This is a genomic window from Paenibacillus qinlingensis (genome assembly GCF_031455095.1).
In the GTDB taxonomy this organism is placed as follows: domain Bacteria; phylum Bacillota; class Bacilli; order Paenibacillales; family NBRC-103111; genus Paenibacillus_E; species Paenibacillus_E qinlingensis_A.
The window spans coordinates 1-213,472 of sequence record NZ_JAVDSB010000011.1 but is presented as its reverse complement, the minus strand read 5'-3'; the positions used below and the strand labels follow the sequence as shown (position 1 = coordinate 213,472).

Below are 213,472 nucleotides of genomic sequence, written 5' to 3'. Positions count from 1 at the left end.
ACGCGTTCCCATCTCGAACACGACCGTTAAGCCTTCCAGCGTCGATGGTACTTGAACCGCAGGGTTCTGGGAGAGTAGAACGTTGCCAAGCAATTAGTAAGAGTCTTTCTGGATTAATTTCCAGAAAGACTCTTTTTTTTATATCTGTAAATGTTGCTTTTTTAACCATACTAATCCTACGAGGAGGGATGACGATGAGGACGACAAGCAGCATGAGATGGATGAGCAGGGTGTGTCTTTGTTCGTTAGTAACGCTGATGATGAATGGATGCTCAGCTAAGATTGATGAAGTGAAGGAAGAAGCAAATCCACTTCACGCTTTGAGTTATGTGGGGAGCATCAGCCCTGCGTCAAACCAGGTGGCAACGCCTTCTTTTCAGAGTACAAGTAAACCGGTCGTGAAGGGTATTTACGTTTCTGCCTGGTCGGCCGTAGGCAATAAATTTGAGCAATTAATTGAGCTTGTAGAGCAAACCGACTTAAATGCCATGGTGATAGATGTTAAGAATGATTCAGGTCAGGTGACATACCCATCAACGGTTCCTTTGGTTAATGAGATCGGGGCGAACAGCCATGTCATCATACATGATTTGAAAGATAAGTTGCGGAGATTGAAGCAGAAACATATTTATACGATTGCCAGATTAGTCGTGTTCAAGGACCCCTACTTAAGTAAAAAGAAAAGTACATTGGCTATGAAAAAGAAAGATGGAACTGTCTGGAAGGACCCGAAGGGAATCGCCTGGGTAGATCCTTTTAAAACTGAGGTGTGGGATTATAATATTCAGATTGCGAAGGAAGTGGCTTCACTCGGGTTTGATGAGATCCAGTTCGATTATGTGAGGTTTCCGGAGAATGGGCAGAAGGTGGACCGTGAGGTCATTTTTGATAACCCACAGAAGCTAAGCAAAGCGCAGGATATCGCGACCTTTTTGCATACAGCCAAGGGACGGATTGGTGATCAGGCCTACATCTCTGCGGATGTGTTTGGATTAACAACGTCGATGGCGAATGATATGGGCATTGGACAGGATTGGGGGATGATCAGTAAGGAGGTACATTTCATTTCTCCGATGCTGTATCCGTCTCACTACACGAGTGGTATTTATGGTATCAAAAGTCCGGATTTGCAGCCCTACGCGGTCATTCACCAAGCCGTTAACGACGCCAATTGGAAAAATAGGCAGTTAGCACGGTCCAATCAGCAGACTGCTCAGATTAGACCTTGGTATCAGGATTTTACAGCCACATGGGTCAAACCGCATAAGAAATATGGTGACATAGATGTCAAGGAGCAGATCAAAGCGGCGAGGGAGCAGGGGGTTGAGCAGTTTTTGTTATGGAATCCTAGTAGTACGTACTCCTATCGTTAACGGAATAGACTTATTCAAGGTGAGGGGGAGCTAGATGCTCTTCCTTTTCCTTGACACCAAAAAAGGGCTTTTGTTAAGATTGCAATCATACACGGAAGAATGAAATAGAAGCTTATGAATCAAGCTTTCAGTTAGAGGGCTTTAAGGAGGATATGGTACGCTGTGAGAGAAGATAAGTTTGGCAAAGAAGGTTTAACGTTTGATGATGTATTGTTAGTTCCGAGAAAGTCAGAAGTGTTCGGTAAGGAGATCGACATTTCGACGGAAATGGCACCTGGTGTAAAATTAAATATTCCTTTTATCAGCTCAGCTATGGATACAGTGACGGAGTCTGCGCTAGCGATTGCTATGGCTCGTGAAGGCGGTATCGGAATTATTCATAAGAATATGTCCATCGAGCTACAAGCTGAGCACGTTGATCGTGTTAAAAGGTCAGAAAGCGGCGTAATCACGAACCCGTTCTCATTGACGCCTGAGCATCATGTCTATGATGCAGAAGAGTTAATGGCGAAATACCGCATATCGGGTGTACCGATTGTAAATGAAAGCAATCGTTTAGTTGGTATTTTGACCAATCGCGACTTGCGCTTTGTACATGATTACTCCATTAAAATTAAAGAAGTGATGACGCAAGAAGGGCTTGTGACAGCACCCGTTGGAACAACGCTTCAGCAAGCAGAAGGCATCCTTCAGAAACATAAAATTGAGAAACTGCCTTTGGTAGACGAGAATTTTGGTCTTAAAGGGTTAATTACGATCAAAGATATCGAGAAGGCCATTCAATTCCCTAACTCGGCCAAAGATAAACAAGGACGTTTACTAGTAGGTGCAGCTGTTGGAGTATCTAAAGACGTGATTGAGAGAGCCGCAGCGCTTGTTACAGCGGGTATTGACGTCATCGTAGTGGATTCTGCACATGGACATCACATTAATATTGCAGAGACGGTTAAGAAGCTAAGAGCACAGTATCCAGAGCTTCCGATTATCGCTGGTAACGTGGCAACAGGTGATGGTACACGTGATTTAATCAAAGCCGGAGCTTCCATGGTAAAAGTCGGAATCGGTCCTGGTTCAATCTGTACGACCCGTATTATCGCAGGGATTGGTGTTCCTCAAATTACGGCGATATATGATTGTGCACAAGCAGCTGCTGAATTCGGTGTTCCGATTATCGCCGATGGCGGTATTAAGTACTCCGGTGATGTGGTTAAAGCGATCGCAGCGGGAGCTAGCGCGGTTATGATCGGCAGTCTTTTTGCGGGAACGGATGAGAGCCCGGGTGAGTCTGAGATTTTCCAAGGACGTAAGTTTAAGGTATATCGCGGAATGGGCTCCCTAGGCGCAATGAAAGAAGGCAGTAAGGATCGTTATTTCCAAGAGAACGAGAGCAAGCTTGTTCCAGAGGGTATCGAAGGTCGTGTGGCTTATAAAGGGCCAATGGCCGATACGGTGTATCAATTGGTAGGTGGACTTCGTTCAGGTATGGGGTATTGCGGAGCACGCAACATTCAAGAATTAATTCATGATACGCAATTTGTTCGTATTACGGGGGCAGGTTTGAAAGAAAGCCATCCGCATGATATTCAAATTACAAAAGAAGCACCGAATTACTCGATGTAGATGAGAGACTTGTAGCTCGGGCGAAAAGCTCACTATAAAGTGTCACAATATGGATATAATTGGAGGCGTGGGATTTGAACCCACGTTTTCTTTTTTTTGTCTAATGGGGTGTGTTACAATATAACGTGTCTTATATTATGTCCAACATCATTTAGGGAGAGTGAAATTGTGAGATTTATACGTTTTACAAAGAAAAAGGTTGCTTTGGTGTTAGGTGTTAGCTTAATTGCTCAATCCTTACTTTTACATATACAACCAACCTATGCGGCATCGCCTTCTCCTTCGGCAACCCCAAAGCCTGCAGCGGTGACAACGCCTGCTCCTAATGCAGCAACGACGCCTGCACCGGCACTGAATGAACCTCAAGTAGCAGCTAAATCTGCAATCATCATGGAAGCTAGCACAGGAGCAGTCCTGTTCCAAATGAACGCGGATGAAGCTTTCCCACCAGCAAGTATGGCGAAGATGATGACTGAGTATTTGGCCATGGAAAGCATTAAAGAAGGCAAATTCAAATGGGACTCACCTGTGACAGCTACGAAGAATGCGGCGGATGTCATTGGTTCTGGTCAGTTGATTGCTGAGAATGAAACATTGACGTTCAAAGATATGTTCAATGCGATGTCCATTTATTCCGCGAACGATGCTTCTGTGGCTTTTGCAGAATTGCTTGGCGGTACGGAAGAGAATTTCGCGAAAATGATGAATGACAAAGCGAAACAGCTTGGCATGTCAGATAAAGCTCATTTTATTAGTGCGACTGGACTTTCACGTGCTGATCTCAAGAACCCCCCTGCTTCCATTGAGGGTGAGACGAAGATGACCGCTCGCGATGCGGCGATTCTTGCTTATAATATTTTGAAAGACCACAAAGAAATTCTAGAATTTACGAAAATCCCTTCCTTGAAGCTTAGAGCAACAGATAAAACAGCGATGATCAACTGGAACTGGATGCTTGAAGGGAATTCAACGAACACTAACTTTAAGAAGTATGCGTATCCAGGATTAGATGGCTTGAAAACGGGTTCTACGGATGATGCTGGCTACTGCTTCACTGGAACGGCAGAACGCAATGGAATGCGTATGATTACGGTTGTTATGGGGACGAAAACGGAACCAGAGCGTTTCAATGAAACACGCAAGCTGATGGACTATGCATTTAATAATTTTGAGATAAAACCATTCTTGAATGCGAAACAGACGATAGATTCTTTGAAAAGTGTGAACATTAAGAAGGGTGTACAAATGGAAGTACCTCTTGTTACGAAAACAGGTCTAACGTTCGTAGCTAGAAAAGGCGCGAAAGATACGGATTTCCAAGTGACGGCTGAGTCTGTTGAAGAGGCTAAGCTCGTAGCTCCAATTGCGAAAGGCGACACGCTTGGCAAGGTAAAAGTAACCTACAACGGTCAAGAAAAAACCGTAGAATTGATTGCTGACGGAGATGTAGAAAAAGGAAGCTGGATCCGACTGCTGTTCCGCTCCATTAAAAACTTCTTCAGTGATATGTTTAATGGGATCAAAGGAGGCTCTTAGGCCAGAAAATGGGTTGTATATTGCCCATCCTTCATGTAAAATTATTGTTTAGAAGTTTATTATCGAATCGTGTAGGGAACTGCAACGAAATTGGCATACAAGCTATAGGAGGAAATAAAGAATGGAAACAGGAACTTCCCGCGTTAAAACTGGTATGGCCGAAATGCAAAAAGGCGGCGTCATCATGGACGTTATGAACGCCGAGCAAGCTAAAATCGCTGAAGCAGCTGGTGCGTCCGCTGTTATGGCACTTGAGCGCGTACCCGCTGATATTCGTGCAGCTGGTGGCGTATCCCGCATGGCGGATCCAACAATTGTTGAAGATGTTATGAAAGTTGTATCCATTCCAGTCATGGCGAAAGCAAGAATCGGGCACTTCGTTGAAGCGAAGGTTCTTGAATCCCTAGGCGTTGACTATATCGATGAGAGTGAAGTACTGACTCCTGCGGATGAAGTATTCCACATCAACAAACGTGATTTTACTGTACCTTTCGTTTGTGGTTGCCGCGATCTTGGTGAAGCTTTGCGTCGTATCGGTGAAGGAGCTTCCATGCTTCGTACAAAAGGTGAGCCAGGAACAGGTAACATTGTAGAAGCTGTTCGTCACATGCGTCAAATTCAAGGTCAAATCCGTAAAGTTCAAAGCATGTCTTTGGACGAATTGATGTTCGAAGCGAAAACAATTGGCGCTCCTTACGAGTTGATGCTTCAAGTTCACCAAACTGGTAAATTGCCTGTTGTTAACTTCGCAGCTGGCGGTGTAGCTACACCTGCTGATGCGGCGTTGATGATGCACCTTGGTTCTGATGGTGTATTCGTTGGATCCGGTATTTTCAAATCCGATAACCCAGAGAAGTTCGCGAAAGCGATCGTTGAAGCGGTAACGCACTACACGGATTTCAAATTGATCGCTGAAATTTCCAAAAACCTAGGTACCCCTATGAAGGGAATCGAAATTTCCAAGCTTCAAGCTTCCGAGCGTATGCAGGAGCGCGGCTGGTAATGACGAAGATTGGGGTTCTCGCGCTGCAAGGCGCGGTAGCGGAGCATATCCGAGGCATTGAAAAAGCAGGCGCTGAAGGTGTCGTTGTGAAACGCACCGAGCAGCTAGCTGAGCTAGATGGCATTATTCTTCCTGGCGGAGAGAGCACGACGATTGGTAAGCTTATGCGTACGTATGGCTTCATCGATGCGTTACGTGAGTTCTCTGCAGCAGGCAAGCCGGTATTCGGCACTTGCGCGGGGTTGATTGTCATCGCGAAAGAGATCACCGGACAACCAGAAGCTCATCTAGAGCTGATGGACATTACGGTGGCTCGCAACGCGTTCGGTCGTCAACGCGAAAGCTTTGAGACGGACTTGCCGATCAAAGGCATTGACGAGAACGTTCGCGCGGTATTCATTCGCGCCCCACTTATTGAGAAAGTGGGACCAGATGTGGATGTATTGGCCACGTATGACGGCCAAATCGTCGCCGCGCAGCAAGGGCATCTCCTTGCGGCGTCCTTTCACCCAGAGCTGACGGACGATTTCCGTCTGCACAGTTATTTCTTAGACATGGTAAAGCAAAGCCAAGCATAATTAACGGTTCAAGCACCCCGAGTTAACCGGATTGCCGGTATGGGTGCTTGCTTCCATATATAAACCATTTTGCGCTAACGGAGGAATCTCCTTGTTTGATGTAAAGTTACTTCGAAGTGATTTAGCAGCTGTACAAGCTGCCATGCAAAACCGCGGTAAGCAGATCGAGGAGCTTAATGGTTTCACAGAGCTAGACGTGAAGCGCAGAGAGCTGCTGCAAGAAACAGAACAGCTGAAGAATCGCCGCAACACCGTTTCCCAAGAGGTGGCGGGGCGTAAGAGATCCGGTGAAAATGCGGATGAGCTGATTCAAGAAATGAAAGTGGTCGGAGACCGCATTAAAGAGCTTGATGACGAAATTCGTGTCTTGGACGAGTCATTGCAACAGGTTCTTCTCTCCATTCCGAATATGCCGCATGCCAGCGTACCTGTAGGCCGTACGGAAGAAGAGAACGTAGAAGTACGCCGCATTGGCGATATTCCATCGTTCGATTTCGAAGTGAAGCCGCACTGGGAAGTAGCGCAGGACTTGGGCATTTTGGATTTCGAAGCAGCGGCGAAGGTAACGGGTTCGCGTTTCGTGTTCTACAAAGGGTTGGGGGCTCGTCTAGAGCGGGCACTAATCAACTTCATGATGGACCTGCACAGCGATGAGCATGGTTATGAAGAAATGCTGCCTCCATATATCGTTAACCGTGATAGCCTCACGGGAACAGGACAACTTCCGAAGTTTGAGGAAGATGTGTTCAAGGTTGAGAATTCGGAATATTTCTTGATTCCGACAGCAGAAGTACCCGTCACGAATTATCATCGTGAAGATATTCTGACGAATGAACAGCTGCCGGTTAATTTCGTAGCGTTCAGTGCTTGTTTCCGCTCGGAAGCAGGATCCGCTGGCCGCGATACACGTGGTTTAATCAGACAGCACCAATTCAACAAAATTGAGCTCGTAAAGCTTGTTAAGCCCGAAGACTCCTATGAGGAGTTGGAGAAGCTTACAGGGCATGCTGAACGCGTCCTACAGCTGCTGAAGCTCCCTTACCGCGTGTTGTCACTCTGCACAGGCGATATTGGCTTCACATCTGCGAAGACGTACGATCTAGAAGTATGGCTGCCAAACAGCGGCGCATATCGCGAGATCTCCAGCTGCAGTAACTTCGAAGATTTCCAAGCGCGCAGAGCGAATATTCGCTTCCGCCGCGATGCCAAGGCGAAGCCGGAATTCGTACATACGCTGAACGGATCAGGCTTAGCTTTGGGCCGTACAGTGGCTGCGATTCTTGAAAATTATCAGCAGGCGGATGGTTCCATTGTCGTGCCAGACGTACTCGTTCCGTACATGAACAACGTGAAAGTGATCACGAAAAAATAAGTACTTGCATCGAGTGACAATTATGTGCTACAATGCTTTTTGTCACTGCACAAGGTCGTCTCCCTAGTCGGAGACGCCTATCGTGGAGAGGTGGTCGAGTGGTTTAAGGCAGCGGTCTTGAAAACCGCCGAGGTCGCAAGGTCTCCGTGGGTTCGAATCCCACCCTCTCCGTAGCCAAGGTAATACCCAACCAAAGAGTCATGCGATTCTCGTAATCGTGTGGCTTTTTTTGTTTTTATTTTTCGAGTGCAAAGGATGAAAGTAAGCCGTGGTCAGATTTCTTTAGATAAACAAGCCATAGGTGCTGTGCATGGGGCCGCGACAAGCGGTACAGTAAATATTTCGATCCGCAAAGCGGACGTTCAGGCAGCAACGCAAGGTTGGACCCCAGCTGCTAAGGAAGCGCTGGAATCTGCGGTAAGTGGTCGCCTAGTTTTCGACTTTACGATTACAGCAGGCGGCAAAACGGTTTCGAGCTTTAATGGCGGTACGGTAGAGGTTCAAGTTCCCTATAAACCGGCAGCTAATGAGGACACGAATGCAAATTGTAGCCTACTACATTGCTGATAACGGTGAGCTTGTAAAAGTGACGAACAGCTATTTTGATACTGCTACAGGCACGCTAATTTTTAAAGTGAGCCACTTTTCGCAATCTCGCCCGCTGCACAGATTACCCGTGCTGATTTTACCCTGATGCTGGCTCGCATGGCGGGTGCAAATTTAGGTGCGTATAAGGCGGGTACCTTCAACGATGTGAAGGCGGACAGCTATTATGCCCAGGCTGTACAATGGGCATCAGAGAATGGCATTACAAGCGGCGTACGCGCAGGTGAATTTGCACCAGAAGCTAACATATCGCGTGAGCAAATGGTAACGATGATTGCTAGGTTCGCCGCGCTGCAAAAGTTTAGTTTACGGCAAGTCGCGGTCACGTCAGCATTTGCAGATAGCGCTGAGATCCCTAATCTTAACACCTATTCCGAAAACACGATTTCTCATTCGTGCCGTGGAGTAGGTGTTTTTTTACATGGATAAAAGATAGGCGGCTTCCGCATTTTAATCATGTGGAGGTGTTACCTATGAGCAAATCAGATAAACCTAGCGTGGATCAAGCTGAAATCGTGAATGAGTGGATGCGCGTCATGCCTACCGTTCTCCAGCCTGCCGATACAACAAGAGTATGGGCAGATGAAGGCGATACGGACGCTGTCCGTGTGCACATTATGACGGCGGGGCATACCGGCTATTCGTTTGATTTTAAAGTGACGTATGTGGACGCCAGAGAAGTGAAGGTTGAACTAACCGATGTACAGCAAGGAACGACGCATATTGACGAACGAAGTGATGTGATACAGTCGCTAATCGATGATTATGTGCGGCATATTCATGAGTGTGCGCAGGCATTGCAGAAAGTCACGAACGCTTAATAGAAGGAGGACACCTTGATGACGAAGCAAAAGAGTGCAGATAAGAACCTGCAAAATGTGGCTAAGGATCTAGATGCGAATCCAGCGAACGCGCATAATGCGCAGCAAATCCAGCAGAAGGTCAACGACCATAGGCATCAAGATGCTCTAAATCACGAAGGAACAAACTCGTAACGGAGAGGATGAAGAGCTATGTCTAAACCTAAAAATTATTCCGCAGGTGACAATCTTGTTAATAATGGCAATGTAAAGAATCGAAACAATGCGGGTGGCAATCAGGAGCCGTTGTCTGGTTCTAAAAAAGTGAAGAATCAGAATCATCACGGCGGACACGCTGCAGAAGGTCATGGACACGGCGGATAACGGGCAATGAAATTTTTAAAAATAATATGATTAGAAAAACAAAAATCGGTCATACTATTATTGTCGGCAAGCAGAGAGGTGTGGTTCCGTTGGAGCAATTAGCGAAAGCGAAACAACCGTTGCAAAGAGGACTTTTCTACCTGTTATAATCAGGCTGGAGGGCGATGTGCTAAAGACACTTACCGTGTTTTATACGCAGATTTAACTTAAGTTTTATGTGTAACAAGGTTCAAAGAAATATCATCAATGCCGACAGAAAAAAGAACCCTTAGGGGTTCTTTTTTTCTATGTCTTTGTTTATGTCAACTAAGATCGTATCTGGTTTGGGCGGTTTGGGCTGTTGCTTACGGTTCATTACTAACCAAATGCCACCTCCAATAAGGAGAACAGCGACAATGAAGGTTTGGCTGAAATTGTTAATCAAATACATATAGTTCCGCGAAGACGGTAAGAACTGATACATAAATTGCACGAAAACGTCGCTGAAGATATAATAGCCGCCGAATACGATCAGAACAACACCGATATACCGTTGGTAGGCTGTCCAGTTTTCAACGAGAGGCTTGTCGATCAAAGTCCCATTCTCATACTTTGAGATACTCTGTAATGCGTCGAAAAAGCTGAAGAACCAGAGTAGCGGGATGATAAAGAAGAAGAGTGAAAGCCGCAATACATCCAGCACATAAACAGAGAAAAGAAATATGGCCATGAGCTGGATACCCCGTTTGGTCATCGATAAGTAAAGGTGCGCCGCGCCAGGGAAAATAGCGATAATCGTGGCTAATGTTCGATTTTTGCGGCCATGTTCATCACGCTGGAAGTCCTCGAACATACTACGATCCACTAGCTCAAATCCAGCTTGTTTGCGATCCAACTGCTTTAACGCATCGAACATTGTATAAAACCAGAGCACGGGTAGCGCGAGTAAGAAAACAATAAAACCATCGTTATGCGTGAGGATGGAGATGAAAATTACAAGGATAGCGATCCCAAAGAACGAGACCATCGCGGTAAGTCCTCTTTGCATCATGCCGAGGCGATAATGGCCAACACCAGGGATGAAAGAGAGCAATAGCACTTTTGATCTTTCTTGTTTATTCGTTAAATCAGCATAGTAAGCGGCTGATTCCCATGCAGGCATTTCCTGCTCTGGTGAATAAGGACCAGGGCCATAATTGGCGGCACTCGGCGAATAATAAGCGGGTGGAAACGGCGTCGGGGAACGCAGTAAGTAGATCAACATATCGATGATGTTAATGATCCATGTAAGGGCAATGGGCACGAGTAGGAAGGCAAAATCACCCCCATCATGGGTTGCAACACCTAAGAAAAGAATGAAACAGCATCCGAAGAACAAGCAGCCGTATAGAAAAGCACGCCCCATACGGTTCATGTATAAATGACCAGCGCCGGGGATGAAGGACAGTAGGAAGGCAGCAAGGCTGCTTTTGGTAGGATTCAAGGTTCTAGGCCTCCTTTTTTATGATCATTTTGTAAGGTGTCTAACCAAGTTAGTGTTTTATGAATGAGCTGATCTGAAATTGGCACTTTGGCCTCTAATGAGGCGGGAACTTCCAGAGGAGGAGCGGGCCTGAAGGCACCGAACGTTCCTAATTCCTGTGATAAGTTATGGAAAAAGCCAGTCGCTACAAGCACAAGCGTCGCGGCAGCGGCGACCCCGTAATGGAACATTGTAGAGCGATACCAAGCGGGCTTTGTGCCAATGGTACGCGTAATAATTTCTTTTATGTAAGTCTCTGTGTTAGCGATATCGATTGGCGTTAATAGGGACTCCTCTATACCAATCATATAGATCGCAAGACAGTCATCACAACGGTACAAATGATTCTCCATCTCGTTCCTTGCTTCTGAAGGCAGACTCTCCTCCACATACTGCATCCATTCCAGTTGGGTATAGTGTTGCATCTTCATCGAAACTCCTCCTCCTTCCAGCGATTTCTCACCCATTGCTTTGCCCTGTACAGCTTAGACTCGACAGTTTTAATGGTAACCCCTTGAGCATTGGCAATATCTTGATAGGACTGATGATGAATATAATAGGCCAGTAAAACATCCTGATAATTTGATGGAATCTGGTCGAGCTTATGACGTATGAATTCGGTCGTTTCCTTGATCAAAACCTCATGTTCTACACTATGCTCCAGATGAGGAGGTGCTTGTCCTGTTGGAGTGACAGCCTCTTCGAATTCAGCGATAATGTCTTCTTTGCGCCGACTGGATGCGCGCTTGAAATCAATAGCTCGATTAACCGCGATGCGGGTCATCCAGGTTTTCAAGCCCTTCTTTTCATACTGAGGGAGGGAGAAGTAAATACGGGTCCAAACCTCTTGGGACAAGTCCTCGGCATCTTTTTGATGGCGAACAATGGCAAAGATCGTCTGCAAAATATAAGGACGATACCTTATAACCAACTCGCGGAATGCCGCTTCATCGCCCTTTACTATGCGATCAACTAATGAGTGCTCCTCAATATGCTTCTCCTCCTCTCCGCATGAATAGACGAAGTTCGTCAGCTGTACCCCTGCACTTGTATGAAAAAAAGAGCGAATCGAAAGATTCGCCCTTGCTATCATTGCGCAATCGTAGAGTTGTTAGCCGTTAGTGGCCGTTTCTTAGCTGCGTTGTGAACGAACAGATAAGCGAGAAGTGCACTGAAAGCACCGAGGATACCGAGTACAATAAAGCCCTGATTGAGTGAAAAATAGTCACCAATGATGCCCATAAGGACTGGCCCTACGAACATCCCGAGCCCATATATGGCTTGGAAGAAGCCCATGGCTGTTGCACGCTTATCCGCAGGCATATGCTTGATGCTCATGCCCATGAGTAATGTAAATGAAAGTCCGCGACCAAAGCCTGCCAATGCTTGCGTGACCATAAGCAGCCAGAGATGATGAGTGAACGGAACCGTAAAGGTGAATATCCCCATGAGCAGAAAGCCAACTACAACCATGCGCTTCTCTCCATAACGGATCGCCCATCGTCGTCCCCCGAACAAGGAGGCTAGCGCAACAGGAACGTTAGCAAATAAGGACAATAAAGAGAGCGAGAATTTGTCTGCTCCGAGCTGCATGGCATAGACCGGCGTGAAGCCGAAGACCGTAGCAAATATTAATACCTGCGATAGAATGGCAAGCAACGACACGAAGAGGAGCGTACGATCTGTCGCCACGTCGCCAATGCCGCGTAACGTAATTTTCGGCGCGTCTTTCTCGACTTTTTCAATGAGGAAGAATGAGCCGATCATGCCAAGGATGCCGAGTACTGCACCTAAGATAAATACTGATTCCCACCCCAGCTTGTCTGCTGCCCAGCCTGCACTTAGGATGCCAAGCACCTGACCGAGTGAGTTGAAAAAGGAGATGGTGCCAATCGCCTTCGTTGATTCTTCATGCTTGTAATAGCTCGTGAATAGTACTGTAAAATCAACCCATGTCGCTGCAGCTGCCCCTGCGAGTGCGCGGAGGATTAAAATCCAAGTAAAATCGTGCGTGAACCACAGCCCAATTCCGGTAATGGCGGTGAAGAGAAGGCCGAAGGTAATGAATAGTCTTCTTTTATGAAAACGATCCGACATAATACCTACGGGTATGCGGAGCAGCATCTGCGAGATGCCGTACATACCTACAATCCAACCTGCTAACTGGTGGCTTCCCCCAAGGAACTCCACATAAGGCGCCATGATCGGAACGCTGGTGTACATGGACATCCAGAAGAGCATCGTGACCGCGCAGAAGAGCGGGATCCGGTAGGATGATATAGTGCGAGTTGTCATCGGAGTGAGGACTCCTTTCGATTATGAATCCAAAACAAAGAAAGGGATTGCCAACCTAAGTTGAAATCCCTTTTTAAAGTATGTTTGCTTTGTGAGAAAAACGATACGCGCCCGATACGATTCGAACGTACGACCTACAGTTTAGGAAACTGTTGCTCTATCCTGCTGAGCTACGGGCGCATAGTATCGTCATTCTAACACGAGATGTTTTTGAAGTGCAACCCATTTTAACCCATGCGCAAGCAGGAGGTTTCTTTTGAGTAAGGAATGTACATAGTGGGTAAAGAAATAAATAGCACTACCCTAATCTGTTGTTAACCTAATAGAAAGTAGGTGTTGTATGGAGCAACGTCCCGTGATCCAACTCGGCAGATCCAAAGCTGAAACTATACTTGATGTCATTTCTTTGCTCGTAATCATAAGTATGATCGCATATGTTGCCTACGAGTGGCGCGATATGCCCGAGCGAATTCCGATGCATTTTAACGGGAAAGGGGAGATCGATGGCTGGGGGAACAAAATGAGCCTAATGGCCGTACCGCTTATTGGAGTTATCATCTATGTTGGCTTGACGCTCCTAAGCAAGGTCCCTCACGTGTACAATTATCCAACTACTATTACCGCTCAGAATGCCCGAGGGCAATACCAAAATGCGCGTTTGCTCATCCATAGTATGAAGACGATAATCCTCATTCTGTTTATGTTTATTGAGTGGTCTATTATACAGAGTGCAAAAGAAGGCAATGCGGAGCTAAGTTTATGGGGGTTAGGCTTTATCCTGTTGATCCTGTTTGGCACGATCATCTTCTTCCTCATACGTTCGGTACAATTAAAGTAAGGGAGGCAAGTCACAATGACGGTTTACGTAGGTTTTCTGCGCGGGATTAATGTAGGAGGCAAAAATAAGATCAAAATGACCGACTTGAAAAAGACACTAGAGGCAATAGGATTAGCACACGTACAGACGTATTTGCAAAGTGGCAATGTGTTTTTTCAATCGGAGGAGCCAAGTGAGTCACTAAGACCACGTATTGAAAAAGCAATTAGCGATGCGGTTGGCGTAGCTCCTACCGTTATTTTGCGCACCGCAGCGGAGCTAGCTGAACTTGTAGGGAATTGCCCTTATGACGCAGATGACTTGTCCGAAGGGGAGAGCATTCAAATTTCCGTACTAACGGAAGAAGCCCCGCCGACACTCACCGACATCTTATCCAAGGGACAGAGTGAAGTCGATGAGTTTCAGATGCAGGGCTGCACAATATATTTTCTGTTTCGACAAAGTGTCTTGGATTCGAAGCTGGCGAGCAACATGCAGAAACTTGGTGATCGCACGACGACGCGAAATTGGAATACGATGAGCAAGCTGGTAGAGTTAGCCGAGGCCTTACAGCAAGGACACACTTCAAACGGTTGAACGCCTACGCTTTCCCCCGTAATTTTCGAAAGAATTGCGTTAACATCGTTGAACATTCCTCTTGCAAAACGCCACTAACCACATCGACACGATGATTGAATCGGTCTTCCTGCAGTAAGTTCATCAACGTCCCAGCGCAGCCAGCCTTCGGATCCACTGTTCCGTAAATCACCTGCGGTATTCGTGCTTGTACGATGGCACCTGCGCACATCGGACAAGGCTCCAGCGTCACATAGAGCTGGCAGTCGAGAAGGCGCCAGGCTTGCAGATGCTCGCTCGCTTGTTTAATAGCAATCATCTCTGCATGTGCGAGAGGATCTAGGGTTGTTTCGCGTAAATTATAACCGCGGCCTATGATTTGACCTTGATAGACGACGACTGCGCCTATCGGTACTTCACGGATGGCTTCAGCTTTAAGCGCCTCGCCAATCGCTTCTTGCATCCAGGGGATATGTTGATCCACAGGGGGACACCTCGCAATAATAATTTATCCACATGTGAATAATAATCCGAACAGATATTCGTTGTTAACAAGCTGTGGATAACAATGTGGATAACTTGTAAACCTGTGGATATTCATTCCACTACACATTCATACAATAAAAACATCGCCCATGCAAGGATTTTAGTTGAAAGAAATATCCAGGCTACGTATAATGGTGGTAATAGTGGGTCTTTTAGACCATAAATAATGACTAAATTGAATAGCATAGCAGGGTTCGACAATAGCAAACTTGTTGAAAAACAAGGACGCAAAGCTGAGGGTCTACGGTTCTAAGGAACTATGACAGCCTGGTTACCGAAAATCGATGCTTTTTTTTGATTAAGGTATAGGCTGTTCCCTTTCATATTGAAGAGGAGCAGTCTATTTTGTGCGGAATTGTGCTGTGGAATCCATTCGTCCGTAGAGGGAGAGGTGAAGGTGAGCATGGCGATGAATCAGGATACTTTGAAACGGTATGGGAGCAAAGAAGGATTTGACGCGGAAGTATTAATCGATTCTAGGGCTGTTTTAGCGAAGGATGATTTTGTGGCTACAGGTATCCTTACCTATGCACAAGGCGATATCATGGAGATCGAGTTGCCGGAATATGACGTGTTTCAACTTGGGGATAAGGCCAAAATGACGCTATACACCAAATCGGGTCTTTTTGTTCTTGATACGACAGTCGTGGCTAGAGAGCCTGGTTCGCTCATTGTGATTAATCCCCCGGAGAATCGAAAGAAGTTTTCGGAGAAACGGGAGTTCCCGCGGGTGAATGTGAAAAACATAGGACAAATTTTTGGGTTTCAGAATATCCAACAGAAAGAACAGTATCAGCTTGAACAAGCCATTGAGATTTCGATTAAAAATATATCGATGAGCGGACTTGGTTTCACAATTAATGATAGTTCCATGATTGATGCCATTCTACATAAAAAATGTCAGTTACAAGTACAGCTCGATTTAGGCTTCGAAATGCCTTGTATGTTGGAAATTATAAGGAAAGAAAAGCAAGAGGGCAGCTACTACTACGGAGCTAGCTTCGAGAGCGTTCCTGCGGAACAAAGCAATGCACTGCGCGGTTTTATTCTGCGAAATCAGATCCAAACCTACTTCGAACAGAAGCGCGATGAAGAGTACAAAAAAGCATTGGAAAAAAAGTCTGGAGCTAATCAATAGCTTGCAGGCTTTTTTTTGCCCTCCAAGTACTATATAATAAGAAGGATGATCTTCGAAAATTAAGGAGTTGTAACGACAATGGCTTTGAAAGCAGGTATCGTCGGTCTACCGAACGTAGGAAAATCGACATTGTTTAATGCAATTACACAGGCGGGGGCAGAATCTGCGAATTATCCGTTCTGTACGATCGATCCGAATGTTGGGGTAGTAGAAGTACCAGACGAGAGATTGCAGAAGCTGGTAGAAATCGTTGTGCCTAAGAGCATCGTGCCGACAGCATTCGAATTCGTTGATATTGCGGGTTTAGTTAAGGGTGCGAGCAAAGGCGAGGGCCTTGGAAATAAATTTCTAGCACACATCCGCGAAGTTGATGCGATTGTGCATGTTGTCCGTTGTTTTGAGGATGATAATATTACTCACGTTTCTGGGAAAGTCGATCCGATTGGCGACATCGAGACGATTAATCTTGAATTGATTTTGGCAGACATTGAGTCGGTTGATAAAAAAATCGAGCGTTCACGCAAAAACCTCAAAGGCGGCGACAAGAAAGTGGTAGCTGAAGTGGAGTGTTTGGAACGTATCAAAGAAGCCTTATATAATGATATGCCAGCACGCAGCTTGGATTTGACAGACGATGAGCGCCTTCTAGTTCGCGATCTTCACTTATTGACGATGAAGCCAGTGCTTTACGCGGCAAATGTGAGTGAAGATGAAGTTTCAACTGCGGATGACAATGCATACGTTAAAATTGTGAAGGAATTCGCAGAAAAAGAAAACAACGAAGTTGTTTCTATTAGTGCGAAGGTTGAATCCGAAATTGCTGAGTTGGAAGACGAAGAAAAAGCGATGTTCCTGGAAGAGTTGGGACTTCAAGAGTCCGGCTTGAATAGATTGATTAAAGCAGCTTACCGCAAGCTCGGTTTGTACACGTATTTCACAGCTGGGGTTCAAGAAGTTAGAGCATGGACGATTCGTAAAGGAACGAAAGCTCCGCAAGCAGCTGGCGTGATTCATACGGATTTTGAACGTGGATTTATTCGTGCAGAGGTTGTTTCTTATCATGATTTGGCTGCTGCTGGATCCATGGCGGGTGCAAAAGAAAAAGGCCAAGTACGTCTTGAAGGTAAAGAGTACGTAGTAAATGATGGCGATGTTATGCATTTCCGTTTTAACGTTTAATTAACAACAAAAACAAGAAAGGAGTGATCCCCTATGTTGGATCGACTTCAGTCCATTGTGGACCGCTATGATAAACTAAGCGAGTTATTGTGTGACCCGGATGTAACGAGTGATACGAAGAAACTAAGAGAGTATTCCAAAGAGCAATCTGATCTTCAGGAGTCTTACGATGCTTATAATGAATATAAGAGCGTGAGCGAACAGCTAGCCGATGCGAAAGTGATGCAGAACGAGAAGCTGGATGATGAGATGCGTGAAATGGTCAAAATGGAGATCGAGGAGCTTAGCGAGCAATCCGCTAAACTTGAGGAACATCTTCGCATTCTGATGATGCCGAAGGATCCTAACGATGACAAGAATGTCATCGTGGAGATTCGTGGAGCGGCAGGCGGCGACGAAGCTGCTTTATTCGCAGGCGATCTCTACCGCATGTATACGCGTTATGCGGATGCTCAGGGTTGGAGAACGGAGATTCTGGATGCATCCGTGAATGATTTAGGCGGATTTAAAGAAATTATTTTCATGATTACGGGTAAAGGTGCCTACAGCAAGCTCAAGTTTGAGAGCGGGGCACACCGTGTACAACGTATTCCAGTAACGGAATCCGGTGGACGTATCCATACCTCCACGTCAACAGTTGTTGTTATGCCGGAAGCGGAAGATGTGGAAATCATTATCCACGATGCGGATATTCGCGTTGATACGTTCTGTTCCAGTGGAGCGGGCGGTCAGTCCGTTAATACAACAAAATCCGCTGTGCGTGTAACCCACGTACCAACGGGTATTGTGGCAACATGTCAGGATGGGAAATCCCAAAACTCGAATAAAGAACAAGCGCTCCGTGTACTACGTGCGCGTATTTCAGATAAAATGCGTGAAGAAGAGGAAGCGAAATATGCTGGCGAGCGTAAAAGCAAAGTCGGAACGGGTGACCGTTCAGAGCGTATTCGTACCTACAACTTCCCGCAAAGCCGGATTACCGATCACCGTATCGGCTTGACGCTACACCGTTTAGAGACAGTTCTGAACGGCGATATGGCGGAAATTGTGTCAGCACTAACGATTGCTGCCCAATCCGATGCCTTAGAGGCGATGTAATGACGAGTGCAAACATGAGTGTGAGAGAAGCCTTTGTGAAGGCTTCTTCTTTTTTAGCAGAGCAAGGCGTCGCAGAGGCTTCGGCTTGCACGGAGTTATTGCTGCAGCACCTCTTAGGGGGCTGCAGTCGGACTGAACTGCTGTTCCGCTGGTGGCAGGAACAGATGCCCGTAGAGCTGGTCGCCACGTGGGACCAGCTCGTTGCAAGGAAGGCCGCGGGCGAACCGGTGCAGTACATCACCGGTGAACAGGATTTCTTCGGCCTTCCGTTTATGGTGAGCCCGGCCGTGCTGATCCCGCGGCCGGAGACTGAGCTGCTCGTGGAGGCGCTGCTCCACGAGGGCTCGCGTCTGTTCCCGCAAGGCGCTCCGCTGCTTGCGGATGTTGGCACCGGGAGTGGCATCATCCCGGTGACTGTAGCGCACGCGCGCCCTGCGTGGCGCGTGGCCGCCAGTGACATCTCCGCGGCAGCGCTGGAGATGGCTTTAAAGAACGCGCAGCGCCACGAAGTGGCTGCGCGAATCCAGTGGCTCGAGGGCGACCTCCTCGAGCCTTACATCGAGCGCGGGCTCGCGCCGGATATACTGGTGTCCAACCCACCGTATATCCCTGATGGCGACCTGCCGGCGCTGATGCCCGAGGTGCGGCTATTCGAGCCGCACACAGCTCTGTTCGGCGGTGTCGAGGGACTCGACCTGTACCGCCGCATGATCTCGCAGCTGCCCTTATTGCCACGAATCCCGACTGTGGTCGGGTTCGAGGTGGGCATCGGGCAGGCGGAGGCAGTTGCGGCGCTGTTAGGTGCCGCCGCAGACTGGACGGAGATCCGCTTCGTGCAGGATCTCCAGGGGATCAATCGTCATGTGCTGGCGATTCGTGAGCCACAGCAGCTGTAGGTGCTAGATGCAGGCGTGCCTGAAAGCCTGCAAATTTACATCAATTTATCGATAAAAGTAGTGAAAAAAGGAAATTACTGCGAATATGCAGGTATTTATGCGAAATCAGCACCTGTATGACTAAAAACAGTTAAATTACTGTATATTCGCAGGCTTTTGTTCGGATTAGGGGAATATGAGAAAAAAAGCTGTAGTTTTGCAGGTATTTAGGTCTTGAGTGAACCCTGTACTTAAATTTATGTACTTGAATTTAGGAGCCCTCTACTAACTCTATCATTTTGCCAAAAATAATAGATTCATAGGTTTAGCCCCACCCACTATTGTCCATACTGGCTAGTAGACGACGGGAATGGGAAAGGGGCTACTCTCCATGGTTAAGAGAACGGAGCGCCACTCGGTTAAGAGCTTATCATTCATTGTTTTTGCACTTATACTTATGATTATGTGTTGGGAATCCAATCGTACGAATGCGGCGGTTATTTCGCCTACGATACCAGAAGAATCCATTCGTTTGCGTATTCTAGCAAATTCGGATTCTGCGCAGGACCAAGCTTTAAAACGCGAGATTCGCGATGCGATTATTGCCCGTATGGAAGATTGGGTTGTTGGACCACACTCCTTGGAAGAGGCCAGAGCAGTCGTGAATGCGCACTTGTCTGAATTCGATCAACTTGTGGGCGAGATGATTGCATCCCGCGGCTATAACTATCCGTATACTGTGGAGTTAGGTGTTGTCCCTTTTCCAACTAAAATGTACGGAAATGACGTCTACCCAGCTGGGGATTATGAAGCATTGCGCGTTGTGATTGGATCGGGTGAAGGGCAAAATTGGTGGTGCGTGTTATTCCCACCGTTATGCTTTGTAGATTCCGTATCGGGTGAAGCGGTTGCTTCAGCAGCCGTTGTGGTGGCCAAAACGACCGATGAGAATGGCAAGGAAAAGCAGCCGGTTAAAGAAGATAAGGCTAAAACTGTCGCTAGCAAAGATAAAGCTGCTTCGACAGAGAAGGTAGCAAAGAAAGAAACAAAAGGTGAGGTCGTAGCAGCTTCAGCTTCGACTACCACGACCGAAGAGCCAGCTCAACCGAAGGTTAAGTTCTTTATTTGGGAAATGTTTAAGGCGATCTTTTCGTGGTTCAGCTAATTCTACACAAGTAAGGATGAGAGTTTGTGACAAACTACTGGGACGTGAATCAAGGAGCGATAGGCGCAACAGCGCAGAATATAGCAGAAGCAGCTAAACTTCTGCAGCAAGGTGATACGGTAGCCTTTCCGACCGAAACGGTGTACGGACTTGGAGCGGACGCGACGAATACTACCGCCGTTCTCCAGATTTTCGCTGCAAAAGGGAGGCCCTCTGACAATCCTTTAATCGTACATATTGCTGATGTGAACCAGCTCCCAAGTCTTGTTCAGTCGGATAGTCTTACTACGGATCATCTAGCCCTTATGCAAGCTTTTTGGCCAGGCCCCTTAACCATTGTGCTACCTGTTCTTGCAGGTAGCCTTTCGCCGTTAGTGACGGCGGGTCTGCAAACGGTAGGCATTCGTATACCTAATCATCCGGTTGCCTTACAGTTGCTGCGAGAAACAGGGCTGCCGATAGCGGCGCCAAGTGCGAATAGTTCAGGCAGACCGAGTCCGACCTTAGCCTCGCATGTGCGCGATGATTTGGATGGAAAAATTGGCGGCATTGTGGATGGTGGTGCAACCGGGGTTGGTGTAGAGTCCACGGTTATTCAGCTGGTTGACGGGGAGTTATACATCCTGAGACCGGGCGGCGTGACAGCTGAGCAGCTGCATGTCGTGTTGCCAAAGCTGCCTATTCATGTGTCTGAACCGACAGAAGTAGAGGCTTCGGATACCCCGCGTGCGCCAGGTATGAAGTACACGCATTATGCGCCGAAGGGCTTTATGCACATCGTGCAAGGGGATGATGTTCAGGAAGTCTCGGCATGGATTCAGCAGGATATTGATGCTGCGAAGGCACGAGGAGAGTCGACGGGTATACTTACCTTTGAGGAGAGAGCCGGCGAATACCGTGCAGATCTCATTCTTGCATGCGGTTCTCTTTCCGAACCAGATTCGATTGCTCGGGAGCTTTATGGCGCTCTGCGGACTTTTGATCATCAAGGTATTAGCTATATTGTTGCAGAAGGTGTCCCTGATTCAGGCATTGGCAGCGCGATTATGAATCGACTGCTCAAAGCAGCGGGGCATGAACGGATCCGACTCTAATTAGCATGATTCCCAGTTTGTCCGCATATCTTGAGAAAGAATCGTGGACAAGGGGGATCGTGCTATGCTCGCATCTGGGGTACAAGTTGGGCAACTCATGACAATTGGAATAATGGCGATTGCTTTGGGCCTAGATGCTTTTTCATTAGGAATTGGCATAGGAATGAAGGGCATTCGTCTGTGGGATATTTTGAAAATAAGCATTATCATCGGTCTTTTCCATGTCATCATGCCGCTAACGGGGATGTTTATGGGGCAATATGTTTCCCTCTTATTGGGTAACGTCGCGACGGCCGCGGGGGGATGTTTACTTATTTTGCTTGGAGCCCATATGGTATACAGCTCGGTACGCGGGGAAGAAGCGACGGTCTTTGATCATCGGACACTATGGGGGCTTATCATATTTGCTCTCAGTGTAAGTATAGATTCATTCTCAGTGGGTGTTTCGCTTGGCATGTTTGCTACCGATATTGTGCTCACTGTGCTCGTCTTTGGTTTATTTGGCGGGTTGCTTTCGATAGCAGGCTTGCTATTAGGTAGACGAGTTAGCGGTTGGGTAGGCGAATACGGCGAGGCATTCGGCGGACTTATCTTATTAGGGTTTGGGATCAAGTTTTTACTATGATACAATACGAGTAATCATGGACGGTGCAGCCGTTCATCAATTTCTATATAAACGCACCTCTCTTAAGAGGAGGGTGTAGTCGTTTATTTCGGGAGGATTTCATGTTGCGAATTCTATTTGTCTGTACAGGAAATACGTGCCGCAGTCCGTTAGCTGAAGGTTTGCTGCGTATGAGGGTGCGTCAAGAGGGGCTTGCGGCGGAGGTTCGTTCGGCAGGTGTATCCGCGATGACGGGTGGTCCGATCTCTAGGAATAGCCAATCGCTTCTCCATGAAGCGGGTTTCAAGGAATCGATTAGTTCGCTAGCAATTAGTGATGCAGATGTCGATTGGGCTGATTTGGTCTTGACGATGACGACGGGGCATAAACGTACCGTGATTGGGCGCTTTCCTCATGCGATCGAGAAGACTTATACGCTCAATGAGTATGTAGAGGACGATGATCGAATTCTGAAGGCAATTGAAGAGAGAGAGCAGCTTGCAGCGGAGCTTCAACTTAAACAGGCGCTGTCCCAAACGGTATCTGTCGAAGAAAGAAGTCGTATGTATACGTTGGAAAATACGATTCCCGATTACGATATTTCCGATCCTTATGGCGGATCATTGGCTGATTACCGAAACACCGCTGAAGAAATTAGCCGGAGCTTAGATAAATTGGTAAAAAAGCTGCTTTAACCAAAATCGTTTTTCCAGATTGCACCTTATGTGTTCATGTAGGCTAATAGAACTTTACACATCGCAAGGAATGCGATAAAATACAGGTAACAAGCAAGACTCAATGTAACTGGCGACGAGTGGGAGTAACCACAATGGAGCATTGAGCTATACGGCCGGTCGCCTGGGCAAAAGAGCAACGCGCGTTTTTTAGCGTGTGCGCTCTTTTTTTCGTTTTTGGTGAGCTTTGGGATATAATAGGATGGTCGAATTCGAACAGTCAAAAAGGAGCGTTTTATTCATGAAAATTGCTTTAGGTGCAGATCATGCAGGCTATCGTTTGAAAGATGTTATCATTCCTTTTATTGAATCATTAGGTCATCAAGTGATTGATTTCGGATGCAGCTGCGGCGACTCCGTTGATTATCCAGATTATGCACTTCAAGTTTGCGAAGGAGTCGTTTCTGGAGAAGCAGACAAAGGGATTCTGCTTTGTGGAACAGGCATTGGGATGTCCATTGCTGCCAATAAGGTTCCGGGAATCCGCTGTGCACTTGTGCACGATCTTTTCTCTGCGAAAGCGACACGTGAACATAACGATACGAACGTGCTTGCAATGGGTGAGCGAGTAGTTGGGCCTGGCGTAGCGGAAGAAATCGTCAAAATCTGGTTGGAAACCGAGTTTTCAGAGGGTGTCCGCCATAAGAACCGCATCAATAAAGTGCAGAGCATTGAGGATCGTTTCACAGTACATCCCTAGAAATGAGGATGAATAATGAGTGATTCTATATTTGACCCTATAGCAGCAGCGGAAGCTTTGGAAGCGAACCTACGGGAGCTGGTTACGGTCGGCGGCTTACGTCCCGGCAACATTCTTGTGATCGGTACGAGCACGAGCGAAATTCTCGGGCATCGCATTGGTACATCGGGTACGCTGGATGCGGCTAAGCCGATATTTGAGACGGTGAAGCGTATCTGCAGCGAGTTCGGGCTGTTTGCGGCTTATCAGTGCTGCGAACATTTGAATCGTGCGCTGGTTGTGGAAGATGAGCTTCTGACGATAGCGCCGCAGCTGGAGCCGGTCTCTGTCATTCCCGTACCGAAGGCAGGAGGATCGATGGCCTCTTACGCGTATCGGCATTTCGCAAAAGCCGTCGTGGTGGAGTCGATTGCGGCTCACGCGGCTATCGATATCGGCAGTACGCTGATCGGGATGCACCTGCGCAAAGTGGCTGTGCCTGTCAGGCCGCCTGTTCGCCATATCGGCCAAGCGTACGTTACGATGGCCTTCGCAAGGCCTAAGCTGATCGGCGGCACGAGAGCTGTCTACTCCGCCGATCTAGCGGAGCAACTCTATCAACAAGCTGCACCTGATGCAGATTGCTAATTGTATTTTAAAGACTATCCTTAGGAGGAATTCCAGATGACAAACTTTTTGAGCAAGCAAGATCCGAAAATCGTAGAAGCGATGAACCTTGAGCTAGGCCGTCAACGCGACAAAATTGAGCTAATTGCTTCCGAGAACATCGTGAGCCAAGCCGTTCTTGAAGCTATGGGTACTGTACTTACGAACAAATATGCAGAAGGCTACCCAGGCAAAAGATACTACGGTGGCTGTGAGTACGTAGACATCGTGGAAGACATCGCTCGTGATCGCGCGAAAGAGCTTTTCGGTGCTGAGCACGCGAACGTTCAACCGCACTCCGGTGCACAAGCAAACATGGCTGTTTACTTAGCAGCTCTAAACCCAGGCGACACGGTTCTTGGTATGAACCTTGCGCATGGTGGTCACTTAACGCACGGTAGCCCGGTTAATGCTTCCGGTATCCTTTACAACTTCGTCGCTTACGGCGTAAGCGAAAAAGATTTCCGCATCGACTATGATGATGTTCGTAAAGCAGCTTTCAAACACAAGCCTCGTATGTTAGTTGCAGGTGCAAGTGCATACCCGCGTACGATTGATTTCGAAGCATTGGCTTCCATCGCTAACGATGTAGGCGCATTGTTCTTCGTGGATATGGCGCATATCGCTGGTCTAGTTGCAGCTGGCTTGCACCCGAACCCAGTGCCGCACGCACATTTTGTAACGACTACAACACACAAAACGCTTCGCGGTCCTCGCGGCGGTATGATTCTTACGAAAAAAGCTTGGGCTGCAGCGATCGATAAAGCCGTATTCCCTGGTTCCCAAGGTGGACCTTTGATGCATACCATTGCAGCTAAAGCTGTTTCCTTCGGCGAAGCTCTTCAACCGGATTTCAAAGTGTACGGTCAAAATGTCATCAACAACGCACAAGCATTGGCAACAGCTCTTACAGCTGAAGGCATCAACCTTGTTTCTGGCGGTACAGACAACCACTTGATGTTGGTTGACTTGCGTAACCTGAACATCTCTGGTAAAGACGCTGAGCACGTGCTTGATGAAATCGGTATTACAGCGAACAAAAACGCAATTCCTTTCGACCCAACTAGCCCGTTCGTAACAAGTGGTATCCGTTTGGGTACACCGGCTGTTACTTCCCGTGGTATGGACGAAGAAGCAATGAAAACTATCGCAAAAGTTATCGGTCTTACATTGAAAAACCCGAAAGACGAAGCTACACTTGCGAAAGCGCGTGGCATGGTCTCCGATCTAACGGCACAATTCCCGCTTTACCCAGGTTTGACTTACTAATAGCAATTTGAAGGGGCCAGCTCATTAGAGCTGGCCTTTTTTTTCTTTCTGCCGAAACCCACCACGAACTACACATCCCAAAACTTCAAACCATCTTACGAAAATATGAAACTTTTCCGAGCAGCAGAGCCCTTACACTATTTCTGTACGAATGTATACCCTTACAGAGCTAGGAGAGGTGAACATGAATTTTCAGGAGATGCTTCGGCCTGTGCCGGCTGAGGCGAAGTTTGAGCTTGCAGGATGGCATGTTTGGTGTGGTTCGATGACACGAGATGCGGAGGGGAGGTATTACTTGTTTTATTCACGTTGGCCTGAGCAGGTGGGGTTTGAGTCTTGGGCCACGCATTCCGAAATTGCCTATGCGGTTGCGGATAATCCATTAGGTCCGTTCCACCATGTTGATACGATTTGGACCAATAGAGATGGCGCAGCGAGCTGGGATAGGGATGTAGCACACAATCCAGCCATTTTGCATCACGGTAATCGTTATTACCTGTATTACATGGAGACGCATGGCCCTGACTTTGATTTCGACTATCCTGCCGATGAGGCAACATGGTGGGCGTATCGTAACCATCAACGTATTGGAGTTGCTGTCGCTGACCATCCTGCAGGACCATGGACGCGCGGGACTGCTCCTGTACTCGATGTTTCCCCAGAAAAGTGGGATGGTCTCATGACGAGCAACCCTACCGTGTGCGAGACCACGGACGGCCGTGTTCTAATGATGTACAAAGGTGTGGCCGAGGGCCCTCCACCGAAGGGTGGAGCGGTTAACGCAGGCGTTGCTTTTGCCGATCATCCGCTGGGACCGTTTCGCAAGCAGCCAGAACCCACGGTAACGAACCCCACGAACGATTGGGCGGTAGAGGACCCTTATGTATGGTGTAAGGGGGACGGCTACTACGCGCTGATGAAGGATTTTCAAGGTTATTTTACGAAGTCGGAACGCGGCTCTGTCGCTTTATTTGAATCATCAGACGGCATCGTGTGGCAGCCATCGCGGCATGTGCTCGCATTCGATCTTCAAATTCCCTGGGCACATCAGGTTGCACAATCCGTTCTTAGATTGGAACGCCCCCAGCTATGGTTCGATGAGAGTGGGAAGCCTGCCGTCTTACTCTGCGCCGTACTTGAACGGGAGGGAAGCCGCTCGTATAACATCCGAATTCCATTAGGAGGAGATTAATGGTGAATTTGAAATGGCTTAGTCCACTTCGCACTTGTATAGTCAATCCGCTCCGGACGGTATTACCCGTATGTTTGTTGGCCACAGCGACACTCTCTACAGTTTTACCTGATCCAGTTTCAGCAGCGGCACCAGCAGGTTACACGTTATATTACGCTGATGAATTTAACGATACAGTGATCAATGAGGATGACTGGATGTACCGTGATGCGGGTCCCTATTCACTAGGCTACAACCGGAAAGAGAACGTGCGTGAATCTGGCGGCTCTTTGCACATTGATTTTAAGCGTGAGCAAATTAATGGTACGTGGTACAACACCTGCGGCGGTATAGTTTCGAAGAAACTGTTCGGCTATGGCTATTACGAGACGAGAGCTAAGCTGTTTAATAGCACCACAGGGCTGCATTCTTCCTTCTGGAGCATGGGGCTCAGCAATCATATTGCCGCGAACAATATAACTGGCTTGACGGCCGAAATTGCTGCGGGGAATTTACCTTTTTATAATCAGGCTACGGAGATTGACGGTTTTGAACATGACTCCGCTAACGGCTACTACGATACAGGCACTATCACGTATATTCCGGGTTACGGCTCGCCTCGTCAGCATGTGAATGTTACACCAGATGCGTGGCACATCTATGGGTACGAATGGACGCCGACGGCGATTAAATTCTATCTGGACGGTACACTCGTCAACACGATTAATACCGTTACGACACCGATGCCTTTTGCGCCAGCCAATTTTTGGCTAACGGCACTAGGCTATAGAACGGTTTCGGATTACACGAAGCTGCCAGGTGAAAGTGAGTTTGATTACTTCCGTTTTTACGCGAAGAGCTACCCGGCTGCGAACCTGCTTGGTAATCCTCAGATGGAGTTTACGGTAAAAGACACATCCAAAGGATATACCGATCAAGATACGCCAAACTGGATCGAGACGTACGATAAAGACGCCAGCTTTATGACCACGACAGATGCACATACCGGAACACGTTCCTTGAAGCATGCGAAGGGGAGCAATTATCTAGTTACGACGAAGCAGAATCTGAACGGGATTGCGAACGATACCTACCAGCTCAGCGCGTGGGTGAAGAGTTCTGGCGGTCAGGCACAGGCTCAGATGCGTGTGCTGAATTACGGTGGAACGGAGATGAACATCACGGTCCCCACAACCAGCACGTGGACTCAAATCACGTTGAATAATATCCCCGTGACCAATGGTCAGGCAACGATTGCCTTTACCTCTAATGCAAACTCGTCCCAGTGGATGCTCGTTGATGATGTGATTTTTAGCGAAGTATCCGCTACAACGGTGTATGAAGCAGAGTCCTTACCTGTAACTACGTCTACGGGGGATTCGCAAACGAATTACAATGATGCTGTTACTGGCAAGTCGTTCAACAATCTCAACGGCAATGGCGTTGGCGATTACGTGCAATACACGGTAAATGTACCACAGACAGGAACGTATACGGTGTACGTGGGAAATCGCAGTGCATTCAACAAAGGCATATATCAGCTTGCCGTTAACGGCACTAATCTGGGTTCGACGGTAGACCAGTATGCTGCTACTTCTGGTTATATGGAGTCTAACTTAGGTACGGTGGCGATCAGTACAACTGGTAATCAGACGTTTCGATTCACCGTAACGGGCAAGAATACATCTGCTAGCACATATCAACTTGCTTACGATTACATCACACTCGTCAAAAATTGATCCATCAAAGCCGTCTCTCATCCGAGAGGCGGTTTCGTATTTCCCGAAGATTTCCGAAGATTTTAGACCTTCTGCCAAAGATATCAAAAGGATTGCTCCTTTTGTGACGCTACAATAAAAGTATAACCAACAGAGAGAGAGAGGAGAGGCAGCTCATGCATCGATCGATGATCCTGCTGCGAAGATACGGTGTGATGTATGCCCTATTAATTCCGGGCTTACTGTACTTTGCGGTATTTAAATATGTGCCGATGGTGTACATCGCCGCTGCATTTAAGAACTACAATGTCCTGCAAGGACTCTGGGAAAGCCCGTGGGTTGGCTGGCAGAACTTTCAGCTATTTTTCGATGGTGTGTATGTTAAACAGATTATTGGAAATACCATTCTGATTTCGTTTTACAAGCTCGTCTTTTCATTTCCAGCACCAATTATTCTAGCCTTAATGCTCAATGCCGTTACGTCAACGGGGTTCAAAAGGACCATTCAGACCCTAACTTACCTGCCTCATTTTCTATCATGGGTCATTATTTACGGGTTGCTGGTGGCGTTCCTCGCACCTGGAACAGGACTCGTTAACCAATTGTTAACCGCCTTTCATTTGGACCGCATATCCTTCTTAACCGAGTCCGGTCTGATCCGGTCGCTTATCGTCACAACGGATATCTGGCAGTCAGTCGGCTGGGGAGCCATCATTTACCTGGCAGCGCTCACAGGCATCGATCCAAGCCTTTACGAAGCAGCAACAATGGATGGTGCGTCTCAATCCCGTCAGTTATGGCATATTACCCTTCCGGGTATTCGCAATGTTATTATCCTCATGCTCGTGCTGCGGCTCAGCGCCATTCTTGATGTTGGCTTTGATCAAATCTTCATTATGCTCAATCCCCTTAATCAAGAGAAGGCCGATGTTATCGAGACATGGGTGTATCGGGTCGGTTTACAAGAGGGACGTATTGGACTTGCTACCGCTGTCGGGTTGTTTAAATCAGTAATCGGCTTCGTGCTAGTACTTGGTGCGAATCGGATTGCCAAAAAATTCGACGGACAAATCTGGTAGAAGGAGGAATCATCCATGCGTCACATGACCACCGGCGACCGACTCGCCCAAGGCGTTAATTATTTGCTGCTATCCCTGCTCGCCGCTTCCTGCGTACTGCCATTCCTGTATGTCATCAGCGTCTCACTGACACCGATATCTGAGTTCATTAAGAAAGATGGCTTGGTCATCATCCCGACACACACCACATTGACTGCGTACCGAGAGATCATGCAAGGGGGCAGATTATTCGATGCCTACCAAGTTACCCTTTTTCGTGTCATTGTCGGTACGTTGTTGAACTTAGTGTTCACCGTCATTACAGCACTTCCGCTCTCGCGCAAAGCGTTGCCTGGCCGAAGTCCGTTCCTGCTTTTTATCGTATTCACCATGCTGTTCAACGGCGGTATTATTCCAGGATACTTGCTTGTGAAAAATATAGGACTGCTCGACTCCGAATGGTCACTCATCATTCCAGGCTTGATTAATGCGTTCTATCTCATGATCGTAAAAAGCTTTTTTGAACAGCTGCCAGAAGCCATTGACGAAGCTGCTCGAATCGATGGAGCGGGTGAGATCTCCATTCTGGTACGCATCGTAATCCCATTGTCTGTACCGATTATCGCGACGATTGGCCTTTTCTACGCCGTGTGGCACTGGAACAGCTATTTCGACGCTCTCCTCTACATCAACATGCCAGAGAATCAACCTGTCCAGCTATTTCTAAGGCAAATTCTACTCGCGTCTGTGGCGATTAGTGGTGACGCAGCTGAAGCAGCGAACTCGGTGAACCCCATTTCGGTCCAGATGGCGTCTGTTGCCATTACAACGTTACCGATTTTGGTTGTGTATCCATTCATCCAGAAGCATTTTACCCGAGGTGTACTGCTTGGCTCTGTGAAAGGATAATAGGGGGCCAAATTCACGATGATATCTAGAGGAAACTCTCGGATATAGCATGTATAATAGACTAAAGGGAGAGGTTCAAGATGAAAAAGAATCACGCAAGTGCGTTGCTTAGTATGACTGTAATCCTAGGGGTTGTTGCTTCAGGTTGCAGCAAGGCTGAGAATACAGCTTCACCAAGTGCGAGCGTTGCCCCCTCAACTGGAGCTGTGCAATCGGCTAAGCCGGTGGAAGCTGATAAGAAGTACAAAGTAAGCTTTTACAATACGATCGGCTATCGTTTGACGACGCCAATGCCAGCAAAAGAGCAGGATCCGATTCGTCAGATGATCGAGAAAGACAACAACATGGATCTCGATATGATCATGGGCGGCGAGAACTGGAAAGATAAGCTCAACCTGCTGATCTCCTCCAATCAGATTCCCGATATCGTCTCTTTCCCAGATCGTGCTTCCGCGATTAAATATTACGATCAAGGCTTGCTCGCCGATCTCGATGACTTGTTGAAGGAGTTCCCTGAGCTTCCGAAAGCATTTGACCCTTCGCGCCTCGAGCCTATGAAATATAAAGGCCATACGATTGGTTTACCAGCTTCCGAAGCCGTTGGCGGTGTAAATGGTTGGTGGATCAACAATACGTGGCTCAAAAAGTTGAACTTGTCGGTTCCAACGAATCCACAAGAATTGCTCAATGTTATGAAAGCGTTCACTTTCAACGATCCAGACGGTAATGGCAAGAACGATACGTATGGTTACGTCGCGATGCTGCCAAAGGATGGCTCATTGGGTTATAGCACGAGTGGTGCACAAGGTTTCCAACAGATTTTCTGGATGTACGGTGTGCAACCTAACTTTGTAGATGTCAAAGATGGTAAGGTTGTTGTCTACAACACCGACGCGAAAACAAAGGAAGCGCTAACGTTCATTAAAGAAATGATCGATGCGAAAGTTGTTGACCCTGACTGGGTAACGATCGACGATGGACTCAAACGTGATAATAAAATGTACCAAGGCAAGGTTGGTATCATGATCGAAGACTGGCGTCGTTTGGAGCCTGCGGAAACGAAGAAAATGCAGGACGCCGGAGGCAGCATACCAGATTGGAAGCAAATCGCACCGCCAAAAGGACCGTATGGCGATCAAATTCTTGACGTAAAGCCGTTCCAACAGTCACTCATTGGACTTTCGAAGGAAGCAATGAAAGATGCTGGCAAAGCGAAGCGTGCCATGCAGTTCATTCAATATCTCTACACCAATAAGGATGCTTATCCGTTCTTAGCTTACGGCATAAAGGACAAATCATTTACCGTAACGAATGGCACTCCGAAGTTGATCGATAGATCTACGTACAACGAGAAGGAAATTGAGTGGCGCTATAACTACGCTTTCGTTCGCAAAGCGACGGACGGCGTGTACTTCGACTTCCAGAAGCCTGATATCACGAACGCGAATCAGAAGATTAACACAAGTTACTTGAAGGATAACAATGTAAATCCACGTGTTTTTGACGATCCAGCAGACCCGATGTCGCAAGATCGCCTGAAATATGCGAATGAAATGATGCTCAAATTCGTAACCGGCAAAGAGCCTTTAACTAACTGGGATACGTTCGTGAAGACGCTGCAGGACAAATTTAAGCTGAACGATGCGATTGCGAATTATACGAAGCAGCTGCAAGGTGACGGTGTTATAAAATAATTGTAGTGGGGAAAAGGGGAGAAGACTCCTCTTTTTCCACATTCAACAACTTAGCAACGAGAGGTGCGCACATGCGAGATTGGATCAAGAGATGGTTCCACAATATATCATTCCGACTGTTTCTGGTCTGTTTCGTCTTCGTGCTCAGCTCGGAGGCTATTCTAAGCGGCTTATCCTACCGTTATATTAAAAATGAAATTACGTCGAGTCAGCTTAACCAAGCTACACAGTTGCTGCATAAGGAAGAGGAATATATCGATTTGTATTTTCTTCTTGTGCAAAATACGATCGGTCAACTCTCCACTTCAGCAGCTTCGTGGCGTAATGATCTGACGGCTGCGCAGGCTGCTCTAGAGAATGCCTACCGGGAGAACTCGGTCATGCTAACAGACGTGTACGTGATTCGCAAGGATTTGTCCATTCTGGGTGGAAACCCTGTAACGAAGGTCATTAATGACCCAAGGGATGATCGTGATCCGCTATACAAAATGGCCTACAGTAACGCTTACGGTGCCGTGACGGTTAGTCAACCTTACCAGAATTTCTTCTCTGGTTGGACAGTCACCTTCACCAAAGCGATTACGATAGCCGGTGAACCTATGGCTGTGGCTGTAGATTTAAATCTAACTGCGATGCAGGAGCGATTGCAAAAAGTTGGCGGTGGCAGCAACGATCTGCAACTCGGCATTATGGACAAAGAGGGACGTGTCATTCTGGAGCCAGCTGGCAGCCGTTTGTTCAGTATTGTCGATCACCGTCTACGTTTTGACGATCGCGATGGTCGGGAACTTGTGGAGTCCAAGGATGATGTCTTTAACGAACATATGAATGGAAATGCCGTGACCATTATGAAGAGCATTAATCCGCGTACCAAATGGATTGTCTTTGCTTTCTATGACGGAACGACGCTGCAAACTTCGCTCAAGCGGATGGAGACCTTTTTCATTGGCCTGTTGCTGCTTGGCTTCTTGCTTAGCGTGCTGACGGCTGGTTTCGTAGCTCGCATGATTCGAACACCGGTGTATTATCTGATTCGAAAAATTAATCAAGTCGGTCACGGAGACTTGAACGTTAGCATATCGAGCGTACGCCGTGATGAATTCGGCAAGCTGGCTGAAACATTCGATGATATGCTGCGCCAAATCAGAACCTTAATTGAACACGTGAACCATGGTGAGCGCAAGAAGAAAGAGTTAGAGATTCAAGTGCTGCAATCACAAATTAATCCTCATTTTCTTTACAACACGCTAGGTTCTATTTCAAATGTGGTCGCGTTTGAGCGCTATTCTGAGGTAGACAACATCATTGAAGCACTGATTTCGATTCTCGAATACGGCATCACCGAGTTCTCAGACCGGGTCAATTTGGAGCAGGAATTGCGGAATGTGAAGGATTATTTATATATACAGAAGATTCGATACGATAGTGAATTTGAGCTAATGGAAGACATCGATCCGTTAGCCCTGCAGCTTCCTGTTCTTCGCATGGCGCTTCAGCCGATTGTGGAGAATAGTATTTTTCACGGATATGCCGGAGGTCGTAAACCAGGAGCGATTCAATTGTCAGCTATTCGTCGGGATGGAAATCTCATTATTGAGGTAAAGGACGAAGGGATTGGCATGACGCCTGATAAGACAATTGAGTTACTGCTAGAGGATCCAGCGGGGAAAAATTATAATCATCGGAAGCGAATTGGTTTATACAACATTCATCAACGAATCCGTTTGAACTACGGGGAGCCTTATGGGCTAAGCGTGAGGAGTGAGCCAGGACGTGGAACTTGTGTAACACTGACATTCCCAGATGACACCGTGCAAGAGAACAAGAAGCATGAGGAACGGGACAGGGGGGAAGCGCAATGAGAGAGGTAACCTGCCTCATTGTGGATGATGAGCCGCCGATGGTAAAGCGATTAGAGACCTATTTCGAACGATGGGCGGAGCGGCGGATGCCATTCCGACTTGTTGGTCGTGCCTATTCGGGCGCCGAAGCTTTGGAGAGGGCAGATGAACTTCGTCCTGATCTCATTATCACAGATATCGTGATGCCTGGCATGGACGGGATTGAACTCGTTCGTCAGCTTCGGGAACGTCTGCCTGGTGTGGAGGTCATCATCCTAAGCGCCTACTCTGACTTTGCCTATGCGAAACAAGCCATTGCCATGGGAGTGTTTGAATATTTAGTCAAGGTGCCATTACGCGAAGAAGACGTACACACCGCCTTGTCCAAAGCGCGTGATAATGTCATCGCTCGCGAGGAGAAAGAAAGGCGCTTGCAAAGTCTTAGCGGATCAGTGAAAGAGAATTCGTATCGTCTGCGTAAGCATCTGTTTGAGGAGCTGCTGCGTGGTGAGGTGTCGGATTCCGTCATGGATCGCCGCAGCGCAGAACTAGTGCCGAGTTTCGAGCCGCGGCAGTATGGTTGCTTTGCTCTGCGGTTTGATAATTATGACGTATTCTGCTCGGAATATTCACCAGCTGACCGTAACATGCTCAAGTATGGCATGTTAAATATAATTGAAGAAGTACTGCGGGAAAAAGGGAGCTGTTTTGCTTGTGAGCTACAGCAAGGTGTCATCGTGGCTTTAGCTGCAATTCAAGCAGGCAGCGAACAATCGTTCGACCGGAACTGCTACGAGCTTGGGGAAAGCATCCGTGACGCTATTAAAACCTATTTACGGATATCTGTTTCGATAGGTGTGAGCCGGATGTATAACGGCTGGGGGCAGGCTGCGAAAGCCTATGAGGAGGCAAAAGGTGCGCTCGCGGACACCTTCTATGCTAGCTTTGGCTCCGTGGTTACACCAAATCGCAGGCTAGCTTACACGGAGAGCGACTGGCGTGAGCTTTCAGAACGCTTCGAGCATACGCTTGAGCGATCAAGCTCCAAGTCAGGAGGCGAAGTGATTGTGCCTCTGCTTCATGTGCTGCACAGCCACCGCGTTATCCCTGGCAAGCTGCTGGGCTATGTGGATGGCTGGTACGCACGGCTTCGCCAGAGGCTGTTGTCGACAGCGAATGGGGATGCCGCCGAGGTGGTAACCTTTGCGGACTGTACGCATCTGCATCAGCTGGTTGATCAGCTGCGAATAGAGTGGGAACGGCTGCATGCCCAAGTAGAAGGAAGCGGGCTGCGCGCCGAGATGGTAAAGGCGATGCGTTTCGTTGAGGATCATCTAAAGGAATCGATTTCGCTCAGCGTCGTAGCTGAGCATATTCATTTGAATCCTTCGTATGTGAGCGAGCTTTTCAAGAAAGAATTAGGGATTAATTTCACGGATTACGTCTCCAAGCGTAGGATTGAGCGGGCCATCGAGCTGCTGCGTAAGCGTGATTATTCCAACTTAGAACTTGCCGAGGCAGTTGGCGTTCATAATGAGAAGTATTTTTGTACCTTGTTCAAAAAAATAACCGGAACCTCTCCGCAGAAGTTTGTCGCGGCAAGCGGGAGAGATTGACGAGGAGAGAGATGCTTTGCTATCCAAGAAAGCTCGAAATCAGTTGGAAGAATCTATTTTTCATAATCCGCCTGCTACCTATCGAAGCACACCTTTCTGGTCATGGAACGATAAGCTGGAGCCTGAGGAACTTCGTAGGCAAATTGGCGAGATGAAACGTGCAGGGTTAGGCGGTTTCTTCATGCATACCAGACAGGGGCTGCTAACTCCTTATATGGGTGAGGAGTTTCTAGATGCGATTGAGGTATCAGCGGATGAGGCTAAAGCTCAAGGACTAGAAGCTTGGTGTTACGATGAGAATGGATGGCCTAGTGGAACAGCGAATGGGGTTGTGCCGGCATTAGGGGCCTCTTATCAGCAAAAGTCGCTGGAGGGTATCCCAGTTAAGAAAGAGAATGCCTTACACCAGATGGAAGTACTTCGACAGGATCCCGACTTTATGTACCTGCTGGTTCGATTAGCAAACGAGCAGCAGTGGCGAGTGCAAGAGACGGACGGCGATATTGAAAATTGGGATGAAGGTCTGGCCGTCATGTGCCGAGTGAATCCTTATTATATTGATATCCTTTCTATTCAAGCGATGGATGCCTTTCTGCAGGCGTGCCATGAGGTTTATTTCCAGCGTCTAGGTGACAGGTTCGGTGAGGGCACTATGCCCGGCATATTTACAGATGAGTTTAAGTTCTCTGGCATTCCATGGTCGGTTGATCTTGATCAGGCGTATTCGTTACGTTATGGGCAGTCCATTACCAATGCTATCGGTTGGTTGCTTACAGAAGTACATGAGTCTGAAATGGAAGCGGCATACCTAGCACGTTATCAGTTTTGGAATCTGGTGAGCGAACGTTTTCGAACGTCTGTTCGTTTGGTTGCAGACTGGTGTGAAGCACATGGCTGGCAGCTGACAGGTCATTTCATGGGTGAAGATACCCTCATGGACCAAATGCAGTACACGGCAGGAGTCATGCCGCTGTATGAGCGAATGCATATGCCAGGTATTGATATGCTGGGTCGTACGCCGCGCAGCGTGATTTTGCCTAAGCAGGCGGCTTCGGTAGCGCGGCAGTTGGATAAACCGTTCGTGATTACTGAAACCTTCGGTTGCTGTGGCTGGAACTTGAGTTTCCGTGAGATGAAAAGGATCGCCGAATGGCAGTTTGTCCTAGGTGTGAATCGACTATGCCCACATCTGCAATCGTATTCGATTCGAGGGGTTCGCAAGCGGGACTACCCACCATCTCTGTATGTTCAGCAACCCTGGTGGGACGTGTACAGCCAGTTTAATCATTATTTTGCTAGGCTTACGTATTTGTTGACTCTTGGGAAGGCCGTTCCAGGTATTCTTGTGCTGCATCCGATTCGGTCGGCATGGCTGCTGCAAAGTATGAAAGATAAAAGTAACGTGGAACAATTGCAGAACCGCATGGATGCATTAGCGGAAGAATTATTAGCGCTTCAGCGTGATTTCGATTACGGCGATGAAGCGTTGATGCGAGACTATGGGCGTATTTTAGACGGGATGTTACAGGTCGGTTCCCAACAATACGCAACGGTCATTGTGAGTGATGTGCTAACGTTAGAGGCTTCAACCTTTGAACTGCTGAAATCGTTCGTAGAAGCGGGAGGAAAGGTTATATTAGTGGGAGAAGCCCCTCATTATCTGGAGGGCAAACGGAGCGAGACACTAGCATCTTGGTTTATGAGCGATCGTGTGGTTCATATTGCGGAGTTGAAGGGTTTGGCCGAGCAAGTGCAGGTTCGCAGTGATTGGCTGCTGGGAGAGGATACGTCGCAAGAAGCTTTACGAAAGCTTTATGTACAGGAGCGGCGTTTGCCTGGTGTGACATTGCTGTATGTTGTGCATACGGGAAATACCGGGACGGTCGAGTTGAACATTCCTGCGTCAGATCGGCGAGTATGGATGGAGATGGATTTGGAAAATGGGGAAAAAGGCGAAGCTGACGCACGCACACTGTCGTCAAGCTTGAAGCTAGCGCCTGGTGACTCCAAGATCTTTGCGGTTTGGGACAGTGAGACTGTAACGGAAGCAGTTCCAGCTTCAGCTACACCATCTTCCATTGAGAAGACATTATCAGTTGTTGAAGTAAATATGGAATCTCCGTGGGACTATCAGCTGTCAGCACCCAATGCGTTAACTTTAGACTATGCTATCTATCGTTTAGATGGAGGCGAGTGGTCAGCTCTAACGTATGTGCTGAATATCCAAGAGCATTGTATCGCGCTGAAACGGCCTGTGCATATCGAGTTGGCGTTTACTTTCGATACAGATGCGGCGCTGATGCAGGTCACTGATCGTTCACTATGGAGGCTGGCGATTGAACGTCCTGAGCATTGGAAGCTGGAGGTTAACGGACAGCTTATCCAAGCCAACAGTGCTGACGGTTGGTTAGGTGGGGATCGCAGCTTCCCTACGCTGAAGATCGGTGACTATGTGCGAGAGGGACGTAATGATATCCACATGTCAGGAACCTTTTACTGCAACGAAGAGGTGTATCGATTCTTCGGTGTGGCCGGTGCCAACTTGGCCCCGATTCGCAATAAGCTCACATTCGACGTTGAGATCGAAAGTGTGTATGTGCTAGGTCCCTTCGCTGTGCAACCGCACAGGGGCTGGGAGCATGCGGAACGCGAGGCAATATGGACGGAAGGTCCGTTCACTTTGACTATTCCGCCGAAGCAACTGTCTCTGACGGATGTCACGACGCAAGGATTGCTCTTCTATGCAGGGGGCATCCGTGCTGCAAAAAGCATTACTTTACCCGAGTATGTGCTTAGACGTATACGCGAAGGGAGCAGGCTTGTCCTCCAGTGGGACGCTATGCGCTGTCCAGCTGTGCATATTACAGTCAATCAAGGAACCACGCATACGATTCTTTGGGGAGCCCAGCAACTGGATCTTACAGCGGAAATATCGGAAGCCACCGTGCAGCTTCACATAGAATTGCTGACCAGTGGACGTAACACGTTTGGCCCTCATCATCATCTGAAGGGTGAGGTAACCTTCGTCGGACCTACTAGCTTTACCGATAAAATCGGGTGGGTTGACGCAGGGGCCGACCAAATCTGGACGGATCGCTATTGTTTTGTCAGCTTCGGGCTGACCGGTGTTCAGTTATTGCTAATTGACGCCAGCTAAACCTTACTTCTATACCCTCGTGAGTGTGCATTCTCCGATTGGAGAGTGCGACTTATGAGGGTTCTTTGCCATGATTTTATAACCAAAGCAAAACCGTGCATATTGTTGGTTCTATAGCAGATAAGTTGGATAACATATGATATAATGGACGAGGTTTGCCTGACCTACAAGCTTAATTTAGGAGGAATTTATGGGTAAAGTACATATTTGCGATCATCCGCTTATCCAGCATAAGCTTACTTATATTCGGGATGAGAACACGACAACGAAGGATTTTAGAGCGCTTGTCGATGAAGTTGCTACATTAATGGTTTATGAAATTACAAGGGATCTCCCGCTGCAGCAAGTGCAAGTGAAAACGCCAGTCACAACAGCAGATTGCCACGTTATCTCAGGCAGAATGTTGGGGTTAATCCCTATTTTGCGAGCGGGTTTAGGTATGGTTGACGGTGTGTTAAAGCTGATGCCAGCTGCTAAAGTTGGACATGTTGGCCTCTATCGTGATCCGGATACACTTCAGCCCGTAGAATACTATGTGAAGCTGCCTACGGATGTTTTGGAGCGGGATTTATTAGTTATTGATCCTATGCTTGCTACCGGTGGATCTGCCAACGCAGCGATTGAAGTGCTGAAACGCAGAGGCTGTACACGTATTAAGCTCATGTGTCTCATCGCTGCACCTGAGGGCGTAGCTTCCGTTCAAAAAGAACACCCAGACGTTGATATTTACGTCGCAGCTGTCGATGATCATTTGAATGATCATGGCTATATCGTGCCAGGTCTCGGGGATGCAGGGGATCGTCTGTACGGCACTGATTAATTTTTTTGAACAAAAGTAAAGCTTACGAAGTCAGTTTTCCTGTAAGAAAACTTAAGCTCATATTTACGAGCTTCGTTTTCTTTAACAGAAACGTTAAGTTAACGCTTACGAAGATAGCTTTCCTACGGAAAGCTCTAAGGGGAGAAGAAACCGATGAAACGTCTAAAAGTGATTACGATCTTCGGAACAAGACCTGAAGCTATCAAAATGGCTCCGCTCATTCTCGAGTTGGAAAAGCATCCTGAGCAGATTGAGTCTCTGGTATGCGTAACTGCACAGCATCGTCAGATGTTGGACCAAGTGCTTGATATTTTTAAAATCACACCTGACTTTGACCTTAATGTTATGAAGGATCGCCAAACATTAAATGAGATTACCATGCGTGTGCTGCAAGGACTAGAGCCTGTGTTCAAAGAGGCGAAGCCGGATCTCATTCTTGTTCACGGTGATACACTAACAACGTTCCTGGCAAGCTATGCGGCATTTATGCAACAGATACAAGTAGGACACGTGGAAGCGGGTCTTCGGACGTGGAACAAATTGTCGCCATATCCAGAGGAAATGAACCGTCAATTAACGGGCGTTCTTGCAGACCTTCATTTTGCGCCTACACAACAATCCGCAGATAACCTGCGCAAAGAAAATAAATCAGAGTCCCAGATCTATGTGACCGGGAATACGGCTATTGATGTATTTAAGTACACGGTGCAGGAGAAATTCGAGCATCCTGTTCTTGAATGGGCGGCAGGCCGCAAGCTGATCTTGATGACAGCGCATCGCCGTGAGGCTCAAGGTGAGCCGCATCGTCAAATATTCCGCGCCGTGAAACGTATCGCTGATGAGTTTGAGGACATTGCAATCGTTTACCCGGTTCATCCGAACCCGGTGGTTCTCGAACCTGCCCATGAAATTCTAGGCAATCATCCACGCATTAAATTGATCGATCCGCTTGACGTTTTCGAACTGCATAACTTCTATCCATATACGTATATGATTCTGACGGACTCTGGCGGCCTTCAAGAAGAGGCGCCAACCTTTGGTGTCCCAGCTCTCGTTCTTCGTGATACGACAGAGCGTCCAGAAGGTATTCAAGCGGGTACATTAGAGCTAGTTGGCACGGATGAAGAAGTGGTCTATACGCGCGCCAAGGCGTTGCTAACAGATGCAGATCAGTACAATAAAATGAGCCAAGCTGCGAACCCTTACGGAGACGGAAAAGCGTCGGAACGCATCGTTCAAGCGATTCTTCATCACTTCGGTAGGACGACTGAACGCCCGGAATCTTTCTAACCGTGACAAAATCATGACAAACGCTACAGCGTACAGTTGAACTGTTCGGTTTAAAAAAGCGCAAACCCTAGAGCCACAAGGCTCTAAGGAGTTTTGTGAGATGTGACAAATGAAGTTCCGTCAATTGACAAAGTTAGCATGGCTTCGATACAATGAATGAGGATTCGTAGGAGTGAGCTACGAGACGCGTTTTCCCATGTGGAAAACACCCAGGAGGGTGCAATGAAACGGCCAAATTCCAATGATAATCCTTGGCGGGCAGTAGCGTTAACTAGTGCAATTGGCATAGACCTTGTCGTATGTTTGGCAGCCGGATATTTCTTCGGTGATTGGTTGAGTGGTGTACTAGGTGGACAGATCTGGTTGTTAGTCGGATTTTTACTTGGGCTTGTAACCGGCATCATGAGCATTTACTTGATGATTAAGCGGTACGGAGGGCTATGATGGACGACTTTTCAGCCACTCTGAAAACGGTTCAAAACGTATTTCTTTTCTTTTTATCCTTTTGTTTGGCTGCATGGGCGCTTCTTGTCGATTACCGGGTTTACGTTGCAGGGATAATGCTTGGAGCATGTGCGAGCATGATTAATGCGAGGTTCTTAGCTTGGAAGATTAACAAGCTGGCAGCAGCTGCGATAGAGCAGTCAGGGCGCAAGGTAACCCTTGGCTTCTTGACAAGGGCAGCAGTCGCTGGGTTTGTTGGGTTGATTGCCGTCAGGTATCCCGAACATGTTGCATTAACCACGACGATTGTTGGATACTTTTTTGCTCAATTGGCAACACTCGTATTGGGTATTCTTTCTATTAAGAAGTCTAAGAAGTAATTCCACGATGTAACTTCAACGGATGAAAGGGGTGAAAATGGAAAATATGGAACATCACGCGCCAATATATAATTGGTTTGGTATTGATTTCGATGCATCAGCGTTACTGATGATCGGGATTACCACAGTTATCGTGCTAATTCTTGCAATTGCAGGAGCGAGCCGAGCATCCGTAACAAATCCTTCGAAACTTCAAAACTTCATGGAATGGACGATTGAGTTCGTAGAAGGCATTATTGGAAGCACGATCGGTTCCAAGCATGGCAAAGGATTTATTGCACTTGGTCTTACGCTCATTATGTATATCTTTATCGGCAACATGCTCGGCCTTCCTTTCTCAATCGTGACGGAAGATCATGTATCTTGGTGGAAATCACCAACAGCTGATATCGCAGTTACAGGAGCACTAACAGTCGTTGTTATCGTGCTAAGTCACTACTTAGGGATTACTCGTAACACGAAGCATTACTTCGCGCATTATTTTGAGTTCAAAGGGGCAATGTTGATCCTTCATTTAATTGAAGTTGTATCGAAGCCACTTACGCTTGCGTTCCGTCTTTACGGTAACATTTATGCAGGTGAAATCATGATATCTGTCATTATTGGAGCAGGTTGGTTTGGAATTGCGCCTCTCTTCGTATGGCAGGGCTTCAGTGTGTTCGTAGGTGCGATTCAAGCCTTCGTATTCACGATGCTAACCATGGTTTATATCTCACAAACATTGATTCATGAAGAAAAGCACTAAGCATTAGACTTACCTCGGGAAGTCTCGAGTCACTTATAAAACAACAAAAACCTAAGAGTTTAAGGGAGGATTTTATCAATGGGAGCAATAGCATTAGTAGCAGCAGGTATCGTATTCGGTTTGGGAGCACTAGGTGCAGGTATTGGTAACGGTTTGATCGTAGGTCGTGCTTTGGAAGGTATTTCTCGTCAACCAGAACTTCGTGGTACGCTTCAAACAACAATGTTTATCGGGGTAGGTCTAGTTGAGGCAATGCCGGTCGTTGCATTGGTTCTTGCGTTCATCTTTATGGGAAAAGCTTAAGAAACCGTTTGGCGTTGATGGCCGAAGTTGCCACCACGCCTTCGTTTTGCCCATGTTATCAGAAGGGAGTGACGTTACTTGCATATTGAATGGTCCACATTTTGGATACAACTTGTCGCGTTTTTAATTTTATATTTGTTGCTTTCTAAATTTGCGTTCGGTCCTCTGTTCGGCATGATGGAGAAACGCAGACAATTGGTAAAAGATCAAATTCAAACAGCTGAAACTAGCCGTAAACAGGCAGAGCAACTGTTGGAGGAACAAAAGCAAGCGCTGCAACAAACTCGTAAGGAAGCTTACGACATCATTGAGCAAGCGAAGCACACAGGCTCCAAGCAAGCTGATGATATTATTCATGCAGCTAGTGCAGAAGCAAACCGTCTGAAAGACGAAGCGCTTAAAGATATCGAAAATGAGAAGAACAAAGCGGTTGCCGCTCTTCGCAGCCAAGTTGGCGCGATGTCCGTTCTAATCGCATCCAAAATTATTGAGAAACAAATCGACGAAAAGTCACAAGAAGAACTTGTTGAGCATTACCTCAAAGAGGTAGGAGGCAACGTATGAGTGACATCGTCGTAGCGAAGCGTTATGCCAAAGCTTTATTCGAAGTAGCGAAGGAAAAGAATATCATTTCCCAAGTTGAAGATGAGCTTAAATCTGTAGCTAGTGCGATTAGGGATAATGCAGACTTGCAGAAGTTCCTGAACCATCCGAACATCGGGAATACCGTCAAGACGGACCTGCTGAAGCAGATTTTCGAGGGCAATGTTTCCGAACCGGTGTGGAACACGCTGCTGGTCTTGATTGATAAAGGTAGACAATCCATTCTAGATACCTTAGTGCTTGATTATGCCAAGGTTGCGAATGAAGCACTCGGACAAGCGAGCGCAATCGTTACTTCCGCGTTCGAATTGTCGGATGCTCAGCAAGCGGAGATTGCCTCACATTTTAGTAAAGTAACAGGTAAAACGATTCGTGTTTCGTCCGTAGTTGAGCCTAAGCTGCTCGGCGGTGTACAAGTACGTATCGGTGATCGTTTATATGATGGAAGCTTGGCAGGCAAGTTGGGCCGTTTAGCCAAAGCGTTAGTTTAACACAAGCACTGTAAGAATAGGGGTGAAGTTCGTTGAGTATCAAACCTGAAGAAATCAGCTCATTGATTAAGCAACAGATTGCAAACTATAATTCCGATATCCAAGTGGTTGATGTAGGTACAGTCATTCAAGTTGGTGATGGTATCGCTCGTGCTCACGGCTTGGAAAGCGTTATGGCAGGCGAGCTGCTTGAGTTTCCAAGTGGCGTTCTAGGCTATGCCTTTAACCTTGAGGAAAGCAACGTAGGTATCGTTATTCTCGGACCTTACAAAGATATTCGTGAAGGCGACCAAGTTAAACGTACTGGCCGTATCATGGAAATTCCTGTAGGTGATGCACTACTAGGCCGTGTTGTTAACCCATTGGGTCAACCAGTCGATGGTAGAGGTCCAATTGAAACAACTGGATTCCGTCCAATCGAATCCCCAGCACCAGGCGTTATGGCCCGTAAATCGGTACATGAGCCAATGCAAACAGGGATCAAAGCGATTGACGCAATGGTACCAGTAGGCCGTGGACAACGTGAGTTGCTCATCGGTGACCGTCAAACAGGTAAAACAGCGATCGCTATCGACGCGATCATCAACCAAAAAGGTAATGGCGTAAAATGTATTTATGTTGCTATCGGTCAAAAGCAATCCACTGTCGTAGGTGTTGTTGAAACACTTCGTCACGCTGGCGCTTTGGACTACACAATCGTTGTAACAGCTTCTGCTTCTGAGCCTTCACCAATGCTTTGGTTGGCTCCGTATGCAGGTTGCGCAATGGGTGAGTACTTCATGTACAAAGGCGAGCACGTGTTGATCGTCTATGATGACTTGTCCAAACAAGCAGCTGCTTACCGTGAGTTGTCCCTCTTGCTTCGTCGTCCACCGGGTCGTGAAGCTTATCCAGGGGATGTTTTCTACTTGCACTCCCGTCTTCTAGAGCGTGCTGCGAAATTGAATGATGAGCTAGGTGGCGGTTCCATGACGGCACTTCCTTTCATTGAAACACAAGCAGGCGATATCTCGGCATACATTCCTACGAACGTAATTTCGATTACGGACGGACAAATCTTCTTAGAATCCGACTTGTTCTACTCAGGTCAGCGTCCAGCGGTTAACGTTGGTAACTCTGTATCCCGTGTAGGGGGCTCTGCACAAACGAAAGCGATGAAAAAAGTTGCGGGTACACTTCGTGTTGACTTGGCACAATATCGCGAACTTGCTGCATTTGCTGCATTCGGATCTGACTTGGATAAAGCAACTCAAGCGCGTTTGGACCGTGGTGTTCGTACGCTTGAAATTTTGAAACAAGGTGTTCACCAACCGATGTCACTGGAGAAGCAAGTTGCTTCCCTTTACACAGTTGTTAAAGGACACGTGGATGATCTTCCAGTTCAAGACGTTACACGTTTTGAAGGTCAATTCTTGGCTTACTTGGAATCCAACCGTCCAGAAATTCTACACAGCATTCGCGATACGAAGGACATCACTCCGGATAACGATAAAGCGCTAGTAGAAGCAATTGGTCAATTCAAAAAGAGCTTCGCAGCTTCTGTATAAATCATGATGGTAGAGCTTCCTGCCCACAGTGAAGCTCTACCTACCGTGTTAATCCTGGGCAGGCTGATCGCCTGAATTCAGGTCTTCGAATGAAGGCTTTTCTAAGCCTCAAAAGAGAGGTGAGCAGGTATGGCAAAAGGAATGCGCGAGATTAAGCGCCAAATCAAGTCCACACAAAACACGAAACAAATTACGAGAGCGATGGAAATGGTCTCTGCAGCGAATTTGAGACGAGCACAACGTTCTGCGGAAGCAGCACGTCCTTACTCCGATAAGTTGAAAGAAGTCGTTCAAAGCATTGCAGCTGGAAGCAAAGGGATCAAACACCCGATGTTACAGTCACGCGAAGTGAAGAAGACAGGCTATTTAGTAATCACCTCGGATCGTGGATTGGCTGGAGGCTACAACGCTAACGTGTTGCGGAAGGTCATGACCGAGATTCGTGAAAACCATAAATCAACAGCTGAATATTCGATTTTTGTAATCGGACGTAAGGGTAGTAATTTTTTCCGCAAACGGAATATGCCAATTGTAGAGGAAGTTACAGGTGTTCCGGATTCACCGAAATTCGCGGACATTAAATCTGTCGCATCAGCAGCAGTAAAGAACTTCGAAAATGGAACGTATGACCAGTTGTTCTTGGTATATAACCAATTCAAAAATGCTATTACCCAAATTCCAACTATGATCCGCCTGCTTCCTATGGAAGAAGTTACTGGCGTGGCTGCTGCTAGCTATGAGTATGAGCCATCACCAGAAGGTGTTCTAGAAGTATTACTGCCTAAATATGCAGAAACGCTTATTTACAGTGCTGTACTGGAAGGTAAAGCGAGTGAGTTTGGTGCGAGAATGACAGCGATGAACTCCGCTACGAAGAATGCAACCAAAATGATCAGCAGCTACACATTAGCTTACAACCGTGCGCGTCAAGCCTCGATTACCCAAGAAATATCGGAGATCGTTGCTGGAGCGAACGCGAACGCATAACAATAAAGCTTCTACGGAAGCAAAGCTTTTCTTAGGAGGGAAACCATGAGTAAAGGGCGCGTTGTAACAATTACAGGGCCAGTCGTCGACATTGAGTTCGAACGCGGACAACTCCCTGAAATCTTGAATGCCATCAAGATTGAAAGAAATGATAATGGCGTACTATCCACAATGACAGTTGAAGCAGCTGTTCACCTTGGTGACAACTTGGTTCGTTGTATTGCAATGTCCTCAACTGACGGACTTGTTCGTGGAGCAGTAGCTGAAGATACAAAAGCTGCAATTACCGTTCCGGTTGGAGCAGCAACACTAGGTCGCGTGTTTAACGTATTGGGAGATCCTATCGATGGTATCGAAGGCGTTGACCGTACATTTACAAGCGGTATCCACAAAGAAGCTCCAGCTTTCGACAACTTGTCGACAAAAGCAGAGATTCTTGAAACAGGAATTAAAGTTATCGACCTTATGGCTCCTTATGTTAAGGGTGGAAAAATCGGTCTCTTCGGCGGCGCGGGTGTAGGTAAAACCGTAACGATGCAAGAGTTGATCCACAACATTGCACAAGAGCACGGCGGTATCTCCGTTTTCGCAGGCGTTGGAGAGCGTACTCGTGAAGGTAATGACCTTTACCACGAGATGAAAGACTCCGGCGTTATCGCAAAAACAGCGATGGTATTCGGTCAAATGAACGAGCCTCCAGGCGCGCGTCTTCGCGTTGCTTTGTCCGGTTTGACAATGGCTGAGTATTTCCGTGACGAAGAAGGTAAAGACGTTCTTCTTTTCATCGATAACATCTTCCGCTTTACACAAGCGGGTTCTGAGGTTTCCGCATTGCTAGGGCGTATGCCTTCAGCGGTAGGTTACCAACCAACTTTGGCAACAGAGATGGGTCAACTGCAAGAGCGTATTACTTCCACGAAAAAAGGTTCCGTTACTTCCATTCAAGCGATTTACGTTCCTGCCGATGACTATACGGATCCGGCTCCAGCAACGGCTTTCGCCCACTTGGATGCAACAACGAACTTGGAGCGTAGTATTGCTGCAGCAGGTATTTTCCCTGCGGTAGATCCACTTGCTTCTTCATCCCGTATCTTGACGCCAGAAATTCTTGGCGAAGATCACTATAAAACAGCACAAGGTGTTAAACGAGTTCTTCAACGTTACAAAGAGCTTCTGGATATCATCGCGATCTTGGGTATGGATGAGTTGTCTGATGAAGACAAATTGACTGTACAACGTGCGCGTCGTCTCCGCTTGTTCTTGTCTCAGCCGCTTCACGTTGCTGAGCCGTTCAACGGTTTCCCAGGTCTTTATGTACCATTGAAAGAAACAGTGCGTAGCTTCAAAGAAATCCTTGAAGGTAAGCACGACAACCTTCCTGAAGTAGCTTTCCACAACGTTGGAACGATCGAGGACGCTATCGAGAAAGCAAAAACACTGTAAGCTTGGCATCTTGCTAAGACCAGCTTTTGCTAAACTCTAAGGAAGGAGAATCCAAGTGAGTACATTCCTACTGGAAATTGTTACACCGGAGCGCAAAGTGTACGCTGAACAAGTGAACATGATTAGCGTGAAGGGGTCTGAAGGGGAGCTTGGAATTCTGCCGAATCACATTCCATTGGTCACTCCACTTAGAATCGCACCGATTACTGTGAAGAAAACGGGCTCCAAAGACGAAGTCATCGCAGTGAATGGCGGTTTCATGGAAGTGCGCAAGGATAAGGTGGTTATTTTGGCGGAAAGCGCCGAGCTACCTGAACAAATCGATATTGATCGTGCGAAGGCAGCGAAGGACCGTGCGGAGAAACGTCTTGCGGATACAAAGCAAGATAACGTAGATTTCAAACGTGCTGAAGCTTCTTTACAAAGAGCAGTGAATCGTATCGGTGTGTCCGGGAAATAAATAGATGAAATAAAGCGGGGGAACTTTGGTTCTTCCGCTTTTTTGCGTTCTAAATTGCAAAGAAAAAGCTGTCCCTCTCGGAGGAGAGGAACAGCTCGCGTTAGATTTACATGTTAAGCGTGATGCCAGACTGTGGATTCGCCTGTTTTCGGGCAGGGAGGGAACGTTTGACCTGCTACTAACTCGACGCTTTGCCCGTCAGCATCGCGGTAGCGACCAGTCTCCGTAACTTTGTCATGTGTTCTGTGTTGGTGGTTAGCATTTGAAGCATTTGCCATAGGAATCAGTCCTTTCGAGAATAGTAATTGAGCTTTCGGCCAATGCCTTTTTGCCCAATGAATAGTATTACCCACTTATGTGGGATGCTAATCTTATTAGAAAAAGAATTAGTGTCGACGCCCATACCCCTTTTTGTTATACTAATAAAGGTGATTATTACCAAAACTAATGAGATCGTAAGAAATGCAAACAAGAAATGGAGGCGGTTACATTCACATGATGTATACAAATAACTATGTAATCGTAGCGATTTTTCTAGGGTTAGGTATTTTCCTCCCCATAGCTGCGCTGACGATTGGCAAATGGTTAAGACCGAGTAAACCCATCGATGAGAAGTACACGACGTATGAGAGTGGTAATGAGCCTGTAGGTGAGGGACAAATCCGGTTTAACATTCGATATTATTTGTACGCTTTGATGTTTGTCATCTTTGATGTGGAGACCGTATTCCTCTATCCGTGGGCAGTTGCCTTTAATCAACTTGGATTATTCGCATTAATAGAAATGTGCATTTTTGTAGCCTTGCTTGCCATAGGATTAATATACGCTTGGAAGAAGAAGGTGCTGCGATGGACTTCAGTCTAGAATCAATCTCTCCCGAGGAACGGGAAGAAATAAACCGTAATGTATTTATGACAACACTGGAGCAGGTAAAAGCTTGGGCTCGCAGTAATTCGCTTTGGCCATTAACCTTTGGCTTAGCTTGTTGTGCGATCGAAATGATGGGAACGGGTGGTTCTCACTATGATTTAGACAGATTCGGAGTCATCTTCCGTACGTCTCCTAGACAATCAGATGTCATGATTGTAGCAGGGACAGTTACGAAGAAAATGGCTCCTTTGTTGCGCCGACTTTACGAGCAAATGCCTGAACCGAAGTGGGTTATCGCGATGGGTTCATGCGCAACCGCAGGCGGTCCTTATGTGAAGTCGTATTCCGTTGTCAAAGGTGTAGATCAGATCGTACCTGTGGATGTTTATATCCCAGGTTGTCCTCCGAATCCGGCAGCACTTATTTATGGGATCAACAAGCTTCAGGAAAAGATTCGCTATGAGGCGAAAACTGGGAAGCAGGTGATCAACCGATGAGCGAGGAGAAAAAGCCGGAAGAATCGGCAGTTCCGACTCCTCCTGTTGGTGAGGATGGGAAAGAGGAAGGCAAGGTAGAGAGTCCTGCTGAAGGCAGTACAGCTGAAGCGAAAACGGAAGTTGGAGCAGATAGCCATGCCGAGGGCAAAGCGGAAGCTAGCGTGCCGCCTGCTGGCGCAACAACGCCAGCGTCCGCAGACGCTGGCTCAGAGGAAGAGAAGGCGGCCAAAGCCCAGGCCGCCGCAGAAGCCCGCGCCGCGCGAGCAGCCGCACGCGCCGGAGCGAAGCCCGAATCGGCGGATCCCGCTGCGCCGAAAGAGCCTTCACCGAACCAGCCGCTGCTGGACCGGCTGGTGACGATCCTTAAGGCCGAGGCAGGCGAAGACTCCGTCGTCGACGCATTCATCAACGAAAGGGACGCGCATCGTCCTTATGTGATCATTCACAGCTCGCGCTGGCCGCAGGCCGCGCTGACTTTACGTGATCACGCGGAGCTGCGCTGTGACTACTTGCGCAATCTCTCCGGTGTGGATCAAGAAACGCACCTTGAGGTGGCGTATCATCTGCTTTCCCTCACACACAAGCACGAATATTGTGTGAAAGTGAAGACAGACCGCGAGCAAGCCAGCATACCTTCGGTAGCTGATGTTTGGCCGACGGCCAACTGGAACGAGCGCGAAGCGTTTGACCTTTTCGGCATCGATTTCCCTGGCCACCCGAATTTAGTGCGTATCATGATGCCTGATGATTGGGTGGGTCATCCACTGCGCAAAGACTACGAACCGCTTGACCCGGAGGTGTAGCACGTGTTACGGACAGAAGAGCTCCTGTTAAACGTTGGCCCTCAGCATCCTAGTACGCACGGGGTTTTCCGCGTGATCGTAAAGCTGGATGGTGAAATTATTCGTGAAGCCATACCCGTTATGGGCTACTTACATAGAGGAACTGAGAAATTAGCTGAGAATCTCAGCTATACCCAAATCATCCCATACACCGACCGAATGGACTATGTATCGGCGATGACGACTAACTACGCGTTAGTAAACGCTGTAGAGAAAATGATGCAAATTGAAATACCCGAAAGAGCAGAATTCCTCCGCTTAATTGTGATGGAGCTGCAACGGATCGCCTCTCATATGGTGTGGTGGGGAACGTACCTGCTGGATATCGGGGCGATGAGCCCGTTCTTGTATGCGTTCCGTGACCGCGAAATCATTATTGATCTATTCAACGAATTGTGTGGCGCGCGGTTAACGTACAACTACATGCGTGTAGGCGGCGTGAAATGGGATGCACCCGACGGTTGGATCGAGAAGGTACGGAAATTCATTCCGTATATGTATGGCAAATTGGAAGAGTATCACACCCTTGTCACGGGGAATGAGATTTTCCTCTCACGGATTAAGGGAGTAGGGAAGTATGATGCCGAGACAGCCATTGCTTATGGCCTTAGCGGGGCGAACCTGCGTTGTACAGGGGTAGATTGGGATATTCGCAAAACGCAGCCTTACAGCCTATACAGTCGCTTCCAGTTCGATGTGCCGGTACGAAATGGCGGGGACTGTTATGACCGATATTTAATCCGTATGGAAGAAATTAAACAATCCCTTCGTATCCTGGAACAAGCGCTAGACGTATTCCCTGAGGGAGGCGAAACAATGGGCAAAGTGCCGAGAGTTATTCGCCCGCCAGAAGGTGAAATCTATGCGGCAATTGAATCTCCGCGTGGGGAAATTGGTTGTCATATTATTTCCCGAGGTAAACAAGAGCCTTACCGCCTCAAATTCCGTAGACCATCCTTTGTGAATCTGCAAATATTGCCCAAGCTGCTGGTTGGCGAGTCGATGACTAATCTCATTACGATTCTAGGCGGCATCGATATTGTCGTTGGGGAGGTGGATGCCTAATGGTCAATTTATTGGAAGAGAGTCTAACATGGACGAACTTCTTCGTTTTCCTATTTTGGGGCGTTGTCATGCTGTTGCTCGTGCTCGGATTCGTTACCTATGCAATTTACTTCGAGCGTAAAGTTATCGGTTGGATGCAATTGCGGATCGGGCCGAACCGAACTGGGCCTTTCGGGTTGTTGCAGAGCGTCGCTGACGTATTCAAGCTTCTCATTAAGGAAGATACGATTCCTAAGAAAGCGGAGCGTGAGCTTTTCATTCTCGCACCGATTATTACCTTTATCCCATCCTTTACGATTATTGCGACGATTCCCTTCTCTGATCGGATGTTTGGCGCGAATTTGAATGTGGGATTGCTTTATTACGTAGCCCTAACAGGGATCTCAACCATCGGAATTATTCTTGGCGGTTGGGCATCCAACAATAAATATGCGTTATTAGGCGGCATGCGTTCCGCAGCTCAGATGATTAGTTACGAAGTTCCATTAGTTATCTCAGTCGTTGGTGTGGTCATGATGACGGGAAGCCTGAATCTGCACACCATTGTTGATACGCAAACAGGCGGCTTCTGGCACTGGAATTTCATTCCCCAAATCCTAGGTTTCATTATTTTTGTGATTGCCGGTGTTTCGGAGCTGAATCGTACGCCGTTTGACTTACCAGAAGCAGAGTCAGAGCTCGTTGCGGGCTACCATGTCGAATACAGTGGTTTCCGTTTCGCCTTTTTCATGCTATCCGAGTATGTGTACGTCTTCGTCATTGCTTCACTTGTCAGTCTGCTTTTCCTAGGTGGATGGCATGCGCCATTCGGGTTCCTTGATTTCATTCCAGGCGTCCTCTGGTTCTTGTTAAAATTCTCAGCGGTTGTGTTCTTCCTCTTCTGGCTGCGGGCGACATTGCCACGTGTACGGATTGATCAGTTAATGGGTTTTGGCTGGAAAGTACTGCTGCCACTGGCGCTGGTCAACATGTTGCTGACAGCGATCATCATGACCATCTTTTAAGAATAGTTGCTTTCGAAGTTAGTTTTGCTAACGCAAGACTTGAAGGAGTTGAAACGCATGAAGGGCATTATGAAAGGTTTAGGCTTCACATTCAAGCACTTGACTGAGAAGAAAGTAACGTACGCATACCCTGAGGTTCCGATTAAAATGCCGGATCGCTTTCGTGGTATTCAATATTTTGATCCTGAGAAATGCATTGTGTGCAATCAATGTGCGCGTGTGTGTCCAACGGAGTGTATTACGTTAACTGGAAAAGCGAACCCAGACCCTGAGAAAAAGGGGAAGGTCATTGATACGTATGACATCAACTTCGAGATCTGTATTCTGTGCGATCTGTGCACAGAGGTGTGTCCGACGGAAGCGATCGTGATGACGAATAATTTTGAGCTCAGCAGCTTTAGTCGGGATGATTTGTTTAAAGATATGCAGTGGCTGAGCAGCAACACCCAAAATATTCGTCAAGAGAACAATTCTGCGATGCCTAAAGGGGGCGCGAAGAAAGATGTTTAATGGACTCGGCGATTTCCTATCCAGCGGTACAAGCTGGGCCTTCTTCATCTTTGCGCTGCTCGCTATCGGCGGGGCGATCTTTATGATCTCTTTTACAAAAGTCGTGCACATGGTTGTGGCCGTAGCCCTAACGTTCATTAGTTTGGCAGGTCTGTACGTTATCCTTGAAGCAGAGTTTGTTGCATTTGTCCAAGTGTTGATTTATGCAGGTGCCATCTCGATTCTGATGATTTTCGGCATTATGATGACGAAGCACAGACAGGGTGAAGACGAAGGTGCTAAGCGTCCATGGCATGAAGGCTTGGCGATTCTCGGCGCGGTTGGATTGTTCGGCGTTTTGTTCTATGCGATTCAGAAGTCGACTTTTGTCTCTTCGGGGACATTGGATGCTGGCAAGGATAATACACTCGAAATCGGGAAGTTGTTGTATAACGTGCATGTCATTCCCTTCGAAATCATGTCCGTGCTGCTGACAGTAGCGTTCATTGGCGCTATCGTAGTCGCGAAGAGAGAGGAGGATTAGCCTTGGGTAACTTAATTACTCCCTATCTGACATTAGCGGCGATCCTATTCTGCATTGGACTTTACGGTGCGCTCACGAAGAAAAACGGGGTCATCGTCTTGCTCTCCATCGAGCTCATGCTCAATGCGGTGAACTTGAATTTGATTGCCTTCTCCAAACTAGGGGATCATCCGGCCTTAACGGGGCAAATTTTCTCCCTCTTTAACATTACGATTGCAGCTGCTGAGGCGGCTGTGGGCATTGCGATATTAATCGCAATTTACCGAAATAGAGGTACAGTTGAAGTTACGGATTTGGATTCTATGAAGCGCTAGGAGGCTAACAAGGCTATGGTATCGGACTATTCACAGTACGCCTGGCTCATTCCATTGTTTCCGTTGCTAGCTTTTCTAGCGCTTACGGCAATGGGACGTCAACTGAAGGATCTAGGGATTTACATTAGCATTTTTGCGATGTTGCTTTCGTTTATCGTGGCTTTGCTCATTTTTGTAGAGCGGATTGGCGGCAATGTTGAGGATTTCACGTGGGATAAAATGAACTGGCTGCAGGTGGGCGATTTCACGCTGAAAATGGGGTTTGAGGTCACCAATCTAAACTCCCTGATGCTCGTTATCGTTACGCTCGTTTCCCTGCTGGTGAACATTTATTCCAAGGGCTATATGAAAGGCGACGAGCGTATTCACGTGTTTTTCGGTTATATTGCGCTGTTCTCCTTCTCCATGCTAGGTCTTGTCATTTCTGAAAATATGCTGGAGCTTTACATCTTCTGGGAGCTAGTAGGGGTATGTTCCTTCTTGCTCGTCGGATTCTGGTACTTCAAGCCAGAGGCGAAGGCTGCCGCCAAAAAGGCATTCATCGTCACCCGCATCGGGGATGTGGGCTTATTTATCGCGATCCTGTTGTTGTATTTATACATGCCAGGACATGCGCTTGATTTCACTTCCATACATAATGCTTTCACAACGGGCAAAATCGACCCTACGATCGTCACATGGATCGCCGTCCTGATTTTCATCGGGGCGATGGGTAAATCTGGTCAATTCCCGTTGCACACATGGTTACCTGATGCGATGGAAGGCCCAACGCCGATCTCAGCGCTGATTCACGCCGCAACAATGGTTGCAGCTGGGGTATACCTCGTGGCACGGACGTTTGATATTTTCCACGCATCGCCGGACGCCTTAATGGTTGTTGCTTATGTCGGTGGGTTTACTGCTATTTTCGCAGCGACAATCGGTATTGCGCAGAATGATATTAAACGGATTCTCGCTTATTCGACCGTGAGTCAACTCGGCTACATGATGATGGCGCTGGGGATTGGCGTTTCCATTACGTCGGGGATGTTCCACTTGTTTACACACGCTTTCTTCAAAGCGCTGCTCTTTTTGGGCGCCGGTAGTGTAATTCATGCGGTTCATACGCAAAACATTAATGAAATGGGCGGATTATCCCGCAAAATGAAAATTACGACCTGGACTTTTGCGATCGGAACGCTGGCTTTGGCTGGTATCTTCCCATTCGCAGGCTTCTGGTCGAAGGATATGATTCTCACGGAAGCGTACGAGCATAATCAGCTTCTGTTCTGGGTCGGCGTGATTGCAGCGTTCTTCACGGCTTTCTACATGTCCCGCTTGTTCTTCCTCGTGTTTATGGGGTCATCAAGAGCGAAAGATCATGCTTCGGCGGATCACAATGGTCACGGGCATGACCATGCACATGAACCGCATGAATCTCCTGCTTCGATGACAACGCCGCTTATTGTGTTAGCTGTGCTAGCTGTCGTTGCGGGCTTCGTGAACACGCCATTCAACGAATGGCTGGGTCATTGGCTGACAGGGCAAGAGCATGAGGAGACGGTCAACTGGGCAGTTACTATTTTGTCTACATTGGCTGGATTGTTAGGAATTGGGCTGGGATATCTCATGTATCTCAAACGCACCATCCCTCGGGACATTGTTTCGAGCAAAATGCCATGGTTGTACACGCTGCTAAATCGCAAATATTTCATTGATGAAATCTATGAGGCTATTGTTGTCAAACCGCTTCGCGGTCTAGGCTTCATCTTGGAATTGATCGATATTTACGTCATTGACGGGATTGTACGCTTAGTTGCTTTCACCGTAGTTAGTCTTGGACGCCTAGGTTCCCGACTTCAAAATGGTCAACTGCAGTCCTACGGGGTCATCATGCTACTAGGGATGCTGATTCTGGCACTTGCCATTGCAGGAAGGAGGTTCATACATGCCGGCTAACTTACCCATTCTTAGTATGATTGCCTTCTCCCCTCTGCTCGGTGTTCTCGTCCTGCTCTTCCTTCGGGGAGATCGGGGGCGTTTGATCAAAACAGTGGGTATCGTCACGACATTCATTCCGCTAATATTGGCTGCGTGGCTCTATGTGGACTATAACTATCAGGGAGATCCGCTGCAGTATAAAGAACAGCTCGACTGGATCAAAGTACCGTTAAACCATGAGGGAATTCAGCAAATTACCCAATTCTTCTTCGAGTTTAAATATTCGTTGGCGGTCGATGGCATTTCGTTGCCACTCGTCTTTCTAACGGCGTTAATCTCGTCCATGGCCGCGTTAGCGTCCGTTTATATTAAGAAACGTTGGAAAACGTATTTCATTCTATTCCTTTTGCTCGAAGTAGGTATGTTCGGTGTATTCATGGCACAGGATCTCTTCTTGTTCTTCCTGTTCTTCGAAATTACACTCGTGCCGATGTTCTTCTTAATCGGAATTTGGGGTTACATGAACCGGGAGCAAGCAGCTAATCGCTTCTTGTTATATAACGGACTTGGCTCAGCCATCATGCTGATTGCCTTCCTTATCCTGGTTACGACAGCCGGATTTAGTCAAGATCCTTCGCAGACGGAGGCTATCATTTACTACAGTGGCGATATCCATACCATTGCACATAATTTGCTGCAAGATCCTGCCGCTTATGTGAATCAGGACGGCACGCCATTCTTTATGAGTCAAGCCATGAAATGGACCGTGTTTATTATGCTATTGGTCGCATTCGGGATCAAGTTGCCGATCTTCCCGTTCCATACGTGGATGCTGAAAGTACATACAGAGGCTCCGCCTGCTGTTGTTATGATTCACTCCGGTATTTTGCTCAAAATGGGGGCCTACGGCCTTATCCGTTTCGGGATTCTGTTCTTCCCGGCCGAAGCCCAGCAATGGGCGTGGGTGCTCGCGCTCCTCGGTGTCATTAACATCGTGTACGGTGCGCTTCTCGCGATGGTTCAAAAGGATTTCAAACTCGTATTGGCCTACTCGAGTATTAGTCACATGGGCATCGTCCTGCTGGGACTTGCTGCTTTCAACATTGCAGGTCTGCAAGGTGCCGTGTTCCAACTGATCTCACACGGGTTGATCTCAGCCCTGATGTTCTTGCTCGTCGGCAGCATCTACGAGCGCACGGAAACTACGCAGCTCGATCGCTTGGGCGGTCTCGCTAAGAATATCCCTTTCATCAGCGGTATTCTGCTGATTGCAGGGATGGCCTCGCTCGGATTGCCAGGCTTATCCGGCTTTATCAGTGAGTTCCTCGCGTTCGTCGGACTCTTTGAAACACACCGGGTGTACGCGATTGTCGGTACACTGGGTATCATCTTCGCAGCGGTTTACGTGCTGCGCGGGGTACTGAACATCACGTTCGGCCCTCAGCAGCCGAGCTTACTGCAACAAGGGATGCGCGACGCGCGTCTCATCGAGGCTGTGCCGATGATTACGTTGGTTGCGTTCATTCTCTTGTTGGGCGTGTACCCAAGCGTGCTAAGTCAGCCGCTTCAACAAACCATTGGCAGCTTGGATCAGTTGATCCATAGCGTAGCCGGGAAGATAGGAGGTTAGTCCAGTGGAACAGATTAGACTCCATGCTGCTGATTTGATGCATCTGCTCCCTGAGCTTGCGCTGGTTGCTACCGCGATCATCCTATCTCTCTTGGATTTGGTTCTGCCGAACCGATTCAGCCGTTCCATTATTGGATGGTTAACCTTGGTTGGACTTGCGATTTCTGCGGTTTTCGTCGTACTGCAGCTGAATCCGGAAGAAGCGATTCAACTCTTGAATCAAAGTTATCGTGTCGACGACTTCTCGAACTTACTTAAATTATGTACGCTTGTCGGTACGGGATTGATCGTCTTCATGAGTCTAGGCTATGTGAAAGAGGATAGCATCCCACATGTCGGGGAGTACTATTACTTCTATTTACCTGCGGCGTTAGGCGCCATGATTATGTCATCCTCGGGTGATTTAATTACGCTATACGTTGGCTTGGAGCTGCTCAGCATCACTTCTTACATCATGGTTGCCATGAAGAAGAAAGATAACAAATCCAATGAAGGATCGTTCAAGTACTTGGTGATGGGCGGTATCTCGTCCGCAATCATTCTGTATGGAATGTCTTTCCTATATGGAATGGTAGGCTCAGCGAATCTGCAAGAGATTGGCACAGCCCTTCCGACACTAGTAACTTCTTATGAGCCACTACTTTATGTAGCCTTCTTCCTATTACTAGCAGGCTTCGGTTTCAAGATTGCTGCTGCACCTTTCCACAGTTGGGCACCCGATGTGTATGAAGGAGCGCCAACACCAGTTACAGCCTTTCTGGCTGTCGTGTCCAAAGCTGCTGGTTTTGCGATTTTGTTCCGTGTCTTCTATGTTTTGTTCGGATTTACAGCCTTCGAAGGCAGCCAACTGCAGTCCGATGTGTTCCTAGCGATATCCGTGATGGCGGCTATTGCGATGGTTGTGGGGAATTTCATTGCACTGAAGCAGACGAATATGAAAAGGCTACTCGCCTACTCGGGGATAGCGAATGCTGGTTATCTGCTCGTTCCGATTGGAACGTACTTTTCGGCCACGCATTATGCCAATTTCTCGGAATTTATTTTCTACTTAATTGCTTACATGTTTATGAACATCGGTGCATTCGCCGTGTTGATGATTATTGAACAGGCAGAGGGACATACTGAGGGTAAAGGGTTTGCGGGACTGTACTACCGTGCTCCTTTAACAGCTGTTGCCATGGTGCTGCTCGTATTGTCGTTAGCAGGTATTCCTATATCAGGCGGATTCTTCGGTAAGCTCTATATCATCTTAGGGACGATGCAGACACAGCAATACTGGTTAGGTGCTTTAATGATCGCAACCAGCGTAGTCTCACTTTACTATTATTTCAGCATCGTACGTCAAATGTTCATGCGTAGTGACTATGAGCCAGCAGCTATTCGAGTGTCCGTACCATTAGGCATAACGGTATGGTTATGTGCCCTAGTTAGCGTGGCACTAGGCGCTGTACCGCATCTGGTTCTGAAAGCTATTGAGAGTATCTTTACGTTGACGAAGGATTTCATCATTATGTAAAATGCGAGAAAAAAGATAAAGCTCTTCCTACTCCAAATGTAGGAAGGGCTTTTCTACATTTTGCAGACGAACTTACATTCCCAATCCCCCTATTTCCCCGGAAATAAAGGACTTCAGGCAGGACAACCCCCAGCAACGTTTTTAAAAAAATATTACCCGAGATCTGAACTTTTTGCGAAGATAAACCGTTATAGGTATCGAGAAGATGTTTAATATGGTATAGATAGATGAGAAAACTTTTATTGAGGTCCCTCGAAGATGAGCGACCGCTATAGTTTAATCGGAAAGATTTTTGGGTAAAGGACCTGGTGTGATGATATATTTTCGACACGTAGGGCTCACGGTACTTATGCTGCTCGTCCTAGGACTAACAGGGTTTGTGAGCAACGTAGAGGCAGCTTATGCACTGTCTTCGGATCCCATGAGAGTGAAACAAACCTATCTGGATATGATTCGCGTTGACCAAGCGTGGGCGGCAGCGGAAGATGCTCGTACGCCGATCGTAGTCGCCGTAGTCGATACAGGCGTCGACCTTGGACATCCAGATTTAATTGGCAATTTAGTCAATGGTGTGAACTTACTTCAGGCTTCGAAGAAGCCTTTTGATGATAATGGACATGGAACGAACGTAGCCGGCTTGATTGCCGCTGCGATTAATAATGATAAAGGTATTGCGGGTATCGCCCCTAATGCCAGGATTATGCCGATTAAGGCGTTGGAAGCTGATGGAACAGGCGGTGAATCCAAGCTGGGTGAAGGCATTAAATACGCAGTCGATCACGGGGCGAAAATCGTTGTCCTCTCTTTGGGATTGAACAAATACTCGGACTATCTCGCAGGTATTGTTCAATACGCTGAGGATCATAATGTGTTGCTTGTCGCTGCAGTTGGGAATGAGAGTACGAGTGTCAAATACCCTGCGGCTTATCCAACCGTGCTTTCTGTTGGTGGTGTTAGTCCCGATAAACAGGCTGATCCGCGTTCGAATTATGGTCCAGAGCTTGATATCATGGCACCTTGGGATGTGTATACGACAGCTCTTGGCGGGGGTTATCAATACCAAGATGGCAGCTCGATGGCAGCGCCTCAAGTGGCGGCTGCTGCCGCATTGGTCTGGGGTAAATACCCCGCGATGACAGCCTATCAAGTGCGATCACAGCTTGAACAAACGGCACAGGATTTGATGACCAAAGGGTGGGACGCTAAGACGGGATACGGCTTATTGAATATCGAGAAAGCATTGACTGAGCCATATAAACAAGATCGTTTCGAACCGAATGATCTAGCCAGTCAGGCTGCTTCGCTGCCTAATCATACACTGGTTAAAGCGAATCTCAGCTCAGGGCAGGATCAGGACTGGTATGTCATTGATGCTGCATATGACGGGTACATTCAAATCAGTGTGCAACCGGAAGATGGTGCAGGTATCCGGGTGAATTTTGATTCGGGACAAAGTTTTGTGGCTGGTAATGGCGCTGCGGATGGCAATCAGCCTTTTAAGGTAGCTGTGACGAAAGGTCGTACCTATGTGCAGCTAGAGAATGTGGATCGCACCCGCAAGACCACACTAAACTATACGTTACAGACGGATTATGTGATTTATACAGATCCCTTTGAAGATAATGATAAGCAATATAAAGCATTTACGCTGCCAGCGCGCAGCCAAACCTTGAAGGGGACTTTTCATGACAAAGGAGATCTGGATTGGTTTGCGCTGACACTTGAACACTCCGGTACCATGCGTTTACGGCTATCGACCGATACGGGACGTATTGATCCAATGCTTCTTTTTCAAAAAGAAGGAGAGAAGGCAACGACGATTGATCAAGCTGGCGATGGTGGCTTAGAGGTTAGTTCTCAGATGGAAGTGCTGCCTGGGCAATATTATATTCGTGTTAGCAACGTGAAAGATTATGCTGGCCCTATTACAGGGGAGTATACGTTAGAGATCGAGTACACGCCGCAATTAATTGACGCGAACGAGCCGAATGACAGATCTTATCAAGCGACATTTGCTGCGATGAATGCAGGATATGAAGGTGTTTTTAATCGAAATGACGACGTCGATTGGTTCGAATTCCGATTGACTTCCGATAGCTTGGCCCAAGTGAGATTAACGAATATTCCTACTTCACGGACGTTATTTGCGACTCTATATAATAGTTCCCTGAAGGAGCAAGGCACCTACCGCAGTGAGTCTGGTTCAAGTCAGCTCAATTTCGAGAAGCCGCTGCCTGAAGGTACGTATTATATTAAGCTGCAGGCCAATCAGTGGTTCATGAGTCAAATGTATCGCTTGCAATTGAATAGTTATGGGCTTGTTAGCGGATATGTTGATATTGCTGGGCATTGGGCACAAGATGCGATTACTCAGCTTACGCAGCAAGGTATGATTAGTGGCTACGGGAACTATCGTTTTGCTCCTAATCAATCGATTACCAGAGCAGAAGCGGCTACCGTGCTGTCTCGTGCTTTGCGTTTAACGAAACGTAAGGATTTACGGTTTAGTGATTTAGCGACATCACATTGGGCTTACGCCGACATAGCCAAAACCGTTCAGGCATCTATCGTAGACGGTTACCCGAATGGTACATTTGATCCTGACGGCAAATTGACTCGTATGGAAATGACACAGATGCTTGCACGCAGTATGAATATGACAGGGAAATTAAGAGGGAATATCCCTTTTAGTGATGTGAATGAATCTTACTGGGGTGTGGGTATTCTCAAACAGATGGCGGCGGATGGTTGGATCAGCGGATTTCCCGACGGCACCTTCCACCCCGAAGATCAAGCAACACGGGCTGAATTTGTGACTTTGCTGGCCAAAGTCGTTAATCGGTAAAATCGAAGAGGAGTGACCTATGGGCGAGACGGACAAATGGAGTGAAGTGGCGCAATATGCGTCGTGGATGAATGTGGCTAGTATAACCGTCTATATTCTTTGCATTGGTTTAGCTTGGTGGTCGCTGCAGGCGTTCCGCTTTGATGTTTTGTTGAGAAGGCCCAAAGGTGCGCAAGCCATCATGCTGCAAATATTACTTTCGATCGGACTTGGACAGCTGGTTGCGGGCTTTTTCATACAGTATTTAGGTCTCTCCATGAGCTTCAGTCGGATGTTTTAATGCGATTTTCCGAATAATGAACAACTTTGTTGTCAACAATGGATAATAGAACGGAATGAAAATCACATTAGGCTTCGAACTCTATGTAGGGCATCTCTGACTGCCAAAAGAACACAGTTGTATCTAGGCGGCTCCAAATGATAAACTTAGGAAATGTGCGAAACCTGTCTTATAAAATAAGTGCGCGGAGGGACCATGATGAGCAAAATTATCGTCCGCGGTGGCCGAAAGCTAGCTGGCAATGTAAAAATCAACGGAGCAAAGAATGCGGTACTGCCGATTATTGCGGCTTCCATTTTGGGGTCGGAAGGTGAAAGCGTCATCCATGATGCGCCTCCCCTTGACGATGTACTAGTCATTAATAAAGTATTACAAAGCTTAGGAATTGAAGTCGAATATAACCGTCAGGTGATTCGAGTCCGAGCTGGGCAGATTAATACCTGTGAAGCTTCCTATGATCTAGTCCGTAAAATGAGAGCCTCTTTCCTCGTTATGGGTCCTTTGTTAGCTAGGTTGGGTCAAGCGAGAATTTCGCTTCCAGGCGGTTGTGCGATTGGCACAAGACCGATTGACCAGCATCTCAAAGGCTTTGAAGCGATGGGTGCCGATATTGAACTGGGTCAAGGCTATATCGAAGCGAAAGTGAAAGGGCGCCTGAAGGGTGCCAAAATTTATTTGGATGTCGCCAGTGTAGGCGCAACCGAGAACATTATGATGGCCGCAACGCTTGCGGAAGGTACAACAACGATTGAAAATGCGGCAAAAGAGCCGGAAATTGTTGATTTGGCCAATTATCTGAATGCAATGGGCGCTGTGATCCGCGGTGCGGGAACAGGTGTTATCCGCATTGAGGGTGTAGAGAAGCTTCGCGGCGTCGTACATACGGTGATTCCAGATCGCGTAGAAGCCGGAACGTACATGATTGCTGCTGCTATCACGGGCAGTGAGCTGTACATGGAGGGCGCGATTGGTGACCACCTTCGTCCTGTTATTTCTAAATTGCAGGAAATGGGTGTGTCAGTCGAAGAAGATGAGAATGGCATTCGTGTACGGTCTACAGGTCCGCTGCGCGCGGTTGACGTGAAAACGTTACCGTATCCGGGCTTTCCAACTGATATGCAGTCGCAAATGATGGCGCTGCTGATGGTGGCTGACGGAACTAGTCTTGTCACAGAGACTGTGTTCGAGAACCGTTTTATGCACGTGGATGAATTCGCAAATATGAACGCTAACATTAAAGTAGACGGACGGACAGCAATCGTCAGTGGTAACTCGAAGCTTCGCGGTGCCAAGGTTTGTGCAACAGACCTGCGTGCAGGCGCGGCACTAATCCTCGCGGCATTAGCAGCTGAGGGTGAGACTGAGATTACTGGTGTTCACCACATTGATCGTGGCTATGTCGACATCACGGACGTTTTGCGTGAACTTGGTGCTGATATTTATCGCTCAGTTCCACAAGAAATCGAGCAAGAAGTTGCGGAGCTTGGATTCTTTAATATTCAGCCGACGCTAGCGTAAGAAAAAGGGACCATCAGGAATTATCCTGGTGGTTCTTTTTTGTTGTATTGGTTCGGATCCAACCCAACCCAATTCTAAGGCCAAGTGGCCTACTATGTACCTATTTTTCATCTACCTCGACTTCTCTTAAACTCCAACTCTCCTCAGCCTCTTTCGAGTTCTATTCTAGCAACCCCTCTCATAAGCTAAGACATACTAAACTTGCTGCTAGTAAACGCGCTTATGGAGGCTGCTCAGACATATGTTCAAAAAGAAACGCGTGATCAGAAAAGGAGTCATCCTGTGGATGGCTGTTTGCTTATCTTCTATGTTGTGTGTCACTATCATCGTGCCTGGATTGCTAGTCAAGAAGATTCCGAATGGTGAGGTTTGGCCCCCTGCCCCTATCGAAGGTACAGAAACACAAGTAACAAACGCTGATCAAGGGTTGATGATTCCTGTGTATTTAACGAAACAGGCGACCGTGCAAACCGTTCCACTAGAGCAATATGTGAGAGGGGTGCTAGCGGCCGAAATGCCAGTTGATTTCGAGCTGGAGGCACTTAAGGCGCAAGCGATGGCAGCGAGAACCTATGTCGTGCGCAGAGTCATAGAGAAGGACTATAGTAATATGCCAGTCGATGATGCACTTGTGACGGATACGGTTGCGCATCAAGCCTATCTGACAGATCAAGAGCTTCGAGAGAAGTGGGACAAGTCTAAGTATGAAGCGAATATAGCCAAAATCGATAGAGCAGTCAATGAAACGAAGGATAAAATACTTACGTATGGACATGAACCGATCAACGCGACGTTTTTCTCAACAAGTAATGGATATACCGAGAATTCGGAGGAATATTGGCCTTTCAAAACCCCCTATTTACGCAGTGTGCCTAGCCCATGGGATATCAATCTCTCTTCACGCTATAAAGAGAGTGTTACGATTAACTACAAGACTATGCTTCAGAAGTTAGGTGTGCCTAGTATTTCCACCACAGATGCGAGCGCGAAGGGGATGAAGGTGCTAGCTTGGTCTACTGGTCATCGGATAAAAAGTATAACGATAGGCGGCAAGGTTTTCACTGGACGCGAGGTGAGAGAGAAGCTAGGCCTAGCATCCTCTCAATTTGCTTGGAAATGGGCAGGCTCTCAAATTACCTTCACCACGTACGGATATGGCCACGGTGTAGGCCTCAGTCAGTGGGGGGCCAACGGGATGGCGAAGGAAGGGAAGACCGCGGAAGAGATCGTAACCTACTATTACACGGGCATCTCTATCGAAAATGCGGCTTCTTTTCTCCACAAATTGTGAAACTCTTTCCATGTCTATAAAAATATCTTTCTGGAAGTATAAAACCTTGGAATGTGTCAAGAATGGTTGATGAGGTGATAACCATGAGTGATAATAACAAAGGTTTTCAGAAAGAAGAAGCTCCTAAAACTGTTCAAGGAGCACAAGGTTCAACATCTACATGGAAGAGATTGCTTGCTAAGAAATGGGTATTCCCAGCAACGTATGTGGCAGCAGCAGCAATTATCTTAACCTTAATGTGGGTGTACCAGGGAGCAGGAACGAAAACAGTCAGCCAAGATGAACTGGGTATTGAGGTTAGCAGCAATGAACAAACCGATAATCCGAAAGCACCACATGATGGGGCTGTCGCGGTTAACGGGACTACTGAAGCGATGCAATGGCCTGTAAAAGACAGAGCAGCTGTCGAAGTAGCAATTCCTTACTACGACACGAATGCATCCAATGAAGTGAAGACAGCAGCTATGATCGAATACCTCGATCAACTTACACCGCACACGGCAATTGACTTGAAAGCCAAAGATGGTGCAGCATTTGATGTGCTAGCGGCACTTGGTGGTAAAGTTACGGCTGTTGAGCAAAGCCCTGTTGTGGGTAAGCTGGTTGAAATCACACACAGCAATGGTTTGATCAGTATTTACCAAAGCTTATCTGATGTGAAGGTAACGAAGGGTACAGAAGTGAAAAAAGGCGATGTCATCGCCAAAGCTGGCAGCAACGACTTCGAGAAGGAAGATGGCGTACACTTACACTTTGAAGTGCGTCAAGTTAGCGACAATGCAGCCGTTAACCCAGAAACCCTCTTGAACGTGAAACAGTAAGCCGAAACTCGAGCATATCGATACAGAGGCTAAGGCCTACATAAGTGAAAGGCAGCGGGAAATTCCTGCTGCTTTTTCATATTTTTTTTGCACATTTGGCCAGTTTGGGCACCTAAAGCTGATTTTCTTTAATTATTTTGAAAATAAATATGGGAAATGAGCTTGTCAGGCTTGGTTACGTAGAATATCTAGTCATGCCCCTCATATACTTTACCAAACTATCTCGAGTAGGGAGGCGAGGGGAGTGCACGATTACATCAAAGAGCGAACCATTAAGATTGGTACCTGTATCGTCGAGACCAAGAATACGGTTCGCACCATTGCTAAGGAATTCGGCGTTTCCAAAAGCACGGTGCATAAGGATTTGACGGAAAGATTACCGGAAATCAACCCAGACCTGGCTAATCAGGTGAAACACATCTTGGAGTATCACAAGTCCATCCGGCACCTTAGGGGAGGAGAAGCGACAAAAATCAAATATCGGAAGACCCGTAATCCTAAACTTTCCGAAGTCCTTGTTACGGTTAAGTCCTAAGATACCCTTCATCCCGAGATGTTTCCTAAGTTTCCTTTAACTGGGCGTGTCGAAATTTCACGGAAAAAGAGGAAAACATGCATTTATAGCGAATTTAGCTTATAATTAGAACTGTATATCAGAGCGCCGATTCTTCACGGGATGGACGGTAGGTTTAGGGAGGATTAATTAGAAATGTTCAGCAAGGATATTGGAATAGATCTCGGCACGGCAAATGTGCTTATTCATGTCAAAGGTCGCGGAGTTGTGCTTGATGAGCCATCCGTAGTTGCGATTGAAAGCGATACGAAACGCGTGTTGGCTGTTGGAGAAGAAGCCTTCCGCATGGTAGGTAGAACACCTGGTAACATTATTGCGATTCGTCCTCTTAAGGATGGTGTTATCGCGGATTTTGATATTACGGAAATGATGTTGAAGCACTTTATTGCAAAAATCGGGGGCAAGAATTGGTATTCTCATCCGAGAATACTGATCTGCGCCCCTACCAACATTACCTCAGTTGAGCAGAAAGCAATTCGCGAAGCGGCTGAGCGCAGCGGTGCCCGAGAGGTATTCATGGAAGAAGAACCGAAGGCAGCAGCAATTGGTGCCGGTATGGACATCTTCCAGCCTAGCGGTAACATGGTTGTTGATATTGGTGGAGGGACGACGGATGTTGCCGTATTATCCATGGGTGACATCGTCACCTCCTCTTCTATCAAGATCGCTGGCGACAAGTTCGATATCGCGATCATGAAGTATATCAAAAATAAGTACAAGCTGTTGATCGGTGAACGGACAAGCGAAGACATTAAGCTGAAAATTGGAACGGTATATCCACATGGGCGAGATCAAGAGATGGATATTCGCGGAAGAGATATGGTTTCTGGACTTCCATTGACGATTACGATCCACTCCAGCGAGGTACAGGAAGCACTATGGGATCCGGTTTCCTCGATTGTCACAGCAGCGAAGAGCGTTCTTGAGCGGACACCGCCAGAGTTATCTGCCGATATTATTGACCGTGGCGTTATTCTGACAGGTGGCGGTGCCTTGTTGCATGGACTTGATCAATTGCTTGCAGATGAATTAAAAGTGCCTGTACTTATCGCAGAGGATCCAATGTCTTGTGTTGTTAAAGGCACGGGGATTATGCTCGATAATCTAGATAAAGTAACGAAACGAAAATTTTAATTAATTACACTACCCAAGAGGTGACTAAATGTTAAGAGGACTTTATACCGCGGCGGCAGGAATGATTTCTGAACAACGCAGACATGATACAGTAACGAATAATATTGCGAACTTGAACTCCCCAGGCTTTAAGCAGGGGAATGCTTTGTCGCGTTCGTTTCCAGAAATGCTTATTTCTACGATTCGCGGTGGACAAGGTGCCTCTCCAGCGCCGCTTGGAAAGATGAGTTTAGGTGTGTTTTCTGAGGAGAGTATCTCCGTTCATACGCAAGGTGATCTACAGGAAACACGCAATCCGTACGACTTTGCGCTTGTATCGAACATTCAATTGCCTGGCGTGACCTTTGATGCCACAGGGAAGTACGTGAATGAGGATGGGGAGCGTACGTTTCAACCTCAAGCCTTATTTACGGTGCTGAACGGGAATGGTGAACAACGCTACTCGTTAAATGGGAAGTTCACTGTCGATACAGCAGGTCAACTTATTAATGCCAATGGTGAACAAGTGCTGGGCAGAGATGGACAACCCTTAGTCTTGTTGGATGGCACTGGGCAACCGATTGTCAATTTCAAGGTAACAGCTAAGGGTGAGTTCATGGACAGCGACGGTCGTCCGATATTGGATGCCGCCGGCGCACCAGTTGGTTTAATGCTTTCACGTGCAGAGAATCCGAATCTCTTGCTCCGCGAGGGGAACGGGTTGCTACGTATTAATCCGGGGGATGAAGCGACGATCACACAAGTTGCCTTAGGCGACCAAGTTGAAGTGCGTCAAGGATATATCGAGCGTTCGAACGTGGATTCTGCGCAATCGATGGTGGATATGATGGCAGCGTTGCGCGCTTATGAAGCAAATCAGAAGGTTATCCAATCGTATGACAAGAGTATGGACAAAGCTGCAAACGAAGTAGGACGTGTCTAAATCTAGCTTGAGAAGGGGCCAACCATGAACAATTCCATGATCAATTCATCGGTATCCATGCATAGCTTACAACAAAAGCTGGATATTCTCTCCAATAACATAGCGAATGTAAATACGAATGGTTTTAAGAAGAAAGAAGCTTCCTTTGAGGATGTGTTGACGAACGTTCAAGCACAGCCTGAGGGGTTCCGCCAACAAGGCCGCTTCTCACCCCTTGGTTTTAACCAAGGATGGGGATCAAGGCTCGTGCAAATTCAGACGAATTTGGCACAAGGACCGATCCAGTCGACGAGTCTTCCAACGGATTTCGCCATTCAAGGCGATGGCTTGTTTGAAATTGCTGTTAGTAAAGTGGACGAGAACGGCAATCAAGTGTTTCAACCGGCTTGGACACGTAACGGGGCATTCAGCTTAACGCCAGATGGTCAGGGTGGGACGGTCCTTACGACGAAAGAGGGCCATTATGTCGCAGATACCAATGGCAACCCGATTAATGTACCATCAGGTATGCGACCTGTCGTTGACAAAGATGGCACAATTCAAGGCTACAATGAACAGGATCCAACAGCAGCACCTGTGACAATAGGTCAAATCAAGCTTGTGCGTGTTGTGAGACCGCAGCTCCTTCAAGATGTAGGAGATAATCTATACACGCTTCCAGCAGGTATTACAGCGGCTGAGAAGGCTAATATCCTGCAAGATGTGAATGGCGTGGCAGCAACAGAGGCGACTCGTGTTAGCTTGTTGCAGGGCTACCTAGAGCAATCCAATGTGACACTCTCGGATGAAATGACAGACTTGGTTGTCGTACAACGCGCGTTGCAGCTGAATTCCCGGGCCATCACATCCTCTGATCAGATGATGAACATGGCTAACAATTTACGCGCTTGATCGTAGAAAGGAAGGGATAGGCTCGATGACAGATAAGCCTGCTCCAGTTAAGAAGAAGCCAAGGCCGAAATGGCAGAAGATCCTATGGCTTATTTTCAAAATCATACGCGTTCCCGTTCTGGCTCTTCTAGCGATCTATATTGGTTTATGGGTTGGCTACACGAAGCTAGGACAACAACCTTCATCAGAAATTTTACATATCAGCACTTGGCGGCATTTATACGATCTCGTTTTTGCTAATTAATCGAACTCCCGCTTGGGAGTTTTCTTTTCACTTATGTTGAAATAAACCCATCCGTCCAAGAAGGGCGGGTTATGGTTTATTTTGTGTGCGAGCAGCGGTATAATGAGTACAGACTTCGTCAGACTTGATCTGCCAAATATTGAAAATTCGGATCGGATACTTAGCGCAGGAGGAGTACCTTGAATATACCGAACATGCTCACGATCAGCAGGTTTGTACTAATCCCCGTGTACCTCATGCTTTTTTTTAATGACTACATCCGAACCTCCTTCATCATTCTACTTGTAGCTGGATTAACGGATATTCTAGATGGTTACATAGCTAGAACACGCAAGATGATCACTCCGATGGGTGTCATGTTAGACCCGTTAGCAGATAAGTGCATGATGATTGCAGTCATCCTCTCACTCCTCATCTCAGAGATGATTCCTTGGCAGGCAGCCCTGGCCATGTTCATCCGTGACGCAGGTATGATTATAGGCTCCGCCTTCTTTCATTTCAGAGGCAAACTGACCGTTCCAGCGAACGTTATGGGGAAGCTGACGACGGTGCTCTACTATTTCGCCATCCTCTTTATTGTGTTTGAATTCACCTTCGCCATCACGTATTTATGGTATGTCATTGGGGTCTCTTTCTTAACATCCTTTATCTATATTTTCCAGTTTCTTCTATTGAATCGAGGAGAACGAGCGAAATAACGTACGATTAAAACGAAAAAGAGCCTATGTAGGGGTCTGTTATACAGACCGTTACATAAGCTCCCCTTATATGAACCTTCACTTCTGCAGGATATGAAGGGACCTCCCTATTGTAAGTAATTCCCTTGTATTTTATACAAGTATTTGAAAGGAGCACGAATGCAAGATGCTAGATATTAATCAAATTCAAGAGATCATACCCCACCGTCCGCCTTTTCTACTGGTTGACCGTATTTTGGAAGTAGAAGAAGGGGTTAGAGCTGTAGGTATCAAAAATGTGACAATTAATGAACCTTTTTTCGCAGGACACTTTCCTGGTTATCCGGTGATGCCGGGGGTTTTGATTGTTGAGGCTTTAGCACAAGTTGGTGCTGTAGCAGTATTGTCCATGCCTGAATACAAAGGGAAAATCGGACTGTTCGCAGGTGCAGACGGGATTCGTTGGCGTCAACAGGTTGTCCCAGGCGATACACTAACATTAGAAATGACAATCACTCGAGTAAAAGGTACCATTGTAAAAGGTCAAGCTGTGGCTAAAGTTGGTGACAAAGTGGTAGTCGAAGGTGAGCTTATGTTCGCCCTTGCTAATAAATAGCCCATACATATAAAGGAGATGAACCTACTACGATGACGCGTGTACAAACAGAGTATCAATTATGGCTCCAAGACCCTGCTGTTGATGAGCAAACGAAGAAAGAACTTCAAGCTATCCAAGATGATGAGAGAGAAATTGAGGATCGCTTTTATAAAGATCTTGAATTTGGGACAGGCGGTCTGCGTGGGGTCATTGGCGCTGGTACGAATCGTATCAACGTATACACCGTGGGTCGTGCTAGTCAAGGCCTCGCGCAATATGTAAACGGAACAGGCACGGCTAATCCGGCTATCGTTCTAGCGTATGATTCCCGCCATATGTCACCTGAGTTTGCATTGGAATCCGCGCTTGTTTTTGCCGGTAACGGGATCAAGGCTTATTTGTTCCAGACGTTGCACGCGACACCGCAGCTATCTTTTGCTGTCAGATACTTAGGTGCGACAGCGGGTGTTGTGGTCACTGCGAGTCACAATCCGCCTGAATACAATGGGTATAAAGTATATGGTGCAGACGGCGGGCAGTTGGTGCCTGAATTTGCTGAGCAAGTTATTGCTCACGTACAGAGCATTGATTCCTTTGATAAAGTAAAGAAATTGACTCAACAAGAAGCCGAAGCACAAGGGTTGCTAGCTTGGTTAGGTGAAGATGTTGATCAAGCCTATATCCAGGCTGTAACAGCTGTCAGTCAAAACCCGGGCGTTATTAAGGAAATCAGCGATGATTTCCGTGTCATTTTCACACCACTGCACGGAGCAGGAAATGTACCTGTTCGTGAGGTCTTGAAAGCTGTAGGATTCGAGCAAGTGCGTGTAGTTGCTGAGCAAGAACTACCAGATGCGCAGTTCTCTACGGTAAAATCGCCAAATCCAGAAGAACGCGAAGCATTCACGTTAGCGATTGCTCAAGCGAAGGATTGGAATGCTGATATCATCATCGGAACCGATCCAGATGCTGACCGTATGGGTGCAGTTGTGAAGGATACCAACGGTGAATATGTCGTCCTAACAGGTAATCAATCTGGTGCGATTATTGTGAACTATCTTTTGGGAAGCATGAAAGAGCGTGGAACACTCCCAGCTAACGGCGTTGTGATTAAGACGATTGTAACTAGCGAAATGGGTGCGGTTATTGCTAACCATTACGGTATTCCAACCCTAAATACCTTAACGGGCTTTAAATATATTGGTGAAAAAATGTCGCAATTCGAGAAAACAGGCGAATCCACATTCCTGTTCGGCTATGAAGAGAGCTACGGCTACCTAGCTGGCAGCTACGCAAGAGACAAGGATGCGGTCATCGCAGCCATGTTAATCGCGGAAGCAGCGGCTTATTATAAGAAGCAAGGTAAGACGCTTTATGAGGTGCTGCAGGAGCTATACGAATCCTTTGGTTTCTTTTTGGAAAAACTGGAATCAAGAACACTCAAAGGCAAAGACGGCGTGGAACAAATTGGCCGCATGGTGGAAGCTTGGAGAACCAATCCGCCATCTGAGATTAGTGGCACACGTGTCATTGCCGTGGAGGATTATGCACAAGGGATTCAAGGCTTACCTCGTGAGAACGTACTGAAGTTCAAACTAGAAGATGGTTCATGGTTCTGCTTACGCCCGTCTGGTACAGAGCCTAAGATTAAATTCTATTTCGCAGTTCAACGCGCAACAGGGCCTGAGGCTGCACAGCAGCTAGACAGTATTATTCAATATGTACTTAATCGTGTAGACGGATAGTGCAATAGGTGTACAAAACCTCTTCAGAACCTAAATGAGGGATAGATCGTCTAATGGATGGCTGGATGTGAATTCTACCATGTATTGGGCGGTTTTCCCGTGCTTGGGGGCGGAGAGGTTTTCGAATGTATACGGGATTGGAACGTAACTAAAAAAGTACATGCTCTAAGGAGTGGACGAACTGGTGAACTTGTATCAAACCTGGAATAACCCGTTAAGAAATATTTTGTGGTGGATTGTGATTTTGGGCATGCTGTGTTCTTTGCCGTTGGCTTATACACGTCACCAAACGGAAACGTCGGCGAATCAAGTGGAATTCGTTTTTGACTATCGTGATCTATTGGATATCTCTGATGTGCAGACGAACCCGCAGAACTTTGTGAACACGGAGTTGAAGAACATGAAAGCCGCGGGCATAAGCTCGATGGCTGTTTACGAAAGTACATTAGGTGAATTCAAGGAGAGTCGTCGCATTGAGATGTACAACTCCCGTGACGCGGCCATGCTGACTCAAACACTAGGAGACCCTAGTGAGAACTACACGTATGTGTTATTCGCGGATAACCAGACGCAGCAGAAGCTAGAGCCGCTAATCCAGAAAACATTTGCAGACCTTAAAGTAGGTGTGAAGCCGTGGAGCTTCAAAAACCGAAATGGTCTCGTTATTCAGATGAGCTTGGATGACGCCTCGATTAAAGCAATGGATCCAGACCCGATCACACTGCAAATGCTGAAAGATCAAGGCTTCCAAATCGTTGTGCGGTTAGCGAATCGTAGAGCATTCAACACGAATGAAATGGATGTCATGTTGAAGAATTTTCATGATCTTGGTGTGAAGCGAATCATCGTAGACGGGAATGAAGTCCCTGGATACACGGAAGAGAATACGGAAGTGAATCTGAATAAAATGGCGGATTTGCTCAATAAGAACGGGATTGGACTCGCAGCGATTGAGTTGTTGAAGGAGCCTCAAAAAGGTTTCAGTACGCTGGCTAAACAAACGAATTATAATGTTGTGCGCCTACACTCCTTTACAGAGAAAGATGGCGAGAAACTGACAGAACCATTAAAGAAAGCCGAGCTTGCGGATCGTGTGCAAGGGGTTTCAGATCGACTTGTTTTGGCTGTAAAAGACCGAAATATCCGCATGGTGTTTCTGAATGCCAAACCAGTGAAAAGTTTAGATAAAGGGAAGCTAGTTGACCCGCTTTCATCTTATTATGCAGCTTTGCAGGGGCCAGATGGCGCGATCCCTCGTATCCAAGAGGTAGGTTTTACTTTAGGACAAGCTGAGGCATTCGATGTACATACAACAGGTTGGCAGAAAATTGCTCGTTTCTTCTTGCTAATAGGTGGACTAAGCTTGATTGTATGGATGATTTCATTCTTTTTACCGGAATTGACGATTGTTTTCTTCATTTTTGGTTTGCTTGGTCTAGTAGCTCTACATACGCTTTCGGCGAATTTATATGCACAAGGACTCGCGTTAGCGACAGCTATTAGTGCGCCTAGTGTTGCGGTCATGTTGGCTATCCGATCGGTACGATCAGGAGCTGCTGCAAAGTGGAAATCAGGCTTATTCTATGGTTTATGGCAACTGCTGCGAACTTCGCTCGTTTCCTGTATCGGTATTGTTTATGTTGTAGCATTGCTTAATCATGTAACATACTCCTTGGTGCTGCAGCAGTTCAGAGGGGTTGGGATGCTGCATTTGCTACCAATTGCCATAGTTGGTCTGTATCTCTTATTCTTTAGTGAGAATAATACGTATAAGGAAAAGGTCGCGAATATTCGCAAATTACTTTCTTCCTATATAAGTGTATTGTGGATTGTTATTGCAGGCGTAGGCCTTGCAGCTGTTTTCTATTACCTATCTCGTACAGGGAATGAAGGACAAGCTTCTTCTATCGAGAAGTTATTCCGTTCTTTCTTGGAAAATACATTAGGCGTACGCCCGCGGACGAAAGAATTCTTAGTGGCTCATCCGATCTTCGTATTGGGTGCTTACTTGTCCGTTCGGTATCGTCATGCGGTGTACTTACTCTTCATCGGTGTCGTTGGTCAGCTTTCCTTGGTGGATACCTTTGCTCACTTGCACACACCGCTGCACATTTCCTTAATCCGTATCTTTTACGGACTTGTGCTAGGTGCAATTATCGGGCTAGTTCTCATTGCAGCTTGGGAAATTCTATCAAGGAGTTGGAAACGATGGGCACAGCCCCAATTGTCAAAATAGCGTTATCGGGCTACTACGGTTTCGATAATAGCGGGGATGAGGCTGTGCTGCAGTCGATTTTGTTTGCTTTGCAGGAGCAAGGTCAGGCGCAGGGCATTCAGATAGAGCCTATCGTGCTTTCGGCTAATCCAGAGAAAACCTCGCAAATGTACGGAGTAAAAGCATATCATCGAATGAAGCCAGGTTCATTATTGAAGGCACTGCGCGAATCAGACGGCTTAATCAGCGGGGGCGGTAGCCTCCTGCAGGATGCAACGAGCTCGAAGACGATTCCGTATTATTTAGCAGTAGTGAAAATAGCACAATGGCTCGGCAAGCCTACGTTTATTTATTCGCAAGGCATCGGGCCGGTGAGCCGGCCGATGTTCTTTGGCTGGATCCGCAGCGTGTTCAAGCGCTGCGCATTGGTGACGGTCCGCGACACGGAGTCCGCGGACCTATTGGGTCGGATGCGCCTCCCGCGGGAGGGCATCACGGTTGTGCCTGACCCGGTGATGGGCTTGCCACTCCGGGATGGTGGGGGCGCGCCGGATGCTGACGCACTCGGCGGTGCTAGTGCGGTGCGGACGATCGGCGTGTCCGTCCGCTTCTGGAACGAGGACCGCTCCGAGCTGGAAGCTCTCGCGCGGTCCCTGCAAGAGCTGCTCGCAGCACGCACGGATGTGCGGCTGCGGTTCTTACCCTTCCACCTCCCTTCGGATGAGGTGGCGTCGCAGTTCGTGATCGATCGCTTGGGCGATCACGGCGGTCGTGCGGAGATGGTGCGTGGCATCACACATCCGCAGGACATGCTTGCGCAGGTCGCGGCGTGCGACCTGCTGATCGGGATGAGGCTGCATTCTTTGATTTATGCAGCCTCGCAGTTCGTGCCTATGGTAGGCATCTCGTACGATCCGAAGATCGACCAGTTCCTCCATAGGCTTGGTATGAAAGCCGCCGCATCGACAGCTAGCTTCGATGCATCGGCATTTGCCGAGGAGGCGCTTGGCCTCCTCGATGGTCGAGAGCAGTGGGCGGCTGCTTCGCGTGCCGCCATTGAGCAGCTGAAGGCGCAAGCGCAGCTGCCCGCGCAGCGGATTATTTCCTTTTACAAAAGGAAATAGGTAGCTTTCTACATACGGTTCTTCAGCCACATTCCACCAACTAGCAACCAAATTGCAACCTATAACGTCAATAATAAGGAAGAGATATCATGAGCTCGACTTCTGTTACAAATCAGCCAGCAGCGCTGGCTTCACTACAGGCCGTACCGAAAGTGCGAATCTACGGTGTGCCTATTTCTAAAATGAGCATGAAACAAACCGTAGATTACTTATCGAAGGTTATAGAGGTAAAGCAGCCGCATCAGGTCATTACCGCTAATCCCATTATGGTTATGGCCGCGCAGGATGACCCTTCCTATCTGAAGATGATGCAACAAGCAGAGCTAATCGTTCCGGATGGAACAGGTGTCGTGTGGGCTGCCGCTCGCGTCGGCCAACCTGTTGCAGAAAGAGTGCCCGGCTATGATCTGATTCATGAACTCATGAAGGTTGGAGAAAAGAAGGATTGGAAGGTTTACCTTCTTGGTGCTTCTAATGAAGTGATTCAAGCAGCCGCGGACAAAATTCGCTCGACATACCCGAAGGTCAAGCTTGTTGGCGTTCGTGATGGATACTTCGGTGATGCTGAGGATGCTCAAGTGATACAAGCCATTAAGGAGGCTGCACCAGATCTGCTTTTGGTAGGTAGGGCTGCTGCTAATCAAGAGCCATGGATCGGAAAATACAAACAACAACTGGGTGTGCCGGTGATGATGGGAGTCGGCGGAAGTTTCGATGTACTTTCGGGCAAGCTAAAAAGAGCACCCGTCATTTTTCAAAAATTACGTTTAGAATGGTTCTACCGCCTGCTTCAGGAGCCTTGGCGCTATAAGAGAATGCTTCTACTCCCGAAATTCGCAGTGAAAGTGATGCGCGACAAAGAGAACGTCACAAAATGATGAAAATATTTATGAAAATTGGCTGAAAACGGTCATTTCAGATGAATTTAGCAGTAGTATTTGTGACGGAATGGGAGTATAATTCATTTCGGCGGTCACCAGCCTGCCACCCATGACAAGAGGAGCTGTGAAGAAGACATGTATGGATTATATGCGATAGGGTTTATTGCTGCGTGCGTTATGGCGTTGTTGCTGACACCCCTGGTCAAAAAATTTGCCTTCTGGGTAGGAGCTGTTGATGCCCCCAACCATCGGAAGGTTCATACGCGAATTATGCCGCGTCTAGGAGGATTAGCGATATTCCTTGCGTTCGTCGGAGCTTATTTCGTCGTCTCTCCAGCACTTGATGCCGTGAACTCGGATGCTGCTTTTGGACTTTTGCTCGGAGGCTTTGTGATCGTTGTCACAGGTGCTCTCGATGATCGCTTTCAATTATCACCGAAATGGAAGCTTCTAGGACAGCTTATTGCTGCCTGTATCGTTGTTTCCTTTGGTCTTAAGATAGATTTGGTTAACATTCCTTTCGGAGAAACGAATTTGCCTATCGGCTGGTTGAGTATCCCGATTACAATATTATGGATTGTCGGTGTATCGAACGCGATTAACTTAATTGATGGTCTTGATGGCTTATCAGCAGGTGTTTCCGGTATCGCCACAACAACGATTCTCATTCTTGCCCTTATGATGGGTAATGTGACTGTGATTTTGCTTTGTGTGATATTGCTAGGAAGTATTTCAGGCTTCATGTTCTTTAACTTCCATCCGGCCAAAATTTTTATGGGCGACTCCGGCGCCTTATTCCTGGGCTTCGCCCTTGCAACACTTTCAATTCTTGGCTTTAAGCAAGCGGCCGTCGTTTCACTCTTAATTCCGATTATGATACTAGGTGTGCCCTTATCTGATACATTCTTCGCGATGCTTCGTCGTTATGTGAATAAACTGCCGATTTCGGCGCCAGACAAAAGCCACTTGCATCACTGCTTATTGCAAATGGGCTTCAGCCATCGTACAAGCGTTCTGATCATCTATGGAATTGCTGCTATATTCGGTGGTAGTGCGGTTGTATGCTCGGTATTCATTTCCCAAGATTCCACTTGGGGATTGATCATGATTATTGTAGCGCTTTTCCTCGTAATGCTTGTAGGAGCAGAAGCAATCGGTATCATTAGCAAAAGCCGTAAGCCTGTGATCAACTTCCTGCAAAAGTTAGTTGGTAAACAAGTGCAGAGTGATCGCGTAGGTAAATAAATACTATCGGATATTATAAAACCCAGTCCTAGCGACTGGGTTTTTCTTGTTATTCAGGAAAAATTTATCAGTTGTTATTCTTTCTCTAAACATTTGGGCTAAATCTACCGATAAGTAATGTACAGTAACTTTTGTCGGTCAGCCGCGTCTATTTTTGTGGAATGATAGAAGAATATGGGAGGGATTGTCGAAAGCTAGTAGTACATAGAGTTAAATGGATAGGCCTAACTGATGATAACAACATTTTTATAACATAAGGAGGAACTTGTTTTGAAAAAATTTCATACCAAATGGGCAAGTATCGTACTGATCATGACGTTAATGATTAGTTTGATGCCTGCGATGACTGCGAGCGCAGCTTCGACGCTTGTTATTAAGAATCTTTACACTGAGACGGATAATGCCGGTACATCATTAGCCAAACCAAAGGATAATAACTTAGTTACACGTATCACGCAACTACCTTTTACATTAAATGTAGAAACAACAAATGTGACTGATTCACAGATTCCATCCATCTATTTCGAAATTACGAATATTAACTCGGGTGCTGTGACAACAGAGAAGAACAATAAAGCAGTTATTGCTGGAACGAATCTTGTGAAATTCGATAATATCCAGTTAGCGGAAGGCTTAAATAAAGTTGTCGTTTATCTGGGTGATTCTAATGCAATTGCTTCTGCACCAGGTTGGTTATATTATGCGCCAACGACTAATTTATCCGATATCACGGTGAATAACGCTCAACTTGAAGAAGGAAAGATTTATCCGATTGATCGTGGTCCTCTGAAAGCAGGGACAACCGGTATTCAAATTAAAACAAAAGCTTCCAACGCTAGTGCTGTTCAAGCTACATTAACAGGCGATAGTCTGCCTAAACAAGGCTTCAAAAGCAATGATGGTTACTTCTATTTCACTGGGGACGACAAGAATAAAACGTCTGCAACTTGTGCATCTGTTACCAGCTTCTGTTTGAATCCAGGTGACAACATCATTAGCTTCATCGCAAGTAACGATACGAATAAATATCAAGCCGTTAAGAAACTTTGGTACGATAACGGTCAGCCGTTTGCTTTTAACGGACAAGTACAAGAAACAGATCTGGATCTGTCCGATGGTATAACTCCCCCCCCTCCAAAGGACTTAATTTTGATACCAACATATCAATCAAGTGCTTTGACTTTCACAGCTAGCGTGAAAAGCGATTTAGAAACAGCAACAGCATTACGATATCCCCTTGTAGATGTGGCGCTTAATGGAACATTGGTCGCTACAATTGATTTAAGTGGAAATGATGCGACGAATACAGTATCAGGGGTTACCTACTCTTCAACTACTAACAGTTCATTAACTCGCAATAGTGAATATTTGGTGAAAGATTTAAAGATTGCCATACCTACGATTACTAACGTTGCCGCGAATGAGCAACTTCTAACATTTAAATTTAGAGATGTTACCAATAGCCTGAACCCAGCCATTACTCAATATAAATTTAAGTATGTAGATCCGAGTCATCCATATATCGATAGATCAACTATAAGTAATGGAACAATTGAAAATGAACTTAGCCTAAGTGATGCAACACTAGTCAACGAACTTCCAGCTGACATTCATGTGTATGCAAATAGCGAAACCCGCTCAATCAGGGCTCTAATTGATGGGGTCTATTACCCTAATGCAAATACAATTGTAGGAACATGGGATAATGTAGCCAAATTATATAAGTATGATCTTAAACTTCAAGGCATAACCGATGGGAACAAGAAATTAAGTATTGAGCTCTATAGCGACACTGCGGGAGCAACAACAAAATACAGTACAGTTGATTATAAGTTAAACATAAGTAATGCTCCTTATGTGCTGGTTAATAATATTTCTAACAGCATGACGATTAAGAATATCACTAATTTAACATGCGGAGGTACGCAAGCATGTATCTCGGGTAGACTTGTCAACTTCTATCAAGATCCAGTAACAGCACCGGCGGTGCCTGTTAATAAAGTAGAAGTGTATATGAATCAAAGTGTATATACACTTGATTCTAGAACTGCTGAAGCGATTTTTGGGAAAGTTCCTTCTACACCAACAACCCCTGGGACATTGAATACCTTCACGCTACCATTGAATTTATTTAACGCTGATCTCACGAAGGTAATGGTAGAAGGTAAAAATACACTGAAGTTCAAAATTTACGTCAATAATGTATTTGTAACTGAACAGTCATATGACATTTATTTATTCTCAACAGATGCTCCTCAATTTACAACTATTAAACCAGTGGAGAGTGGTACATCAGGGACTCAATTTATTGCCAACAGCGATCCTGATACATACACAACGACACAGCGGACGGTATCATTTGATGGATTATATTCGAGTTTAAATGCTAATGGATCGCCATCACCAATTAAAGCATTAACATTGGTTGTGCACACCAAAGATGCTAAAGGAGATGCGTTGGTTCATCAGCAAACGCTCGGTAGTTCAAGCTCGATTATTCCAATCGACGAAACTTTGAATTCGAAAATAGTAACATCCGCTGGAGTTAACTATTTCACATCAATTACCGACACAAACTTTAAAACAACAGCTTTTAATTTGTTAGATGACTCCGACGTAGTTTTTGAATTTAGAATTACTAATAATTCGAATATAACAGCAACGAAGTCTATTACGATTACAAGACAGAATGTTCCTTACACAGTTGTTCAACCCCTCTTGATCAAGAATCCTAAAGGGGAATTACAAGCAAACATCAATAGTGATTTTTATAACATCATTATTGAAGCTGAGAATGCTGAGAGTGTTCTCTTCGATAAGAATGTAGCAACCAAACGTACAGTGAATTCTGTGGATCAATATTTATATCAAGTAACGAATTTGAAGCCTGGCGCGAATCAAATTAAATTTACAATTAATCGTAATGGCACTAAAGTAAATGGTAGTTTCATTCTCTTTAATACCAATACCAATGTTCAAGGTGCAGCTACGCTTCAGAATATGAATAGTAAGTTTAAACTCTTTAATAGTGGATTAGAGCTATCTTTCCCTAAAGACACTAAATTAATGAGGAATGTACCAGATAGCAATAATAATCAGTATATTACAACAGGGCGTAAGATCTTGTTTGGTATCGCTGATACAGATGATGGACGAGTAGATAAAGCATTATTCCCTGTACCGAATGGCTATTATAAATCCAAAATCAGTGTCAAAGTTGTAGAAGATACCTTCCATCCAGCAAGTAATCTCTACTATATGGATGCAGGTTTCATTCCAGCACCGAATTCAACTACAACAACACCTGATGATTTAACTAAGGGACTTAACGGCACTGGTGTAGATCCTTATGACACTACGAACTCAGGAAGAGCTTATTTTAACCGTCTTAACGATGAGCTCGTTGTTCCTACACAAGATGGGGAATTGACGCTGGCGTTTGATCCATCTATTCGTCAAGATGCTGGAAGGTACATCACCGTATTCTTCTATGACATTTATGCGAATTACTCCAATACGACTGACTATGGCTGGAGGAACCTAGGTGGCGTTGTAGATACCAAAAACAACACGATCACGGTGCCATTCCGTAAGTTCGGCTACTATCAAGTCATGTATATGGATCGCAGCTTCGATGATATGACTGGGCACTCATTTGCAAGAAATGAGCTCGAGACACTGTATTCCAAAGGTTTAATGAGAGCGAAAACTACGTTCTCCTTTGGCCCAAATGATTACATTACACGTGGAGAGTTTGCTCAAGTATTGGTTAAGATCTTTAAACTTCCATTGAACTACGCGGGTAGCTCTACATTCTCGGATGTTCTCAAAATTGATAACGCAATAGGTATGCTGTATGACTATAAGTATGTAGAGACAGCCGCGAGAGCGGGTATCATTCGTGGACAAGCGAGCAACAGGTTTAACCCAGGCGGATCTATTACACGACAAGACGCTGCTGTCATGATCGCTAGGGCCGCAGAAATGAAAATGAGCACGGATCTCAACAAATCCCTACTCACATTGCAAAAAGCATTTACAGATGGCGATAGAATCGAGTCCTATTCCAGACCTGCTGTTGAAGCTGTGTCTAAAGCGGGACTGATCGAGGGTATCCCGAATGCCTTACTCCCTGGTGAAAAGAAAGAAACAGTACGTTTCGATCCAACTGAGTTGCTTACACGTGCACAAGCGTCCATAATCGGATACCGTGTGATGAAGCAGCAGAAGATGGTTCCTTAGTAATTAGCTTCGATGCGCCTTTAATTCTCGAGTTTAATGTGCGCAGATTAGTGAAAAAGAGACTTAGTGCCGATAACGCAATAAGTCTCTTTTTCATAATTAAGGAGCTTCATTGGCTGAATTCAGCCACCTTAAGCTGATTTTAAGTTTCAAATGGGTTTTAGCACATACATCTTTTACAAATACAAATTAATCTTGGTAGGTACACATCTACAACAAGTAAGATAAGGAGTTAGTTATACATCTGGAAAATACTTAACAATGAATAGTTGTATATTGTATCGTATACTAAATTTGCAGCAGAGGTGATAGATAATAACTGATTTAGAAGAAAAAAGACAAAGTATTAAATTTAAAATTATTTCTTTAAAATCGCAACTTTTTAGAACCTCACGCGTTTAATACATTGAAACAGACAAAGAAAGCGTTTTGTAATACATTGCAGAATTCGTTAAAAAAAGTTCTTTACGATCCAGAATGATCAATGTATAATGTAAATTGGTCTAGGTTCCTATTTATTTCATTACAGTTTACTAGTTTCAAATGCAGCCTGAGAGCTGCAAGCGAACCTTAGTTATATTATGCTCTAACTCTGGAGAGGGGGTGAACAATAAGATGAGTAAATTGAGCTGGAATAAAGAACAAACAAACTTAAAAAATAAAACTCACGATATTCAAGGAGGAGAAAAAAAGGTTATGAAAAAAAGTTTAAAAGTAATCGCAACAGCAACACTAGCATTCTCCATGTTTGCATCGGTAGCAATGGCTGCTGAAACAACTCCAACGGCTGTAACTACACAAGCAGCAGTTAAAACTTCCAAAGACTTTAAAGACCTTGAAGGTAAAGATGCAGCGTTGCTTGCTAAAATCGATGCATTGCTTGCGAAAGGTTTCATGGATGGTAAATCCGATACTGCATTCGACATCGAAGGTAACATGACTCGTGCAGAAGCTGCTAAGCTTGTTGCAAAAATCTTCAACCTAACAGTTGGTACTGAAACAACTTCTTCTTTCAAAGATGTTGACGGAACTGACGCTTCCCAAGCATGGGCAATTCCTTTCATCGAAGCAGCTAAAAAAGCTGGTATCATCGATGGTATGACTGACACTACATTTGCTCCAAAAGACAACGTAACATTAGGTCAACTTGCTACATTGCTTGTTAAAGGCTTTGGTAAAGCAGCTGACGTTAAAACTACTACACCTTGGTACCAAGGTTACCTAGATACTGCTAAAGCTAACGGTGTAGACCTAGGAACTGATGGTGCTAAAGCAGCAACTCGTGCTGATCTTGTTGTGGGTTCATACGCTGCTGATGCAGCAGTTTCAGCATTGACTAAATTATCTGTAACTGAAGCTAAAGCTACAGGTGTTAAAACTGTAGAGGTTAAATTCACTAAAGCGGTAGCTGATGCAGCTAAATTGGAATTGAAAAAAGGTACTGTAGTTATTGGTTCTACATTCAAACTTGCTGCTGACAAGAAATCTGCAATTATTACTCTTACAGATCTTAAGATTAATCAAGGAACTTATACTGTAGCTCTTAGTGGCCTTCCTGAAGGTGCAGTTGACAAAGCCACTGCAACTTTCGAAGCTAAGAATGAAGAAGTAACTAAAATTGATTTCGTAAACGCTAGCGATACTGTAGCACAAGCAGATGCAGTAAGTATTAAACTTGCAGCTACAAACCAATACGGTGAGAAAGCTTCTGCAAATGCTGGTTCATACACAGCTTATGCTACTACTCCTGGTGGTGCGCGTGTTACTAAATCGGATAATGGAGATTTGTTCATTGTCGTTGATACAAAAGATGCTTCGTTAACTGCAAACCTCTCATCATTCAGCGTAAACATTTACAACAACGATAGCCGCGTGAGTGCTTCTAAAACATTTAAAGTTGGCTTGCCTCCAATGGTATCCAAAGTTGAGCTTGGTGATGTGAAATACCAAAATGGTAAAGATGCACTTATCAATGCTGGAGATCAAGTTGTAGTTAAATTGATTCAAATCGATCAATACGGCCAAGAAATTACCCAACAAACAGGTAATGCGTTCCCTGTAAATGTCCAAGTAACACCAAACTTCAACAACCAGTATACACCTGAACTTAAAGACAAAGATAATGACGGTATTGATGAAGTTGTTGTTACTTTGAACTCCAAAGCTACTGTATCTGGTGAGCAAACTATTACAGTATTTGGTGGCGGATCTACAACAACAGCTAAAATTAAAGTTCAAGCTGTTGCAGTTCCAGCAAAAGTTGAATTTGGTGAACTTACAGGCTCTTATGCTGACGGCGACACTAATAAATATGTTAGTCTAAACCTCTACGATGCAGCTGGTAATCTATTGTCTCCACAAGATGTTGTTGACAATGTTGATCGTCTAACACTAAGCGCATCTGGAAACATTGCATTCGGCGTTACTGATGATGTTCCAGCCGCAATGTTTGCTCGTAAGTCTGATAACACTATAACTCCAATTATTGCAGTTGGACCAAATAAAGGTAAAATTCACATCAAATCTTTAACTGGTAAGGGTACTGCAAACATCTTTGCATATACAACTATTCTTGAGAGTGGTGCAACAAGTAACGCAAACTTGAACCTTCCAATTACAGAAGCTCGTTACCCAGTAACAATGGCAGTAGCAACAGATCCTGCTACTAAAGCTGTTGAGACAGCAACAACTAAGGTTAAACTCTTGGTTAAAGACCAATATGGCGAAAACTTAGAAACAATGCCGTACGGTAACGTTACTGAAAACAACGGTACTCGCACTGTAACTTATGATGTGTATGTAAGTACTTCTGCAGACTCCAATGCAACTATTGCTCTTAACTTGACAGATGGTGCAAAATCAATTGCTAATATTAATGACAATGAGTATGTATTTACTGCAGGTGCTGGTTCTACTGGCAAAACTAAGAGCGTAACATTTGCTTTACGTAAACTTAATGCTGATGGAACAGTAGTTATCGACGATAATGTTAAATCAATCACTAAAGAAATTTCAGTAATTGATCCAAACGCAGCTGGAGTTAAATTGACATACTCCGCTAATACTGTAACTGATTTGTTCAACGCAGTAGAGAATGCTATTCAAACTGGTGATGCTGATGATGCTACTCTAAGCAAGCACGCGAAAAAAGTTGTTATTACTGCTAAAGATGCTTCTGGATCAGTTGTAGCTGTACCTAACTCTGTGGTCTCAATTACAAGCAATAATGAAAATATTGCAAAAGTTGGAGTTCTTACCAACGAAGCATACGTAATTGGTAATAAAGTTGGAACTGCAAAAGTTAGCGTATCCTTCAAAACAGCAAAAGGTGAAGTGCAAAATCAAGTAGTTGATGTTAACGTCAAGAATGACCCGATCACTGTAGCGTCTATTGCAGCTGATAAATCAACTCACAAAGTTGCAGATTTCACTGGAGCTGCTGGCACTTATGCTTATAAATTAATGAATAAAGTTACCGTTAAAGATCAATATGGTTCAGAGTATAAGTCCGATAGAACAGCAACAACTCCAGTTGATGTTGTATATAACTACAATGCATTGCTTGGCATTCAATACCTTGTTAGTGAAGTTAAAGGTGGCGGAAGTGTAACACTGGGCGCTGATGGTCGCACTGTGACTATGACTGGAACTGTTACTTCTTTCGTACTTCAAGCTGTATCACCAAGTGGTCAAGTTGCTACTACACAAGTAGTAATCGATGCTTCCGGAACAGTTGTAGCTAACTAAATAATTAAAACAATTAAGGACCTTCGGGTCCTTTTTGTTTTAATTATTGAAATTTAATTTATATATACTGATCGGTATTGAGAGGGCTCTTTAGGGCTCTCTTTCATTTTATAAGTATTCCGCAATTTATATTGTTTATTCTTTAACATCAAGTTAGAAAATCGAGAGCATCAAAAGTTAAAACATTTAAAATGGAAAATTAATAGTAATGAAGAATATATAGATTCATAGTATACTCAATTTGTAGCAAAGGTGATACATCATTTACTACACGTAACAAGAAATAGAACAACACACATCTGGGAGGAATTACACATATGAAAAGAAGTTTAAAAGTTATTGCAACAACAACACTAGCTCTTTCAATGTTTGCATCAGTAGCTATGGCTGCAGATCCATTAACAACTACTAATACTATTGCCCCTACAGTTACAGCTTCAACAACAGTAATCAAAACTTCGAAAGATTTTACAGATCTTAAAGATGTAGATGCAGCACTTATTGCTAAAATCGATGTTCTTCTTTCTAAAGGTTACATGGAAGGTAAGACTGATACAACTTTCGATATTGCAGGAAATATGACGCGTGCAGAAGCTGCTAAGCTTGTTTCCAAAATCTTTAACCTCACTGTTGGCACTGAAACAACTTCCTCTTTCTCTGATGTGGATGGAAAGGATTCATCAATCGCGTGGTCTATTCCTTTCATCGAAGCTGCGAAAAAAGCTGGAATTATTGATGGCATGACTGATACAACATTTGCTCCTAAAGATAATGTAACTTTAGGTCAACTTGCTACATTGATTGTTAAAGGTCTTGGTAAAACAGCAGACGTTAAAACAACTACTCCTTGGTACCAAGGCTACCTAGATGTTGCTAAAACAAATGGTGTTGATCTAGGTACTGACGGAGCTAAGGTTGCTACTCGCACTGATCTTGTGTTGGGTTCATATGTTGCTGATTTAGCTGTACAATCACTGACTAAATTGTCTTTAACGGAAGCAAAAGCAACAGGTGTAAAAACTGTGGAAGTTAAGTTCAGTAAAGCAGTAGAAGAAGCAGCTAAATTAGAATTAAAAAAAGGTACAGTCGTTATTGCTTCTACATTTAAACTTGCTGCTGATAAGAAATCTGCAATCATTACACTTACAGATCTTAATATCAGTCAAGGAACTTATACCGTTGCTGTTAGCGGACTAGCTGTAGGTACAGTTGATAAAGCCACTGCAACTTTTGAAGCTAAGAACGAAGAAGTAACTAAAATTGATTTCGTTAATGCTAGTGAGTCCGTAGCACAAGCAGATGCAGTTAGTATTAAGCTCGCAGCTACAAACCAATATGGTGAGAAAGCTTCTGCTAGTGCTAGTTCCTACACAGCATATGCTACTACTCCTGGTGGTGCTCGTGTTACTAAATCAGATAATGGAGATCTGTTCATTGTCGTTGATACTAAAGATAATACGTTAACTGCAAATCTATCATCTTTCAGCGTGAACATTTACAACAATGATAGCCGCGTGAGTGCTTCCAAAACATTTAAAGTTGGTTTGCCTCCAATGGTTTCTAAAGTCGAGCTTGGTGAAGTGAAATACCAAAATGGTAAAGATGCACTAATTAACGCGGGAGATCAAGCTGTAATTAAATTGGTACAAATTGATCAATATGGACAAGAAATAACCCAACAAACAGGCAATGCGTTCCCTGTGAATATTCAGGTAACACCAAACTTCAATAATCAGTACACAGCTGTCCTTCAAGATAAAGATAATGACGGTATTGATGAAGTTGTTGTAACATTAAACTCTAAAGCAACTGTATCTGGTGAACAAACGATTACGGTATTTGGTGGAGGTTCAACAACAACAGTTAAAGTTGCGGTTAAAGCTGTTTCAGTTCCAGCTAAAATAGAATTTGGTGAACTTACAGGATCATATGCCGATGGTGACACAGATAAATATGTTGCGTTAAATCTATTTGATGCTGCAGGTAACCTTTTGAGTGCGCAAGATGTTGTTGATAATGTTGATCGTCTATCTTTAAGCGCTTCTGGAAATATTGCTTTTGGACCTACAACTGATGTTCCTGAAGCAATGCTAGCTCACAAGTCTGATGGCACTGTGACTCCTATTGTTGCCGTAGGGCCAAATAAAGGAAAGATTCATCTTGCATCGCTAACTGGTAAAGGTACTGCTAACATATTTGCTTATACAACTATTACAGAGAGTGGTACTACAAGCAATGCAAACTTGAGTCTTCCAATTACAGAAGCTCGTTATCCAGTAACTATGACAGTAGCGACTGATCCTGCTGCTAAAGCTGTTGAAACAGCAACAACTGCTGTGAAACTATTGGTAAAAGATCAATATGGTGAGAATCTTGAAACTATGGCGAATGGTGGCGTTGTTACTGAAAACAATGGTACTCGTTCTGTAAAATATGATGTTTTTGTAAGTACTAGCGCTGATTCTAATCCTAACATTGCATTTGATCTAGGCAATGGTTCAAAAACAATCGGCGATATTAATGATAATGAGTATACATTTACTGCTAATCCTGGTTCAAAAGGTGGAAAAACAAACGTAACTTTTGCTCTACGTAAACTTGATTCTACTAGTGCAACAGTTATTGACAACAATGTTAAGTCGATTACTAAAGAAGTTTCTGTAATTGATCCTAATGCTTCAGGGGTAAACTTGACGTACTCGGCTAATCCAGTAGCTGATTTGTTTAATGCGGTAGAAAATAGTATTCAAGATGGAAACGCTGATTCTGCTACTCTAAGTAAGCATGCAAAAAAGGTGACAATTACTGCAAAGGATGCCTCCGGAGCTGTTGTGGCCGTACCAAAATCTATTATTTCTGTAACAAGTAACAACGAAAACATTGCAAAAGTTGGAGTGGCTTCCAATGAAGCTTATGTTATCGGGAATAAAGTTGGTACTGCTAAAGTTAGTGTATCCTTTAAAACTGCAAAAGGTGAAATTGTGAATCAAGTAGTTGACGTTAATGTCAAAAATGATCCTATCGCTGTTGCTTCTATCACAGCTGATAAGTCAACTCATTCTGTAAAAAGTTTCGCTGGAGTTAATGGCACTTACGCTTACAAATTAATGAACAAATTAACTGTTAAAGATCAATATGGATCAGAGTATAAGTCTGAGTCCACTACTGATGTAGTAAATGAGTATAATGCAATATTGGGCGTTCAATACCTAATTAGTGAGGTTAAAGGTGGAAATAATGATACTGTAACATTAGATCCATCTGATGGTCGTACTGTAAGAATGACTGCAGGTGTAACATCCTTTGTAATTCAAGCTGTATCACCTAGTGGGAAAGTTGCTACTACTCAAGTAGTAATTAATGGTGCGGGAACAACTGTTGTAAATCCTTAATTATTGAATACAAAAAGGACCTTCGGGTCCTTTTTGTATTTTCTAAAATAAATAGCGTATAACTTGAACAGTTAGTCTTTTTACATTAGACTTTTAACAATAAGATTTTTTCATAATACTAATGAGGAGTGACATCATGAAATCCCAAAAGCTTACACTATTTAATATTATCCTTTTTCTTTTTCTCTTTACTTTTGTATCAACATCCCTAGCCGAAGCCCCAACCCCAGGCGGCACCGATCCACTCATCACCCAAAGCTACTTCGAACAAAACACCTTAAGTGAAACAAAGGTGAAAGAGATCGTTGCAGCTGCGCTAGCGGCCAATGGCCAACCGAGCGCAGGAGGATCTACCCCAACGGCAGCAGCAAACATGAAGGTTGTCCAATTGGAAAATGGACAAACCCTGTACGCAGGCGCTGGCGCGGAGTTTATCGTGCGAACCGGCAGGGTGCTGGCCGTGAGCAGCGATGAGAACGGCATCCCGGATGTAACGGGAGGCAAAGATTTAGCAGCGGGGACAGAAGTCGCGCTGAATCATCTTTTGATTTTCCCGACAGAGGGCCGAGGTATAAAGTCATCGCCGAAGAATACGTCGGACATTTTTGTCATGGTGCGCGGAAGCTATTTGATTTTGAATGCAGATGGTAGTAAGGTTTCGCAATAAATGTCTACTCCATAATTTTACCCAAAATGACAACTTCTTATGCGTGTTGGCTTTGGGATTCTAGCCATACTAATCATTGTACTCAGTTGAGAAAAGCAACGACTTACCGCGTGCATGATCACACTTAAACTCTGAGGAGGCGTTTGGTTATGGCTAGAAGTAAAGTGGTACCTGAATCGAAAAAGGCATTAGATATTCTAAAGTATGAGATTGCAGCAGAACTAGGCTTGCCAGTAGGCAACCATATGTCATCGCTCAATGCAGATACCGAGTTTGCGTCAGAATTAGGCTCTATTCAAGCAGCTCCCATGAGAAAAGAATCCTGGGGACATATCACATCTCGAGATAACGGAGCCGTAGGTGGACGGATTACGCAGCGTCTGATCCAACGAGCCGAAGAAACGCTGTTCACTCTCTAGAGAAATACGCATTTATTTCCTTTATAAAGATTGCTGTGATGAATTGACACTAGACGACAAATGAAGTAAGATAATTTATTGAAGGTCAATCTTTCATTTAACCTTTTCCAATCGGAAAAGGTTCATTTTTTTTGCGGAATTCAATTATCTTTACAGCGCATGAGCGCAAAAGAGGGATTCCGTTTGGCGTGAAAAGCTGCCGCTAAAGCCGGGCCCGATTTTTTTATTATAGAGGCATCGAGTAGAAGCTTTTCAAACATACTAAATGTACTGTAGGAGGATGAATAATATGGCTCAAGTTCGTGGACGTCGTTTATTTACATCCGAATCCGTAACAGAAGGTCATCCAGATAAAATTTGTGACCAAATTTCTGACTCGGTTTTGGATGCATTTCTAGCTAATGACCCTAATGCTCGTGTAGCATGTGAGGTTTCTGTAGCAACTGGTTTGGTTTTGGTAATTGGTGAAATCACTTCAAAATCCGAATATGTAGATATTCAAGCGATTGCTAGACAAACAATTAAAGAAATTGGTTACACACGCGCGAAGTACGGTTTTGACTCCCAAACTTGTGCGGTTCTCGTTTCTTTGAACGAGCAATCTCCTGATATTGCACAAGGTGTTGATAGAGCCCTTGAAGCAAGAGAAGGTTCCATGTCCGATGAAGAAATCGAAGCAATTGGTGCTGGTGACCAAGGTTTGATGTTCGGTTTTGCAGTAAATGAGACGCCGGAACTTATGCCTCTTCCGATCTCTATTTCTCACCAATTGGCTCGTCGCTTGACAGAAGTTCGTAAAAACGGCACTCTTCCATACTTGCGTCCAGATGGTAAAACTCAAGTAACTGTTGAGTACATCGATGATAAACCTGTTCGTGTAGATGCAATTGTTGTATCCACACAGCATGATGAGAACACGACTTTGGAGCAAATCCAAAAAGATATTAAAGAGCATGTTATTCTTCCAATCGTTCCAGCACACTTGTTGGATGAGAACACGAACTATTTCATCAACCCAACTGGTCGTTTTGTTATTGGCGGACCTCAAGGGGATGCAGGTCTTACAGGTCGTAAAATTATTGTTGATACGTACGGTGGTTACGCTCGTCATGGCGGCGGTGCATTCTCCGGTAAAGATCCAACAAAAGTTGACCGTTCCGGTGCTTACGCGGCGCGTTATGTTGCGAAAAACATCGTAGCAGCTGGCCTTGCTGAGAAATGTGAAGTTCAATTGGCTTATGCTATTGGTGTTGCGCGTCCTGTGTCTATTGCTGTAGATACATTTGGTACGGCTAAAGTAAGTGAAGAGAAGCTTGTTGAGCTGATTCACAGTAACTTTGACCTTCGCCCAGCGGGTATCATTAAAGAGCTTGACCTTCGTCGTCCTATCTACCGTCAAACAGCGGCGTACGGTCACTTCGGTCGTAACGATCTAGATGTTCCGTGGGAGCGTACAGATAAAGCAGAGACTTTGAAAGCACAAGCGTTAGAGCTTAAGCATTAATATAGAGAAGCCGTCCTTTGGGGCGGTTTTTTTGTTTATCTTTATGTTCACAAAAGTAAATTAATATTTTACATATGTAATTATCTATGGTACTATATGTATATGTCATCTGATGCTAATTCATAGGGAATTATGTTATGATAACTAGTAGATACGTTCTGTTTTATGAGAAGAAGGGAGAGCGATATGTTAGATAACGAATTGAAAGACGCACTTACCGCTATACTTAGGACAGAATTATCACCAGTACTCGTGAGGTTAGATGGAATTGGTTCTCGATTAGATGGAGTAGATGCTCAGTTTAATGGAGTAGATGCACGATTGAATAGTATAGATGGTAAGTTAGAAGCAATTGACACTCGTCTCGAAAGACTCGAATTCGAACAGTCCCAAATCAAACAAGCTGTCCTAGAAACCAATGAGATCGTGAAACGATTGGAAAATGTTCAAGAACAACAACATAGAATTATTGAACTACTCTCGGCGCGTTCGATTGAACAAGAGGCTAAGCTTAAAAAGATTATATAAAAATTATTATATAGCATCTCAAGCAGAGAGCAGACCCGAAAGGGTGGTGCTCTTTTTTAGTCATTATTTCCTTATATTGGCTTATTTGAGTGCATTTCCTGACATATGAATACAACATGGAGAATATCGTAACTTTTTCCATAGTTTAAGAGTCTATATAGGTATCGTTTAATTGATAGACATGAAAGAAATAGATTGAAAGAGGAGTGGAATGGCAACGTGAAGGTACAGAGGCAAGTAGGAATAGCTGCATTGGCTTGCGCTATGGTGTGGCAGTTGGTTGCGGGGACTACGGTGGACGCGGCGGGCACGAAGCTGACATTGAGCTCGCAGGACACGATTACATCAGGCGCAATTATGAAGAATTACGTATGGACGACAACACGAAGTAATAAAGAAGTATCGGTGAATGCTAATGTGATCGAGGTTGATTTGACGAACCCGAACGTAAAGATAGACGCAATGGCAGGCACGAAAAATCAGTTCACGAAAAATCAGAGTGTTCTTGGCATGGTAAAGGATACGGGAGCAGTAGCTGGGGTAAATGGTGATTTCTACAATACACAAGCAGAGGGAGTACCGGAGGGCGCGCAGATTACAAATGGACAAGTTATGGCGACGCCAGCGAAGATTTCGGGACTGTATTCTTTTGCTATTACGAAGACGAATCAGCCGATTATTGATATTTTTGATTTTCAGGGTAAGGTTACGGCTAAAGATGGTACATCCTTCGAACTTGGTGGTGTGAATAAAACGTTCTACTGGGACGATAACGACGTTCCCTTGATTGCAGATGGCCTATTCCTTTATACCAGCGCTTGGGCGATGACACAACGTGCTGTGGACGGTACACACGTACCTACCGAAGCCCTGATCCAGAATGATATCGTCAAGGAGATTCAGATTGATACGAATGTGAAAATGGTTGCGCCTGTGGATGGTTATATCCTAAGAGGCTCGGGTTTGGCTAGAGAGTTTATTGTGAATCATCTCAAAGTGGGAGATAAAGTTACGACGAAATATGACATGGTTCCACACGATGCTTCCAAGACATATGATTGGAAAAACTTTAAAATGCTCATCGGCGGCAGTACATTGCTAGTAGATGAGGCGAAACCGAGTTATTTTACGCGGAATATTAATGATTTTAACGGATATAGTCCAGTTTCACGTACAGCTGTGGGTTACTCAAAGGATTTGAAGAAGGCCTTTATTATAACAGCGGATCGTAGCGGTAACAGTGCGGGAATGACACTTCCAGAATTGCAGCAATTCATGATTGATGCAGGTGTTTGGAGGGGGATGGTGCTTGACGGCGGTGGTTCGACACAGATGGTATCTAGGCCGTTAGGCGACGTGGATCCGAAGCTAGTGAACAAAACGCAAAATGGCAATCAACGTGCCGTAGCGAATGGATTAGGTGTGTATTCGACAGCACCGAAGGGTGAGTTGAAAGGTCTTATTTTACAAGGGCAATCGCTATTATTCATGAATGAATCCAGCACTTATCAATTTAAAGCTTATGATGATTATTATAATCCAATTGCCGTTACAGGCATCATTCCTCAGTGGAGCAGCACGGTTGCGAATGGTTCTTTTAAAGATAATGTCTATACACCAACAGTGCCAGGGAAAACGCAGATTGTCGCTAAATCGGGAAAAGGATCGGCGACCATGGATGTCGAGGTTGTCGGGCGTGACCAGATCACCTCAATGGCTTTCAGCTCAGGGGCGTTCTCTTTGACAGAGGGGGGCGATTTCAAGCTGCCAATAACCGTTACAACACGAAGTGGAGCAACACGAGACTTACCCGCGGCATCAGCTACTTGGGAGCTTAGCGGAGTCAAGGGGACGATTACCAACGGCATTTTGCATGTAGATAGTACGGCTGGGGCACAAACGGCTCAAGTTATCGCGAAATACGATGGGTATAGCACAATGGTTACTTTGCCAGTCGGGCAGGAGAAGGTTTGGTATGACCTAGATAAGTTCGCGGTAATGACGACAGGTGATAAATATCCGGCAGAGGTTGTTTCTACGGTGAATATTACACAAAACAATGGAAACAAAAACTTGGAAATCGCTTATGATTTCTCAAAGGGACAAGGAACAAAAGCAGCCTACGCGAAGTTTAATAACGGAAATGGTGCGCCTATCGAGGGTCAACCAGAATTTATTACGGCGAAAGTCTTGGGTGATGGCAGTTTCAATTGGGTTCGTGCTGAAGTCATAGATGCGGACGGTAAATTGAACTATGTGAGTTTTACGGAGAACATGAACTGGACAGGCTGGCGTAAGGTGACAGCAGATGTGTCAGATCTGAAAGCTCCACTATCCGTTAAAAGTATTTATGTGGCAAATCCAGCCAATGGGCAGGATGAAAGAGCTGCTAAAGGGAAAATTAATATTGACGATATTTCTTTTATTTATAAAGGACAATTACCAGCTCTACCGAAAAATGCAATTAAACTTACTGTAAACAAAAAGCAAGCAACACTAAATAGTAAACCGATGACGTTGGAGCAAGCGCCGACAATTGTAAAAGATAATACCTTGGTTCCGCTTCGTTTCGTTACTGAGGCTTTGGGTGGTACGGTGAAGTGGGATGACAAAGAACGTAAGGTAACCGTTATACGTGGGGATAAACTAATTGACCTATGGATTGATCAAGCTGATCTCATTGTCAATGGCGGTCGAATCACGGCTGAGGTGGCACCGGCGATCATGAATAATGTGACTATGGTCCCATTACGACTGATTTCGGAGCGATTAGGCTTCAAAGTAGGCTGGGATCCCCAGAATTATGGAATTTCTATTGAATAAATAGTACTAGAAGTACACGGCAAAAAGGAAAAACTATGCTACAATATGGGGTAGACAACTTACTACTATATCGTTTTTTAAAAGGAGCTCGTTTCATGTGCAACCAGACGCTATAGACCAGGTCATAACCAACGCCATTAACGTCATGGAAAGCAGCAAGTATCAATTATTTGAAATTGCTGAGTCATCACGCTTAGAGAAAGAGTCGCTTGCTCGTGAGCTGAATGACATAAAGCATGAGACGGGTGTCACGATTGATCTCGTGGATATGTTAGAAAAAGAATACAAGAGGTCGCGGATCCGGCTCACGGAAGTTAGCCGTGATTTCAACAAGTATCGTGAAGAAGATATCAAGATTGCTTATGAGGCCGCTATCGCTTTTCAACTACAGTTAACTGTTGCACGGGAAAAAGAGAATAATCTTAAGGACCGACGCAATGACCTGCAGGTTCGCATGAAGAATGTGGACAAGCAGGTAGAACGCGCTGAGACAATTGTCTCACAGATGAATGTGGCATTAGAATATTTATCAGGAGATCTCAATCAGTTAACACGAATAATTGAGTCTGCTAAGAATCGACAACTACTTGGGCTGAAGATTATTTTGGCTCAGGAGGAAGAACGCAAACGAATTGCACGAGAAATTCATGATGGCATGGCCCAAACGTTGGCGAATGTCGTGCTTAGAACCGAAATTGCTCATCGCATGCTTTTGAAAGAAGATATGTCGGCAGTTAAGGACGAGTTAGTCGATTTGAAGGGGCAAGTCAGAAATGGCCTTGAGGAGGTTCGGAAGATTATTTTCAACCTCCGGCCAATGGCGCTCGATGATTTAGGGATTGTACCTACATTACGGAAATATGTGCAGGATTTCGAGGATAAATACCGAATCCACACACAATTCAACTTGGTTGGGAAAGAGGCACGTATACCATCAGGGTTAGAAGTTGCTATTTTCCGATTGGTGCAGGAAGCTTTATCGAATGTATATAAACATGCCAAAGCAACCTTCTTGTCTGTTGAACTCACATTAGAGCCAGATCAAGTACAAATCTACGTTGTTGATAACGGGGTTGGTTTTGATGTGAAGCTAACAGAAATAAGAATAGCCAAGGGAAATAACTTCGGGTTACTGGGAATGCGAGAGCGTGTAGAGCTACTTGAAGGTACGATGGTGCTTGAGTCTGAGAAAGATTCAGGAACAAAAATTACGATGCTCATCCCTATCGGCGGCGTTGGAGAGAACAAGGAGGATAATCAGAATGGACAACACGGGGAGTCATAAACGCAATGTGCATATTGTCATTGCAGATGATCATCAGCTATTTCGTGAAGGTGTAAAAAGAATTATTAATATGGAAGATGATATGGAAGTTATCGGTGAGTGTGGCGATGGCATCCAGGTCATTGAACTGTGTAATCAAATCACGCCAGATATTGTACTCATGGACATTAATATGCCCCTTGAGAATGGTGTGATCGCTACAGAACGCTTGAAACTGATTTTTCCTGATATTAAGGTTATCATTCTCTCTATTCATGATGATGAGAGCTATGTGTTTGAAACGCTGCGCAAAGGGGCTTCAGGTTACTTACTTAAGGATATGGAAGCGGAGTCACTCATCAACGCGATTCGTTCGGTTGTTGCAGGGCATGCCTACATTCATCCTAAGGTAACAGGCAAGCTTATTAATCAACTTAGACGTATGACATACTTGGATGACGCTGGTGTGGTAGGAACAGGCACTGGAGTGAAGGATTCCGCACTGAAATACATACATAATACGAATAGCCCATTAACCAAAAGGGAAGCAGAAGTGCTTCGTCTAATGGCTGAAGGTAAAAGTAATAAATTGATTGGCGAGTTTTTGTACATTAGTGAGAAAACAGTGAAAAACCACGTAAGTAGTATTCTTCAGAAAATGGAAGTGGATGACCGCACGCAAGCGGTAATTATTGCTATTAAAAACGGTTGGGTTACGCTGTAATTTCTCGGCCTTTTCATTTCTGTGCCTATAGGAACCCCCCTTTGCTCTGCCGCATACACTGCAGGTAAGGGAGGGACCCGCTATGTGGATTGGATTGCTTTGTATCTTCGGTTGCTATGGCTTCAGCATTGTTGTACTTCATCTCTTATTGGGTACCCGTAAAGGGACGAAGAAGAAACCGGCTACTATTTTACTTGTTACCAAAAATAATCAGAATCAGATTGAGTGGGTAATACGCTCGTTATTTTTCTTTTCGCGTGTAAAAGGCAACCAAGTCAAAGCAACGATTATTGACGAAGGTTCGTCGGATGATACGCGAGAGATCGTTGAGCGTTTATCCCAAACGTATGCGTTAGATCTGCGTTTTCAAACTGAGTATGATGCTGTTGATCGTTTTTTAAGTCAGCATGATGAAGATCCAGTTGTACTCGTTCATCTCAGTAATAGGGAGGAACTTGTTAAAATACCTGTGGTCTAAGGGTAAACGCTTTCAAATCTAGATGCTAAGAAGAGAGTGCGGTGAGGTATGAAGGTTCAGCTCTATGCCGTTCGCAAAGATCAGGTATGGGAATGGCAATGTACGATACACGCCCAAACAGATATTCAATATTGGTTCGAGCATTACGCAGCCGACGCCGGCCTCGTATTGTTCGAACCTTTTGTTTCATTAGGGCAAGGTATGCGGCTGCTCGAAGGGTTGAGGAAGAGGTCAATTGGAGTGGCTTCTAAGACTCTTAGTGAGGATCAGTTACTCGCCATGGTTAGGCGGGAAGCTGCGACGATTGGCATCGATAACAGGAAGTACATTTCGAAAATGATGGACTACACGTCATGGCGTGAGGGACATATGCCGAGAGTTAAGTTGCTTCAAGGTGTTTATGTAACACTCGTTGAAGCTTGCAGAGGGCGTTCTCTGCTAGTTGATGAAATTCAGCAGTTAATTGAGGCATCTGGTCCTGAGTTAACAGGGTTAGACACGACATGGCCAGCCTACTTGCAACTCGCTTACCTCAATGGGGATGCGGCGCTCACGAATGGTTTACTTATTCAAGAGAAACGCAATTGGCGAAGGTGGTTCAAGAAAGCTTCGCATTACACCTGTAAGCGCTGTGGTAGCGGTGAATCACGGATGTTCTGGTCGCCTTGCTTAGAGTGTGGGCAAGCTTGTCCCTATTGTGAGGAGTGTCTCACAATGGGCAGGGTTCGTCATTGCTCTCTGCTTGTTCTTGGAGGCTCAGGTGATGCAGCATCTATTGCCAATGCTGACGATGATCTACAAGCCTACATAACGCCTTGGGGACTCAGCGATGCCCAAACCCATGCTTCCCTTGAGGGGCTGAGCTACATTCAAGGGAAGCAATCTGATGGCCCAGGTAAGTTCCTCATCTGGGCCGTTACGGGAGCCGGGAAGACCGAAATGATCTTCCCGTTCATACACTACACCGCCGCACGTGGCGGGCGAGTGCTTATTGCTACACCACGTAAAGACGTGGTGTTAGAGCTACAACCGCGCATCCAGCGGGCGTTCGCCGATTACAGCGTGGTCACGCTGTATGGTGGCAGCGAGCAGCGCTGGGAGCAAGGGCAAATCACGATCGCAACCACGCATCAGTTGTTGCGGTTTCATCAAGCTTTTGACCTCGTTATCATCGATGAAATTGATGCTTTCCCCTACCACAATAACCCCATGCTTAGTTATGCAGCTGACAAAGTATGTAAGACTAGCGGAACCAATATCCTGCTATCAGCAACACCGCCGACCAGTGTTCGGCAAGCGGCCGAACGGGGACGTCTCCCTCATGTACGGGTGCCTGTCCGTTTTCATAAACATCCTCTGCCAGTACCGCTGTTAATAACGACCCCTCACCTAAGAAAGTCCATTGCTTCACAAACCATTCCACTATCCATTCAATCCCGATTAGAAAATTCTATTGAACGGGGTGCGCAGGTCTTCGTCTTCGTCCCAAACATTCAGCTCGTAGAGCCGATGGTAGTGTTATTAAGAACGAAGTTAAAAGGTGATGTAGCTGTTCGCGTGGAGGGCACTTCCTCCAAAGATCTATCGCGTACGGAGAAGGTACAGCTTTTCCGCAATCGAGAGATTCGTATACTGGTCACGACAACCATTCTTGAACGAGGGGTGACGGTGCCCAAGTCTGACGTTTTCATTTTAGATGCAGACTCGAAGTTGTTCGATGAAGCAGCTCTTGTTCAAATGGCAGGCCGCGCAGGAAGGTCGAAGGACGACCCGCATGGCAAGGTGTATTTGGCAGCTGCAGAAATAACCGCCTCACAGAAGGAAGCCGTGAAGCAGATTAAAACGATGAATCGAATTGCCCGCAAACAGGGTTTTCTACAAGGAGGCAAAGGATGAACCTAAAGTGGAGCCGGCTAGGTAGCGCGTTATTTTCGCTATTAGGGCCTAAGCGGGAAGAGTGTTTATTATGCAAACAAAAGACCAATCTAGAAAGAGATGAGTTAGGGTTGTGTCACGCCTGTTACGCCCGAATTCCGTGGATTCGAAAGGTTGTTTGTTCAACTTGTGGCAGGGGAGAGTTCTGTCCTGATTGTCGTCGGGGCCCGCACACGCAATTTAAAAGAAGCCGAAGTGCAGTTAGATATGATGAGACAATGAAAGAGCTTCTGGCTAGATATAAGTATCGAGGAGACGAGCGTTTGAAGTCTGTTTTTGGTCATATGCTGGTCCATTCGTTTCAGTTGATCCAGCTGGAGAGAGGAGAAGTTGGACAGGTGCGGGAATTCATTACCTATGTTCCAGTTAGTGAACGCCGAATGCAAGAACGTGGTTTCAATCAGGCGGAGCAGATGGCTAGCGAGTTAGGGCGACGAGTAGGAATCCCAGTCATTAGCTTACTCAATCGTTCTAAGCATACCGATAAGCAAAGCTTTAAGAACCGCAGTGAGCGAATTGACGATCTTGCGGATGTTTTTGAAGTGGATGCCAAGGGTCACTGTGAAATTAGAGAACTGGGCGAGGCCATAATCATATATATCGTGGACGATGTGTATACGACAGGAAGTACGATGAATCAGTGCGCGAAGACGTTGAGGGAGGTTGTGACGATCCCTGTCGAAATTTATGGGATTACTTGGGCAAGGTGATGCGGGAAGGTATTGTTTATTATGAAAATAGTATTAGGCAAAAGCTGTCGAATTGCGGTAAACTGGAATTAAAAAGTGGGAATTGGGAATACTAAAGGAGGGCGCACGATGGGTATGAATGTGGTGAATTGTTCGCGTTGTGGAAAGATATTTGTGAAAGGCTTTGCAGAGCTTTGTCCGAACTGCATGAAAGACTTGGAACAGCAATATGAGAAATGCGTGAAATACCTGAGGGAGTCTAAGGGTGTCAATATAAATGATTTAAGCGAAGCAACAGGTGTAAGTGTTAAACAAATTACCAAGTTTATTCGTGAAGGTCGCATTTCTATTGTGAATGCACCTAATATGTCTTACCCATGTGAAGTCTGCGGAACGTTAATCCGTGAAAATACGATCTGTGAACCTTGCCGTATGAAGCTCGTTAAGGACGTACGCAATAATTCGGAAGATGAGTTGCGCAGGGTTGCTAACGAAAAGAAGGAGAATCAATTGAGTTTTAACATCAAGGATCGCCTTCGTGATCGACATAAATAAAGATACATAGATAATCTAAAGTTTTATATACGAAATGCCGATAATATGTTTAACGATTATCGGCTTTTTATTTTTTAGGTCAGAGAACATAGGAGTGTTATAGTATGAAAATTAATGATAATGGGCGCATCGGAGCAGTTAATTCTTATAAGAAAACAGGGGACGCCAGTTACACTCAAGCGCTTGGCAAGAAAGGTAAAGCCAAGGATCAAGTGGAAATTTCCGCTGAAGCGAAGGAACTTCTTGGCGCTCAAGGAATTCGTACGGAAGAGCAGTCTGTTCGAATCGAACAATTGAAATCTTCTGTTGCATCGGGCACGTATCATGTAGATGCGGGGAAGATTGCTGCAAAACTCCTGCCATATTTGAAGTAATCAACATGAGAAAGAAGCGGTGAACGAACATGTCGTCGATACAGTCGTTGTTAGAAACGATGGATAAGCTTAGTGAAGCTCATGAAGCGCTGTTTGAGCTTGCGCAAGAGAAAACACAACCTCTCGTTCGCAACGATGTTGATAAACTAAACATGATAGTGAATAAAGAAAACAAATGGATTAGGTTGATAACTGAGGCGAATCAACAGCGCATTCAACTCATAAGCGCATACCTAATTTCAAGAGGATACAATCCAAATCCTAAGATAACAGTTAGTGACCTGACTAAGGTGATTTTTAAAGCTGAGGAAAAAACTGCGTTAATAGAAGCGCAGCGAAAGCTTCTTGAAATCATAAAACGGCTGAAGGAGCGTAATGTGATCAATCAGCAATTGATTGAACAGTCGCTTGCATTTATCGATTATACGGTTGATCTCGTTTTAGGCGGACCTGAGGATAACATGGTGTATCAGCATCCAAATCAGCAAGCTTACGGAACAAAAAGAATGGGGATTTTTGATACAAAAGCTTAGAATCTGTTAATACGAGAGGAGATTCGGTATCATGCGTTCAACCTTCACGGGTATAGAAATATCGAGACGTTCATTGTTTACACACCAAGCAGCAATTCAAACCACTGGTCATAATATTGCGAATGCAAATACAAAAGGCTATTCAAGACAAACTGTCAACATGGTCGCAGCGGCCCCACTAGAGTATCCTGGCTTACAGCGGAGCAACGTTCCTGGGCAGATGGGTCAAGGTGTAGAGTTTGATTCTATCACTAGAATTCGAGAGAAGTTTCTGGATGACCAGTTCCATAATGAAAATAAAAACCTTGGTGATTGGTCTATTCGTAAAGATACATTGGAAAAACTCGAAGCCATTATTAATGAACCTTCTGACACTGGTATTCGTAAAACAGTCGAGAATTTCTGGAATGCGTGGCAAGAACTGAGTAAGTCGCCAGAGAATACGACGGCTCGTGTACTTGTTAAAGAGCGCGCGTTGGCCATGACAGATGCCTTTAATCAGTCTTCTAAGCAGTTACAAGATTTATCGGGAGATTTGACGACGAATATCGGTATTAAAGCAACAGAGGCCAATACTGCAATTAAACAAATTGCCAAATTAAATGAAGAAATTTACCGAATTGAAGGTCTCGGTGACAATGCTAATGACTTGAGAGATCAACGTGATCTACTCATGGACAACTTGTCGAAGATTGTAAACATTACTCATACAGAAGTAAGTAGTGGATACAACGTAAGAATGGGCTCTGTCAATTTAATCACAGGTAAAGATGTAAACACGACATTCACAACGGAGTCACTTGAAGCATCTGCGGCTACTGGGGACTTAAATAGTGGCGAAGTTTACGGTATGATTCAATCTCGCGACAATTATGTAGGTAATTATCAATTTCAATTAGATTCTATGCTGAAAGCAATCGTTGAAGGTGATATCAAAGTTACTCTTCCAAGTGGAATGGTAGTCCCGGCTGGAACGACGTTAAATGTTGTGAACCCGGATGGCACGCTTACACCAAGGACTTTTGGCACCACGATTCAAGACAGAACCTTGCCTAATGATTTGAATGTAAGTGTAAAGGGGTTTAATGGCCTACATCAGTTAGGATACTCTGCGTCAAGTCCGTTACAGTCTGGCATTTCATTCTTCGCATTAAAGCCGGGAGCTACAGAATATAGTGCGTCAAGTGTTACTATCAATGCAGATATTCTGAAGAACCCATCGAATATTTCTTCATCAGTTAGAACTTTTATGGATACGGATGGCGTCGAAAAAGTAGTTAAAGGTAACAACGATATGGCTTTGCTGCTTTCGAACTTAAAAGATAAGAAAATTAATTTCGATGCCTCCTCAACAGGTGGTACAGTTCTTCAGGATGGAACTTTCGATGAATTTTACCGCTCTATCGTTGGTCAGTTAGGTGTTCAGAGTCAAGAAGCATCTAGACAAGCCGAGAATCAACAAATCTTAGTGGATCAAGTTGATTCCAATCGACTAGGAGTTAGCGGCGTTTCATTAGACGAAGAAATGTCCAATTTAATTAAGTTCCAGAAAGCTTACGCCGCGGCAGCTCGTGTAATGACAACATGTGATGAAATGCTAGATAAGGTTATCAACGGCATGGGTCTCGTTGGACGATAGAAGGTAATAAATAGATATGATCGGGAGGTCTGAGCCTTGGGCACACGAATTACGCAGGGTATGATGAATAATCAATTGCTTCGGAATATTTCGGCTAACTTATCAAGAATGAATGAAAGCCAGAATCAACTATCTACAGGTAGAAGGATTAATGCCCCTTCGGACGATCCTGTAGGTATTAGCTTTTCGCTTCGCTATCGAAGTGAAGTTTCTGTCAACGATCAGTATCAAAGCAATGCGGATTCGGCGGTTTCTTGGGTTGACTTCTCAGACGGGATGCTTGGACAAGCTGGCGATGTGTTGCAGCGTGCGCGTGAGCTGGCCGTAGAAGGATCTACGGGTTCCAACCCGCAACTGGCTCTTGATGCAATTAACGTCGAGGTAAAGCAGCTCTTCTCACATATGGTTAACATCGGAAATAGCCAATTCAATGGGAAATATGTATTCAATGGTCAATTAACGGACAAACCTCCATATAATGAGGCGACTGCAGATGCTGACACAGGAACAGTCGATGATGGCGAAATCAAGTTTGACATGGGCGTAGGTGTGAGAATGCCAGTGAACGTACTTGGCAAGCAAGCATTCGGCGTACCCTATGATGCTACTGATCCTGCAAAAGATAATGTATTCAAAGCGCTTCAAGATTTGAGTGCAGCTTTAGCTTCAGGAGATATAAAAGAAGTAAGTGATAATATTATTGGAAGATTAGATAAATTGCACGATAAGCTATTAGAAGCTAGATCGGATATTGGCGCAAGAGCAAATCGTATTGGTCTTTCCCAATCCCGGTTACAGGATATTGGTCTGAACCTTCAAACGTTGCAATCCAAAACGGAAGATGCAGATATATCGGCAGTCATCACCAATCTTAAAACGGATGAAAATGTGTACCAGGCCTCATTATCTGTAGGATCCAAAATCATTAGTACGAGCCTGATTGATTTCCTAAGATAGGAAGGGGATAACAAGATGGGCATTCTTCCCCTTCCTCAGATACAAATTCACCAACAGTATGGACGAATTGGTATCGATGCTGATATGGGTCAACTGGAGATTCAACAGCCTCGAGCAACGCTAGAGATAAGGACAACGCCATCCAGACTAGAGATTGATGCAGAGCCAGGTATGTTGCTAATTGATAATACGAGATGGCACGACGCACTAGGATTTGGCCCTTCTCTTGATGTGATGAGTCGAATTTATTCAAAAGCGAGCAATATTGCTCTACAGGCAATTTCCAAAATCGTTGAAGAAGGCAATCGAATGGCTGCTATACAGACTGGAGAGAATGTCATTAAATCTCTGGCAAAGGAAAGCGTGAATGAGGAGATTGTGATCTTTAAGGGGACAGTTGTAGGCGAGGCCTCACTGGATAATATAGATATTAATTATGAGCCGGGGAAGTTCGACAGGCATTTTGAAGCAGCTAAAGTTGAACGCAACGTGACTGTTCATGCTCCAATTATTGAATATCAGCGAGGTAAATTGGATATTTACATGCTTCAACAGCCTAAGCTTGAGATTACACCGCCGCAAATTGATTTGAAATTCTAAAATATGCAACAATAAGGCTATAGCTGCTTTTAGCACTATAGCTTATTTTATTACAAAGCAGAGAGGAATGTTAATATGATTCTCGATACACTGTCACTTGGACAACTAACGTACGAAGAAGAGGACATTATTACTTTTATTCAGGGAATTCCGGGATTTGAGGATCTTCATAAATACTTAATCATTGAGTCGAATGATCATGAGGCGATCGTCTACCTGCAATCCATTGAAGACAGTCTATTGCATTTTGCGATGTTAAATCCATTCTATGTGTATATGCAGTATGAATTTGAGCTTGAGGAAGCAGATAGAGAAGAGCTTGCGATTCAGGCGGAGGAAGATGTGGCAGTGTGGTCACTTGTTACAATGCATGAAGATGTCGGACAGACAACCATAAATCTGCTGGCACCAATCATCCTTAATAAAAAGGGCAAGAAAGCAAAGCAGGTCGTTTTGCATAAATCGGAATATCGTACAAAGCATAGGCTAATTGAATTAATGCAGGTATCAACTTAGAACAAAAAGGAGGGAATGGCATGCTTGTTCTTTCAAGAAAAGTTGGAGAATCGGTTATGATTGGTGATCAAATTGAGCTTATCGTGTTAGGAACCGAGGGTGATACAGTAAAACTTGGTATTATTGCTCCGCAAGAGCAAAGAATATTACGAAAAGAAATTCATTTAGCAATCAAGGAAGCGAATAAGGAAGCATCTGACTCTGTTGCGAAGATTGGTGATTTATCGAAATTTATGAAAAAGAATATTTAATTTATTCGTTTGCTATAAACTATTTGTCGAATCCCTCCGATATACATATTATAGCGGGGGAGAGTAGTTGGGCGGCCGACCACTTTCGAACTCGCCATCAAGAAAATAAAAATCAAACCACCACACGGATGTGGGGTATGAACTTCAGGAGGAAGTAAATCATGAGAATTAATCACAATATCGGAGCACTAAACACACACCGTCAATTGATGGGTAACACTGAAGCACAAAGCAAAAACATCGAGAAATTGTCTTCTGGTCTTCGTATCAACCGTGCAGGCGACGATGCTGCAGGTTTGGCAATTTCCGAAAAAATGCGCGGTCAAATCCGTGGTTTGGATCAAGCTACTCGTAATGCTCAAGACAGCATCTCTTTGATTCAAACAGCTGAAGGTGCATTGAACGAAACTCACAGCATCCTTCAACGTATGCGTGAACTAGCTGTTCAATCCTCAAATGATACTAACGTAACAAGCGATCGTTCAGCATTGCAATCTGAAGTAGACCAACTTGCTCAAGAAATTACACGTATTGCTACAACTACTGAGTTCAATACTCAAAAGTTATTGAGTGGTGGTTTTAGTGGTAAAACTTTCCACATTGGAGCAAATGCAGGTCAAAATGTTACCCTTACTATTGCAAACATGAGTGCAACTGGGTTAAGTGTAGCTGGTACAGCTGCAAGCACTGGTGTATCCATTAGTAGCCAATCTTCTGCGGATACTGCAATTACTACATTTAATGATGCGCTTAAATTAGTATCTGACGAGCGTTCCAAGTTAGGTGCAATGCAAAACCGTTTAGAGCACACAATCAACAACTTGGGAACTTCTTCGGAAAACTTGACAGCTGCTGAGTCCCGTGTTCGTGACGTTGACATGGCGAAAGAAATGATGTCACAAACGAAAAACTCCATCTTGGCGCAAGCTGCTCAAGCGATGTTGGCTCAAGCAAATCAACAACCACAAGGCGTACTTCAATTGCTAAGATAATATTGAATATTGCTATGAAAAAGCAACCATTTCGGTTGCTTTTTCACTATCTGAGATTCATACGATAATAGTTTATAGTTTACGGAGGATTGAAAATGTCGCACGAGAATAAATTTCAGTTGATAGCGACGAAAGCAAATGATGGCTTTACGATTAAGTACAATAATTATTTCCTACATAGCATGTATAACCCGCAAGCCGAGGCAGTAAAGTTTGCTGAAAAGCATTATCAAAAGGGTCATTTACATGTACTGTTCGGAATTGGCATGGGATATATTGCACAGGAAATTATAAAGAAAATGTCAGACAACGATTATTTGCTGATCTTGGAGCCAGAGCAGGATATATTAGAACAATGTTTGAAAGAAGAACAAAATAAGAACTTATTGGATTTGGAAAATGTTCAAATATCGCAATCTAGTAATCGAGATCTTGTGAGGCGCAAATTTCCTGAATTGTTCGAAAAACACAAAAAGAAATTTACACTAATTATCTCTCTTAATTATGAAAAAGCATTCCCTGAAGACTATAAGGAAGTTACTACGTTATTTAAGGATCTTGTAGAAGAAGCAATCATCTATTTAAACACAGGAAACAGGTTTGCTCAAGATTGGCAAGTGAATTTCACTCATAACTTGTACTCTGGGTTTGAAGCCAATGCTTTAAGCCAGTTGGCCGGTCAATTAGACTGCCCTATCGTAATTGCGTCAGGTGGACCTTCGTTAATGAAGCAAATCCCCTTTTTGAAGATGCATAGGGATAAGTTTTTTTTGATTTGTGCAGGCTCAACAATAGGGACTTTAACCAGGGAACAAATCTTTCCAGACTTAGTAGTCGCAATCGATGGTGGGATTGCTAATTACAATCATTTTAAAAACATTCAAACGGATGTACCTTTGGCGTTTCCATTTCAAATTCATGAAAAGATCCCTAAAGAATATAAGGGGAGTAAATTTGTTTTCCATCTTCTGTTTCATAAACTATACAATGAGTTGATTGCAAAAGTATACGGCACTAAATTAACTACGTTTCCAGGAGCAGCGTCTGTTGCGAATGCAAGCCTTGGAATTGCAACTTATATATCTAAAGGACCTATCTGTCTCATTGGACAAGATTTAGCTTATACTGACAATGCAACGCATGCTGATGGTAATGAGTCTCAGAGTACTTTTAATGAAGATTATAAAAGAGCTAGAGGAATGTTTTATACCCAAGGATATTACAAGGACCCCATTTTGACTGATGCTGTATTTATGACAATGAAAAGATGGTTTGAAGATTTTATTCAACAAACGGATCGAGCGAAAACTATTTTTAACTGTACTGAAGGTGGAGCGAAAATTGAAGGTATGAATCAAATGCCTTTTGAATTATATATTGATCGGTATTGTAATGGTGGTTATGAGATCCCTCAGATCATAGAAATTAGTGAAAAGAATATACGAACAATAAAAGAATGGAAGAATTTTCAACAAATCATGAATGAGATTTCCTTTAATCTAAAGAAAGCTCAAAAAATAGCGAAAACAGCTTCTGATGAAATGATTAACAACAAGGGGTTTACCCCGAAACTTATAAAAAGTTTAGATCGATACGATCAAACGCTAGCTGAATGTATGGAAAATAATTTTCTATACTTTATTTTGACTCCCCTGATAAACAACATTATGTATGGCAGTGACAATTTAGATCATGGTAACGATAAAGAGAACCGGCAGGTTATTTATAATAAATCATTATATATGTATCAAACAGTCTTTCAATGTATAAGTGAAATTGCACCTCATGTTGAAGAGGTTTTGCTTAAAATAAATGAGCGAGTTCAGGATATAGAGAAAGGAAACATCGACTATGAATAATCATCTTGTTAATGAAACCCTAGAGACAATAACTGAATATTTGCCTAAACTAATTCAAGCCAACCAACACTTAATTGAAGATTTTAGAGAAGATAGAGAATTTGATGCGCTGCAATTATTAAATGGCTTTATTGAAGGGGTAGAGTGGGTCTTAACTGCAAGTCAAATGATTAACAATCATGAAAATGTTTTCACTCCTGTAAGTAGTACATTTAATCAACATTTAAATGCAATCAACGAGGGACTTGCACAAGGAGATTTTTTAGTGGTTGCCGATATTTTAGAATATGAGATTGACCCAATTTTAGCAGAAATATTTAATGAATCTAAGAGGGATTCCGAGTGATTATAGAGATCGTTGCGACAAGAACAGTCCCAACAATTAAAGTAACTATTGACGGTTCGGATATATTTCTTCATAGCAAGTATGATCCAATTAGAGAAGTTGAAAGTTGGGTCCATAAGAGTGAGAAAAGCTTGATCAGTTCCGAAAAGATCATTGTCATTGGACTTGGTGCTGGTCATCACATCAAACATTTAATTGAGAAATTAAATCCATCACGAGTACAAGTGGTTGAATTTAATCCGCACTTTTATAAATGGTTTCAAAAAAGTGCTTTCCAAGCAGATTTAAAAGCTCTAGATAATGTAAGTATCCAATTATTTGAGGAATTAAGTGTAGAAGAAAAAATTAATTTATTTGAGGGATGTCATCCAGGGAATGTTCTAATCCACGAATCTTCCTTAAGGCTAATGCCGGAACAATTTGAAGATATAGGGTTCGTATTAAAGGATCTTCTACTTAAGAAGAAATCAATTCAAAGCCAAGAAGATAAGATGCAGACCAATTTCACAGACAATGTATTATTACATGACAAAGGTATACTGCAGTGGAAGCAATATTATAAAAATCGAATGATGCTACTAGTATCAGCGGGGCCGTCACTAAACAAGCAACTTCCACTCTTAAAACATATTTCTGACAACAAAATAGCTATTATTGGTGTAGTTGGGACAGGAGTAATACCATTGGTTAGAGCAGGAATTACTCCTGATTTTATAATGATCTCAGATGCTAAAGATGTAATAACAGGACAAATAGCAGGCATTGAATTACCTGATACGCCGTTATTTTATCTGAGTACGGCGAATCATCTTGCCATCAAGCAGTATAGAGGATCAAGACATATCGTATGGCAGGAAGGTTATACGGAAGCAGAAAAAGTAGCTATGTTGAAGCGAGAGCCTTTAATAAATACGGGTGGGTCAGTTGCGACTTGTCTTCTGGATTTAATGGTTTACATGGGGCCTGCAAAAATAGGATTAGTCGGACAAGATTTAGCCTATACAGATGGCATGTCTCATGCTTCTAGTACTCATGCTCAAAGAAAGATTACAGAAGGATTAAATTTGGCTATTGTGCCGAATTATGATAAGAGTGGAGATGTGCAAACCTCAAGGAATTTGCTTAGTTATAAAAAATGGTTTGAGTGTTATGTAATAGGTAAGGAAAACATGGGTTTTTACAATTGCACAGAAGGCGGCGCTTATATTAATGGTTGGAACCATCAGCCTTTGCGCCTATTTATCGATAATAACGTGTAATATTTGGAAATAATATCAAGACATACAGATTTTTGAGGTGATGGCATCGTGACAAATAATGAGAGCATTAATAATATGTTTTTTCAAAAATCTATACTAATCATAGGTGGAACTGGCACGATTGGCCAATCCTTAATTAAACATCTAATTAAATGTTCACCTAAAGTTATACGAATACTCAGTCGAGATGAATATAAGCAATTTCAACTTCAACAGGAGTACCAGAACCATCATCAGATGCGATATCTTATTGGCGATGTGAGGGATGGTTCGCGGCTTGTTCGAGCGATGGAAGGCATTGATTATGTATTTGATTGTGCGGCAATGAAGCATGTTCCATCTTGTGAGTACAATCCGTATGAAGCTGTGCAAACCAATATTATTGGAACGCAAAATGTTATTCAAGCAGCAATGGCAAATGGGGTTTCAAAAGTCATATTAACAAGTACGGATAAAGCTATTTCCCCGACAAATACGTACGGCGCATCTAAACTAATGGCGGAACGATTAATTACTGCAGCAAACTATCATAAAGGTTCTCATAAAACTATTTTCGCTGCAGTTCGTTTCGGAAATGTGTTGGGTTCACGTGGATCCGTGGTCCCTTTAATCAGGCAGCAGGTTTTAGAGGGTAAGGAAGTCACCTTAACTGACGGAGAAATGACTAGGTTCATGATGAGCCTAACAGAAGCAACTGACTTGCTGTTAAAGGCTATGGAAGTAGCTACGGGCGGGGAAGTGTTTGTTTTAAAAATGCCGGTGTTAAAAATTGGTGATTTAATTGATAGTATCATTGAACTTGTAGTGGATAAGTACGGAGTTAATCCTGCGAAAATTAAGATTAGAACGACCGGAGCTCGCATAGGCGAAAAAATGTATGAAGAGCTTATGACACTAGAAGAGTCAAAGAGTGCGCTTGAACTTCAAGACATGTTTCTTATTCCTTCTCCTTTTAAAGAATATCATTTGGAATCCGCTAGGCCTGCAAAATGTATGACATACAGTTCAATCGATCAACCAGTGTTATCAAAAAGGGAAATAAATCAATTAATCGATTCAATCATTTAGGAGATGGAATAACATGAATATATTACTAACTGGTGGCGCAGGGTTTATAGGGCGATGGGTTACCAAAAGGTTGCTTGATGATGGTCACAAATTATGGATACTTGATAACCTCTCGAATGGAAGCGCGGACAACCTAGAGGAGTTTGAAAGTAACGATGGTTTGGTCAAGGTTATAGTCGGTGATATTAAAGATGAACCTTTACTTGAACAACTTTTTTCGGAGTGCAAATTTGATATTTGTTATCATTTGGGCGCTTCAATTAATGTTCAAGACTCTATAGATGATCCTCGAACAACTTTTAATAATGATACACTTGGAACTTTCTTTGTCCTAGAACAATGCCGTAAGCATCAGGTGAAAATGGTATTTATGAGTACCTGTATGGTGTATGCAGCTTGTACGGATGAAGCTGGAATCACAGAAGGACATCCAATCAGCCCTGCGTCCCCGTATGCTGGTTCAAAAATCGCTGCTGAAAACATGGTCATTTCCTACTATCATGCCTATAACCTACCTACTGTTGTTATCCGTCCATTCAACACCTTTGGGCCATTTCAGAAGACAGGGGGTGAGGGCGGTGTAGTTGCCATTTTCCTGAAAAGAAAGCTCTCAGGTGAAGATTTAAATATTTATGGGGATGGCCTACAAACACGCGATCTGCTATATGTTGAAGATTGTGCAAGGTTTGTTGTGGAAGCGGGTTATTCTGATCAAGTGAACGGCCAAATTGTAAATGCTGGGCTCGGTCGAGATATATCTGTTAACGATTTAGCCTTGCTTATTGCACAAGATCCATCACGTATCAAGCACGTGACGCACATCCATCCACAAAGTGAAATTCAAAAATTGCTATGTAATTACGAAAAAGCGCAAAAGCTATTGAACTGGGCGCCTGAAATCACTTTAGAAGAAGGAATCAGGAGAACAGAAGAATGGATTAAAACGAGTCACCTTATATAAGGTGACTCGATTTGTACCGGAGGGAAAGACATGGAGCTAGCAATCAATGGTGGTACTTCAGTGAGAAGTAAAATGCTGCCTTATGGACAGCAATGGTTGAATGACGATGATATTAACGAGGTCATCCAAGTTTTACGTTCTGATTTTCTAACACAAGGGCCGAAGATAGCAGAATTTGAAGCTGTGGTTGCTAATTACGTAGGCGCAAAATATGCAGTTGCATTTTCTAATGGTACCGCTGCACTTCATGCGGCTTGCTTTGCTTGTGGGATTGAACAGGGAGATGAAGTCATTACCACGCCAATTACTTTCGCTGCCAGTTCTAATTGTGCACTGTATATGGGGGCTAAACCTGTTTTTGTGGATATTGATGACCAAACCTATAATATTAATCCTGATTTAATAGAAGCTGCAGTCACCCCAAAGACTAAAGCGATCGTGGCCGTAGATTTTACTGGACAACCTGTAAATATGGACAAAATCAAGCAAATTGCGGATAAATATAATCTTACAATTATCCAGGACAGCGCGCATTCACTAGGTGCTACTTATAAAGGTCAGAAAGTCGGATCATTAGCGGATATGACCATGTTTAGCTTTCACCCAGTGAAGCACATTACAACAGGTGAAGGCGGCATGATTGTTACAGACGATGCTGATTATGCGAAGAAACTGAAGTTATTTCGTTCACATGGGATTACGCGGGAAGATATCGCCGAAGATAAAGGACCTTGGTACTACGAAATGACTGCTCTGGGTTATAACTACCGAATGACCGACATTCAGGCTGCTTTGGGCATATCTCAATTAAAAAGGCTCGATGAGTTCGTTGATAGAAGAAAAGCATTGATCGAAATGTACAATGAAGAATTTCAACACTTGGACGTTGCAATAACACCATTTCAGCTCGCGGATACGGATTCCAGTTGGCATCTTTATATTTTGCGTTTGAATCTCGAGAAATTAAGTGCGGACCGTAAACAAATTTTTAAAGCATTGCAAGCAGAGAATATTGGTGTGAACATTCACTACATTCCTGTATATTTTCATCCCTATTATCAAGGTTTAGGTTATGAAAAAGGCCTTTGTCCAATTGCTGAGAAATGGTATGAGGAAGTTATTACATTGCCACTATTCCCTAAAATGACGGAAGATGATGTACGAGACGTTATTGAGGCTGTGAAAAAGGTATTGAGCTATTACATTTTTAAATAATTATTCTGAATGAATTGCTTGAGCAATCTTATGGAGATAGAACTTGGGAGGATTAAAGTTGGAGGATATTGTGATTTGTGGAGCAGGTGGATTTGCTAGGGACGTGGCGCACTTAATTGAACTGATTAATACAAATGAAAAGAAGTGGAACTTAATTGGTTTTATTGATGAGAATACTGAACTTACAAGTAAACTGTTAAATGGATTTCCTGTTATTGGTGATGAACTATGGTTCGAAAATAGAGAGAATCCCATTAATGTTGCTCTAGGAGTAGGCTCCCCCAAGATAAAAGAGAAAATAGTAAATAAATTGGAGAAGTTCGGTGAAAAAATTAAGTACCCTTCATTAATCCACCCTAATATTAGCATTTCAAAAACCAATAATATGGGTAAGGGTGTCATTGTTTGTGAGGGGAGTGTTCTGACGTGTAATATTACAATTCATGATTTTGTAACTATTAATTTAAACTGCACGATAGGTCATGACACAATAATAGAAGAATACGCAACGATTTCACCAAGTGCTTCTATATCAGGCAATGTACATATACATCAGAGTGTATATTTTGGAACAGGTGCAACCATTATTGAGAAGCTAACAGTAGGAAGAGGAACTATAGTTAGTGCAGGGGCTGTCGTATTTAAAGATCTTCCTATGAAGTGTACGGCAATGGGTAATCCTGCAAGGCCAATGGTGTTTCATGAAGAATAACTTTTTGCGTTCGTAAGGAGGGAAATAAAGGGATGGAGTTGCAAAGTAACTTGTTGGATAGAAAGGTTAGTTTTGTAACGGGAGCGAGTAGAGGTATTGGACGGGCAATTGTTGAAGAATTTGCTAAAAATGGGTCTATTATTTACGCAAATAGCTTAACTGAGGGTAGCTTAGCTGGACTTACAGAATATATATTTAAAAAGTATGGTGTTCAAGTTACTCCGTTATATTTTGATGTGAGAGACAGTCAGTCTGCTAAAAAAGCAATTATACAAATTCACAAGGAACAGGGAAAACTTGATATTCTAGTCAATAACGCTGGAATTATGAAGGATGCTTTAATTGGAATGATCACCAAACAGTTAATGGAAGATACTTTTTCAGTAAATGTATTTGCGGTAATGGAATTATTACAATTAGCTTCCAAGCTAATGATTCGACAAAAGTCAGGAAGTATTATTAATATTGCTTCTATTGTAGGAGTCAATGGTAATATGGGGCAATTAGTTTATTCTGCATCAAAAGGAGCAGTTATTTCCCTTACAAAAACTGCTTCAAAGGAACTTGCTCCTAAAAATATTCGAGTAAATGCAATTGCTCCAGGAATGATTGATACAGATATGTTCCAGTCAATTGGAAGAGAACATGTAGAGAAGCGATTGTCGAATATAGGAATGGGTAGATTAGGCACTCCTGAAGATGTTGCGAAGACTTGTGTTTATCTCGCTTCTGATCTTTCTTCTTATGTAACAGGCCAAATCATTGGTGTAGATGGTAGTGCCCTGGTATAAATAAAAAATAATATAATTGAGGGAAGGTGGTTCAATTTCATGGAGTTCTTATCACAAATTCGTAATGTTAGAAATGTAAGAATTGAGATTTTTAATGAAATACAAGAATCAACATATCCATTACTGATATTTGGTGCAGGAGAAATAGCTGATCATACAATTAGATTGCTCGAAAAAAAACAGATAAAAATAAATGATGTATTCATTTCAGAAGGCGAAGGAAACGGCAATAGAATCAGAGGATATGAAGTTAAATCCTTACAATATATTTTAGAGAAATATAAAAAGGTTAATGTAATAGTCGCATTTGCAAATTTCAAGAATGGTATTTCAGAGGTAAAGCAATACTTTGGAGATGTAGTTAAAAGTATTTTTGTACTAGATGATGTGTACCAAAACAATTATTACTCATACGATTTTGTAGAGAAAAATGCTTTTTTCTTTGAGCAAGTTTATAACTCGCTTTCAGATGACTTATCAAAAAAAACTTATATTGAGTTTATAAATACAAAAATTTCAGGCGATCCAAGTAAACTATATGATTACGCCAGAATTGAGGAGTTTTACACAGTAGATAACTTGATTACATTCTCCGAGGGTGAAGTGTTTTTAGACTGTGGAACGTACTCGGGGGATACAATAGAATTATTTTATCGAAAATTTAGAGACGTATGGGATAAAGTTCATGTTGTCGCATTTGAACCTGATTCCAATAATTTAGATTTGTTATCTAACATGTTGAATAGAGAAAATATAAACAATGTTGAGATTGTACCCAAGGGAGTGTGGAACTACAATAATAAACTTTATTTTAATAGCGACGCACAAGTATCTGCAGTTACTGGGTCAGGAATAACATCTATTGATGTTGTGAGTATAGATGATTACTGTAAAGAATTACAGCCAATTACTTTTATTAAAATGGATATTGAAGGAGCCGAAATGGAGGCTCTAATGGGCGCAGTTGAAACAATAAAAAAATATCGACCAAAATTAGCTATTAGTATTTATCATAAACCAGAAGATATCTTTTTGATTCCAAGATTTTTGAAGATGCTTGTTCCTGAATATAAATTTTTTGTACGTCAACATAAATATATTTCGGTAGATCTAGTCCTTTATGCGGTTATTTAGTTAAAAAGAGGTGCATTGTAATGCAGATACCAATTTATCAGCCTAGTCTTCGTGGTAATGAAAAAAAATATGTGAATGAATGCTTGGAGAATACGTGGATTTCATCTAAAGGTGAGTTTATCGGGAAATTTGAAAAAGGATTTGCTGCTTATATAGGAGTTAACTATGCAAGTGCTGTTAGTAACGGTACAGTTGCACTACATGCTGCCCTTTTGGCATTAGGAATTGGTTCGGGTGATGAGGTATTAGTTCCTACCTTAACATACATTGCGTCAGTCAATGCTATAAGTTATACAGGTGCAAAACCCGTGTTTGTAGATTCAGAATATACAACATGGCAAATGGATGTGGACCAATTAGAGAGCCAAATAACTTCAAGAACGAAAGCTATAATGGTTGTTCATCTGTATGGACAGCCAGTTGATATGGATAAAGTCATGCTTATTTCAAAAAAATATAATTTATATATTATTGAAGATTGTGCAGAAGCTATTGGTTCTATGTACAAAGGAAAATATGTGGGTAGTTTTGGAGATATATCGACATTCAGTTTTTACGGAAACAAAACAATAACTACAGGAGAAGGGGGGATGGTCGTTTCTAATAATGAGTGTTTAATAAAAGAGGTTAATCGGTTTAAAGGCCAGGGATTATCAGAAAGTCGCGAGTACTGGCATGACCTTATTGGATATAATTATAGAATGACAAATATCTGTGCAGCTATTGGACTAGCGCAACTTGAGAAAATAGATGAAATATTGCAAGAAAAAAAACACCTGGCAGAGACATACAAGGATAAGTTAATCGGATTACCGGTTACGTTTCATCAAGAGACAGGTGATGTAAGACATTCATATTGGATGTGTTCAATTCTCGTTCGTGAATCGGTTCAGAGAGATTCTTTAAGGAAGTTTTTATTAGACAGTGGTATCGAAACGCGTCCATTATTTTATCCGATACATAATATGCCCATGTACAAAGAATTGGGTACAGTTACAAACTATCCTGTAGCAGAAGATATCAGTTCGAGAGGAATTAATTTACCTAGTTGGCAAAATTTATCAAATAAGCAAATTGATTATATTGTTTCTAAAATAAGAGATTTTCATTTAAATTTATAATGGAAAATAAATTGAATTTCTAGTTAAAGGAAGTGAAATAATTGCTGTGCCCGGTCTGTGATAGCTCAACAGAATTTTATTTTGTTAAAACATTTAATAAATTCTCTCTATCAAAAGTTAATTATTATAAATGTAGTAAATGCAAATTTGTTCTTTCAAAAACACACTATGAAATGGAAAAAGAAGTTTGGGAAAAGTTGAATCTAGATTTCCATCTATCCTATCAAAACTCAGAACATAATCCAGAAGATCCTCGGTGGTTGACGAGATTAAACTATCAAGCTGACGTTCTTAAAGAACTTTCTGATTTGGGTATCATACCTTATGAGGAAGGTGAATGGGTGGACTATGGATGTGGTGATGGAAAATTAGCTGACATGTTAACAAGTCGCGGGAAGACGACATTAAAGTATGATGCTTATATGAGTTCGGAAGAATACCTAAGTAATGAACAATTAAGATTAAAAAAATATGATGTGGTGATAAATACTTCGGTTTTTGAGCATATTCTAGATTTTGAAGATTTTAAGAAGATCATAGAATTACTAGGAGATCGGGGCGTTCTAGCGTTACATACTCTAGTAGCAGAGGAAATCCCACAGGATTCAGAATGGTTCTATTTAGTTCCCGTTCACGTTTCATTTTTTACAAATAGAAGCATGGATATTTTGTTTAAAAAATGGGGATTTGTTTCATCGTTATATCACCTTGAATCTCGTATGTGGTTTTTCTTTAAACACGAGTTAAATATTAAGACCGAAGTTCTAAACAAGTACAATCTCCATTATAAAGTTGGATTTATGGATTATTGGAAATAAAACGATCATGAATTTAATAGGTTATGAGTTTATAAGCGAGGAGAATAGTAATGAGAGAAATTAATTTAGGAGTAATTGCTTCTGAACTAATTCATTGGGGAGGAGGAGTGGATTTCTTAAAATATTTATTAACTGGTATATCCTCGATAAATAAACAGCTAAATAATGTTTATGTATTCTGTTTAGAAGAGGATAAAAGCAAGGTGAAATTAATTCTAGAAGAAATTAATTCTAATTTTGTTGTAATACCTTTAGGAGAAAATAATGTAAATAAGGAGAGTTTAATAGAAAAAATAAAAGAGAAAGACATTCATTGTCTCCTACCAGTCTCGAGATCACTAGGGGAAGGGTTTCCAATATCAACTATTGGGTATATACCTGACTTTCAACATAAATACTATCCAGATTTTTTTAGCAAGTCAGAAATAATATACAGAGATAAGGTTTTTTCGAACTTATTATTTGATACAACTGCCATTTTAGTAAATTCGAGAGCTGTTTGCAACGACGTTGAAAAATATTATGAGAAACTTGCTACGAAAACTTTTAGTTTGCCCTTTGGTCCAATATTTAGAAGCGAATGGAAAGATTTTAATGATTGCACCATATTATCAAAATATGCATTGCCTGATAATTATTTTCTAATTTCAAATCAGTTTTGGATGCATAAGTCGCATAGGACTGCATTTACAGCTTTGAAGTTATTGTATAGTAATGTTAATCAGTATCAAAACATAAAACTGGTGTGTACTGGTAATCCAAGTGACTACAGAAATAATAACTATTTCAACGAGCTAATGAGTTATATAGAAGACTTAGGTATTACTAAAGATATATTATTTTTAGGATATATACCAAAAATTGATCAGATTGCAATTATGAATAATGCTTTAGCTGTAATTCAACCTTCAACATTTGAAGGTGGACCTGGCGGAGGTTCTGCATATGATGCAATTGCGATTGGTAAACCTGTTATAATGTCAGATATACCTGTTAACTTAGAAGTAAATAAAGGAGAAGTATTATTTTTTAAGACAGAGTCGCCTGAAGATTTGGCTAATAAGATGATTGAATTTTTGAATAATAGCAAGAAGAAAGAAGTATCGATTGATTTTTTGCTTAACGTTAGTAGAGAAAACATTGAAAACTTAGGGAGTAGACTGTTAGAGTGCATAAATTTTTCTGTGGAATCTTTCAAGCAAAAGTATAACAGTATAAAAGATAATATTTATTTTTGTGATAATTTGCACGCAATAGATGATTTAAACGGTAAAGATTTCTTATGTATTCAAAATAAAGATTTTCAGTTAAGTGCAGATTTTTTTAGAGTTGCAAATTTATATACAAATGGTATCCACGATTTAATTATTTCTGGTCTACGAGTTTTAAGGAAAAATGGGGATAGCTTTTATGAGGATATAAATCCAAGTTATTTGTATAAACAGTATGAGGATAATGCCACTCTATTTCCATATATCATAACGAATAAAAATCTTTTTTCAAATGATACAAAATATAATAAATCAATCAGATATATAAATGATTCCTTGGTATCCACAACATTAGAGAATTATATCATTAATATTCTGTTTAAAGACGTCCCGCAGAATAGTAATTTATATATATATGGTGGAGGGACACATACAAGAGAACTATTAAAGGAAGTTAATTTTGAAAAATTCAATTTACGCGGAATTATTGATAATAATCTTGATTTGAGAGGAACATCAATAAATACAACTCCTATTTGCTCATTAGCAGACATTCAAGATAGTAATGTGGATTTAATATTAATTTCCTCAGCAGCTTATGAGGAGGAAATTTATAAAGATTTGAAATGCAAATTTAGTGGGAATAAAATTATAAAGCTATATGGAATAACTTCGCAAATGTAGTCGATTGAGTTTTTAAAAGCTTGCTTCCATCCATCTATACAACTATTCGTGACTAAAGGAAATGATAAATATGAAAATTGCATTAATTACTGGAATCAATGGACAAGACGGTGCGTATTTAGCTAAATTTCTCTTAGAAAAAGATTATGAAATACATGGACTAATTCGCCGCTCATCCATCGAAAAAAATGATCGTATAGAGGAATTATTAAAAGATGCAAGATTACAATTGCATTACGGAGATATGACAGATTCATCAAATCTAATTCGACTTATTTCGGAAATCAAACCAGATGAAATCTATAATTTAGCTGCACAAAGCCATGTACAAGTTTCCTTTGAAACACCAGAATATACAGCAAACGCGGATGCAATAGGTACTCTACGTATACTCGAAGCGATACGGATACTAGCTTTAGAGAGAAAAACAAAGGTTTATCAGGCTTCAACTAGTGAATTGTATGGTAAAGTACAAGAAACTCCGCAAAGTGAAACTACACCTTTCTATCCACGTAGCCCATATGCGGCAGCAAAACTATATGCTTACTGGATAACTGTAAATTACCGTGAGGCTTACAATATGTATGCTTGTAATGGTATTTTATTTAATCATGAATCTCCATTACGTGGAGAAACTTTCGTAACACGAAAGATTACCTTAGCTGTTGCTCGTATTAAACAAGGAATGCAAGATGTACTGTATTTAGGAAATTTAGACGCCAAACGCGACTGGGGATATGCAGGTGATTATGTTGAAGCAATGTGGCTTATGCTTCAGCAAGATACACCAGAAGATTACGTAATTGCTACTGGAAAAACACAAACCGTACGTGAATTTATTCAATTGGCATTTCTTGAAGTTGATATTCTAATTAAATGGGAAGGTTCAGGATTAGATGAAAAAGGGATTGATAGCCGTACCGGCAAAGTGGTTGTATCAATTGATCCGAAATATTTCCGTCCAACTGAGGTTGAGCTTCTTTTGGGCGATCCTTCTAAAGCTAAAAAACAACTAGATTGGCAGCCAAGGGTGAATTTTGAAAGTCTTGTGAAAATGATGGTTCAAGCAGATGTGGAGTTTGTTAAGAAACAAAACAGGTCTTAATAATAAGGTGAGCTAATTGAATAAACTTTCTAAAATATATGTTGCTGGCCATAATGGATTGGTCGGATCAGCAATTGTTCGTCGCTTACAAGGTCAAGGATATGAGCATATTGTGACTCGTACCAGTAAAGAATTAGATTTACGAGATCAGCAGCAGGTTGACGCTTATTTCAAAAGTGAGAGACCTGAATATGTTTTTTTAGCAGCCGCGAAAGTTGGAGGGATCTTAGCAAATGCTACATATCCTGCCCAGTTTCTATATGATAATTTAATGATTCAGTCGAATGTGATTGAAGCAGCCAGAAGATATCAGGTTGAGAAGCTGTTGTTCTTAGGTAGTACTTGCATTTATCCTAAAAATGCTCCTCAACCGTTGAAAGAGAGTTACTTGTTAACTGGTGAACTTGAGTCATCGAATGAACCATACGCGATAGCAAAAATTGCTGGAATAAAAATGTGTAGTGCATTTAACAAACAATTCGGAACGAATTATATGAGTGTTATGCCAACAAACTTATATGGGCCAAATGATAATTTTGACCTGCAAACTTCTCACGTATTGCCAGCGCTAATGCGGAAAATTCATGAAGCTAAACAAAATAATTTATCTAATGTAACAATTTGGGGTACGGGAACCCCCCTTCGTGAATTTTTGCATGTAGATGATTTGGCTGACGCATGTGTGTATCTCTTCCAAACATATGATGCAAGTGAATTAGGGGAATTTGTTAATGTTGGGACAGGTAAAGATATTTCAATTCGGGAATTAGCAGTACTTTTGTGTAAGGTTATCGGATACGAGGGTCACTTGGTATTCGATATTTCAAAGCCTGATGGAACACCACGGAAGGTGACGGATATTGAGAAATTATCTTCACTTAAATGGAAACCTTCTATTTCACTAGTTGAAGGTTTGAAGAGTACCTACTCATGGTATTGCGAGAAGGAGATGAGATAAATGGGAAATCAAGATCTAAAGATAAGTATTATTACTGCTTCATACAATAGTGGGCGTACAATTGAACAGACAATACTGAGTGTAATTAATCAAACATACAACAATATTGAATATATTATTATTGATGGCGATTCAAAAGATGAGACCATGAATATTGTTAATAAATATAAAGAAGGTATTTCTACAATAGTTTCTGAGAACGATAAAGGCATATATGATGCCTTTAACAAAGGATGCAAACTAAGTACAGGTGAGTATGTTTTATTTGTGAATTCGGATGATTATTTGCATGATGCAAATGTTATTGCTGATATGGTAGATTTCGTGGAAAATCAAGATGATCCAATCGCTGTTTATGGTAGTCTCTATTTAATAAATGAAAAAACAGGTTGGTCTCATAAAATTGCAAGGAAATTTGAATACTCTGACTTACAACGCGGGCTTATGCCACCGCATCCAAGTTTTTTGTGTAAAAGAAAAATTCTTGAAGAATTTGGTTTTTTTAAGCTTGATTATAAAATAGCATCAGATTTTGATTTGATCTTTTCTATTTACAAAAAATATGGAGATCGTATTTATTATAATAATAGAGTAACATCTTTCTTTAGAATTGGAGGATTATCTAGTCATATAAGTACGATTCATAGAACCTATGAGGAACTAAAAGATATATTATTAAAAAATGATTGTGATGCTCCAACAGTTGGTAAAAAAGTTGAAAAAGAAGATTACTTAAAGAGATGGCTAGAATCGCAATTATTCGATCAAAAAGGAATTTCCTATTCGCTTGTAAATGAAACCGTTCATAAAGTTGCTATTTTTGGCACTAGTGATTTAGCTCTACTCATGTATAAAGACCTATTGAATCATGGGATTGAAACAGTTATTTTCTTAGATAACGATTCAAGCAGGTATCATATTGAAATGAATGGCGTAGAAGTTTGTGCTCCTAGCTGGCTGACGGATCACGTTCAGGAAATTGACGCGATTATGTTAGTTTTTGAAGGAAACCATGAGGAAGTTGTAACGAAGCAAATTAAGGAGTTAACGAACGATAGGGAAATAAAAGTGATTAGCTGGAGAGATTTGATTCACCGTTTGTAGCTTTAACGTTAGTTTTAAGCACCTCAATGAATCGAGTGATAACATGGTAAAAGTTAGCGTTAGTATGACGGTATATAATGGAGAAAAAGATATACGAGAATCAATTGACAGCATTGTTAATCAAACATTTAATGATTTCGAATTAATTATTATTGACGATGCTTCAACAGATTCCACTTGGGAAATTATACAAAGCTACACCGATTCGCGTATAAAAAAATATAAATTTGATTCTAATAGAGGCGTGGGGTATGCCAACAATTTTGCACTGCAAAAGGCAAATGGCTTGTATTTTGCGAAATTAGATGCAGACGATATCAGCGAATTAGATCGCTTGGAGAAACAAGTTGACTACCTGGATAAGCATCAGGACATTTCATTGGTGTCATCCAAGATTAATTATTTCCCTGATAATGAAAATGTAGAGAAATCGCAGAGGTATCAGGATCTCAAAGCGACTTATGAATTTCAAGTGAATGCACAAAAAACAATCGCAGATATTGAAAAAGAATTATATTGGTACTGTTGTCTTGTGCACACTACAATCATGGTTAGAAAAAAGGATGTAGAACGAGTCGGTTATCCGATGGATCTGAGAGTCGGTGAAGACTATCATCTTTTCTACAATATGAATAAATTGGGATTAAAGCTAGCGAAAATGGATGAAACGCTCGTCCAAGTGAGGATTTCAAATCATTCTGTAACATCCAATAAAGATGATTCAATATTAACTAACATCGTACACATAAAAAAGATGGAACTCGCTAATTTTTTGGGAAAAAATCCACGTAAGGTAGCTATTTGGGGAACGGGCAATTTAGGACGAGATACGTACAAATTAATTTTCGATATGTTCGGCATTGAGGTGGATTTTTTCATTGACTCAAATTTATTAGTAGTTGGTACAACTGTATTAAATAAAGAGGTTATCTCACCCAATGAAATAGCCCCATATAAAATCATTGTCGCGTCATCCTATGGAAAATTTGCCATTTCAAAGATTTTGGAAGCACAAGGATTCAAGCATCTGATTGAATACTTTGTAATCTATTAGCAGGCCCAGACACTGAGATCGGCCGGAAGTTGCAGCTAACTAAGAGGTGAACAAATGGAGAATATCCATATCGTTTCTACAATTGATTCCAATTATATTCAGCATTTTTGTACGATGTTAGCATCAATTGTGAAAAATACAAACTATCGGGAGCGTCTTATTGTTCACTTAATACACGACGGTCTGACTGAGCTCGAAACCGATCAAATATTACAATGTACGAATAAATTAGGTTTACAAATCTGTTTTCTTAAAATAGATAAAGAGAATTTTATAGAATTTGATGTTAGCGGACATTTTAGTTTAGCTATATATTATCGACTTATGATTCCATCTCTATTCGATAAAAATGTAGAAAAAATACTTTACTTAGATGTTGATATTATTGTTCGTAAAGATATTGTTGAACTATGGAATTTAGAGTTAGGAAATTATTCAATTGGTGCAGTTGAAGATCAAGATGGATATCTGCGTTTAAAGGAGCTAGGTATCCCGGAAGATAATAAGTATTTTAATGCAGGAGTACTATTAATAAATTTAAATAAATGGCGAAGCAATGCTATTGCTTCCAAAGTTGCTGCATTTATCAGTAATAATCGTCAGAAATTAAAGTATCATGATCAGGACGCGTTAAACGCGATTCTCTATAGTGATTGGATCGAACTACCAGTGACATGGAATATACAATCCAATATGTATAAGGATTCAGACGAGAATCAGGCAATTGAAGAAGGCGAATTAGCCTTAGCAAAAGAAAATCCTTCTGTTGTGCACTATACCACAGCTTCAAAACCATGGCATGTAACGAGCACGCACCCTTTTAAAGAAGAGTATTTCCATTACTTACAGTATACACCGTTTAAAAATTTTCAGATGGTTGATCCGGGGCTAAAAGATTTGCTGCAACGTAAACAGAAATTGTTTATTTTTGGAGCAGGTATTTTAGGGGAGAAACTAGTAACAGCGCTTCAGTTGCAAATTAGCGGTTTTATTGATAATAGCAAAGATAAATGGGGGAGAATGCTGTTGCAGAAAGAAATAAATTCTCCTGGTAAACTGCTAGATTTTCCTAAAGAAGAAATAGGAATAGTTATTGTAAGTGTTCATCATAAAGCAATTGAGAAGCAGCTTGCTTCTTTAGGATTTCAAGAAAATATTGATTTTGTGAGTCAATTGTGAGGAGAGCCAATGTATAAAATTACTGCAGTTATTCCTGCCTATAATGCGGCTTTTTATATTGAAGCAGCATTGAAAAGCATTATTAAGCAAACCTATCACGTTCATGAAATCATCGTTATTGATGATTGTAGTCAAGATGATACATCGAAAATTGTTAAAGAATTGGCTTCACAATATCATCATATCCAATTTTTTAGACTAAATGAGAATAAAGGTGTATCTCATGCTCGTAATTTCGGACTTAAGCAGGCGACGAACAACTGGGTATTATTATTAGATGCTGACGATATATTGGAACCAAATATTGTAGAGAAGCATATGTATTATTTGAATAATATTGGAAATTATAGTCAACTTGCTTTAATCTACTCGGCATATCGACAAATGGATGCAGCAGGAGAAATAATTGATGGTATTATAAGAGGGAAAGAATTAAAACAGAAGGAAGCATTTGGTGAACTTCTTGTTCGTAATCTAATCATTACACCATCAGGTCTATTGTTAAATCAGCGGTTTGTGCTTGAGTATGGGAATTTTAACGAGTCTTTAAGCTCGCAAAATGAAGATTGGGATTTATGGTTACGACTATCCCGATATAGTGATATCGGTTATATAGATGAGCCATTAGTTAGAATTAGAAGACATGCCAGCAATGCAACAAGTACGCTAAATATCGCCAGTTCTTTAGAACGAATAGTTTTGGGGCAATATCAATTGGATGAAATTAGATCAGCAGTCCTACAGCGCTCGTATTCTGAAGTGAGAAATATACTTGATTATGTATCGATGCTTTTTCGTTTCCAAAAGTGGGATGAAGGGTTTGTCGAGTTGGAGTATTTGATATCGGCGGATATATCAGAGCAGGGATCCATTTTATTTTTAAAAGCAGTGTTTTACATTAATAATAAACAGTTTGAGAGTAGTAAAAGTCTATTTGAGCAAATACTTCAAATAATTCCGAGTCATGGAGCCACTTTAAACAATCTAGCTGTATTGTGTGCAATAGAATCGAGTTTTGATGAAGCACACAAGTTTATAGACAATGCGTTAAAGCTTTACCCTAACTATATTGATGCTAAAGCAAATTTACATTTAATCAATGCAAATGTACAGGACCTTAGTAGCTATCGTTTCACATCAAGGGAATTACGACCTGTTTTGTTGAGTTATGAAGGATAGAAAAACTTATTTGGAGTGTACATATGAAAATCGTATTACTTTCGGGCGGCTCTGGGTCTAGATTATGGCCCCTTTCCAATGATTCACGTGCGAAGCAGTTTCTAAAGGTTCTTGAAAACGACCAAGGTGAAAAAGAGTCAATGGTTCAGCGTGTTTTTTGTCAATTAACAAAAAATAGGCAAAAGGATGATATCATTGTAGCAACAAGCTCCTCACAAGTAGAAATGCTTCATTCTCAAATAGGCACAGGGGTACCAATTATTATTGAGCCGGAGAGAAGAGATACATTTCCCGCGATTGCACTAGCTTGCAGCTATATTTATTCAGTGACAGAAATGGACGAGAATGAAGTGGTAGGCATTGTGTCTGTTGATGCATACGTTCATGACCGTTTTTATGAGCGAGTTTTTGAACTTGAGTCGCTTGTGAAAGAATCAGATGCGGAAATGGCTTTACTGGGGATTAAACCGACATATGCATCTTCGAAGTATGGATATTTAATTCCCAAATCTCATCATCGTTATTTAGAGGTGGATCATTTTACAGAGAAGCCAACGGAAGCCTATGCAGAAGAACTGATTCAATTAGGTTCGTATTGGAATAGTGGTGTATTTGCATTCCCATTAAAACTAATTGTTAATTGGTTAAGACGCAATGACTTTCCCGTTATATATGATGAGCTTCTTCAAAGGTACAGTGGTTTACCAAAAAATAGTTTCGATTATGAAGTTGTCGAGCACCTCCGTCATATTGTTGCCTTAACCTATGATGGCTATTGGAAGGATCTCGGTACATGGAATACACTAACAGAAGAGATGTCGCAATCCATTATTGGAAATGGTCGATCCAGCAGTGATTGCGAAAATACGCATATTATTAATGAATTAGATTTGCCTGTAAAAGTATTAGGGATCTCTAATGCAGTTGTTGCTGTAAGTGCAGATGGGATTCTTGTGACAGATAAATCTGCTAGCTCTAGAATGAAGGAAATGTTAACGGATGGATTATTTGCAAGGCCCATGTATGAGGAGCGTCGTTGGGGTTGGTCTCGCGTTCTTGATTATACGAAGCAAGAGGGTGTAGAAATTCTTACTAGACGCCTGCATATAGATGCGGGGAAAAGTTTAGAATATCAGCAGCATCTTTTTCGTAGAGAGATGTGGACAATTATTTCTGGTAAAGGTAAAGTTATTCTAGATGGCATTCAGAAGAAAGTAGCCCCAGGTGATGTGTTGGAGATACCAGCTGGTTTGAAGCATGCGTTGTTGGCGGAAACAAATCTTGAATACATTGAGGTACAAATAGGATCTACACTGGTTGAAGAGGATGTTGTTCGATTATCGTATGATTGGAGTAATTTTGAAATCACTGTGTAGTCGCTGATGTATAATTAGATATATGCAATGGAAGACTTTATTTTGTATTTAAGTAGGAATTAGTCTAGGGGGGAACTCACATGAACGAGCAAAAGCTTAGATCCATTTTCGCGGAGGCGCTAGGAGTCTCAGAAAGCATCGTCGTTGACGAGTTGGCTTATAACAGTATTGAACAATGGGACTCTATAGCTCATATGGCGCTCATTTCTGTTATTGAAGAAGACTTTGACATTATGCTAGATACAGATGACGTTATAGATTTGAGTTCTTTTGCCAAGGCGAAAGAGATTTTAGGCAAATATGGCCTTTCGTTTTAAGTGGTTTCACATAAGTGTCAACAACACTGGAGTTTGAGCATTTTGAATCGTCTATACGAAAGGTTGTCTCCGATGGCGCAGCTTTTGCACATCTGAGATAACCTTATTTATTTTCATTAATTTTTGTCTTAATGAACGTTAATCACTATCCGCAAAATCCGATTATCATATACTTTGAGTTTTTACTGAAATACTTGGCTGATTAAAATGTGAGTACGATTGTCTGCATTTCAGACGTGGACGTTAGGAATTGCTCAACAGGTCTAATTACATTTCCGTCAAAAGCCGATAATAGTAATAATAGAATCCTTTTTAGAAGAATAAGGGAGGTGCGCGTGGTGTCTGTATTTTGGAATCTTAATAATCAAAATGAACAACAAGCCGTCGTTTCGACCGACCATAATAGCATAACATATAGCGCACTTCAGCAACTCGTGGACGATTTTAAATCAAATCTGCCCAGTGCTACAAACAAACAGCTCGGACTATTGCTTTGTTCGAATGACGAAGTGACACTCGTTGCCTATCTTGCTAGTTTGCAGTCAGGTCACGCTGTCATGCTAGTTGATGAGCAATTAGAACGATCATTACTTGAGAAGATAATTGATACATATAAGCCAACCTGGATTGCCTCGACCTCTATGGTGCATACATTTGAGGACTACCAACAATCCTTATCGTTTTTATGGGTTGAGAAGCATCCCTCCCAGACAATAGACGTTCACCCCGATCTGGCCGTCCTACTTAGCACATCAGGAACGACGGGGAGCGCTAAATTTGTGCGCCTCTCTTATGAAAATTTGCAAGCCAATGCATTGTCGATTTCGAAGTATTTGCAATTAGATGCGACAGAACGGGCGATTACAACATTGCCTTTCCAATATTCATATGGTTTATCGGTCATTAACAGCCATCTTCTTGTTGGCGGCGCCTTAATTATGACCAAAGCTTCAGTTTTATCCAAAGAATTTTGGAGTTTATTTAAAGAACAAGAGGCAACATCGTTAGCAGGGGTTCCATATACGTACCAAATGCTGCATCGTCTTCGCTTTGGATCCATGGAGCTGCCTTCATTACGTTATTTTACACAGGCTGGTGGACGCTTAGCGACGAACTTAGTACAATCTTTTCATGAAGTTGCAAGGGAAACGGGTAGACGGTTTTATGTGATGTACGGACAAACTGAAGCAACAGCGCGGATGAGTTATGTTCCTTCGGAACTACTTTCGGAAAAAGTAGATTCAGTTGGAAAAGCCATTCCAAACGGGAAATTTCAAATTGATGAAGAAACATCAGAACTTATCTACGAAGGACCAAATGTGATGCTTGGTTATGCCGAAGCTCCAGAGGATTTAGCAAAAGGAGACGAGTTGAAGGGGAAACTTCATACGGGAGATATAGCTGATATGGATGATGAAGGTTTCGTGTACATCAAAGGACGAATGAAGCGATTTATTAAATTATTTGGGTTACGAATGAACTTAGATGAGATTGAAAAGCAATTAGAAGCAGCCATGTCAGTAACCGTTGCTTGTACAGGAAATGATGATAAACTAATTATTCTGACAGAAGATGAGACGAATATTGATCGGATTAAAGAGTTCCTACGTAATTTGTACAAACTACATGCATCATCTTTCTCTGTGAAAGCTGTGCCGATGTTGCCTCGATTGGAAAATGGAAAAATGAATTACACCAAATTAAAGGAAATGATGTTATGAATGAAACCATTTTTCAATCTCCTTTTGAGATGAAACGTGCCGATAAAAAGGCTTTAATAATAGAAGAGTTAAAAAAATTAACAGCTTTTCATAAGGATCATTGTGAACCTTATGAGCAAATTTTAACGAAAGTTCCATTTGACCAAGAAATTGCTAGCATGGAACAAATGCCGTATTTGCCTGTTCAGCTTTTTAAGATGCTTGATTTATGTTCTGTCCCAAAAGAAGAAGTAATGAAAACATTAACTTCAAGTGGGACAACTTCGCAGCAAGTATCCAAAATCTACATTAACCGTGAGACGTCGGAGTTGCAGTCGAAAGCGCTTGTATCCATCGTGAGAGATTTCATCGGGAAACAGAGGCTGCCGATGATCATTATTGACACGAAGAATGTGATCAAAGATCGTAAATCGTTCAGTGCAAGAGGAGCTGGAATTGTCGGCTTTTCTAACTTTGGACGCAACCATTTCTATTTGCTGGATGACAACATGGAGATAGATTGGGATGGCTTATACGCTTTTATAGAAAAGCATAAGGGCGAGCGGATTTTTTTATTTGGATTTACATTTATGATTTGGCAATACTTCTTTAAAATATGTCGTGATAAAAACATTCAACTTCCACTCGATAATAGTATTTTGATTCACGGTGGAGGATGGAAGAAATTAAGTGATGAATCGGTCAGTAATGAAATTTTCAAACAATCCTTGCTCGAGCAATTTCATATTCCTCTAGTTCACAACTATTATGGCATGGTTGAACAAGTGGGTTCGATTTTTATGGAGTGTGAGCATGGACATTTTCATACTCCCAACTTTGCAGATGTGCTGATTAGAGATTTTGACACGTTGGAGCCAGTTACGATTGAAAAGAAGGGCATTGTTCAAGTTATTAGTATTCTGCCGAAAAGTTATCCTGGACATAGCTTGCTGACGGAGGATGTTGGAACCTTACATGGGGAGGATGATTGCCCCTGTGGTCGAATGGGGAAACACTTCACAATTGAAGGTAGGGTTCCGAAAGCAGAAATAAGAGGTTGCAGTGATACGCACGCTTATGACCAACAGAATGGAGTGAATGTGTAATGGAATCTCTATTGCCAAAGAGGTTGGTCATTGAAAGATGGCAAGAACATGCTACGAAAATGACGAAGATGAGACCTTTACATCCTTTTTCTCCCGTTGTTGTGCAGTTTTTAAATGAAGTTTCTGCACTCATTTTAAAGAACAAACAAATGCGCGCGTATCCCGAGCTGATGGCCACCGGATATTGGCTCAGAAAAGCAAATATTATTCGGATTCAACAAGATTTTATGAAGCGTAACGAGAACATGATATCGCTTGCTAGAGGGGTGGTTTTGCATTTCGCGCCTTCCAATGTGGATACAATTTTTTTGTATTCATGGGTGCTATCTATGCTAGCGGGAAACCTAAATATTGTTCGCCTATCTCAAAAAAGAAATGAGCAGCTCGAGGTTTTACTTGAAATAATCGGCAGTGTAATGGATCAAGACAAGTATGAAGATATTAAACAGCGGACGCTGTTTGTAACATATGCACATAACCAGCAAATCTCGCAATTCCTCTCAGGCATATGCCACGTTCGGGTCATTTGGGGGGGAGATCAAACGATTCGAACGATTAGGGATATTCCTTTGCCGCCATTAGCAACAGAGCTCGTATTTGCAGATCGTTTTTCAACGGTCGTACTCTCGGCAGATCAACTTATCCATTTAGAAGATGAACAACTTTCTAAACTTGTACATGATTTTTATAATGATGCGTTCTGGTTTCAGCAGATGGCATGTTCTTCACCAAGGCTTGTATGCTGGGTCGGAAATGATAGAGAGATTGAAGAAGCGAAAACAAGGTTTTGGGGCGAGGTTACAGCCAAGCTTCAAAGTGAGCAGTACGAGTTACCAACAGCCTTGCAATTAACTCGTTTGACGACAGCCTTTTTCTATGGTGCACATACGTATACAGATGCTGTATCTACGGCATTGCTACATACCCCAACACGTGTTGAAGTGACTGAAATCAATGAACAAATCAGAGAAACACATTGTGGTGGAGGGTTATTTTTAGAACTATCCTGTGTGTCGTTGTTACAACTTGCGACATTTGTCGCAGATAAAGACCAGACATTATCTTATTTCGGGTTTACAAAAGAAGAGTTGAAGGAATTCATTTACTCCTTACAAGGACGAGGAATAGATAGAATCATACCGGTTGGGAAAGCTTTGGATTTTGCAGAGATATGGGACGGGTACAATCTATTAACTTACTTTACAAGGGAAGTTGATTTGCGTTAAGGGGGAGAAATAGGTGGAGTTTTTGAAAGTGAAGGAGGAGCATTTAGAACAAATTTTGAAATGGCGGACGAGTGAGCATGTTACTAAGTATATGTTTACAGATATCGCATACAACTTGGATAATCAAAAGTTATGGTTCGAGAGTATTTCGCGAGATGCAACGAATAAGTACTGGGTAATTGCCATTAAGGGGCAGTTGATAGGCTTAGTTTCATTAACGAATATAGACTGGAATAATTTTAGAGCCTATTGGGCCTATTATATCGGTGATACACAGTTTAATATAGTAGGTGCGATGATCGGGCCGTACTTATATAATTACGTTTTTCAAAAGCTGGGTTTTCATAAATTGCTTGGTGAGGTTATGGCTCATAACGAAAATGTAAGAAAGATTCACTTGAAACATGGCTGTACGGAAGTGGGGCATTATCGCGATCATATATATAAAAATGGTTCATTTCATGACGTGTATATGTACGAAATGCTTGCAGATGAATGGAACAGGAACGGCGATAAATTTAAACGATATATTGGTAGTTTTGAAGAATAGGTGGTAAACATCATGAAAACATTGATCATTATTCAAGCGAGAATGGGTTCTTCTCGTCTACCTGGGAAAGTATTGTTGCCTCTCGGTGAGACTGTTGTATTGGATTATGTTGTAAAGCGTTGTCGCAAAGTAGTGGGAGTAGCGGAAGTTATTGTTGCTACGTCTATTTTATCGCAAGACAATGCTATTGCAGATTGGTGTGAGCAAAACGGAGTCGCCTGTTTCAGAGGTTCGGAGGACGATGTATTGTCGAGGTACTACAAGTGCGCGGCCCAATATTCGCCGGATTATGTTATTCGTGTAACATCTGATTGTCCATTCGTTGATTATGAAATGGCGAGTGATCTCGTTAAGATGATGGAGCGTGAGCAGGTAGATATCTTAGATGTAGAGGGAGAACTTCCTCGCGGCCTTGTAGTTGAAATTGTTTCCTTCTCAGCTTTAGAAAGAATGAATCGAATAGGTAAAGAGCCGCGTCACCGCGAACATGTAACTTATTATGCCTATGAACATCGGGAACAATTTACGCGCAAATTATATAGAATAAAGCCTGTGCTTAACCAACCGCATCTCAGAATTACACTAGATACAGAAGAGGATTACGCAGTGTGTGAAAGTATCGGAGCTCATTTCCGAGATAATCTGTTTGTTGCTTCTGCGAAAGTAGTGGAGTTCCTGCTTAAGAACCCTGATATAGCAGCATTAAATGCACATATTGAGCAGAAACTAGTCGTTTAGCTTTAGGGAAATAGAGGGTGGGGTATCATCATGCAAGTATTCATACGCGTCGACGGCTCAACATCAATAGGGACAGGCCATGTCATGAGATGCGTACTACTGGCGGAAATGCTCGTAAAAGTAGGAGCAATCGTCTCCTTCCTAATGAGAGCTGAGCAAGGTCATCTATGTGATTGGGTTGCGGATAAAGGATTTCATGTGTTCCAAATGCGCGAGGGATTATTCACGCAAAGTGAAGATGAGGAAGAAGTCATTGAGATCCTGAAAGAGCAAGACTCCGTTGACTGGCTGATTGTAGATCATTATGGGTTAGATGCACATTGGGAGAAGAAAATTCGAAGCTATGCTCAGCATATAGCAGTAATTGATGATTTAGCCAATCGTAAGCATGACTGTAACCTTCTTCTTGATCAAAATTATGTACCAAACCTGGAGCAACGCTACGACTCGCTTGTGCCTACTTCCTGTCGGCTGTTGTTGGGACCACCTTATATTTTACTGCGCCCAGAATTTTTACACGAACGTAAGAATATTCGTACACGCAAAGGCGATATAAAGAGGATTCTTGTTTTCTATGGTGGAAGCGATCCGACAAATGAAACGATGAAAGTTTTAAAAGCGTTCGAGGTTAGCGAGGCTAGTGGGATCAAGGTGGATGTGGTTGTAGGAAACGCAAATCCTTTTCGGGCAGAGATAAAGGAAACATGTACACGTCTTGGTTATGAGTATCATTGTCAGATTGATTACTTAAGTTCATTGATGAGTGCAGCTGACTTTTCATTGGGTGCAGGTGGAGTTACGATGTGGGAACGCTGTTTTCTCGGTCTTCCAACTGCGGTCACCATTGTAGCTGATAATCAAAGAGAAACCACAGAGGCAACGGCACAGTTTGGAGCTATTTGGAATGTTGGGTTTCATCAGAAAGTACAAGTTCAAGATTATAGGGATGTTTTACATAAAGCATTAATAAGTTCGGTAGATTTGGAAATGATGAGTGAGAATGCGCTGAGTTTATTAGGTAAATCAGTAAATACTGGTGTGCATCCAGTTGTTCAGACGATATTGGAGGGATAATTGATGATTCGAGATATTCAAATTGGCCATCGTTTAATTGGTCCAACACATAAGCCATTTATTATTGCTGAAATGTCTGGCAATCATAATCAGTCGTTAGAGCGAGCTTTAAGGATTGTAGAACTTGCAGCGGAATCGGGTGTTGATGCGTTAAAACTTCAAACGTATACAGCTGAAACAATGACATTGAACATCAATGAAGGCGATTTTTTTATCGATGATCCTAATAATTTGTGGCAAGGAAATTCTTTGTACAATTTATATGAACAGGCTTATACACCTTGGGAGTGGCACGAGCCTATTTTCAAGCGTTGCGCGGAACTAGGGTTGTTGGCATTCAGCACGCCATTTGATGAAACAGCAGTTGATTTTCTAGAAGGACTGAATGTTCCAGCGTACAAAATCGCTTCTTTCGAAAATACAGATCTACCGTTAATCCGCAAAGTTGCAGCAACAGGGAAGCCAGTTATTATTTCCACAGGGATGGCTACTGTTGCAGAACTCGATGAAACGGTTCGCGCAGCTAGGGAAGCTGGTTGCCGTGATTTGATTTTATTAAAATGTACGAGTACATATCCAGCTACACCAGAAAACTCAAACTTAAATACAATCCCACACTTGAGAGATCTCTTTGATTGCCAAGTTGGGCTATCGGACCATACAATGGGAGTTGGCGTGGGAGTAGCATCAGTTGTACTTGGTGGTACAGTGATTGAGAAGCACTTCACAACAGCGCGCGAAGATGGTGGAGTCGATTCCGCTTTTTCGATGGAGCCGCATGAAATGAAAGCACTCGTTACGGAGGCTGAACGTGCGTGGCAGGCCCTCGGAAATATTCGATATGGTGCATCGGATGTCGAAAAACCAAGCTTGAAACATCGGCGCTCGTTATATATTGCGCAAGATTTGCAGGCAGGGGACGTATTGACAAAAGAAAATGTCCGTGCGATTCGTCCAGGCAATGGTCTTGCTCCGAAATATATGGAAGTTGTGCTCGGAAAGAAACTTAGCCAAGATGTGAAAAAGGGAACGCCTCTTTCTTTGGATTTATTGCTTTCATAGAAAAACCATAATCAATAGATTTTCTTTCTCTATCTGAAACCCAGCATAAATTATGCTAGGGTTTCTTTAACTTGAAAATACCTCTAAAATACTCTCATATTTTTTCCGATATAATAGTAATCAGTCTAAAAGGAGCGGGTTATTGTGGAGAATATATCAAAAGTTGCGATAGGTACATTTCCTCAACAAAGTTATGATCGTCCTAAACTAGAGATTCAAGGGTCGGCAACATCTAGTAAATCTGACTTACCAGAGCAAGTGGACTACATTTCTAAACAAGCAGACGATAATCTCAAGAAAGAATATTTAGAACAAGAGTTAGATAAATCAATTGATGTTTTGAATAAATTAATGCAATTGAACTACACGCACGTTAGCTTCCAAAAGCATGAAAAAACGAATGAATATTATATTCAAGTTATTAATGACGAGACGCAGGAAGTTATCCGTGAAATACCTTCTAAGAAGGTGTTGGATAGGGTTGCAGAAATGAATAAAATGGTTGGATTGTTAATAGATCAGAAAAGGTAGGTGCATATAATATGGCAGGTCCAATTCGTATGGGCGGTTTAGTTTCAGGCCTTGATACAGATACAATTATTAAGAATTTAATGAAAGCTGAAAAAGCGCCTTTAAACAAGATGCTCCAATTGAAGCAATCTGAAGAGTGGAAACGTGATCAGTATAGGGAAATGAATAACCTATTACTTGATTTTAGAAAAGCTTCAGAAGGCTTGAGATTGCAGGCAAATTTTCAGAAAAAAGCGATATCCTCAGATAATGATGGCGTTGTTTCAGTTACGCAAAAAGGTACTCCGACATTGTCGTCCTATGACGTCAATGTGACAGGTCTTGCCACGCCAGCTAAGGCTGCTTCAGTGAAATTTACTACTAGCTTAGATAGTACTACACCGATTGGTGAGACATTCTCATTTACAGTAGGATCTAAAAGCATAGATGTAGCAGCAACGGACACAATGAGCAATGTGATAAGTAAGATTAATGCACAATCTTCAACTACCGGAGTTACTGCTAGCTATGTTCAAGGGGATAAATCCATTACATTTACATCAAAAGCAACTGGCAGTGCTGCTTCTGTTACTATCGGGGGAGCATTTGGGGCTTCAAATAAACTCGGTTTATCTGCGGGCACAGTTGATAAGAATAGTACCGCATTTGCAGGGGCGACGGCTTTCCAAGCATCGAAAGATGCTCTACCAGGCAATGTAAAAATTAACGGTATTGACTATGCTTTCACCGGTTCTTCCTTAACCTTCGATGGTTTGGAATTCAATCTTAAAAGTGTCGGTTCAACGAGAGTCAATATGAAGACGGATGAAGATGCCATCTTCAACTCGATTAAAGGATTCGCTGATAAGTATAATGAGCTGATTAGCAAAGTTAATACGAAATTGACCGAGTCAAAATATAACGATTATAAGCCTCTATTAGATGAAGAAAAAGAAGCTATGAATGAAACGCAAATTGAAAAGTGGGAAGCGAAAGCACAAAGCGGTTTATTAAGAAGGGACTCCATACTTTCGGGGGCATTAACCGATTTCCGTAAAGTACTTACAGATAGAGTTGAAGGATCAGGTATTGACCCTAAATTTGACACACTAAGCGAAATTGGTATTACGACCGGTGGGTACCAAGAGAATGGGAAGCTCTATATTGATGAAGATAAACTTCGTCAAGCCATTAGTCAAAATGGTACGCAAGTAATGGATCTTTTTACGAAATATAGCGCGGACACGGATCGTACGAAGAACTTTAAAGAAAGTGGTATCGCTCAGAGACTTTATGCACAAGTCAATAATTCGATTAAGGATTTAACAGATAAAGCTGGGAGCAGTGCGTATTTAAGTGATAAGAGTGTATTGGGCAAGGAGTTAAGGGAGCTTGATACGAATATAAGGTCATGGAAAGAACGTTTGGAAAAAAAGGAAGACAGCTATTGGAGAAAGTTCACTGCTATGGAGAAGGCTATGAGTCAGGCTAACTCGCAAAGTTCTTGGTTATCTCAACAAACTGGCTAAAACAAGAGGAGTGATGGGATAATGTATACTGCAGCTCAGAAATATCAAAATAATCAAGTGAATACAGCACTACCCGAAGAACTAACCCTTATGCTTTATAATGGTGCAATTAAGTTTATTAAACAGGCAAAATCAGCCGTTCAAGAAAAAAATCAAACAATGGCAAATGAATTTAGCAAAAAGGTGCAAGATATCATCAGTGAACTAATTATAACTGTGGATAGATCATACCCCGTTTCGGAGCAATTATTGATCATGTACGATTACATGAATTGGCGGATGATTCAGGCTAACATCCAGAAGGATGTTGCCATGTTAGACGAGGTAGAGGATTTATTGGTACAGTTCCGAGACACTTGGAAGGCAGCTATGAGTTTGTCTAAACAGCATGCATAGAGGGAGAGTATGTTATGAAAAGTGTTGTTCTTGATGAACTGCTGAACCAATTACTTCAGCTGACACTTTCCCTAGAGCAAGTTGTATCGGAGAAAGAAAGCGATCCAGAACTGTGGGTTGAACTTGTTTCTCAACGGCAAGTTATTATGGACGAGCTTACGAACTTATTTAGAGAAGGCGTCACGTTAACGGAAACTCAAAAGCAAACAATTATGCAGCCTGCGTATGAAATGAATATCAAAATTGTAGCGCTGATGACTCAGGAAAAGGACAAGATGGCAGCACAGATAGCTAACCTGCAAAGAAGCAAAGCTGTTAATGACCAGTATGGAGGACTAGGTAATGCCTCTCCATATGGTGCTTTTTTTGATAAAAAGAAATAACTCTAAATTTTTATAAGACACCTCCAGATAATAAGTGGATTTTCGAGACGAATCCATTGATAATCTGGAGGTGTTTTTTGATTGTGAGTTAATAACACAACCTGTGGACAATGTGCATAAACCTGTGAATAACTTTGTTAATAACATGTAAACAAGCCCGTCACGACAGGATTCTACAAATTCTGCAGTTATCCACGGATTGTATATACACGAATTTTCAGAAATATTAAATTTATATAAAGTTAGAAATTGACAGGTCAAGCAAATCGGTGTTATAGTCGAAATGTAAGGGTTTACATTTTATTGGTATTCATTTTATATTTTTCAAAACGAAAGGATTGTGTACGTTATGCAAGGTAAAGTGAAATGGTTTAACGCAGAAAAAGGCTATGGTTTCATCGAGCGCGAAGATGGTGGAGATGTTTTCGTACATTTCTCAGCGATTCAGTCCGAAGGCTTCAAAACGCTGGACGAAGGTCAAGCTGTTGAGTTTGACATCGTTGAAGGCGCGCGCGGACCACAAGCTGCAAACGTAAGCAGACTATAATTATTTGGCATGTGTAGTGCCATTGCATACACCAACGAACAAGATCACCCTGGAAACCATTCTGGGGTGTTTTTTATATTTTGCCTAGAAAGATTGGCTCGGAATTTAAAGGAATTATGAAGTTGGAGTGGAATGTAGTATAATGTAAGTAGGAAGGGAGATGTTTAACTATGGAAATTAGCATTCGCGGAGAACACCTTGAAGTTACTGAAGCCCTCGGAGACTACGTCGACAAGAAGTTGAATAGACTTGAGAGGTATTTTGAAGCTCCCCTTACATCCGATGTACAAGTAAAGCTAAGTGTGGTTAAAGGTCTTCAAGCCATCGAAGTAAGCATTCCGCTAACCGGCGTGCTACTACGTGCAGAAGAACGCAACACGGACATGTACGCATCCATTGATTTGGTTGTGGACAAATTAGAACGTCAAATTCGTAAGCACAAGACTAAAACGAACCGTAAAATTCGCCAAGATGGCGGCAAACGTGATCTGTTCAAAGCAGAAGTCGCGGCAGCTTCCTACATGGAGGAAGAAGAGGATTACGAGCTTGTACGTAACAAACGCTTCAATCTGAAGCCGATGGACGTAGAAGAAGCGATTCTCCAAATGAATATGGTGGGCCATAACTTCTTTGTTTTCTCCAATATGGAAACAGACACAGTTAATGTAGTCTACAAACGAGACGACGGTAAGTACGGTTTAATCGAACCGGCGATGTAATGCATAAACAAATTGCCTAATACATTCAATGAACATTCCTATACAAAAATGATCAAGTGAGCTTAATTCGATGTCATCGGATTAAGCTCTTTCCTTTAAAGCTAGAAGTCTTCATCTCGGCCATGCATGTTAGTAGCGTCTCCATTTCATACTAAGAAATACGAAAAGTATGGTTTTGAAGTCCTATTTCTATAGGTTTTCTGTGGAAGAGAGTGCACGTTTGTTGCGACAAGACTGTCATAAGTGGTACAATTTAAGGATACGAACGCAATGGAAAGGGGTTCACCGATGCTAGGACTAGTGAAGAAAATTTTTGGTGATTCCAATGAACGGGAGATTAAACGGATGCTCAAGGCCGTTGACTACATCAACGAGCTCGAAGCCAGCATTAAACCGCTGACCGATGAAGAGTTAAAAGGGAAAACAGTCGAGTTTAGAGAACGTCTTGAGAAAGGCGAAGAAATCGATGATTTATTGCCGGAGGCTTTTGCTGTCGTTAGAGAAGCAGCTTGGCGTGTATTAGGGAAACGTCACTATGACGTTCAACTTATCGGGGGTATGGTACTGCACGAAGGCCGTATCGCAGAGATGAGAACTGGGGAAGGAAAAACACTCGTTGGAACACTTCCTGTTTATTTAAATGCGTTGCTTGGTAAAGGCGTACACGTCGTTACCGTCAATGACTATTTGGCTCAGCGGGATAGCGGCGAAATGGGGCAAATTTATCAGTTCCTCGGCATGACAGTTGGGGTTAACTTACACGACTTGTCACACGAAGAGAAGCAAGCAGCTTATGCTTGTGATATTACGTATGGAACGAATAATGAATACGGATTTGACTACCTGCGTGACAACATGGTGTTGTACAAAGAGCAAATGGTTCAACGTCCGCTGTACTATGCGGTTATCGATGAGGTGGATTCCATCTTAGTTGATGAAGCGAGAACGCCTTTGATTATTTCGGGACAAGCCGCGAAATCGACAGATATGTATTTTACGGCTGATCGCTTTGTATCCACGCTAAAAGAAGAAGAAGATTACACCATCGATATTAAAGTGCGTGCCGTTGCGCTGACAGAAGAAGGCGTAGCGAAAGCGGAGCGAGCATTTGGTATTGAGAACTTATTTGATCATCAGAACGTAAATATTAACCACCATACGACACAAGCGCTCAAAGCGCGTTTCATTATGAAGCGTGACGTGGACTATGTCGTTCAAGAAGAAGAAGTTATGATTGTTGATGAATTTACCGGCCGTATCATGACAGGCCGTCGCTATAGTGATGGGTTGCACCAAGCCATTGAGGCCAAAGAGCAGCTGAAAGTTCAGAATGAGAGCATGACACTCGCTACGATTACGTTCCAGAACTATTTCCGTATGTACCGCAAGCTAGCGGGGATGACGGGGACGGCGAAGACGGAAGAGGAAGAGTTGAAGAAAATCTACGGGCTTGAAGTTATTATCGTACCGACGAACCGCCCAATGATTCGTAAGGATCTTCCGGACGTGGTGTATAAGTCAGAGAACGGTAAGTTCAGAGCTGTCGTAGAACAAATCCTAGAGCGCCATAAGCTAAATCAACCGGTACTAGTTGGTACTGTATCTATTGAGAACTCTGAGCGACTTTCCGAGATGCTGAAGAAGAAAGGCGTTCAACACAAAGTATTGAATGCCAAGTACCACGCTGAGGAAGCGGAAATCGTTTCACGTGCAGGTCAACCAGGTTCCGTAACGATTGCTACCAACATGGCAGGTCGTGGTACAGACATTATGCTGGGTCAAGGCGTACACGATGCTGGCGGCTTGCATATCATAGGTACTGAACGTCACGAGAGCAGACGGATCGATAATCAGCTGCGTGGCCGTGCAGGACGTCAAGGTGATCCAGGTTCTTCGCAGTTCTACCTCTCCTTAGAGGACGAATTGATGAAACGTTTTGGTGCTGAAAATATTATGGCTATGATGGACCGTCTCGGAATGGAAGAGGACCAGCCAATTGAGAGCAAATTGATCTCCCGTGCGGTAGAATCCGCGCAAAAACGCGTTGAGGGTAACAACTTCGATGTGCGTAAAGTCGTCCTACAGTATGATGATGTTATGAATCAACAACGTGAGATTATATATAAACAACGCCGCGAGCTGCTGGAGTCCGAGAACATCCGCGAGGTTATTGAGGGCATGATCAGTGCCGTGATCGAGCGTATCGTAAAAGCGCACTGTCCGGAAGAAACGATTCCGGAAGAGTGGGAACTGCAAGAAGTTGCGAACTTTGTAAATAACAACTTGCTGCATGACGATGCTCAGATTACAGAGCAAGATTTATGGGGCAAAGAGCAAGAAGAGGTCATTGAGCAAATCAAAGGGCTTGTAAGCAAACGTTACGATGAGCGTGAAACGGAAATTGGCGCAGAGTTCATGCGTGAATTTGAAAAAGTTGTAGCGCTGCGTGCGGTAGACAGCAAATGGATGGATCACATCGATGCGATGGATCAATTGCGTCAAGGTATTCACTTACGTGCATACGGCGGTACAGATCCACTGCGTGAGTACCAATTCGAAGGCTTCGAGATGTTCCAAGAGATGATTGATAACATTCGTGAAGAAGTCGCCATGTACATCATGAAAGCACATGTACAGAGCAACCTGGAGCGCCAAGCGGTAGCAGAAGGTCAGGCTGTAGACACGAAGAATGAAGCTGGCGGCAAAAAACCGCTAGTACGCGATGAAGAACAGCGTATTGGACGCAACGACCCATGCCCATGCGGCAGTGGTAAGAAGTTCAAGCAGTGCCACGGGCAAGGCATGTAAGAAGCGAAGCAACAACTTGCCTAGGTACATGCAAGCAGAATAAACGAGGTGTACGACATGCTAGAACCAGAAGTGAAACAAGACTTAAGAGAAACAGCAAAGCGACTAACTGAATTACGGGGGTCTCTTTGACTTAGATCATAAACTAGAAGCAATCGGTGATTTTGAGGAAAAAATGGGCGCGCCAGACTTCTGGGACGATAATGAACGTGCCCAGAAGACCATCGCTGAGCTCAACGTGATCAAGAGTGTCGTTGATGAGTTTCAAGGATTCACGAACACGTTCGAGGACATTCAGGTCATGGTGGAACTCGAGGAAGAAGAGAGCGATGCAGGTCTTGTCAAAGACATCGAAACCGGCATCGCGGCGCTAATCAAAAAGCTCGAAACTTTCGAGCTTGGCTTACTGCTCAATCAGCCGTACGATCGGCTGAACGCGATCTTAGAGCTGCATCCAGGCGCCGGCGGCACCGAGTCGCAGGACTGGGCAGAGATGCTGCTGCGGATGTACCGCCGCTGGGCGGAGAAGCGGGGCTACAAAGTCGAGGTACTCGACTATTTGCCCGGCGACGAAGCCGGCGTGAAGAGTGTCACGCTGCAGATCACAGGCTTCAACGCCTACGGCTACTTGAAGGCGGAGAAGGGCGTGCATCGTCTCGTCCGGATCTCGCCGTTCGACGCCTCTGGCCGTCGTCACACCTCGTTCGCATCGTGTGACGTCATGCCAGAGATCGAAGACGACACCGACGTAGGCGAGATCCGCTCCGAGGATCTCAAGATCGATACGTACCGCGCCAGCGGCGCGGGCGGTCAGCACATCAACACCACGGACTCGGCTGTGCGGATTACGCACATTCCGACTGGCGTTGTGGTGAGCTGTCAGCAAGAGCGCTCGCAGATTAAGAACCGCGAGAAAGCGATGAAGATGCTTCGCTCCAAACTCTACGAGCGTAAGATCGAAGAGCAAATGAAGCACCTTGCCGAGATTCGCGGCGAGCAGTCGGATATTGCGTGGGGCAGCCAAATTCGTTCGTATGTCTTCCATCCGTATAGCATGGTGAAGGATCATCGAACATCAGCAGAGACAGGGAACATTGGAGCGGTCATGGACGGTGACCTTGATGCCTTTATCGATGCCTATCTGCGTCATCAAATCCGGAAGCCGGAGTAACACGTACACCAAATGTGCAGCTCATAAGATCTGATTTGAAGATCGTATGCATGCATCGAGTCATAAACGTTGATCCTACACCTGATGGGTGTAGGATTTTTCATGTAAACGAACGAAGGAGGACCATTCGTGTCCAGAAGAGAACCGCGCTTACAGATCGGAAGTCCGAGTCATACTGCTTTTGAATACATATTACTTATTGTCGGATCGCTGATTATGGCGGCGAGTTTTAATAGTTTTTTGAACCCCAACCAAATCGCAACAGGCGGGGTCTCGGGGATCTCCACCATTTTACAAGAAGTCACGAGCGTAAATCCTGCGTACACACAGTGGGCGCTGAATATTCCTATTTTGTTATTAGCATTGTGGTTGCTCGGCAAGAAATTCGGAATTAAAGCGATTGTAGGTTCGGTCATTTTCCCGTTCTGCGTACTCGTTACCAGTCATTTAGGCGTGCCGACGCATAATCCATTGCTTGCTGCTGTATACGGCGGTATTGGCGTAGGTTTGGGCTTAGGGATCGTCTTCAAAGGGCGCGGATCCACAGGTGGGCTGGGTTTAGCTGCTCAAATGTTGCATAAATACTCCGGCTTAAGCTTAGGCTTCTCCGTTGCGATATTCGATGGTCTCGTTATCATCAGCTCTGCCCTGGTGTTCACGCCAGAGAATGCGCTGTACGGCATGATCGGCTTATTCGTCACCACCAAGACCATTGATATTGTGCAACTCGGCTTCAACTATGCCAAAGTGGCCTTTATCATTTCGGATCATACAGATGCTATTCGGAAGGCGATTTTGTATGATTTGGACCGTGGTCTAACGGAGTTGAGTGGATCGGGCGGATTTACAGGAGAGTCGCGAACGGTGATGATGGTCGTTGTGAAACAGAATGAAGTCAGTCGCCTGAAAACACTGGTTCAATCCGTGGATCCACAGGCTTTTGTGATTTTAAGTGAAACAAATGAAGTATTGGGTGAAGGTTTTAAGCGACACGCGTAAGAAATGGTGGATAAGCGAGAAGACTGTCAGGAGAATATTAACCTGATGGTCTTTTTTGTGGATAACTTGTTGGCAAACTGTGTGCAATGACCCCACTTATGCACAATGCCTGTGCACAGATGTGCATAACTTGAGTCAAACTAACATTATTTGCCTTCTAACCGTAGAGTTTGTGATAATGGATATTGGCGAAGGAATAGGCTTTTGGCAGCTAGTTAAAAGGGATTCGACAATCTTTATGCACGACTTGCGTAATTTTGATGCATAATGTGCATATAACCCTATATAGTCAGACTATTCTGTCATTATAAAAATTGCGATTTAAAGTCTGCCAAAGCCTTGAAATTCCTTGCTGGAGACCGATTTTTAACAATCGCGGCACGCAAAAAAATTCATTGTATTATGTTGTATACGAATGTATAATGATACATATATTTTCGGAACATCGGGAGGGCGTAGAAATGAGTCAGAGCATTAGAGCGGCTATTATTGGAGCAACAGGGTATGGTGGTGCGGAATTAATTCGTCTTTTGCAAGCACATCCATTTGTACATATTACATCCGTGATTTCAACATCGAATGCAGGAGCGCCTTTGGCGGAGCATTTTCCACACTTGCAAGAAGTGATTGTGGATATCCTCGACGTCCTGGACGTTGATCTGATCGCAGGAAAAGCGGACGTTGTGTTCTTAGCTACACCAGCTGGTGTGAGCGCAGGACTTTCGCCTAAACTGATCGCGGCAGGTCTGAAGGTTATCGACATTTCAGGCGATTTGAGATTGAAGTCAGCTAGCGACTATGAAAAATGGTACAAAAAACCGGCCGCTTCTGAAGAAGCACTGGCTCGTTCGATTTATGGTCTATCCGAAGTGTTCGGGGACGAAGTGAAGGGCTGCGATCTGATCGCCAACCCAGGCTGTTATCCAACAGCGACATTGCTAGGTCTTATTCCTGCCGTTGAAGCGGGATGGATTGACCCATCGACAATTATCATTGATGCTAAATCGGGTGTCTCTGGTGCAGGTCGCGGTGTTAGTCTAGGTGTGCACTATGCAGAAGTGAATGAAAATTTATCGGCTTACAAAATAAATAAACATCAGCACATCCCGGAAATCGAGCAAGCGCTAAGTCGCATTGCAGGCAAACCGGTTGTGACGACGTTCACGACACATCTCGTGCCGATGACTCGCGGAATTATGGCGACGATGTATGCAACGCTTACAGGTGAACATACAGCCGAGGAATTCGTCGAGAAGTACCGTCAGTACTACGAAGGCCGGAAGTTCGTAAGGATTCGCCCACTAGGGAAATATCCGTCAACGAAAGAAGTAACAGGCTCGAACTTCTGTGATATCGGCTTCGCTGTGGATGAGCGTACAGGGCGCGTAACGATTGTGTCTGTCATCGATAATGTCGTGAAGGGCGCTGCTGGTCAAGCGATTCAGAATTTAAATCTTATGCAAGGCTGGGACGAAACGACAGGGTTGTTGTTCGCACCGGTATATCCATAACTAGAAGATGAGGATAGGTGAGTAGACGACCATGTCGGACCAAGTTAGCTTCACTATCGTGCCAGAGGGCACTGTAACAACACCGAAAGGTTTTCGTGCAGGCGGACTGCACTGCGGCTTAAAGAAGACGGAGCGCTATGATCTTGGCGCGATCCTATGTGATGTACCAGCGTCAGCGGCAGGCGTGTACACGCTGAACGCGTTCCAAGCGGCACCGCTGCGCGTGACGCAAGAGAGCATTGCCCACAGCGGCAAGCTGCAGGCGATGATCGTGAACAGCGGTAACGCGAACGCGTGTACCGGCCAGCAAGGCGAAGACGATGCTCGCGCTATGCGCGCGGCAAGTGCGAAGGCACTTGGCGTGGAAGAGCACCACGTCGGCGTAACGAGCACAGGCGTGATCGGCGAACTGCTGCCGATGGGCAAAGTGCTGAGCGGCATCGAGCAGCTGCCTGCGAAGTTGAAGCTAGACGGCGGCGAAGACTTCTGTCAGTCGATCCTAACGACGGATCTCGTGCAGAAGATGACGTGCGTCCGTGTGATTGTTGGCGGCAAAGAGGTTCACATTGCCGGAGCGGCTAAAGGTTCGGGAATGATTCACCCGAACATGGCGACAATGCTCGGTTTCATGACAACCGACGTAGCGATTGAGAGCGAATACCTGCAGCTGTTGCTGAGCAGGATTACAGATAATACGTTCAACATGATCACCGTTGACGGAGACACTAGCACCAACGACATGGTCGTGGTGATGGCAAGCGGGCTTGCCGGCGGCGACTCCCTTCATCCGGGTCACCCGGATTGGGAAGCTTTCGCGGCAGGGTTCCAATACGTTGGCGAATACCTTGCCAAAGCGATTGCGCGCGACGGCGAGGGCGCGACGAAGCTGATCGAGACGACGGTCATCGGTGCGGAGAGCGACGATGCGGCACGTAAGATCGTGAAGTCGATCATCGGATCGAGCCTTGTGAAGTCTGCTGTATATGGCGCAGACGCGAACTGGGGCAGAATCATTGCGGCTGTCGGATACTCCGGGCAGCCAGTGAACGTGAACACAGTCGATATTCGCCTTGGCGATATCGCGGTGTTGGAGCAATCCCGTCCCGTGAAGTTCGACGAGGAAGCGGCATTGGTATATTTGAAAACAGATACAATACAAATTCATGTGAATTTACATATGGGCGAAGGCAAAGCAACGGGTTGGGGCTGCGATTTGACCTATGATTATGTCCGCATTAATGCGGCGTATCGGACGTAAGGGGGAAAAGCAGTGAAGAACAATTGCTTTGTCATGAAATGCGGAGGCAGCACGCTTGCGGCGCTGCCAACTAGTTTTTTTGAAGATATGCAACGGCTTCAAGCTGAGGGAATCGTTACCGTCATCGTGCATGGCGGCGGTCCGGCTATCTCCGACACACTTGGGAAGCTCGGCATTGAATCTGGCTTTGTGAACGGCTTGCGTGTTACGAGCGAAGCGGTGCTTGACGTAGTAGAGATGGTGCTATCCGGCCAAATCAACAAAGAAATCGTACGCCGTATTCAACTGACTGGTGCGAAAGCACTTGGATTGTCCGGTGTGGATGGACATTTGATCGAAGCAAAGCCTGTTGCAAACAGCCATGAAGTTGGCCTAGTTGGCGATGTAACGAAAGTGAATGCGGAGCTGATTCAAGGCATCGTAGGTATGGGCTACATTCCTGTTATCGCCCCGGTTGGCTTAGGCGCAGATGGCGGCCAACGCTACAACATCAATGCTGATACGGCGGCTGGCGCTGTGGCATCCAATCTTGGCGTGGAACAACTGGTCGTAGTGACTGATGTTCCTGGCATTATGAAAGTCGTGGATGGCGAGAAGCAAGTGCTTCCTGTCGTCACCGTAGCGCAGATTGAAGAAATGATCACAAGTGGCGACATCTATGGCGGCATGATCCCTAAGGTTCGTGCAGCGATTGCTTGTATACAAGGGCAAGTACAAGAAGTGGTTATCGTGAACGGTTCCGAACCGAACGTGTTAAGTAAAGTGCTGAAAGGCGAAGGCATCGGCACGCGCATTGTACGTTAATTTGATTTTAGGAGGGAATGGACATGACAGAACAAGGGAAAAGCTCGCTATTTCCAACGTACGCCAGATATCCAATTACACTAGTGAAAGGTGAAGGCAGTCGTCTGTGGGATGACACGGGCAAGGAATACATCGATATGATGAGCGGGATCGCGGTTGCGGCTCTCGGGCATGCCCCACAAGTGGTAAAAGAGAAGTTGATTGAGCAATTGGATCAACTTTGGCACGTGGGTAACCTGTTTCATATTCCGAATCAGGAAAAGTTGGCTGGTTTATTGACCGACAACAGCTGTGCGGATGCTGTGTTTTTCTGTTCCACGGGAGCAGAAGCGAACGAGGCTGCGATCAAAATCGCACGTCGCTACTCGCAAAAGGTACTGAACAACGGCCGCTACGAGATTATCACGTTCAACATGTCCTTCCATGGGCGTACAATTGCTACATTAACGGCGACAGGTCAGGACAAAGTAAAGGAAGGCTTTTTGCCGCTTCCAGAAGGTTTTGTCTATGCCGATTATAACGATATCGAGTCCGTGCGTAGCCTTGTGAATGAAAAAACATGTGCCGTGATGTTGGAATTCGTGCAAGGGGAAGGCGGCGTATTGCCAGCTAATCCAGAGTTCGTGAAACAATTGGCTGCGCTATGCAAAGAGCACAATCTGCTCTTGATCGCGGATGAAATCCAGACGGGCGTAGGACGTACTGGTAAGCTTTTTGCCTATGAGCATTATGGCGTAGAGCCTGATATTTTCTCATTAGCTAAAGGTCTTGGCGGTGGCTTCCCAATCGGGGCGATGCTAGCGAAAGGTTACTTGGCAGAAGCGTTCAGCGCAGGCAGTCACGGATCCACGTTCGGTGGTACACCGATTGCAACGGCAGCGGCTCACGCTACGTTAAGTACGATTCTGGATAACCAATTGTCGGAGCGTGCAGCTCAGTTAGGTGAATACACGGTGAAGAAGTTGGAGAGCAAGCTGGCAGGCAATCCGCTAGTGAAAAGCATCCGTGGCATCGGCCTTCTCATTGGCATTGAATGCACACAGCCAAGTGCAGAAATCATCAGCGAAATTCACAAGCAAGGCGTGTTGGTCATTCCAGCAGGACCTAACGTAATTCGTTTGGTACCGGCCTTAACAATACCGCAAGCAGATCTAGATCAAGCGTTAGATGTCGTGTGCGGTGTCCTCTCCCAGAAGGCATCCACCATCAGCAGCGTCTAACCGAAGTTCATTGTAGAGAGGTTGGATGATATGAATAGCACGGTCCAAGAAGAAATGGCTGCCCAATTAAAGGGCAAGGACTTTCTAGCTTTGGTTGATTATACACCGGAAGAAATCGAGTATTTGATCCACTATGCGATTGAGTTGAAGCGTAAGCAGAAGGCAAGAGAGCCTCATGCTGTACTGGCGGGTAAAACGCTGGGTATGATTTTTGAGAAATCCTCCACGCGTACGCGTGTTTCCTTTGAAGTAGGCATGTACCAACTTGGAGGTCAAGCGCTTTTCTTGAGCAAAAATGACCTGCAACTGGGTCGCGGAGAGACGGTATGGGATACTGCTCAAACCCTGTCCCGTTATTTGGACGGGATCATGATTCGTACCTACGAGCACCGCAAAGTGATCGATTTGGCACGCGGAGCGACGGTCCCTGTTATCAACGGATTAACCGATCATGCACATCCTTGCCAAGTGATGGCTGATTATCAGACGGTTTTGGAGAAAAAAGGCCGGTTGAAAGGCATCAAAGTCGCCTATATCGGCGATGGCAACAACATGGTGCACTCCCTGATGATGGGGGCTAGTAAGCTCGGAATGGATTTCGCGGTTGCTTCTCCAGAGGGCTATGAGTCCGATAAAGAAGTGATTCGTCAATCTAAGGAAAATGCGGCGCAAACCGGCGGCAGCCTGTTGGTGACGAACGATCCACGCGAAGCGATTGAAAATGCTGACATCATCTACACCGATGTATGGGCGAGCATGGGCCAAGAAGCGGAGCAAAAAGAGCGGGAAATCGCGTTCAAAAACTATCAAGTGAACGAAGCTTTGGTGAAATATGCGAAGCAGGATTACTTGTTCATGCACTGCTTGCCTGCCCACCGCGGGGAAGAAGTGAGTGAAGGCGTCATTGATGGCGCGCATTCCATTATTTTTGATCAAGCAGAAAATCGTCTTCATGCGCAAAAGGCCATTATGGCCGCGACAATGATATAAATTTCATCCTAATTAGTGAGAGTAGAAACGGAGCGAAGCGTAGACATGGCTAAGGAAAAAATCGTACTCGCCTATTCAGGCGGGTTGGATACATCAGTTATCCTCAAATGGTTAAAAGAAACGTACGACGCAGAAATCATTGCATTCACAGCGGATATTGGGCAAAAAGATGAGCTAGACGGTTTGGAAGAAAAAGCACTCGCAACTGGTGCATCCAAAATCTACATCGACGATCTTCGCGCTGAGTTCGCGAAAGATTTCATCAACCCGATGTTCCAAGCGGCTGCTTTGTATGAAGGGCAATACTTGCTCGGCACGAGCATCGCGCGTCCTTTGATCGCGAAGCGTATGGTTGAGATCGCTCGCGCAGAAGGCGCAACAGCAATTGCTCACGGCGCTACGGGTAAAGGGAATGACCAAGTGCGTTTTGAACTAACGGCAGCAGCGCTTGCGCCTGAGATTTCCGTGATCGCGCCTTGGCGTTTGGAAGAGTTCCGCGAGCAGTTCCCAGGCCGCGCAGAAATGATCGCTTATGCTGAGAAGCATAACATTCCAGTTACGGCATCTGCTGCGAAGCCTTACTCCACAGACCGCAACTTGCTGCACATCTCCTTTGAGAGCGGCATGTTGGAGGACCCGTGGTTCGATCCATCAGCAACATCCAACAAAGATATGTTCGTATTGAGCGTAGATCCAGAGGATGCACCAGATCAAGCGGAGTACATCGAGCTTGAGTTTGCTGCTGGTGATTGCGTAGCGATCAACGGAACGCAACTTTCCCCGCTTGAAGTGATGGAAACGTTGAACGAACTTGGTGGCAAGCACGGAATTGGCCGTGTGGACATGGTTGAGAACCGTTTCGTTGGCATGAAGAGCCGCGGCGTGTACGAAACACCAGGTGGTACGATTCTGTTCACCGCTCACCGCAAAATGGAATCCCTCACGATGGACCGCGACGTTATGCACCTTCGTGATTCCTTAATCTCGAAATATGCATCTCTTGTATACAACGGCTTCTGGTTCGCACCTGAGCGTTTGGCGATTCAAGCACTTGTGTCTGAGAGCCAAAAGAACGTATCGGGTACAGTTCGCTTGAAGTTATACAAAGGTAACGTAATCGGCGCTGGCGTGAAAAGCCCAGTTTCCCTATATAACCCGGATATCGCTACGATGGAAGCGGATCCTACGAAAGCTTACGATCAAGGTGATGCAACAGGCTTCATTCGCTTGAATGCACTGCGCTTGAAAGTCGGTTCCGGCGTGGAACAAAACGCAAAGAAATAAGAGGTTCAACATTGGCTTTCCCTCGAGGAAAGCCTTTGGGCTATTCAGAGCGGCACGGAGGTGTGCTGCAAGAAATCTTGCTAAGTTGAGAGGGGTCATACACGGTGTCAAAGCTTTGGGGTGGACGTTTTACGAAACAAACGGACCAATTGGTTGAAGAATATACAGCTTCCATTACATTCGACAAGGAGCTGGCTGAAGAAGATATCGAAGGCAGCTTGGCGCATGTGACGATGCTAGGTAAATGCGGAATTCTCCCTGCGGAAGACGTGGAGAAAATCAAAGACGGTTTGCTGCAAGTGCAGGGCATGATTCGCCGCGGCGAGTTAGAATACACGATTCAAAATGAAGATATTCACATGAATATCGAGAAGACCTTGATCGACCTGATCGGTCCTGTCGGCGGCAAGCTGCACACGGGCCGCAGCCGCAACGATCAAGTGGCAACGGACATGCATCTCTACCTGCGCAAGCGCGTGGTGGAGTTCGTGGGCTTGCTCATCAAGCTGCAAGAAGCCCTGCTTGAGAAAGCAAAGGCTAATCTCGATACGATTATCCCTGGTTACACGCATCTGCAGCGTGCGCAGCCGATCTTGTTCGCGCACCATCTGATGGCTTACGTCAGCATGTTCCAGCGTGACCTTGAGCGCTTGCAAGACAGCTACAAGCGCGTAGACATGCTGCCGCTCGGCGCTGGCGCGCTCGCGGGCACGACCTTCCCGATCGACCGCCATTTCGTGGCGGAGCAGCTCGGGTTCGGACGCGTGTACGAGAACTCCTTGGATGCGGTCAGCGACCGCGATTTCATCCTGGAGTTCCTCTCTAACGCGTCCATGATCATGATGCACCTTTCTCGCTTCAGCGAGGAAATGGTGCTCTGGTCTTCGACCGAGTTCGCGTTCATCGAACTTGATGATGCATTCTGCACCGGCAGCTCGATCATGCCGCAGAAGAAGAACCCGGACGTAGCAGAGCTCGTCCGTGGTAAGACAGGCCGCGTCTATGGCAACTTGTTCGGTCTGATGACCGTACTGAAGTCGCTGCCGCTGGCGTACAACAAGGACATGCAAGAAGACAAAGAAGGCATGTTTGATACGGTTCGTACCTTGCAAGGGGCGCTGCAATTATTTGCACCGATGGTGTCCACGATGAAAGTGAATACGGAACGCATGCGCCAAGCCGTGAACCAAGACTTCTCCAACGCGACGGACATCGCGGATTACCTGGTGAATAAAGGTCTTCCTTTCCGCCAAGCGCATGAAGTCATCGGTAAAACTGTCCTGTATTGCATCCAGAACAAAAAATACTTGCTCGATATGAGCATCGAGGAGTTCAAAACGTTCTCCGAGCTATTCGAGTCCGATATTTATGCCGTACTTCAACCAGAACAAGTAGTCAATGCGCGTAACGTGTTTGGCGGAACAGCGAGCAATCAAGTGAGCGAGGCGATTGGCCGCGCGGAGCAAGTGCTGGCAGCGTCGCAAGCGTGGTTGCATGACTTTTTAGAGAAAAGCAAATAGTCTTTTCCACAGAAAAAAGCTCTTCCCGACATCGCATGATGGATGCGCGAGAAGAGCTCTTTTTTTATCTGCCTTTAACCTCAACATAGCCTGTGTCAGCACGAACCGTTACTTTTTTACTGCCGTTTCCGATTGAGCCTTTCACATTGTTGCGACTTGATCGTTGTTCGCTCACACCAGGCACATCTAGATTGGCACTGCCAGTATCCGTAGTCAGATCGAAGGAAGCATCCGTAGGTACAGGATTTAACTGTAGGCGCACAGAACCCGTGTCTGACTGCATGGAAACAGTATCTCCAAGCTCGCGAAGGGACGCGGTGATACTGCCAGTATCCGTTCTGAGTTTCATATTGCCCTGCCCATCATTGAGATGGATACTGCCTGTGTCGGTTTGAAGACTCAATGTTTTTCCTTCGTAGCGGTCAACCGTTATGCTCCCGGTATCTGCACTAGCCGTTAACTTCTCTGCTTTCACTTCCTTGAAGTTGATGCTGCCTGTATCTGTGCTAACGGTGATGGCTTTGTACAACTTATCGGGTAGACTGACCTCTGTACGTAGACGAAGGCGTTGACCGCCGAATAGACTCTTTAATTCGTTAATGTCGAAGCCGAAGTTAATATGTGCTTTTTTATTCGTACACACATCCACCCGCCATGTGTTTGTGCCTTCTGTCGTGGCCTCGACGGTACAATTCTGTGCGGTTTCCGATCGCGCAGCACCGACAAGATGAACACTAATTTCATCGGAGTTGCTAGGGACGAAGGTTACGCCTGTTATATCATTTTCAATAATGAGGGTATCGATATTTGCTGCGGCTATTTTCTTCTCGATATCTATGTTGGCAACGCCTGACTCTAAATCTAAAGACTGAAATGACACAGCTGCTCCAATCAGGCCTATCGCAAGGCAGATAAAGCCAGTCACTAAGAAAAATTTCACTTTCGTTTGCATGGCTTAAACCCCCTTAATCAATTTGGCGTTGAATTGAATGTACTTCCAGCTAATTTTGAAGAACTGCTTAAGCAGCCAAGAACTGAGCGTCGTAATAATAATCCCTAAGCCGAAGCAGGCAAGAAGTGAAAATGAGATGAATTGGAAGTCACTTCCCGATGTTCCTGCTAAGCTAGTAAGTACACCGATAACCGGGGCGACCAGTAAGGCGAAGCCGGATACAAAGAAAGCGATCAACGCACAGCAAACCCCAAGCCAAGGACCTACTACGAACACGAGATTAAAGAAGCCGAGCATAATGGAAATGATAATCGCTTTAAACCCTGTTTCTGGCCTAGTTGCTGCATAAGGGGGCGGGTAAGGGTTGCTGCTGTACATAGGCGGATAATTCGACTGTGGCGTCTGTGTCTGTGTGTAGGCAGAGGCAGGCGGCTCCCATGCTTCAGGAGCTTGTACAGGACGTTTAGGTTCGATGACAGGCTCGGGTTGTTTGATATACGGTATCTCTCTATCTTGATGATTTTCTTCGCCGAGTTCAGGTGCTTCCTCTGTTCTTAACTCTTCAGTCTCGAAGGCAGGCATTGGTCGCTTATGGGTTTCTTCTTTTACAGGAGAGGTCTCTTTTTGAGCATCCCAGTTTGGAACCCGCGGGTAGCCAAGAGACTGTGAAACCTCATCTTCGTGCTTGCCATTTTCAACGGCCTTTTGGAATAATTCTTCGTACACTTTAAGTATATTTTGGCGCTCTTTCTCAGGAAGTCCGCGCAGTCGATAGTTCAATTCTTTGAAATAATCTATTTTGCTCATCGTTATGCCTCCTTCAATCCTCTTTCGATAGTCTTATCATAAAAGAAAAAAGTCATGATGACGTAGTAACTACAGTCACATGACCTTCATGATTTCATCACATTTATTCGTTATCATTGTACAGCAAGCGTACTTACGCCATCTTCCACCATGGGTTGCTTCGGCGCAGGGTCCTCTGTTTGAAGATCTTTACGGTTGGCTGCGATGACGGTAGGCACAGGTGAATACTGATCCTTGGAGATTAACTCTCTACTCACAACAGTTCCATTTTCTCGTTTCGTTCGATAAGTCTCTACCTTGTATCCGACTTTTCCTGTGCTGATGGGACGTTCTAAGCCAGGGCTCAAGCTTGGATTGTTCACATATTTGATCGGGGGTTGGATCGTTTCCACGATTTTGGAATCGATGTCGTAGGTCACAGCTGGCGTTTGGTGGCCAAAAAGCTTCACAGTCACAGCCGAATCCGTCGTTATCGTACGAATCCAAACATAGCTGTTCGTATTATTACGGAATTTAAAATTGATATAACCACTTGCGAATGTTGCATCCTGCCCAAGTGGAACATAGCTGACGGGGAGAGAGTGATTCCGTCGTTCTATGATTTCAAGGCCGCTGCGCAAAACAGCATTATAAAGCGTAGTCGATACTTGGCAAATGCCGCCGCCGATGCCAGGCACAAGACTGCCATTGAGAATAACAGGCGCTTCCTTGTAGCCGAATTTCGTTTCGGTCTGTTGAATGATTTTACTGTAATCAAACGTATCTCCTGGTGCCATTAAGTAATCCTGAATGGAAGTGGCAGTAACGCGTATATTGTGGACCCGTCCTTCACCGGATGAAGGGAACGAGGTCGTGAATTCAGCTATTTTGCCATCGATGCCTTGCTGCTTCAAGGTTGCCATTGTGACCGTCGGACTCAACTCGTACACAGGTAAAGTGAGGCCAAGCGGTGCAGTATGCGTGAGTGTACCAAGACTAGGGGCGATGATTTGCAGTTGCTCCTGCAGATGCGCGGTATCAACTCGCAGTACATTTCGCTCGGGTTCGTAGCCGACTTGATCACGAGATTGAAGGAGTCGCTTGGCGGCAACAGGCTGCTTCGCATATAGATCTTTCCACGTTCCCTTAACAGTGGCCGTAAGTTGAGTGGAGTCTACCGAGACGGCCAATGGAATATTCGCGTTTCGCAGGGTCCAGCGCGCTTTGATCCGCTCCAAAAGAGATCCGCCAAATAATTGCTGTAGGGATTGGGTGAGGAGGCTCTTGTCATAGCGGATACCTAGTTGGCCAAGAGAAAGCTCTTTGGCGGGAATCTCAGGATAGGATGAATGCAGGAGGACCGGGAAAGCGGACAATCGCTTCAGACGCTGCTCGGATTCAGACTGAAAGGTTTCATATGGCATTCCACCTACGCGCCAACCGGCAATCGTGACATTCGCAGGGAAGGTAGTTTGAGAACCATATAGATAGAGTGCAGTGCTGCACGTTATGAATAATCCAAGAGCGACCGAGAAATAGAGGATGGGGTTTCTGAATGATCGTAATGATCGTAATGAGCGTAATGAGCGTAATGAGCGTGTCATGAAGAGCCACTCCTTTACATACGAATGTGATACGGCCTGTCTCTATATATGTATCGATCTCGCTGCCAATTTAGTACAGAATCCTATTTCGGCTAAAAGTTGTACAATACATGGTATACTGACGGTATTCCCCATGAATTTCCGAGAGGATTTAGAAGGATTTTCAGCTTTTGTGTCGAATGGATATAGGCTATCTATATAATTAGGATGTGATATTGTGATCGAAATGCAGGACGTATGGAAAACATACGCCAACGGGACGCATGCATTAAGAGGCATTAATGTAAAAGTGGACCGCAATGAGTTTGTCTATGTCGTTGGACCTTCAGGCGCAGGTAAATCTACTTTCATGAAGTTGATGTATAGAGAAGAAAGACCAACGAAAGGTCAAATTTTCGTGAATGGTTTTAACTTAGAAAAACTTAAACAACGCAAAATTCCCTATGTTCGTCGAAATATCGGCGTCATTTTCCAAGATTATCGCTTACTTCCGAAATTATCGATATTTGAAAATATAGCTTTCGCCATGGAAGTAATCGAGGCACCTAAGAAGCAAATCAAGAAACGCACCATGGAAGTTCTTGAGCTCGTTAAGCTGAAGGACAAAGCCAACTCACTCCCATCGCAGTTATCCGGCGGCGAACAACAGCGTGTCGCCATTGCCCGGGCAATAATAAACAGTCCTTCCGTCATTATCGCCGATGAACCGACAGGAAATTTGGACCCTGAAACATCATGGGGGATTATGAAATTGATGGAGGAAATTAATTTCCGAGGTACGACCATCGTCATGGCTACGCATAACAAAGAAATCGTAAATACGATGCGTAAGCGCGTAATAGCAATTGAGAATGGCCTTATTGCTCGCGATCAACTACGGGGGGAATATGGCTATGAAGATTAGTACTGTTTCTCGACATCTCCGAGAAGGTACGAAAAATGTCGTGCGAAATGGTTGGATGACGTTCGCGTCGATCAGCTCCATTGCGATTTCCTTATTTATTCTTGGTATTTTCGTACTGATCACTTTAAATGTGAACGATGTAGCTACACAAATTGAGCAACAGGTTGAGATTAACGTATACCTGGAGGTTAACACGCCTCAGGATCAAATCACTGCGCTTCAAACGCAAATCCAAGCGATTTCGGAAGTGAAAACGATTAAATTCGTTTCGAAGGAAGAAGGGCTTGTCTATTTGCGCGAAAAGCTAGGAGATAGCGGGAAGGCACTCTTAGATGGTTTCGAGGGGGATAACAATCCGCTGAACGATGCGTTCACGATTGAAGTGGATGATCCACGGAATGTGGCGAGTGTAGCTGACCAGATATCAGCACTTAACGTTGGCAAAGATCCTAAGCCTATTTACAAGGTGAATTACGGTAAAGGAACCGTTGAGGCATTGTTTAAAGTGACGAAGATTGCCCGTTGGATTGGTATTGGTATCGTTGTATTGCTGTCCTTTACAGCGGTGTTCCTAATTGCGAACACGATCAAAATTACGATTTTGGCCAGAAAACGCGAGATTTCAATTATGAAACTCGTGGGTGCGACGAATTCTTTTATTCGTTGGCCATTTTTCATTGAGGGTGCCTTGCTTGGATTCATTGGTTCGGCTATTCCAACTGCTATTATTCTCGCAGGTTATTGGAAATTGCTGAATTTGAGCTCATTGAATTTGAACTTATTGATGATTAAATTAACACCATTTGAAAATATTGCACCAACGATGACTGTACTTCTACTAGGACTAGGCATCGTGATAGGAGTTTGGGGTTCCCTCATCTCCGTCCGCAAATTCCTTCGCGTATAGTGGAAACCTTGAATGAAACTGGGGTGGAGCGTTTCTCTGCCTCCTTTTTCATCTTTTCTTTCGGTTTTTTCATTTTCAAAGATTCATAGATTCCTAGACTCAGAACGTAAGAGATTCAAACCATACATGGGGCATTAAACGCTTGAAAATGGGGAGGTTACGTGCTTGAAGAAGAAGATTCTACCTGTCGTTTTAACATTAGGTATGGCGATATCGCTTGCTATACCGCATGCCGCGAGCTATGCCGCTTCGGCAACGGATAAGATTGACCAACAGTTGTCGCAGCTTAAGAAACAGAAGGCGGAAGCGCAGCAGAAGGCTAACAACGCCGAAAGTCAAATTACCAAAGTGCAATCAGAGAAGGCTCAGACAACGAAAGATATGAATGCCCTGGTTTCCCAAGTTAACGAAGCTAGCAAGAAGTTGACACAATTGAACGAACAAATCGATCAAGTTTCAGATGCTTTGGAAGCAAGTGCTAAACAATTGGATGAAGCCGAGGCGCGTGTGGAAAGCCGCGACAATATGCTGAAATCCCGTGTTCGCTTGATGTATATGAACGGCTTCGTTTCCTATATGGACGTGGTGTTGAGTGCAACGAGTTTTTCTGATTTTTTAAATCGGGTCGAAGCTTTGAAATCTATTGTTAATCAAGATAAAGAAATACTAGAGTCCAATATGAAAGATAAAGAAACCGTCATGCTTAAGAAGGCAGACACCGAGAAGCAACTTGAGAATGTGAAAGGGCTTTATGCGGAGGCTGACGCGCTGAGAGATGATCTGCAAGCGAAGGAGAAGGCGAAGGAAGTGAAGATTGCTTCCCTATCCAAGCAAGAGAGAGAACTCGAGGAAATTTCGGAAGAAAGCGATAAAATGATTACGCAGCTAGCGAAGCAAGAGGCGGATTTACAAGCGAAGAAGCGGGCAGCGCAGAATGCGAAATCACCGTTTACTTATGCGGGCGGCAAGCTGGGCTATCCCTTGACTGTACAGGCACCAATGACCTCTGATTTCATCGCGCGGATTAATCCCGTTACAGGGCGGGCAGAGAATCATAAAGGCATCGATTTGGGTACAGCAAAAGGCACGCCAATCCTTGCAGCGGAGAATGGATCTGTTATTTATGCGTCATGGATGAACGGTTATGGAAATTGTGTTATCGTGGATCACGGGAATGGCCTGTGGACGTTATACGGTCATATTATGAACGATGGGATTTATGTAAAAGTAGGCGACGTCGTGAAGCGCGGCCAGAAAATTGCTGGCGTGGGCTCCACAGGACAGTCTACGGGCAATCATTTGCATTTTGAAGTTAGGAAAAATGAAGTGCCTGTCGATCCTAAACCGTACCTACGTTAAGAGGTTTTTTCATAAAAGTGGAAGGGCTTGTCATATACTAGTAACAGGCCAGTCCAAAAAAGGGTTTTAGGAAAAAAGGTGGTGAACCGGTTTGCAGTTTAAAGGTCGTACGGTCATTGTATTTGTTCTGTTAGCAATGTTCGCAAGCAGTATTGTTACGTTAACCATTGTAGATCCATCCTTCACTTGGGGGCGGGAGGAGAAACCAACAGGAAGTGCAGCAACCTCCATATCGGCTTCGTCCGGTCTCTCGAGCAAGGATTTAAGCAAAATCGCAACAACATTTCAGCTTATTGAAAGTAAGTATTTGAAACAACCTGATCATGATCAACTGGTTAACGGTGCGATTAATGGGATGTTGGAATCATTGGAGGATCCTTTTTCCGTTTATATGGATCAGAAGGAAGCGAAACAGTTCGATGAGAGCATAACGTCATCTTTCCAAGGCATCGGGGCAGAGGTATCGCTTGAGGATGGCAAATTCGTCATCGTATCACCAATCAAGGGCTCACCTGCAGAAAAGGCAGGCATTCAATCCAAAGACGTCGTCCTTTCTGTTAACGGGGATAAATTGGACGGGCTTACCTTGAATCAAGCGGTCATGAAAATCCGCGGACCGAAGGGTACGCAAGCTAAGCTGGATTTGCTCCGCCAAGGAACAGGAGATCCCGTTCAGGTCATTGTGGTCCGCGACAACATTGATGTTGAAACGGTCTACGGCGAAATGATGCAGGATCAGATTGGTAAAATAGAGATTCGTCAGTTCTCCTCGAACACAGCGGTTCGTTTTGCAGAAGAATTGAAGAATCTAGAGACTAAAGGGATGAAGGGTCTTGTCATCGATGTTCGTAACGATCCAGGCGGTCTATTGAACGTCGTTGTTGATATCGTAAATCCCTTCGTGAAGAGCGGAGCATCTATCCTCCAAGTGGAGAACAGGGACGGCAAGCGTGAGCCTACACCTTCCACTGGTAAAGGGAAGAATTATCCGGTTACGGTGTTAATCAATAAAGGAAGCGCCAGTGCATCGGAGATCTTAGCAGGTGCGTTCCAGGAAGCGGTAGGCAGTAAAATTGTTGGTGAAACGTCCTACGGTAAAGGAACGGTTCAAGTCACGTTCGAGAAGGAGATGGGCGATGGCAGCAACATTAAAATGACCGTCTACAAATGGTTAACACCAAATGGTAACTGGATTCACAAAAAAGGGATTACACCGGATATCCCGATTGAACAACCAGTATATTTCAAAGCAGCACCGCTGACGAAGAAAGATGTGCTGAAACAAGACAACAACAGCGATGATGTGAAGAATTTGCAATTGATGCTTGCAGGTATTGGTTTCAACCCGGAGCGGACAGATGGTTATTTTAGCGAAAAAACAGTTCTTGCAGTCAAAGCGTTCCAACGGACGAATGGCTTGCCGGTAACGGGTGAAGTTGATGCGGACACAGCGGGCAAAATCGAAAAAGCGATTTTAGAGCAAATTCGCGATCCGAAGAATGACTCGCAATTGAAAGCGGCTGTCTTTCAAATTCAGAAGCAGCTTGGGAAATAAGCACCGTTAGTTAATGGAAATTGTTCGGAGCGGCAGGAAATAAGCATTATCAGTCGAAATAGTGTAGGAAGGTTGCTTAGGCGGCCTTCCTATTTCTTTATCAAGGAGCCTAGATTCGTATGGATGTGTGGTTTCAATTATTGGACAGAATGCTGCTGGCTATGGGGCAGTTGTTTACGAATCCTTTCTACTATATAGGTATTTTTTTCATTGTTCTGCATTACAGAAAACAAATTCAATTAGAGCGAAAACTATTTCACACACGTCTTCACTCGTTATTAAGCGAAACATGGCGCGTGGTGCTTTGGGGCTGGTTAGGCGGCCTTGGAGCCTCGATACTGCTTCTTTTCGTAGGTGTGAACCTGCAATTGGATGTAGTCTTCCTACTTTGGATCATCACGGTTGTGCTGCTGATATTCCGGATTCGCTTCTTGTGTTTAGCTTATGCAGTAGGGATACTAGGGATTGCTCAAGTGATCTTCTTTTGGTTTCCTAATACTGAGCACCTACGCGAATCGTATACGCTTCTCGATACGATAGCTAGTGCGGACATCCCGTCCCTGCTGGTCATAGTAGGTGTGCTGCATCTCTTGGAAGGAGTACTGGTTGGTTTCCAAGGTGCGCGTATGGCGACACCGCTGTTCCTTGAAGGGAAGCGTGGGCAAATGATTGGCGGGCAGCAGCTGCAAGGCTTCTGGCCAGTTCCTCTTTTTCTCCTCGTGCCAATGGCAGGCGGGAGCGAGCTGAGCTTCCCTTGGCAAACGTTGTTTGCCTCTAATCTGAGCGCAGGTTGGACGATGCTCGCATTCCCTGCGATGATCGGCTTCACGGAGTTGACCATCTCCAAGCTGCCGCAGCGACAAGCGCGCTCTAGCGCTAACCTGCTGTACCTGTATGGGCTCATCCTGCTAGGGGCAGCAGTTGCTACGCACTATTGGACGCCGTTAGTGCTGCTAGGTGCAATTCTTAGTATTGCTCTACATGAAGGGTTGTTGCTCTATAATCAGTGGTTAGAAACGAAGCAGACGCCTTTTTACATCCACTCCGAGCGAGGACTTATGGTGCTATCGGTTGTGCCGAACAGTCCTGCTCGGGAATTAGGGATTAGGGTCGGTGAGATCATTCACAAGGTCAATGGATACAAAATAAAGACGAAGACAGATTTGCATGCGGCTATGGGGCTTAACTCTGCCTTCTGCCGATTGGAAGTGTTGAACGATCAAGGGGAAGTTCGCTTTCTGAAACGCGGTATATTCGCAGGTGATCATCACCAGCTGGGTATTCTTCTGGCGCCGGATCAGGATGTGCTGTACTTCTTGGAGCAGCGTCCCATGCATCTGTTCAGCTATTTGCGGTATAAGTTAACGGGCTTATTGCCGAATAAATCGACGAAGTCCATGTAAGAAGAGCTGTCCTCCGAGTAGAGTCATCTACGGTGAGGCGGCTTTTTTTTGCCAGAAGTGGAGCCGAGCTGGAAGAAAACAAACTATAAAGCCCTATCTCCACTTTGCAGTGAAAATAGGGCTTCATTGTCTCTACGTAACGAGGTCTTAATGTGTTGGCGTAGTTGGAGCGATATCATTCCGTAACACGATGATTTCTACGCGGCGATTTTTGCTGCGATTCGCATCCGAAGAGTTGGCCACTTGGGGCATTGTATCTGCATAGGCAGTTGCAATAAATTTGTTGTCGTCTAGATTTGCCGTGTCGCTAAAATAGCGAAGCACAGAGAGGGAGCGGGCAAACGATAACCCCCAATTATCACGATAAGGAGAACCTGGAGCAAGAGGTAAATCATCCGTATGACCTTCGATGCTGACCTTGCTCTTTAAGGTAGGGAATAACGAAGCTAACTTTTGCAGAATCGGGAAAGAGGGTGTTTTTAGATCGGCTTTTCCCAAATCGAATAAGAACAAGTCATTGAGTGTAATGGCAACTCCGCGTTCCGTATCGCTCGCAGATACTTGCGCTTCTAAATTTTGATCCTTAATATATGCCTGAATTTGCTTCAGAAGATCCTGTAGCTCTTTCTCGCGCTTTTCTTTCTCACTGTCCTCTGTCTTCGTCTTGTCGTGCTCTTCTTTCTCGTCATCCTGATTCCGATTTGTAAAATCCTTATCTTTGCTGTCTGCATCACCTTGTTTAGGGGTCATTTGACCACTGATGCCATGGTTTTTATCTAAAACGGAGTCAGCTTTTTGAAATTGGAGGTTTAAGGCTTGCGCCAAAACGGCATACTTTTGAACATCCACTTTACTCATCGCATACATAATAATGAAAAAGACGAGCAACAGCGTAATTAAGTCAGCATAAGTAATGAGCCATCTTTCATGATTAACATGCTCTTCGTGCCTCTTACTGCGCCTCGCCATTCTGGTCATCCTCCTCTACGGCTTTTTTGGATTTATCATGGAGGAAGGAGTTCAGTTTTTTCTTAATCAATTGCGGGTTTTCGCCAGCTTGCAGGGCAAGAATACCCTCAAGCATCAATTCCATCTCATTAACCATTTCTTTGCCGCGGACTTTAATTTTGTTAGCAATTGGCAAGTAAACTAAGTTGGCGCTCATAACACCATAGAGAGTAGCTGTAAATGCAACGGCAATGGCAGGGCCAAGGGATGAAGGTTCTTCTAGATTACCGAGCACGTGGATGAGTCCCATAACCGTACCGATAATCCCCATTGTAGGCGCATAGCCGCCGCCAGCTTCGAATACTTTGGACATATTATTAACTTGATGTTCTATGGCGTCCATTTCGAGCTCAAGAATTTGTCTAGTCAGTTCGGGGTCTGTTCCGTCTACGACCATGAGCAATCCGTCCTTGAGGAACGGGTTCTCGTGCTCCTGCGCACGTTGCTCTAGTGCGAGTACACCTTCTCTACGTGCGACCGTAGCCATATCGACAAGTTCATTAATGGTTGCTGCAGGATCTCTTTTGACTTGCTTAAAGGCAATACCGAGTGCTTTGGGGATTTTGGCTAAAATAGAGCCAGGGAAGCTGACGGCAACTGCACCAAAGGTTCCGCCGAAAACGATTAACATCGCGCTGGGGATGATCAATGAGTTAATATGACCGCCATCCCACATATACCCGCCGATTAAACCTACAAGACCTAATAGTAAACCTAATACTGTTGTCAAATCCATGACTGTACCACTCCTAATTAGCATAAAAAGAATAGGTTCCAAAACACGCGAAAGCCGCCTTGTGAAAGGCTAGAACAGATAAAGCTGTTTGCATCCATGATGTAAAAATAGTATAATGAAAAAACGAGAACAAACATTCTTATGTTGGATAGTTATTGCAATCCTTCATATATGTACGAGAAAGTTCCATAGACTTCTATATCGGAATGTCGATTGGTAAAGTTTATAGGATAAAAGTTCGATTTATTTCGACAATGAGGGTGATAATGGATGAGTGAACTCGTCATGAGCTCTAAGAAATTTGAGCTTGTATCAGATTTTTTGCCGCAAGGAGACCAACCTCAAGCTATTGAGGAGATCGTCCAGAGCATTCAAGCAGGCAACAAGCATCAGACGCTGCTCGGTGCAACGGGAACAGGGAAAACGTTCACAGCTGCACAAGTTATAGCGAAACTTAACCGACCAACGTTGATTATTGCTCACAATAAAACCTTAGCCGCACAGTTGTGCAGCGAATTTAAAGAGTTTTTTCCTCATAATGCCGTATCCTACTTCGTCAGTTACTATGACTACTACCAGCCCGAAGCCTACATTGCCTCCTCCGACACTTACATCGAGAAAGATTCCAGCATCAATGAAGAGATTGATAAGCTTCGTCACTCGGCGACAAGCTCCTTATTCGAACGTCGCGACGTTATCGTTGTTGCCAGCGTATCGTGTATTTATGGCTTAGGGTCACCAATGGAATATGGCAATTTATTGCTGTCTTTACGTGTTGGGATGGAGAAGTCGCGTACTGAAATTTTGCACCGGCTTGTAGATATTCAATATCAACGCAATGATCTGAACTTTGTTCGCGGTACGTTCCGTGTGCGTGGAGATGTTGTGGAGATATTCCCGGCCTCACACAGTGAACATGCGGTACGTGTAGAGTTATTTGGCGATGAAATTGAGCGAATTACGGAGATTAATGTTCTTACTGGTGAAATTATCGGGCAGCGCGATCATATCGCTATTTTCCCAGCGTCTCACTTCGTGACGCACGAGGATACGATGAAACGCGCGCTCGTGAACATTGGCCGCGAGTTGGAAGAGCGTCTTGCTGAGCTGAGAGACCAAGGGAAGCTTTTGGAAGCACAGCGCTTGGAACAGCGTACGCGCTACGACATGGAAATGATGGAAGAGATGGGCTTCTGCTCAGGGATTGAGAATTACTCAGGACCGCTGACATTCCGTGAACGAGGTGCAACACCCTATACGTTAATAGATTATTTCCCAGACGACATGCTGTTCATGGTGGATGAGTCTCATGTGACGTTGCCGCAAATTCGCGCGATGTTTAACGGAGATAAAGCACGGAAAGATGTATTGGTAGAGCATGGCTTCAGGCTGCCTTCCGCTTTGGATAACCGTCCGCTGCGCTTCGAGGAATTTGAAGAGAAAGTCAGTCAGATTTTATATATATCAGCAACGCCAGGGCCCTATGAATTGGAGCACACTCCGACAATGATTCAACAAATTATCCGGCCAACAGGGCTGTTGGATCCGATTATTGAGGTTCGACCAACCAAAGGTCAAATCGATGATCTCATCGCAGAAATTCAGGACCGGGTACGCAAAGACGAGCGCGTTCTTGTGACCACGTTAACGAAGAAGATGTCGGAGGATTTGACGGATTACTTTAAGGAAATCGGCATTAAAGTGCGTTATTTGCACTCGGATATTAAGACTTTTGAGCGGATGCAGATTCTTCGGGACTTGCGCTTGGGGACTTTCCATGTATTGATTGGGATCAACCTTCTCAGAGAGGGTCTCGATTTACCAGAGGTTTCACTGGTCGCTATTCTAGATGCGGATAAGGAAGGCTTCTTGCGTTCTGAGCGTTCGTTGATTCAAACGATTGGACGTGCGGCACGGAACTCCGATGGTCGAGTCATCATGTACGGGGATAAAATCACGGATTCCATGGAGAAAGCGATCTCGGAGACGAATCGCCGCCGCGCCCTGCAGGAAGCTAACAATGAGAGATTGGGCATCACACCGCAGACAATTGCTAAGAAAATTCGCGACGTAATTGAAGCAACCAAGGTTGCTGAGCAGAAGTCAGATTACTTGGCTGATGTGAAGGGTGCTAAGATGTCGAAGAAAGATCGTGCATCCCTTATTGAGCGCTTAGAAGTCGAGATGAAAGAAGCGGCGAAGAACCTGCAATTTGAACGTGCGGCACAGCTGCGTGATGCGATTATGGAAATGAAAGCCGATGCCTAGTAGAGGTAACAGCTTCACATAGGAGAGGAAGGGTTTCTGTGTCTAGAGATCAGATCGTTATTAAAGGAGCAAGAGCTCACAATCTTAAAAATATTGATGTCACCATTCCACGAGATAAGTTCGTTGTACTTACGGGCTTAAGTGGATCGGGGAAATCATCGCTGGCCTTTGATACGATTTATGCAGAAGGGCAACGTAGATACGTTGAGTCCCTTTCTGCCTATGCGCGTCAATTTCTCGGGAATATGGATAAACCAGATGTCGATTCCATCGATGGGTTATCACCTGCAATATCTATCGACCAGAAAACCACTAGCCGTAACCCACGTTCCACGGTAGGAACCGTAACGGAGATTTACGATTATTTAAGATTGTTGTTTGCTCGCATTGGGCGGCCACACTGTCCTACCCATGGTATCGAGATTACTTCGCAAACCGTGGAACAAATGGTAGACCGCATTATGGAGTACCCGGAGCGCACGAAGATTCAAATTCTAGCACCACTTATTTCTGGGCGCAAAGGTGAGCATACGAAGCTATTCGTGGATGTTCAGAAGCAAGGGTTTGTGAGGGTTCGTGTAAACGGGGAAACGGTAGAACTTTCCGAGAAAATTGAGCTCGACAAAAATAAAAAGCACACCATTGATGTGGTCGTTGACCGTATCGTGGTCAAAGATGATGTACAGACACGTTTGGCAGATTCTTTAGAAACTGCGCTGAAGTTGGCGAATGGTCGTGTCATCGTCGATGTTATGGAGAAAGAAGAACTCTTGTTCAGTCAGAACTTGGCATGTCCGGAGTGTGGATTCAGCGTCGAAGAGCTTGCACCAAGAATGTTTTCATTTAACAGCCCCTTCGGTGCTTGCCCTGATTGTGATGGATTAGGCAGTCAGATGATCGTGGATCCAGACTTACTCGTGCCTAATAACAAGCTCACGATTGAAGAAGGTGCATTTGAAGCCTGGGCAGGAAGTACTTCCAATTACTATCCGCAGTTTCTTGCGGCAGTTTGTGAACACTACAAGATCCCGCGCAATGTACCCGTATCTGAGATTAGTAACGACCAAATGAAGGTGATTCTGTATGGAACGGGTGGCGAGAAAATCCGTTTCCGTTACGAGAATGATATGGGCGCATCCAAGGAAGCGCTAGTGCCATTTGAAGGGATCATTCGCAATTTGGAGCGTAGATTCAAGGATACTTTCTCAGAGGGGATTCGCGAACATATCCAGACCTACATGAGCACTAAGCCTTGTCCGAAGTGTAAAGGTCACCGTTTGAAGCCGGAAACACTTGCTGTAACGATTAACGGTAAGAACATTTCCCACGCAACTTCTCTTTCCATCGGGGAAGCGGAAGAGTGGTTTAAAGGTCTGCAACTGAATGAGCGTGAGTTGACGATTTCGAATTTGATCCTGAAAGAGATTAGAGCACGTCTAGGCTTTCTGGTGAATGTCGGACTCGATTATTTGACGATGCACCGTGCGGCTGGCACTTTGTCTGGTGGAGAGGCGCAGCGGATTCGTTTGGCGACACAGATTGGTTCAAGTCTGATGGGTGTCTTGTACATCCTCGATGAGCCGAGTATTGGATTGCATCAACGGGATAACACACGTTTGATTCAGACGCTGGAGCATATGCGCGATCTAGGGAACACACTCATCGTCGTTGAGCATGATGAAGACACGATGATGGCGGCCGATTATATCATTGATATCGGTCCTGGTGCCGGAATCCACGGTGGACAGGTTATTGCTCAAGGAACGCCAGAAGAGCTGATGAAGGATGACAATTCCTTAACGGGTCAGTATTTGAGCGGCAAGCGGTTCATTCCGATTCCTGCGGTTCGACGCAAACCGAATGGCAAGTGGATTGAAGTAAAAGGTGCCAAAGAGAACAATTTACGCAACGTATCCGCCAAAGTACCTTTAGGGGTATTCACTTGTGTAACTGGTGTATCCGGTTCAGGCAAGAGTACGTTGATCAATGAAATTTTGTTCAAAACGTTATCCCGTGATTTGAACGGTGCCAAAGTTCGTCCTGGAGAGCATAAAGAAATTGTCGGATTAGAGCATATCGATAAAGTCATCGACATTGATCAGTCCCCGATTGGCCGGACACCGCGTTCCAATCCAGCGACATACACGGGAGTATTCGATGATATTCGTGATGTGTACGCGAATACGAACGAAGCTAAGGTGCGGGGCTATAAGAAAGGCCGCTTCAGCTTTAACGTGAAGGGTGGTCGTTGTGAGGCTTGTCGCGGAGATGGCATCATCAAGATTGAGATGCATTTCCTACCTGATGTTTACGTACCGTGTGAGATTTGCAAAGGCAAACGCTACAATCGTGAGACGATGGAAGTGAAGTACAAAGGCAAGAGCATTTCGGAAGTGTTGGAGATGACGATTGAGGACGGCTGCGAGTTCTTCAAGAACTTGCCGCGCATTCATCGTAAGCTGAATACACTTCTCGATGTTGGCCTAGGCTACATGACCCTCGGCCAACCAGCAACCACGCTGTCAGGCGGCGAAGCCCAGCGTGTGAAGCTCGCGGCGGAGTTGTACCGCCGCAGTACAGGCAAGACGATCTATATTCTGGATGAGCCCACGACGGGGCTCCACATCCATGATATCGATCGTCTCCTGAAAGTTCTTCACCGCCTCGTAGAGAGCGGTGAAACGGTTCTCGTTATCGAGCATAACCTCGATGTCATCAAGACGGCGGACCACCTTATCGATCTAGGACCCGAAGGTGGTAACCGCGGGGGCTTGATCGTGGCGGCGGGAACGCCTGAGGATGTCGTGAAGGTGGCCGGGTCGTATACCGGCCAATATCTGAAGCCGATCCTGGAGCGGGATCGTGTGCGTTCGGAAGATTATGCGAAGCGAATGGAAGTGCTCGAGGGCTCCGTTAGCTAATAAGGAATAGTAAGCTTGGAATATGGTGTTTTTTAACCAATTCCAAGCTTTTTTATTTTTACAAGTGTAATTTTGCCTAAAGTTTGCTAAGACTTAATTGAATGATACAGGCTTCGACAATTTAACCCTCTATCCATAAATAAGGATGTAAGCCTATAATAATAGTAAGAAACAGTGAACATCTCCTTCTACCTAACTACGAACATGATGATTGAGAGATATAGCGAGTTCTAATATAAATCACGTTGTGGGGGCTAGTAATGATGAAACCGACGTTAGAGCTTCAGGAAATTGTATCTGCTTTAGGAATTGATCCTTTCCGTTTTCTAGCATGGCAGGAAAAAGAGCTAGCCGACACCGAAATCACTAAAATTCCCGCGGATGATGATCACCGTGATGCCTTAGCCGTATAAGAATAGCTCTAAGTTCTAAGTGAACAAAGCCCGTACGGAATTTCCGTACGGGCTTTGTTGTTCAGAGTAATAAATAGTTGTACAGATGGACAATTTATACGTACAAGGGATATAAAAGAAATCTGCCTGAAGATCTTCATCAAATCGGCCAAATCCCAAACAAAAGGTGACAAACTTGTTACACATCGATGCAACTACTTGCATCTCGTGTCCAATCAAGCTAACATAGTATTAAAATAGCAGGACGTGTGCCTTGCACCGAGCACTATAAGGAGGTTTCACCATGTTATTCGCAGAAGCAGCTGAAGCATCAACGAGCACGTATACAAGCTTTGATATCTATGTGTTGATCTTCACAGTCATTATTGCAATTGCAGTTATTCGACAATTGATCAGCCCTAAGAGAAATCTATTTGCACTTGGTTTTGGAACCGTTGCTCTACTCGTATTCCTTTTCATGGATGTTATCATGATCAAAGGCTGGTAGTACATACAGGTAACCAAAGAAAAGCCCACAGGACGTTAGATCGTAAGATCTGCAGCCTGTGGGCTTTTTTTGCTTCAGATTACACCCACCACATTTCACCAAGAGGTTCCTTGATGAGTACTTGTTGTAGGTTTTGAACGGCTTTGGAGAAACCTTCGTCTACAGACATTAAGCCATCTTCATGCTCGATACTAACAACATAATCATAACCAACTAGACGCAATGCGGAGATGATGTCAGCCCATACCTTCATATCATGACCGAAACCAACGGAACGGAACTGCCATGAACGGTCAAGCATGTTTGTGTAGGACTGCATATCCGTCACACCGAAACGGTTCGTGTTGTTGTAATCATGCGATGTATCTTTCGCATGGAAGTGGTGAATTGCGTTAGCGCGTCCAAGGATTTGCACCGCTTGAACAGGATCGATCCCTTGCCACCACATGTGACTTGGATCCAAGTTGGCGCCGATCGCTTCACCTGCAGCTTCGCGAAGGCGAAGAAGCGTAGCTGGCGTATGTACGGAGAAACCACCGTGCAGCTCAAGTCCGATTTTGATATTGCGATCAGCAGCAAATTTACCAGTTTCTTTCCAGTAAGGAATGACTTTATTCGTCCACTGCCAGTCCAGAATCTCTTGGAAATCGTTCGGCCAAGGTGCTACCGGCCAGTTCGGATATTTGGCATCCTCGTGGTCGCCAGGGCAGCCTGAGAACGTATTGACTACAGGAACTTCAAGGCGCTCAGCCAGTTCAATCGTTTGTATAATAGCATCGTGAAACTCTTTTGCGATGTGTTTTTGCGGGTGAAGAGGGTTACCATGTGCACTCAGTGCACTAATTGTCAAACCGCGGGACTCTACCGCATGTTTAAATGCTTTAAGTTTGCCTGCATCAGCAAGTAATTCTGCTGGGTTGCAATGCGCAGTGCCTGGGTAGCCGCCGGTACCAATCTCAACAGCGTCCAAGCCTTTCGCAGCAATATAATCTAACGCTTCCTCGAAAGGTTTTCCACCGAAAAGAACCATAAAAACGCCTAACTTCATTCGATTACACCTCCATAATTGATAAAACAATCAGTTCAAATTATACCACTATCATCCAGTAAAATGAAGCAAGCCTTTATAGATACGAAGCACGGTATCGTAGTTGGAACTGTAAATAATGACCGAGAACGTAACCAGTGTCTGCGTAACGAAGCAGCGGAAGTAGAAGTATGCTTTAGATACCTTTTTCTTATTCACAGTCGTGAGTTTGAAGATATTCTCAATGGCTATAATGACGCCATGGTACAGACCGTAGAGAAAGTACAACCACGTAAAGCCATGCCATAGACCCATTAGCACCATGATTAAGATGGATAAGCTGGCTGTGAGCCCTGTAGAGGGCGTTTTACGCGAGAAGAACATAAAGATATGATCCCGGAAAAAATCACCCAGCGTGGCATGCCAATTGCGCCAAAACTGCGTCATGGAAGGCGAGAAGAGAGGCTTCTTGAAGTTCTCAGGCATCGTATAGCCCATTAAGCGGCCAAACCCAATTGCCATATCGGAGTATCCCGAGAAGTCGAAGTAAATGAGTGCATAAAACCAGATCAGTAAGAACAACGATTGCCAAGTATGAAGCTCTTGCTTCAAGACTTGATCGAACACCCCGGTCATCCAGGTGACGACGACAATCTTTTTAAATAAACCAAGAATAATCCGCTTCACACTATCTTCGAAAAGCCTAGCATCAACGGTGTAGGGCTTTTTGCTATCGGCCATGAAATCTCGGAATTTGAGAATAGGCCCGGATGTAAAGGTAGGAATGAACAAGAGATAGTTCGCATAATCAATGGCCGGCACTTCGCCATCTTTTCCAAAGAAATAAGCGAAATAGTACGAATCAATCACTTTGAGAACGTTGTAAATGAGTCCTAAATAAATGATGGCGTCGAACAAGGGTGAGCTGAAAACACCCATAACAAAAAAACGAACACCCAGAAAGACACCTATGATATTCGCGGCGATTCCAAAAATAAATGTCGCTTTCCGCCAAATCGTCGTTCGGCACAGATACACAAACCCGAAATAATTAATAATCGTAAAAGCCGCATAGAAAACCATGAGCTTCTTACTAAACAACAGGAGAAAGCACAAGCTGAATATGATCATCAAAATGCGCTTATTATCCGCCCACTTGCGGGTGAGCATCAGAACGGCAATCATGCCACTCATCGCGACCATCGCGTTCATGTGCATATAAAACATAGCTAAAGAACTCCTCGCTTGCTAGATCTTAGAACTTCTCGTAGATGAACAATCCCTTGCCGGTAAAATAAATGAAAACCAAGTAAAGCATCACGAGGTAGATGAGGATTTCGACGGTTTTCCTAAGGAATTTAACCATGTGTCAACCTCCTTCGTAAATAGCGGCGCACCATCTTCTCGGTTCAAGTGAACGAGGTCATGGAAATAACGCGGATCGTAGGTGTGCATCAAATCCAACGTGGGAATGTTCGCAGACTTCAGCTGGGCATTAACCGCATCCTTCAGTGAAGCGACGTAGGGAGGATCGGCATAGCCTTTGTTCCACGGCATCCAAATCACACGCAGCGCGAGCTTATGCTCGTCTGCATACTGGATTACCCACTGCAGGGCATCCAGATTATCTTGAAAATCCTTCAAGGTCATGGCGCCGAACCGTTTGTCGTAGTCGTCCCATTTAAGCTTTAACGCTACGTCGTCCTTGCGGCCAGGGTACAATTCCTTATCAATCCAGCGAGGCTCGTAAGCTAGACTGCCTTTGCTCAAATTGCGAGCGAACTCTACACCCGAATCACGGAAGTAATCGCGGTACGTGTACACGTAGGGCTGGTACCAAGGTTTGAACCACTGGTAAGTCGGATCCGTTTCAAGCGGGTCGAGCATCGTATGCACGTCGATCCCGATGACGAGCTCATTCTGTACTTGGTACAGGTTGTCTTTCAGGATGCCCTTTAAATCAGTCAGCTTCCCGTAGGAAAGCCCCATCTCCACCAAAGAATGCTCAGACTTCTCTTCGATATAAGCACCCGTAACGGCCGAATTACCGAAGAAAACCGGACCCGATTGGGACCAGCTATGGTGGTAGAGTGTTTTGGTGAAGTCGTTTTTGTAAAAACGGCGTGAAGACGCCATCGGGTTCCACCAAGAAATGAGTAGGTCGGAGACGACGATGGCGAGCAAAAGGCCGAGTGCAAAGCTATTTTTTTTGAGAAAAGCAGCGGTTGCTTTCAATAGAATCACTCATTATCTTCGTAGTGGTTAAAATGAAAATCCAAGGACTCGTTCATAGGAGACGAGCGCCCTGGGGTAATTGAACTTACAAAGCCTTCTCTTGCCAAGCGTTGTACTGCTCACGGAACGTGGTAGGCCATTGCGCCTCAACGAGGCCATATTGCGCCAAGAATGCGAACGCCCAGCGCTCGATACCGAAACCTACGCAGCCTGTGACAGCGTTACGTTTGCCCATTTTGATATTAAAAGCGTTGCCGAACGTATTGCTATGGAAATTAACGGAGGAACATGCAATGGACTTCTTCACATGCGGAATGTTCAGGCGAAGTTCGTACTTCATCTCCTGATTACGTTGGAACGACGCTTTTACCTGAAAATCATTGGTGAAGAAGGGATCGTTCGCGATTTCCAATAAGCTGTCTACTTGCCATTCAACAGCCAACTCTTTTAAATACTCAATGGATTTCAAACGATTCTCTTTCACGAACTCAGGCTTACCGACGAAAATAATTTCACGCATCGAGAAATCGAGCAGGCGACCGAAATCGGAATGGTTCTTGGACTCGAAACGATGACATTTCGCAATCGCAGTCACAACAATGCCGTCGCCTTCTAAAGTTTCGTTCTCAAGTCCTTCATAGCAGTGGTAACACGTAGAAGGGTTCATCATGAAGTTAGGCTTCACCATGTTGTTATCCAGCGCCAAAGGCTTCTCTTGATCCCAACCACCAGCTTCACGGATCGTTTGGGAGAATGCCTCGATGACATCGAGATCCTCACGCAGATGCGTTACGAAATGAATATGCTCAGGGAATGAAGTGAAATGATTCGTTTTGTTCAACGTATGACTATTGATAACCGCAGGGTATTGTTCTTCTTGAACACCTTCGAAACGTCTCGCAATTTTACTGACGAACGAGTAGTCAAGGAAACGCATTAGACTAGAAAAAGGTTCACGGAAGATGAAAAGGCCGGGTTCTAGCACTTTAATCGCTTTACGCTCAGCCAGTTCAGCGATAATATCGCCTTCATAAGGCGTGTCGACTTTATTTTCGAATAAAATATTTTCTTTAAATCCGAAATCACCGTGGGAGAAACGTTCAATCAGTCGCTCAACACGTGAAGTAATTCCTTCGTCGCCGTTAGGAGAGTTATGGGTGATGATGATTTCTCCATCGATTAAAAGAATTTCTTGAATATGCTCATCGGCGAAAGCAGATGCGTATTTGACTTGACCATGCTGGCTTTCAGCAAGGCCAGTAAGTGGAATTTTAACTGTACTCATGAATCCCTTACCTCGCAGTCTTCTTGGAAATAAATTCGGCAATCTCACTCACCGTGTTCATTGGGTAAAGCATCAAATCCTGATTCGTTACTTGCAGATTGTATGTCTTCTCGATATGAGCGATAAGTGCAGTCGCCCCAACGGAATCAATGAACCCATAATCGAACAAATGAACATCAACATCGAAATCGTCATCATCCTCGGCAATTTCGTAACGCTCGCGAATATGCTGCTCTAGCTCTTCCAATAAATTAGACATGGGGATAGCCTCCTGATTTAAATATATAAAGTAATGTAGAGTTACTGTGCAGGCGCGACAGGACCGGTAAAAGTAAGTGTCGTCACATCTCCGTATCGGGTCAGCGTGTATGTGTTCGTTGGTGCATCAAAAGTAAGTTTAACATCATCAGAAGGATTGAACTTGAGTTCACTCGTACTAAAAAATTTCACTTGCTGTAAACCTGCGGAGTCAAGCTTCAACTGATAGGTGCTGCCTTCACTAGAAAGGGTAAAAGGGACGTTTGAACGGACAACATGGAACTGTTGCGTTGACGGGCCCACGCGAATGTCAGTTTTCTTCGCTAATCCAAGATACAACTTGTTCTCAATTGTCGTGTAGACATCAGAATCACTTTGTAGGGAATATAGCGCGAGCTTGTCTCCTTTTTCAATGATGACGCCTAACGTATTCGCATACTCTTCAGCTAATTCAGAAACACCTGACGTTACAGGTGAGAATGTGGCATGGAAGTGGGGATTGCCTGCGCTGAGACGATCCTTTAATCGATCCCACAGGTAGGAGCCCCAGGTTTGGCTAATCTTCACATCGCTTTGCATAGCGGTCAAGAAGGATTGGGCCATCTGTGTTTCCGACATAAAGTTATAATCATGCTTGGTACGAAGCTTGTCAAAGTACTCAGCAAATTCGGTTAAATTGGCAACCTTGATAAGATCAGGGAAATGGTATTCAATATGTTCAAAATAATCAATGGGCATATCCAGTTTGACCATCGACTCGAATACATCGGTGTTGGCATTGTCACCCGCTGGTCGTAAGACCGGCGTCGGAGCATGGATGAGCATCGTTGCATCGGTCTTTCCTTGCCCATCTTGCAAAAGGAAAGGAAGCGACCAAATCGATTCTGGTCGAGCGAGCACAGGTGATTCGGCAGGTAAGAAACCGAAGTTGTACCACATACCATGCTCTTTCTCGGTAAGAAGCGTCTGATCATGATCTTGATTATTAATTCGCCAGGTATGCTGATTCGTACCGGGATGGAGCCAAGGAATGCCAAGCTTTTTGAAAGCTTGTTGATGCAGGTTAACCTCTATTTTTTCGTCATCAGCACTTTTAAAATTATGTACAAAAATGTGCGGATTTAGTTGTAAATGATTCTTCTGCGCATAGTCAATGAACTCGTTTAACTCCGCTTTATACGGGAATTGCGGGTTATCGATTGACACGGGAGAGCCGAATTCGATACCACCTACGATGAGGTCGTCGTTGCCATCGTGATTGAGATCCAACCATAAAGGAACGGAATAATGCCCAGCAACCAACGCGTGGTTACCGACTTGGTTCAAGGTTGTTCCCTCGAGGGGACCTACATCTGTCCAAGAACCAGCGGTTTCTTGGATGAACACTTGCAGGTCACCGTCGCTGCTGCCGACCACGAGATCCGGTCGGCCGTCGCCGTTCATATCACGCACCGCTGGCGCAGCGTGCGTGGCCTGGTTAGGCAGCGTAATGATCACGCTGCCCTTAGGTTCAAGATCCAAGGCCGCTGCGCTGCGGCCCTTGTACAGCCACACTCGTCCATCGGCTGCGCCTAGGACGAGGTCGAGCTTGCCGTCGCCGTTCACGTCGGCGACGAATGGTGCTGCAGGCCCTCCGGGCAGCTGCAGCGCAGTGCCGCCCGCGCGCACAGCCGCGGGCTGACCGAACTTGCCGCTAGCGAGCTGCGGCAGCTGCAGTACCGCGCCGGACTCGTCTGCGACGATGAGGTCGGTGCGGCCATCTCCGTTCATGTCAGCGGCGTGAACGGCACTGTAAGGGCTGAGCTGGAGCGGCTTGCCATTCTCCAGCATCAGCTTAGCCGGCGCGCTGAACGTGTCGGGCAGCGCCATGCCCTTCGGAGGCGGCTCGCTGACGTAAGCCGCCTCATCCTTGCCAAGATTCGTGTAGACATACACGAATCCATCCGCGCTGCCGACGACGAGGTCGGTGCGGCCGTCGCCGTTCAGATCCGCGGCGGCTGGGTACGCGCGGTAAGGAAGCTCAATCGTGCCTGCAAGTTCACGATACGGCCCGTACGTGGCTTGCCTTAATGGAATGCCGGCAGCCATCACGTGCAGTCCGCTCGCGTAGCCGGAGCCGGGCAACTCACCCACGAACGACGGCTTCGCGTTCGTTCCTGTGTTGAGCTGCACCGTCACGCTCTCGCGCCATTCACCCCAGAAGAAGGCGTTGCGCACGAGTGTAAACGAGGGAACCTCGTTATACTCTTTCAGCTTCTCCGCCCAAGCGATGCCGTCTTTTTGCTCAATCGCCGGCATCGCCTCAAAATGGTTCTGAAACGCCATCGCAGGCCGTCCATAAGGACCAAGGCTCTTCTTCACGCTGTATCCGAGCGTTTCCTTCGAAACATAGGCGAGCAGCTCACTGCGGTACTGCATATTCGCAGCCGCGAAAGCGAAGTTAAAATACGGCTCAATCGGCAGCGCCCTCTTATTGAAGTAAGTCGTTCCTGGTGTTGCTTTGCTGGTCGTAAAGTATTTCTCAGCGAACTGAGCAAAGCCTAACTTCGGATCGGCTCCGCTCGCCATATCGAAGCCCGTAGGGAAGTAGCGATTAGGCAATAAATTACTGCTAATGAGCACGGCACCTTTGCCTACACGATTGTGCAAGACAAGGGAGACAGGCTGCTTCGACTCGAATGCTTTATACATGTTGACAACGGATTGCCCTGTAGAGGGACTGAAGCCGTATCCAAGATGAAATCCAGGCATATCGGCCATGCCATTATGCTTAAGATAGCTTTGTGTAAACAATTGAAACGATTGTTGAATGCCCTGTAAATTAACAGACACCTGTGGATAGCCAAGCGTCAGCGAATCTACGGTCTGAGGGCTTAAAACTAAGTTGCCGATTGGTACTTTTTTCAAATCAACAAGTTGTTCAGCACCAAGAAAATCTAGCGGAAAGCGGTCGCTGAACTCATTTTCCAACAAAAGATGTCCGCCCTTTTTCACATAGCTCATAAGCTTATCCCTCTGCTTGGACCAGGTGGCATCTTGCGCTAGCGCAGGATCCAGATACAAAGCGTCATAGGAGCGCAGTTGGCGAGCCGAGAGAGAAATGATGCTTTTTCTATCAATGTGAACACCAGCTTGCAAGGTTTGTTGGAAATTACTATAAGCTGAGGTATCGTAAGAATCCCCGCCTGTTGCGTAAAGAAGCTTAGTTTCCACATGTTTTGGTAAAAATAATAGCAAGAGCACGATGAGCAATAAGCCGAGGCTTAGCCCTATCAGGTATTGGAGCACACGAATTTTCGACAAATTCAAAAGGATCCCTCGATTGCTAGAAAGATTGCAATTCATCCTTTGCGAAGCATAGGAGAATTGTCAATAAAGGTCACTATCCTTGCCATTATAGCATTCATGGGTACGTTTGTTAACTTCTAAAGGCATTGCTGTATGGCAGCATTGTCGGATATTGGCTTTGTGTGCAGTTATCTCCTGCCCTAGATTCCTACCTATCGTTTCTGTTACACTAAAGAGAAGACTTTGAGGATTACCTGAGGATTGATATTGAAAGGATTTGCTGCCATGCGTACGATACGCAGAGAAGATGTAGAATTATTGGCCCCTGCTGGGGATTGGGATTGTTTGCGAGCGGCTGTTGCCAATGGGGCGGATGCCGTATTTTTTGGTGTGGAGAAATTTAATGCGAGAGCGAGAGCGCATAACTTTACGATGGCAGAGCTGCCGGATATTATGTCGTTCCTTCATCTATATGGTGTTCAAGGCTTCCTGACGTTTAACATTCTCGTCTTCGAGGAAGAGTTGAATGATGCGAAGCAGTTGATTGATGCGTGTGTTGATGCAGGCGTGGATGCCGTGATCGTGCAGGATTTAGGTTTGGTCAAAATGATTCGTGAAATCTCCCCTGATTTCCCGATTCACGGTTCAACGCAGATGACGATTACATCGCCAGAGGCTGTTGAATTTACAAAACCGTTCGATATCGAGCGTGTTGTTCTGGGTCGTGAGAATAACCTGAAACAAATCAAACAAATCGGCGATCAAGCGAAGCTTCCGATGGAAGTCTTCGTGCATGGTGCTCTTTGTGTGTCCTATTCGGGACAGTGTCTGACCTCCGAAATGTGGGGAGGCCGTTCCGCTAACCGTGGTGAGTGCGCGCAGGCTTGCCGTTTGCCGTATGATTTGATGGTGGATGGTGAGCAAAAACCGATGGGGGATGTCACGTATTTGCTGTCGCCGAAAGACTTGGCGGCGATTGAAATTGTGCCGGAGCTGATCGAAGCGGGCGTTCGTTCTTTTAAAATTGAAGGGCGTTTGAAGACCCCTGAGTATGTAGCCAATGTCGTGAGCAAATATCGTCGCGCGATTGATCGTTATTTCGATGGGCAGGACGCGCGTCCGTCTAAAGAAGAAGTGCGTGAGCTTCAGCAAAGCTTCTCACGCGGATTTACGGTTGGGTTCCTGCAAGGGACCAACAATAAGCAGTTGGTTGACGGCACGTTTCCGAAGAGCCGTGGGGTTTTCGTGGGCCGTATCAAGCAGATTCTGCGCGATGCGGTGATCTGTGAGCTGGAGGCGCCGCTGAAGCGCGGCGACGGGCTTGTCTTCGACGCGGGGGACCCGACGAAGAAGGAAGAAGGCGGGCGCATCTACGATTTGCGCCGCAAGGGTGAGAAACTCGAAGGCGAAGCCGAGGGTGGTATCATTGAAATCGTCATGGGACGCAATGATGTAGAGCTTGGCCGTTTGCATGTAGGCGATCGTATCTGGAAGACGAACGATCCAGCTTTGGACAAACGTCTGCGCCAGACGTTTGAAACGGATAAGCCTTACCGTACATTCCCGGTAAGCGTGAAAGTGACAGGCGTCCTTGGCGAGACGCTGAAGAGCTGGTGGACGGATGTTCGCGGTGGCCACACCGTCTTCGTACAATCCGAACTTCCGCTGGTTCAAGCGGAAAAAAGACCTATGGACGAACAGCTCTTCACCGAGCAGTTCGGTCGCCTTGGCGGCACGATCTATGAGCTTGCCGAGCTGGATGTCCAGCTGGACGGCGCGCTGATCGTGCCGATGCGTGAATTGAACAGCATGCGCCGCATGGCTGTCGAGCTCATGGAAGACGAGCGGCAGAAGCCGCGCGCGTACATCAAGCGCGAAGTCGGCGTGTATGACGACGTGCCTGCTGCTGTGACTGAGCATCACGCGGCTGTTACCGCTGTGAATGCACCTGCTTTATCCCTCGCGGATCGTAACGCGGTCGAGTTGACTGCTTTGTGCCGTAACTTGGAGCAAGTGAAGGCAGTTCTTGCAACGACGGACGTTGGCTTAATCTACGCTGATTTTGAATTTATTAAGCAGTTTCCTGCTGCGGTTGAAGCCGTACATGCTGCTGGGCGCAAGATCGCGCTCGTGACACCACGGATTCATATGCCAGGGGAAACAGGCTATTTTAACAATATACTCAAGCTGAAACCAGATGCGGTTCTTATTCGAAATACAGGCGCAGCCTATTATTTCTTGAAGCACCGGTTTGAGAATCCGGATGCACCGCAACCGCAGCTGATCGGTGACTTCTCACTGAATATTGCCAATCATAAAGCTGCTGATCTGTTCTTGGCTGCCGGGCTTTCAAAGGTTACGCCTTCCTATGACTTGAACATTCAGCAGATGGTTGACTTGCTTCGCCGCGCGGAGACCTCCAAGCTGGAAGTCGTTATTCATCAGCACATGCCGATGTTCCACACCGAACACTGTGTGTATTGTACGTTCCTGAGTGAAGGGACGGACTTTACGAACTGTGGTCGTCCGTGCGAGGAGAAGCGTGTGTCCTTGCAGGATCGCGTAGGAATGTCGCATCCTGTGCGCGTGGATGAAGGCTGCCGGAATACGGTGTACAACGCGATAGATCAATCTGGTGCCGAGTATTTGAACCACTTCATGGATCTGGGCATCCGTTCGTTCCGTGTAGAGTTCTTGGAAGAGACGCCAGAGAAAGTAACGGAAATTCTTGATTTGTACCGCAAAGCAATCGATGGCCAAATCAGCGGGACGCAAGTATGGCGTTCACTGAAGGCGACCAACCAGTTGGGTGTAACAAAGGGTACTTTGGTCAAATAAATAGTTGCGCCTAGTGCGCTTAGCCGCCTCACGACGATTAGTGTCGGGGGGCGGTTTTTTGTCGTGTTGGTAGGTGTAGTGGCGCTAGGTGCTACCTACCTAGAAAACTCCTTTAATCTATTGGGTATAACCTAAACTTCGTAGGGTATGAAACGTTCGAGGCAGACGATATAATAACTCGCGAAAGCGCTTTATTTTATGAGGAGGTCATTTACATGACGAAAGATAGCCAAATACAAATAGCTTCCCTATATCAAAAGTTTGAGCAGTACTTCGATATTGGTGCAGCTGTGAATGCCAAAACCATTACAACGCAGGCCGACCTCATCAGACGGCATTATAATAGTGTAACCGCAAAGAATGAAATGAAGTTTGCTGAGATTCATCCCGATCCAGACCGCTATACGTTTGAGGCGGCAGATGCGATCGTTGATTTTGCAACCATTCAGGGGGAAAAGATAAGAGGTCATACGCTAGTGTGGCATAATCAGACACCAGACTGGGTATTCGAGGGACCTACAGGAGCACAAGCAACGAGAGAAGAACTATTGACTCAGATGCAACAGCATATTGAAACAGTGGTGAAGCGTTACCGCGGCCACATATACGCATGGGATGTTGTGAATGAAGCGATTGAGGATACAACAGATATCACGCTGCGTAAATCCAAGTGGCTGGACATCATTGGTGAAGATTACATCGCGAAAGCTTTCCATTTTGCCCATCAAGCAGATCCTAATGCGCTCTTATTCTACAATGATTACAATGAAACCAACCCAGTGAAGCGTGATAAAATTGCTGCGCTCGTATCATCCTTACAAGATCAAGGTGTACCGATTCATGGTATCGGGATGCAGGGACATTGGAACCTTCATGGTCCTTCCATTGAGGAAATTCGCGCCGCGATTGAGCTCTACGCTTCTCTTGGCGTGCAGCTTCAAATTACAGAGTTAGATCTGTCGGTATTCGAATTCACAGACAGACGAACGGATCTCACAGAACCAACCCCTGAAATGTTAGAGCTGCAGGCGCAGCGATATGAGCAGATTTTTGAGCTGTTCAAAGAGTACCAGAGCTGTATTACAGCAGTTACCTTCTGGGGAGCGGCAGATGATTACACATGGCTGGATCATTTCCCGGTGAAAGGGAGGAAGAATTGGCCCTTCCTGTTCGATTGCCAGCAGGCACCGAAAATGGCATTCCATCGGATTATGAAGTAGGGAGAAGACATTAGACTCCATAGTTGTCAGATGATGACAGAGTGGGATACAATAAACAACATCTAGATTGCTCGTATAGATAACTGCGAGTCCGGCTAACTACTGGACTCGCTTTTCCATTTTAGTTACCAAGGGAGTGAAAGCCATGACGCTGCAAGTGATGTTAGTCGATGATGAGCAATATGTCAGGAAAGGTTTACTCGGCCTAATTGACTGGGAGACCCTGGGTTACTGTGTCAGCCATGAAGCGGATAATGGAAAAGATGCACTGCGAATCCTTACTTCCAGGCAGTCTGACATTGATGTTGTCATCACAGACATTCGTATGCCAGTTATGGATGGTTTGAAGTTAATAGAAGAAGTGAAACTGCATAACCTTAGTCCCTGTAAGTTTATTATTTTAAGCGGTTACAATGACTTCTCCTATGCGCAATCTGCCATTCGTTTTGGGGTGAGTGACTATATTTTAAAGCCGATTGAGGAAGAGGATTTGGAAGAGACGTTACGGAAGTTAGCGCTGCAAATTAAGGAAGAGCGTCTACAGAAGGCGATAAGTGGCCGACTCACTTTAAGAGGCTTGTTCGAACAACTAAGTAGAGGCGAGCAAGCGGCCAAAGCTGTGATGGAGCTTGACGAACGGGTTCATCTGTCTAAAGGAAGCGTGCTGCGGTATGGCATAGTTGAATTGAACCGAGGCCTCTCCGAAGAAGGAGAGGCGACGGATTACCTCATCAAGGACAATGTCAGCGTTGTCGCCCAGGCCTTGCAAACATTAGTCGATGTACCTAGCGACTTTGTTGTTCAGCTGCGCAATCAGCAGTGCGCTTTTCTCATTTGCTCTGATGCGTTGAAGCTGTATGGTGGCAGCTATGAGCAATTTGGCGCTGCGCTGCAGAATCTGTTGGCCAAGCGGCTGCAAGCGGGTGTTACGCTATATTTTGGCGCGAGTGTGAAAGATATGAAGCAGCTCAGCGCATCGATTCAGACAGCAAACGAGCTGCTGCAGTACAAGTATGTGAAGGGGATGAAGGATGTTCTTTTCTATGAAACAGCCTCAGAGACGAAGCTAAGTTATGCAGAGCCGGATGTCGGCTTATTCCACCGTATTCAGGAAGCCGTTGAAGAGCAAGAAACCGAGAAGATTAAGACGACGATCGCGATGCTCTTTACTGAAATTGAAACGAAATCACTAGCCAAAGATGCGATTCGCACGATTATCGATCGCTATGTGCACCGCATCTTGGGAACCCTGCAGGGGATGCAAGGACCAACGGATTTGCTCGTTAATCTGAAGCCCATGCTAAGCTGGGATGCACAACCGCTATCTTTTGGCCAACTGCAGGACTTATTTATTTCCTTTATGATCGAGAGCTCTCGCATGATGGAACAACTGCGGGGAGAGCAGACCAAGGGCAGCATCCACAAGATTAAGAGCTATATTGAGCATCATTACCAAGAGAATATAAATCTCAAAAGCATTGCTGCTGAGTTCTATATGAATCCGGTGTATGTCGGGCAATTGTTCAAGAAAACATACGGTCAGTATTTTAACGAGTTTCTGCTGTCGATCCGCATTGGCGAAGCCAAGAAGCTGTTACGTCAAACGGATTTGCGGATTTATGAAATTGCCGAAAAGGTAGGCTTTAACAACGCGGACTATTTTGTTGCGCAATTTGAGAAAATGGAAGATATGCCTCCATCCGAATATCGCAAAAAACTACTGACCAAACAAGGCGGCCATTCCCATGAAAATACGACGATTCCAGCTAAATAACGTTCGTTTACGCAACAAATTGTTGATGCTTTACTTTCTAAGTGTGTTTATTCCGATATTATTGACCAATGTAATCTTCTATCAAGTAACGACTCACAATGTTCAGCGGCAGAAAACGGAAGATATCTCGCTGAATTTAGATAAATTGAAGGATGAATTTCGTGCCAAGATCGATAATGCAGTTGGAATTTCATCCTTCTTTTATACAGACGGTCTCTTAAATGATGCCCTGGAGCAAACCTACGCGGAAACCATTGATTATGTGCGCATGTATAACTCGCAGCTTGCGGCCAACATTAATAAGTACAATTTGGTATATAGCGAAATAAAAGGCATTCAGATGTATACCAACAATCCAACGATTATCGACTCCGGCGGCTTACACCCGCTAACGGATATTATTCGCGATTCAGAATGGTATCGTAGCTTACAGAAGGTGCATGCTGAAGGACAACCTTATCCCCTCGTTATGCGAAGCGCTGACAATGAGAGCTCGTACAGCGGGCTTAGCATCATCCGACAAATGAACAATTTCGTGAACGCGAACACCTATAGTAAAATACTCAAAATTGAGATGAGTCCGGACGCCATCGAGGTCATGTTTAGCAATCAAGCGCTGCAGGGCAATCTATATCTGCTGAATGCTGAAGGGGATATTCAGTATACGACGGACGCGAAGCTGGATTGGATTCGGGGCAAAACTAACTTCCGCAGCGTGGCGATCCCTAAGGATGCCATTCAATTGGAGCGAACTTATAGTACCAACTATTTAAAGAATTGGCGTATCGTTCTCGTTTCAGATGGACATGTCCTAGATGCCGTGCGTAAATCCAAGCAATTCGTCGTCTATTTGGCACTACTTAACATCCTGCTGCCGACACTTGTGATTGTCTGGATCTCATCCTCCTTGCATACACGACTAGTTCGTATTCTTGTTCATATGAAAAAAGTGAAAAACCAGCATTTCGATCTCATTGATGAGCCGGAAACGAAGGATGAAATCGGCCAATTGGTGCGAGAATTCAACCGAATGACCGTGCAAATCAAGAGCCTCATTGATGATGTGTACATCGCGGATATTCAGAAGAAGGATCTGGAGCTGAAACAAAGGCAATCGCAGCTGCACGCTTTGCAGAGCCAGATTAATCCTCATTTTCTGTTTAATGCGTTGGAAACGATTCGTATGCGCAGCTTGATCAAGCAAGAAAACGAAACGGCAAAAATTATTAAGAATATGGCCAAAATGTTCCGCCGTTCACTGGAATGGGGTGGGGAATGGGTCACGTTCCGTGATGAGCTGGATTTGATTTTATGTTTCCTAGAAATTCAGAAATACCGATTTGGAGATAAGCTAAGCTATCATTTCGAGGTGGATGAGTCCGTCTATAGCTGTAAAATCCCCAAAATGACCTTGCTGCCCTTCATTGAGAACGCTAGTCTTCACGGAATCGAGCCCTTGCAAGGCCACGGCACCATCGAATTGAAGGCGACTAGAAGTGGGGATCAGGTGAGTTTTACGATTGCGGATACCGGCATTGGGATGCCGAAGGAGAAGGTCGATTTATTGAACGCTTATATGGGTAACGGCGAAGATGTGAGTGAACACGTCGGGATGAAGAATGCTTTTATGCGACTGAAATTATATTATGGCAATGCCATTGATGTTCAGATTAGTAGTGAGGATGGCGTCGGCACCATTGTGAAGATTACTACCCCAGTCCAAGTGAATGAGAGTGATCGATCACCTAAGCTTTACTAAGAAGATACTAAACTTTACAGGGTAATCAAGCTGAGAGCGGTTTTATATAATGAAAGTGCTTACAAGATAGTGTTGAGAGGGGAGTTTCACAAGAATGAAGAAGTTGAAATTAGTCACGATGGGCACATTGTTAGCGCTTTCGCTAAGTGCTTGCAGCAGCTCAAACTCAGCAGATCCAGCCACTTCCAAAACACCTAGTAGTCCTAGTGGCACTACCGCTGCTAAGGAAGAGATGAAACCAGCTACGTTTAGCTATTTCTTGTTTAACGCAGGAAAGAATATGAACACGAATGAAACCCCAATTGGTAAAGAGTTAGAAAAACAAACAGGCGTTAACTTTAAAGTGGAGAATCTCGTTGGCGAATCTAAGACCAAGTCTGGTGTCATGATTGCTGGTAATGAGTTCCCAGATGTGGTGCAGCCTGAAGGAGAAATTGATAAGTTCATGGATGCTGGCGCATTCATTCCACTCGATGAGTTAATTGAAAAATACGGTCCGAACATTAAGCGCGTATATGGTCCTTATTTTGACAAAATGAAGCAAAAGGATGGCAAGATTTATCACCTTCCCTTCAGTGCGAATCAAGGCTTTGCTGCTAACCCGAACGTAGACCAAGGCGCATTCTGGATTCAACGCGGCGTGTTGAAGGAGCTTGGCTATCCGAAGCTTACGACACTTGACGAATACTTCAATGCGATTAAGACATATAAAGACAAGCATCCACAAGTGGATGGCAAGGATACCATCGGGTTCTCCGTCATGACGTATGATACGAACTTCTTTACGATTACGAACCCTGCTTTCCATTTAGCAGGCTACCCGAATGACGGTGGTCTACTGATCGATCTGAAAACAAATGAAGCGAAAAGCAATGCCATTGATGAAGCAACGACGAAACGTTGGGTAAAAAAACTCAATGAAGTCAATACAGCAGGTTTGTTCGATAAAGAGTCCTTCACGATGAACAAAGATCAGTATTTGGCGAAATTGACTTCCGGCCGTGTACTTGGTTACTTCGCATATGACTGGCAAGTGGGCGATGCGCGCAATAACTTGGCCAAAGCTGGCGTAGATGACAAGCGTTACGTGGCACTTCCAATCGTGTTTGACAAAGGGGTTAAGGACCAATACTTGGATCCGCCTTCCTTCGTAAACAACCGTGGTATCTCCATTTCCAAAAGCGCGAAAGACCCTGTTCGCATTATCAAATTCTTTGACACGATGCTGACTGAAGACAATCAAATCCTGCAACAATGGGGTATCAAAGGTCAAACGTATGAAGTGGATGACAAAGGCAAGTTCTTCCGTACGGATGAAGAGATCGCGAAGATTAAAGATCCTAAGTTCTATGAAGATTTCGGTTTGAAAATGTTTGCGTACAACTGGCCTCGTTATGGTAACTTCTCTATCGTAAAAGGCGACAATGCTTTCGATCCGAACAAGCAGCCTTCTGTAGCTGAGAAGAACTATACAGATGGTGATCGTGCACTTCTGAAAGCGTACAACGCAAAAGTCTTTACAGACATGTTTAGTAAGCCAGATGCTCGTCCGTGGTACCCTGCATGGAGTATCAACAAAGGACAAGGCACACCTGAACAAATTTTTGAACAAAAAATGGGCGATCTTCAGAAGAAAGCTTATCCAGAAATGATTCTTGCAAGCGGCACAGATAAGTTCGAGAAGGCTTGGAGCGACTATGTGGCACAAGCAAGCAAGCTTGATATCAAAGGCTATGAAGCATTTGTAACGAAGATTGTGAAAGATCGCGTTGCAGGCAACTGGGCAAAATAAGGAAGATGCGTAACGAATAAGGGGATGCAGGGCACTGGAGCGTATGGATAGTGTCATGCGTCCCTTCTACTTAGATAAAAAGCATGAAGGAGTGAGTGATTTTCTATGGAGAGCCTTACAAAAGAATCCCTAACGGACAGACCAGTGCTATCCGAGAAATCAACAGGGTTAGTCTTATTTTTTCGTAAGCTAGGTAAGCAAAAAGTATTGATGGCCATGTCGCTGCCTTTTCTTATTTGGTTGTTTATTTTCAAATATGTACCGCTTTGGGGTTGGTCTATGGCCTTTCAAAAATATCGTCCGGCCAAAAAATTCTCTGAGCAAACGTGGGTTGGATTCGATCAATTTAAATTCCTCTTTCAAGATGAGGGCTTCCTTCGTGTCATGCGAAATACGTTAGCGATGAGCACGATTAATCTCGTATTAGGCTTTGTTACAGCGGTTACTCTAGCTATTCTTCTTAATGAACTGCGCAAAGTTATTTTCAAACGTTTTGTACAGACAATCAGTTATTTGCCCCATTTTATTTCTTGGGTTGTTGCTGCTAGTATCGTATCCGGCGCCTTATCTACAGATGGCGGGATCATTAATGAAGTCTTATTAAAATTACATGTGATTAGCGAACCCGTTCTATGGCTCGGTAAGGGTGAATATTTCTGGGGAATTCTTGGTGCATCCGAGGTGTGGAAAAATGTCGGTTGGAACACCATTATTTATCTAGCTGCGATGACGACGATTGATCCGGCTCTGTATGAGTCGGCAGAAATGGATGGCGCCAACAGATTTCAGCGCATTGTGCATATCACTCTTCCAGGCATTAAACCGGTTATTATCATATTGCTAATTATGAATTTAGGTCACATTCTTGAGTCTGGTTTCGAACCACAATATTTACTCAAAAATGGGATGAACATAGATTATGCAGAAAATCTTGATATTTTCGTACTCAATTACGGCATCAACTTAGGCAATTTCTCATTGGCAACAGCAGCAGGCATTTTCAAGACCGTCGTTAGTTTTATCTTCTTGATCAGTGCGAATCAAATTGCTAAACGTGCCGGTGAAGCCAGATTGTTCTAATCGTTTATTTGGACCACTTCACAAGGAGGTATCAGCTATGGAAGCTTCACAACAGGCAAGTTCGAGCCGGCGGAATACGCACATAGGTGATCGCTTGTTCGATATTTGCAATATCATATTTATGTTTGTACTTGTTGTAGTTACGCTGTATCCCTTTGTTAATACGCTAGCCGTAGCGTTGAACGATGCGAATGACGCGGTCCGCGGAGGGATTTATCTGTTTCCTCGCATGTGGACGTTCGATAATTTTAAATACGTGTTTAGCGAAGCCGCAATCGTACATGCTTTCTTCATTTCAGTATTAAGAACGGTGATAGGTACTGTGGTTACGGTGTTCTGTTCGGCCATGGTAGCCTACACGATGTCACGTCAAGAATACGTGCTTCGCAAATTCGTAACGGTTTCCTTTATTTTCACGATGTATTTCAGCGGGGGGCTCATTCCAGGCTACCTGCTCGTTCGGGACCTTGGCATGTTAGGAAGCTTCTGGGTATATATCATTCCAGGCATGATCGGGGTATTCAACTTAATTATCATCCGTTCGTTTATCGAAGGGCTTCCTGACGGGATTATGGAAGCAGCTCGTATTGATGGCGCGAATGATTTCTCGATGTTCATGCGAATTGTTCTTCCGCTTGTTGTTCCTGTATTGGCGACAGTTGCCTTATTTAGCGCGGTAGGTCAATGGAACTCGTGGTTCGACGTCTTCTTGTACAATTCTTCGAATGAGAATTTAAGTACGCTGCAGTACGAGTTGATGAAAATATTGCAGAACACGAATACACAAACGTCGCAAACGGCAGCTGACATTTTTGCTAGCAGTGCGAACTCTGGGGCAGCTACAGTAACACCCACATCGATTCGTTCTACCATGACGATTGTAGTGAGTCTCCCGATTATTATGGTGTATCCGTTCTTGCAGAAGTATTTTGTTAAGGGGATGACCGTTGGCGGTGTAAAAGGTTAGACGGACTAGACTAGCGATTAACCCCCGGCATCTTGCGTGTCTTGGGGGTTTTCTAATTAGGAGGCATTTTATATGCAAAAGCAAAGCATTGACGCATCGACGACAGGCAGTTGCCGCAATTTATTTGCGGAGTATGGGTATGTGGAAGCGGATATTCAGGATAAATTGCAGGACATGTGGAACCAATTGTTCCACGGTGATGAGGATACCAGAATCTATTATGAGGCTGGCGATGCAGGCGCTTATTTGTTGGATACAGGTAACCTAGATGTGCGTACCGAAGGTATGTCATACGGCATGATGATCGCTGTACAACTGAATCAGAAGATCGTCTTTGATCGGATTTGGAAGTGGACACATACGAACATGTTGATGACTGAGGGTGACAATGCGGGCTATTTCGCATGGTCGTGCAACACAGATGGCTCCAAGCGGTCAAACGGTCCAGCGCCGGATGGAGAAGAATATTTTGCCTTATCCTTATTCTTTGCTTCACACCGCTGGGGCGATGGTGCAGCACCTTATAACTACAGTGAGCAGGCACGCGAGTTGCTTCGGACATGTATTCACAAAGGAGAAGACGGCGTTGGCAAGCCGATGTGGAATCTAGAGAATAAGCTGATCAAGTTTGTTCCAAACTGCGAATATTCGGATCCGTCTTATCATCTGCCGCATTTTTATGAGCTGTTTGCTTTATGGGCCTATGAAGAAGATCGGCCGTTCTGGGCGGAGGCTGCGGAAGCTAGTCGAGCTTATTTACAGATCGCCTGCCATCCTGAGACCGGCTTGGCGCCAGAGTATGCGCATTACGACGGCACACCGAATGATGATCGCGGCTACGGTCACTTCTTCAGCGACTCCTATCGTGTAGCGGCTAATATCGGGTTGGACGCGGCGTGGTGCGGCGGTTCGCAGTGGCATTCCGATACGGTAAATCGCATTCAGTCTTTCTTCGCGGATAAATCACCAGAGGATTATCGTCGGTACCAGATCGACGGCACACCTTTCGATGAGAAGGCACTTCATCCCGTGGGCATCATAGCTACCAATGCTATGGCCTCGCTTGCGGCGCCAGATGGTGCTCATGCTAGAGCGTGTGTCGAGCTATTTTGGCAAACACCAGTTCGTACAGGTGTAAGAAGATATTACGATAATTGTTTGTACGCGTTTAGCGTGCTTGCCCTGAGCGGGAATTTTAAAATATGGCAGCCTGAATTGATCAGATAAGTGAAGAACTCGGTACTCCTTTTTCAAGGGATGCCGAGTTTTTCTTACTAACAGCTCCAAGCAGAATGATATAATAGATCTACTGAACAACTACAATCCAACGATATTAGCAATTTTTGAATGAGAGGTCGAGGGACATCTTTATGGAGCCTAATGGAGTTGTTAAAAAGATTGATTTTCTAAACCTAGCGCCATACGTTCGCTTTGCACATGAAGATGCAGGAGAGGACGACTACCGTGTACCGCCTAGGATCATTTACGATCATGAGATGATATTAATTACTTCGGGCACGTGTGTATTTCAACTAGAAGATCAGACTTATCCATTAGAAGCGGGAGATTTGCTCTTCATCAGGCCGCATTTAAGGCATTCTTACTTTGTGCCTAAGGGGAAATCGTTTCGTTATTTTGCTGTTCATTTTGATCTGATGTATATGGGGGAGCAGTTGGATTTCTCTCCGATTGATGTCTATGTGAATCTGGATTACTTCAATATGGAATACATTCCTGTGGAGGAAGAACTCGCGGAGCGCCCTTTGCTCGAACTCGATGATGTTTGGTTTCCGCATCGTATGCGCGTATCGGACCTCTTAACCTATACCCAAATCTTTCAACGTTTGGTTCACACGTTTACTTCGAAGCCAGTAGGCTATCCGATCCTGCTGCGTTCACAGCTCTTGCTGATACTAAGCAATATGGCCAATGACTTGGCTACCGATCACGGGGTTAGCAGTCAATCTGCACGCCGAACCGAGATCACGGAAACCATTCGCCATATGCAGAATCACTATGCGGATCCGCTGGAGCTCCATGCGTTGTCACAGGCAGGGAGCTTGTCGCCGAACTATTTTCGCAAGTTATTTAAAGAAGCAACGGGGCGGACCCCGCTGGAATTTCTCACGCATTTACGGATAGAGAAGGCCAAAGAATTGTTGCAAGCGGGCACCCACTCCATCAGCAAAATTTCCGCCATGGTCGGTTACGAAGACATCCACTATTTCAGTAAACTTTTTAAAAAGCTAGAAGGGATGTCTCCCAAAAACTATGCCGCCTCTTTGCGTCGAGCGTATCAGGAATGAGTTCTTAGAGTGTTGTATTTTACAAATGCGATCGTTGGATTGACCAAAGCTTTCGTCCTTTTTTCCAGCTAGAATGGAGGAAATAGGAGGGGGGCAGGTTCACGATGACTGTAGAGCAATCAGCGAAAACCGAAGTGGCGGTATATTATTTTCCCAATTATCATATCGACGAGGTTAACGAGCGCAGGCATGGAAAAGGGTGGAACGAGTGGGCTTTGATGAAGGCAGCCACACCGCGTTTCCCAGGACATCAGCAGCCTAAGGTACCGCTTTGGGGCTATGAGGACGAAGCAGATCCCACGGTAATGGCACGCAAAATTGATGCGGCAGCCGACCATGGCATTGATAGCTTTATTTTCGATTGGTATTGGTATGACGATGGACCGTACCTCCATGGTGCACTAGAACGTGGTTTTCTCAAAGCGGACAATAACGACAAGCTCAAATTTTCGTTAATGTGGGCCAACCATGATTGGTTAGAGATTATGCCGGCAACTCGTCACAAGCCGTATCCCATTCTTGCCGAAGGGACGGTCACGGAGCGGCAATTTATTGAAGCGACCGACTACATGATCGAACATTATTTTCATCATCCCTCGTATTGGCGCGTTAATGGTGGCTTATACTTTTCAATTTACGAACTGATGAATTTGGTGAAAGGACTGGGTGGGAATCTATCTGAGGTACGTCGGATTCTGGATGATTTTCGCGGTCGAGTGAGGCATAGCGGCCTAGGAGAGCTTCATCTTAATGCAGTCGTGTGGGGCATTGCGAATCTGCCTGGTGAGGACAAAATTGTTGATGTGAATGGTTTTCTAGGTCAACTCGGATTTGACAGCATCACCTCCTACGTCTGGATTCATCACGATGAAATTCCGAACTTCCCTGGAAGCGATTACGCAGAGTACCGGGACATTTCGATTCAAAATTTCGAGAAATTCACATCGGATTATGAGCTGCCCTACTTCCCGAATGTCTCTATGGGTTGGGATGCCAGTCCGCGTACAATTCAATCAAATGTGTATGATCTCCTCGGATATCCGCACACGCCAATTCTGACGAATAATACACCTGAAGCGTTCAAAGAGGCGCTGTCCTTTGCCAAAACATTTATCGAACAGCATACGAAGCCTCGGATTCTGACCATCAACTCGTGGAACGAGTGGACGGAGGGCAGCTATTTGGAGCCAGATACCGATCATGGATACGGGTATTTGGAGGCTATTCGCGACATATTTAAAGGATAAAGTAAAAAGGCCGTCCCAGAAGGGATGGCCTTGAGCTACTTCACAACATGTCACAACTGACGATACTCACTCGGGGTAAAGCCAGTCATCTTTTTAAACACCTTATAGAAATACTTCTCGTCCTGAAACCCGACCATACCAGCCACCTGATTCGCTTTATAAACGCCTTCCTTCAACAGGGCGCGGGCTACATTCATCCGATGTTCTAGCACATAGGTATGGAAGTTTTCGCTAGTTTCGTCTTTAAATAGCTTACTAAAATAAGACGGGCTTAAATTGACATGCTGCGCAACGCTATCCAACGTGATGTCACCCCCATAATGCTGGCGAATATACAGCTTCGCCTTCTCCATCAGCACATGGTTGCTACTGCCGTTCTTAGACGATGGTTCTGTCGCAGCCGCAGCCGCGAACGCTTCAAAGATTAGGTTAAGCTTGTCGCTAAACCACTCTACAACATGATCCACGCTGTCGCACGCATTCACCTCTTGAGAAAGCAAAAACTCCTCGCCAAGCACCTCCTCAGGTTGAAGACCCACCTGCCTCAAATGCTTAAAAATGACAAGAATCAGTTGAAAGTTGAGACGTGTAAAATGAGCAGCGTCGACAGCGAAAGATGGCGTGTTATGATAAGGTTTCAACAAATCTTGGATGGATGCGAGGGCTAGCTCAGGCTGTTTCCGCTCAAAAGCTACCAATAGATCTTTGTCGCATCTTAGAGGGATAGAACCGACTGTCTGTTCGCTCTTCAAATGCCCTATCCCCGCTATGAATACGTGGTTGCCGCCTCGAATAAGTCGCTGAAGAATTGCTTTCTGAGACGCTTCATAAGAAATCTTAAGTTGGCTTAACTCACGAATGCTAGTACCGATACCTACCGTAACCGTCTGCTTCGTGTACCGTTCGATACATTTGCAAAGCTCCTCGCCGACTCGCTTCAGCTCCGTCTGACCTTCCTCCGGGAGATTTCCGCTATAATTCAACACGAAACCAATACCATCTTCAGTATCGAAAGGATAGTGCACGATTTGTTGCGCGTGCAACGCTTCCGAAGTAATATTTTCCACGGAAAATTTGATCAGCTCGCGATCTCTTAAGTTAAGCTCGTGCGAAAGTTTAGCGTAATGATCTACACTAAGGCACACTACACAGAACAGCCGATGGGCAAAATGAATCTCCAACTCCTGAAATTTGCGTTGCAAATACGGCTCTCCGAAGGAATCATCTCGAGTCAGAGATCTGAAAAATTGCTTGCGCATCGACTGAATACCGTGATGGGCAATCACTTCCATTTTAGATAGAGACTCTTGCTGCTGCTCGCGGGACCGCAACGATTGCCGAACGCTATTTACAGCGTCGAGCAGCTCCCCTTCTTTGATTGGCTTCAGCAGATAGTCAATGGCACCGAGTTGTACGGCTTGCTTCGCATAGGAGAAGAGATCGTAACCGCTTATAAACACAAATGCTGGCGTTAACTCCTGCTGCTTCGCAGTGGACATGAGTGTTAATCCGTCCATACCTGGCATTCGGATATCAGCGATCACCAATTGAAAGTCGCCTTGTCGCAACATATCTAGTCCCTCGATGCCGTCTTTTGCTTCTGCAACCATCCCAACATGAAAGTTGCGAAGCTGCATCACAACGGATTCTCGTACCAATGCCTCGTCATCAATGACCAAAATATTCATGAGATTCAATCCTTTTGTCTATAAGGTAGGTTGATTTTGACCATCGTATGTGAACCAAGCTTGCTAGACAGCTTAATGCCGTAGGCAGGGCCGAAAAAATACTGGATCCTCGTATGCACGTTCGTCATGCCAATACGTTCGCTTCCACCCGGTGTTTCAGCAGGCTGAAGCGAGTTCTTCTCTAGATTCCAATTAATCGCATCCAATTGAGCTTCTTCCATGCCTAATCCGTTATCGTAGATGTAAATGAAGCATTGCTCTTCGAAAATTTGTCCTGAAATACGAATTTCACCTTGATCTCTTTTAAGCTCCAGCCCATGATAAATCGCATTTTCAATAAAAGGCTGCAGAGTTAGACGAAGAATCGGTACTTCGAGCAATCGTTCATCGATATCATAATGGACCGTAAATCGGTCAGAGAAGCGGCGTTCTTGCAGAAATAAATAACTTTGGATATATTCGAGTTCTTTGTAAAAAGGTACAATAAAGTCGCCTTTACTCAAGTTGTACCGGAACATATCGGCTAGATGCTGGACCATGATCGAGGCATTGACCGAGTCTTTTTTGTCGCTAACAGCTTTAATAGAGGACAGGGTATTGTATAGAAAGTGCGGATTAATCTGGTTTTGCAGCGCCTTTAGTTCCGACTCATTACGCAAGATCGTGAGCTCGTACTTCGTTTCAATTAAATCCTTGAGCTCAGCAACCATCGTGTTGAAGGTCTCGCCAATCATACCCAACTCGTCTTCTCTATGAAGTTGAATGCGCGTAGAGAAATCACCGTGCTGGAAGGAGCGGAAGGAGCGGAAGGAGCGCATCAGTTTTTTTAAGGGTTTCGTAATCCATTGCGAAAATAAGAAGGACATGAGCAGCGCCAGCAGCATGAGGACTAAGGACAGGAAGAGTGTGCTTTGCTTCAAGTAAGCACTTTTCTTTTTTAAAGCGCTTACAGGTAAGATGGACACAACTTTCCACTGGTTTTGCGGCGAGATGCGATAGGTAACGATGGATTCGGTTCCTTCGACATTTGCGGTTATTGAACTTGAGGTCGATGGTCCTGCGTTTAGACTTTGATTTAAGTGAGTGATGAGTCCGTCACTGACGGTGCGGTTGGCGTAGATCAATTGTCTGTTTTTGCCGAGAACCAGAACAGTTTCTTCAGCATCCGTTTCCGTATTGGTAAATAACTGTTGAATACGCTCCATGTTCTGATCGATCACGAGAACGCCCTTTGGTTGATTGCCAGGTGAGGTAATATCGAGAATTGAACGAGAAACGGAAATGACCAAGGGCCGTTCGTTTTGACCAACAGCTAGAAACTCGTTCACATGAGGCTCCTGGAAGAGAGGGACGCCGTGCTGATCAAGCGTTTGGGTAAACCACTCATCGTTCTGTACGGTATACAGATTGAGCGAGCCGATACCTCTTTTATTCGCAAAAAATTTGGCCTCACCGTTCATGGAGAACAATGTAATGGAATCAAAGCGATCGTTGCTTTGGAGCAGGGTATTTAGAAAATCATAGACACGGTTATAGTACTCCATGTAATTCGGATTAATCTGGTTGGTTTCTGTGGTCAACACCTGCAGGACGTCCTGCAGATTAGGATAAACATACATAGATTGACGGGTTAAGTAGCTGATGTTCTCGTCCAGATTATTCGCAATCTGATCGATGATGCGCGATTTGTAACGAACGAAGTCGCTTTCCACTATGCCCGCTGAAATTCGGTAAGAGACGAGCCCAAAGAATGAAACAGGAAGCAGCGTCAAGACGATGAGAATAGAGAGCAGCTTATATCGAATTTCCTTGCGAAATGGTTTGCGGATAGCGGTTAGGAGAGCTAAGGGAGAGTTCATTGCGCGCATTCACCTGCCTGCCTAAGGTTATTATTTTCTCATCTTACTAGGAATTGAGAGAATGAACAACGGAGGAGAAGTGCGTTTCAATAAGTTCGTAAGCGATTCCACCTTTTCAGAGAATTTTACGCCTATCTGGAACAATACCTCGATAGTATGATGAGGCTAGCAACAGTTCCAACACTTTATTCCGGGGGGATTACAAATGAAAATGACGATGAGAAAGCCGATCTACGTGCTATTGGCATCCGCATTGGCAGTAGGCTTGACGGCATGCAGCAGTAGTTCGACAAGCACGTCGGGGACGACGAGCGGAAGTGATTCAGCACCCGTTACACTGAAATACGTTTCGTGGATGTCGAAAGGCGAAGATAAGCCGATCTTAGCTGAATTTATGAAGAAATACCCCAACATCAAAGTGGAAGATACCGTACTCGACGGGCAAAAGTATGATCAATTGCTGAAAACGAAATTCCTCGCTGGCGATGGTCCTGACGTATATTTATTCATGAAATCCGCGCAATACGCGTCTTATGTCAAAGAAGGCTGGTTAATGGACGTATCCAATGAGCCGGGTACTGCACTGCAAAAGCAATCCAAGGAATTGTCGAGTTACTATACCGTGGATGGCAAAATGTATGGATCCCTAGTCAACGGTGGTGGTGAGTTATGGCCGATTTACTATAATAAGAAGTATTTTGACAAGCTCGGCATTAAACCGCCAACCACACCGACAGAGTTCTACGCCATTTCAGCTAAAATCAAGGCAGACGGCAAAGAACCCGTCGTGTTTGGCGGCAAAGACGGATGGCCGTTCCGCATCATGTTTGATCCCTACCGCAACGCGGAGAATTTCGGGAAATATCCAAACTATAATGATGCCTTATACAAAGGTGAAGTGAAGCCTTCTGATCTCTATAAGAACACCTTTACAGAGTTCGGCAAATGGGTGAGTGATGGCATTGTCGCGAAGCCAAGTTTAACGCTGACCTATGACCAGAGTGTGCAGTATTTCGTGGACGGTAAAGCGGCAATGATTCCGCAAGGACCATGGTTGACGGGACTTGATCCGATTAAGAATGCGAATAAGAACGATTTCGAGTTAGGTGCATTCGTTTATAATTATGCGCCGGTGAACGGCAAGCTGCACTTGCTTGGCGCCGCTGATCGCTCCATTGGTATCAATGCGAAGACGAAGCATGCAGACGCAGCGAAGAAGCTATACAACTTCTTCTTAGAGAAAGAGAATGTGACCAAATATCTGGAAAGTCAAGGTCTTACAACATTGCTGCCAGGTGTGAATGTCAAAGTCGATGCCGTATTAAAGCCGCTGATGGATCTAGCGAATGACGCGTCTAAGGTTGAATACCATTTCACAGCAGGTTCAGTCACCTTCCCGCCAGCATGGGACAGCATCACATGGGCTAGCTATCAGAACATTTTAGCTGGGCAATCGGTTGATTCAGAATTGAAGCGAGTGGATGCGGAATTTGCGAAGCTGAAGGATCAAGCGATTAAATAGAAAAAATGGCGAGGGGCAGAATGCGCGATTCCATGCTGCCCTTCGTTATTATCATAGGATAATCTGGGAGTGCTGAACGATGAAACCATCCTTTTTTAAGCGCAAGGAATTGTTGTATGCAGTCTTGTCTGTCGTCCCGGCCCTCGTGCTATTTCTCGTATTCGTCTATTATCCACTCATCCAGACATTCATCTACGCATTGACAGATTGGAATGGCTACAGCCAAACGTTCAATTGGGTCGGCTTGGACAATTTCAAAAAGGTGTTCATGGAAGCAGAGAATCGCAAAGTTTTCTATAATACGCTTTACTTTTCATGCTTGAGTATTCTATTCGGCTCGATCATTCAATTGACCATAGCGGTTATTTGTCATCAGAAATTTAAAGGGAACAAGCTTGCTGTTACCCTCATTTATATACCGGCTGTGATTAGTCCGATTATTGTGGGACTTACGTGGAGTTCCTTGCTTCAATACACAGGTTTGCTGAATCACTTCTTGGAGGCATGGGGTCTCGGCTCATCGGTGAGAGATTGGCTGGGGGATCCGCTTATCGTCAAAAATACACTCATTATCGTAAATCTCTGGCAGTACACGGGTATGGGGATGGTCATTTTCCTGTCGGGTATGAACAGTATACCGAAAGATATTCATGAAGCAGCCATGCTCGACGGTGCTGTGCTGTTTCGCAAATTTCGTTCAATCACGTTGCCGCTCCTGATGCCTTTTATCACGATGAATCTATTCATTGGAATTACGGGTGGTTTGAAAGTATTCGAGTTGCCATTCGTAATGACAAATGGAGGTCCCGCTAATTCGTCGAAATCCGTGGTCATGTCCATCTATGAAAATGCGTTCCAATATCAAAGGTTTGGGGTCGCTAGCGCGATCGGAATCGTGTTCTTTCTGTTTATTGCCATCGTAACGCTCTTTCAGCTTAGAGTGACGGGTAGACGGGAGGTTGAATACTGATGGCGATTCGGATGGATCATGTCATGAAATGGTTGGGCATCACGCTGCTAGCTATCGTTGTCATCGTGATTAGCGTGCCAGTTCTCTACGTGTTTGTATCGAGCTTAAAAACGACGGTTGAAATCAATCGGGTTGTGCTTATTCCTGAACAGTTATATTGGACCAATTATGGGAACGTGTTTAAAAATAAGCTCGTCCTTCATGGCATTTGGAATTCGATGTTCATCACCACAGCCTCTATGGCTGTAGCTGTCGTCGTGTCCTCGCTCGCTGGCTATGCAATCGGACGGAGGGGGGAGCGGGTGTTCCGATTCCTCTATCTGTTCTTTCTGAGTGCAATGATGATTCCGGTGGGCTCTAGCTTGGTGTCACTCTATACCATTATCAAGAGCTTGGGATTAATCAACTCGGCGTTCGGGTTAATTCTTATTTACGCAGCGCAGGCCATACCCATGGGCATTCTGCTATACAGCGGCTTCGTAAAGACAATTCCGCGCGAGCTGGATGAGGCGGCGACAATCGACGGCTGCGGGTATTATCGCAGATTCAGCACCGTAGTATTTCCACTTATGAAGCCGGTGTCCATCACGTTCATCGTCATCTCGGCCATTGGCATTTGGAATGATTTTCTCATGCCGCTTTTATTCATCACCTCTGAGGTCAAAAGAACGCTGCCGCTCGCCGTGTATTCGTTCACAAGCTCTCATGCGGCGGACTTAGGCGGCATCTTCGCGATGCTGACGATTGCTGTCGTGCCTCCCATCTTGTTTTTCGCTTTCATGCGGAATTACTTCTTTGAAGGACTGACTGCAGGCGCTGTAAAAGGGTAACGAAGACTTACTTAACGGAGGTTGAAACTGAATTAATCCAGGGTGGACCGTCGGCACAGGTGTGCTGACGGTTTTTTGTGTTCACTCCGCCTATTCTCACTATCCCTTTGGCTCAGAAGAGAATGTTGTTGAATGTTTTAGTTGGATTGGTAGCCTGAGTGAAGGGGATAGTGGAGATAATGAGAATGAACAGGGTATATCACATAGGTAAAACTTTGTTCACAATTTGGACACATTTTTTTAATCTATTTTTCAGATTTGTTTAAGGTTGGTTTATTGTTCCGCCCGTATAGTGATGATGAATAATACGAACGCATAGAAATGGGGGATCTTGGATGCTAGAGGTCAAACAAGTCAGCAAGCTGTACGGAAATGATCGCGGCGTGCATAACATCGACTTCTCGATGCAGCGCGGTGAAATCGTCGGCTTCTTAGGGCCGAATGGTGCTGGCAAAACAACGACGATGCGCATGATTACAGGTTACCTGAATCCGACGCATGGTCAAATATGGGTGGATGGTCACTCCATGGCCGACAACCCGAAGAAGGCGCGCCGCAAGATCGGCTACTTGCCTGAAACACCGCCCCTGTACCCTGAGATGACGGTACAGTCCTACCTGCGCTTCATCGCGAACCTGCGCGATGTGCCTGCGCGAGAGCAAAAAATGCGTGTCGGCGAAGCCATCGACAAGCTCGGACTGCAAGGTCGCGAGAAGCAAATCATTCGCTCCCTCTCCAAGGGCTACAAGCAGCGCCTCGGACTCGCGCAAGCGATCCTGCACCAACCGGATCTGCTCATTCTGGACGAGCCCACGTCGGGCCTCGATCCGAAGCAGATCATCGAGATCCGCCAGCTCATCCATGAGCTGGGCGAGAACCACACTGTCCTGCTGAGCACACACATTTTGCCTGAAATTAACGCGATTTGTAACCGCGTTCTTATCATTAACCAAGGCCGCGTCGTACTCGACGAGCGTCCAGAGAATCTTGGCCGCACGATGGGCGAGACGTTCGAGGTGTCGCTCGAGGTCAAGGGTCCTCGCGAGCGGATCTTGACCGAGCTGCGCAGCCTGCCGTCCGTCGGCGAAGTCAAAGAGGTCGACGCACCTGTTGGCGTAGCTGAAGCGCCAGCCGAATCGGCAGCACCTTCGCTTGACGAAGCTCCAGCTCCAGCCCCAACAGACGCAGCATCCGAGTCCGTGAAGCTCCTCGTCACCTCCGCAGATCGTGCGGAAGACATCCGCGAAGCGGTATTCTTCCGCCTTGCAGGCGCAGGCTTGCCGATCCTAGCGATGAAGCGGGAAAGCCTCAGCTTAGAGGATATCTTCCTCAAGTTGACGACGGACGAGCCTGCCGACACGACCAGCACATCCCAAGAGGAGGGTGACACCGATGCGTAGAATTTGGGCTATTTGCTCCAAAGAGCTGCAAATGTATTTCTTTTCGCCAGTTGCGTATGTGGCGTTTGCCTTTTATGTGCTGTTGTCGAGTTTCTTCTTTTACGTGAACTTCGTGGCTGGACAGCCACCGATTGTGGATGCGCGCTCCATTGTGGGCAATACCACGTTCATCTATTTGTTCATCATTCCATTGCTCACGATGCGCCTTGTTGCAGATGAGTTCCGTCAAGGTACAGATGAGCTGCTCCTGACATCACCTGCGGGTATTAGCGAAATCGTGTTAGGTAAATATCTATCCGCTCTAATTGTGCAAGTAGGCCTAGTGGCGATCTCCCTTGTGTATCCGCTCATTATGTCCTCCTTCGGTACATTGGATATGCCTGTCACGTGGTTGTCGTACCTCAGTATGTTCCTTTTAGGCTGCGCAATGATGGCCATTGGCTTGTTTGCATCCAGTTTGTCGAATAATCAGATGGTTGCAGGGATTACAGGGTTTGTTATTTTATTGTTGCTGTGGCTGCTTGATTGGGTTAGCTCCAGTATGACGGGTAAATTGAAGGATTACGTAGGTCAATTCTCATTAACCGGTCACTTGAGCAATCTGCAAAAAGGCGTCTTCCACGGCGGCGATATCCTCTTTTACATCACATTAACAGCTGTGTTCCTGGTTCTTTGTATACAAGTCCTTGAAAGAAAGCGTTGGAGGTGAGCGGAATGAATAAGTGGATACGGGGAACTAATGCGACTGTTCTATCAATCGCGGTTATCGGCATTTTCATTATTCTGACAATCTTCCTACACTCGCTTAAGGGCTTTCAGGTCGATTTGACGAAAAATAAAAATTTCACGCTCTCAGAGCAAACAACCGCTGCACTCAAAAATCTCAATCAAGATATTCACGTTATCGCCTTCACAAACAGTGGGGATGGCAACGATTTTGTGACCCGTCAAGTCACGGATATGGTGGCTGAGTACAAAAAGCAAAGCAGTAAAATTACGTACGATGAGTACGATATGCTGAAGCAGCCTTCGATGGCGAAGCAGTATGGGGTGGACCAAGGCGGAACGATTATATTCGAAATGGGCACCAAAAAACAAAACATCAATTTCTATGAACTTTTTGCAGGACAACAAGATGGTTCCTACACTTTCTCAGGTGAAGAGAAGTTTACACAAGCGATTCAAAGTCTGACATCTGCAGAGAAACATACGGTTTACCTCCTATCAGGTCATCAAGAGTATCCGGCATCGGCAATGAGTATTTTCAAAAACAGCTTAGCTGCTGCTAACTACGACGTGAAGGATCTTAACCTGTACGTGGAAGGCAAAATCCCGGATGATGCGCAAATGCTCATGCTGCTTGGGCCGACCAACGATCTGAACGACAAAGAAGCAGAGCTCATTCAGACCTATTTGAAGGGTAAAGGTAAAATTTATATCGCGCTGGGCTTCAACAAGGATATGACGACGAAATGGAAAAACATCGATGCCATCATGAAAACCTATGGTATTCAAGATCAGCATGCGATTGCGATTGAAACGAAGCAGACGTCCTTGTATGACCCGTTAACGATTATTCCAGAGTACGGTTCACATGATATTACCAACAAATTATCGAGCAATAATTTAATTACAATGCTGTCGCTAGCTGTCAGCTTGAATGCAGACGAAAGCGCGCCGGATTATACGAAATCCTTGTTGTTAACAACAACAGATAAAGCTTACGGTGAAACAGACATTAACCTGCTGGCACAGAACAAAACGAAACAAGATGCAACGGATGTCAAAGGACCTTTGAACTTGGGCTACGCCATCTCAGACAAAGATAACAAGCCGAAAGCTGTTATTTTAGGTGGTTCTACATTCGTGTTGGATGAAGATATTCAAAATCAGGGTAATAAGGACTTTGCTTTGAACAGTATTGGCTGGCTGCAAGAACAGAAAGATCAAATTACGATCCGTCCACGTCAAGGGGATGCGTTCCAGCAGGCAATGATTACGCCTAGCCAAGCGAATACGATTTTCCTCATTACCATCGTGTTCTTACCACTGTTATTCCTCGTTATTGGCGGCCTGATTTGGTGGAGGAGGAGAAGAGGATGAAGCGGTTTATTCCAACCATTCTGTTAGTCGTCATTTGCATCGGTGGTTTCTGGTACGCCTCGAGCAAAGACTTCTTCCAAGAGAAGAAAGATGAACCCAAGTCCCTTTTGACTCTGAAGCAAGAAGATGTGAAGGCTGTCTCGGTGAAAACAGAAGAGGGGCAGATTGAGTTAAGCCGTACGACCAATGGTTGGGATATGCAAAAGCCAGCGGCTGCGCCGACCAATTCGAATCTCGTTGACTCTTGGCTAGATGCGCTAGGGTTGGTGTCGTCCACCAAGCTTGTGGAGGATCAAGCAACCAATCTAACCGAATATGGCTTAGATAAGCCGCTAGGGACGTATGAAATCACCTTGAAGGATGGCTCCAAACAGGGCTTGCTCGTCGGGACGGCACTCCCGATTGAAGGGTTCTCCTACGTACAAGTAGAAGGTTCTCCTGCAGTCTATCAAGTCAGTGATCAATCGTTAACATCACTGAACAAAACGCCGGTTGATTTTGCCGATACAAGTCCAATAAAAATAGAAAACGATAAGGTACAGAGCGTTAAGATGACCTGGAAGGGCCAGTCTTGGTCCCTTTCCAAAACAGATAAAGATAAAGTCGCTGCGGATGCGAACTGGAAGCTCGGAGATAAAGAGTTGAAAGGCGCGGATGCGAGTCCGCTGTTGGATCAGCTCATTTTCTTGCATAGCAGCGAACTTCCGCAAGCGGCAGCTCAAAAGCCGACTACAGGTGGAGAGCTTAAATTGGAGATAGCATTAACGGTAGATGGGAAAGACGTTACCGACGTCTACGAAGGTAAATTGAGCGGAGAACAAATCTGGCTAGCTAAGCAGGGTGGGCAGTGGGTCTACTCGCTGACAGCCGAGGATATTCAAGGGTTAGCAGATGCTTATGCGGGTAAACCTGCAAAGCCTGCTTCCTAATTAAAAAACTGCTTCCAACAGGGATTTTACTGTGAGGAAGCATTTTTTTTGGTAATCCGACATAAAACGGCATTTTTTGGGAAAAATAATAAGGAGGAAAGGAGGTCACATGCACATGTACAACACACAAGAGAACCAAGCTATTTCTGGTAAAGAACTTTCGTATCTATCCGATACGTTCAAGAATGAAGAATTGTTAGCAAAGCTTTGTGTACAAGGCGCGGTGAACAGCCAGAGTCAGTCATTGAAGCAAACTTTGTCTCATCTGTCACAAGAACGATTGCAAAATATGAGCATCCTAATCAATGCTCTGCAACAACAGTCCGGAATGACCCACTAATTCGAATCTACAAGGAGGTGCAAGACACATGTATCAGTCAAATTCGCATCAACAGCACCAAGGGCAGCAAGTCGATTTAGAAGATCTAGACTTTGCCAATTTTGTTTTGTCCGAATTGAAGCGCAGTGCGCGTGAATATACAACGGCTGCCTTAGAAGCTGCTAATCCTGGCATTCGACAGACTTTTGAAACCTTATTGCAAAAAACATTGGATGATCAAGCCCTTGTTTTTCAAGAAATTCAGAGCCTTGGCGGTTATCAAATTCAGCAGGCTGAGCAGCAGATGATTGAGCAAGAAATTCAGAAGCAGAGTCAGACGGCGCTACAAGTTCAATCCATCGTTCAGCAACATGTAAGCTCAGCTGCATCAATGAGCCAAGCGGAACAACAATACCAACAAAGACAACCGTACAGTCAGCAACAAGGACAAGCTAATCACCAGAATCAAGCTGAGGCCGTGCATCAAGCACCAACGCCAACAGCAAGACCAGCATTCCAGCCTGTTAATTATGCGAACCAGTACCCGAATGCGGCTTATAGCAATCAACAAGGTCGAGGTCAAAGTCAAGGATATACACCGAGTCAGACACAGCATCAGTCCTCATCTTATAACCAAACCCACACACGAAGCTACCAAGATCAGAGTCATGATTCATCCAGCTATGGTCGTGGTTCTCAGGGGTATGCGGCTTCTTCCAACCCTATGAATGAGAATCCAGGCATGACGGCGGGTACAGGTAGACCAACGCAGGCGCGTATCGTTTCACGTACACAACAAGGTATGCCATCTTCGACTACGGAAGGTAACTCCTATCTGAATAGGTCGCAAGAAGGTAATAAATATAACTTCTAAAAAAAGGTTAATCATGATTCAAAGGTTACGAAGACACGCTGTCCTCTCTTGGGCAGGGTGTCTTTTTTATTGTAAGACTACAAAGTCATTTAATTTAGAATTTGTCCCACTATTTTTCTAAATCAGGCATGAGTACGGCTTGGCACACATATATAAGGAACATAGGATGTCCAAACTTAGGGAGAAGGGTGCAAAAGCTGATGAAAAAAACATGGGTATATGGTGCGGCTACTTTAGTGGTACTGGGAGCATTAACAACAGCGTGCGGTTCCAAAGATGAGGTCATCCCGTCCGTAGCAACAGGGGCGAAGGATGCAGGCACTTCGACAACGGTTCAAGTGAAGACTGAAACAGGAACAGGAACAGGTGCGAAAACGACAACGACAACAACGAATGCGAAGCCTGCCATTGATGCCAACTATAAGGTCGATGGGAAGAATGTTACGATCACGTATCAAACGTCCAATTTCAAATTATCTGAAGATGACATGGATAAAGCGAACGTACTGGGCGTAGGACATCTCCACCTGTATGTGGATGGGAAGCAAAAAGCAATGATTGGTAAAACAGGTCCGTTAACCCTCACGAATTTAACAACAGGTACACATGAAATTAAACTCGAGTTGCAGCAAAATGACCACAAAGACCTCAATATTGAGAAGATTCTTAATATCGTTGTCAAATAACGAACGTTTGTGCGTATTATCGCGCAAATGAAGCTACTGTGAAGATCGGATACGTACAGTTGCATATTCCTCTAAAAGACGGGCGATTAGCCCGTCTTTTGTCATTTGACACACCAGAATGGGTAGCATAGACTGTTGATAGTATGGCACAACTGCCGCCTAATCGGAGGGAAACAATTGATCGTCGATATACGCAAGTGGAAGCATGTATTTAAGCTCGACCCCGACCGGGAGATTTCGGATGAAGCTCTGGATCAGCTCTGTTTATCGGGTACTGATGCAATTCTTGTTGGAGGATCTTCAGGAGTCACATTCGATAATACGGTGGATTTGTTATCACGAATCCGTCAATATGAGGTGCCTTGTGCCTTAGAGATTTCGAATCAAGAGGCTATCGTGCCGGGGTTTGATTTATTTTTAATACCAGTCGTACTGAATGCCGATGATCCGAAATGGATCGTTGGACAGCATCATGAGGCGCTGAAGGAATATGGGGCATTACTGAATTGGGATGAAATTGTAGCAGAAGGCTACATTATATTGAACAAAGATGCGACGGCAGCTCAGCTGACCTCAGCGCGAACTGACTTGGATGCCAAGGACGTAGCAGCTTATGCACGTATGGCGGACAAGCTTTTTAACATGTCGATTGTGTATCTGGAATACAGTGGTACCTTTGGAGATATGGAACTCGTGCGTAAGACGCGTCAGGTGCTGGAGAATGCTCGATTAGTATACGGCGGGGGAATAGACTCCCTAGAGAAAGCGCAACAAGCAGCCGAAGCAGCAGACACCATTGTGGTAGGCAATATTATATATAGTGACTTGGAGCAGGCGCTTCAGACCGTGAATGTGAACTTTGATAGAAATGGAAGGTAACCTTAACGTGAATGAAACTGTCAATATTTTAGAAGCAGTCAAAAAGTTAAACCCCCAGCAGCGCAAAGCTGTTGAAGCCGTGGATGGCCCTCTATTAATTATGGCTGGAGCGGGAAGCGGCAAGACGCGCGTGCTCACGCATCGGATTGCTTACCTCATTGGTACGCGCAAAGCGGCACCGTGGAACATTTTGGCTCTAACCTTTACGAACAAAGCAGCACGTGAGATGCAAGATCGTGTCGGTAAGTTGGTTGGCGGTAGTGGCAGCGATATTTGGGTATCCACGTTTCACTCCATGTGTGTGCGCATGCTGCGTAAAGACATCAATCGGATCGGCTTTTCCTCGAACTTTACGATTTTAGATTCTGGTGACCAACTATCTGTCATCAAAACTTGCTGCAAAGAGCTCAACATTGATACGAAGAAATACGAGCCCAAAACATTCCAAGCAGCTATCTCCACAGCTAAAAACGAACTTATCTCTCCTAAACAATTTGAAGACAAAATCGGTGATTACTTCGACGGGCTTACCTCCAAAATTTATACCCTGTATCAGAAAAAGCTAAGAGCCAACAACTCCTTAGATTTCGACGATTTGATTATGGCGACGATTCATTTATTTAAAGAAGTACCAGAGGTGCTGGAATTTTATCAAAATAAATTTCAATATATTCATGTCGATGAGTATCAGGATACGAACAGAGCGCAATATATGCTGTGTCAGATGATTGCGTCCAAGCATAAACGCATTTGCGTCGTTGGGGACAGTGACCAGTCCATTTATCGCTGGCGCGGAGCGGATATTAGCAACATCCTCAATTTCGAGCAGGATTACCCAGATGCAACGTCGATTCTCTTGGAGCAGAATTACCGTTCGACTTCGAATATTTTGCAGGCGGCCAATAAAGTCATTGCAAACAACACAGGTCGTAAGCCCAAGAACCTTTGGACAGATAAAGAAGGCGGCGTCGGGATTAAACTGTACCAAGCGGATACCGAGTATGAAGAAGGTTACTTCGTTACGAATGAAATCAATAAGAATAAGTCGAATGGCAAAAGATTCGGCGATCACGCGATCCTCTACCGTACGAACGCCCAGTCCCGGGTAATCGAGGAAATTTTGATTAAATCGGATATCGCCTACACCATCGTTGGCGGGGTTAAGTTCTATGATCGTAAAGAGATTAAGGATATTTTGGCTTACTTGAGACTGATCTCCAACCCGAACGATGATATCTCCTTGAACCGAATCGTGAACGTGCCGAAAAGAGGCGTTGGCGGTACGACCTTGGATAAAGTGGCGGATATGGCTGGACGTAGAGGGATTTCTCTATTTGCCATGTTGGAGGAAGTTGATTCTCTAGAGATCAATACGAAAGCGAAACATGCCCTTGCGGATTTCCGTGAAATGGTAGATAACCTCAACCGCATGGTGGACTACTTGTCCGTAACCGAGCTGACCGAGAAAATCCTTGAAATGTCTCAGTACCGTTTAGAGATGCAACGCGAGAACACCATTGAATCCAAGGCTCGTCTCGAAAATATTGAAGAGTTCCTGTCTGTGACGATGGACTTCGAAAAGCGTAATGAGGACAAATCCCTCATTTCCTTCCTTACAGACCTAGCGTTGATCGCGGATATCGATACGTTGGACAAAGACAAGCCCGAAGAAGAACAGGACGCGGTCGTCCTCATGACGATGCACAGCGCCAAAGGGCTCGAGTTCCCAGTTGTGTTCATCATCGGGATGGAAGAAGGCGTCTTCCCGCACAGCCGTGCGTTCGCCGATAACGAAGAGCTCGAAGAGGAGCGCCGTTTGGCCTATGTCGGCATCACGCGCGCCGAGCAAGAGCTGTTCCTCACGTGCGCACGCATGCGCACGCTCTTCGGCCGAACCGCCGCGAATGCGCCGTCGAGATTCCTCCAGGAGATTCCGAAGGAACTCCTGGAAACCGTCTCGGCAGGCGGCTCCAGCGGCGGCTTCTCCCGAGGCGGCCGTTCCGTCGGCGGCTCCTCTTGGGGCAGCAGCGGCAGCGCTGCTGCATCGAGCCGCGGTGGCAGCACCACTGGCTCGTCTGCCTGGGGCACACCGTCCTCCTTCGGGGGACGGCCAAGCACGGGCATTGCCGCTAGCGCTGGCACTGCTGCTGGCGCGGCTGCGCCAAGCCCCGCTGCCGCGCCAAGACCGGCTGCGTTCCGGGCTCCGCAGCCTGCTGCAGGCGGCACGACGGACTACAAAGCCAGCGACCGCGTGTCGCATGGCAAGTGGGGCGTCGGCACCGTCGTGTCCGTGAAGGGCTCGGGTGATGACACCGAGCTGCAGATTGCTTTCCCAGCGCCGGTTGGCTTGAAGCGCCTGCTCGCGAAATTCGCTCCGATCACGAAAGTGTAGGAGCCGCTCCCTAAAACTAATTCCCATTTGAGAGAGGAAGAGCCCGCCATGACCGATAAACTCGCGGCAATGAAAACCCTCATCCAAGAAATTAACAAGCATAACCATAACTACTATACGCTGGATCAACCTACGATTTCGGACGCGGAGTGGGACGCGCTTTATGATAAATTGTCACAGCTAGAGCAAGAGACAGGGGTTACTCTGCCAGCTTCACCTACCCATCGGGTAGGTGGAGATCTGCTCAAAGGCTTTGAACCGCACCGCCATTTAGCTCGTTTATGGAGCCTAGACAAAGCGCAAAACGCTGACGATTTGGCAGCTTGGCACACACGTGTACTTAAGCTAATCGCCGATTACAATAGCAAAAACCCTGAAACGCCGCTGCCAGACCCTACTTATGTGGTCGAGCTGAAGTTTGATGGGCTTACCCTGAACCTCACGTATGAGCAAGGGCAGCTAGTCCAAGCTTCGACGCGAGGCAATGGCCAAGTTGGCGAGGGCATTTTAGCTCAAGTCAAAACGATCAAATCGATTCCGCTAGAGATTCCTTATGATCAAGGGACGATTGAAGTGCAAGGCGAGGGCGTCATGTTCCTGTCTGTCCTTGAAGCGTACAACCAGACGGCCGCAGAGCCGCTAAAGAATGCTCGAAATGCAGCAGCAGGAGCCTTGCGTAATCAGAACCCGAAACTAACCGCAGAACGCAAACTAAACGCCTTCTTCTATAATGTGGGTTACACCAGTGACCTTCATTTTGAAAGTCATGCGGACATGGTTCAGTTCCTACGTGATAACCTGTTCAAAATTAGCAACCGCACGCGGTACTTCTCCACCATCGAAGAGGTAAGCAGCGAGCTTGAACGCATTGCAGAAGAACGCGCTAGCTTCGACTTCCTGATTGATGGAAGTGTCGTGAAGCTGACGGATATGCGTACAAGAGAAGTATTCGGCTATACGGATAAATTCCCGCGCTGGGCGATTGCATACAAGTTCGAAGCCGAAGAAGCGACGACGACGCTGCAGAGTGTATCTTGGGAAGTCGGCCGCACGGGTAAAATCACACCACTAGCCCGCGTAGAAGCCGTTGACCTCGCAGGCGTGACCGTGCAGAACTGTACGCTCAACAACGTTGGCGACATTGAGCGCAAAAACCTCAAACACGCCCTCGGCAGCCTCGTCTACATTCGCCGTTCGAATGACGTCATTCCAGAGATTCTCGGTAAAGTAACCGAGGAGAATGACGGCGAGGAAATCGTCGCACCGACGCATTGCCCGTCTTGCGGCAGTGAGCTCGAGATGCGTGGGGCGCATCTCTTCTGTAACAACCGTCTCGGCTGCAGTCCGCAGCTCGTGGGACGGATGGCGCATTTTGCTTCGCGCGATGCGATGGACATTGAATTTTTCAGCGAGATGACCGCTTCACAGCTGCATCAAGAGCTGGATGTCCGCGATCCTGCGGATCTGTACTCCCTGCAATTCGACGATCTCGTCAAGCTCGATCGCTTTGGCGAGAAGAAGGCGCGCAACTTGCTCGGCGCTCTCGATAAGAGCAAGTCCCGCGACCTCGCGTCTTTCCTGTATGCACTTGGCATCCCGAACTCGGGCAAAACCACCACGAAAGTGCTGGCCGACCACTATCGCAGCCTTTCACGCATCATGGAAGCAACGCCAGAGGAGCTTATTACGCTTCCGGACGTGGGCGGTATCGTAGCGGAGAGCATTCACTCGTTCTTCCGTGATCCCGTGATGGTGTCTAGCATTGAGCGGATGTTAGCCGCAGGCGTAAACCCCGTTGCAGAGGAAGCTCCGGTCATTGTGGCCAGCGAAGATAATCCCTTCTTCGGCAAAACGATCGTCCTCACAGGAACGCTTTCCTCGATGGGGCGGGACGAATGTGCGAAGAAGTTGGAAGCCATGGGTGCCAAAATCACCGGCAGTGTCTCCAAAAAAACCGACATCGTCATCGCTGGCGAAAGCGCAGGCAGCAAGCTGACCAAGGCGCAGGAGCTAGGCATCCGTATTATTGAAGATGAGCAGGAGCTTTTGCAATTGCTAGGTGAAGTTTAATCTATATAGAAGAGAGGTGGCAGCGCCATGCCCAAAAAGATCATGCATATCGTTAACGGAGACGCATTTGGCGATAAGTTGCGAGCATCTGGTATCGATGGTGAGATTTTGGTGTGGCGCGAGTCGCTCTATGAGGGACCTATCGGCATGCAGATGTCAGATAGTGCCCTTTTATCTATGAGAGCATCTTACATGAGTAACCGTTATGGCGTTCCGGAGGACACTTTCAAGTCTCAGACCATACAGCAAGAAGCGAAGCTGGGTACTCTCACGGATGTGGACGAAGTTGTCCTATGGTTTGAGCACGATTTATATGATCAGTTGATGCTGTGTTATTTGCTTTCCAGAATTGCTGACTTCTCTCAACCGTCCTTCCGATTATCCTTGATATGCATCGATCGTTTCCCTGGCGTAGACCCTTTCTATGGCTTGGGGCAGCTATCCGTCGATCAAATCCTACATCTTCATGGTACGGAGTTACCTGTGAGTGAGAAGCAACATGCCATTGCCTGCAAGGTGTGGAGAGCCTACTCGGCTTCTGAGCCTTTGCCTATGGCCTCTTTATTAGAAGAAGACTTATCCGCACTGCCTTTTCTTAAAAAGGCCCTAGAGGTCCATCTAGCTCGCTTTCCTTCTATGCAAAATGGCTTGTCAGCCATTCAGCAGCTGACGCTTGAGCTGATCAGGGACGATGAGGTATTGATCCTGTCTTTATTCCAAAGCTTAACTGAGCAGCTGAGTCATTACGGCTTAGGTGATTTGCAATTCTTTGGCATCTTGGACGGGCTCTGGCATTGTGAATATCCACTGGTTCAAGTGCTTGGTGGTGACAAGTTACCGAAATACAATGAATCATGGCCCGCGCAATTTGAAAATGTCAGAGTAAAGATAACAGAATTGGGTAAACTTATTCTTACTGATAAGCAAGATCACGTTTGTCTGAACGGGATTGAAGAATGGATTGGTGGCGTTCATTTAGTTGGCAAGCAGGGGATATGGCGCCGAAATGCAGTAACTACAGGCTTTGTGCGACTGTAAGATAATGTATTTAAAAAGATGCTTGCATTTCATTTTGAAACCTGATAATATATGTTCTTGTCACCGCAAGAGCGACACATTAACGCTTTAAACGGTAACGCATTAAAGCTCCTTGAAAACTGAACAAACGAATGAAGTTTATCAGCAAATTCAGTCACGTAAGTGACTACAATTGAGATTGCAAAATCTCGCTAGCTTCAAATGAGCAAGTCATCTTTCTATTATGGAGAGTTTGATCCTGGCTCAGGACGAACGCTGGCGGCGTGCC

General features: G+C 44.8%; 191 protein-coding genes, 2 tRNA genes, 1 rRNA gene and 2 riboswitches. Of the genes, 173 read left to right on the top strand and 21 right to left on the bottom strand.

Features of this window, described 5'->3' with window-relative positions:
- The 14 genes from rrf to J2736_RS24145 form a co-directional block, all read left to right on the top strand.
- A 5S ribosomal RNA gene (gene rrf, locus J2736_RS24210) occupies positions 1 to 91 on the top strand; the annotation flags it as partial.
- Positions 92 to 194: 103 nt separating this feature from the next.
- Complete coding sequence (locus J2736_RS24205) at positions 195 to 1,373, top strand: putative glycoside hydrolase (protein ID WP_310501156.1); 1,179 nt, start codon at positions 195 to 197, stop codon at positions 1,371 to 1,373.
- Positions 1,374 to 1,535: 162 nt separating this feature from the next.
- Positions 1,536 to 2,993: an IMP dehydrogenase gene (gene guaB / locus J2736_RS24200; RefSeq protein ID WP_310501155.1), complete on the top strand. Its 1,458-nt coding sequence runs from the start codon at positions 1,536 to 1,538 to the stop codon at positions 2,991 to 2,993.
- Positions 2,994 to 3,161: 168 nt separating this feature from the next.
- Entirely contained in the window at positions 3,162 to 4,529 is a 1,368-nt protein-coding gene (locus J2736_RS24195) for a serine hydrolase (protein WP_310501154.1), read from the top strand.
- 121 nt (positions 4,530 to 4,650) lie between these two features.
- The gene (gene pdxS / locus J2736_RS24190; RefSeq protein WP_310501153.1) at positions 4,651 to 5,532 is read left to right on the top strand and encodes a pyridoxal 5'-phosphate synthase lyase subunit PdxS; all 882 of its coding nucleotides are present in this window, start codon (positions 4,651 to 4,653) and stop codon (positions 5,530 to 5,532) included.
- Positions 5,532 to 6,110, top strand: a complete 579-nt coding sequence (gene pdxT, locus J2736_RS24185; RefSeq protein WP_310501152.1) for a pyridoxal 5'-phosphate synthase glutaminase subunit PdxT — start codon at positions 5,532 to 5,534, stop codon at positions 6,108 to 6,110. Before pdxS ends, pdxT begins: the two co-directional genes overlap by 1 nt.
- Before the next feature lie 91 nt (positions 6,111 to 6,201).
- Positions 6,202 to 7,482, top strand: coding sequence for a serine--tRNA ligase (gene serS, locus J2736_RS24180; RefSeq protein ID WP_310501151.1), 1,281 nt, complete (start codon positions 6,202 to 6,204; stop codon positions 7,480 to 7,482).
- An 84-nt stretch (positions 7,483 to 7,566) separates the two neighbouring features.
- Positions 7,567 to 7,653: transfer RNA gene (locus J2736_RS24175), tRNA-Ser, on the top strand.
- An 84-nt stretch (positions 7,654 to 7,737) separates the two neighbouring features.
- Complete coding sequence (locus J2736_RS24170; protein ID WP_310501150.1) at positions 7,738 to 8,049, top strand: hypothetical protein; 312 nt, start codon at positions 7,738 to 7,740, stop codon at positions 8,047 to 8,049.
- Between the two features lie 126 nt (positions 8,050 to 8,175).
- On the top strand, positions 8,176 to 8,517 hold the full coding sequence (locus tag J2736_RS24165) for an S-layer homology domain-containing protein (protein ID WP_310501149.1): 342 nt from the start codon (positions 8,176 to 8,178) through the stop codon (positions 8,515 to 8,517).
- 44 nt (positions 8,518 to 8,561) lie between these two features.
- Entirely contained in the window at positions 8,562 to 8,909 is a 348-nt protein-coding gene (locus tag J2736_RS24160; protein ID WP_310501148.1) for a hypothetical protein, read from the top strand.
- An 18-nt stretch (positions 8,910 to 8,927) separates the two neighbouring features.
- Positions 8,928 to 9,083 carry a hypothetical protein gene (locus J2736_RS24155; RefSeq protein ID WP_310501147.1) on the top strand — a complete coding sequence of 52 codons (156 nt, stop codon included), beginning with the start codon at positions 8,928 to 8,930 and terminating at the stop codon, positions 9,081 to 9,083.
- Positions 9,084 to 9,101: 18 nt separating this feature from the next.
- Positions 9,102 to 9,272, top strand: coding sequence for a small acid-soluble spore protein P (locus J2736_RS24150; RefSeq protein WP_157256842.1), 171 nt, complete (start codon positions 9,102 to 9,104; stop codon positions 9,270 to 9,272).
- A 26-nt stretch (positions 9,273 to 9,298) separates the two neighbouring features.
- Entirely contained in the window at positions 9,299 to 9,421 is a 123-nt protein-coding gene (locus J2736_RS24145; protein ID WP_310501146.1) for a hypothetical protein, read from the top strand.
- A 119-nt stretch (positions 9,422 to 9,540) separates the two neighbouring features.
- Here J2736_RS24145 and J2736_RS24140 read toward each other — a convergent pair whose 3' ends face one another.
- From J2736_RS24140 to J2736_RS24120, 5 genes are all read right to left on the bottom strand, one after another.
- Positions 9,541 to 10,734, bottom strand: coding sequence for a hypothetical protein (locus J2736_RS24140; RefSeq protein ID WP_310501145.1), 1,194 nt, complete (start codon positions 10,732 to 10,734; stop codon positions 9,541 to 9,543).
- Entirely contained in the window at positions 10,731 to 11,204 is a 474-nt protein-coding gene (locus tag J2736_RS24135; protein ID WP_310501144.1) for an anti-sigma factor, read from the bottom strand. Before J2736_RS24135 ends, J2736_RS24140 begins: the two co-directional genes overlap by 4 nt.
- Positions 11,201 to 11,866 (bottom strand): RNA polymerase sigma factor, encoded by a 666-nt coding sequence (locus tag J2736_RS24130; protein WP_310501143.1) that lies wholly within the window; start codon positions 11,864 to 11,866, stop codon positions 11,201 to 11,203. Before J2736_RS24130 ends, J2736_RS24135 begins: the two co-directional genes overlap by 4 nt.
- Positions 11,863 to 13,068 carry an MFS transporter gene (locus tag J2736_RS24125; protein ID WP_310501142.1) on the bottom strand — a complete coding sequence of 402 codons (1,206 nt, stop codon included), beginning with the start codon at positions 13,066 to 13,068 and terminating at the stop codon, positions 11,863 to 11,865. Before J2736_RS24125 ends, J2736_RS24130 begins: the two co-directional genes overlap by 4 nt.
- A 106-nt stretch (positions 13,069 to 13,174) precedes the next feature.
- Positions 13,175 to 13,248, bottom strand: a tRNA-Arg gene (locus J2736_RS24120).
- A 160-nt stretch (positions 13,249 to 13,408) separates the two neighbouring features.
- Between J2736_RS24120 and J2736_RS24115 the strand changes: the two genes are divergently transcribed.
- The gene (locus J2736_RS24115) at positions 13,409 to 13,906 is read left to right on the top strand and encodes a DUF1648 domain-containing protein (RefSeq protein WP_310501141.1); all 498 of its coding nucleotides are present in this window, start codon (positions 13,409 to 13,411) and stop codon (positions 13,904 to 13,906) included.
- Positions 13,907 to 13,921: 15 nt separating this feature from the next.
- Positions 13,922 to 14,482: a DUF1697 domain-containing protein gene (locus J2736_RS24110; protein WP_310501140.1), complete on the top strand. Its 561-nt coding sequence runs from the start codon at positions 13,922 to 13,924 to the stop codon at positions 14,480 to 14,482.
- A gap of 4 nt (positions 14,483 to 14,486) precedes the next feature.
- Here J2736_RS24110 and tadA read toward each other — a convergent pair whose 3' ends face one another.
- Positions 14,487 to 14,945, bottom strand: a complete 459-nt coding sequence (tadA, locus tag J2736_RS24105; RefSeq protein ID WP_397341470.1) for a tRNA adenosine(34) deaminase TadA — start codon at positions 14,943 to 14,945, stop codon at positions 14,487 to 14,489.
- A gap of 254 nt (positions 14,946 to 15,199) precedes the next feature.
- A riboswitch (cyclic di-GMP riboswitch) is annotated at positions 15,200 to 15,286 on the top strand.
- 124 nt (positions 15,287 to 15,410) lie between these two features.
- On the opposite strand from tadA, the gene J2736_RS24100 reads away from it, so the two are divergent.
- The 31 genes from J2736_RS24100 (at position 15,411) to J2736_RS23950 (ending at position 48,185) form a co-directional block, all read left to right on the top strand.
- Positions 15,411 to 16,145, top strand: coding sequence for a PilZ domain-containing protein (locus tag J2736_RS24100; RefSeq protein WP_310501139.1), 735 nt, complete (start codon positions 15,411 to 15,413; stop codon positions 16,143 to 16,145).
- A gap of 78 nt (positions 16,146 to 16,223) precedes the next feature.
- Positions 16,224 to 17,324, top strand: a complete 1,101-nt coding sequence (gene ychF / locus J2736_RS24095) for a redox-regulated ATPase YchF (RefSeq protein ID WP_310501138.1) — start codon at positions 16,224 to 16,226, stop codon at positions 17,322 to 17,324.
- 33 nt (positions 17,325 to 17,357) lie between these two features.
- Complete coding sequence (gene prfA / locus J2736_RS24090) at positions 17,358 to 18,422, top strand: peptide chain release factor 1 (RefSeq protein ID WP_310501137.1); 1,065 nt, start codon at positions 17,358 to 17,360, stop codon at positions 18,420 to 18,422.
- A 14-nt stretch (positions 18,423 to 18,436) separates the two neighbouring features.
- A complete protein-coding gene (prmC, locus tag J2736_RS24085; RefSeq protein ID WP_310501136.1) occupies positions 18,437 to 19,318 on the top strand; it encodes a peptide chain release factor N(5)-glutamine methyltransferase in 882 nt (293 codons plus the stop codon).
- 370 nt (positions 19,319 to 19,688) lie between these two features.
- Positions 19,689 to 20,462, top strand: a complete 774-nt coding sequence (spoIIR, locus tag J2736_RS24080; RefSeq protein ID WP_310501135.1) for a stage II sporulation protein R — start codon at positions 19,689 to 19,691, stop codon at positions 20,460 to 20,462.
- Positions 20,463 to 20,488: 26 nt separating this feature from the next.
- Positions 20,489 to 21,556: an L-threonylcarbamoyladenylate synthase gene (locus tag J2736_RS24075; protein WP_310501134.1), complete on the top strand. Its 1,068-nt coding sequence runs from the start codon at positions 20,489 to 20,491 to the stop codon at positions 21,554 to 21,556.
- 64 nt (positions 21,557 to 21,620) lie between these two features.
- A complete protein-coding gene (locus J2736_RS24070; RefSeq protein WP_310501133.1) occupies positions 21,621 to 22,181 on the top strand; it encodes a manganese efflux pump MntP in 561 nt (186 codons plus the stop codon).
- Positions 22,182 to 22,282: 101 nt separating this feature from the next.
- Positions 22,283 to 22,855 (top strand): low molecular weight protein arginine phosphatase, encoded by a 573-nt coding sequence (locus tag J2736_RS24065; protein WP_310501132.1) that lies wholly within the window; start codon positions 22,283 to 22,285, stop codon positions 22,853 to 22,855.
- A 95-nt stretch (positions 22,856 to 22,950) separates the two neighbouring features.
- Positions 22,951 to 23,031: riboswitch (ZMP/ZTP riboswitch) on the top strand.
- A gap of 104 nt (positions 23,032 to 23,135) precedes the next feature.
- A complete protein-coding gene (rpiB, locus tag J2736_RS24060) occupies positions 23,136 to 23,594 on the top strand; it encodes a ribose 5-phosphate isomerase B (RefSeq protein WP_310501131.1) in 459 nt (152 codons plus the stop codon).
- A gap of 15 nt (positions 23,595 to 23,609) precedes the next feature.
- On the top strand, positions 23,610 to 24,221 hold the full coding sequence (locus J2736_RS24055; RefSeq protein ID WP_310501130.1) for a TIGR01440 family protein: 612 nt from the start codon (positions 23,610 to 23,612) through the stop codon (positions 24,219 to 24,221).
- A gap of 36 nt (positions 24,222 to 24,257) precedes the next feature.
- Entirely contained in the window at positions 24,258 to 25,508 is a 1,251-nt protein-coding gene (locus J2736_RS24050) for a serine hydroxymethyltransferase (protein ID WP_310501129.1), read from the top strand.
- A 184-nt stretch (positions 25,509 to 25,692) separates the two neighbouring features.
- The gene (locus J2736_RS24045) at positions 25,693 to 26,700 is read left to right on the top strand and encodes a glycoside hydrolase family protein (protein WP_310501128.1); all 1,008 of its coding nucleotides are present in this window, start codon (positions 25,693 to 25,695) and stop codon (positions 26,698 to 26,700) included.
- A complete protein-coding gene (locus J2736_RS24040; protein ID WP_310501127.1) occupies positions 26,700 to 28,418 on the top strand; it encodes a family 16 glycosylhydrolase in 1,719 nt (572 codons plus the stop codon). Before J2736_RS24045 ends, J2736_RS24040 begins: the two co-directional genes overlap by 1 nt.
- Before the next feature lie 155 nt (positions 28,419 to 28,573).
- Entirely contained in the window at positions 28,574 to 29,476 is a 903-nt protein-coding gene (locus tag J2736_RS24035; RefSeq protein ID WP_310501126.1) for an ABC transporter permease, read from the top strand.
- Positions 29,477 to 29,491: 15 nt separating this feature from the next.
- On the top strand, positions 29,492 to 30,364 hold the full coding sequence (locus J2736_RS24030; protein ID WP_310501125.1) for a carbohydrate ABC transporter permease: 873 nt from the start codon (positions 29,492 to 29,494) through the stop codon (positions 30,362 to 30,364).
- A gap of 80 nt (positions 30,365 to 30,444) precedes the next feature.
- Positions 30,445 to 32,058 (top strand): type 2 periplasmic-binding domain-containing protein, encoded by a 1,614-nt coding sequence (locus J2736_RS24025; protein ID WP_310501124.1) that lies wholly within the window; start codon positions 30,445 to 30,447, stop codon positions 32,056 to 32,058.
- Positions 32,059 to 32,129: 71 nt separating this feature from the next.
- Complete coding sequence (locus tag J2736_RS24020) at positions 32,130 to 33,920, top strand: cache domain-containing sensor histidine kinase (protein WP_310501123.1); 1,791 nt, start codon at positions 32,130 to 32,132, stop codon at positions 33,918 to 33,920.
- On the top strand, positions 33,917 to 35,515 hold the full coding sequence (locus J2736_RS24015; protein ID WP_310501122.1) for a response regulator transcription factor: 1,599 nt from the start codon (positions 33,917 to 33,919) through the stop codon (positions 35,513 to 35,515). Before J2736_RS24020 ends, J2736_RS24015 begins: the two co-directional genes overlap by 4 nt.
- Before the next feature lie 16 nt (positions 35,516 to 35,531).
- Positions 35,532 to 38,672: a glycosyl hydrolase gene (locus J2736_RS24010; protein ID WP_310501121.1), complete on the top strand. Its 3,141-nt coding sequence runs from the start codon at positions 35,532 to 35,534 to the stop codon at positions 38,670 to 38,672.
- Positions 38,673 to 38,862: 190 nt separating this feature from the next.
- Positions 38,863 to 39,492, top strand: coding sequence for a uracil phosphoribosyltransferase (upp, locus tag J2736_RS24005; protein ID WP_310501120.1), 630 nt, complete (start codon positions 38,863 to 38,865; stop codon positions 39,490 to 39,492).
- A gap of 153 nt (positions 39,493 to 39,645) precedes the next feature.
- Entirely contained in the window at positions 39,646 to 40,782 is a 1,137-nt protein-coding gene (gene wecB, locus J2736_RS24000; RefSeq protein ID WP_310501119.1) for a non-hydrolyzing UDP-N-acetylglucosamine 2-epimerase, read from the top strand.
- 222 nt (positions 40,783 to 41,004) lie between these two features.
- Positions 41,005 to 41,226, top strand: a complete 222-nt coding sequence (locus J2736_RS23995) for an AtpZ/AtpI family protein (protein ID WP_310501118.1) — start codon at positions 41,005 to 41,007, stop codon at positions 41,224 to 41,226.
- Positions 41,223 to 41,606 (top strand): ATP synthase subunit I, encoded by a 384-nt coding sequence (locus J2736_RS23990; RefSeq protein ID WP_310501117.1) that lies wholly within the window; start codon positions 41,223 to 41,225, stop codon positions 41,604 to 41,606. Before J2736_RS23995 ends, J2736_RS23990 begins: the two co-directional genes overlap by 4 nt.
- Before the next feature lie 37 nt (positions 41,607 to 41,643).
- On the top strand, positions 41,644 to 42,351 hold the full coding sequence (gene atpB / locus J2736_RS23985; RefSeq protein ID WP_310501116.1) for a F0F1 ATP synthase subunit A: 708 nt from the start codon (positions 41,644 to 41,646) through the stop codon (positions 42,349 to 42,351).
- A gap of 78 nt (positions 42,352 to 42,429) precedes the next feature.
- Entirely contained in the window at positions 42,430 to 42,654 is a 225-nt protein-coding gene (atpE, locus tag J2736_RS23980; RefSeq protein WP_028556930.1) for a F0F1 ATP synthase subunit C, read from the top strand.
- A 78-nt stretch (positions 42,655 to 42,732) separates the two neighbouring features.
- On the top strand, positions 42,733 to 43,218 hold the full coding sequence (gene atpF / locus J2736_RS23975; protein ID WP_056611682.1) for a F0F1 ATP synthase subunit B: 486 nt from the start codon (positions 42,733 to 42,735) through the stop codon (positions 43,216 to 43,218).
- Entirely contained in the window at positions 43,215 to 43,748 is a 534-nt protein-coding gene (locus J2736_RS23970; protein ID WP_310501115.1) for a F0F1 ATP synthase subunit delta, read from the top strand. Before atpF ends, J2736_RS23970 begins: the two co-directional genes overlap by 4 nt.
- Positions 43,749 to 43,780: 32 nt before the next feature.
- Entirely contained in the window at positions 43,781 to 45,295 is a 1,515-nt protein-coding gene (gene atpA, locus J2736_RS23965; RefSeq protein WP_310501114.1) for a F0F1 ATP synthase subunit alpha, read from the top strand.
- A 129-nt stretch (positions 45,296 to 45,424) separates the two neighbouring features.
- Entirely contained in the window at positions 45,425 to 46,282 is an 858-nt protein-coding gene (gene atpG, locus J2736_RS23960) for an ATP synthase F1 subunit gamma (RefSeq protein ID WP_310501113.1), read from the top strand.
- 45 nt (positions 46,283 to 46,327) lie between these two features.
- Positions 46,328 to 47,725 carry a F0F1 ATP synthase subunit beta gene (gene atpD, locus J2736_RS23955; RefSeq protein WP_310501112.1) on the top strand — a complete coding sequence of 466 codons (1,398 nt, stop codon included), beginning with the start codon at positions 46,328 to 46,330 and terminating at the stop codon, positions 47,723 to 47,725.
- A gap of 55 nt (positions 47,726 to 47,780) precedes the next feature.
- A complete protein-coding gene (locus J2736_RS23950) occupies positions 47,781 to 48,185 on the top strand; it encodes a F0F1 ATP synthase subunit epsilon (RefSeq protein WP_310501111.1) in 405 nt (134 codons plus the stop codon).
- Positions 48,186 to 48,298: 113 nt separating this feature from the next.
- Here the strand turns inward: J2736_RS23950 and J2736_RS23945 are convergent, their stop codons facing one another.
- The gene (locus tag J2736_RS23945) at positions 48,299 to 48,463 is read right to left on the bottom strand and encodes a hypothetical protein (RefSeq protein WP_310501110.1); all 165 of its coding nucleotides are present in this window, start codon (positions 48,461 to 48,463) and stop codon (positions 48,299 to 48,301) included.
- Positions 48,464 to 48,683: 220 nt separating this feature from the next.
- On the opposite strand from J2736_RS23945, the gene J2736_RS23940 reads away from it, so the two are divergent.
- Together J2736_RS23940 and J2736_RS23935 are read left to right on the top strand one after the other, a co-directional pair.
- Complete coding sequence (locus tag J2736_RS23940; RefSeq protein ID WP_310501162.1) at positions 48,684 to 49,049, top strand: NADH-quinone oxidoreductase subunit A; 366 nt, start codon at positions 48,684 to 48,686, stop codon at positions 49,047 to 49,049.
- Positions 49,034 to 49,552, top strand: coding sequence for a NuoB/complex I 20 kDa subunit family protein (locus J2736_RS23935; RefSeq protein WP_056611667.1), 519 nt, complete (start codon positions 49,034 to 49,036; stop codon positions 49,550 to 49,552). Before J2736_RS23940 ends, J2736_RS23935 begins: the two co-directional genes overlap by 16 nt.
- Here J2736_RS23935 and J2736_RS23930 read toward each other — a convergent pair.
- Positions 49,542 to 49,958 carry a hypothetical protein gene (locus tag J2736_RS23930; RefSeq protein ID WP_310501109.1) on the bottom strand — a complete coding sequence of 139 codons (417 nt, stop codon included), beginning with the start codon at positions 49,956 to 49,958 and terminating at the stop codon, positions 49,542 to 49,544. The two genes, J2736_RS23935 and J2736_RS23930, sit on opposite strands and share 11 nt — an antisense overlap.
- Positions 49,959 to 49,986: 28 nt before the next feature.
- On the opposite strand from J2736_RS23930, the gene J2736_RS23925 reads away from it, so the two are divergent.
- The 91 genes from J2736_RS23925 (at position 49,987) to argH (ending at position 153,266) form a co-directional block, all read left to right on the top strand.
- Positions 49,987 to 50,355 (top strand): NADH-quinone oxidoreductase subunit C, encoded by a 369-nt coding sequence (locus J2736_RS23925; RefSeq protein ID WP_310501108.1) that lies wholly within the window; start codon positions 49,987 to 49,989, stop codon positions 50,353 to 50,355.
- A 3-nt stretch (positions 50,356 to 50,358) separates the two neighbouring features.
- Entirely contained in the window at positions 50,359 to 51,459 is a 1,101-nt protein-coding gene (locus J2736_RS23920) for an NADH-quinone oxidoreductase subunit D (RefSeq protein ID WP_310501107.1), read from the top strand.
- Positions 51,459 to 52,463: an NADH-quinone oxidoreductase subunit NuoH gene (gene nuoH / locus J2736_RS23915; RefSeq protein WP_310501106.1), complete on the top strand. Its 1,005-nt coding sequence runs from the start codon at positions 51,459 to 51,461 to the stop codon at positions 52,461 to 52,463. The genes J2736_RS23920 and nuoH overlap by 1 nt, the downstream gene beginning before the upstream one ends.
- A 57-nt stretch (positions 52,464 to 52,520) precedes the next feature.
- Positions 52,521 to 52,973 carry an NADH-quinone oxidoreductase subunit NuoI gene (gene nuoI / locus J2736_RS23910; protein WP_028556942.1) on the top strand — a complete coding sequence of 151 codons (453 nt, stop codon included), beginning with the start codon at positions 52,521 to 52,523 and terminating at the stop codon, positions 52,971 to 52,973.
- A complete protein-coding gene (locus J2736_RS23905) occupies positions 52,966 to 53,496 on the top strand; it encodes an NADH-quinone oxidoreductase subunit J (protein ID WP_310501105.1) in 531 nt (176 codons plus the stop codon). The genes nuoI and J2736_RS23905 overlap by 8 nt, the downstream gene beginning before the upstream one ends.
- Positions 53,497 to 53,498: 2 nt before the next feature.
- Entirely contained in the window at positions 53,499 to 53,810 is a 312-nt protein-coding gene (nuoK, locus tag J2736_RS23900; protein ID WP_310501104.1) for an NADH-quinone oxidoreductase subunit NuoK, read from the top strand.
- A gap of 15 nt (positions 53,811 to 53,825) precedes the next feature.
- A complete protein-coding gene (nuoL, locus tag J2736_RS23895) occupies positions 53,826 to 55,748 on the top strand; it encodes an NADH-quinone oxidoreductase subunit L (RefSeq protein ID WP_310501103.1) in 1,923 nt (640 codons plus the stop codon).
- Entirely contained in the window at positions 55,738 to 57,360 is a 1,623-nt protein-coding gene (locus J2736_RS23890; RefSeq protein ID WP_310501102.1) for a complex I subunit 4 family protein, read from the top strand. The genes nuoL and J2736_RS23890 overlap by 11 nt, the downstream gene beginning before the upstream one ends.
- A gap of 37 nt (positions 57,361 to 57,397) precedes the next feature.
- On the top strand, positions 57,398 to 58,876 hold the full coding sequence (locus J2736_RS23885) for an NADH-quinone oxidoreductase subunit N (protein ID WP_310501161.1): 1,479 nt from the start codon (positions 57,398 to 57,400) through the stop codon (positions 58,874 to 58,876).
- Between the two features lie 313 nt (positions 58,877 to 59,189).
- On the top strand, positions 59,190 to 61,721 hold the full coding sequence (locus tag J2736_RS23880) for a S8 family serine peptidase (protein WP_310501101.1): 2,532 nt from the start codon (positions 59,190 to 59,192) through the stop codon (positions 61,719 to 61,721).
- Positions 61,722 to 61,740: 19 nt separating this feature from the next.
- Positions 61,741 to 62,001 (top strand): DUF1146 domain-containing protein, encoded by a 261-nt coding sequence (locus J2736_RS23875; RefSeq protein WP_310501100.1) that lies wholly within the window; start codon positions 61,741 to 61,743, stop codon positions 61,999 to 62,001.
- Positions 62,002 to 62,199: 198 nt separating this feature from the next.
- Positions 62,200 to 63,519 carry a UDP-N-acetylglucosamine 1-carboxyvinyltransferase gene (gene murA / locus J2736_RS23870; protein WP_310501160.1) on the top strand — a complete coding sequence of 440 codons (1,320 nt, stop codon included), beginning with the start codon at positions 62,200 to 62,202 and terminating at the stop codon, positions 63,517 to 63,519.
- A 241-nt stretch (positions 63,520 to 63,760) separates the two neighbouring features.
- Positions 63,761 to 64,810: a stage II sporulation protein D gene (gene spoIID / locus J2736_RS23865; protein ID WP_310501099.1), complete on the top strand. Its 1,050-nt coding sequence runs from the start codon at positions 63,761 to 63,763 to the stop codon at positions 64,808 to 64,810.
- An 83-nt stretch (positions 64,811 to 64,893) separates the two neighbouring features.
- Positions 64,894 to 65,631 (top strand): M23 family metallopeptidase, encoded by a 738-nt coding sequence (locus tag J2736_RS23860; protein ID WP_310501098.1) that lies wholly within the window; start codon positions 64,894 to 64,896, stop codon positions 65,629 to 65,631.
- A gap of 244 nt (positions 65,632 to 65,875) precedes the next feature.
- A complete protein-coding gene (gene spoIIID / locus J2736_RS23855; RefSeq protein ID WP_057313422.1) occupies positions 65,876 to 66,166 on the top strand; it encodes a sporulation transcriptional regulator SpoIIID in 291 nt (96 codons plus the stop codon).
- Positions 66,167 to 66,340: 174 nt separating this feature from the next.
- Positions 66,341 to 67,339 carry a rod shape-determining protein gene (gene mreB / locus J2736_RS23850; RefSeq protein ID WP_310501097.1) on the top strand — a complete coding sequence of 333 codons (999 nt, stop codon included), beginning with the start codon at positions 66,341 to 66,343 and terminating at the stop codon, positions 67,337 to 67,339.
- A 28-nt stretch (positions 67,340 to 67,367) separates the two neighbouring features.
- Positions 67,368 to 68,261 (top strand): flagellar hook-basal body protein, encoded by an 894-nt coding sequence (locus J2736_RS23845; RefSeq protein WP_310501096.1) that lies wholly within the window; start codon positions 67,368 to 67,370, stop codon positions 68,259 to 68,261.
- 24 nt (positions 68,262 to 68,285) lie between these two features.
- Positions 68,286 to 69,152 (top strand): flagellar hook-basal body protein, encoded by an 867-nt coding sequence (locus J2736_RS23840; RefSeq protein ID WP_310501095.1) that lies wholly within the window; start codon positions 68,286 to 68,288, stop codon positions 69,150 to 69,152.
- Positions 69,153 to 69,177: 25 nt separating this feature from the next.
- Positions 69,178 to 69,396: a DNA-directed RNA polymerase subunit beta gene (locus J2736_RS23835; protein ID WP_310501094.1), complete on the top strand. Its 219-nt coding sequence runs from the start codon at positions 69,178 to 69,180 to the stop codon at positions 69,394 to 69,396.
- A 179-nt stretch (positions 69,397 to 69,575) separates the two neighbouring features.
- The gene (locus tag J2736_RS23830; RefSeq protein WP_310501093.1) at positions 69,576 to 70,094 is read left to right on the top strand and encodes a CDP-alcohol phosphatidyltransferase family protein; all 519 of its coding nucleotides are present in this window, start codon (positions 69,576 to 69,578) and stop codon (positions 70,092 to 70,094) included.
- 166 nt (positions 70,095 to 70,260) lie between these two features.
- Positions 70,261 to 70,689 carry a 3-hydroxyacyl-ACP dehydratase FabZ gene (gene fabZ / locus J2736_RS23825; protein WP_029195635.1) on the top strand — a complete coding sequence of 143 codons (429 nt, stop codon included), beginning with the start codon at positions 70,261 to 70,263 and terminating at the stop codon, positions 70,687 to 70,689.
- Positions 70,690 to 70,721: 32 nt separating this feature from the next.
- Positions 70,722 to 72,416 carry a phospho-sugar mutase gene (locus tag J2736_RS23820; protein WP_310501092.1) on the top strand — a complete coding sequence of 565 codons (1,695 nt, stop codon included), beginning with the start codon at positions 70,722 to 70,724 and terminating at the stop codon, positions 72,414 to 72,416.
- A gap of 184 nt (positions 72,417 to 72,600) precedes the next feature.
- A complete protein-coding gene (locus J2736_RS23815) occupies positions 72,601 to 74,652 on the top strand; it encodes a DUF5693 family protein (RefSeq protein ID WP_310501091.1) in 2,052 nt (683 codons plus the stop codon).
- Positions 74,625 to 75,755, top strand: coding sequence for a polysaccharide pyruvyl transferase CsaB (gene csaB / locus J2736_RS23810; protein WP_310501090.1), 1,131 nt, complete (start codon positions 74,625 to 74,627; stop codon positions 75,753 to 75,755). Before J2736_RS23815 ends, csaB begins: the two co-directional genes overlap by 28 nt.
- A gap of 89 nt (positions 75,756 to 75,844) precedes the next feature.
- The gene (locus J2736_RS23805) at positions 75,845 to 76,633 is read left to right on the top strand and encodes a WecB/TagA/CpsF family glycosyltransferase (protein ID WP_310501089.1); all 789 of its coding nucleotides are present in this window, start codon (positions 75,845 to 75,847) and stop codon (positions 76,631 to 76,633) included.
- A 138-nt stretch (positions 76,634 to 76,771) separates the two neighbouring features.
- Entirely contained in the window at positions 76,772 to 77,881 is a 1,110-nt protein-coding gene (locus J2736_RS23800; RefSeq protein ID WP_173117249.1) for a glycosyltransferase family 4 protein, read from the top strand.
- 270 nt (positions 77,882 to 78,151) lie between these two features.
- Complete coding sequence (locus J2736_RS23795; protein WP_310501088.1) at positions 78,152 to 82,123, top strand: S-layer homology domain-containing protein; 3,972 nt, start codon at positions 78,152 to 78,154, stop codon at positions 82,121 to 82,123.
- Between the two features lie 615 nt (positions 82,124 to 82,738).
- Positions 82,739 to 85,870: an S-layer homology domain-containing protein gene (locus tag J2736_RS23790; protein ID WP_310501087.1), complete on the top strand. Its 3,132-nt coding sequence runs from the start codon at positions 82,739 to 82,741 to the stop codon at positions 85,868 to 85,870.
- Positions 85,871 to 86,187: 317 nt separating this feature from the next.
- Positions 86,188 to 89,262: an S-layer homology domain-containing protein gene (locus J2736_RS23785; RefSeq protein ID WP_310501086.1), complete on the top strand. Its 3,075-nt coding sequence runs from the start codon at positions 86,188 to 86,190 to the stop codon at positions 89,260 to 89,262.
- A gap of 136 nt (positions 89,263 to 89,398) precedes the next feature.
- Positions 89,399 to 89,929, top strand: coding sequence for a hypothetical protein (locus J2736_RS23780; RefSeq protein WP_310501085.1), 531 nt, complete (start codon positions 89,399 to 89,401; stop codon positions 89,927 to 89,929).
- A 149-nt stretch (positions 89,930 to 90,078) separates the two neighbouring features.
- Positions 90,079 to 90,348 (top strand): alpha/beta-type small acid-soluble spore protein, encoded by a 270-nt coding sequence (locus tag J2736_RS23775; protein WP_310501084.1) that lies wholly within the window; start codon positions 90,079 to 90,081, stop codon positions 90,346 to 90,348.
- Between the two features lie 289 nt (positions 90,349 to 90,637).
- Positions 90,638 to 91,852 (top strand): methionine adenosyltransferase, encoded by a 1,215-nt coding sequence (metK, locus tag J2736_RS23770; protein ID WP_310501083.1) that lies wholly within the window; start codon positions 90,638 to 90,640, stop codon positions 91,850 to 91,852.
- A 186-nt stretch (positions 91,853 to 92,038) separates the two neighbouring features.
- On the top strand, positions 92,039 to 92,380 hold the full coding sequence (locus J2736_RS23765; protein ID WP_310501082.1) for a hypothetical protein: 342 nt from the start codon (positions 92,039 to 92,041) through the stop codon (positions 92,378 to 92,380).
- Positions 92,381 to 92,599: 219 nt separating this feature from the next.
- Complete coding sequence (locus J2736_RS23760) at positions 92,600 to 95,203, top strand: stalk domain-containing protein (protein ID WP_310501081.1); 2,604 nt, start codon at positions 92,600 to 92,602, stop codon at positions 95,201 to 95,203.
- Positions 95,204 to 95,300: 97 nt separating this feature from the next.
- Positions 95,301 to 96,488 (top strand): sensor histidine kinase, encoded by a 1,188-nt coding sequence (locus J2736_RS23755; protein ID WP_310501080.1) that lies wholly within the window; start codon positions 95,301 to 95,303, stop codon positions 96,486 to 96,488.
- Positions 96,466 to 97,191, top strand: a complete 726-nt coding sequence (locus tag J2736_RS23750; protein ID WP_310501079.1) for a response regulator transcription factor — start codon at positions 96,466 to 96,468, stop codon at positions 97,189 to 97,191. The genes J2736_RS23755 and J2736_RS23750 overlap by 23 nt, the downstream gene beginning before the upstream one ends.
- Before the next feature lie 82 nt (positions 97,192 to 97,273).
- Complete coding sequence (locus tag J2736_RS23745; RefSeq protein WP_310501078.1) at positions 97,274 to 97,669, top strand: glycosyltransferase family 2 protein; 396 nt, start codon at positions 97,274 to 97,276, stop codon at positions 97,667 to 97,669.
- Positions 97,670 to 97,717: 48 nt separating this feature from the next.
- Positions 97,718 to 99,565 (top strand): ATP-dependent helicase ComFA, encoded by a 1,848-nt coding sequence (locus J2736_RS23740; protein ID WP_310501077.1) that lies wholly within the window; start codon positions 97,718 to 97,720, stop codon positions 99,563 to 99,565.
- Between the two features lie 302 nt (positions 99,566 to 99,867).
- Complete coding sequence (locus J2736_RS23735) at positions 99,868 to 100,314, top strand: ComF family protein (RefSeq protein WP_310501076.1); 447 nt, start codon at positions 99,868 to 99,870, stop codon at positions 100,312 to 100,314.
- Positions 100,315 to 100,422: 108 nt separating this feature from the next.
- Positions 100,423 to 100,848, top strand: coding sequence for a flagellar protein (locus J2736_RS23730; protein WP_310501075.1), 426 nt, complete (start codon positions 100,423 to 100,425; stop codon positions 100,846 to 100,848).
- A gap of 104 nt (positions 100,849 to 100,952) precedes the next feature.
- Positions 100,953 to 101,222, top strand: coding sequence for a flagellar biosynthesis anti-sigma factor FlgM (gene flgM, locus J2736_RS23725; RefSeq protein ID WP_310501074.1), 270 nt, complete (start codon positions 100,953 to 100,955; stop codon positions 101,220 to 101,222).
- A gap of 29 nt (positions 101,223 to 101,251) precedes the next feature.
- Positions 101,252 to 101,755 carry a flagellar protein FlgN gene (locus J2736_RS23720; protein ID WP_310501073.1) on the top strand — a complete coding sequence of 168 codons (504 nt, stop codon included), beginning with the start codon at positions 101,252 to 101,254 and terminating at the stop codon, positions 101,753 to 101,755.
- 31 nt (positions 101,756 to 101,786) lie between these two features.
- On the top strand, positions 101,787 to 103,394 hold the full coding sequence (flgK, locus tag J2736_RS23715; protein ID WP_310501072.1) for a flagellar hook-associated protein FlgK: 1,608 nt from the start codon (positions 101,787 to 101,789) through the stop codon (positions 103,392 to 103,394).
- A 36-nt stretch (positions 103,395 to 103,430) separates the two neighbouring features.
- Complete coding sequence (gene flgL, locus J2736_RS23710) at positions 103,431 to 104,351, top strand: flagellar hook-associated protein FlgL (RefSeq protein ID WP_310501071.1); 921 nt, start codon at positions 103,431 to 103,433, stop codon at positions 104,349 to 104,351.
- Between the two features lie 15 nt (positions 104,352 to 104,366).
- Positions 104,367 to 104,951: a DUF6470 family protein gene (locus J2736_RS23705; protein ID WP_310501070.1), complete on the top strand. Its 585-nt coding sequence runs from the start codon at positions 104,367 to 104,369 to the stop codon at positions 104,949 to 104,951.
- Positions 104,952 to 105,026: 75 nt separating this feature from the next.
- Positions 105,027 to 105,467, top strand: coding sequence for a flagellar assembly protein FliW (fliW, locus tag J2736_RS23700; protein WP_310501069.1), 441 nt, complete (start codon positions 105,027 to 105,029; stop codon positions 105,465 to 105,467).
- A gap of 20 nt (positions 105,468 to 105,487) precedes the next feature.
- A complete protein-coding gene (gene csrA / locus J2736_RS23695; protein WP_310501068.1) occupies positions 105,488 to 105,718 on the top strand; it encodes a carbon storage regulator CsrA in 231 nt (76 codons plus the stop codon).
- Between the two features lie 161 nt (positions 105,719 to 105,879).
- Positions 105,880 to 106,710, top strand: coding sequence for a flagellin Hag (hag, locus tag J2736_RS23690; protein ID WP_310501067.1), 831 nt, complete (start codon positions 105,880 to 105,882; stop codon positions 106,708 to 106,710).
- Positions 106,711 to 106,829: 119 nt separating this feature from the next.
- Positions 106,830 to 108,569 (top strand): motility associated factor glycosyltransferase family protein, encoded by a 1,740-nt coding sequence (locus J2736_RS23685; protein ID WP_310501066.1) that lies wholly within the window; start codon positions 106,830 to 106,832, stop codon positions 108,567 to 108,569.
- Positions 108,562 to 108,915 carry a hypothetical protein gene (locus J2736_RS23680; RefSeq protein ID WP_310501065.1) on the top strand — a complete coding sequence of 118 codons (354 nt, stop codon included), beginning with the start codon at positions 108,562 to 108,564 and terminating at the stop codon, positions 108,913 to 108,915. Before J2736_RS23685 ends, J2736_RS23680 begins: the two co-directional genes overlap by 8 nt.
- Complete coding sequence (locus J2736_RS23675) at positions 108,912 to 110,174, top strand: motility associated factor glycosyltransferase family protein (RefSeq protein WP_310501064.1); 1,263 nt, start codon at positions 108,912 to 108,914, stop codon at positions 110,172 to 110,174. The genes J2736_RS23680 and J2736_RS23675 overlap by 4 nt, the downstream gene beginning before the upstream one ends.
- A 75-nt stretch (positions 110,175 to 110,249) precedes the next feature.
- Entirely contained in the window at positions 110,250 to 111,242 is a 993-nt protein-coding gene (locus J2736_RS23670) for an SDR family NAD(P)-dependent oxidoreductase (protein WP_310501159.1), read from the top strand.
- A 13-nt stretch (positions 111,243 to 111,255) separates the two neighbouring features.
- Positions 111,256 to 112,203: a dTDP-glucose 4,6-dehydratase gene (locus J2736_RS23665; RefSeq protein WP_310501063.1), complete on the top strand. Its 948-nt coding sequence runs from the start codon at positions 111,256 to 111,258 to the stop codon at positions 112,201 to 112,203.
- 30 nt (positions 112,204 to 112,233) lie between these two features.
- On the top strand, positions 112,234 to 113,418 hold the full coding sequence (pseC, locus tag J2736_RS23660) for a UDP-4-amino-4,6-dideoxy-N-acetyl-beta-L-altrosamine transaminase (protein WP_310501062.1): 1,185 nt from the start codon (positions 112,234 to 112,236) through the stop codon (positions 113,416 to 113,418).
- A gap of 58 nt (positions 113,419 to 113,476) precedes the next feature.
- Positions 113,477 to 114,130, top strand: a complete 654-nt coding sequence (locus tag J2736_RS23655; protein WP_310501061.1) for an acetyltransferase — start codon at positions 113,477 to 113,479, stop codon at positions 114,128 to 114,130.
- A 32-nt stretch (positions 114,131 to 114,162) separates the two neighbouring features.
- Positions 114,163 to 114,921, top strand: a complete 759-nt coding sequence (locus J2736_RS23650) for an SDR family NAD(P)-dependent oxidoreductase (RefSeq protein ID WP_310501060.1) — start codon at positions 114,163 to 114,165, stop codon at positions 114,919 to 114,921.
- A 39-nt stretch (positions 114,922 to 114,960) separates the two neighbouring features.
- The gene (locus J2736_RS23645) at positions 114,961 to 116,055 is read left to right on the top strand and encodes an FkbM family methyltransferase (protein ID WP_310501059.1); all 1,095 of its coding nucleotides are present in this window, start codon (positions 114,961 to 114,963) and stop codon (positions 116,053 to 116,055) included.
- A 20-nt stretch (positions 116,056 to 116,075) separates the two neighbouring features.
- Positions 116,076 to 117,176: a DegT/DnrJ/EryC1/StrS family aminotransferase gene (locus J2736_RS23640; RefSeq protein WP_310501058.1), complete on the top strand. Its 1,101-nt coding sequence runs from the start codon at positions 116,076 to 116,078 to the stop codon at positions 117,174 to 117,176.
- Between the two features lie 173 nt (positions 117,177 to 117,349).
- Entirely contained in the window at positions 117,350 to 117,994 is a 645-nt protein-coding gene (locus J2736_RS23635) for a class I SAM-dependent methyltransferase (protein ID WP_310501057.1), read from the top strand.
- A gap of 50 nt (positions 117,995 to 118,044) precedes the next feature.
- Positions 118,045 to 119,889 carry a glycosyltransferase gene (locus tag J2736_RS23630; RefSeq protein ID WP_310501056.1) on the top strand — a complete coding sequence of 615 codons (1,845 nt, stop codon included), beginning with the start codon at positions 118,045 to 118,047 and terminating at the stop codon, positions 119,887 to 119,889.
- Between the two features lie 70 nt (positions 119,890 to 119,959).
- On the top strand, positions 119,960 to 120,994 hold the full coding sequence (gmd, locus tag J2736_RS23625; protein WP_310501055.1) for a GDP-mannose 4,6-dehydratase: 1,035 nt from the start codon (positions 119,960 to 119,962) through the stop codon (positions 120,992 to 120,994).
- 16 nt (positions 120,995 to 121,010) lie between these two features.
- Complete coding sequence (locus J2736_RS23620) at positions 121,011 to 121,952, top strand: GDP-L-fucose synthase family protein (protein ID WP_310501054.1); 942 nt, start codon at positions 121,011 to 121,013, stop codon at positions 121,950 to 121,952.
- Complete coding sequence (locus J2736_RS23615; protein WP_310501053.1) at positions 121,953 to 123,056, top strand: glycosyltransferase family 2 protein; 1,104 nt, start codon at positions 121,953 to 121,955, stop codon at positions 123,054 to 123,056. It abuts the gene before it with no gap.
- A 64-nt stretch (positions 123,057 to 123,120) separates the two neighbouring features.
- Positions 123,121 to 124,110 carry a glycosyltransferase gene (locus J2736_RS23610; RefSeq protein WP_310501052.1) on the top strand — a complete coding sequence of 330 codons (990 nt, stop codon included), beginning with the start codon at positions 123,121 to 123,123 and terminating at the stop codon, positions 124,108 to 124,110.
- A 54-nt stretch (positions 124,111 to 124,164) separates the two neighbouring features.
- Entirely contained in the window at positions 124,165 to 125,289 is a 1,125-nt protein-coding gene (locus J2736_RS23605) for a glycosyltransferase family 8 protein (RefSeq protein ID WP_310501051.1), read from the top strand.
- Between the two features lie 9 nt (positions 125,290 to 125,298).
- The gene (locus tag J2736_RS23600; RefSeq protein WP_310501050.1) at positions 125,299 to 126,468 is read left to right on the top strand and encodes a glycosyltransferase family 2 protein; all 1,170 of its coding nucleotides are present in this window, start codon (positions 125,299 to 125,301) and stop codon (positions 126,466 to 126,468) included.
- A gap of 23 nt (positions 126,469 to 126,491) precedes the next feature.
- The gene (locus J2736_RS23595; RefSeq protein WP_310501049.1) at positions 126,492 to 127,844 is read left to right on the top strand and encodes a sugar phosphate nucleotidyltransferase; all 1,353 of its coding nucleotides are present in this window, start codon (positions 126,492 to 126,494) and stop codon (positions 127,842 to 127,844) included.
- 80 nt (positions 127,845 to 127,924) lie between these two features.
- Positions 127,925 to 128,161, top strand: coding sequence for an acyl carrier protein (locus tag J2736_RS23590; protein ID WP_310501048.1), 237 nt, complete (start codon positions 127,925 to 127,927; stop codon positions 128,159 to 128,161).
- 338 nt (positions 128,162 to 128,499) lie between these two features.
- A complete protein-coding gene (locus J2736_RS23585; RefSeq protein ID WP_310501047.1) occupies positions 128,500 to 129,882 on the top strand; it encodes an AMP-binding protein in 1,383 nt (460 codons plus the stop codon).
- On the top strand, positions 129,879 to 130,967 hold the full coding sequence (locus tag J2736_RS23580; RefSeq protein ID WP_310501046.1) for a LuxE/PaaK family acyltransferase: 1,089 nt from the start codon (positions 129,879 to 129,881) through the stop codon (positions 130,965 to 130,967). The genes J2736_RS23585 and J2736_RS23580 overlap by 4 nt, the downstream gene beginning before the upstream one ends.
- A gap of 68 nt (positions 130,968 to 131,035) precedes the next feature.
- Entirely contained in the window at positions 131,036 to 132,193 is a 1,158-nt protein-coding gene (locus J2736_RS23575) for an acyl-CoA reductase (RefSeq protein ID WP_310501045.1), read from the top strand.
- A gap of 13 nt (positions 132,194 to 132,206) precedes the next feature.
- On the top strand, positions 132,207 to 132,743 hold the full coding sequence (gene pseH / locus J2736_RS23570) for a UDP-4-amino-4,6-dideoxy-N-acetyl-beta-L-altrosamine N-acetyltransferase (protein ID WP_310501044.1): 537 nt from the start codon (positions 132,207 to 132,209) through the stop codon (positions 132,741 to 132,743).
- 12 nt (positions 132,744 to 132,755) lie between these two features.
- Positions 132,756 to 133,481 carry a glycosyltransferase family protein gene (locus tag J2736_RS23565; RefSeq protein ID WP_310501043.1) on the top strand — a complete coding sequence of 242 codons (726 nt, stop codon included), beginning with the start codon at positions 132,756 to 132,758 and terminating at the stop codon, positions 133,479 to 133,481.
- A 30-nt stretch (positions 133,482 to 133,511) separates the two neighbouring features.
- The gene (pseG, locus tag J2736_RS23560; protein ID WP_310501042.1) at positions 133,512 to 134,555 is read left to right on the top strand and encodes a UDP-2,4-diacetamido-2,4,6-trideoxy-beta-L-altropyranose hydrolase; all 1,044 of its coding nucleotides are present in this window, start codon (positions 133,512 to 133,514) and stop codon (positions 134,553 to 134,555) included.
- Positions 134,556 to 134,558: 3 nt separating this feature from the next.
- The gene (gene pseI / locus J2736_RS23555) at positions 134,559 to 135,617 is read left to right on the top strand and encodes a pseudaminic acid synthase (RefSeq protein ID WP_310501041.1); all 1,059 of its coding nucleotides are present in this window, start codon (positions 134,559 to 134,561) and stop codon (positions 135,615 to 135,617) included.
- A gap of 144 nt (positions 135,618 to 135,761) precedes the next feature.
- Entirely contained in the window at positions 135,762 to 136,148 is a 387-nt protein-coding gene (locus J2736_RS23550; RefSeq protein WP_310501040.1) for a flagellar protein FlaG, read from the top strand.
- 11 nt (positions 136,149 to 136,159) lie between these two features.
- The gene (gene fliD, locus J2736_RS23545; protein ID WP_310501039.1) at positions 136,160 to 137,656 is read left to right on the top strand and encodes a flagellar filament capping protein FliD; all 1,497 of its coding nucleotides are present in this window, start codon (positions 136,160 to 136,162) and stop codon (positions 137,654 to 137,656) included.
- Between the two features lie 18 nt (positions 137,657 to 137,674).
- Entirely contained in the window at positions 137,675 to 138,052 is a 378-nt protein-coding gene (fliS, locus tag J2736_RS23540) for a flagellar export chaperone FliS (RefSeq protein ID WP_397341479.1), read from the top strand.
- A 14-nt stretch (positions 138,053 to 138,066) separates the two neighbouring features.
- Positions 138,067 to 138,435, top strand: coding sequence for a hypothetical protein (locus tag J2736_RS23535; RefSeq protein ID WP_310501037.1), 369 nt, complete (start codon positions 138,067 to 138,069; stop codon positions 138,433 to 138,435).
- A gap of 349 nt (positions 138,436 to 138,784) precedes the next feature.
- Entirely contained in the window at positions 138,785 to 138,982 is a 198-nt protein-coding gene (locus tag J2736_RS23530; protein ID WP_028556842.1) for a cold shock domain-containing protein, read from the top strand.
- Between the two features lie 170 nt (positions 138,983 to 139,152).
- Complete coding sequence (gene hpf / locus J2736_RS23525) at positions 139,153 to 139,701, top strand: ribosome hibernation-promoting factor, HPF/YfiA family (RefSeq protein ID WP_310501036.1); 549 nt, start codon at positions 139,153 to 139,155, stop codon at positions 139,699 to 139,701.
- A gap of 288 nt (positions 139,702 to 139,989) precedes the next feature.
- Complete coding sequence (gene secA, locus J2736_RS23520; protein ID WP_310501035.1) at positions 139,990 to 142,509, top strand: preprotein translocase subunit SecA; 2,520 nt, start codon at positions 139,990 to 139,992, stop codon at positions 142,507 to 142,509.
- Positions 142,510 to 142,566: 57 nt separating this feature from the next.
- Positions 142,567 to 143,680, top strand: a protein-coding gene (gene prfB, locus J2736_RS23515) for a peptide chain release factor 2 (RefSeq protein WP_310501034.1) whose coding sequence is annotated in 2 segments (ribosomal slippage) — positions 142,567 to 142,638 and positions 142,640 to 143,680 — 1,113 coding nt in all. Because the reading frame shifts where the segments join, the coding sequence is not laid out codon by codon here.
- Between the two features lie 129 nt (positions 143,681 to 143,809).
- Positions 143,810 to 144,679, top strand: coding sequence for a YitT family protein (locus tag J2736_RS23510; RefSeq protein WP_310501033.1), 870 nt, complete (start codon positions 143,810 to 143,812; stop codon positions 144,677 to 144,679).
- Between the two features lie 461 nt (positions 144,680 to 145,140).
- The gene (gene argC / locus J2736_RS23505; protein WP_310501032.1) at positions 145,141 to 146,190 is read left to right on the top strand and encodes an N-acetyl-gamma-glutamyl-phosphate reductase; all 1,050 of its coding nucleotides are present in this window, start codon (positions 145,141 to 145,143) and stop codon (positions 146,188 to 146,190) included.
- 31 nt (positions 146,191 to 146,221) lie between these two features.
- Complete coding sequence (gene argJ, locus J2736_RS23500) at positions 146,222 to 147,448, top strand: bifunctional glutamate N-acetyltransferase/amino-acid acetyltransferase ArgJ (protein ID WP_310501031.1); 1,227 nt, start codon at positions 146,222 to 146,224, stop codon at positions 147,446 to 147,448.
- A 33-nt stretch (positions 147,449 to 147,481) separates the two neighbouring features.
- Positions 147,482 to 148,252: an acetylglutamate kinase gene (argB, locus tag J2736_RS23495; protein ID WP_310501158.1), complete on the top strand. Its 771-nt coding sequence runs from the start codon at positions 147,482 to 147,484 to the stop codon at positions 148,250 to 148,252.
- A 23-nt stretch (positions 148,253 to 148,275) separates the two neighbouring features.
- The gene (locus tag J2736_RS23490) at positions 148,276 to 149,472 is read left to right on the top strand and encodes an acetylornithine transaminase (RefSeq protein ID WP_310501030.1); all 1,197 of its coding nucleotides are present in this window, start codon (positions 148,276 to 148,278) and stop codon (positions 149,470 to 149,472) included.
- A 30-nt stretch (positions 149,473 to 149,502) separates the two neighbouring features.
- On the top strand, positions 149,503 to 150,462 hold the full coding sequence (argF, locus tag J2736_RS23485) for an ornithine carbamoyltransferase (protein WP_028556851.1): 960 nt from the start codon (positions 149,503 to 149,505) through the stop codon (positions 150,460 to 150,462).
- Positions 150,463 to 150,507: 45 nt separating this feature from the next.
- Positions 150,508 to 151,746, top strand: coding sequence for an argininosuccinate synthase (locus J2736_RS23480; RefSeq protein ID WP_057312757.1), 1,239 nt, complete (start codon positions 150,508 to 150,510; stop codon positions 151,744 to 151,746).
- A 104-nt stretch (positions 151,747 to 151,850) separates the two neighbouring features.
- Positions 151,851 to 153,266: an argininosuccinate lyase gene (gene argH, locus J2736_RS23475; protein ID WP_310501029.1), complete on the top strand. Its 1,416-nt coding sequence runs from the start codon at positions 151,851 to 151,853 to the stop codon at positions 153,264 to 153,266.
- Positions 153,267 to 153,330: 64 nt separating this feature from the next.
- Here the strand turns inward: argH and J2736_RS23470 are convergent, their stop codons facing one another.
- From J2736_RS23470 to J2736_RS23460, 3 genes are all read right to left on the bottom strand, one after another.
- A complete protein-coding gene (locus J2736_RS23470; protein WP_310501028.1) occupies positions 153,331 to 154,218 on the bottom strand; it encodes a DUF4097 family beta strand repeat-containing protein in 888 nt (295 codons plus the stop codon).
- Positions 154,219 to 154,221: 3 nt separating this feature from the next.
- Positions 154,222 to 155,025, bottom strand: a complete 804-nt coding sequence (locus J2736_RS23465) for a DUF1700 domain-containing protein (protein ID WP_310501027.1) — start codon at positions 155,023 to 155,025, stop codon at positions 154,222 to 154,224.
- Between the two features lie 113 nt (positions 155,026 to 155,138).
- The gene (locus J2736_RS23460) at positions 155,139 to 156,608 is read right to left on the bottom strand and encodes a VanW family protein (RefSeq protein ID WP_310501026.1); all 1,470 of its coding nucleotides are present in this window, start codon (positions 156,606 to 156,608) and stop codon (positions 155,139 to 155,141) included.
- Between the two features lie 217 nt (positions 156,609 to 156,825).
- Here J2736_RS23460 and ftsE point away from each other — a divergent pair, with 217 nt between their 5' ends.
- The 5 genes from ftsE (at position 156,826) to J2736_RS23435 (ending at position 162,736) form a co-directional block, all read left to right on the top strand.
- Positions 156,826 to 157,512, top strand: coding sequence for a cell division ATP-binding protein FtsE (gene ftsE, locus J2736_RS23455; RefSeq protein ID WP_310501025.1), 687 nt, complete (start codon positions 156,826 to 156,828; stop codon positions 157,510 to 157,512).
- A complete protein-coding gene (gene ftsX / locus J2736_RS23450; protein WP_310501024.1) occupies positions 157,502 to 158,419 on the top strand; it encodes a permease-like cell division protein FtsX in 918 nt (305 codons plus the stop codon). Before ftsE ends, ftsX begins: the two co-directional genes overlap by 11 nt.
- 165 nt (positions 158,420 to 158,584) lie before the next feature.
- Positions 158,585 to 159,778: a murein hydrolase activator EnvC family protein gene (locus J2736_RS23445; protein ID WP_310501023.1), complete on the top strand. Its 1,194-nt coding sequence runs from the start codon at positions 158,585 to 158,587 to the stop codon at positions 159,776 to 159,778.
- Between the two features lie 91 nt (positions 159,779 to 159,869).
- Positions 159,870 to 161,333, top strand: a complete 1,464-nt coding sequence (locus J2736_RS23440) for a S41 family peptidase (protein ID WP_310501022.1) — start codon at positions 159,870 to 159,872, stop codon at positions 161,331 to 161,333.
- Positions 161,334 to 161,452: 119 nt separating this feature from the next.
- The gene (locus J2736_RS23435) at positions 161,453 to 162,736 is read left to right on the top strand and encodes a PDZ domain-containing protein (RefSeq protein WP_310501021.1); all 1,284 of its coding nucleotides are present in this window, start codon (positions 161,453 to 161,455) and stop codon (positions 162,734 to 162,736) included.
- Between the two features lie 147 nt (positions 162,737 to 162,883).
- On the opposite strand, the gene J2736_RS23430 is transcribed toward J2736_RS23435, so the two are convergent.
- Together J2736_RS23430 and J2736_RS23425 are read right to left on the bottom strand one after the other, a co-directional pair.
- The gene (locus J2736_RS23430; protein WP_310501020.1) at positions 162,884 to 163,705 is read right to left on the bottom strand and encodes a flagellar motor protein MotB; all 822 of its coding nucleotides are present in this window, start codon (positions 163,703 to 163,705) and stop codon (positions 162,884 to 162,886) included.
- Positions 163,689 to 164,480 carry a flagellar motor protein gene (locus J2736_RS23425; RefSeq protein ID WP_310501019.1) on the bottom strand — a complete coding sequence of 264 codons (792 nt, stop codon included), beginning with the start codon at positions 164,478 to 164,480 and terminating at the stop codon, positions 163,689 to 163,691. The genes J2736_RS23430 and J2736_RS23425 overlap by 17 nt, the downstream gene beginning before the upstream one ends.
- 270 nt (positions 164,481 to 164,750) lie before the next feature.
- On the opposite strand from J2736_RS23425, the gene uvrB reads away from it, so the two are divergent.
- The 4 genes from uvrB to J2736_RS23405 all read left to right on the top strand — a co-directional run bounded on the left by uvrB (position 164,751) and on the right by J2736_RS23405 (position 170,569).
- Positions 164,751 to 166,748: an excinuclease ABC subunit UvrB gene (gene uvrB / locus J2736_RS23420; protein ID WP_310501018.1), complete on the top strand. Its 1,998-nt coding sequence runs from the start codon at positions 164,751 to 164,753 to the stop codon at positions 166,746 to 166,748.
- Between the two features lie 38 nt (positions 166,749 to 166,786).
- Positions 166,787 to 169,669, top strand: a complete 2,883-nt coding sequence (gene uvrA / locus J2736_RS23415) for an excinuclease ABC subunit UvrA (protein ID WP_310501017.1) — start codon at positions 166,787 to 166,789, stop codon at positions 169,667 to 169,669.
- Positions 169,670 to 169,929: 260 nt separating this feature from the next.
- Entirely contained in the window at positions 169,930 to 170,082 is a 153-nt protein-coding gene (locus J2736_RS23410) for a hypothetical protein (protein WP_310501016.1), read from the top strand.
- A gap of 283 nt (positions 170,083 to 170,365) precedes the next feature.
- Positions 170,366 to 170,569: a hypothetical protein gene (locus J2736_RS23405; protein WP_310501015.1), complete on the top strand. Its 204-nt coding sequence runs from the start codon at positions 170,366 to 170,368 to the stop codon at positions 170,567 to 170,569.
- Between the two features lie 79 nt (positions 170,570 to 170,648).
- Here J2736_RS23405 and J2736_RS23400 read toward each other — a convergent pair whose 3' ends face one another.
- The 6 genes from J2736_RS23400 to J2736_RS23375 all read right to left on the bottom strand — a co-directional run bounded on the left by J2736_RS23400 (position 170,649) and on the right by J2736_RS23375 (position 178,683).
- Positions 170,649 to 171,617, bottom strand: a complete 969-nt coding sequence (locus J2736_RS23400; RefSeq protein WP_310501014.1) for a sugar phosphate isomerase/epimerase family protein — start codon at positions 171,615 to 171,617, stop codon at positions 170,649 to 170,651.
- A 51-nt stretch (positions 171,618 to 171,668) separates the two neighbouring features.
- Positions 171,669 to 172,823, bottom strand: coding sequence for an MBOAT family O-acyltransferase (locus tag J2736_RS23395; RefSeq protein WP_310501013.1), 1,155 nt, complete (start codon positions 172,821 to 172,823; stop codon positions 171,669 to 171,671).
- A gap of 90 nt (positions 172,824 to 172,913) precedes the next feature.
- On the bottom strand, positions 172,914 to 173,831 hold the full coding sequence (locus J2736_RS23390) for a hypothetical protein (RefSeq protein ID WP_310501012.1): 918 nt from the start codon (positions 173,829 to 173,831) through the stop codon (positions 172,914 to 172,916).
- A gap of 85 nt (positions 173,832 to 173,916) precedes the next feature.
- A complete protein-coding gene (locus tag J2736_RS23385; protein ID WP_310501011.1) occupies positions 173,917 to 175,116 on the bottom strand; it encodes a class-II aminoacyl-tRNA synthetase family protein in 1,200 nt (399 codons plus the stop codon).
- A gap of 7 nt (positions 175,117 to 175,123) precedes the next feature.
- Positions 175,124 to 175,375 carry an acyl carrier protein gene (locus tag J2736_RS23380; RefSeq protein WP_310501010.1) on the bottom strand — a complete coding sequence of 84 codons (252 nt, stop codon included), beginning with the start codon at positions 175,373 to 175,375 and terminating at the stop codon, positions 175,124 to 175,126.
- A gap of 41 nt (positions 175,376 to 175,416) precedes the next feature.
- On the bottom strand, positions 175,417 to 178,683 hold the full coding sequence (locus tag J2736_RS23375; RefSeq protein WP_310501009.1) for an FG-GAP repeat domain-containing protein: 3,267 nt from the start codon (positions 178,681 to 178,683) through the stop codon (positions 175,417 to 175,419).
- A 264-nt stretch (positions 178,684 to 178,947) separates the two neighbouring features.
- Between J2736_RS23375 and J2736_RS23370 the strand changes: the two genes are divergently transcribed.
- From J2736_RS23370 to J2736_RS23325, 10 genes are all read left to right on the top strand, one after another.
- Entirely contained in the window at positions 178,948 to 181,500 is a 2,553-nt protein-coding gene (locus J2736_RS23370; RefSeq protein ID WP_310501157.1) for a U32 family peptidase, read from the top strand.
- 215 nt (positions 181,501 to 181,715) lie between these two features.
- Complete coding sequence (locus J2736_RS23365) at positions 181,716 to 182,720, top strand: endo-1,4-beta-xylanase (protein ID WP_310501008.1); 1,005 nt, start codon at positions 181,716 to 181,718, stop codon at positions 182,718 to 182,720.
- Positions 182,721 to 182,865: 145 nt separating this feature from the next.
- Positions 182,866 to 184,494 carry a response regulator gene (locus tag J2736_RS23360; protein WP_310501007.1) on the top strand — a complete coding sequence of 543 codons (1,629 nt, stop codon included), beginning with the start codon at positions 182,866 to 182,868 and terminating at the stop codon, positions 184,492 to 184,494.
- A complete protein-coding gene (locus tag J2736_RS23355; protein ID WP_310501006.1) occupies positions 184,466 to 186,253 on the top strand; it encodes a sensor histidine kinase in 1,788 nt (595 codons plus the stop codon). Before J2736_RS23360 ends, J2736_RS23355 begins: the two co-directional genes overlap by 29 nt.
- 94 nt (positions 186,254 to 186,347) lie before the next feature.
- Positions 186,348 to 188,045 carry an ABC transporter substrate-binding protein gene (locus tag J2736_RS23350; protein WP_310501005.1) on the top strand — a complete coding sequence of 566 codons (1,698 nt, stop codon included), beginning with the start codon at positions 186,348 to 186,350 and terminating at the stop codon, positions 188,043 to 188,045.
- A gap of 105 nt (positions 188,046 to 188,150) precedes the next feature.
- Complete coding sequence (locus tag J2736_RS23345) at positions 188,151 to 189,125, top strand: ABC transporter permease (protein WP_310501004.1); 975 nt, start codon at positions 188,151 to 188,153, stop codon at positions 189,123 to 189,125.
- Positions 189,126 to 189,162: 37 nt separating this feature from the next.
- Complete coding sequence (locus tag J2736_RS23340; protein WP_310501003.1) at positions 189,163 to 190,092, top strand: carbohydrate ABC transporter permease; 930 nt, start codon at positions 189,163 to 189,165, stop codon at positions 190,090 to 190,092.
- A 72-nt stretch (positions 190,093 to 190,164) separates the two neighbouring features.
- On the top strand, positions 190,165 to 191,319 hold the full coding sequence (locus J2736_RS23335; protein ID WP_310501002.1) for a glycosyl hydrolase family 8: 1,155 nt from the start codon (positions 190,165 to 190,167) through the stop codon (positions 191,317 to 191,319).
- Positions 191,320 to 191,462: 143 nt separating this feature from the next.
- Positions 191,463 to 192,398 (top strand): AraC family transcriptional regulator, encoded by a 936-nt coding sequence (locus J2736_RS23330; RefSeq protein WP_310501001.1) that lies wholly within the window; start codon positions 191,463 to 191,465, stop codon positions 192,396 to 192,398.
- A 104-nt stretch (positions 192,399 to 192,502) separates the two neighbouring features.
- Positions 192,503 to 193,645, top strand: a complete 1,143-nt coding sequence (locus tag J2736_RS23325) for a glycosyltransferase WbsX family protein (protein WP_310501000.1) — start codon at positions 192,503 to 192,505, stop codon at positions 193,643 to 193,645.
- 50 nt (positions 193,646 to 193,695) lie between these two features.
- On the opposite strand, the gene J2736_RS23320 is transcribed toward J2736_RS23325, so the two are convergent.
- Both J2736_RS23320 and J2736_RS23315 read right to left on the bottom strand, forming a co-directional pair.
- Positions 193,696 to 195,333, bottom strand: a complete 1,638-nt coding sequence (locus tag J2736_RS23320) for a response regulator (protein WP_310500999.1) — start codon at positions 195,331 to 195,333, stop codon at positions 193,696 to 193,698.
- Between the two features lie 5 nt (positions 195,334 to 195,338).
- The gene (locus J2736_RS23315) at positions 195,339 to 197,192 is read right to left on the bottom strand and encodes a cache domain-containing sensor histidine kinase (RefSeq protein ID WP_310500998.1); all 1,854 of its coding nucleotides are present in this window, start codon (positions 197,190 to 197,192) and stop codon (positions 195,339 to 195,341) included.
- Positions 197,193 to 197,397: 205 nt separating this feature from the next.
- On the opposite strand from J2736_RS23315, the gene J2736_RS23310 reads away from it, so the two are divergent.
- The 14 genes from J2736_RS23310 (at position 197,398) to J2736_RS23245 (ending at position 213,204) form a co-directional block, all read left to right on the top strand.
- Positions 197,398 to 198,714 carry an ABC transporter substrate-binding protein gene (locus J2736_RS23310; protein ID WP_310500997.1) on the top strand — a complete coding sequence of 439 codons (1,317 nt, stop codon included), beginning with the start codon at positions 197,398 to 197,400 and terminating at the stop codon, positions 198,712 to 198,714.
- Positions 198,715 to 198,793: 79 nt separating this feature from the next.
- Positions 198,794 to 199,684 (top strand): carbohydrate ABC transporter permease, encoded by an 891-nt coding sequence (locus tag J2736_RS23305; protein ID WP_310500996.1) that lies wholly within the window; start codon positions 198,794 to 198,796, stop codon positions 199,682 to 199,684.
- Positions 199,684 to 200,514, top strand: a complete 831-nt coding sequence (locus tag J2736_RS23300; protein WP_310500995.1) for a carbohydrate ABC transporter permease — start codon at positions 199,684 to 199,686, stop codon at positions 200,512 to 200,514. Before J2736_RS23305 ends, J2736_RS23300 begins: the two co-directional genes overlap by 1 nt.
- Positions 200,515 to 200,849: 335 nt before the next feature.
- On the top strand, positions 200,850 to 201,914 hold the full coding sequence (locus tag J2736_RS23295) for an ABC transporter ATP-binding protein (RefSeq protein ID WP_310500994.1): 1,065 nt from the start codon (positions 200,850 to 200,852) through the stop codon (positions 201,912 to 201,914).
- Positions 201,907 to 202,623 (top strand): ABC transporter permease, encoded by a 717-nt coding sequence (locus J2736_RS23290; protein ID WP_173117120.1) that lies wholly within the window; start codon positions 201,907 to 201,909, stop codon positions 202,621 to 202,623. Before J2736_RS23295 ends, J2736_RS23290 begins: the two co-directional genes overlap by 8 nt.
- A 5-nt stretch (positions 202,624 to 202,628) precedes the next feature.
- Positions 202,629 to 204,017 carry a GldG family protein gene (locus J2736_RS23285; RefSeq protein WP_310500993.1) on the top strand — a complete coding sequence of 463 codons (1,389 nt, stop codon included), beginning with the start codon at positions 202,629 to 202,631 and terminating at the stop codon, positions 204,015 to 204,017.
- Positions 204,014 to 204,946: a DUF4340 domain-containing protein gene (locus tag J2736_RS23280; RefSeq protein ID WP_310500992.1), complete on the top strand. Its 933-nt coding sequence runs from the start codon at positions 204,014 to 204,016 to the stop codon at positions 204,944 to 204,946. The genes J2736_RS23285 and J2736_RS23280 overlap by 4 nt, the downstream gene beginning before the upstream one ends.
- A gap of 115 nt (positions 204,947 to 205,061) precedes the next feature.
- Positions 205,062 to 205,286 (top strand): hypothetical protein, encoded by a 225-nt coding sequence (locus J2736_RS23275; protein WP_057312695.1) that lies wholly within the window; start codon positions 205,062 to 205,064, stop codon positions 205,284 to 205,286.
- A 28-nt stretch (positions 205,287 to 205,314) separates the two neighbouring features.
- Positions 205,315 to 206,139: a spore coat protein gene (locus tag J2736_RS23270; protein WP_310500991.1), complete on the top strand. Its 825-nt coding sequence runs from the start codon at positions 205,315 to 205,317 to the stop codon at positions 206,137 to 206,139.
- Between the two features lie 200 nt (positions 206,140 to 206,339).
- Complete coding sequence (locus tag J2736_RS23265; RefSeq protein ID WP_310500990.1) at positions 206,340 to 206,825, top strand: DUF6130 family protein; 486 nt, start codon at positions 206,340 to 206,342, stop codon at positions 206,823 to 206,825.
- Between the two features lie 177 nt (positions 206,826 to 207,002).
- The gene (gene pcrB, locus J2736_RS23260) at positions 207,003 to 207,704 is read left to right on the top strand and encodes a heptaprenylglyceryl phosphate synthase (RefSeq protein WP_310500989.1); all 702 of its coding nucleotides are present in this window, start codon (positions 207,003 to 207,005) and stop codon (positions 207,702 to 207,704) included.
- Positions 207,694 to 210,096 (top strand): DNA helicase PcrA, encoded by a 2,403-nt coding sequence (gene pcrA, locus J2736_RS23255; protein WP_310500988.1) that lies wholly within the window; start codon positions 207,694 to 207,696, stop codon positions 210,094 to 210,096. The genes pcrB and pcrA overlap by 11 nt, the downstream gene beginning before the upstream one ends.
- Before the next feature lie 48 nt (positions 210,097 to 210,144).
- On the top strand, positions 210,145 to 212,166 hold the full coding sequence (ligA, locus tag J2736_RS23250; protein WP_310500987.1) for an NAD-dependent DNA ligase LigA: 2,022 nt from the start codon (positions 210,145 to 210,147) through the stop codon (positions 212,164 to 212,166).
- Between the two features lie 27 nt (positions 212,167 to 212,193).
- The gene (locus J2736_RS23245; RefSeq protein WP_310500986.1) at positions 212,194 to 213,204 is read left to right on the top strand and encodes a DUF1835 domain-containing protein; all 1,011 of its coding nucleotides are present in this window, start codon (positions 212,194 to 212,196) and stop codon (positions 213,202 to 213,204) included.
- Positions 213,205 to 213,472: the final 268 nt, after the last annotated feature.

Coding starts and splice junctions, on each gene's coding strand:
- J2736_RS24205 (WP_310501156.1), top strand. CDS start 195: ATGAGGACGACAAGCAGCATGAGATGGATGAGCAGGGTGTGTCTTTGT.
- pdxS (WP_310501153.1), top strand. CDS start 4,651: ATGGAAACAGGAACTTCCCGCGTTAAAACTGGTATGGCCGAAATGCAA.
- pdxT (WP_310501152.1), top strand. CDS start 5,532: ATGACGAAGATTGGGGTTCTCGCGCTGCAAGGCGCGGTAGCGGAGCAT.
- J2736_RS24170 (WP_310501150.1), top strand. CDS start 7,738: ATGAAAGTAAGCCGTGGTCAGATTTCTTTAGATAAACAAGCCATAGGT.
- J2736_RS24165 (WP_310501149.1), top strand. CDS start 8,176: ATGCTGGCTCGCATGGCGGGTGCAAATTTAGGTGCGTATAAGGCGGGT.
- J2736_RS24160 (WP_310501148.1), top strand. CDS start 8,562: ATGAGCAAATCAGATAAACCTAGCGTGGATCAAGCTGAAATCGTGAAT.
- J2736_RS24155 (WP_310501147.1), top strand. CDS start 8,928: ATGACGAAGCAAAAGAGTGCAGATAAGAACCTGCAAAATGTGGCTAAG.
- J2736_RS24150 (WP_157256842.1), top strand. CDS start 9,102: ATGTCTAAACCTAAAAATTATTCCGCAGGTGACAATCTTGTTAATAAT.
- J2736_RS24145 (WP_310501146.1), top strand. CDS start 9,299: ATGATTAGAAAAACAAAAATCGGTCATACTATTATTGTCGGCAAGCAG.
- J2736_RS24135 (WP_310501144.1), bottom strand. CDS start 11,204: ATGAAGATGCAACACTATACCCAACTGGAATGGATGCAGTATGTGGAG.
- J2736_RS24130 (WP_310501143.1), bottom strand. CDS start 11,866: ATGATAGCAAGGGCGAATCTTTCGATTCGCTCTTTTTTTCATACAAGT.
- J2736_RS24125 (WP_310501142.1), bottom strand. CDS start 13,068: ATGACAACTCGCACTATATCATCCTACCGGATCCCGCTCTTCTGCGCG.
- J2736_RS24115 (WP_310501141.1), top strand. CDS start 13,409: ATGGAGCAACGTCCCGTGATCCAACTCGGCAGATCCAAAGCTGAAACT.
- J2736_RS24110 (WP_310501140.1), top strand. CDS start 13,922: ATGACGGTTTACGTAGGTTTTCTGCGCGGGATTAATGTAGGAGGCAAA.
- J2736_RS24100 (WP_310501139.1), top strand. CDS start 15,411: ATGGCGATGAATCAGGATACTTTGAAACGGTATGGGAGCAAAGAAGGA.
- ychF (WP_310501138.1), top strand. CDS start 16,224: ATGGCTTTGAAAGCAGGTATCGTCGGTCTACCGAACGTAGGAAAATCG.
- prfA (WP_310501137.1), top strand. CDS start 17,358: ATGTTGGATCGACTTCAGTCCATTGTGGACCGCTATGATAAACTAAGC.
- prmC (WP_310501136.1), top strand. CDS start 18,437: ATGAGTGTGAGAGAAGCCTTTGTGAAGGCTTCTTCTTTTTTAGCAGAG.
- spoIIR (WP_310501135.1), top strand. CDS start 19,689: ATGGTTAAGAGAACGGAGCGCCACTCGGTTAAGAGCTTATCATTCATT.
- J2736_RS24070 (WP_310501133.1), top strand. CDS start 21,621: ATGCTCGCATCTGGGGTACAAGTTGGGCAACTCATGACAATTGGAATA.
- J2736_RS24065 (WP_310501132.1), top strand. CDS start 22,283: ATGTTGCGAATTCTATTTGTCTGTACAGGAAATACGTGCCGCAGTCCG.
- rpiB (WP_310501131.1), top strand. CDS start 23,136: ATGAAAATTGCTTTAGGTGCAGATCATGCAGGCTATCGTTTGAAAGAT.
- J2736_RS24055 (WP_310501130.1), top strand. CDS start 23,610: ATGAGTGATTCTATATTTGACCCTATAGCAGCAGCGGAAGCTTTGGAA.
- J2736_RS24050 (WP_310501129.1), top strand. CDS start 24,258: ATGACAAACTTTTTGAGCAAGCAAGATCCGAAAATCGTAGAAGCGATG.
- J2736_RS24045 (WP_310501128.1), top strand. CDS start 25,693: ATGAATTTTCAGGAGATGCTTCGGCCTGTGCCGGCTGAGGCGAAGTTT.
- J2736_RS24040 (WP_310501127.1), top strand. CDS start 26,700: ATGGTGAATTTGAAATGGCTTAGTCCACTTCGCACTTGTATAGTCAAT.
- J2736_RS24035 (WP_310501126.1), top strand. CDS start 28,574: ATGCATCGATCGATGATCCTGCTGCGAAGATACGGTGTGATGTATGCC.
- J2736_RS24030 (WP_310501125.1), top strand. CDS start 29,492: ATGCGTCACATGACCACCGGCGACCGACTCGCCCAAGGCGTTAATTAT.
- J2736_RS24025 (WP_310501124.1), top strand. CDS start 30,445: ATGAAAAAGAATCACGCAAGTGCGTTGCTTAGTATGACTGTAATCCTA.
- J2736_RS24020 (WP_310501123.1), top strand. CDS start 32,130: ATGCGAGATTGGATCAAGAGATGGTTCCACAATATATCATTCCGACTG.
- J2736_RS24015 (WP_310501122.1), top strand. CDS start 33,917: ATGAGAGAGGTAACCTGCCTCATTGTGGATGATGAGCCGCCGATGGTA.
- upp (WP_310501120.1), top strand. CDS start 38,863: ATGGGTAAAGTACATATTTGCGATCATCCGCTTATCCAGCATAAGCTT.
- wecB (WP_310501119.1), top strand. CDS start 39,646: ATGAAACGTCTAAAAGTGATTACGATCTTCGGAACAAGACCTGAAGCT.
- J2736_RS23995 (WP_310501118.1), top strand. CDS start 41,005: ATGAAACGGCCAAATTCCAATGATAATCCTTGGCGGGCAGTAGCGTTA.
- J2736_RS23990 (WP_310501117.1), top strand. CDS start 41,223: ATGATGGACGACTTTTCAGCCACTCTGAAAACGGTTCAAAACGTATTT.
- atpB (WP_310501116.1), top strand. CDS start 41,644: ATGGAAAATATGGAACATCACGCGCCAATATATAATTGGTTTGGTATT.
- atpE (WP_028556930.1), top strand. CDS start 42,430: ATGGGAGCAATAGCATTAGTAGCAGCAGGTATCGTATTCGGTTTGGGA.
- J2736_RS23970 (WP_310501115.1), top strand. CDS start 43,215: ATGAGTGACATCGTCGTAGCGAAGCGTTATGCCAAAGCTTTATTCGAA.
- atpG (WP_310501113.1), top strand. CDS start 45,425: ATGGCAAAAGGAATGCGCGAGATTAAGCGCCAAATCAAGTCCACACAA.
- atpD (WP_310501112.1), top strand. CDS start 46,328: ATGAGTAAAGGGCGCGTTGTAACAATTACAGGGCCAGTCGTCGACATT.
- J2736_RS23945 (WP_310501110.1), bottom strand. CDS start 48,463: ATGGCAAATGCTTCAAATGCTAACCACCAACACAGAACACATGACAAA.
- J2736_RS23940 (WP_310501162.1), top strand. CDS start 48,684: ATGTATACAAATAACTATGTAATCGTAGCGATTTTTCTAGGGTTAGGT.
- J2736_RS23935 (WP_056611667.1), top strand. CDS start 49,034: ATGGACTTCAGTCTAGAATCAATCTCTCCCGAGGAACGGGAAGAAATA.
- J2736_RS23930 (WP_310501109.1), bottom strand. CDS start 49,958: ATGAATGCGTCGACGACGGAGTCTTCGCCTGCCTCGGCCTTAAGGATC.
- nuoH (WP_310501106.1), top strand. CDS start 51,459: ATGGTCAATTTATTGGAAGAGAGTCTAACATGGACGAACTTCTTCGTT.
- nuoI (WP_028556942.1), top strand. CDS start 52,521: ATGAAGGGCATTATGAAAGGTTTAGGCTTCACATTCAAGCACTTGACT.
- J2736_RS23905 (WP_310501105.1), top strand. CDS start 52,966: ATGTTTAATGGACTCGGCGATTTCCTATCCAGCGGTACAAGCTGGGCC.
- nuoL (WP_310501103.1), top strand. CDS start 53,826: ATGGTATCGGACTATTCACAGTACGCCTGGCTCATTCCATTGTTTCCG.
- J2736_RS23890 (WP_310501102.1), top strand. CDS start 55,738: ATGCCGGCTAACTTACCCATTCTTAGTATGATTGCCTTCTCCCCTCTG.
- J2736_RS23885 (WP_310501161.1), top strand. CDS start 57,398: ATGCATCTGCTCCCTGAGCTTGCGCTGGTTGCTACCGCGATCATCCTA.
- J2736_RS23880 (WP_310501101.1), top strand. CDS start 59,190: ATGATATATTTTCGACACGTAGGGCTCACGGTACTTATGCTGCTCGTC.
- J2736_RS23875 (WP_310501100.1), top strand. CDS start 61,741: ATGGGCGAGACGGACAAATGGAGTGAAGTGGCGCAATATGCGTCGTGG.
- murA (WP_310501160.1), top strand. CDS start 62,200: ATGAGCAAAATTATCGTCCGCGGTGGCCGAAAGCTAGCTGGCAATGTA.
- spoIID (WP_310501099.1), top strand. CDS start 63,761: ATGTTCAAAAAGAAACGCGTGATCAGAAAAGGAGTCATCCTGTGGATG.
- J2736_RS23860 (WP_310501098.1), top strand. CDS start 64,894: ATGAGTGATAATAACAAAGGTTTTCAGAAAGAAGAAGCTCCTAAAACT.
- mreB (WP_310501097.1), top strand. CDS start 66,341: ATGTTCAGCAAGGATATTGGAATAGATCTCGGCACGGCAAATGTGCTT.
- J2736_RS23845 (WP_310501096.1), top strand. CDS start 67,368: ATGTTAAGAGGACTTTATACCGCGGCGGCAGGAATGATTTCTGAACAA.
- J2736_RS23840 (WP_310501095.1), top strand. CDS start 68,286: ATGAACAATTCCATGATCAATTCATCGGTATCCATGCATAGCTTACAA.
- J2736_RS23835 (WP_310501094.1), top strand. CDS start 69,178: ATGACAGATAAGCCTGCTCCAGTTAAGAAGAAGCCAAGGCCGAAATGG.
- fabZ (WP_029195635.1), top strand. CDS start 70,261: ATGCTAGATATTAATCAAATTCAAGAGATCATACCCCACCGTCCGCCT.
- J2736_RS23820 (WP_310501092.1), top strand. CDS start 70,722: ATGACGCGTGTACAAACAGAGTATCAATTATGGCTCCAAGACCCTGCT.
- csaB (WP_310501090.1), top strand. CDS start 74,625: ATGGGCACAGCCCCAATTGTCAAAATAGCGTTATCGGGCTACTACGGT.
- J2736_RS23805 (WP_310501089.1), top strand. CDS start 75,845: ATGAGCTCGACTTCTGTTACAAATCAGCCAGCAGCGCTGGCTTCACTA.
- J2736_RS23800 (WP_173117249.1), top strand. CDS start 76,772: ATGTATGGATTATATGCGATAGGGTTTATTGCTGCGTGCGTTATGGCG.
- J2736_RS23790 (WP_310501087.1), top strand. CDS start 82,739: ATGAGTAAATTGAGCTGGAATAAAGAACAAACAAACTTAAAAAATAAA.
- J2736_RS23785 (WP_310501086.1), top strand. CDS start 86,188: ATGAAAAGAAGTTTAAAAGTTATTGCAACAACAACACTAGCTCTTTCA.
- J2736_RS23780 (WP_310501085.1), top strand. CDS start 89,399: ATGAAATCCCAAAAGCTTACACTATTTAATATTATCCTTTTTCTTTTT.
- J2736_RS23775 (WP_310501084.1), top strand. CDS start 90,079: ATGGCTAGAAGTAAAGTGGTACCTGAATCGAAAAAGGCATTAGATATT.
- metK (WP_310501083.1), top strand. CDS start 90,638: ATGGCTCAAGTTCGTGGACGTCGTTTATTTACATCCGAATCCGTAACA.
- J2736_RS23765 (WP_310501082.1), top strand. CDS start 92,039: ATGTTAGATAACGAATTGAAAGACGCACTTACCGCTATACTTAGGACA.
- J2736_RS23750 (WP_310501079.1), top strand. CDS start 96,466: ATGGACAACACGGGGAGTCATAAACGCAATGTGCATATTGTCATTGCA.
- J2736_RS23745 (WP_310501078.1), top strand. CDS start 97,274: ATGTGGATTGGATTGCTTTGTATCTTCGGTTGCTATGGCTTCAGCATT.
- J2736_RS23740 (WP_310501077.1), top strand. CDS start 97,718: ATGAAGGTTCAGCTCTATGCCGTTCGCAAAGATCAGGTATGGGAATGG.
- J2736_RS23730 (WP_310501075.1), top strand. CDS start 100,423: ATGGGTATGAATGTGGTGAATTGTTCGCGTTGTGGAAAGATATTTGTG.
- flgM (WP_310501074.1), top strand. CDS start 100,953: ATGAAAATTAATGATAATGGGCGCATCGGAGCAGTTAATTCTTATAAG.
- J2736_RS23720 (WP_310501073.1), top strand. CDS start 101,252: ATGTCGTCGATACAGTCGTTGTTAGAAACGATGGATAAGCTTAGTGAA.
- flgK (WP_310501072.1), top strand. CDS start 101,787: ATGCGTTCAACCTTCACGGGTATAGAAATATCGAGACGTTCATTGTTT.
- J2736_RS23705 (WP_310501070.1), top strand. CDS start 104,367: ATGGGCATTCTTCCCCTTCCTCAGATACAAATTCACCAACAGTATGGA.
- fliW (WP_310501069.1), top strand. CDS start 105,027: ATGATTCTCGATACACTGTCACTTGGACAACTAACGTACGAAGAAGAG.
- csrA (WP_310501068.1), top strand. CDS start 105,488: ATGCTTGTTCTTTCAAGAAAAGTTGGAGAATCGGTTATGATTGGTGAT.
- hag (WP_310501067.1), top strand. CDS start 105,880: ATGAGAATTAATCACAATATCGGAGCACTAAACACACACCGTCAATTG.
- J2736_RS23680 (WP_310501065.1), top strand. CDS start 108,562: ATGAATAATCATCTTGTTAATGAAACCCTAGAGACAATAACTGAATAT.
- J2736_RS23670 (WP_310501159.1), top strand. CDS start 110,250: ATGTTTTTTCAAAAATCTATACTAATCATAGGTGGAACTGGCACGATT.
- J2736_RS23665 (WP_310501063.1), top strand. CDS start 111,256: ATGAATATATTACTAACTGGTGGCGCAGGGTTTATAGGGCGATGGGTT.
- pseC (WP_310501062.1), top strand. CDS start 112,234: ATGGAGCTAGCAATCAATGGTGGTACTTCAGTGAGAAGTAAAATGCTG.
- J2736_RS23650 (WP_310501060.1), top strand. CDS start 114,163: ATGGAGTTGCAAAGTAACTTGTTGGATAGAAAGGTTAGTTTTGTAACG.
- J2736_RS23645 (WP_310501059.1), top strand. CDS start 114,961: ATGGAGTTCTTATCACAAATTCGTAATGTTAGAAATGTAAGAATTGAG.
- J2736_RS23640 (WP_310501058.1), top strand. CDS start 116,076: ATGCAGATACCAATTTATCAGCCTAGTCTTCGTGGTAATGAAAAAAAA.
- J2736_RS23635 (WP_310501057.1), top strand. CDS start 117,350: ATGGAAAAAGAAGTTTGGGAAAAGTTGAATCTAGATTTCCATCTATCC.
- J2736_RS23630 (WP_310501056.1), top strand. CDS start 118,045: ATGAGAGAAATTAATTTAGGAGTAATTGCTTCTGAACTAATTCATTGG.
- gmd (WP_310501055.1), top strand. CDS start 119,960: ATGAAAATTGCATTAATTACTGGAATCAATGGACAAGACGGTGCGTAT.
- J2736_RS23615 (WP_310501053.1), top strand. CDS start 121,953: ATGGGAAATCAAGATCTAAAGATAAGTATTATTACTGCTTCATACAAT.
- J2736_RS23610 (WP_310501052.1), top strand. CDS start 123,121: ATGACGGTATATAATGGAGAAAAAGATATACGAGAATCAATTGACAGC.
- J2736_RS23605 (WP_310501051.1), top strand. CDS start 124,165: ATGGAGAATATCCATATCGTTTCTACAATTGATTCCAATTATATTCAG.
- J2736_RS23600 (WP_310501050.1), top strand. CDS start 125,299: ATGTATAAAATTACTGCAGTTATTCCTGCCTATAATGCGGCTTTTTAT.
- J2736_RS23595 (WP_310501049.1), top strand. CDS start 126,492: ATGAAAATCGTATTACTTTCGGGCGGCTCTGGGTCTAGATTATGGCCC.
- J2736_RS23590 (WP_310501048.1), top strand. CDS start 127,925: ATGAACGAGCAAAAGCTTAGATCCATTTTCGCGGAGGCGCTAGGAGTC.
- J2736_RS23580 (WP_310501046.1), top strand. CDS start 129,879: ATGAATGAAACCATTTTTCAATCTCCTTTTGAGATGAAACGTGCCGAT.
- J2736_RS23575 (WP_310501045.1), top strand. CDS start 131,036: ATGAGACCTTTACATCCTTTTTCTCCCGTTGTTGTGCAGTTTTTAAAT.
- J2736_RS23565 (WP_310501043.1), top strand. CDS start 132,756: ATGAAAACATTGATCATTATTCAAGCGAGAATGGGTTCTTCTCGTCTA.
- pseG (WP_310501042.1), top strand. CDS start 133,512: ATGCAAGTATTCATACGCGTCGACGGCTCAACATCAATAGGGACAGGC.
- pseI (WP_310501041.1), top strand. CDS start 134,559: ATGATTCGAGATATTCAAATTGGCCATCGTTTAATTGGTCCAACACAT.
- fliD (WP_310501039.1), top strand. CDS start 136,160: ATGGCAGGTCCAATTCGTATGGGCGGTTTAGTTTCAGGCCTTGATACA.
- J2736_RS23535 (WP_310501037.1), top strand. CDS start 138,067: ATGAAAAGTGTTGTTCTTGATGAACTGCTGAACCAATTACTTCAGCTG.
- J2736_RS23530 (WP_028556842.1), top strand. CDS start 138,785: ATGCAAGGTAAAGTGAAATGGTTTAACGCAGAAAAAGGCTATGGTTTC.
- hpf (WP_310501036.1), top strand. CDS start 139,153: ATGGAAATTAGCATTCGCGGAGAACACCTTGAAGTTACTGAAGCCCTC.
- secA (WP_310501035.1), top strand. CDS start 139,990: ATGCTAGGACTAGTGAAGAAAATTTTTGGTGATTCCAATGAACGGGAG.
- argC (WP_310501032.1), top strand. CDS start 145,141: ATGAGTCAGAGCATTAGAGCGGCTATTATTGGAGCAACAGGGTATGGT.
- argJ (WP_310501031.1), top strand. CDS start 146,222: ATGTCGGACCAAGTTAGCTTCACTATCGTGCCAGAGGGCACTGTAACA.
- argB (WP_310501158.1), top strand. CDS start 147,482: ATGAAATGCGGAGGCAGCACGCTTGCGGCGCTGCCAACTAGTTTTTTT.
- J2736_RS23490 (WP_310501030.1), top strand. CDS start 148,276: ATGACAGAACAAGGGAAAAGCTCGCTATTTCCAACGTACGCCAGATAT.
- argF (WP_028556851.1), top strand. CDS start 149,503: ATGAATAGCACGGTCCAAGAAGAAATGGCTGCCCAATTAAAGGGCAAG.
- J2736_RS23480 (WP_057312757.1), top strand. CDS start 150,508: ATGGCTAAGGAAAAAATCGTACTCGCCTATTCAGGCGGGTTGGATACA.
- J2736_RS23470 (WP_310501028.1), bottom strand. CDS start 154,218: ATGCAAACGAAAGTGAAATTTTTCTTAGTGACTGGCTTTATCTGCCTT.
- J2736_RS23465 (WP_310501027.1), bottom strand. CDS start 155,025: ATGAGCAAAATAGATTATTTCAAAGAATTGAACTATCGACTGCGCGGA.
- J2736_RS23460 (WP_310501026.1), bottom strand. CDS start 156,608: ATGACACGCTCATTACGCTCATTACGCTCATTACGATCATTACGATCA.
- ftsX (WP_310501024.1), top strand. CDS start 157,502: ATGAAGATTAGTACTGTTTCTCGACATCTCCGAGAAGGTACGAAAAAT.
- J2736_RS23435 (WP_310501021.1), top strand. CDS start 161,453: ATGGATGTGTGGTTTCAATTATTGGACAGAATGCTGCTGGCTATGGGG.
- J2736_RS23430 (WP_310501020.1), bottom strand. CDS start 163,705: ATGGCGAGGCGCAGTAAGAGGCACGAAGAGCATGTTAATCATGAAAGA.
- J2736_RS23425 (WP_310501019.1), bottom strand. CDS start 164,480: ATGGATTTGACAACAGTATTAGGTTTACTATTAGGTCTTGTAGGTTTA.
- uvrB (WP_310501018.1), top strand. CDS start 164,751: ATGAGTGAACTCGTCATGAGCTCTAAGAAATTTGAGCTTGTATCAGAT.
- J2736_RS23410 (WP_310501016.1), top strand. CDS start 169,930: ATGATGAAACCGACGTTAGAGCTTCAGGAAATTGTATCTGCTTTAGGA.
- J2736_RS23405 (WP_310501015.1), top strand. CDS start 170,366: ATGTTATTCGCAGAAGCAGCTGAAGCATCAACGAGCACGTATACAAGC.
- J2736_RS23400 (WP_310501014.1), bottom strand. CDS start 171,617: ATGAAGTTAGGCGTTTTTATGGTTCTTTTCGGTGGAAAACCTTTCGAG.
- J2736_RS23395 (WP_310501013.1), bottom strand. CDS start 172,823: ATGTTTTATATGCACATGAACGCGATGGTCGCGATGAGTGGCATGATT.
- J2736_RS23385 (WP_310501011.1), bottom strand. CDS start 175,116: ATGAGTACAGTTAAAATTCCACTTACTGGCCTTGCTGAAAGCCAGCAT.
- J2736_RS23380 (WP_310501010.1), bottom strand. CDS start 175,375: ATGTCTAATTTATTGGAAGAGCTAGAGCAGCATATTCGCGAGCGTTAC.
- J2736_RS23370 (WP_310501157.1), top strand. CDS start 178,948: ATGCGTACGATACGCAGAGAAGATGTAGAATTATTGGCCCCTGCTGGG.
- J2736_RS23365 (WP_310501008.1), top strand. CDS start 181,716: ATGACGAAAGATAGCCAAATACAAATAGCTTCCCTATATCAAAAGTTT.
- J2736_RS23360 (WP_310501007.1), top strand. CDS start 182,866: ATGACGCTGCAAGTGATGTTAGTCGATGATGAGCAATATGTCAGGAAA.
- J2736_RS23355 (WP_310501006.1), top strand. CDS start 184,466: ATGAAAATACGACGATTCCAGCTAAATAACGTTCGTTTACGCAACAAA.
- J2736_RS23350 (WP_310501005.1), top strand. CDS start 186,348: ATGAAGAAGTTGAAATTAGTCACGATGGGCACATTGTTAGCGCTTTCG.
- J2736_RS23345 (WP_310501004.1), top strand. CDS start 188,151: ATGGAGAGCCTTACAAAAGAATCCCTAACGGACAGACCAGTGCTATCC.
- J2736_RS23340 (WP_310501003.1), top strand. CDS start 189,163: ATGGAAGCTTCACAACAGGCAAGTTCGAGCCGGCGGAATACGCACATA.
- J2736_RS23335 (WP_310501002.1), top strand. CDS start 190,165: ATGCAAAAGCAAAGCATTGACGCATCGACGACAGGCAGTTGCCGCAAT.
- J2736_RS23330 (WP_310501001.1), top strand. CDS start 191,463: ATGGAGCCTAATGGAGTTGTTAAAAAGATTGATTTTCTAAACCTAGCG.
- J2736_RS23325 (WP_310501000.1), top strand. CDS start 192,503: ATGACTGTAGAGCAATCAGCGAAAACCGAAGTGGCGGTATATTATTTT.
- J2736_RS23320 (WP_310500999.1), bottom strand. CDS start 195,333: ATGAATATTTTGGTCATTGATGACGAGGCATTGGTACGAGAATCCGTT.
- J2736_RS23315 (WP_310500998.1), bottom strand. CDS start 197,192: ATGAACTCTCCCTTAGCTCTCCTAACCGCTATCCGCAAACCATTTCGC.
- J2736_RS23310 (WP_310500997.1), top strand. CDS start 197,398: ATGAAAATGACGATGAGAAAGCCGATCTACGTGCTATTGGCATCCGCA.
- J2736_RS23305 (WP_310500996.1), top strand. CDS start 198,794: ATGAAACCATCCTTTTTTAAGCGCAAGGAATTGTTGTATGCAGTCTTG.
- J2736_RS23300 (WP_310500995.1), top strand. CDS start 199,684: ATGGCGATTCGGATGGATCATGTCATGAAATGGTTGGGCATCACGCTG.
- J2736_RS23295 (WP_310500994.1), top strand. CDS start 200,850: ATGCTAGAGGTCAAACAAGTCAGCAAGCTGTACGGAAATGATCGCGGC.
- J2736_RS23290 (WP_173117120.1), top strand. CDS start 201,907: ATGCGTAGAATTTGGGCTATTTGCTCCAAAGAGCTGCAAATGTATTTC.
- J2736_RS23285 (WP_310500993.1), top strand. CDS start 202,629: ATGAATAAGTGGATACGGGGAACTAATGCGACTGTTCTATCAATCGCG.
- J2736_RS23280 (WP_310500992.1), top strand. CDS start 204,014: ATGAAGCGGTTTATTCCAACCATTCTGTTAGTCGTCATTTGCATCGGT.
- J2736_RS23275 (WP_057312695.1), top strand. CDS start 205,062: ATGTACAACACACAAGAGAACCAAGCTATTTCTGGTAAAGAACTTTCG.
- J2736_RS23270 (WP_310500991.1), top strand. CDS start 205,315: ATGTATCAGTCAAATTCGCATCAACAGCACCAAGGGCAGCAAGTCGAT.
- J2736_RS23265 (WP_310500990.1), top strand. CDS start 206,340: ATGAAAAAAACATGGGTATATGGTGCGGCTACTTTAGTGGTACTGGGA.
- pcrA (WP_310500988.1), top strand. CDS start 207,694: ATGGAAGGTAACCTTAACGTGAATGAAACTGTCAATATTTTAGAAGCA.
- ligA (WP_310500987.1), top strand. CDS start 210,145: ATGACCGATAAACTCGCGGCAATGAAAACCCTCATCCAAGAAATTAAC.
- J2736_RS23245 (WP_310500986.1), top strand. CDS start 212,194: ATGCCCAAAAAGATCATGCATATCGTTAACGGAGACGCATTTGGCGAT.